198 protein-coding genes and 1 pseudogene (2 of these 199 only partly in view) are annotated in these 230,686 nt (G+C 59.9%); 106 read left to right on the forward strand and 93 right to left on the reverse strand.

Annotation, left to right across the window (positions count from 1 at the left end):
* From rutB to ACQY1L_RS22145, 5 genes are all read right to left on the reverse strand, one after another.
* Nucleotides 1–131, reverse strand: the beginning of a protein-coding gene (gene rutB / locus ACQY1L_RS22125; RefSeq protein WP_184655227.1) for a pyrimidine utilization protein B. Its footprint begins 604 nt before the window's first position; only the first 131 of its 735 coding nucleotides appear in the window; the start codon lies at nucleotides 129–131; its stop codon lies beyond the left edge, outside the window.
* Nucleotides 128–1,219, reverse strand: coding sequence for a pyrimidine utilization protein A (gene rutA / locus ACQY1L_RS22130; protein WP_062458952.1), 1,092 nt, complete (start codon nucleotides 1,217–1,219; stop codon nucleotides 128–130). Before rutA ends, rutB begins: the two co-directional genes overlap by 4 nt.
* 211 nt (nucleotides 1,220–1,430) lie before the next feature.
* Nucleotides 1,431–2,249, reverse strand: coding sequence for a bifunctional allantoicase/(S)-ureidoglycine aminohydrolase (locus tag ACQY1L_RS22135; RefSeq protein WP_430244548.1), 819 nt, complete (start codon nucleotides 2,247–2,249; stop codon nucleotides 1,431–1,433).
* Between the two features lie 76 nt (nucleotides 2,250–2,325).
* A complete protein-coding gene (locus ACQY1L_RS22140) occupies nucleotides 2,326–3,858 on the reverse strand; it encodes a UxaA family hydrolase (RefSeq protein WP_430244551.1) in 1,533 nt (510 codons plus the stop codon).
* A gap of 55 nt (nucleotides 3,859–3,913) precedes the next feature.
* On the reverse strand, nucleotides 3,914–4,600 hold the full coding sequence (locus ACQY1L_RS22145) for a FadR/GntR family transcriptional regulator (RefSeq protein WP_062458943.1): 687 nt from the start codon (nucleotides 4,598–4,600) through the stop codon (nucleotides 3,914–3,916).
* Nucleotides 4,601–4,820: 220 nt separating this feature from the next.
* Between ACQY1L_RS22145 and ACQY1L_RS22150 the strand changes: the two genes are divergently transcribed.
* From ACQY1L_RS22150 to ACQY1L_RS22200, 11 genes are all read left to right on the forward strand, one after another.
* Nucleotides 4,821–6,413 carry a sugar ABC transporter ATP-binding protein gene (locus ACQY1L_RS22150; protein WP_430244554.1) on the forward strand — a complete coding sequence of 531 codons (1,593 nt, stop codon included), beginning with the start codon at nucleotides 4,821–4,823 and terminating at the stop codon, nucleotides 6,411–6,413.
* Nucleotides 6,406–7,434, forward strand: coding sequence for an ABC transporter permease (locus ACQY1L_RS22155; protein WP_062458936.1), 1,029 nt, complete (start codon nucleotides 6,406–6,408; stop codon nucleotides 7,432–7,434). The genes ACQY1L_RS22150 and ACQY1L_RS22155 overlap by 8 nt, the downstream gene beginning before the upstream one ends.
* 86 nt (nucleotides 7,435–7,520) lie before the next feature.
* Nucleotides 7,521–8,462 carry an ABC transporter substrate-binding protein gene (locus tag ACQY1L_RS22160; RefSeq protein WP_113165111.1) on the forward strand — a complete coding sequence of 314 codons (942 nt, stop codon included), beginning with the start codon at nucleotides 7,521–7,523 and terminating at the stop codon, nucleotides 8,460–8,462.
* Between the two features lie 74 nt (nucleotides 8,463–8,536).
* Nucleotides 8,537–9,550: an aldo/keto reductase gene (locus ACQY1L_RS22165; protein WP_430244558.1), complete on the forward strand. Its 1,014-nt coding sequence runs from the start codon at nucleotides 8,537–8,539 to the stop codon at nucleotides 9,548–9,550.
* 3 nt (nucleotides 9,551–9,553) lie between these two features.
* Nucleotides 9,554–10,375, forward strand: coding sequence for an amidohydrolase family protein (locus ACQY1L_RS22170; protein WP_430244561.1), 822 nt, complete (start codon nucleotides 9,554–9,556; stop codon nucleotides 10,373–10,375).
* A 1-nt stretch (nucleotide 10,376) separates the two neighbouring features.
* Complete coding sequence (locus ACQY1L_RS22175) at nucleotides 10,377–11,387, forward strand: zinc-binding alcohol dehydrogenase family protein (RefSeq protein ID WP_430244564.1); 1,011 nt, start codon at nucleotides 10,377–10,379, stop codon at nucleotides 11,385–11,387.
* A gap of 11 nt (nucleotides 11,388–11,398) precedes the next feature.
* Nucleotides 11,399–11,728 carry an L-rhamnose mutarotase gene (locus tag ACQY1L_RS22180; protein ID WP_092664237.1) on the forward strand — a complete coding sequence of 110 codons (330 nt, stop codon included), beginning with the start codon at nucleotides 11,399–11,401 and terminating at the stop codon, nucleotides 11,726–11,728.
* 25 nt (nucleotides 11,729–11,753) lie between these two features.
* A complete protein-coding gene (locus ACQY1L_RS22185) occupies nucleotides 11,754–12,485 on the forward strand; it encodes an SDR family oxidoreductase (RefSeq protein ID WP_184655233.1) in 732 nt (243 codons plus the stop codon).
* Nucleotides 12,486–12,559: 74 nt separating this feature from the next.
* Nucleotides 12,560–13,837, forward strand: coding sequence for an L-fuconate dehydratase (locus ACQY1L_RS22190; protein WP_430244566.1), 1,278 nt, complete (start codon nucleotides 12,560–12,562; stop codon nucleotides 13,835–13,837).
* A 63-nt stretch (nucleotides 13,838–13,900) separates the two neighbouring features.
* Complete coding sequence (locus tag ACQY1L_RS22195; RefSeq protein ID WP_430244569.1) at nucleotides 13,901–15,016, forward strand: anhydro-N-acetylmuramic acid kinase; 1,116 nt, start codon at nucleotides 13,901–13,903, stop codon at nucleotides 15,014–15,016.
* Between the two features lie 50 nt (nucleotides 15,017–15,066).
* Nucleotides 15,067–16,578, forward strand: coding sequence for a S10 family peptidase (locus ACQY1L_RS22200; RefSeq protein WP_430244572.1), 1,512 nt, complete (start codon nucleotides 15,067–15,069; stop codon nucleotides 16,576–16,578).
* 80 nt (nucleotides 16,579–16,658) lie between these two features.
* Here the strand turns inward: ACQY1L_RS22200 and gnd are convergent, their stop codons facing one another.
* Nucleotides 16,659–17,645: a phosphogluconate dehydrogenase (NAD(+)-dependent, decarboxylating) gene (gene gnd / locus ACQY1L_RS22205; protein ID WP_174197496.1), complete on the reverse strand. Its 987-nt coding sequence runs from the start codon at nucleotides 17,643–17,645 to the stop codon at nucleotides 16,659–16,661.
* Nucleotides 17,646–17,848: 203 nt separating this feature from the next.
* Between gnd and ACQY1L_RS22210 the strand changes: the two genes are divergently transcribed.
* Nucleotides 17,849–18,022 carry a hypothetical protein gene (locus ACQY1L_RS22210; RefSeq protein ID WP_165699857.1) on the forward strand — a complete coding sequence of 58 codons (174 nt, stop codon included), beginning with the start codon at nucleotides 17,849–17,851 and terminating at the stop codon, nucleotides 18,020–18,022.
* Nucleotides 18,023–18,388: 366 nt separating this feature from the next.
* Nucleotides 18,389–18,778: a DoxX family protein gene (locus ACQY1L_RS22215; RefSeq protein WP_209898359.1), complete on the forward strand. Its 390-nt coding sequence runs from the start codon at nucleotides 18,389–18,391 to the stop codon at nucleotides 18,776–18,778.
* A 134-nt stretch (nucleotides 18,779–18,912) separates the two neighbouring features.
* Here the strand turns inward: ACQY1L_RS22215 and ACQY1L_RS22220 are convergent, their stop codons facing one another.
* The 8 genes from ACQY1L_RS22220 to ACQY1L_RS22255 all read right to left on the reverse strand — a co-directional run bounded on the left by ACQY1L_RS22220 (nucleotide 18,913) and on the right by ACQY1L_RS22255 (nucleotide 27,347).
* The gene (locus ACQY1L_RS22220; RefSeq protein ID WP_430244577.1) at nucleotides 18,913–20,643 is read right to left on the reverse strand and encodes an extracellular solute-binding protein; all 1,731 of its coding nucleotides are present in this window, start codon (nucleotides 20,641–20,643) and stop codon (nucleotides 18,913–18,915) included.
* Nucleotides 20,644–20,717: 74 nt separating this feature from the next.
* Nucleotides 20,718–20,999, reverse strand: a complete 282-nt coding sequence (locus ACQY1L_RS22225) for a DUF2160 domain-containing protein (RefSeq protein WP_062458904.1) — start codon at nucleotides 20,997–20,999, stop codon at nucleotides 20,718–20,720.
* 13 nt (nucleotides 21,000–21,012) lie between these two features.
* Complete coding sequence (locus ACQY1L_RS22230) at nucleotides 21,013–21,840, reverse strand: carbohydrate ABC transporter permease (protein ID WP_062576484.1); 828 nt, start codon at nucleotides 21,838–21,840, stop codon at nucleotides 21,013–21,015.
* A 14-nt stretch (nucleotides 21,841–21,854) separates the two neighbouring features.
* The gene (locus ACQY1L_RS22235; protein WP_062576486.1) at nucleotides 21,855–22,721 is read right to left on the reverse strand and encodes a carbohydrate ABC transporter permease; all 867 of its coding nucleotides are present in this window, start codon (nucleotides 22,719–22,721) and stop codon (nucleotides 21,855–21,857) included.
* Between the two features lie 5 nt (nucleotides 22,722–22,726).
* The gene (locus ACQY1L_RS22240; protein ID WP_092664253.1) at nucleotides 22,727–23,797 is read right to left on the reverse strand and encodes an ABC transporter ATP-binding protein; all 1,071 of its coding nucleotides are present in this window, start codon (nucleotides 23,795–23,797) and stop codon (nucleotides 22,727–22,729) included.
* An 11-nt stretch (nucleotides 23,798–23,808) separates the two neighbouring features.
* Nucleotides 23,809–24,882 carry an ABC transporter ATP-binding protein gene (locus tag ACQY1L_RS22245; protein ID WP_062458891.1) on the reverse strand — a complete coding sequence of 358 codons (1,074 nt, stop codon included), beginning with the start codon at nucleotides 24,880–24,882 and terminating at the stop codon, nucleotides 23,809–23,811.
* Nucleotides 24,883–24,922: 40 nt separating this feature from the next.
* Nucleotides 24,923–26,449, reverse strand: a complete 1,527-nt coding sequence (gene glpD / locus ACQY1L_RS22250; protein WP_062458888.1) for a glycerol-3-phosphate dehydrogenase — start codon at nucleotides 26,447–26,449, stop codon at nucleotides 24,923–24,925.
* Nucleotides 26,450–26,549: 100 nt separating this feature from the next.
* The gene (locus tag ACQY1L_RS22255; protein ID WP_062458885.1) at nucleotides 26,550–27,347 is read right to left on the reverse strand and encodes a DeoR/GlpR family DNA-binding transcription regulator; all 798 of its coding nucleotides are present in this window, start codon (nucleotides 27,345–27,347) and stop codon (nucleotides 26,550–26,552) included.
* 449 nt (nucleotides 27,348–27,796) lie between these two features.
* Here ACQY1L_RS22255 and ACQY1L_RS22260 point away from each other — a divergent pair, with 449 nt between their 5' ends.
* The 8 genes from ACQY1L_RS22260 (at nucleotide 27,797) to copD (ending at nucleotide 35,186) form a co-directional block, all read left to right on the forward strand.
* Nucleotides 27,797–28,339, forward strand: a complete 543-nt coding sequence (locus tag ACQY1L_RS22260; RefSeq protein ID WP_430244585.1) for a sigma-70 family RNA polymerase sigma factor — start codon at nucleotides 27,797–27,799, stop codon at nucleotides 28,337–28,339.
* Complete coding sequence (locus tag ACQY1L_RS22265) at nucleotides 28,332–29,102, forward strand: anti-sigma factor family protein (protein WP_430244588.1); 771 nt, start codon at nucleotides 28,332–28,334, stop codon at nucleotides 29,100–29,102. The genes ACQY1L_RS22260 and ACQY1L_RS22265 overlap by 8 nt, the downstream gene beginning before the upstream one ends.
* 17 nt (nucleotides 29,103–29,119) lie before the next feature.
* Nucleotides 29,120–29,836 (forward strand): Bax inhibitor-1/YccA family protein, encoded by a 717-nt coding sequence (locus ACQY1L_RS22270; RefSeq protein WP_062458877.1) that lies wholly within the window; start codon nucleotides 29,120–29,122, stop codon nucleotides 29,834–29,836.
* A 235-nt stretch (nucleotides 29,837–30,071) separates the two neighbouring features.
* The gene (locus ACQY1L_RS22275; protein WP_062458874.1) at nucleotides 30,072–31,973 is read left to right on the forward strand and encodes a potassium transporter Kup; all 1,902 of its coding nucleotides are present in this window, start codon (nucleotides 30,072–30,074) and stop codon (nucleotides 31,971–31,973) included.
* Between the two features lie 94 nt (nucleotides 31,974–32,067).
* On the forward strand, nucleotides 32,068–32,475 hold the full coding sequence (locus ACQY1L_RS22280) for a hypothetical protein (RefSeq protein ID WP_430244592.1): 408 nt from the start codon (nucleotides 32,068–32,070) through the stop codon (nucleotides 32,473–32,475).
* Between the two features lie 91 nt (nucleotides 32,476–32,566).
* The gene (locus ACQY1L_RS22285; protein WP_430244595.1) at nucleotides 32,567–33,931 is read left to right on the forward strand and encodes a PepSY-associated TM helix domain-containing protein; all 1,365 of its coding nucleotides are present in this window, start codon (nucleotides 32,567–32,569) and stop codon (nucleotides 33,929–33,931) included.
* Nucleotides 33,932–33,942: 11 nt separating this feature from the next.
* Complete coding sequence (copC, locus tag ACQY1L_RS22290) at nucleotides 33,943–34,305, forward strand: copper homeostasis periplasmic binding protein CopC (protein WP_430244598.1); 363 nt, start codon at nucleotides 33,943–33,945, stop codon at nucleotides 34,303–34,305.
* Nucleotides 34,302–35,186: a copper homeostasis membrane protein CopD gene (copD, locus tag ACQY1L_RS22295; RefSeq protein WP_430244601.1), complete on the forward strand. Its 885-nt coding sequence runs from the start codon at nucleotides 34,302–34,304 to the stop codon at nucleotides 35,184–35,186. Before copC ends, copD begins: the two co-directional genes overlap by 4 nt.
* Before the next feature lie 3 nt (nucleotides 35,187–35,189).
* Here copD and ACQY1L_RS22300 read toward each other — a convergent pair whose 3' ends face one another.
* Complete coding sequence (locus tag ACQY1L_RS22300) at nucleotides 35,190–36,263, reverse strand: lactonase family protein (protein ID WP_430244604.1); 1,074 nt, start codon at nucleotides 36,261–36,263, stop codon at nucleotides 35,190–35,192.
* A gap of 7 nt (nucleotides 36,264–36,270) precedes the next feature.
* Nucleotides 36,271–39,927, reverse strand: a complete 3,657-nt coding sequence (gene putA, locus ACQY1L_RS22305; protein ID WP_430244607.1) for a trifunctional transcriptional regulator/proline dehydrogenase/L-glutamate gamma-semialdehyde dehydrogenase — start codon at nucleotides 39,925–39,927, stop codon at nucleotides 36,271–36,273.
* Nucleotides 39,928–40,127: 200 nt separating this feature from the next.
* On the opposite strand from putA, the gene ACQY1L_RS22310 reads away from it, so the two are divergent.
* Complete coding sequence (locus tag ACQY1L_RS22310) at nucleotides 40,128–40,595, forward strand: Lrp/AsnC family transcriptional regulator (RefSeq protein WP_062458856.1); 468 nt, start codon at nucleotides 40,128–40,130, stop codon at nucleotides 40,593–40,595.
* Between the two features lie 15 nt (nucleotides 40,596–40,610).
* On the opposite strand, the gene ACQY1L_RS22315 is transcribed toward ACQY1L_RS22310, so the two are convergent.
* The 8 genes from ACQY1L_RS22315 to ACQY1L_RS22350 all read right to left on the reverse strand — a co-directional run bounded on the left by ACQY1L_RS22315 (nucleotide 40,611) and on the right by ACQY1L_RS22350 (nucleotide 53,650).
* Nucleotides 40,611–43,484, reverse strand: a complete 2,874-nt coding sequence (locus ACQY1L_RS22315; protein ID WP_430244610.1) for a hypothetical protein — start codon at nucleotides 43,482–43,484, stop codon at nucleotides 40,611–40,613.
* Nucleotides 43,484–45,316: a GMC family oxidoreductase gene (locus tag ACQY1L_RS22320; protein ID WP_430244613.1), complete on the reverse strand. Its 1,833-nt coding sequence runs from the start codon at nucleotides 45,314–45,316 to the stop codon at nucleotides 43,484–43,486. Before ACQY1L_RS22320 ends, ACQY1L_RS22315 begins: the two co-directional genes overlap by 1 nt.
* A gap of 1 nt (nucleotide 45,317) precedes the next feature.
* Nucleotides 45,318–48,125 (reverse strand): c-type cytochrome, encoded by a 2,808-nt coding sequence (locus tag ACQY1L_RS22325; protein WP_430244616.1) that lies wholly within the window; start codon nucleotides 48,123–48,125, stop codon nucleotides 45,318–45,320.
* An 18-nt stretch (nucleotides 48,126–48,143) separates the two neighbouring features.
* Nucleotides 48,144–49,625, reverse strand: coding sequence for a cytochrome c (locus tag ACQY1L_RS22330; RefSeq protein WP_430244618.1), 1,482 nt, complete (start codon nucleotides 49,623–49,625; stop codon nucleotides 48,144–48,146).
* Nucleotides 49,622–50,053 carry a hypothetical protein gene (locus tag ACQY1L_RS22335; protein WP_430244621.1) on the reverse strand — a complete coding sequence of 144 codons (432 nt, stop codon included), beginning with the start codon at nucleotides 50,051–50,053 and terminating at the stop codon, nucleotides 49,622–49,624. Before ACQY1L_RS22335 ends, ACQY1L_RS22330 begins: the two co-directional genes overlap by 4 nt.
* Nucleotides 50,050–51,573, reverse strand: a complete 1,524-nt coding sequence (locus ACQY1L_RS22340) for a cytochrome c (RefSeq protein WP_430244624.1) — start codon at nucleotides 51,571–51,573, stop codon at nucleotides 50,050–50,052. The genes ACQY1L_RS22335 and ACQY1L_RS22340 overlap by 4 nt, the downstream gene beginning before the upstream one ends.
* Nucleotides 51,570–53,009: an NADH:flavin oxidoreductase gene (locus tag ACQY1L_RS22345; RefSeq protein WP_430244626.1), complete on the reverse strand. Its 1,440-nt coding sequence runs from the start codon at nucleotides 53,007–53,009 to the stop codon at nucleotides 51,570–51,572. Before ACQY1L_RS22345 ends, ACQY1L_RS22340 begins: the two co-directional genes overlap by 4 nt.
* A 176-nt stretch (nucleotides 53,010–53,185) precedes the next feature.
* Nucleotides 53,186–53,650: an Lrp/AsnC family transcriptional regulator gene (locus ACQY1L_RS22350; RefSeq protein ID WP_430244629.1), complete on the reverse strand. Its 465-nt coding sequence runs from the start codon at nucleotides 53,648–53,650 to the stop codon at nucleotides 53,186–53,188.
* A 124-nt stretch (nucleotides 53,651–53,774) separates the two neighbouring features.
* On the opposite strand from ACQY1L_RS22350, the gene alr reads away from it, so the two are divergent.
* Together alr and ACQY1L_RS22360 are read left to right on the forward strand one after the other, a co-directional pair.
* The gene (gene alr, locus ACQY1L_RS22355) at nucleotides 53,775–54,929 is read left to right on the forward strand and encodes an alanine racemase (protein WP_430244632.1); all 1,155 of its coding nucleotides are present in this window, start codon (nucleotides 53,775–53,777) and stop codon (nucleotides 54,927–54,929) included.
* A 9-nt stretch (nucleotides 54,930–54,938) separates the two neighbouring features.
* Complete coding sequence (locus ACQY1L_RS22360) at nucleotides 54,939–56,195, forward strand: D-amino acid dehydrogenase (RefSeq protein ID WP_062458833.1); 1,257 nt, start codon at nucleotides 54,939–54,941, stop codon at nucleotides 56,193–56,195.
* A 36-nt stretch (nucleotides 56,196–56,231) separates the two neighbouring features.
* Here the strand turns inward: ACQY1L_RS22360 and ACQY1L_RS22365 are convergent, their stop codons facing one another.
* Nucleotides 56,232–57,599, reverse strand: coding sequence for a sigma-54-dependent transcriptional regulator (locus ACQY1L_RS22365; RefSeq protein WP_430244635.1), 1,368 nt, complete (start codon nucleotides 57,597–57,599; stop codon nucleotides 56,232–56,234).
* Nucleotides 57,586–59,475 carry a sensor histidine kinase gene (locus ACQY1L_RS22370; protein WP_430244639.1) on the reverse strand — a complete coding sequence of 630 codons (1,890 nt, stop codon included), beginning with the start codon at nucleotides 59,473–59,475 and terminating at the stop codon, nucleotides 57,586–57,588. Before ACQY1L_RS22370 ends, ACQY1L_RS22365 begins: the two co-directional genes overlap by 14 nt.
* 214 nt (nucleotides 59,476–59,689) lie before the next feature.
* On the opposite strand from ACQY1L_RS22370, the gene ACQY1L_RS22375 reads away from it, so the two are divergent.
* The gene (locus ACQY1L_RS22375; protein ID WP_062458822.1) at nucleotides 59,690–61,018 is read left to right on the forward strand and encodes a dicarboxylate/amino acid:cation symporter; all 1,329 of its coding nucleotides are present in this window, start codon (nucleotides 59,690–59,692) and stop codon (nucleotides 61,016–61,018) included.
* Between the two features lie 63 nt (nucleotides 61,019–61,081).
* Here ACQY1L_RS22375 and eutC read toward each other — a convergent pair whose 3' ends face one another.
* The 5 genes from eutC to ACQY1L_RS22400 all read right to left on the reverse strand — a co-directional run bounded on the left by eutC (nucleotide 61,082) and on the right by ACQY1L_RS22400 (nucleotide 66,771).
* A complete protein-coding gene (gene eutC, locus ACQY1L_RS22380) occupies nucleotides 61,082–61,861 on the reverse strand; it encodes an ethanolamine ammonia-lyase subunit EutC (RefSeq protein WP_430262051.1) in 780 nt (259 codons plus the stop codon).
* Nucleotides 61,858–63,255: an ethanolamine ammonia-lyase subunit EutB gene (locus ACQY1L_RS22385; protein WP_430244642.1), complete on the reverse strand. Its 1,398-nt coding sequence runs from the start codon at nucleotides 63,253–63,255 to the stop codon at nucleotides 61,858–61,860. The genes eutC and ACQY1L_RS22385 overlap by 4 nt, the downstream gene beginning before the upstream one ends.
* 74 nt (nucleotides 63,256–63,329) lie before the next feature.
* Nucleotides 63,330–63,551, reverse strand: a complete 222-nt coding sequence (locus ACQY1L_RS22390; protein ID WP_062460391.1) for a hypothetical protein — start codon at nucleotides 63,549–63,551, stop codon at nucleotides 63,330–63,332.
* 638 nt (nucleotides 63,552–64,189) lie between these two features.
* Nucleotides 64,190–64,480 carry a hypothetical protein gene (locus tag ACQY1L_RS22395; RefSeq protein ID WP_342344800.1) on the reverse strand — a complete coding sequence of 97 codons (291 nt, stop codon included), beginning with the start codon at nucleotides 64,478–64,480 and terminating at the stop codon, nucleotides 64,190–64,192.
* Nucleotides 64,477–66,771, reverse strand: a complete 2,295-nt coding sequence (locus ACQY1L_RS22400; protein ID WP_430244645.1) for an FdhF/YdeP family oxidoreductase — start codon at nucleotides 66,769–66,771, stop codon at nucleotides 64,477–64,479. Before ACQY1L_RS22400 ends, ACQY1L_RS22395 begins: the two co-directional genes overlap by 4 nt.
* Nucleotides 66,772–66,986: 215 nt before the next feature.
* Here ACQY1L_RS22400 and ACQY1L_RS22405 point away from each other — a divergent pair, with 215 nt between their 5' ends.
* From ACQY1L_RS22405 to ACQY1L_RS22415, 3 genes are all read left to right on the forward strand, one after another.
* Nucleotides 66,987–68,006 (forward strand): Ldh family oxidoreductase, encoded by a 1,020-nt coding sequence (locus ACQY1L_RS22405; RefSeq protein WP_430244648.1) that lies wholly within the window; start codon nucleotides 66,987–66,989, stop codon nucleotides 68,004–68,006.
* A gap of 232 nt (nucleotides 68,007–68,238) precedes the next feature.
* Nucleotides 68,239–69,543, forward strand: coding sequence for a UDP-glucose dehydrogenase family protein (locus ACQY1L_RS22410; RefSeq protein ID WP_062458806.1), 1,305 nt, complete (start codon nucleotides 68,239–68,241; stop codon nucleotides 69,541–69,543).
* Nucleotides 69,544–69,644: 101 nt separating this feature from the next.
* The gene (locus ACQY1L_RS22415; protein ID WP_062458804.1) at nucleotides 69,645–70,436 is read left to right on the forward strand and encodes a metallophosphoesterase family protein; all 792 of its coding nucleotides are present in this window, start codon (nucleotides 69,645–69,647) and stop codon (nucleotides 70,434–70,436) included.
* 144 nt (nucleotides 70,437–70,580) lie between these two features.
* On the opposite strand, the gene ACQY1L_RS22420 is transcribed toward ACQY1L_RS22415, so the two are convergent.
* Nucleotides 70,581–71,492, reverse strand: a complete 912-nt coding sequence (locus tag ACQY1L_RS22420) for a PhnA-like protein (protein ID WP_430244652.1) — start codon at nucleotides 71,490–71,492, stop codon at nucleotides 70,581–70,583.
* Nucleotides 71,493–71,708: 216 nt separating this feature from the next.
* On the opposite strand from ACQY1L_RS22420, the gene ACQY1L_RS22425 reads away from it, so the two are divergent.
* Entirely contained in the window at nucleotides 71,709–72,635 is a 927-nt protein-coding gene (locus ACQY1L_RS22425) for a manganese catalase family protein (RefSeq protein WP_113110092.1), read from the forward strand.
* 49 nt (nucleotides 72,636–72,684) lie between these two features.
* Here ACQY1L_RS22425 and ACQY1L_RS22430 read toward each other — a convergent pair whose 3' ends face one another.
* A complete protein-coding gene (locus tag ACQY1L_RS22430; protein ID WP_430244655.1) occupies nucleotides 72,685–73,731 on the reverse strand; it encodes a glycoside hydrolase family 130 protein in 1,047 nt (348 codons plus the stop codon).
* 39 nt (nucleotides 73,732–73,770) lie between these two features.
* On the opposite strand from ACQY1L_RS22430, the gene ACQY1L_RS22435 reads away from it, so the two are divergent.
* Complete coding sequence (locus ACQY1L_RS22435) at nucleotides 73,771–73,950, forward strand: hypothetical protein (protein ID WP_430244658.1); 180 nt, start codon at nucleotides 73,771–73,773, stop codon at nucleotides 73,948–73,950.
* Between the two features lie 72 nt (nucleotides 73,951–74,022).
* On the opposite strand, the gene ACQY1L_RS22440 is transcribed toward ACQY1L_RS22435, so the two are convergent.
* The 7 genes from ACQY1L_RS22440 to ACQY1L_RS22470 all read right to left on the reverse strand — a co-directional run bounded on the left by ACQY1L_RS22440 (nucleotide 74,023) and on the right by ACQY1L_RS22470 (nucleotide 83,071).
* Nucleotides 74,023–76,311: a glycosyltransferase family 4 protein gene (locus ACQY1L_RS22440; RefSeq protein WP_430244661.1), complete on the reverse strand. Its 2,289-nt coding sequence runs from the start codon at nucleotides 76,309–76,311 to the stop codon at nucleotides 74,023–74,025.
* Nucleotides 76,308–77,255: a class I mannose-6-phosphate isomerase gene (locus ACQY1L_RS22445; RefSeq protein ID WP_430244664.1), complete on the reverse strand. Its 948-nt coding sequence runs from the start codon at nucleotides 77,253–77,255 to the stop codon at nucleotides 76,308–76,310. Before ACQY1L_RS22445 ends, ACQY1L_RS22440 begins: the two co-directional genes overlap by 4 nt.
* Before the next feature lie 437 nt (nucleotides 77,256–77,692).
* Nucleotides 77,693–78,274: a recombination regulator RecX gene (gene recX / locus ACQY1L_RS22450; protein WP_430252903.1), complete on the reverse strand. Its 582-nt coding sequence runs from the start codon at nucleotides 78,272–78,274 to the stop codon at nucleotides 77,693–77,695.
* A 70-nt stretch (nucleotides 78,275–78,344) separates the two neighbouring features.
* Nucleotides 78,345–79,355 (reverse strand): HWE histidine kinase domain-containing protein, encoded by a 1,011-nt coding sequence (locus ACQY1L_RS22455; RefSeq protein WP_062460387.1) that lies wholly within the window; start codon nucleotides 79,353–79,355, stop codon nucleotides 78,345–78,347.
* Between the two features lie 240 nt (nucleotides 79,356–79,595).
* A complete protein-coding gene (locus tag ACQY1L_RS22460; protein ID WP_430244666.1) occupies nucleotides 79,596–80,510 on the reverse strand; it encodes a hypothetical protein in 915 nt (304 codons plus the stop codon).
* Between the two features lie 161 nt (nucleotides 80,511–80,671).
* Entirely contained in the window at nucleotides 80,672–82,495 is a 1,824-nt protein-coding gene (gene malQ / locus ACQY1L_RS22465; RefSeq protein WP_430244668.1) for a 4-alpha-glucanotransferase, read from the reverse strand.
* Nucleotides 82,496–82,669: 174 nt separating this feature from the next.
* Nucleotides 82,670–83,071: an NUDIX hydrolase gene (locus tag ACQY1L_RS22470; protein ID WP_062458772.1), complete on the reverse strand. Its 402-nt coding sequence runs from the start codon at nucleotides 83,069–83,071 to the stop codon at nucleotides 82,670–82,672.
* Nucleotides 83,072–83,170: 99 nt separating this feature from the next.
* Between ACQY1L_RS22470 and ACQY1L_RS22475 the strand changes: the two genes are divergently transcribed.
* Nucleotides 83,171–83,902, forward strand: coding sequence for an MOSC domain-containing protein (locus ACQY1L_RS22475; RefSeq protein WP_430244670.1), 732 nt, complete (start codon nucleotides 83,171–83,173; stop codon nucleotides 83,900–83,902).
* 4 nt (nucleotides 83,903–83,906) lie between these two features.
* Here the strand turns inward: ACQY1L_RS22475 and ACQY1L_RS22480 are convergent, their stop codons facing one another.
* Nucleotides 83,907–85,580: an FAD/NAD(P)-binding protein gene (locus ACQY1L_RS22480; protein WP_430244673.1), complete on the reverse strand. Its 1,674-nt coding sequence runs from the start codon at nucleotides 85,578–85,580 to the stop codon at nucleotides 83,907–83,909.
* A 216-nt stretch (nucleotides 85,581–85,796) separates the two neighbouring features.
* On the opposite strand from ACQY1L_RS22480, the gene ACQY1L_RS22485 reads away from it, so the two are divergent.
* The 4 genes and pseudogenes from ACQY1L_RS22485 (at nucleotide 85,797) to ACQY1L_RS22500 (ending at nucleotide 93,697) form a co-directional block, all read left to right on the forward strand.
* On the forward strand, nucleotides 85,797–86,939 hold the full coding sequence (locus tag ACQY1L_RS22485; RefSeq protein WP_430244675.1) for a glycosyltransferase: 1,143 nt from the start codon (nucleotides 85,797–85,799) through the stop codon (nucleotides 86,937–86,939).
* 71 nt (nucleotides 86,940–87,010) lie between these two features.
* Nucleotides 87,011–88,177: pseudogene (locus ACQY1L_RS22490) on the forward strand (glycosyltransferase family 1 protein); the annotation flags it as partial.
* A gap of 52 nt (nucleotides 88,178–88,229) precedes the next feature.
* The gene (locus ACQY1L_RS22495) at nucleotides 88,230–91,463 is read left to right on the forward strand and encodes a glycosyltransferase (RefSeq protein WP_430262053.1); all 3,234 of its coding nucleotides are present in this window, start codon (nucleotides 88,230–88,232) and stop codon (nucleotides 91,461–91,463) included.
* Complete coding sequence (locus tag ACQY1L_RS22500) at nucleotides 91,460–93,697, forward strand: glycosyltransferase (protein ID WP_430244679.1); 2,238 nt, start codon at nucleotides 91,460–91,462, stop codon at nucleotides 93,695–93,697. Before ACQY1L_RS22495 ends, ACQY1L_RS22500 begins: the two co-directional genes overlap by 4 nt.
* Nucleotides 93,698–93,782: 85 nt before the next feature.
* Here ACQY1L_RS22500 and ACQY1L_RS22505 read toward each other — a convergent pair whose 3' ends face one another.
* Nucleotides 93,783–94,463 (reverse strand): sugar transferase, encoded by a 681-nt coding sequence (locus ACQY1L_RS22505; protein WP_256413911.1) that lies wholly within the window; start codon nucleotides 94,461–94,463, stop codon nucleotides 93,783–93,785.
* Between the two features lie 1,095 nt (nucleotides 94,464–95,558).
* On the opposite strand from ACQY1L_RS22505, the gene ACQY1L_RS22510 reads away from it, so the two are divergent.
* Entirely contained in the window at nucleotides 95,559–95,699 is a 141-nt protein-coding gene (locus ACQY1L_RS22510) for a hypothetical protein (RefSeq protein ID WP_156461709.1), read from the forward strand.
* 14 nt (nucleotides 95,700–95,713) lie between these two features.
* Here ACQY1L_RS22510 and ACQY1L_RS22515 read toward each other — a convergent pair whose 3' ends face one another.
* Both ACQY1L_RS22515 and ACQY1L_RS22520 read right to left on the reverse strand, forming a co-directional pair.
* Entirely contained in the window at nucleotides 95,714–96,379 is a 666-nt protein-coding gene (locus tag ACQY1L_RS22515; RefSeq protein WP_430244682.1) for a DUF6030 family protein, read from the reverse strand.
* A 424-nt stretch (nucleotides 96,380–96,803) separates the two neighbouring features.
* Nucleotides 96,804–97,010 carry a hypothetical protein gene (locus ACQY1L_RS22520; RefSeq protein WP_430244685.1) on the reverse strand — a complete coding sequence of 69 codons (207 nt, stop codon included), beginning with the start codon at nucleotides 97,008–97,010 and terminating at the stop codon, nucleotides 96,804–96,806.
* Between the two features lie 272 nt (nucleotides 97,011–97,282).
* On the opposite strand from ACQY1L_RS22520, the gene ACQY1L_RS22525 reads away from it, so the two are divergent.
* The 6 genes from ACQY1L_RS22525 to ACQY1L_RS22550 all read left to right on the forward strand — a co-directional run bounded on the left by ACQY1L_RS22525 (nucleotide 97,283) and on the right by ACQY1L_RS22550 (nucleotide 101,912).
* The gene (locus ACQY1L_RS22525; RefSeq protein ID WP_062460378.1) at nucleotides 97,283–98,056 is read left to right on the forward strand and encodes an amino acid ABC transporter substrate-binding protein; all 774 of its coding nucleotides are present in this window, start codon (nucleotides 97,283–97,285) and stop codon (nucleotides 98,054–98,056) included.
* A 94-nt stretch (nucleotides 98,057–98,150) separates the two neighbouring features.
* On the forward strand, nucleotides 98,151–98,831 hold the full coding sequence (locus tag ACQY1L_RS22530; protein ID WP_209898465.1) for an amino acid ABC transporter permease: 681 nt from the start codon (nucleotides 98,151–98,153) through the stop codon (nucleotides 98,829–98,831).
* Nucleotides 98,828–99,589 carry an amino acid ABC transporter ATP-binding protein gene (locus ACQY1L_RS22535; protein ID WP_430244687.1) on the forward strand — a complete coding sequence of 254 codons (762 nt, stop codon included), beginning with the start codon at nucleotides 98,828–98,830 and terminating at the stop codon, nucleotides 99,587–99,589. Before ACQY1L_RS22530 ends, ACQY1L_RS22535 begins: the two co-directional genes overlap by 4 nt.
* Before the next feature lie 78 nt (nucleotides 99,590–99,667).
* Nucleotides 99,668–100,204: a hypothetical protein gene (locus ACQY1L_RS22540; protein WP_430244689.1), complete on the forward strand. Its 537-nt coding sequence runs from the start codon at nucleotides 99,668–99,670 to the stop codon at nucleotides 100,202–100,204.
* A 182-nt stretch (nucleotides 100,205–100,386) separates the two neighbouring features.
* Nucleotides 100,387–101,493, forward strand: coding sequence for a PAS domain-containing protein (locus tag ACQY1L_RS22545; protein ID WP_062458733.1), 1,107 nt, complete (start codon nucleotides 100,387–100,389; stop codon nucleotides 101,491–101,493).
* An 11-nt stretch (nucleotides 101,494–101,504) separates the two neighbouring features.
* On the forward strand, nucleotides 101,505–101,912 hold the full coding sequence (locus ACQY1L_RS22550; RefSeq protein WP_174197456.1) for a response regulator: 408 nt from the start codon (nucleotides 101,505–101,507) through the stop codon (nucleotides 101,910–101,912).
* Between the two features lie 134 nt (nucleotides 101,913–102,046).
* On the opposite strand, the gene ACQY1L_RS22555 is transcribed toward ACQY1L_RS22550, so the two are convergent.
* Both ACQY1L_RS22555 and ACQY1L_RS22560 read right to left on the reverse strand, forming a co-directional pair.
* The gene (locus ACQY1L_RS22555) at nucleotides 102,047–102,451 is read right to left on the reverse strand and encodes a host attachment family protein (RefSeq protein ID WP_430244692.1); all 405 of its coding nucleotides are present in this window, start codon (nucleotides 102,449–102,451) and stop codon (nucleotides 102,047–102,049) included.
* Nucleotides 102,452–102,650: 199 nt separating this feature from the next.
* Nucleotides 102,651–102,986, reverse strand: a complete 336-nt coding sequence (locus tag ACQY1L_RS22560; RefSeq protein ID WP_062458725.1) for a hypothetical protein — start codon at nucleotides 102,984–102,986, stop codon at nucleotides 102,651–102,653.
* A 276-nt stretch (nucleotides 102,987–103,262) separates the two neighbouring features.
* On the opposite strand from ACQY1L_RS22560, the gene ACQY1L_RS22565 reads away from it, so the two are divergent.
* From ACQY1L_RS22565 to ACQY1L_RS22575, 3 genes are all read left to right on the forward strand, one after another.
* Complete coding sequence (locus tag ACQY1L_RS22565) at nucleotides 103,263–103,463, forward strand: hypothetical protein (protein ID WP_062576573.1); 201 nt, start codon at nucleotides 103,263–103,265, stop codon at nucleotides 103,461–103,463.
* A 46-nt stretch (nucleotides 103,464–103,509) separates the two neighbouring features.
* The gene (locus tag ACQY1L_RS22570) at nucleotides 103,510–104,391 is read left to right on the forward strand and encodes an MBL fold metallo-hydrolase (protein WP_430244694.1); all 882 of its coding nucleotides are present in this window, start codon (nucleotides 103,510–103,512) and stop codon (nucleotides 104,389–104,391) included.
* A 145-nt stretch (nucleotides 104,392–104,536) separates the two neighbouring features.
* Nucleotides 104,537–104,746: a hypothetical protein gene (locus ACQY1L_RS22575; protein WP_430244696.1), complete on the forward strand. Its 210-nt coding sequence runs from the start codon at nucleotides 104,537–104,539 to the stop codon at nucleotides 104,744–104,746.
* A gap of 32 nt (nucleotides 104,747–104,778) precedes the next feature.
* On the opposite strand, the gene otnC is transcribed toward ACQY1L_RS22575, so the two are convergent.
* From otnC to ACQY1L_RS22590, 3 genes are read right to left on the reverse strand one after another with little or no spacing between them, the layout of a single operon-like run.
* On the reverse strand, nucleotides 104,779–105,426 hold the full coding sequence (gene otnC, locus ACQY1L_RS22580; RefSeq protein ID WP_062458713.1) for a 3-oxo-tetronate 4-phosphate decarboxylase: 648 nt from the start codon (nucleotides 105,424–105,426) through the stop codon (nucleotides 104,779–104,781).
* The gene (gene otnK, locus ACQY1L_RS22585) at nucleotides 105,423–106,685 is read right to left on the reverse strand and encodes a 3-oxo-tetronate kinase (protein WP_430244697.1); all 1,263 of its coding nucleotides are present in this window, start codon (nucleotides 106,683–106,685) and stop codon (nucleotides 105,423–105,425) included. Before otnK ends, otnC begins: the two co-directional genes overlap by 4 nt.
* 33 nt (nucleotides 106,686–106,718) lie before the next feature.
* Entirely contained in the window at nucleotides 106,719–107,762 is a 1,044-nt protein-coding gene (locus tag ACQY1L_RS22590) for a LacI family DNA-binding transcriptional regulator (RefSeq protein ID WP_430244699.1), read from the reverse strand.
* A 123-nt stretch (nucleotides 107,763–107,885) separates the two neighbouring features.
* Between ACQY1L_RS22590 and ltnD the strand changes: the two genes are divergently transcribed.
* Together ltnD and otnI are read left to right on the forward strand one after the other, a co-directional pair.
* A complete protein-coding gene (gene ltnD / locus ACQY1L_RS22595; protein WP_325264411.1) occupies nucleotides 107,886–108,800 on the forward strand; it encodes an L-threonate dehydrogenase in 915 nt (304 codons plus the stop codon).
* Between the two features lie 4 nt (nucleotides 108,801–108,804).
* Entirely contained in the window at nucleotides 108,805–109,572 is a 768-nt protein-coding gene (otnI, locus tag ACQY1L_RS22600) for a 2-oxo-tetronate isomerase (protein WP_062576584.1), read from the forward strand.
* Between the two features lie 41 nt (nucleotides 109,573–109,613).
* Here the strand turns inward: otnI and ACQY1L_RS22605 are convergent, their stop codons facing one another.
* Nucleotides 109,614–110,660 (reverse strand): LysR family transcriptional regulator, encoded by a 1,047-nt coding sequence (locus ACQY1L_RS22605; protein WP_062458703.1) that lies wholly within the window; start codon nucleotides 110,658–110,660, stop codon nucleotides 109,614–109,616.
* Between the two features lie 135 nt (nucleotides 110,661–110,795).
* On the opposite strand from ACQY1L_RS22605, the gene ACQY1L_RS22610 reads away from it, so the two are divergent.
* The 7 genes from ACQY1L_RS22610 to ACQY1L_RS22640 all read left to right on the forward strand — a co-directional run bounded on the left by ACQY1L_RS22610 (nucleotide 110,796) and on the right by ACQY1L_RS22640 (nucleotide 119,045).
* Nucleotides 110,796–112,115 carry an MFS transporter gene (locus ACQY1L_RS22610; protein ID WP_062458697.1) on the forward strand — a complete coding sequence of 440 codons (1,320 nt, stop codon included), beginning with the start codon at nucleotides 110,796–110,798 and terminating at the stop codon, nucleotides 112,113–112,115.
* Nucleotides 112,116–113,093 (forward strand): amidohydrolase family protein, encoded by a 978-nt coding sequence (locus ACQY1L_RS22615; RefSeq protein ID WP_113110112.1) that lies wholly within the window; start codon nucleotides 112,116–112,118, stop codon nucleotides 113,091–113,093. It abuts the gene before it with no gap.
* A 623-nt stretch (nucleotides 113,094–113,716) separates the two neighbouring features.
* Nucleotides 113,717–114,706 carry a Bug family tripartite tricarboxylate transporter substrate binding protein gene (locus ACQY1L_RS22620; protein ID WP_430244704.1) on the forward strand — a complete coding sequence of 330 codons (990 nt, stop codon included), beginning with the start codon at nucleotides 113,717–113,719 and terminating at the stop codon, nucleotides 114,704–114,706.
* A gap of 70 nt (nucleotides 114,707–114,776) precedes the next feature.
* Entirely contained in the window at nucleotides 114,777–115,271 is a 495-nt protein-coding gene (locus ACQY1L_RS22625; RefSeq protein ID WP_430244706.1) for a tripartite tricarboxylate transporter TctB family protein, read from the forward strand.
* Nucleotides 115,272–115,288: 17 nt separating this feature from the next.
* On the forward strand, nucleotides 115,289–116,803 hold the full coding sequence (locus tag ACQY1L_RS22630) for a tripartite tricarboxylate transporter permease (protein WP_062458682.1): 1,515 nt from the start codon (nucleotides 115,289–115,291) through the stop codon (nucleotides 116,801–116,803).
* A 44-nt stretch (nucleotides 116,804–116,847) separates the two neighbouring features.
* Nucleotides 116,848–118,230 carry an NAD(P)H-dependent oxidoreductase gene (locus tag ACQY1L_RS22635; RefSeq protein WP_430244708.1) on the forward strand — a complete coding sequence of 461 codons (1,383 nt, stop codon included), beginning with the start codon at nucleotides 116,848–116,850 and terminating at the stop codon, nucleotides 118,228–118,230.
* A gap of 86 nt (nucleotides 118,231–118,316) precedes the next feature.
* Nucleotides 118,317–119,045 (forward strand): sulfite exporter TauE/SafE family protein, encoded by a 729-nt coding sequence (locus ACQY1L_RS22640; RefSeq protein WP_430244710.1) that lies wholly within the window; start codon nucleotides 118,317–118,319, stop codon nucleotides 119,043–119,045.
* Between the two features lie 16 nt (nucleotides 119,046–119,061).
* On the opposite strand, the gene ACQY1L_RS22645 is transcribed toward ACQY1L_RS22640, so the two are convergent.
* The 3 genes from ACQY1L_RS22645 to ACQY1L_RS22655 all read right to left on the reverse strand — a co-directional run bounded on the left by ACQY1L_RS22645 (nucleotide 119,062) and on the right by ACQY1L_RS22655 (nucleotide 122,932).
* A complete protein-coding gene (locus tag ACQY1L_RS22645; RefSeq protein ID WP_430244712.1) occupies nucleotides 119,062–120,780 on the reverse strand; it encodes a dihydroxyacetone kinase family protein in 1,719 nt (572 codons plus the stop codon).
* A gap of 11 nt (nucleotides 120,781–120,791) precedes the next feature.
* Nucleotides 120,792–121,730, reverse strand: coding sequence for a sugar phosphate isomerase/epimerase family protein (locus tag ACQY1L_RS22650; protein WP_430244714.1), 939 nt, complete (start codon nucleotides 121,728–121,730; stop codon nucleotides 120,792–120,794).
* A gap of 164 nt (nucleotides 121,731–121,894) precedes the next feature.
* A complete protein-coding gene (locus ACQY1L_RS22655) occupies nucleotides 121,895–122,932 on the reverse strand; it encodes a 4-hydroxythreonine-4-phosphate dehydrogenase PdxA (RefSeq protein WP_430244716.1) in 1,038 nt (345 codons plus the stop codon).
* A 169-nt stretch (nucleotides 122,933–123,101) separates the two neighbouring features.
* Between ACQY1L_RS22655 and ACQY1L_RS22660 the strand changes: the two genes are divergently transcribed.
* From ACQY1L_RS22660 to ACQY1L_RS22700, 9 genes are all read left to right on the forward strand, one after another.
* Nucleotides 123,102–123,782 (forward strand): GntR family transcriptional regulator, encoded by a 681-nt coding sequence (locus ACQY1L_RS22660; protein WP_092664351.1) that lies wholly within the window; start codon nucleotides 123,102–123,104, stop codon nucleotides 123,780–123,782.
* A 110-nt stretch (nucleotides 123,783–123,892) separates the two neighbouring features.
* On the forward strand, nucleotides 123,893–124,672 hold the full coding sequence (locus ACQY1L_RS22665; RefSeq protein ID WP_430244718.1) for a DeoR/GlpR family DNA-binding transcription regulator: 780 nt from the start codon (nucleotides 123,893–123,895) through the stop codon (nucleotides 124,670–124,672).
* Nucleotides 124,669–125,439: a triose-phosphate isomerase gene (locus tag ACQY1L_RS22670; RefSeq protein WP_062458658.1), complete on the forward strand. Its 771-nt coding sequence runs from the start codon at nucleotides 124,669–124,671 to the stop codon at nucleotides 125,437–125,439. Before ACQY1L_RS22665 ends, ACQY1L_RS22670 begins: the two co-directional genes overlap by 4 nt.
* 12 nt (nucleotides 125,440–125,451) lie before the next feature.
* Complete coding sequence (locus ACQY1L_RS22675) at nucleotides 125,452–125,907, forward strand: RpiB/LacA/LacB family sugar-phosphate isomerase (RefSeq protein ID WP_062460374.1); 456 nt, start codon at nucleotides 125,452–125,454, stop codon at nucleotides 125,905–125,907.
* A gap of 224 nt (nucleotides 125,908–126,131) precedes the next feature.
* Nucleotides 126,132–126,260: a hypothetical protein gene (locus ACQY1L_RS22680; protein ID WP_430244720.1), complete on the forward strand. Its 129-nt coding sequence runs from the start codon at nucleotides 126,132–126,134 to the stop codon at nucleotides 126,258–126,260.
* Nucleotides 126,261–126,351: 91 nt separating this feature from the next.
* Nucleotides 126,352–128,223 carry an ABC transporter ATP-binding protein/permease gene (locus ACQY1L_RS22685; RefSeq protein WP_430262055.1) on the forward strand — a complete coding sequence of 624 codons (1,872 nt, stop codon included), beginning with the start codon at nucleotides 126,352–126,354 and terminating at the stop codon, nucleotides 128,221–128,223.
* A 121-nt stretch (nucleotides 128,224–128,344) separates the two neighbouring features.
* Nucleotides 128,345–128,707: a response regulator gene (locus tag ACQY1L_RS22690; protein WP_162237932.1), complete on the forward strand. Its 363-nt coding sequence runs from the start codon at nucleotides 128,345–128,347 to the stop codon at nucleotides 128,705–128,707.
* A 591-nt stretch (nucleotides 128,708–129,298) separates the two neighbouring features.
* Entirely contained in the window at nucleotides 129,299–131,734 is a 2,436-nt protein-coding gene (locus tag ACQY1L_RS22695) for a PAS domain-containing protein (RefSeq protein ID WP_192078674.1), read from the forward strand.
* 319 nt (nucleotides 131,735–132,053) lie between these two features.
* On the forward strand, nucleotides 132,054–133,601 hold the full coding sequence (locus tag ACQY1L_RS22700; RefSeq protein WP_430244723.1) for a cryptochrome/photolyase family protein: 1,548 nt from the start codon (nucleotides 132,054–132,056) through the stop codon (nucleotides 133,599–133,601).
* Between the two features lie 240 nt (nucleotides 133,602–133,841).
* Here ACQY1L_RS22700 and ACQY1L_RS22705 read toward each other — a convergent pair whose 3' ends face one another.
* The 5 genes from ACQY1L_RS22705 to ACQY1L_RS22725 form a co-directional block, all read right to left on the reverse strand.
* Nucleotides 133,842–134,351, reverse strand: coding sequence for a hypothetical protein (locus ACQY1L_RS22705; RefSeq protein WP_430244725.1), 510 nt, complete (start codon nucleotides 134,349–134,351; stop codon nucleotides 133,842–133,844).
* Nucleotides 134,352–134,539: 188 nt separating this feature from the next.
* The gene (locus ACQY1L_RS22710; protein ID WP_246454087.1) at nucleotides 134,540–136,798 is read right to left on the reverse strand and encodes a polysaccharide biosynthesis tyrosine autokinase; all 2,259 of its coding nucleotides are present in this window, start codon (nucleotides 136,796–136,798) and stop codon (nucleotides 134,540–134,542) included.
* 72 nt (nucleotides 136,799–136,870) lie between these two features.
* Nucleotides 136,871–137,422 (reverse strand): hypothetical protein, encoded by a 552-nt coding sequence (locus ACQY1L_RS22715; RefSeq protein WP_062458645.1) that lies wholly within the window; start codon nucleotides 137,420–137,422, stop codon nucleotides 136,871–136,873.
* 241 nt (nucleotides 137,423–137,663) lie between these two features.
* Entirely contained in the window at nucleotides 137,664–138,866 is a 1,203-nt protein-coding gene (locus tag ACQY1L_RS22720; protein ID WP_174197882.1) for a polysaccharide biosynthesis/export family protein, read from the reverse strand.
* 225 nt (nucleotides 138,867–139,091) lie between these two features.
* Nucleotides 139,092–140,630, reverse strand: coding sequence for an O-antigen ligase family protein (locus tag ACQY1L_RS22725; protein WP_430244727.1), 1,539 nt, complete (start codon nucleotides 140,628–140,630; stop codon nucleotides 139,092–139,094).
* Between the two features lie 244 nt (nucleotides 140,631–140,874).
* Here ACQY1L_RS22725 and ACQY1L_RS22730 point away from each other — a divergent pair, with 244 nt between their 5' ends.
* The 3 genes from ACQY1L_RS22730 (at nucleotide 140,875) to ACQY1L_RS22740 (ending at nucleotide 145,654) form a co-directional block, all read left to right on the forward strand.
* Nucleotides 140,875–142,299 carry a phosphomannomutase gene (locus ACQY1L_RS22730; protein ID WP_430244729.1) on the forward strand — a complete coding sequence of 475 codons (1,425 nt, stop codon included), beginning with the start codon at nucleotides 140,875–140,877 and terminating at the stop codon, nucleotides 142,297–142,299.
* A gap of 39 nt (nucleotides 142,300–142,338) precedes the next feature.
* The gene (locus ACQY1L_RS22735; protein ID WP_184655292.1) at nucleotides 142,339–143,766 is read left to right on the forward strand and encodes a mannose-1-phosphate guanylyltransferase/mannose-6-phosphate isomerase; all 1,428 of its coding nucleotides are present in this window, start codon (nucleotides 142,339–142,341) and stop codon (nucleotides 143,764–143,766) included.
* A gap of 178 nt (nucleotides 143,767–143,944) precedes the next feature.
* The gene (locus ACQY1L_RS22740; protein WP_430262057.1) at nucleotides 143,945–145,654 is read left to right on the forward strand and encodes an ABC transporter ATP-binding protein; all 1,710 of its coding nucleotides are present in this window, start codon (nucleotides 143,945–143,947) and stop codon (nucleotides 145,652–145,654) included.
* Between the two features lie 38 nt (nucleotides 145,655–145,692).
* Here ACQY1L_RS22740 and ACQY1L_RS22745 read toward each other — a convergent pair whose 3' ends face one another.
* The 5 genes from ACQY1L_RS22745 to ACQY1L_RS22765 form a co-directional block, all read right to left on the reverse strand.
* Entirely contained in the window at nucleotides 145,693–146,391 is a 699-nt protein-coding gene (locus tag ACQY1L_RS22745; RefSeq protein ID WP_430244733.1) for an ABC transporter ATP-binding protein, read from the reverse strand.
* 1 nt (nucleotide 146,392) lies between these two features.
* The gene (locus ACQY1L_RS22750) at nucleotides 146,393–147,127 is read right to left on the reverse strand and encodes an ABC transporter ATP-binding protein (protein WP_430244735.1); all 735 of its coding nucleotides are present in this window, start codon (nucleotides 147,125–147,127) and stop codon (nucleotides 146,393–146,395) included.
* A complete protein-coding gene (locus ACQY1L_RS22755) occupies nucleotides 147,115–148,077 on the reverse strand; it encodes a branched-chain amino acid ABC transporter permease (protein WP_430244737.1) in 963 nt (320 codons plus the stop codon). Before ACQY1L_RS22755 ends, ACQY1L_RS22750 begins: the two co-directional genes overlap by 13 nt.
* A complete protein-coding gene (locus ACQY1L_RS22760) occupies nucleotides 148,074–148,955 on the reverse strand; it encodes a branched-chain amino acid ABC transporter permease (RefSeq protein ID WP_192078684.1) in 882 nt (293 codons plus the stop codon). The genes ACQY1L_RS22755 and ACQY1L_RS22760 overlap by 4 nt, the downstream gene beginning before the upstream one ends.
* A 122-nt stretch (nucleotides 148,956–149,077) precedes the next feature.
* Nucleotides 149,078–150,385: an ABC transporter substrate-binding protein gene (locus tag ACQY1L_RS22765; RefSeq protein ID WP_430244739.1), complete on the reverse strand. Its 1,308-nt coding sequence runs from the start codon at nucleotides 150,383–150,385 to the stop codon at nucleotides 149,078–149,080.
* 314 nt (nucleotides 150,386–150,699) lie between these two features.
* Here ACQY1L_RS22765 and ACQY1L_RS22770 point away from each other — a divergent pair, with 314 nt between their 5' ends.
* Complete coding sequence (locus ACQY1L_RS22770; RefSeq protein WP_430244741.1) at nucleotides 150,700–152,085, forward strand: hypothetical protein; 1,386 nt, start codon at nucleotides 150,700–150,702, stop codon at nucleotides 152,083–152,085.
* 16 nt (nucleotides 152,086–152,101) lie between these two features.
* Here the strand turns inward: ACQY1L_RS22770 and ACQY1L_RS22775 are convergent, their stop codons facing one another.
* Genes ACQY1L_RS22775 through mdoH form a run of 5 tightly spaced genes read right to left on the reverse strand, consistent with a single transcriptional unit; the run spans nucleotide 152,102 to nucleotide 157,242 of the window.
* Nucleotides 152,102–152,887, reverse strand: coding sequence for a class I SAM-dependent methyltransferase (locus ACQY1L_RS22775; protein ID WP_325264358.1), 786 nt, complete (start codon nucleotides 152,885–152,887; stop codon nucleotides 152,102–152,104).
* Complete coding sequence (locus ACQY1L_RS22780) at nucleotides 152,884–153,948, reverse strand: glycosyltransferase family 4 protein (RefSeq protein WP_249407657.1); 1,065 nt, start codon at nucleotides 153,946–153,948, stop codon at nucleotides 152,884–152,886. Before ACQY1L_RS22780 ends, ACQY1L_RS22775 begins: the two co-directional genes overlap by 4 nt.
* Nucleotides 153,945–154,343, reverse strand: coding sequence for a 6-pyruvoyl trahydropterin synthase family protein (locus ACQY1L_RS22785; RefSeq protein ID WP_062458601.1), 399 nt, complete (start codon nucleotides 154,341–154,343; stop codon nucleotides 153,945–153,947). Before ACQY1L_RS22785 ends, ACQY1L_RS22780 begins: the two co-directional genes overlap by 4 nt.
* A gap of 20 nt (nucleotides 154,344–154,363) precedes the next feature.
* Nucleotides 154,364–155,341 (reverse strand): zinc-dependent alcohol dehydrogenase, encoded by a 978-nt coding sequence (locus ACQY1L_RS22790; RefSeq protein ID WP_113165040.1) that lies wholly within the window; start codon nucleotides 155,339–155,341, stop codon nucleotides 154,364–154,366.
* Nucleotides 155,338–157,242 carry a glucans biosynthesis glucosyltransferase MdoH gene (gene mdoH / locus ACQY1L_RS22795; RefSeq protein WP_430244745.1) on the reverse strand — a complete coding sequence of 635 codons (1,905 nt, stop codon included), beginning with the start codon at nucleotides 157,240–157,242 and terminating at the stop codon, nucleotides 155,338–155,340. Before mdoH ends, ACQY1L_RS22790 begins: the two co-directional genes overlap by 4 nt.
* Nucleotides 157,243–157,639: 397 nt before the next feature.
* On the opposite strand from mdoH, the gene ACQY1L_RS22800 reads away from it, so the two are divergent.
* Genes ACQY1L_RS22800 through ACQY1L_RS22815 form a run of 4 tightly spaced genes read left to right on the forward strand, consistent with a single transcriptional unit; the run spans nucleotide 157,640 to nucleotide 161,696 of the window.
* Entirely contained in the window at nucleotides 157,640–158,800 is a 1,161-nt protein-coding gene (locus ACQY1L_RS22800) for a fumarylacetoacetate hydrolase family protein (protein WP_062576644.1), read from the forward strand.
* Nucleotides 158,801–158,829: 29 nt separating this feature from the next.
* Nucleotides 158,830–159,363, forward strand: a complete 534-nt coding sequence (locus ACQY1L_RS22805) for a TRAP transporter small permease (RefSeq protein ID WP_062458592.1) — start codon at nucleotides 158,830–158,832, stop codon at nucleotides 159,361–159,363.
* Nucleotides 159,364–160,641: a TRAP transporter large permease subunit gene (locus tag ACQY1L_RS22810; RefSeq protein ID WP_062458589.1), complete on the forward strand. Its 1,278-nt coding sequence runs from the start codon at nucleotides 159,364–159,366 to the stop codon at nucleotides 160,639–160,641. It begins immediately after the preceding gene.
* A 50-nt stretch (nucleotides 160,642–160,691) separates the two neighbouring features.
* Entirely contained in the window at nucleotides 160,692–161,696 is a 1,005-nt protein-coding gene (locus ACQY1L_RS22815) for a TRAP transporter substrate-binding protein (protein ID WP_062458586.1), read from the forward strand.
* Nucleotides 161,697–161,752: 56 nt separating this feature from the next.
* Here ACQY1L_RS22815 and ACQY1L_RS22820 read toward each other — a convergent pair whose 3' ends face one another.
* From ACQY1L_RS22820 to ACQY1L_RS22830, 3 genes are all read right to left on the reverse strand, one after another.
* Nucleotides 161,753–162,667: a DMT family transporter gene (locus tag ACQY1L_RS22820; RefSeq protein WP_062576646.1), complete on the reverse strand. Its 915-nt coding sequence runs from the start codon at nucleotides 162,665–162,667 to the stop codon at nucleotides 161,753–161,755.
* A gap of 11 nt (nucleotides 162,668–162,678) precedes the next feature.
* The gene (locus ACQY1L_RS22825; protein WP_430262060.1) at nucleotides 162,679–163,881 is read right to left on the reverse strand and encodes a mandelate racemase/muconate lactonizing enzyme family protein; all 1,203 of its coding nucleotides are present in this window, start codon (nucleotides 163,879–163,881) and stop codon (nucleotides 162,679–162,681) included.
* A 127-nt stretch (nucleotides 163,882–164,008) separates the two neighbouring features.
* Complete coding sequence (locus ACQY1L_RS22830; RefSeq protein WP_430244749.1) at nucleotides 164,009–165,097, reverse strand: RHE_PE00001 family protein; 1,089 nt, start codon at nucleotides 165,095–165,097, stop codon at nucleotides 164,009–164,011.
* Between the two features lie 384 nt (nucleotides 165,098–165,481).
* On the opposite strand from ACQY1L_RS22830, the gene repA reads away from it, so the two are divergent.
* The 10 genes from repA to ACQY1L_RS22880 all read left to right on the forward strand — a co-directional run bounded on the left by repA (nucleotide 165,482) and on the right by ACQY1L_RS22880 (nucleotide 176,783).
* Nucleotides 165,482–166,678, forward strand: coding sequence for a plasmid partitioning protein RepA (repA, locus tag ACQY1L_RS22835; RefSeq protein WP_062458574.1), 1,197 nt, complete (start codon nucleotides 165,482–165,484; stop codon nucleotides 166,676–166,678).
* Between the two features lie 3 nt (nucleotides 166,679–166,681).
* Nucleotides 166,682–167,707 carry a plasmid partitioning protein RepB gene (repB, locus tag ACQY1L_RS22840; protein WP_430244751.1) on the forward strand — a complete coding sequence of 342 codons (1,026 nt, stop codon included), beginning with the start codon at nucleotides 166,682–166,684 and terminating at the stop codon, nucleotides 167,705–167,707.
* A gap of 157 nt (nucleotides 167,708–167,864) precedes the next feature.
* Entirely contained in the window at nucleotides 167,865–169,193 is a 1,329-nt protein-coding gene (gene repC, locus ACQY1L_RS22845) for a plasmid replication protein RepC (RefSeq protein WP_430244753.1), read from the forward strand.
* A 332-nt stretch (nucleotides 169,194–169,525) separates the two neighbouring features.
* Nucleotides 169,526–171,160: an ABC transporter substrate-binding protein gene (locus tag ACQY1L_RS22850; RefSeq protein ID WP_430244755.1), complete on the forward strand. Its 1,635-nt coding sequence runs from the start codon at nucleotides 169,526–169,528 to the stop codon at nucleotides 171,158–171,160.
* 72 nt (nucleotides 171,161–171,232) lie between these two features.
* A complete protein-coding gene (locus ACQY1L_RS22855) occupies nucleotides 171,233–172,246 on the forward strand; it encodes an ABC transporter ATP-binding protein (protein ID WP_430244757.1) in 1,014 nt (337 codons plus the stop codon).
* A complete protein-coding gene (locus tag ACQY1L_RS22860; protein ID WP_430244759.1) occupies nucleotides 172,243–173,241 on the forward strand; it encodes an ABC transporter ATP-binding protein in 999 nt (332 codons plus the stop codon). Before ACQY1L_RS22855 ends, ACQY1L_RS22860 begins: the two co-directional genes overlap by 4 nt.
* An 11-nt stretch (nucleotides 173,242–173,252) precedes the next feature.
* Nucleotides 173,253–174,179 carry an ABC transporter permease gene (locus tag ACQY1L_RS22865; RefSeq protein ID WP_062458560.1) on the forward strand — a complete coding sequence of 309 codons (927 nt, stop codon included), beginning with the start codon at nucleotides 173,253–173,255 and terminating at the stop codon, nucleotides 174,177–174,179.
* Between the two features lie 14 nt (nucleotides 174,180–174,193).
* The gene (locus ACQY1L_RS22870) at nucleotides 174,194–175,075 is read left to right on the forward strand and encodes an ABC transporter permease (protein ID WP_062458558.1); all 882 of its coding nucleotides are present in this window, start codon (nucleotides 174,194–174,196) and stop codon (nucleotides 175,073–175,075) included.
* A 20-nt stretch (nucleotides 175,076–175,095) separates the two neighbouring features.
* Nucleotides 175,096–175,854, forward strand: a complete 759-nt coding sequence (locus ACQY1L_RS22875) for a glycerophosphodiester phosphodiesterase family protein (protein WP_430244762.1) — start codon at nucleotides 175,096–175,098, stop codon at nucleotides 175,852–175,854.
* A gap of 14 nt (nucleotides 175,855–175,868) precedes the next feature.
* A complete protein-coding gene (locus tag ACQY1L_RS22880; RefSeq protein WP_430244764.1) occupies nucleotides 175,869–176,783 on the forward strand; it encodes a TIM barrel protein in 915 nt (304 codons plus the stop codon).
* Nucleotides 176,784–176,837: 54 nt separating this feature from the next.
* Here the strand turns inward: ACQY1L_RS22880 and ACQY1L_RS22885 are convergent, their stop codons facing one another.
* Together ACQY1L_RS22885 and ACQY1L_RS22890 are read right to left on the reverse strand one after the other, a co-directional pair.
* Nucleotides 176,838–177,557, reverse strand: a complete 720-nt coding sequence (locus tag ACQY1L_RS22885; RefSeq protein ID WP_430244766.1) for a FadR/GntR family transcriptional regulator — start codon at nucleotides 177,555–177,557, stop codon at nucleotides 176,838–176,840.
* A gap of 26 nt (nucleotides 177,558–177,583) precedes the next feature.
* Nucleotides 177,584–179,020, reverse strand: a complete 1,437-nt coding sequence (locus ACQY1L_RS22890) for an FAD-binding oxidoreductase (RefSeq protein ID WP_113110146.1) — start codon at nucleotides 179,018–179,020, stop codon at nucleotides 177,584–177,586.
* A 172-nt stretch (nucleotides 179,021–179,192) separates the two neighbouring features.
* Between ACQY1L_RS22890 and denD the strand changes: the two genes are divergently transcribed.
* The 4 genes from denD to mce all read left to right on the forward strand — a co-directional run bounded on the left by denD (nucleotide 179,193) and on the right by mce (nucleotide 183,692).
* Complete coding sequence (gene denD / locus ACQY1L_RS22895; protein WP_430262062.1) at nucleotides 179,193–180,176, forward strand: D-erythronate dehydrogenase; 984 nt, start codon at nucleotides 179,193–179,195, stop codon at nucleotides 180,174–180,176.
* The gene (locus tag ACQY1L_RS22900) at nucleotides 180,173–181,057 is read left to right on the forward strand and encodes an NAD(P)-dependent oxidoreductase (protein WP_430244768.1); all 885 of its coding nucleotides are present in this window, start codon (nucleotides 180,173–180,175) and stop codon (nucleotides 181,055–181,057) included. Before denD ends, ACQY1L_RS22900 begins: the two co-directional genes overlap by 4 nt.
* Nucleotides 181,058–181,139: 82 nt before the next feature.
* Complete coding sequence (scpA, locus tag ACQY1L_RS22905) at nucleotides 181,140–183,284, forward strand: methylmalonyl-CoA mutase (protein WP_430244770.1); 2,145 nt, start codon at nucleotides 181,140–181,142, stop codon at nucleotides 183,282–183,284.
* Between the two features lie 6 nt (nucleotides 183,285–183,290).
* Complete coding sequence (gene mce, locus ACQY1L_RS22910; RefSeq protein WP_325264313.1) at nucleotides 183,291–183,692, forward strand: methylmalonyl-CoA epimerase; 402 nt, start codon at nucleotides 183,291–183,293, stop codon at nucleotides 183,690–183,692.
* A gap of 80 nt (nucleotides 183,693–183,772) precedes the next feature.
* Here mce and leuD read toward each other — a convergent pair whose 3' ends face one another.
* Both leuD and leuC read right to left on the reverse strand, forming a co-directional pair.
* A complete protein-coding gene (gene leuD, locus ACQY1L_RS22915) occupies nucleotides 183,773–184,393 on the reverse strand; it encodes a 3-isopropylmalate dehydratase small subunit (protein ID WP_325264311.1) in 621 nt (206 codons plus the stop codon).
* A complete protein-coding gene (gene leuC, locus ACQY1L_RS22920) occupies nucleotides 184,390–185,808 on the reverse strand; it encodes a 3-isopropylmalate dehydratase large subunit (RefSeq protein WP_430244772.1) in 1,419 nt (472 codons plus the stop codon). The genes leuD and leuC overlap by 4 nt, the downstream gene beginning before the upstream one ends.
* A 125-nt stretch (nucleotides 185,809–185,933) precedes the next feature.
* Here leuC and ACQY1L_RS22925 point away from each other — a divergent pair, with 125 nt between their 5' ends.
* The gene (locus ACQY1L_RS22925) at nucleotides 185,934–186,680 is read left to right on the forward strand and encodes an SDR family NAD(P)-dependent oxidoreductase (protein WP_430244774.1); all 747 of its coding nucleotides are present in this window, start codon (nucleotides 185,934–185,936) and stop codon (nucleotides 186,678–186,680) included.
* A gap of 1 nt (nucleotide 186,681) precedes the next feature.
* Here the strand turns inward: ACQY1L_RS22925 and ACQY1L_RS22930 are convergent, their stop codons facing one another.
* Both ACQY1L_RS22930 and ACQY1L_RS22935 read right to left on the reverse strand, forming a co-directional pair.
* Nucleotides 186,682–187,653: an NAD-dependent epimerase/dehydratase family protein gene (locus tag ACQY1L_RS22930; protein ID WP_430244776.1), complete on the reverse strand. Its 972-nt coding sequence runs from the start codon at nucleotides 187,651–187,653 to the stop codon at nucleotides 186,682–186,684.
* Between the two features lie 22 nt (nucleotides 187,654–187,675).
* A complete protein-coding gene (locus ACQY1L_RS22935; RefSeq protein WP_430244778.1) occupies nucleotides 187,676–189,661 on the reverse strand; it encodes an FAD-dependent oxidoreductase in 1,986 nt (661 codons plus the stop codon).
* 150 nt (nucleotides 189,662–189,811) lie between these two features.
* Here ACQY1L_RS22935 and ACQY1L_RS22940 point away from each other — a divergent pair, with 150 nt between their 5' ends.
* The 13 genes from ACQY1L_RS22940 to ACQY1L_RS23000 all read left to right on the forward strand — a co-directional run bounded on the left by ACQY1L_RS22940 (nucleotide 189,812) and on the right by ACQY1L_RS23000 (nucleotide 205,688).
* Nucleotides 189,812–190,612, forward strand: a complete 801-nt coding sequence (locus ACQY1L_RS22940; protein ID WP_430244780.1) for a GntR family transcriptional regulator — start codon at nucleotides 189,812–189,814, stop codon at nucleotides 190,610–190,612.
* Nucleotides 190,609–191,835: an ABC transporter substrate-binding protein gene (locus tag ACQY1L_RS22945; RefSeq protein ID WP_430244782.1), complete on the forward strand. Its 1,227-nt coding sequence runs from the start codon at nucleotides 190,609–190,611 to the stop codon at nucleotides 191,833–191,835. The genes ACQY1L_RS22940 and ACQY1L_RS22945 overlap by 4 nt, the downstream gene beginning before the upstream one ends.
* Before the next feature lie 82 nt (nucleotides 191,836–191,917).
* Nucleotides 191,918–192,790, forward strand: coding sequence for a branched-chain amino acid ABC transporter permease (locus ACQY1L_RS22950; protein WP_113165016.1), 873 nt, complete (start codon nucleotides 191,918–191,920; stop codon nucleotides 192,788–192,790).
* Nucleotides 192,787–193,761, forward strand: coding sequence for a branched-chain amino acid ABC transporter permease (locus ACQY1L_RS22955; RefSeq protein WP_430244784.1), 975 nt, complete (start codon nucleotides 192,787–192,789; stop codon nucleotides 193,759–193,761). The genes ACQY1L_RS22950 and ACQY1L_RS22955 overlap by 4 nt, the downstream gene beginning before the upstream one ends.
* A gap of 11 nt (nucleotides 193,762–193,772) precedes the next feature.
* Complete coding sequence (locus ACQY1L_RS22960; RefSeq protein WP_113110290.1) at nucleotides 193,773–194,519, forward strand: ABC transporter ATP-binding protein; 747 nt, start codon at nucleotides 193,773–193,775, stop codon at nucleotides 194,517–194,519.
* Entirely contained in the window at nucleotides 194,512–195,213 is a 702-nt protein-coding gene (locus ACQY1L_RS22965) for an ABC transporter ATP-binding protein (protein ID WP_430244786.1), read from the forward strand. The genes ACQY1L_RS22960 and ACQY1L_RS22965 overlap by 8 nt, the downstream gene beginning before the upstream one ends.
* A 49-nt stretch (nucleotides 195,214–195,262) precedes the next feature.
* On the forward strand, nucleotides 195,263–196,156 hold the full coding sequence (locus tag ACQY1L_RS22970) for an isocitrate lyase/PEP mutase family protein (protein WP_430244788.1): 894 nt from the start codon (nucleotides 195,263–195,265) through the stop codon (nucleotides 196,154–196,156).
* Complete coding sequence (locus ACQY1L_RS22975) at nucleotides 196,153–197,919, forward strand: hydantoinase B/oxoprolinase family protein (RefSeq protein ID WP_430244790.1); 1,767 nt, start codon at nucleotides 196,153–196,155, stop codon at nucleotides 197,917–197,919. Before ACQY1L_RS22970 ends, ACQY1L_RS22975 begins: the two co-directional genes overlap by 4 nt.
* A gap of 5 nt (nucleotides 197,920–197,924) precedes the next feature.
* A complete protein-coding gene (locus ACQY1L_RS22980) occupies nucleotides 197,925–200,021 on the forward strand; it encodes a hydantoinase/oxoprolinase family protein (RefSeq protein ID WP_430246030.1) in 2,097 nt (698 codons plus the stop codon).
* Nucleotides 200,018–200,632 carry a cysteine hydrolase family protein gene (locus ACQY1L_RS22985; protein WP_062458496.1) on the forward strand — a complete coding sequence of 205 codons (615 nt, stop codon included), beginning with the start codon at nucleotides 200,018–200,020 and terminating at the stop codon, nucleotides 200,630–200,632. Before ACQY1L_RS22980 ends, ACQY1L_RS22985 begins: the two co-directional genes overlap by 4 nt.
* Complete coding sequence (locus ACQY1L_RS22990) at nucleotides 200,629–202,029, forward strand: FAD-dependent oxidoreductase (RefSeq protein WP_430244792.1); 1,401 nt, start codon at nucleotides 200,629–200,631, stop codon at nucleotides 202,027–202,029. The genes ACQY1L_RS22985 and ACQY1L_RS22990 overlap by 4 nt, the downstream gene beginning before the upstream one ends.
* A gap of 112 nt (nucleotides 202,030–202,141) precedes the next feature.
* Nucleotides 202,142–203,650 carry an ATPase domain-containing protein gene (locus ACQY1L_RS22995; protein WP_430244794.1) on the forward strand — a complete coding sequence of 503 codons (1,509 nt, stop codon included), beginning with the start codon at nucleotides 202,142–202,144 and terminating at the stop codon, nucleotides 203,648–203,650.
* Entirely contained in the window at nucleotides 203,592–205,688 is a 2,097-nt protein-coding gene (locus ACQY1L_RS23000) for a PAS domain-containing protein (protein ID WP_430244796.1), read from the forward strand. Before ACQY1L_RS22995 ends, ACQY1L_RS23000 begins: the two co-directional genes overlap by 59 nt.
* A 61-nt stretch (nucleotides 205,689–205,749) precedes the next feature.
* Here ACQY1L_RS23000 and ACQY1L_RS23005 read toward each other — a convergent pair whose 3' ends face one another.
* The 5 genes from ACQY1L_RS23005 to ACQY1L_RS23025 all read right to left on the reverse strand — a co-directional run bounded on the left by ACQY1L_RS23005 (nucleotide 205,750) and on the right by ACQY1L_RS23025 (nucleotide 210,370).
* Nucleotides 205,750–206,577: a transglutaminase-like domain-containing protein gene (locus tag ACQY1L_RS23005; protein WP_062458483.1), complete on the reverse strand. Its 828-nt coding sequence runs from the start codon at nucleotides 206,575–206,577 to the stop codon at nucleotides 205,750–205,752.
* A 74-nt stretch (nucleotides 206,578–206,651) separates the two neighbouring features.
* Nucleotides 206,652–207,548, reverse strand: a complete 897-nt coding sequence (locus ACQY1L_RS23010) for a transglutaminase family protein (protein WP_062458480.1) — start codon at nucleotides 207,546–207,548, stop codon at nucleotides 206,652–206,654.
* Between the two features lie 93 nt (nucleotides 207,549–207,641).
* Nucleotides 207,642–207,980, reverse strand: a complete 339-nt coding sequence (locus ACQY1L_RS23015) for a DUF1488 domain-containing protein (RefSeq protein ID WP_430259316.1) — start codon at nucleotides 207,978–207,980, stop codon at nucleotides 207,642–207,644.
* A 246-nt stretch (nucleotides 207,981–208,226) separates the two neighbouring features.
* Nucleotides 208,227–208,970, reverse strand: coding sequence for a histidine utilization repressor (gene hutC / locus ACQY1L_RS23020; protein ID WP_430244799.1), 744 nt, complete (start codon nucleotides 208,968–208,970; stop codon nucleotides 208,227–208,229).
* Between the two features lie 50 nt (nucleotides 208,971–209,020).
* Nucleotides 209,021–210,370, reverse strand: coding sequence for a formimidoylglutamate deiminase (locus ACQY1L_RS23025; protein ID WP_430244801.1), 1,350 nt, complete (start codon nucleotides 210,368–210,370; stop codon nucleotides 209,021–209,023).
* Between the two features lie 104 nt (nucleotides 210,371–210,474).
* Between ACQY1L_RS23025 and hutI the strand changes: the two genes are divergently transcribed.
* The 5 genes from hutI (at nucleotide 210,475) to ACQY1L_RS23050 (ending at nucleotide 216,307) form a co-directional block, all read left to right on the forward strand.
* Complete coding sequence (hutI, locus tag ACQY1L_RS23030; protein WP_430244803.1) at nucleotides 210,475–211,722, forward strand: imidazolonepropionase; 1,248 nt, start codon at nucleotides 210,475–210,477, stop codon at nucleotides 211,720–211,722.
* Nucleotides 211,719–213,254, forward strand: a complete 1,536-nt coding sequence (gene hutH / locus ACQY1L_RS23035; protein WP_430244805.1) for a histidine ammonia-lyase — start codon at nucleotides 211,719–211,721, stop codon at nucleotides 213,252–213,254. Before hutI ends, hutH begins: the two co-directional genes overlap by 4 nt.
* A 28-nt stretch (nucleotides 213,255–213,282) precedes the next feature.
* A complete protein-coding gene (hutU, locus tag ACQY1L_RS23040) occupies nucleotides 213,283–214,968 on the forward strand; it encodes a urocanate hydratase (protein WP_174197400.1) in 1,686 nt (561 codons plus the stop codon).
* A 5-nt stretch (nucleotides 214,969–214,973) separates the two neighbouring features.
* Nucleotides 214,974–215,567 (forward strand): HutD/Ves family protein, encoded by a 594-nt coding sequence (locus ACQY1L_RS23045; protein WP_430244807.1) that lies wholly within the window; start codon nucleotides 214,974–214,976, stop codon nucleotides 215,565–215,567.
* Between the two features lie 236 nt (nucleotides 215,568–215,803).
* The gene (locus tag ACQY1L_RS23050; protein WP_062576716.1) at nucleotides 215,804–216,307 is read left to right on the forward strand and encodes an invasion associated locus B family protein; all 504 of its coding nucleotides are present in this window, start codon (nucleotides 215,804–215,806) and stop codon (nucleotides 216,305–216,307) included.
* 79 nt (nucleotides 216,308–216,386) lie between these two features.
* On the opposite strand, the gene ACQY1L_RS23055 is transcribed toward ACQY1L_RS23050, so the two are convergent.
* The 8 genes from ACQY1L_RS23055 to ACQY1L_RS23090 all read right to left on the reverse strand — a co-directional run bounded on the left by ACQY1L_RS23055 (nucleotide 216,387) and on the right by ACQY1L_RS23090 (nucleotide 223,491).
* Complete coding sequence (locus tag ACQY1L_RS23055; RefSeq protein ID WP_430244809.1) at nucleotides 216,387–217,556, reverse strand: pyridoxal phosphate-dependent aminotransferase; 1,170 nt, start codon at nucleotides 217,554–217,556, stop codon at nucleotides 216,387–216,389.
* A 34-nt stretch (nucleotides 217,557–217,590) separates the two neighbouring features.
* Nucleotides 217,591–217,848 (reverse strand): hypothetical protein, encoded by a 258-nt coding sequence (locus ACQY1L_RS23060; RefSeq protein WP_092664455.1) that lies wholly within the window; start codon nucleotides 217,846–217,848, stop codon nucleotides 217,591–217,593.
* A gap of 80 nt (nucleotides 217,849–217,928) precedes the next feature.
* Nucleotides 217,929–218,549 carry a 2-dehydro-3-deoxy-6-phosphogalactonate aldolase gene (locus tag ACQY1L_RS23065; RefSeq protein ID WP_184655332.1) on the reverse strand — a complete coding sequence of 207 codons (621 nt, stop codon included), beginning with the start codon at nucleotides 218,547–218,549 and terminating at the stop codon, nucleotides 217,929–217,931.
* 4 nt (nucleotides 218,550–218,553) lie between these two features.
* Entirely contained in the window at nucleotides 218,554–219,495 is a 942-nt protein-coding gene (locus ACQY1L_RS23070) for a 2-dehydro-3-deoxygalactonokinase (protein ID WP_430244813.1), read from the reverse strand.
* 121 nt (nucleotides 219,496–219,616) lie between these two features.
* On the reverse strand, nucleotides 219,617–220,675 hold the full coding sequence (locus tag ACQY1L_RS23075) for an ABC transporter ATP-binding protein (protein WP_430262064.1): 1,059 nt from the start codon (nucleotides 220,673–220,675) through the stop codon (nucleotides 219,617–219,619).
* Between the two features lie 16 nt (nucleotides 220,676–220,691).
* A complete protein-coding gene (locus ACQY1L_RS23080; RefSeq protein ID WP_430244817.1) occupies nucleotides 220,692–221,480 on the reverse strand; it encodes an ABC transporter permease in 789 nt (262 codons plus the stop codon).
* A gap of 4 nt (nucleotides 221,481–221,484) precedes the next feature.
* Nucleotides 221,485–222,309: an ABC transporter permease gene (locus ACQY1L_RS23085; protein WP_092664465.1), complete on the reverse strand. Its 825-nt coding sequence runs from the start codon at nucleotides 222,307–222,309 to the stop codon at nucleotides 221,485–221,487.
* A gap of 141 nt (nucleotides 222,310–222,450) precedes the next feature.
* Nucleotides 222,451–223,491, reverse strand: a complete 1,041-nt coding sequence (locus tag ACQY1L_RS23090; RefSeq protein WP_092664467.1) for an ABC transporter substrate-binding protein — start codon at nucleotides 223,489–223,491, stop codon at nucleotides 222,451–222,453.
* Between the two features lie 243 nt (nucleotides 223,492–223,734).
* On the opposite strand from ACQY1L_RS23090, the gene ACQY1L_RS23095 reads away from it, so the two are divergent.
* Nucleotides 223,735–225,960: a heavy metal translocating P-type ATPase gene (locus ACQY1L_RS23095; protein WP_430244822.1), complete on the forward strand. Its 2,226-nt coding sequence runs from the start codon at nucleotides 223,735–223,737 to the stop codon at nucleotides 225,958–225,960.
* A 53-nt stretch (nucleotides 225,961–226,013) separates the two neighbouring features.
* Here the strand turns inward: ACQY1L_RS23095 and ACQY1L_RS23100 are convergent, their stop codons facing one another.
* Nucleotides 226,014–227,720 carry a glycoside hydrolase family 13 protein gene (locus tag ACQY1L_RS23100; RefSeq protein WP_430244823.1) on the reverse strand — a complete coding sequence of 569 codons (1,707 nt, stop codon included), beginning with the start codon at nucleotides 227,718–227,720 and terminating at the stop codon, nucleotides 226,014–226,016.
* Nucleotides 227,721–228,030: 310 nt separating this feature from the next.
* Between ACQY1L_RS23100 and ACQY1L_RS23105 the strand changes: the two genes are divergently transcribed.
* The gene (locus ACQY1L_RS23105) at nucleotides 228,031–229,113 is read left to right on the forward strand and encodes a glycoside hydrolase family 25 protein (RefSeq protein ID WP_062454464.1); all 1,083 of its coding nucleotides are present in this window, start codon (nucleotides 228,031–228,033) and stop codon (nucleotides 229,111–229,113) included.
* A gap of 109 nt (nucleotides 229,114–229,222) precedes the next feature.
* Here ACQY1L_RS23105 and ACQY1L_RS23110 read toward each other — a convergent pair whose 3' ends face one another.
* Nucleotides 229,223–230,293, reverse strand: coding sequence for an HlyD family secretion protein (locus tag ACQY1L_RS23110; protein ID WP_062576739.1), 1,071 nt, complete (start codon nucleotides 230,291–230,293; stop codon nucleotides 229,223–229,225).
* A gap of 37 nt (nucleotides 230,294–230,330) precedes the next feature.
* Nucleotides 230,331–230,686: the end of an MFS transporter gene (locus ACQY1L_RS23115; RefSeq protein ID WP_430244826.1), read on the reverse strand. The gene runs 1,357 nt beyond the window's last position; 356 of the gene's 1,713 nt are visible here — the last part of the coding sequence; its start codon lies off the right edge, out of view; its stop codon occupies nucleotides 230,331–230,333.

Consider the following 230,686-nt stretch of genomic DNA (forward strand, 5'->3'; position numbering starts at 1 on the left):
TAGGCGTTCTGCATGTCGACGACGACGACGGCGGTTTCCGATGGCTTCATCGAGATCGGTTCCGGTCGTGCGGGAAGCGTCACGCTTTCCAGACGGCTTGCTGGTGCCTGATATCCTGCGACACCGGTCATTCCGCAGCCTCCAGTTCCATCTTGATGTGCTGGCGGCTTTTCATCAGCGGCTGCACGAATTGTCCGAACTTTTCGATGCCTTCGAGAAAATCGTCGAAGGTCAGCATGACACCGCCGGTGCCCGGCACTTCGGCCATCTCGTCCAGCATCGCCGCAACCTCGGCATAGGAGCCAATGATCGTTCCCATGTTGATGTTGACCGCCGAAACCGGGTTTGCCATGTGGCGGACATTTGTGTCGGAGCCGGACTTGGTATCAACAGCGCTCTGAAGGCCGAGCCACTTGATCGCGTCCTGATCGGCACCGGCCTTGTAGTGCTCCCACTTGGCCCAGGCGTCTTCGGATTTCTCTTCGGCAAGAACCATGGTCAGCACGAACGAGCGCACGTCGCGGCCGGTCTTTTCGGTCGCTGCCAGCAGGCGTTCGTTGGTCGGCGCAAAGGCCTTCGGTGTGTTGACGCCGACGCCGAAGCAAAAGCTGTAATCGGCATATTCCGCCGAGAAGGCCATGCCGGCATTGGATGAGCCCGCGCAGATCACCTTCACATCCCCTTCCGGGATCGGCTTCATGCGGCAGTCGTCCATCTGGAAATACTTGCCCTTGAGATCCGACTGGCCGGTGGTCAGGAGTTCCTTCAGAACGGTCGTATATTCGCCGAGATAGGCATAGCGATCGGCGAAATAGTCGTCGCCGGGCCAGAGCCCCATCTGGCTGTATTCGGGGCGCTGCCAGCCGGTGATCAGATTGATGCCGAAGCGTCCGCCGGAAATGCTGTCGATCGTCGTTGCCATGCGCGCGACGATTGCTGGCGGCATGATCAATGTTGCGGCGGTGCCGAACAGCTTGATCTTGGAAGTGACGGCGGCAAGGCCTGCCATCAGCGTGAAGGATTCCAGATTGTAGTCCCAGAATTCCGTCTTGCCGCCGAATCCGCGCAGCTTGATCATCGACAGCGCGAAATCAAACCCGTATTTTTCGGCCTTGAGCGTGATTTCCTTGTTCAGCTCGAACGACGGCTTGTACTGCGGTGCGTTTTCCGAAAGCAGCCAACCGTTGTTGCCGATTGGGATGAAGACTCCGACTTCCATATTCCGATCCTTCCATGCTGGATTTCCAGGCAATGCGATAAACAGAACGGACGCAAGCTACGTGCCAGTTGTAGCCTCTCATAAGTTTCAATGACTTGCCAGACGGAGCCTCAAAGATATTTTATCGGCTGATAAATTTTTGACCATCTGATAAATTTTTTGGTGGGAGATCTGCCGAAGCCGTGTGCAGCAACGGCTTCGGCAGGTCCCGTTACAGTGCGGGATGCCGGTTGACGTCCTTGTAGAGCAGGTAGCGGAAGCGGCCTGGACCGCCAGCATAGCAGGCCTGCGGGCAGTAGGAGCGCAGCCACATATAGTCGCCGGCTTCCACCTCGACCCAATCCTGGTTCAGGCGGTAGACGGCCTTGCCTTCGAGAACATAGAGCCCGTGTTCCATGATGTGGGTTTCCATGAACGGGATCACCGCACCCGGCTCGAAGGTGACGATGTTGAGGTGCATGTCATAGCGGATGTCTGAGGGATCGATGAAGCGGGTCGTCGCCCATTTGCCGTCCGTATCGGGCATAGGGTCGAGCACGCAGTCGTCTTCATGGGTAAAGATCGCCGGCGGCATGTCCAGACCATCGACCACCTGGAACGCCTTGCGAACCCAGTGGAACCGCACCGGAGCGCCACTACGGTTCCAGATCTGCCATTTCGAGCCGGCCGGAAGATAGGCAAACGACCCGGTCCGCAATTGGTTTTGCTGGCCGTCCATCTCGATCGTCATCTCGCCATCCACGACGAAGATGGCGGCCGAGGCGCGAGGGTCCGGCTCGGGACGAGCGCTGCCGCCCTGCGGAGCAACTTCCATGATGTATTGCGCGAAGGTTTCGGCGAAACCGGAGAGCGGCCGGGAAATGATCCAGGCCCGCGCATTCTCCCAATGCGGCAGCATGCTGGTGACGATGTCGCTCATGACAGTACGCGGGATGACCGCATAGGCGGTGGTGAACACCGCCTTGCTGCTGAGAAGGTCCGTCTGGGGCGGCAGGCCACCCATATTCGAGTAGTAACGGCTGGTCGTCATGCGCTGCGATTCCCCATGCTTGGCTTATCCCTCAGGTGTAAGCACGGTTTTCAGCACGGGCAATATCCGTTTTCCGTCAGGTCACGGCTCCGACCTGCCATGGCACGAATTCGTTGTCGCCATAGTCGTAGATCTCGCTCACGGTCTTTTCGCCTGACGCGACGGCGATCACATGCTCGAAAATACGCTCGCCGGACTGCTCGATCGTCTCGTCGCCGGTGACGATCCCACCGCAGTTGATGTCCATGTCTTCCTTCATGTGCTCGTACATTTCGGAATTGGTGGCGATCTTGACGCAAGGGGCCGGCTTGAAGCCGGAAACCGAGCCGCGGCCGGTGGTGAAACAGATGACGTTGCAGCCGCCGGCGACCTGGCCGGTCACGGCGACCGGATCATAGCCGGGCGTGTCCATGAAGACGAAGCCCTGCTCTGTCACCGTCTCGGCAAACTCGTAGACCGCCTTCAGCGGCATGGAGCCACCCTTGGCGACAGCACCGAGTGACTTCTCGAGAATGGTCGTGAGACCGCCAAGCTTGTTGCCGTAGGAGGGATTGTTGTTCAGCTCGTCACCGTTGCGCGCCGTATAGTCGCGCCACCAATCGATGCGCGACAGAAGCTTCTGCGCGACCTCAGGTGTCGACGCGCGACGCGTCAGCAGATGTTCTGCACCGTAGATCTCAGGCGTTTCGGCAAGAACGGTCGTGCCGCCATTGCGGACGATCAAATCCGAAGCATGGCCGAGTGCCGGGTTTGCAGAGATACCCGAATAGCCATCCGAGCCGCCGCATTCGAGAGCAAGCTTCAGCTTCGACAAGGGCTGCTCGGTGCGCACGGCGGAATTCACCATGGGCAGCATTTCCTTGATGATGGCGATCGCGGCGTCGATCGTCTTCTTGGTCCCGCCATGCTGCTGAATCGTCATCGTCCGCAGCCGCTCGCCCTCCTCCATCCGGTAATGTTCAAGGATCGGTGCGATCTGGTTGGTTTCGCAGCCGAGGCCGATCATCAGAATGCCACCGAAATTGGGATGCCGGGCATAGCCCTGGATGGTGCGGATCAGCAGGCGGTAGCCTTCCGACTTGTTGTTGATCGCGCAGCCGCTGCTATGCGTCAGCGCCACGACGCCATCGATATTGCCGAACCCGTCCAGCCCACCCATGCGGTTGAAATAGTCCGCAATGTAACGGGAGACGGTGGCGGAACAGTTCACAGAGGAGATGATGCCGATGTAGTTGCGCGTGCCGGCGCCACCGAGGCCGCGATCGAAACCCATGAATGTCCGGCGCTGCTCGAGCGGCAAAAGGGCACGCTCGCCACCATCGACGCAAAACTGGTGCTCGTGCGTCGATGGAAGCATCGCCAGATTGTGCAGGTGCACGTGATTGCCGGGCGCGATGTCCTGCGTCGCAAGACCGATCACCTGACCGTATTTCTTGACTTCCTGGCCGGCCGCAATCGCCCTGAGCGCAACCTTGTGGCCACGGCCGATCAGATCGCGCGCCATTAAGGCCTCGATACCAACGGGCGAACCCTGCTGGATCGACCGGCGGGCAACGGCAACGTCATCGGCAGTATTGAGCACGATGACCGGGGATGTCATGTCATTCATAATGGACCTCCTCCCTGGAGGTATCAAAATCGGGGTTGGTTATGGTTTTCCGCTGCTAGTGGTCAAGCCAGCGGCGTTTCGATTCCTCCAGATGCATGCGCATCATTGCTTGGGCTAGCAGCCCGTCACGCGCTTCCAGCGCGGTCAGGATTTCCTCATGCTCCGCGAGGGCGCAACTCCATGTTTCCGGTGTTTCGAAATGCTCCCGAAGCTGGGCGGAAAGAGGGCTGTGCCGATCGTCAAACAGATCGCCGATGATGCGGCCAATGACACTGTTTCCCGACTGGGTGGCGATCGTCAGGTGGAACTGGCGATCCTGGTCGACCGGTTTGCGGCCTTCCTCTATCTCGATCGCCATCGCGTCGAGCGTTTGACGAAGCGTAGCAAGCGCCTCCGGCGTGATGCGCGCGCAGGCAAGAACGATGGCGGCACCCTCGATTGTCGCACGCGCCTGCATCAGCTCGGCCGGGCTCTCTCCCATGGACCCCGACCATGCAGCGCGCCGCTCGGCGGCCGGAACGACATAGACGCCAGACCCCATGCGGATCTCGACAGTGCCGTCCAGTTCAAGCGCGATCAACGCCTCGCGTAGCGACGGGCGCGACACACCAAGCTGCTGCGCAAGCTCGCGTTCCGCCGGCAGGCGCTGGCCGAAACGAAACTGCCCATTCTGCACCAAGCCGCGGATCTGGTCTGCGATCTGTTGATAAAGCCGGCGTTCCGGGATCCGAATTCCGTTCATAAGCGCTCCAAAACTGGCCTTACCATATTGCCTGACCGCTGAACTGGCAAGGCCAATGACAACAGCTATATGTCCCGTAACGCTGAGAAAACACAAATTTCGTCCTTCGCCACGAAACTGGCTTGACCATTTTGGTAAGGCCGCCTAGCAATATTGGCCAGACCGGATGGGTGGAGCTGACCGGCAGTCGCAAGCTTGCGACAAGAGGAGGATGTGGAGGATGCAGACCGATCATTCGGTACTCGAGGCGCGTTTGCGCCCGGCCGTTGGCGTGCCAGCAGCTGACGCACTTCTGCGGCTCGACAACATCTCAAAGGAATTTCCGGGCGTCAAAGCTCTAGCCGACGTCAGCTTCGACCTTCGTCGCGGCGAAGTGCATGCCGTGTGCGGCGAAAACGGCGCAGGCAAATCAACGCTGATGAAGATCATCAGCGGCGTTTATCAGCCCACATCCGGAACCATCACCTACAAGGGCGAAGAGCGGAATTTCTCGTCGACGCGGCAGTCCGAATCCGCTGGCATCGCCATCATCCACCAGGAACTCAATCTTGTTCCGCATCTGACCGTCGCCGAAAACATCTATCTCGCCCGCGAGCCTCGCCGCGGCTTTCTCGTCGACCGCAAGAAACTCCGGGCAGATGCCAAGCGCTGTCTCGACCGGCTGGGCGTCGATATCAGCCCTGATGTCTCCGTCCGTGGGCTTTCCGTGGCGCAGTGCCAGATGGTGGAGATCGCCAAGGCATTGTCGCTGGATGCCGAAGTCCTGATCATGGACGAGCCAACCTCGTCCTTGACCGAGCAGGAAACGCGGCTTCTGTTCAAAGTCATCCGTGATCTCAAGACATCAGGCGTCGGGGTCGTCTACATTTCTCACCGGCTCGACGAAATGGCTGAGATCGTTGATCGCGTCACGGTGCTGCGCGATGGTCGTTTTATCGCCACCGACGATTTTGCAGCGACAACCGTCGATGACATCGTCTCCAAGATGGTCGGCCGCTCGCTGGAAGAAAAGTTTCCAGAGAGAACCTCGACGCCGAGTGACGACGTCATTTTCAGTGTGGACGGTCTCAATCGCACCGGCGTCTTCAGAGACATCTCGTTTACGCTTCGTCGCGGCGAAATTCTGGGCTTTGCAGGCCTGATGGGTGCCGGGCGCACGGAAGTGGCCCGCGCAATCTTCGGCGCCGATGCGATCGATGCCGGGACGATCACCCTGCATGGGCAGACACTTTCGATTTCCTCTCCGCGGGACGCGATCGATGCGGGCATCGCCTACCTCTCGGAAGACCGCAAGGCGCAGGGACTGGCGATCAAGATGCCTGTCGATGCGAACATGACGCTTGCCAACATGGAAGCGCTGTCGGATCGCTTCGGACTGATCGATTTCAAGGCGCAAGACAAGGTCGCCAACGAGTATGTCGACCTCCTCAACATTCGCACGCCTTCTATCCGGCAGCAGGTGCGGCTTCTTTCGGGCGGCAACCAGCAGAAGATCATCATCGGCAAATGGCTTTTCCGCAAGTCGAAGGTCCTGTTCTTCGACGAGCCGACCCGCGGCATCGACGTGGGCGCAAAGCTCGCAATCTACAAGATCATGGACGAACTGGCCGCAAACGGCATCGGCGTGGTGCTGATCAGTTCGGAACTGCCCGAAATCATGGGCATGACGGACCGGGTTGCGGTCTTTCATCATGGCCGGATCACCGGCGTGCTGGAAACGGCAAAGACCAACCAGGAAGAGATAATGCGCTACGCCTCCGGCTACAGCCGGACATCAGGTGCGGACGCTGGCGCAAGGAGCAAGCATGGCTGATATTACTGAACCCTCGAAGTCGCGGAGCGTTTCGCTGAGCGACCGCCAAAAGGACATCATCCAGAAGTTTGCAGCACTCGGCAGCCTGTTTGTTCTTGTGCTGGTGTTTTCATTCAGCAGCAACGCCTTCTTCACCGTCAACAATGCGATGACAATCGCCTTGCAGGTCACCTCGATTGCCCTTCTCGGCATCGGTGCCACCTGCGTCATCATTACCGGCGGCATCGATTTGTCCGTCGGCTCTGTGCTGGCGCTGGCAGGCGTCGTCGCGGCTCTCTGCGTCAAGGAGCTCGGCCTGCCGGTTCCGCTCGGCATGTTCGTCGGCATTCTCGTCGGCAGCCTCTGCGGCCTGATCAACGGCATTCTGGTGACCCAGATGAAACTGCCGCCCTTTATTGCGACGCTCGGGATGATGCTGATCGCCCGCGGCGTGGCGCTTCAGATTACCGGTGCCCGCGCTGTTTCCGGCCTTGGCGAATCCTTCGGCGTGCTTGGCAACGGCTCGTTGTTTCGCGTCGTCACCATCGGCGACGACGGCTTCCCGACGGTGGTCTTCCCGGGCATCCCCTATCCGGTCATCCTGATGATCGTGATTGCGATTGCCGTGTCCTTCATGCTGAACCGGTCCGTGCTCGGCCGCCATATCTATGCGGTCGGTTCGAACGCGGACGCTGCAAGGCTTTCTGGCGTCAACGTCGCCCGCGTCACCAATTTCACCTACATCTTGTCAGGCACGCTCGCTGGCCTGACCGGTTGCGTGCTGATGTCCCGCCTCGTGACGGCGCAGCCGAACGAAGGCGTGATGTACGAACTCGATGCCATCGCCAGCGCCGTCATCGGCGGCACCTCGCTGATCGGCGGTGTCGGCACAATTTCCGGAACGGCGATCGGCGCCTTCGTCATCGGCATCCTGCGCAACGGGCTTAACATGAACGGCGTTTCCGCCTTCACACAACAGATCATCATCGGCCTCGTCATCCTGATCACCGTCTGGATCGATCAATTGCGCAACCGCCGGTGAAGAAGGGTGCGGACCCTTTTCCGCGACAATGGGGGTGGGAGTTCCCCGGGGCGGCGAAAACGCCGTCCGTTTGAGGAGGATTGAACATGAAGAAACTAGCAACCGCGTTGCTTGCCTCGGCGCTGATCTTGGGTGCGGCCTCTGCACAGGCAGCCGAGATCGCCGTCATCGTCAAGACCGTCAACTCGACCTTCTGGCAGAACGTCCAGAAGGGCGCTGATGCCGCCATGAAGGAAGTCGGCGCCGGCAATACGATGACCTTCCAGGGTCCGGCATCGGAATCCGCCATCGCTGACCAGGTCAACATGGTCGAAAATGCCGTTAACCGCGGCGTGGCCGGCATCGTGCTTGCGCCGTCCGATCCGGACGCGCTGATCCCGGCCGTGAAAAAGGCCTGGGAAGCCCGTATTCCGGTCGTGATCGTTGACTCGATGCTGAGCAAGGGCTCGGAACAGTATTACCAGTCGTTCCTCGCAACCGACAACAAGACGGCCGGCGAACTGGCTGCCAAGGCGTTGATTGGCAAGGTCGGCACCGAAGGCAAGATCGCCGTCATGTCCTATGTGGCAGGCGCCGGTTCCGAGATCGGCCGTGTTGGTGGCTTCACCGACTATATCAAGGCCAACTCGAAGCTCCAGATCGTCGGCCCGTTCTACTCGCAGTCGCAGATGGCGACGGCGCTGAACCAGACCACGGACGTTCTGGCCGCCAATTCCGACCTCAAGGCCATCTTCGGCGCCAATGAGCCGACGGCAATCGGCATGGGCCGCGCCATCAAGCAGTCCGGCAAATCGGGCAAGCTTGTCGCGATCGGTTTCGACGGTAACCAGGACCTGCAGGAATTCGTCAAGGACGGCACGCTTCAGGCGATCGCAGTCCAGGGCTCGTTCCAGATGGGCGATCTCGGCGTCAAGACGATCTCCAAGCTCCTGAAAAAGGAAAAGGTCGAGAAGTTTGTCGATACGGGTGTCGTCGTCGTCACCAAGGACAATATCGATAAGCCGGAAGCCAAGAACGTTCTCTATTAAGCCTCCCCGCCTCGATACGCGTCGCGAATGGCGCGTATCGTCTTTCTCTGCAGTGATAAAATGAAGGTTGCCCGATGGACGCCAGTGATACCCGCAAATTCCCGCGTGTCGATTTGGATGTGACGCTGATCGGCCTCGGCTGCGCCCAGATGGGCAACCTTTATCGCGTCACGCCCTATGCGGAATCCGCTGGCGCTTTTAAGTCCGCGTGGGATGCCGGTATCCGCTATTTCGACACCGCACCCTTCTACGGCTTTACCCGCTCCGAACGCCGCCTTGGAACGATGCTGACCGATCTTCCCCGCGAAGACTATGTTCTGAGCACCAAGGTCGGGCGCGTCATGACGCCGGATGAGACGGTTGGTCCGGAAGAGGACGGCTACGCCGAGCCCCTGCCCTTTCGTCCTGTCTACGACTACAGCTATGACGGCATTCTGCGGTCCTTTGACGCAAGCCAGCAGCGCCTTGGGATTCTGAAGCCGGACATCCTCTATATTCACGATATTGGTCGCATGACGCATGGCGACCGCCACGATCACTACTGGCAGCAACTGACCGATGGCGGCGGTTTCAAGGCGCTGGGCAAATTGCGGGATGAAGGGTCGACCAAGGCTGTCGGCCTCGGCGTCAACGAATGGGAAGTCGTCGCCGACGCGATGAAGGTTTTCGACATCGATTGCACGATGCTGGCCGGTCGCTACACGCTGCTCGAACAGGAAAGTCTTGCCTTCATGGATGAATGCGCGAAGCAAGGTGTGGCGATCGTTGCCGCGGGTCCGTTCAATTCCGGGCTTCTCGCCGGAAACAAGAAGTTCAACTATACCGAAGCGCCGGCTGAGATCCTCGCCCGTGTCGAGCAGTTGCGGGCGGTCTGCGAGGAAGAAGGCGTGACCCTTCAGGCTGCGGCACTCCAGTTTCCGCTGGCGCATCCGGCGGTCGCGACGATCGTGTCCGGCGCCCGCAATGCCGAACAGATCACCTCGAATGTCGACTGGTTTGCCGAGGAGATTCCCGCCTCATTCTGGTCGCGCCTGAGGGAAAGCGGGCTTCTGGCCGAAGGCACACCACTTCCCGGCATCGGAGCCTGATCGATGCGAATCGATGCCCACCAGCATTTCTGGCGGATCGCCGACCGGGCAGGCCAATGGCCGGGGTCGGAGCTCGCTGCCATTCACAGGGATTTCCTGCCGGACGACCTGCGGCCGTTGCTGGAAGAGGCCCGCGTCGATGGCACCGTGCTGGTGCAGACGATGGAGACGCAAGCCGATACGCAGTTCATGCTGGATCTGGCCGACAACCACCCTTTCATCCTGGGCGTGGTCGGCTGGACGGATTTGAAAGCATCGGATGTGCGAGAGAATATCGGACAGCTGGCAAGGCACAGTAAGCTGAAGGGTTTCCGCCCGATGCTGCAGGACTTGGCCGACGACCGGTGGATCGACGATCCCGCGCTGGACGCCGGTATCGCAACAATGATCGAACACGACCTCGTCTTCGATGCGCTTGTGCTTCCAAGGCATCTGGCACCGCTTTGCAACTTCGCCCGACGCCATCAGAAACTTCAGATCGTCATCGACCACGGCGCCAAGCCGCCGATCGCCGAGGGACGGTTTATCGACTGGTATGCCCGCATGAAAGCGCTGGCGGCTCAACCGAACGTCCATTGCAAGCTATCGGGCCTTCTGACCGAAGCGGGAGACCAGAAGCCGCAATCCGTGCGCCCCTATGCGGAAACGATCTTCGACCTGTTCGGACCGGATCGCGTCATCTGGGGCAGCGACTGGCCTGTCCTGAGACTTGCCGGGGAATATGGTGCGTGGCTCAAACAGTGCCTGGACATCGTCCCGGAAGAGCACCATCCGGCCGTCTTCGGCGGCAATGCCAAACGTTTCTATCGACTGAAAGAGATCTAGGATGCTGACTATCATATGCGATGAACCGGGCAAACTTTCGGCGATCGAGCGAGACAAGCCCGCACGTGGCGAAGGCGAGGTGCTTCTGAAGGTCCGCCGTATCGGCGTCTGTGGTACCGACCTGCATATCTTCACCGGCAAGCAGCCCTATCTTTCCTATCCGCGCGTCATGGGTCACGAACTCGCGGCAACCGTCGAGGAAGCGCCTGAGGGAAGCTCGCTTCAGGTCGGCGATATCGTCTCGATCATCCCCTACATTTCCTGTGGCCACTGCAATGCCTGCCTGAAGGGCAAGACCAACTGCTGCCGCAATATCGGCGTGCTCGGCGTCCATCGCGATGGCGGCATGACGGAATATCTGAGCATTCCCGAGCAGTTCGCGGTGAAGGCAGACGGACTGACGCTTGATCAGGCTGCCATGGTCGAGTTTCTGGCGATCGGCGCACATGCCGTCGCCCGCGCACGGGTCGAAAACGGTCAGAAGGTTCTCGTCGTCGGGGCCGGCCCGATCGGTCTGTCGGTCGCAATTTTTGCGCAGCTGGAAGGTGCCGAGGTTACTGTCATCGACGGTCGTGAAGACAGGCTGGAGTTCGCCAAGAGCCAGTTGGGCATTACGTCCACGGTCGCGCTTTCCGCTGATGACGCCGACCAGCTTTCCGCGATCACCAATGGCGATTTTTTCGACGCGGTGTTCGACGCGACCGGTAACCCGAAAGCGATGGAGCGCGGCTTCTCCTTTGTCGGGCATGGCGGCACCTATGTCCTGGTGTCGATCGTCTCCAGCACGATCGGCTTTTCGGATCCCGAGTTTCACAAACGCGAAACGACGCTTCTCGGCAGCCGCAACGCGACGATCACAGACTTCGAGCGGGTGATGGACGCGATGCGCGCTGGTGAGGTGCCGGACGCCTTGATTACGCACCGCATGCACCTCTCAGAGGTCCCGGACCGGTTTTCCAAGCTGACCGACCCCGCGCAGGCGGTGGTCAAGGCGCTCATCGAAGTCGCCTGAGGAGTAAAGTCATGCAACGCATGGGAATGATGATCGGCGTGCAGCCGGAGATGCTTGCCAAGTATCGGGAACTGCATGCGGCGGTATGGCCGGAAATCCTCGACTTGATTTCCCGCTGCAACATCAGGAACTATACGATCTTCCTGCGCGAACCGGAAAACCTCCTGTTCGGCACATGGGAATATCACGGCACCGATTTCGCAGCCGACATGGCGCGGATGGCGGCCAATGAGAAGAACCAGGAATGGTGGGCCTTTACCATTCCCTGCCAGAAGCCCCTGGAAACGCGGGCTGAAGGTGAATGGTGGGCGATGATGGAAGAAGTTTTCCATCATGACTGACATGCAGAGAGGAGAGTTGAAGTCGATGGCAAATCTGAATGGCAAGACAGTTCTGATCACCGCGGCGGGTCAGGGGATCGGCCGCGCCAGTGCGCTTGCCTTCATCGCGGCAGGCGCCAAGGTTCATGCCACCGATATCAACGAGACGGCTCTTTCCGAGTTGCCGAAGCTCGACAACTTGACAACGGCAAAGCTCGACGTGCTGAACGAGGACGCGGTCAAGGCCTGCGTCTCTGATATCGGTCAGGTCGACGTGCTCTTCAACTGCGCAGGCGTCGTGCACGCCGGTTCGGTGCTGGAGATGCCGGATAGCGATCTCGATTTTGCCTTCGATCTCAACGTGCGGGCCATGATCCGCACGATCCGTGCCGTGCTGCCGGGCATGCTGGAGCGCAGGGATGGCGCGATCATCAACATGGCCTCGGTGGCTTCCAGCGTGAAGGGCGTGCCGAACCGTTTCGCCTATGGTGTGACCAAGGCAGCTGTGATCGGACTGACCAAATCGGTCGCGGCCGATTACGTGACGCAAGGCATCCGCTGCAATGCGATCTGCCCGGGCACAGTGGAAAGCCCGTCGCTTCAGGACCGCATGCGCGCCCAGGGCGATTATGATGCCGCCCGCGCCGCCTTCATCGCCCGCCAGCCGATGGGTCGACTTGGTTCGCCGGAAGAGATCGCCGATCTCGCCGTCTACCTTGCAACGGCCACCTATACGAGCGGACAAGCCTTCGCCATCGATGGCGGCTGGACGATCTGAGCCTTATTCCTCTGCCGTCCTAGACGGCGCACAACCCGATCATCTTGAACCGCCGACCAGCGGAAGGACTAGCCATGGCCAAAATCATCGATATGCGGGTTGTCGACCTGCGCTTTCCGACCTCGCAGAGCCTCGACGGCTCCGATGCCATGAACCCGGATCCGGATTATTCGGCCGCCTATGTGATCCTCGAAACCGACGCTCCGGCGCTGAAGGGACACGGCCTCACCTTCACGATCGGCCGCGGCAACGACATCTGCTGCATGGCGATCGAGGCGATGCGCCACCTTGTCGTCGGTGCCGATACGGAGGTGATGAAGGCCAATCCGGGTAAATTCTGGCGGCACCTCACAGGCGACAGCCAGTTGCGGTGGATCGGCCCGGACAAGGGCGCCATGCATCTTGCGACCGGCGCCGTCGTCAACGCCTTCTGGGATCTGCTCGCCAAGGAAGAAGGCAAGCCGGTCTGGCGGCTGGTGGCAGACATGTCGCCGGAAGAGATCGCCGATATCATCGACTATCGCTATCTGACCGACGTCTTCACCCGCGACGAGGCTCTTGCCATTCTCAGAAAAGCCGAGGCCGGGAAGTCGGAACGGATCGCCATTCTGGAAAGCAGGGGTTATCCCTGCTACACGACCTCCGCCGGCTGGCTTGGCTATGACGACGAAAAGCTGCGCAGGCTTTGCCAGGAAGCGATCGATGCCGGTTTCGATCATATCAAGATGAAGGTCGGTCGCGATCTGGAGGACGACATTCGCCGTCTGACCATCGCGCGCGAGGTGATCGGCCCGGACCGTTACCTGATGATCGATGCCAACCAGGTCTGGGAGGTCGACCAGGCGATCGACTGGGTGAACAAGCTCGCGTTCTCCAAGCCCTTCTTCATCGAGGAGCCGACCAGCCCGGATGACATTGCCGGTCACCGAAAGATCCGCCAGGCGATCGGGTTGGTGAAGGTTGCCACTGGCGAGATGTGCCAGAACCGTATCATGTTCAAGCAGTTCATCGCCGAGGGTGCGATCGATATCGTGCAGATCGACAGCTGCCGCATGGGCGGGCTGAACGAGGTTCTCTCCGTCCTGCTGATTGCCGCCAAATATGGCCTCCCGGTCTGGCCGCATGCCGGCGGCGTCGGCCTTTGCGAATATGTCCAGCATCTCTCGATGATCGACTACGTTGCGGTGTGCGGCACGATGGAAGGCCGCGTCATCGAGTATGTCGATCACCTGCACGAGCATTTCCTCGAACCCTGCGTCATCGAGAACGCCGCCTATATGCCGCCGAAAATGCCCGGCTTCTCGATCGAGATGAAGGCAGAGACGCTTGAGGAATTCCGCTTCGGACGTTGAGGGCGATGGCGGTCTCTGTTACTCCCGGGTAGTTGCGTCGCTTGAACTCGAGGGGGATCTCCAATGGAGCCAATCTGGGCCGTCGGCCTGATGACCGGGACCGTCCTCGACGGCAATATCGACGTTGCGCTCTTGAAGACCGACGGCGAAACGGTGGAGACAGCAGGCGCCTATACGTTGGCGCCCTATCCGCCCGAGATCCGGTCTCTTCTCGAGGAAACGCTCGCCCAAGCGCGCGTCTGGGAATTCGAAGGACCGGAGCCCGCGATCTTCGCCGTGGCCGAGGAGGCATTGACGCGGGCGCAATCGCGCGCAGTGCAGGATCTTGTTGAAAGCGCCGGCATGACGATGGCCGATATCGACATTGTCGGCTTTCACGGCCAGACCGTTCTCCACCGTGCACCGACCCGGGAACGCCTCGGCGACACGCGGCAGCTCGGTGATGGCGAATTGATGGCGTCGATCCTGGGCTGCAAGGTCGCCTATGATTTCAGAACCGCGGACGTTCGCGCCGGTGGTCAGGGCGCACCGCTTGCCGCGGTCTATCACGCGGCGCTGCTGCGTGGCGTCGATCGATCGGGAGATAGCGCCGTTCTCAACCTCGGCGGTGTCGGCAATATCAGCTGGTGGGATGGCGAGGATCTGGTGATCGCCTTTGATACCGGCCCGGCCAACGCCCCGCTCAACGATTTCATCAAGTCGCTCGGTCTTGGCGAGATGGACCGGGACGGAGCGCTTGGTGCTTCGGGCAAGGTCGATGAGGAGCGCCTGGCCCGCCTGCTTCAGCATCCGTACATGACGGCGCCCTACCCGAAATCGCTCGACCGCTATTCGTTTACCGCGGCAATGGCCGACGGGCTTTCGCCCGAAGACGGCGCGGCTACACTTTCGGCCTTCACCGCATCGACGGTCGGCAAGGCGCTCGACCTTTTGCCGAGACGTCCGAAGCGACTGATCGTTGCCGGTGGCGGACGTCGCAACCCGACGATCATGGCGATGCTAAAACAGCGCGCCGGCGTCGAGGCCATGTCCGCGGACGAGTTCGGCTGGCGGGGCGATGCCGTCGAGGCGGAACTGTTCGCATTCCTCGCCGTACGCGTGCTACGCGGTCTGCCGATCAGCTTTCCGACGACGACAGGTGCGCCAAGGCCTCTGCAGGGCGGACGACTGGCGGGCTGACTTGAGCCTCAAGCGGAATTGAGTTTCCCGGATGGGTCTTGCCGCCCTACATGACTGACATAGCCGTCACGGAGGAAACAGCTTTGCGTCTTTACCGGATCCTTGCATCCATCCTGGTGCTTCTTGCGCTTTGCGCCCCAGCCGTGGCGCAACAGCCCCCCGGCATATTCGGGCTTATCCCCGATGACAGCACGACCGAGCACGTTCTCAAAACCGAGGGCAGCGCCGATCTGCCCTATACAGCGACCGCCGGGACGCTTGACCTGTTCGGCCAGGACGGCAATCGAACGGCCAAGATCTTCTACACGGCCTATATCGCCAAGGATCGCACGCCGGGTCGTCCGCTCACATTCGCCTTCAACGGCGGCCCGGGTGCCGCATCGGCCTATCTGCATCTCGGGCTGCTGGGCCCGCGGATCATCGAATTCGGCAAGAACGGCAACGACGGAACTACACCGCAGATCAGGGACAATCCGCAAAGCTGGCTGGCATTTACCGATCTTGTCATGATCGATCCGGTTGGCACCGGGTGGAGCCGCGCCGCCAGCGACGACATTGCCAAGAATTTCTACGGCGTAAGTCAGGATGCCGACAGCCTTGCCAAGGTGATCTCGCTCTACGTCCAGAAGAACGACCGGCTGAATGCACCAAAATATCTGGTCGGCGAAAGCTATGGCGGGTTCCGCGCGGCGAAAGTCGCGATCGCGATGAAGAATAGCCAGGGCATCATCCCCTCCGGCATCATCATGCTCTCGCCGTTTATCGAAGGCCGGTTCCTCGCAAATTCCGACGATCCGCTGAGCGCCGCACTGCAACTGCCCTCGCTTGCGGCAGCCGAGATGGAGCGTACCAAAAGCTTCACGCCTGAAAAGCTCGCCGAAGCCGAACGTTTCGCGTTGCGCGATTATCTTCCGACAGTGGCGGGTGCTGCTCCGACGGGCGAAGAAGCCGAGGCTTTCTATGGAAAGCTTGCTGGTCTCACGGGTATCCCGAAAGATGTTGTTTCCAGAACGCGAGGCCTCGTCGGCGATGTCTACGGGAAGCAGATGGGCGGACCGGGTCGGGTCGTCAGCCCCTATGATGCATCCTACGCCGTGCCGGACGCCTATCCCGAGGACGCGTATGGGCGCAATGACGATCCCATTCTGGAAGGCTACACCCGCGCCTACAGTGCAGCCTTTGCCTCCTATGCGAAAGGCGAGCTGAAGTTTTCGAGCGACATGACCTACTCGCTTTTGAACGAGGATGTGAACCGCCGGTGGGAATGGAATGGCAGCCGGGGCGGCGATGCTCGCGCGCTCGCCAGCGCGTCGACGGATATCCGCGACCTGCTGTCGGTCATCCCATCCTTCCGCCTGCTGGTCGCGCATGGTCACAGCGATGCGCTGACACCCTATGGTGTGAGCCGCTACGTGATTGATCATCTGCCGACACAGTTGGCAGCCGGCCGGGCAGAACTGAAGACCTATAGCGGCGGCCACATGTTCTATACCAACCCGTCGTCGAGGGCGGCATTCCTGAGCGATGCGAAAGCGTTCTACGAGACAAAGACGGTAGAATAGGAATAAGCCCGGTCTATCGAGCTTTTCAAAAGAGTCCGGCACCCCAGGGGTGCCGGATTTCGTATGGGATATGACCCAGCCTATTTCTTTTCGGAGTGGCCGCCGAAGGCTGCCCGAAGCGCCGACAGAACCTGGTTCGAATACTGCTCGTGACCCTGCGACGAAAAGCGCTGGAAGAGAGCGGACGACAGGACCGGAAGCGGCACGCCGGTATCGATACCGGCCTTCATCATCCACCGTCCCTCGCCGGAATCCGAAACTCGACCACTGAAGGCGTCAAGCGTCGGATCGTTGTGCAGAGAGCCGGCGAGAAGATCGAGCAGCCACGACGAAACGACGCTGCCGTGACGCCAGACTTCGGTGATTTCGGCCACGTCCAGATCGTAGTGATAGTAGTGCGGATTGGCGAGCGGGCTGGTTTCCGCATCGGCGCTACGTGCCACCTTGCCGATATTGGCAGACTTCATCAGGTTGAGGCCTTCGGCATAGGCCGCCATCATGCCGTATTCGATGCCGTTGTGGACCATCTTCACGAAGTGACCTGATCCTGCCGGGCCGCAATGGATATAGCCAAGTTCCGAGGTCCGCTGTGCTTCCTTGCCGGCTCCCGGGGAGAGCGAAAGGAAGATCGGATCGAGGCGCTTCACCGCTTCATCCGGTCCGCCGATCATCAGGCAATAGCCGCGTTCCAGACCCCAGACGCCACCGCTCGTGCCGACATCGATATAGTCGAGGCCGATGCCCGAAAGACGCCCTGCGCGATCGATATCGTCCTGGTAGTTGGAGTTTCCGCCGTCGATCAGCACGTCGCCCGCCGCCATGACACCCGAGAGCTTCTCGATCGTCTGGTCGGTGATCGCCGCCGGCAACATCAGCCAAACGGTGGCCGGTTTCGCGAGCTTTGCGACCATATCTTCCAGCGAGGTGGCGCCCACGGCCCCTTCCCGCTCCAGAGCCTCGACATTGGCCTGACTGACATCGAATACCACACACTCATGGCCATCACGCAGGAGCCGTCGCACCATATTGGCGCCCATACGGCCGAGGCCTATCATTCCGATCTGCATTCCGTTTCCCTTCCGAAAAACCATGTTGTGGGTCCGAACCATCAGGCCCGACTGAGATGAGGCATATCAGTTCGTTCAGAAATTGACACGTGCAGACATGCACAGCAGATGCGCCGAAACCGCCAGCCTAGGCACGGGAAGAAAAGACTGTTGACAACCTTCAGCGAAAATGAGAACAAAGGAAGAACATCGAGGAGAACGCCATGCAGAGAACTGAAGAGGTCGTCGCCCGTGCTCTTGCCCTCGTGGCTCAGTCGAAGGCGCTCAGGGAACGTCATGACAAGGAACGCAAGGAGATCTATGGACGGATCGAGATTGCCAATCTTCGCAAGCCGCATGTTCCCAAGGGGATTCAACTGCCTCTCAACCTGCAGTGAATTGACTTTATCGTTGGAGGACGTGGTCCGCGTATACGTCTGATTCAGTCTGTTGCAAGGCTGCACTCGACTCGCTTCTGAAGAGGTGGTTCATTCCCTTCAACGGCGTAGGGGTGCTTAATGCTTCACGAATACAACGAGATCTTTATGCAGCAGCGGTATTTCATAAAGATACTGATGGCCTGGATTGGGGCAATTGCCTTGGGCTGTGTCCCCGTTTTGATGATCGTCAACGCGGTCACCATTTGAGAAGACGCTTCGGCGCTCTAGAGGTCTCGCGCATTCCATAACTGTTTCACGAAGACGTGCAGTTGACCTTCGTTTGGTCGATGTCAGAAGAGCATCGACATTTAACGGAGCTTCCCAATGGTCAACAAAATCCAGGCTTACCAGCCTGTTCTTCTCAGCATCCTGCGTATTGCCGTCGGCCTTGTCATCTTCTCCTTCGGCATGGCAAAAATCTTTCATTTCCACGCCGGTACCTTCATGCCGCCCACGGGCTCGTTGCCCTGGATCGCGGGTCTCTTTGAGCTTGTCTGCGGCTTCCTCTTCCTGGTCGGTTTCCAGACACGGATAGCGGCATTCCTCCTGTCCGGACTAATGGCCGCGGCTTACTTCATCAGCCACTTTCCCAAAAGCATTTTCCCGCCCGAAAACGGCGGAATGGCTGCTGCCGTGCTCTGCTTCGTGTTCCTGTATTTCGTCACGTCCGGAGCCGGACCGCTCAGTGTCGATGCCAAGCTGAAAAAGGCATAGGACCGGATCAAGGCAGGTTGGGAGGCTCTGCCGTGTGTCCGCAACAGTGACGAACGCGAAACGACCGCGCCGATGATGTTCGGCGCGGTCGTCTCTTGCCGCCGCTTCCCCTTCGGGAGCCTTGATCGGTCAGATCACTTCTTTGCGTCAGCCCAGCTCTTCACCAGGTCGTCGTAGTTGACGGTGATCGGCTTTTCCTTTTCGTTCTCGATCTTCAGCTGCGGAGCCAGATTGCCCTTGGCCACCGCATCCTTGTTCCAGTAGGCCAGGTCATGCTCTTCTGCGAGCTTGGGACCCATGTCCTTCTGGACGCCAGCGCGTTCCAGACGCTGGAGCACCTTTTCCTGCTCGGCGCAAAGCGAGTCCATTGCCAACTGTGGCGTCTTGGCACCCGATGCAGCATCCCCGATCGCCTGCCACCAAAGCTGTGCGAGCTTCGGATAATCAGGAACGTTGGTGCCGGTCGGCGACCACTGAACACGCGCCGGCGAGCGGTAGAACTCGATCAGGCCGCCGAGTTTCGGTGCGCGATCGGTAAAGCTCTGATGGCGGATCGAGCTTTCGCGGATCAGCGTCAGGCCCACATGGCTCTTCTTCAGGTCGACGGTCTTGGACGTGACGAACTGGGCGTAGAGCCAGGCCGCCTTTGCGCGGTCATCGGGCGTGGACTTCATCAGCGTCCAGGAACCGACGTCCTGATAGCCAAGCTTCATGCCGTCTTTCCAGTAAACGCCGTGGGGGCTTGGCGCGAAACGCCATTTCGGCGTGCCGTCCTCGTTCATGACAGGCAGGCCTGGCTTCACCATATCGGCGGTGAAGGCCGTGTACATGAACATCTGCTGAGCGATTTCGCCGCCCGCGGGGACAGGACCGGATTCCGAGAAGTTCATGCCCTGGGCAGCTGGCGGTGCATAGGCCTTCATCCAGTCGAGATATTTCTGGATCGAATAGACGGAGGCAGGACCATTGGTGTCACCGCCGCGCGCGACGCAGGAGCCGACCGGCTGTGACTTTTCGTTGACCTTGATACCCCATTCATCGACCGGCAGACCGTTCGGAAGACCCTTGTCGCCGTTGCCAGCCATCGAAAGCCACGCATCGGTGAAGCGCCAGCCGAGCGACGGGTCCTTCTTGCCGTAGTCCATGTGGCCGAAGACCTTCTTTCCGCCGATATCACGGCCGGTGAAGAATTCCGCGATGTCTTCGTAAGCGGACCAGTTGACGGGAACACCGAGGTCGTAGCCGTATTTGGCCTTGAAATCAGCCTTGTTCTTGGCGTCGTTGAACCAATCGTACCTGAACCAGTAAAGGTTGGCGAACTGCTGGTCCGGAAGCTGGTAGAGCTTCTTGTCGGGCGCGGTGGTGAACTTCAGGCCGATGAAGTCGTCGAGATCGAGGCCGGGATTGGTAACGTCCTTACCTTCCTTCGCCATGAAGTCCGTCAGGGAACGGGCCTGCTGGTAACGCCAATGCGTGCCGATCAGGTCGCTATCGTTGACATAGGCGTCATAGATGTTCTCGCCCGACTGCATCTGTGTCTGCAGCTTTTCCACGACATCGCCTTCGCCGATCAGGTCGTGGGTGATCTTGATGCCGGTGATCGCCGTGAAGGCTGGCGCCAGCACCTTCGATTCGTATTCATGCGTGGTCAGCGTTTCCGAGACCACCTTGATGTCGAGGCCGGAGAAAGGCTTCGCCGCGTCGACGAACCATTGCAGCTCTTTTTCCTGCTCGGCACGCGAGAGGGAAGAGAGGTCCTTGATTTCCTTGTCAAGGAACTGCTTCGCCTCGTTCATGCCGGCGTGAGCCGTGCCTGCCAGTGCCAGCAATAGGCCTGCTGTTGTTGTCAAAAGATGCCGTCGCATAATGTCCTCCCAGAGTTGCGATTGCGATTTCGTTTCGGCGCCAGTCCTCCCGTGCGCCGATTTTAGACTTGCCCTCAGACGAAGCGGAATACGCCGACGGCGTAGACCACAGCGAGGGCAAGAGCCCACCACAGATTGGGGCCGATTAGCCCCAACCATGCGAGATTGATGAATGCTGCACCAAGCAGCGAAATGAAGAGCCGGTCCCCCCGCGTTGTCTCGAAGCGCAGGATCCCAACCCGTGGCGCTCCCCCCGGAGAAAAATACTCCCAGATGCCCATCGCTGCAATCAAGGCGAAGATGGTCACGAAGAAAAGCGTCGTCGGCAGCGTCCAGGCCATCCATGAGAAACTCATGTGCGTTCTCCCTCTAGACCCGACCCAGGGCAAAGCCCTTGGCGATGTAGTTGCGGACAAAGTAGATCACGAGCGCGCCCGGCACGATCGTCAGCACGCCGGCGGCTGCCAGAACGCCCCAGTCCATGCCGGACGCCGACACGGTGCGGGTCATGATGGCCGAAATCGGCTTGGCGGCAGTCGTCGTCAGCGTGCGGGCAAGCAGCAGTTCGACCCACGAGAACATGAAGCAGAAGAAGGCCGCGACGCCGATGCCGGACGCGATCAGCGGCATGAAGATCTTCACGAAAAAGCGCGGGAAGGAATAGCCGTCGATATAAGCTGTTTCGTCGATTTCCTTCGGCACGCCGGACATGAAGCCTTCAAGGATCCAGACGGCCAGCGGGACGTTGAACAGGCAGTGGGCGAGTGCCACGGCGATATGCGTGTCGATCAGTCCGAAGGCGGAATAGAGCTGGAAGAATGGCAGCGCAAAGACCGCCGGTGGCGCCATCCGGTTGGTCAGCAGCCAGAAGAACAGGTGCTTGTCGCCGAGAAACCGGTAGCGCGAGAAGGCGTAGGCCGCGGGAAGTGCCGCCGCCACCGAGATCAGCGTGTTCAGACCCACATAGATAATCGAGTTGATATAGCCGTTGTACCAGGACGGATCGGTGAAGATCACTGTGTAATTCCGCAGCGTCGGGTTATGCGGGAAGAGCGAGAAGGTGCCGGTGATCTCGGCATTCTCCTTGAAGCTCATATTGACCAGCCAGTAGATCGGCAGCAGCAGGAAGATGATGTAGATCGTCGAGACGAGCCAGGAGTAGCTGCGCGCCGGCTTGAATGTGTTGACTTGAGCCATTGTAACCGTCCTCCTCACGCGTCTTTGTCGCTGCTGGTCATGACCGTGTAGAAGATCCACGACATCAGCAGGATGATGAGGAAGTAGATGATCGACATCGCCGCAGCCGGCCCGAGGTCGAACTGCCCGACCGCCATCTTCACGAGATCGATCGACAGGAAGGTTGTCGAGTTGCCGGGCCCGCCGCCGGTGACGACGAAGGGTTCGGTATAAATCATGAAACTATCCATGAAGCGCAGAAGCACGGCGATCAGCAGCACCCGCTTCATCTTCGGAAGCTGGATAAATCGGAACACCGACCAGCGCGACGCGCCATCGATTTTCGCGGCCTGATAGTAGGCATCCGGGATCGACACGAGACCGGCATAGCAGAGGAGCACGACAAGGCTCGTCCAGTGCCAGACATCCATCACGATGACGGTGACCCAGGCATCGATCGGATCGCGGACATAGTTGTAGTCGATGCCGAGGATTGCCAGCGTCCGGCCGAGAAGGCCGATATCGACGCGACCAAACACCTGCCAGATGGTGCCGACCACGTTCCACGGGATCAGCAGCGGCAGCGCCATCAAAACGAGGCAGACCGGGACGCCTAGACCCTTTTTCGGCATGTTCAGCGCGATGAAGATGCCGAGCGGAATTTCCAGCGCAAGAATGATGACAGAGAACAGCAGGTTGCGCTGCAACGCCGCCCAGAACCGATCCGAATTCAGGATTTCGGTAAACCAGCCAGTGCCTGCCCAAAAGAATTCGTTGTTGCCGAAAGTGTCCTGCACCGAGTAGTTCACAACGGTCATCAACGGTATCGCCGCTGAAAACAGGACCAGCAGCAGCACCGGAAGAACGAAGAACCAGGCCTTGTTGTTATAGGTCTTTTCCATGCCGTTCACGCCTCCCCGCCGACGCGCCAGGAATTGGCGTAGATATTGATACCTGCAGGATCAAAGCTCACGCGGGCTTCCGCCGGAATTTCCGTATTCTCGTCGGCGACGATCGCAAGCGGCTTTCCCTCGAATTCGGCACGAACGATGCGGCGGCGGCCAATATCCTCGATCCGGCTGATCTTCACCGGCATGCCTTCTCGACCGAGATGGATGAACTCCGGACGGATGCCGAGTTCGATCCGGTCGCCCAGCTTCGTCTTCGGCGACACATTGAGGTCCATCCGCTGACTGCCGACCACGACAGACCGCTCATTCAGCTGCGCCGGCAGGACGTTCATGCCGGGCGAGCCGATGAAATAGCCGACGAATGTATGGCTGGGCTTCTCGAACAATTCCGCAGGGGTGCCGATCTGCACGATCTCGCCCTCGTACATCACGACGACCTTGTCTGCGAAGGTCAGGGCTTCGGTCTGGTCGTGGGTGACATAGACCATGGTAAAGCCAAACTGCTTGTGGATCCGCTTCAACTGCGAGCGCAGCACCCATTTCATATGGGGATCGATCACGGTCAGCGGTTCATCGAACAGGATGGCGTTGACGTCGTTGCGCACCAGGCCACGGCCAAGCGAGATCTTCTGCTTCTGGTCGGCGGTCAGGCCCCGCGCCTTGCGATCTGCCCAATCGGCAAGATCGATGATCCCCAGCATGTCGCGAACGCGCTTGTCGACCTCGGCCTCTGGTACTTTGCGGTTGCGCAGCGGGAAGGCCAGATTGTCGTAGACCGTCATCGTGTCGTAGATAACCGGGAACTGGAACACCTGCGCGATGTTGCGACCCTGTGTCGAGACTTCCGTCACGTCGTTTCCATCAAACAGGATGCGTCCGTGTGACGGCTGCAGCAGACCGGAGATGATGTTGAGCAACGTGGTCTTGCCGCAGCCGGAGGGGCCAAGCAGCGCGTAGGCGCCACCGTCGTTCCATTCGTGATGAACTTCGCGAAGCGCATAGTCGCTGTCGGCGACAGGGTTGGCGCCGTAGGCGTGGCGGATATGGTCGAGGGTGATGCGTGCCATGATATTTCCCCCTAAGCCGCAGCCGCAGCGATTGCCCGGCCATCGCTGCCGAACGCCATCAGATGTCGGGTATCGAGAAAGACCTCGATGCCGGTATCTGGATCAATGTTGTGAATGCCGGGCGCCAGCATCACCCATTTCACGCCGTCATATTCAAGATGCACGAAGCTTTCCGAACCGGTGATTTCCGAGATCTGCGTGCGGGCGGCAAGGCGGGCCGAATTCTCGGTCTGCTGCGTGAAGCCCAGATGATGTGGATGAAACGCAACCGTCAGGGGACCGTCCGGTATGGTTCCGAGATGCGCAGGCAAGGGAAGAACGTCGCCTTCGCGGTGGCGGAGCCCGCCACCCGACTTGACCACCTCGATGAAATTCAGCGGCGGATCGGCAAAGGTCTTCGCGGTCGTCAGATCCGCCGGCCTTCTATAAATGTCGATCGTCGGCCCGAACTGGGTGATGCGGCCCTCGGAAAGGGTTGCCGTATTGCCGCCCAGCATCAGCGCTTCCGAAGGTTCGGTCGTCGCATAGACAAAGATTGCGCCGGACTGGGCAAAGATCTTGGGAAGCTCTTCCCGCAGTTCTTCACGCAGCTTGTAATCGAGGTTGGCGAGTGGCTCGTCCATCAGCACGAGGCTCGCGTTCTTGACCAACGCGCGGGCAAGAGCGGTGCGCTGCTGCTGGCCGCCGGACAGATGCAGCGGCGTACGGTCGAGATAGGGCGTCAACCGCAAGAGTTCCGCAGCCTTGCGCACCTCGCGGTCGACGGTCGCCTTGTCCTTGCCGGAAATGCGCATCGGCGAGGCTATGTTTTCATAGACGGTCAGGAGCGGATAGTTGATGAACTGCTGGTACACCATCGCGATATTGCGCTTTTGCACCGGCATGCCGGTCACGTCTATCCCATCGAAATAGACAGCACCCTCCGTCGGCCGGTCCAATCCAGCCATCAGCCGCATCAGCGACGTCTTGCCCGAAAGCGTCGGACCGAGCAGCACATTCAGGCTGCCACGCTCGAGCGTAAGGTCGCTCGGGTGAATATGATATTCGCCCGCCACCATTTTCGCAGCTTTTCGCAATTCCAACATGCTTGTTCCCCTGCCTCCTCACAGCGGGAACACATGCCGCTTATCCGGCGATCCTTTCCGGTATTGCGGCCATGTACTCCTCCAAAACCCTCTTCTCGTCAGCGTCGAGCCGTAGCCCGTCCTTTGTTCTCCTCCAAAGGACGTCCTCGGCGCTTAACGCCCATTCCTGATCGGCAAGATAGCGAACCTCCACCTCATAGAGTTCGCCGCCGAAATTATGCCCAAGATCCTCTGCTCGAGCAGCGTTGCCGAGCAATGTGGCGGCCCTCGTACCGTAACGCCGGACCAGCCTACGCGCATGGCGATCGGTCAGGAAGGGATATCGTGCCTTCAGCCCAGCGACTTCGCTTTCGTAGCCGCGGGCAGGGAAATCGCCACCAGGAAGGTGGCTGTCAGCGGTCCAGGGCTTGCCTTTGACGCCGATGGCTTCGCCGATCTTTTCGACCGCATGTTCCGAAAGCCGACGATAGGTGGTGAGCTTGCCACCGAACACATTGAGAAGTGGCGCTCCGCCCTCCCCGAGGCCGACCGTATCCAGCTTCAGCACATAGTCGCGGGTCGCCTCCTGCGCTTTCGAGGCGCCGTCGTCGAACAGCGGTCGGACAGCCGAGTAGGTCCAGACTATATCTTCCTTGCGCACCGGCTCCTTGAAATACTCGCTCGCCGCCTTGCAGAGATAGTTGGTTTCCTCGTCGGAGATTCGAACGTCCTTCGGATCCTCCTTGAAGTCGCGATCGGTCGTGCCGATCAGCGTGAAATCCTCTTCGTAGGGGATAGCAAAAATGATCCGGTTATCCGGGTTCTGGAAGAAATAGGCGCGCGGGTCGTCGAACTTCTTCTTGACGACGATATGGCTGCCCTGAACCAGCCGGACATGGTGCGCTTCGTTTTCGCCGAAGGCGGAGCGGATCACCTGGTCCACCCACGGGCCGGCGGCATTGACCAGCATACGAGACTTGTGGGTCTGACTGGAGCCGGTGACCGTGCTTCGGGTAACAATCGTCCAAATGCCCTCTTCGCGCCGCGCCGAAACGACTTTCGTGCGCGGAAGGATCAGGGCGCCCTTGTCGGCAGCGTCACGGGCGTTCAGCACCACCATCCGCGCGTCGTCCACCCAGCCATCGGAGTATTCGAAGGCCTTCGTAAACAGCGATTTCAAAGGCTTGCCGGCCGGATCCTTGCGCATATCAAGCGTTGCCGTCGGCGGCAGGAGCTTGCGGCCACCCAGGTGATCGTAGAGAAACAACCCCAGCCGGATCAGCCAGGCGGGTCGAACGCCACCCTTGTGATAGGGGAGAACGAAGCGCATCGGCCAGATGATATGCGGTGCCATTGCCCAGAGCACTTCGCGCTCCATGAGAGACTCGCGCACCAGCCGAAATTCATAATGTTCGAGATAGCGCAGCCCGCCATGGATAAGCTTGGTGGCGCCTGACGACGTGCCTGAAGCAAAATCGTTCATTTCTGCCAAGGCGACCGAATAGCCGCGACCCACAGCATCGCGCGCGATACCGCAACCGTTGATCCCTCCACCGATCACAAAGACGTCGTGAATTGCCTGACTCATTATCCCCTCGCTAAGCCCTGTCCCCTCACAGAGCCCGGCTCGACATGCCGGCAGCGGCAAATCGAAAGCTAACCCCATTAGAGTGAAAATATCTCGAATGTCAAACGAAAGAAGACGCGTGCGTTGCAGCATCCGCGGTGGCTGTTTCGATCAGCGCAACATTCGTCTGATGGCAAAGATCACGGATCAGTTCGGACTGGCAGGCGTCGGTGATGAACGTATGAACCTGGGAGATCTGGGCGATACGAACCGGCGCCGTTCGTTCGAATTTTGTCGAGTCGGCCACGAGGATCACATGCCGGGCGTTGGCAATGATCGCCTGCGCCACTTTCACTTCGCGAAAATCGTAGTCGAGCAGAGCGCCGTCGTGGTCGATGGCCGACGCACCGATGACCGCATAGTCAACCTTGAACTGCCGGATAAAGTCGACGGCCGCCTCGCCGACGATGCCGCCATCAGACTGGCGAACGACACCCCCGGCAATGACGACCTCGATATCGTCGACTACTCTCAACCTGTTGGCAACGTTGATATTATTTGTAATGACCATAAGGTCCTTGTGGGCGGCCAGCGCTTCACCGACGGCCTCCGTCGTGGTCCCGATGTTGATGAACAGGGACGCTCCGTCCGGAATGAGGGCTGCCGCGGCCTCGCCGATCGCCTGCTTCTCGACGGCAGCGATCTGGCGGCGCGCTTCATAGCGCATGTTCTCGATGCTGCGCGGAAACGTGGCTCCACCATGGATGCGGTTGAGGACGTCCGCCTCACAGAGATCATTCAAGTCCTTGCGGATCGTCTGCGGCGTGACGGAGAACTGAGTGGCCAGATCCTCGACCAGGACCCGCCCGGTCATCCTCGCCACCTCGACGATCCTTGCCTGCCTGTCCGTCAGATGCATCTCGTCCCCGTGCTTTCGTTTTCTTTCACTTTGAGACAAAAGCCGCGCGCAGGCAACAGCCTTTACGAAGGAGGTCGCCTGAGGACGTTGCCATAGGGTGAAAACGAAAAGAGCCCGCCGCGGGAGGAGGTGCGGCAGGCTCTTCAAAAGACGAGAGCAACGGCTGGGAGGAGGAGTGCCGGTGCTCTGCTGCAGAAACCTCTGGGAGGAGGAGGGAGGGTTCTGCGTGTCTGACGATTTGGGAGGAGGTAAATCGTTTCGACAAGATGGAAGATACGCTAAACCCGCACATTTTCTAGGCAGAAATTGTCAGGGCAGCCATGTGTCAAACGCATACCTTGCTTCGCCGTCAAAACGAGGGTTCGCCCTACGTCTTTGAAGGGCAAAAAATCACGAAAACAATTTCTGACTAATGGAATAAAATCCGGCCGGCGTTCGTATAAGCAGGTATGGACCCGAACAAACGCTCATTCGACGTGATCGCACAGCTTGCCGCGTTGAGACGCTACGCACGCTCGCTTGCGCGCAACTCTGTCGACGCCGAAGACCTGGTGCATGACGCGCTGGTCAAAGCGTATGAGAAGCGTTCAACCTTCCACTCGGGTGGAAATTTGCGGAACTGGCTGCTCTCGATTGTCCACAACACGCATCTGGACGGTCGCCGCAGCGCCCTTGCCCGTCGTCGCCGCGACGACCTGTTTGCCGATGATGGCTCGACCGCAACCGAGCCGTCCTATCCGGCAGCGCAGGAACATTCGGTTCGCCTGCAGCAGGTTCGCGAGGCTTTCATGACCTTGCCGGAGGATCAGCGCGAAGCGCTGCACCTCGTTGCGGTGGAAGACCTGTCCTATCAGGAAGCCGCCGACACGTTGGGTATTCCAGTCGGCACGCTGATGTCGCGGATATCGAGGGCCCGTGCTCGGCTGCGCAGCATGGAAGATGACAAAGGGCGTAGCGGCCACCTGAAAATCGTAGGAGGCAAAGATGAATGAGACCGGAACGGTCGTCCTGAATGACCTCGACGCCTACGTGGACAACCAGCTCGACGCGGCGGGACGCCTGCGTGTCGAGAACTACCTGTCCAGCCACCCGGAAGACGCCGCACGCGTCATGGCAGATCTCGGAATGCGGACGACGCTGAAGCTCGCTCTCACCGATGACGCCGTGCATGGCAGGACGGAGACCCGCGAGGCGGCGAGACGACTTTCCGCGAGCCTTGAAAGCCGGCGTACTTTTACCGCTCTCAGACGCGTCGCGGCGATTGCCATGCTTGTTTCGGCAGGATGGTTTGCCAATTCCTCGATCGGTCCGTTTGGTCCAAGCGAAGTCAATGCTTCGGTCCAGCCGCCGGCACTGATCGAAAACGCGGTGCGGGCGCACGAGACGTCGCTCGTTCGCGAAAAAATGCCATCCCAGCCGGAAGCAAGGACCTACGACCAGGAGGACATCCGCGCCGCAACGGCAATCGTCATGCCAGAACTGCCCAAGGGCTGGCAGGTAACCGACGTGCAGATCTTCCCTTCGGACTACGGCCCAAGCGTCGAGGCAAGTATGCGCACGGCCGATGGCGTCAGAGTATCGCTCTATGCGGTGCGACCTGGCCATTTCGCGGTCGAGCCGATCAAGGACATGAATATGCCGAAGGCCGAAGCGGCCTGGTGGCAGATCGGCGACGTGGCTTACGCCGTGGTGTCGAGCACGACCGATATCGGCCTCGCAGACGAGGCCGAGCTTCTCAAGAATTCCCTTTACTGATCAACAGGAGATTCCGAATGTATGAAAACGACCGGCGCTGGGGCGCCACGACAGCACAATCCGGCGCAGTCTTCGATGAAGGCCTTCGCCAGCACATGCTGCGCATCTACAATTACATGGGGCTTGGCCTCGTCATCACCGGTATCGTCGCCTTCATCGTCGGCACCACGCCGGCGCTTTACGTGCCGATCTTCTCCAGCCCGCTGAAGTGGGTGGTGATGCTGGCGCCGCTCGCCTTCGTGTTCTTCTTCTCGTTCAAGATCCAGTCCATGTCGGCCGCCTCTGCGCAGATGACCTTCTGGGCGTTCTGCGCCGTCATGGGTCTGTCCCTTGCTTCGGTATTCCTTGTATTTACCGGCGCAAGCATCGCCCGCACCTTCTTTATCGCCGCCACCATGTTCGGCGCGACCAGCCTTTACGGCTACGTCACCAAGCGTGACCTCGCCAAGTTCGGCTCGTTCATGATCATGGGTCTGATCGGTGTGATGATCGCTTCGATCGTCAACATCTTCCTCGGCTCCAGCGCCCTGCAGTTTGCCGTGTCGGTGATCGGTATCGTCGTATTCGTCGGCCTGACCGCTTGGGATACCCAGAACATCAAGCAGCAGTATGCAGAAAACTACGATCAGGAAAGCCAGCAGAAAATGGCCGTGATGGGCGCGCTGTCACTCTACCTGAACTTCGTCAACATCTTCCAGCTGCTGCTCAATTTCACCGGCCAGCGCGAAGAATAGACGACAAGACCAACCGGTTCCGAGACACCTTTCGGACCTTGACCAGCAGGGCGGATCACTCCGCCCTGCTTTTCTGTGACCACGCGAATGACGGCCTGCTGAAGGATATCGACCTGCGACTTCAGATGAAATAGGAATGCGTGGATCGAATTCGTTAAACACGTGTTTACGCGTCTATTCCGGCAGTAAACCGTTCAAGCTCGTTCGGTTGGAAAACCCTCAGACTGGAGTCCGCATGACATCCTCGACCGCCGGTTCGGCCGACAAAGCCGCAGGCCACCGGAAATTTCTTGTCCTGCTCTTGGGCTCGATCGGCGTCGTCTACGGTGATATTGGCACCAGTCCGCTCTACGCGTTCCGGGAGGCTCTGCGACCATTTTCAGAGAATGGCGTCCAGCCCGAACATGTCATCGGACTGATCTCTCTGATGGTTTGGACACTGACGATCATCGTCACGTTCAAATACGTCCTGTTCCTGCTTCGCGCCGATAATGACGGCGAAGGCGGCACGCTGTCGCTTCTTGCCCTTTTGATGAAGAAAACAGGTGGCTACATGCCTGTCCTGTTCTTTGCAGGCCTGATCGGTTCGGCGTTGTTCATCGGCGATGCGATGATCACACCCGCACTGTCGGTCATGTCGGCGCTTGAAGGTATGAAGCTCGTGACGCCCGCCTTTTCCGACTATGTTTTGCCGCTCTCAGCCGCAATCATGGTCGGCCTGTTTGCAATCCAGTCCAAGGGGACGGAAGCAGTTGCCAAATTCTTCGGCCCGATCACGGTCGTCTGGTTTCTGGCCATGGCATGGGGTGGCATGATCCATATCGGCGACGATTGGACCATCCTCGAGGCCCTCAACCCCATCAATGCGCTCTGGTTTATCACCCACGCCGGCTGGGCGGGTCTCATCGTGCTCGGCGCGGTATTTCTGACCGTGACGGGCGCGGAAGCCCTTTACGCCGATCTCGGCCATTTCGGTCGCAAGCCAATCAGTGTCGCCTGGTTCATCCTCGTATTTCCCGCGCTGGCATTGAATTACCTTGGGCAGGGCGCGTTGGTCCTGAGCAACCCGGCCGCCATCGAGAACCCGTTCTATCTGCTCTATCCGGACTGGGCGTTGCTGCCGATGGTCATTCTGGCAACGATGGCAACCGTCATCGCCAGCCAGGCTGTCATTACGGGCGCGTTTTCGCTTGCCCGGCAGGCCGTGCATCTCGGCTTCCTGCCGCGGCTGATGATAAAGTTCACCTCGGAAACCAATACCGGGCAGATCTATGTTCCGGCCGTGAACATGATTCTGTTCATCGGCGTCCTGGTGCTGATCTTCTCATTCGGCGATTCAGAATCGCTGGCAACCGCCTACGGTATCTCGGTCACCGGCGCGATGGTCGTGACAACGCTGATGTCGTTCCAGTTCTTGCGGGCGGTGCGCGGATACTCGGCCCTTATCGCCGGCGCACTTCTGCTGCCGCTGCTCTTGATCGAAGCGGTGTTCCTTGCCGCAAACCTTCTCAAAATCCACGACGGCGGCTGGGTGCCCGTGGCGCTCGCCTTCTTCATCATGATCCTAATGTGGACGTGGACGAAGGGTTCGAAATACATCAAGGACAAGACCGCCAGGAACGACATCCCGCTGGAAGTCTTCATTCCGATGATCGAAAAGGAATCCGATCATTCGCCGGTCGTGGTTCCCGGCACTGCAATCTTCCTCACCAGCGTTCCCAACCGGACGCCGGCAGTCCTGCTGCACAACATCAAGCACAATCATGTCCTGCACGAGCAAAACGTCATCCTGACGATCTGGACGCAGGACAAACCCTACGTTCCCGATCGCGAACGGGTGGAAATGAAACGCATCTCCAAGCGTTTTATCCGCCTCGACATCACCTTCGGCTACATGGACGAGCCAAATGTCACCAGAGCACTGACGCTCTGTCGTAAGGCGGGCTTCAAGTTCGAGATCATGCAGACCTCGTTCTATCTGGGACGGCGCAACCTGGTCAGCACACCCAATACCGGGTTGCCGGCCTGGCAGGAGCAGATCTACATGGCACTGGCCGATTTCGCGATCGACCCATCCGCCTATTTCAAGCTACCACCCAACCGTGTCGTCGAGCTGGGAGAGCAGGTAGCGATCTGACCTGATCCCGTTCGTCATCACGCGTACAGTATGCCGCATTGTACTTGCGCCGGGGTGTGCTATCGAAAGATCGAACCCCGTGCACGAGGACGCGATGGGAAGGCTGGTCGGTAAATCGGAACAATGGGCGGTGCGCATTCTATGCGCCATCGCGCTTGTTGTTCTCGGCCTCTCGCATCAGCCGCATGCCCTTGCAGCCACCGGTTTCGATCCGGCTGACTATGCCGAGTATGTGCTGCCGGACGGCACGCTGCCGACGCTCTGCGTCACGTCAAACAGCGATCGGCCTGACCGCGACGGACAACACCACCATAGCCAAGGCGCCAAGACCGACTGCGAAGCCTGCCGCATCAGCGCCGCGGCCATGGTGCCACCCGCGCCGATCCACGCAGAACGGGTATTCCTCGCCCAAGAACTGGCCAGGTATCCGTTCCCGGTGGGCGAGATCACCCGCCAGTTATATCCGCCGAATACCGGTCCCCGAGCACCCCCCTTCGCCTGATGATCATTTGAGCCTCCGCTGCGGCTTTTGCCCGCGGCTTGTTCAATGTTGCAGATCGGCACAGCCCGGCCTGCCATCAGGATGATACCGAATGACCATCTTAACTTCCGCCTCACCCGCGGAAAGCGACGCCTCGAGCGTTTCGCTTTACCGCGCCCTATGGCGCTGGCATTTCTTTGCGGGTCTTCTCGCCATTCCCTTCATGCTCAACCTCGCCATCACTGGTGGGCTCTACCTGTTCAAGGACGAAATCAACGATACGTTTTTTGCATATCGCTACCAGGTGGAAGCCGCCGGTTCGCCGCTTTCGCCGGACCGGATCGTCGAAGTCGCCGCATCCGCCGTCCCGGGTTCGGTGGCGCGCTCTTACAAGGACCCTGCTTCGGCAACACGGAGCGCCATAGTCACCGTGTCGTCCAAAGCCGGCTCCACGCTCGTCTTCGTCAATCCCTACGATGGCGACGTGCTGGATACGGTCGCGTCCGCCGAAGAGTTCAATCAGGTGGTCAGAAGCATCCACAGCCTCGCCTATTTCGGTACATTTCCCAACATCCTGACAGAGATCGCCGGCGGCTTTGCCATGGTTCTGGTCGCGACCGGGATCTATCTCTGGTGGCCGCGGCGACAGACCGGCGGTGTGGTGACGGTGCGCGGAAATCCTTCGCGGCGGGTGTTCTGGCGCGACATGCACGCGGTCACCGGCGCTTTCGGAGGGTTGCTGATCTTCTTTCTCGCCGCCACAGGCATGTTCTGGTCGAACACTTGGGGCAGCAATGTCCAAGCCTGGCTTACCGACAAGGGCCTCGGCTATCCGGCAGAGCTTTGGGACAACGTGCCGGTGTCGAAGAAGGTGACGGGCGATGTCGCGCCCAATAGCGGCTGGAGCGTCGAAAAGGCGCCGGTGCCGATGTCGGGTACGCTGACCGGCGAACCGATAGGCCTCGGAAAGGCCGTCGCGATCGCGAAGGATCTGGGCATAGCCCCGGGTTTCGATACGGCGATCCCCCGCACGGAAACGGGCGTCTATACCGCCTCCATCTTTCCTGACGACCTTTCGAAGGAAAGGACGATCCATATTGATCAGTATTCCGGAACACCGCTGGTCGACATGGGTTATCCGCTCTATCCGGCGCCTGGAAAGGCTGTCGCGTGGGGTGTCAATGTTCATATGGGCCAGGAATGGGGTCGGTTTAACCAGATGCTGATGCTCGCCACCTGCCTTGCAATCGTCTTTACCTGCGTCACCGCTGTCGTCATGTGGTGGAAACGCCGTCCATCCGGCCGCCTTGGCGTCCCGCCGATGCCGCCGAGCCGTTCCGTCTATCTCGGTCTGTGGCTCATCACGCTGGTTTTCGCCATCGCGTTTCCGATGAGCGGGATTGCGATCGTCGTGATGATCGCCTTCGACCAGATCATCGTCCGCTTCGTTCCACCGCTCAAACGCGCCTTCGCTTAAAGGAGAAACATATGCGTTCCACGATAATCGCTTCGCTCGCGATCGCAGCCCTCATGGGAGCCGCCAGCCAGGCTGCCGCCCATGCCAGCGTCAAATCGACGACGCCGACCGACAAGGCCTCCGTCGCATCGCCGGAAGAACTGGACCTGTCGTTTTCCGAAGCCCTGAACCTGCCGTTCAGCAAGCTTCACCTTCTTGGTCCCGATGGCAAGGAGATCGAGATCGGCAAGGGCATCCTGAAAGACGCGGACAAGACGCTGACGGCGCCGGTCACCGGGCCGCTCAAGCCCGGCACCTACACGGTCAAATGGAATGTGCTTTCGGTCGATGGCCACAAGACCAACGGCACTTACACGTTCACCGTGAAGCCGTGACGACTGCCGAGACCCTCATTGTAGTCTGCCGTTTCGGCTTCTACGCAAGCGCCCTGTTTCTATGGGGCGCCGCAATCTACATCGCCGGGTGTGTGCCGCACGGCTTGCGGCAGACGGTGTGGGCGAAGCTCACACCGATCCGCGGCCTGTCGGTGCTCGTAATCTGCTTGGCGACGGCTGCATCTCTACCACTCAACGCCGCCCTTCTCGGCGATGGCTGGCAGGTTGTGGCGGATCTCGGTATGCTGTGGACGGTCATAACCCAGACCGGCATCGGCACCGTCTGGATTGTGCAGGCTGTTGCCGCGGGACTTTTGTTTGCAGCCTCCACATCCTCTTTACGCTCAAAAATTTTGCCGACAGCGATGGCGGCTTTGGTCGCTCTCGCCAGCCTTCCGATCTCCGGACATGCCGCCATCCACGATGGACCGTTGCGCCTGCTGCACCGGGCGAACGATCTGCTGCATCTTCTCTCGGCCGGATTCTGGTTCGGGGCATTGTTACCGGTCGCCTTGCTTCTCCCCGCTCTCAAGGAGCAGGCGACACGACACGATGCCACGACCGCGTTGATCGGCTTTTCCAGGGCAGGTCATGTTGCCGTGGCGCTTGTGATCGTGACAGGGCTGTTCAGCACCTGGCTCATCGTCGGCGGCCTGCCAGTCGACTGGTCATTGCCCTATCAGCTGCTGCTTTCGGCCAAGGTGGTGATCGTTGCAACCATGGTCGCGCTGGCAATCGTCAACCGTTACGTCTTCGTGCGGCTGCTCGACCGCAGCCCGCTGATGTATCGAAGCCTCGTCTGCGCGACGGTCATCGAAATTGGGCTTAGCCTCGGAGTGCTCGCCCTCGTCGCCTATTTCGGTCGTTTGCAGCCGGTCTAGACGTCAGGCGAACAGGACGCAGACGGGACTGCCGATCTCGAACGGCTCGCCGATGGTCGTCAGCGTCCCGTGTTCCCCATCGATCTCAAAGAAGACCAGCGAGTGGCTGTCCTGGTTGGCGACGATGAGATAGCGACCGGTGGGATCAATGGCGAAATCCCGTGGGGTTTTGCCCATGGTGGGATACAAGCCGAGGGTTCTCAACCCGCCATCGGCAAGTATTTCATACGCGACGATCGTGTCGTGGCCGCGGTTCGAGACATACAGAAACCTGCCGTTCGGATGAATTTTGATCGCCGCGCAGGACGACGTGCCGGTAAAATCCGCCGGCACTGTGCTGGTTTCGGCGAGGAGCGTGAAATTGTCTCCCTCGATGGCATAGGCACCGACGGTGCAGGCGGCCTCATGCGCGACATAGAGCTTGCGTCCATCCTGCGAGCAGACGATATGGCGCGGCAGTGAACCGCCGGGCACGTGCAGCACGACATCCGGCTCTGAGCCTATTCCCTGATCGCCGAATGCATATCTGGCGATCTCGTCAGTCCCGAGATCGCAAACGAGAACATGCCGATCGCCAGGCATGACCAAAACCTGGTGCACATGCGGGCCTTCCTGCCTGTCGGTGACGGGGCCGGATCCTGTCCGCTCGATGACCGTGACGTCGTCGTCATTAGGAAGACCCTGATGATCAAGGCCATAAGCGACCGCACTTCCGCTGCCGTAATTGGCAACGAACAGCCGTTTCCCTGACCTGTCGAGCGAGACATGACAGGGCGCAGAACCTCTCGCCGAGACGCGCTTCGCCAAGTTTAGACCGCCGTCCCCGTCGATCTGCAGGACAACCACGCCCGCCTGCGCCTCGTCGTCGAGTTCCTCGACGGCATAGAGAACGTGTCCATCCTGCCCGAGCGCCAGATAGGTGGGGTTGCGGATCGCTTCAAACGCCGCAACCTCTTCGAACCGCGCTGTTTTTAGATCAAGGGAAAGCAGGCTGACGCCTTTTCCCTTGCCCTCCACATGCGGCATCGATTCCGTGTAGCTGCCTATGATGACGCGCGCCGTCTGAAGATCGTCCATGCTGTCCTCACCCTATCGCCATCAGGCTCGCATTGCCGCCAGCGGCCGCCGTATTCACGGAGACCGACACTTCTTCAAGCAGCCAGTTCAGGCAATAGGGATCATCCATGCCGGCGACGTCAGCTGAGGAAGCCGCCTGCGTCAGCACCAGCGGGCCGGGAAGGCTGGCAACACGGCGCGAGACGGAGATCAGGCTATTGCCGTCGCCTTCCACCAACGCACCGGCATAGGGTCCATGGTTTGCCCAATCGGAAGACCAGATGATCCGGGCAGCGATTTCGGCCGGTAGATCGGAGAACTTGCCCTCCAGGCCGGAGTCCGTGTCGATGGTGACGCTGTTGCCTGTTGCGAGCGCGGCACCCAGCTGGGAAACGAGACCCGCCTCTGTCTGCGGCACGAGCAGGATGCGCCCGCGCGGATGCAGACTATAGGTGTTGCGCTCGCCGACGGGGCCGGGAAGTTCCTGCGACATGCCGAGAGCGGATTCGCCACCCAGTTCGCGGATCGCTTCGGCGTCCTCGGTTTTGCCCTTGGCGCGCAGCCATTCGGCCAGCAACGAGATCGCCGGATCGACATGAACCGAACTGTGGCGCGGCGGCACCGGCGGCTGCTGCAGCAGGCGGCCGAGATAGAGCGGACCGCCGGCCTTGGGCCCCGTGCCCGAGAGGCCGCGTCCGCCGAACGGCTGCACGCCGACGACAGCACCGATGACGTTGCGGTTGACGTAAATATTGCCGGCCCGGACACGGCTCGTCACATGCGCAATCGTTTCGTCGAGACGCGTGTGGAGGCCGAATGCCAGTCCGTAGCCGGTGGCGTTGATATCGTCGATCAGCCGGTCAAGATCCTCACGGCGATAGCGGATGACGTGGAGGACAGGTCCGAACACTTCCCTCTCGAGGTCGGAAAGGCTGTCCAGTTCGATGATCGTCGGCGCGACGAAGGTTCCGGCGGCCGTTGCAGCGGGGATAGCGACCTGCTCAATGCGCCGGCCCTTGGCGCGCATCGCATCGATGTGGCCGTCGATAACACCCTTCGCTTCGGCTGTGATGACCGGCCCGATATCGATCTTCAGCTGGTCGGTGCGCCCGACGGTCAGTTCGGCCAGGGCGCCGCGGAGCATGGTCATCACGCGGTCCGCTATGTCTTCCTGCAGGCACAGGACACGGAGGGCCGAGCAACGCTGACCGGCGCTGTCGAAGGCGGACGCGATGACATCGCCGACCACCTGTTCGGCCAGAGCCGAGGAATCGACGATCATTGCGTTCTGGCCGCCCGTTTCGGCAATCAGCGGGATCGGCTTTCCGGCGTTCGACAGCCGGCCGGCAAGCTCGGCCTGGATCAGGCGAGCGACGTCTGTTGAACCGGTAAACATCACTCCTTGTGTTTCGGGGGCGGCCACGAGTGCTGCGCCGATCTTTCCATCACCCGTCAAAAGCTGAAGCGCGCCGCGTGGTACGCCGGCCTGATAGAGAAGTTTCACACCTGCCGCTGCGATCAACGGCGTTTCTTCGGCAGGCTTTGCCAGCACGCTGTTGCCGGCGACGAGAGCGGCCGCGATCTGTCCGGTAAAGATTGCCAGCGGGAAGTTCCACGGGCTGATGCAGACCACCGGCCCGAGCGCCTTGTGCCCCGGCCCCAGCGTGCGCTTGGCCTGTTCCGCATAATAGCGCAGGAAATCGATCGCCTCGCGCACTTCGGCAATCGCGTTCGGCAGGGATTTCCCGGCCTCGCGCATGATCAGGCCGAGAAGGGACGGCATGCTTTCCTGCATGGCATCGGCAGCCCTTTCGAGGCAGGCAGCCCGTTCCTGCGGCGCAACGGACTGCCACTCGGCAAAGGCTTCCTGTGCGAGAGACGCTGCCTTTTGCGCATCCTCCACGCTTGCTTCGGTGACTGAGCCGACCACATCCGAATGGTCAGCCGGATTGAGCACCGGCCGCGTTTCACCTGATGAAGTTCCATCGCCAAGTTCTGGAGCGGCTGTGAAGGGAGCCCGGGCGCCTTCCTGAAACACGGACGCGAGGGAGGCAAGCGTCGTTTCGTTGGCGAGATCGAACCCCAGGGAGTTCTGTCGGTCCTTGCCGAACAGGTCGGCAGGCAGAGCGATCTGATCGTGTTTTCCGCCGGAAACGGACATGCCGCGAACGACGGCGGTCGGATCGGCAATCAGCTCGTCGACGGACACCTGGTCATCGCCGATCCGGTTCACGAAGGATGAATTGGCGCCGTTTTCCAGGAGACGGCGGACGAGATAGGCGAGAAGCGTTTCGTGCGTCCCGACCGGGGCATAGATGCGGGCTGGCCGGTCGAGCTTTGACTGACCGACGACCTCTTCATAGAGCGGCTCGCCCATGCCGTGCAGGCACTGGAACTCGTAATCGCCAACCTTGAATTCGGGTCCGGCCAGCTGATAGATCGTGGCAAGCGTCTGAGCGTTGTGCGAGGCAAATTGCGGAAAGACGGCGTCGCGCGCGTCGAGCAGTTTCCGGGCGCAGGCGATGTAGGAGACATCCGTGTGCACCTTGCGGGTAAAGACCGGGAAGTCTTCGAGGCCTTCGATCTGCGCCTTCTTGATTTCCGCATCCCAATAGGCGCCCTTGACCAGACGCAGCATGATGCGGCGGTTGGAACGGCGTGCGAGGTCGATGATGAAATCAAGCACGAACGGGCATCGCTTGCCATAGGCCTGCACCACGAAGCCGATGCCGTCCCAGCCGGAAAGAGCAGGGTCGAAGCAGAGGTCCTCCAGAAGATCGAGCGACAGTTCGAGGCGATCGGCCTCCTCCGCATCGATGTTCAGACCAATATTGTAGGACTTGGCAATGGCGGCCAGCGCCTTCACGCGCGGCAGAAGTTCTTCCATGACGCGGCCGGCCTGGGCGCGGGTATAGCGCGGATGAAGTGCCGAGAGCTTGATGGAAATGCCCGGGCCGTTGTAGATCCCGCGTCCGGCAGAGGCCTTGCCGATCGCATGGATCGCCTTCTCGTAGTCCTTGTAATAGCGCTCCGCGTCTTCCCCTGTCGTCGCTGCCTCGCCAAGCATGTCGTAGGAATAGCGAAAGCCCTTCTGCTCCATGGTCCGCGAGCGGCGCAGTGCTTCCTCGATCGTCTCACCGGTGACGAACTGCTCGCCCATCATCCTCATCGCCATATCGACGCCGCGGCGGATGACCGGTTCGCCACAGCGGGCGATCAGACGCGTCAAGGCCGCTGAAAGGCTGCGATCGCTGACGGTCGAGGTCAGTTTGCCGGTCACGACAAGTCCCCAGGTCGCCGCGTTGACGAAGAGCGAACGGCCCTCGCCCACATGCGACTTCCAATTTCCGCCGGAAATCTTGTCGCGGATCAGCGCATCACGCGTCGCCATATCCGGAATGCGCAGCAGCGCCTCAGCCAGGCACATCAGGGCAATGCCTTCCTGGCTGGAAAGCGAGTATTCCTGCACAAGCGCTTCGACGCCCGACCCCTTGGCCTTGCGGCGCAGCGCGACAATCAGATCGCGCGCTGTCGAACGGACTTTGTCAGCGAGGTCGGCGGGCAGTGTTGCCTGCTCGAGAAGCGGCAGCACACTGTCGATTTCAGGTCTGCGATAGGCGGCGGTGATGGCCTTGCGCAAATCCGACTGCGGCCGGATCGGCGGGGCGAAATCTTCAAAGGGCATGGTCTCCAAAGAGCCAGGCAAGAATGTGTTGTGTTCCATCGCAGATGCCATTGTTCCGCCTCCCGAATATCAAGCCAATCTAGCGGATCAGCGACGATCCCGCGATGCGAGAAAAATAATCGAATCTGCTCTATATAGCTTCTCTGAAAATGGGTAGAATTTGGAGAAATTCACCACGTTTCGGGAGGAGGACAGAGAAAATGGAGAGGAAGAGCGATACACCTGGGGATATCGACCACTTCGACCGGAAGATCATGGATGTCCTTGTCGGCGATGGCCGGGTCTCGGTGACGGATCTTGCCGACAAAGTCGGCTTGTCCAAGACTCCGGTGAATGCGCGCCTGAAAAGGCTGATGCAGGATGGCTTCATTCTCGGCTTCCGCGCCGTTCTCAACCCGAAGAAACTCGGCCTCGACCATGTGGCTTTCGCAGAGGTGAAACTGTCCGATACACGCGAAACGGCACTCAACGCGTTTAACGCAGCAGTATGGCGAATTCCCGAGGTCGAGGAGTGCCACATGATAGCCGGACGTTTCGATTACCTCCTGAAGATTCGCACACCCAACATCCGCCGCTATCGCGAAGTGCTTGGCGAAAAAATCTCCAGTCTGCCATTTGTGGCAAGCACCTCAACCTCGGTTGCCATGGAGGCGGTGAAGGAACGATAGGTCCAAGACCACTGGTCAGAGTTGAGGCGGCAGCTTTCCGTTCAACATGTCGAGCAGCCTGACCCAATTGGCACGATGCCGGTTACCGGGACCATCCTGCGCCCAACCCAAGACCCTCTTGACGCCCCCGTTGTCCTGATAGCTGAAGGCCCGGCTGCTGTGCAGAGACAACACGAGTTTTTCGACGTCCTCGGCATGGAGCGTAACCTGTTCGCCCGAATGGTTAGGATCGCGAAACGTCATCGAGCCCGGCAGCAGCCAGTGCGTTCCGATGCCTCCATTGCTCGAAAAAACCGGCGGTATCACGATGTCATGAAAGTAAATCTTGCTGCAGTGGGTCGTTTCGTAGAGCGTTTTGAGGTCGGCGCGCAGTTCCGCTTCCATGCCGAGCCCGAGCTGTCCACCGGCTCCAAGGACAGAGTCGAAACCGAAACTTTCGCTATAGGGCCCCGCGAGAGCGGAAACATCCGCGACGATGACGTGGAGCGGGGCGAACTTTGGCGAATTGCCGCACCCGCAAGATTTGGGTTCTCGTCTCGCCGCATCGCGCAAGGCACGATACATGGTCACTGTACCGCGATTCTCGACCGTCCCGCCGTCCGTCACCCAATAACGTTTGGCCGTGCCGCTGCTCGGCATGATATCCACGGCGGCATCCGGAAACACAGGGGGGAAATTGGCGCTCAATGCTGCGGCCCGTGACACGGAGACGTCAGGTTCGTCGATGGTGACGATTTCCATCCCGGGCGACGTATTTGCCTGCATCGTCTGGGTCGATCCGATGTTGGTCAGCACAAGCCGCCCGCCCGCGCCCGCGCCATCCAGCAACCCCTGGCACCGGCTGGCCTGTTCCGGCAGCGAATACCCGTCGCCTCGGCGGCACGGATTTCCAGGATCGGGATAGGATCCGACGATCGACGAATTCAGCATCAATCCAAACGAGACGTCGCCCATCTTTCCCGCCCCCATTCGGCAGGCGAAGGATTCCGCCAGGATATGGCCGAGTTTGGAGCGGGCTGGTGCAAGGCCGCTCACAGAACCATCCGGCACCGCCGGCTCGCCGCATGTAAAACGTCTCCAGTGAAAGCGACCGAATGTGATCCGCAGGTCGCTGGCGCGATTGATGACATCTTCAATATAAGGATGCGCCATTTCCCGCGAATAGCGCTCCCAAGCCATGAAGCCGACGCCACCGCGGGAGCGCAGTTCCGCCTCGTGCAAGCCAAAATACGCAAGCGCAGCGCTCCCGCCGGAAACGCCGCTCGCCATCACCACGTCGCAGACATGTCCCGCCTCCGCCAAGCCCCTCAGCAACGAGGCGGTATAGATCGCAGCGCGTGTACCGCCTCCGGAAGCCGCGATGGCGATGCGAGGCATGCCCGCTTTCAGAGGTGAGCAGTCGCCATTTTCATAATCCTGGTTCTTCATGAACGCGAGAGCATCGCGACCTCCCCCACCCTCGGCATGGACTGTGAGCTCCGGCGGTTGCACCGCGTAATAGAACGTCAGGACAATTGGCCCGACAATCAGGCCGAAGGCCAACGTTCCGACGATGACCGGATAGATCACCGCCGCCCGCTCGAAATTGCGCAGGCTCGCCAGCAGATCGTCTGCCTTTATCATGTCGCGGGAGCGAAGCTCGATCTGGCGCCGGAACTGACCGATCAGCTCCGCGGGCGTCATGAACTGGAGCGCCGTGCCGCCGCCGGCATACCCGTCTTCGTAGTGACCCCGCAGCTTCAAGCGGCCGGCGCCATGCAAACTGATCGTGCGACCTTCGCTTTCGACGCGGCTGAGTGTCGGATCACCGTGGTAGGGATAGGCGACCGATATGGCGGTGCGCCAGTCGGGCTTGAGTGTGAGCATGCGCATGAGCCTGCGGGCAACGAACTGGTCGGCCCAGAAACCGTAGTACCAGGCGCACGCATACGAAAGCAGGATGTAAAGCATCAGGACCGGGTTGCCATAACCGGTGCTGCCGCCATTAAAGAGGTACGTGATGAAATGAATTTCCGCGAGCCGTGCCCCGGCGACGGCAATGACGAGAATGGAAATCACGCGCTGCGGACCGATGAAAAACATCCGGCCCAGCGTCTTCATGATTTCCATCAGCCGCTCGAAGAGAATGCCGAGGAAAAGCAAGATCCACATGATCCCGCCGACGAAAAGGAAAATCAGGGCAAGAAGATGGTCGGGGACGAACAGGGTCAGCAGCGACCCGGGCAGAAGGAGTTCTACCGGATAACGAACCGGAGCGATTGCCAAGGCGGAAAAGAAGGCAGCTTTCGCCCCGCCCCCCACGAAACTGTAGCGATCCTTCGGAAGAAACAGCTCCACCTCTGGCAGGGCATCGGCCAATCCTCCATCGGCTGTCGACCTGAATAGCGCTGCGGCAAAACCGAATGCAGCAGCAAGCGCGACGGTCATCGCAAGAACGACGGCCACGCCCACGTGCAGTCGGGGTGCGGCGACCATCTCTCCGTAGACCTCGGGCAGAGAACTCCACAACAGCAATGCCAGCATCGCAACCAGACATGTCAGTTGCCCGGTCAGCAGATAATTGTTGGCGACTTGGCGACGCTCGGCAAGAGCGTTGAGACCCAGAAAAAGCACAAGTCCGATCACCAGCAGAATGAGGTTCGGCCAATCGGTTTCCATGGTGGGGCCAAGCGCCAGCATGACGGTCAGAACCAGAAACAGCGCCGGCGCGTACCAGGGATAACGATCCGGGGCGAGCAGTTTCCAGTAGGCGCGTCGCCTCAACGGAAGCGGCCGGTTGGCCCACGCATCCAGACGTCGCCAGCCGCGAACGAAATCCGCAACCCTGTCGTTCAGCCAAGGATAGGCTTGCCGAACGAGAGACCGGCCGCGTGGTTGAACCTGCGTCATCACGCCATCTCCCCCTGTGGTGGCGAAAGCAAAACGTCGGCCGCCTTCTCGGCGATCATGTAGACGGCGCAGGCGAGGAAATAGCCGGGAATGCGGGGAAAGACCGACGCATCCACGATCCGCAACCCATCGACGCCATGCACCTTGAACCGGCTGTCCGTCACGCCGCCGCTGTCACGCGGCCCGATGGCGCAGGTCCCGCAGGCGTGGTGACCCCATGCGTTTTCGGCCACGTAGTTGCGCAGTGCTTCGTCGCTGTCGCGCCAGCGGCCGGGCTCTTCCTCTTCGGCAACGAGGTCGTCCATCCCTTCGGCAACTTTGCGCACGAAACGGACGCCCTTTACCATCGCATCGAGATCGCGACGGTAATCACCGCTGCCTTCAGCAAACGAATGGAACTGGATGTCCGGGTCTGTCCGCCAGTCCGAAGATCGCAGCCTCACTGTACCGGCTCGGTTTTCCGTATAGGCCTTCAGCACGACCCAGCTCAGATAGTCTTTCTTTCTGATCCGCTGCGAATAGCCTTTGTAGTAGCCGCGGAAATCACCCAGCAGCGAAAAGCAGTGGAGATCAGGCTCGTTCAGGCTGTCACGCGATTTGAGCGCCATGGAAAACAACAGGCCGTTGCTTGTGTAGTTGCCAAGACGAAAGCGCCGCCACTTGCGGTATTCTGCGTCCCGGATCGAATAGGCTGCGTTTTTAAGCGTCGCCCAGGGCTTGTTCATGCGGCTGACGACGCCGATCTCATATCGGTCCTGCAGATTGCGGCCAACGCCCGGCAGATCTTCGACAACGGCGATCTCGTGTCGAGCGAGATGAGCGGCATCGCCAATTCCCGACAGCATCAGGATCTTCGGCGATGCGAAAGCGCCGGCTGCGAGGATGACCTCTCGCCGCGCCTCAACGAAGAGTTCGTTGCCGTTCGCATCGATCGCGTGGACGCCCACGGCGCGCCTATCCTCAATCGCAATACGCGCCACCGCTGTTCTCAGCCGGATATCGAGCCTGTCGGGATACCTCGCCTTGACGTCGAGCAACCGTTCGCGCGGCCCATGCCGCACATGCCTGCGGGTGGAAAGGGGCGCGATGCGGATGCCGCTTGCGAAGGGGTTCCAGACCCGGTGCGCATTCGGATCGGTTTCCGCCGTCTCCCATTGCGTCCCGGAATGACCGAAGGCATCAGCTGCCGCGCGCACACAGCGCAGAAGCGAGCTCAACAGCAGGCGGTCGCGGATTGGTCTCAGCGGAAAAACCAGTTCCGTTTGCATCCAGCCCCACCAGCCGTGTCCGGTCGGATTGAGACCAGTGAGGAAGGAAAGCCAGCGCCAGAAAAAGATGCGGTAGCGGCAGCGTTCGATCCGTTCGAAATAGGTCTGCATATGCGGAGCCCGCCAGCTCTCGTCGCCTGTGAGGTCGCGGATATGGTTCCAGTCGCAGGCATTCGGTTTGACGATGATCATCGCATGATGGGCACTGCAGCCACCCAGCCCCTGTGCACGGGGATAGAGAATTCCGCCCTTTTCATCGCAGTACCGCCAGTCGCGTTTCTGCACGGCCGTATCCTCATAATGCCTGACATAGTAATCACGCGCCAAACCCTCGTGTTCGGACGCGAAGGCATGGAACGCCGGCACTTTATAAGCATCGGCCAGAGGCATATCGGGGTCGTCATCTGCAACCGCATCGCTGTAAGGCCGTTCGGCGAGCGGATCACCACCAGCTTCGATCACCAGAACGGTGCACCCCGCCTCCACAAGCCGCGCAGCCACGACCGCCCCACCCGCACCGGCGCCAATCACGATGTAGTCGTGGGTCGCTTCGCTCCCTGCCATGTCAAAGCTGCTTCAGAAATGAAATCAATGCGTCCTTGTCCGCCTGCGACAGATCCGAGCCGAAGGCATGTCCCGCATTGACGACGTAATCGGGGCACTTGCTGAGGGTCACGAGCCGATCGATCAGGCCGGTCTCGCGCACGACCGTCTCGGAATGGCTCCGCACCGCCGGGTCGGCGAGTTCCTGCGCGGAGCATTGCCCGCCCAGCTCTGCGAAGGCCGAAACCAGGCCGGGACCATTGGTGATCAGCCGCTTGTAAACGGGCCAGGCATCTTCGTCATGATCCGGCAAAAGCTTGGTATTGACCAGCGCATTGACCGGAAATCCCGACGGGAAGGGCCCGAGTGCAATCGATCCGTCATCCTTGAACGCCCAGGGCGCAATGCGGCTGAGCAAGCCGCTAAAGGGGCGGATCTGATCCGGCACGAAGCCTTTTGGGATGATCAGGCAGGAAGGGGCGCTGGTACGATAGATATAGCCTGGCACGGCCTCTTCGGTCGCTTTGTCCATCCGCCGCGTTTCCGGTGAAAGCATCTGCCGGATCGACGTGTCGAAGGCCGAAAGCCGGTTTTCGATACAGGGCATGTAGGGGTCTTTGGGATCCGCAGCCGGGCAGGCGCTGGGAGATCGTGGGTAGTTTCCGTTGCCGGAGTTCGCCTGCGTACCGGACGTCCCAACCGGCCCGCTTTCCGTATCCTTCCCATAACGCGGGTAGGAATAGGGGATTTCGTGCCCGACGGAATTGTTGAGGAGATAGGGCGCCGTCGACCAGAGGCTGATCAGCGAAGGCGGTCGCAAATAGCCGCGTCCGTTACCCGGTGATTGCATCGGCGTTGCTGCACCCGAAACCGGATGATGCACCGTCACTTCCTTCGGTGCAGGCAGGGTTTTGTATGTCGACGAGGTGAAGTTATCCCAGATATCGCCGGCCAGGCCATTGGTGGCGATGGCACTGCACGCATTGGTGCGCACCAGATCGATCGGCACCCTTCGTTCATTTGACAGATAGTTGTCGACGAGAAAGTCCGGTTTCTCGGCATGCGCACGCATCAATTGTTTGAACTGCGCCGATTGTGCCCATGCCCAGTAGCGGTCCCAGCATTCACGGTACTGCGGCCCCGCGCCGCCGCCCTCGCAGATGCCCTCGCCAACGCCGAATTCGGCCGGAGCCTTTGGTTGTTTGCTCGAATGGCACGCCGCGCAGTTTTCAGCGAAGACATCACGACCACGGGCTACCTGCTGCTGATCCAGCGCGGCCAGCAGCTCCTTTCCGCCCGGCGCGTCCTTGAGGAGATCGGAGCGACCGGTGACGAGAAAAAAGATCGCCATGTCGGCCGTCATCGTCTCGGTCGCCTGCCAATAGACGGAGTTCTTCTGTGCATCCGGAACGCGGATTGGCGATATCTTCTGGCCACCCAGGAAGGGGCGGAAGTGCAGAAGCCACTCTTCGCTGAACAGCCCGATGTTCAAGTAAACACGGTTGAGCGCCCCAAGCGTGCCGACGGAGTCAGACCCATCCTTCAGCACCCGCATCGAGGCAGACTTGCCATCCCGCTTGTTGAAGAAGGCATGCAGTGCTGCCGTCTGCGAGTAATCCTGAAACTGCTTGTTCGCCAGCTCGTCGCCGGTCAAATTTTCCCAGCCCGTACCGGATGCAACTCCAAGGCGCGCTACTGTCTCATAGACCGCATTCATCGTGCGAGGGTTGTTGATGTAATCGCTCGAAACGAGCGAGGTATCCAGCGAGCCCGGCGGATTGGTGTGGAACAGCTGGAAAAGGAAATTGCCTTCGTTCGAGGTCGGCTTATCGTCCTCGCCGCGCGGTTGCGTGTTCCAGAAGAAGATCCGGTCCACCCAGAAGTACTGCGCTCCCGGGTTCGAGGTGATCTGCGAAAACTGCGGCCTTTCCACATCCGCCGGCGGCGTGATCGGGTTCGGTCCGACATGGCAGAACGCGCAGGACATTCCGACGCGGTACGGACGCACCAGATCCTTGTCGTTGTAGTAGGAAGGGTCGTTATAGTAGCGGTCGGGGTCCCACTTTTTCGAGGCCTTCAAGTCGAAATCCGGGTTGGGAAACAGGCGCAGCCCCATGACGCCGGTCGGTTCCCCGTAATAGGAGCCGACCGGCAGGGTCACCTCCCGGGCTTCAAACTCAACCGGTTTACCCCGCGCACCCACTTCCACGCCTGGGTATCGCCTGTCCGCGTCCGGATTGCCGCCGAACGGATCGGGAGGCGTGTCAGTCCGGCGCTGGTCGAGCCACAGTCCGAAGTGTTTCGGGTCCGGTCCCGTCGCCTCATCGAAGCCCGGCTCATTGACGAGCCCGAGATACCGAAAGCGATTATCGCGGCCATAGGCCTGGCTCGGATGCGAGGAAACCGTCTTCAGAAGATCAAATGCTCCGATCGTGTTGCGCGCGGCAAAATCCCAGAAGCGATCATTGCCGCCGGTCCAGACAATCCAGGCATTCTGACCGCGGATTGCCGCCTGTCGGATCGCCTCGGGGTCAAGCCCCGTCGCGCCTGCAATCTGGCGGATTTCCTGCGGGTACTCCCCTCCCTCAATCCCCTTGAGGAGACCCTTGTCCATCTCGGCGAAATAGGGCTCGGTTGCGGCTGGCAGACTGGAAACGTCGCGCCGCGCAAACTTGGCCTCGTCCTCGACCTTGCCGAACTGATCGGATGGCGGCTGGATGAGCGACCAGACGACGAAGCCGGCCACGAACAGAACGATCACCACCAAAGCGGCAGCGGTCGTGACCAGCCAGAAGAGGAAACGCTTCGCTTTCTTGGTCCAACCGTGCATGCGTCCCCCTCCCCGGTTTCAAAGTGTCTTCAGATAGGCGAGCAAATTGTCCTTTTCGGCCTGCGGCAGGTCCGTGCCCCAGAGATGGCCGCCATTGCCGTTGCCCGGCAGGCTCGTGTCATAGAGAAACCCGCCCGTTTCCGGTTGCTCGGCGCTGACGAAACCCCCGTTCACCGTGTCCACGAGATCGGAGCCGCGATAAAACTGCTTCGGCCTCTGTTCCGGAGATTTGAGGAGATCGGCAAGCGTCGGAACGCTGCCATTGTGGAGATATGGCCCGCGCAACCACAGGCCCGCCATATCGACGGCCACGTAGCCTTCCGCCTTCTGGAAATGCGTGAACCCCCACCGGTAGCCAGTCTCGTAATCGGCATATCGGGACTTCGCCGCGGGGCTCCACATGTCGATGCGATGCCGATCCGTTCCGAGTTCGACAATCGGGATCGGAGATCGGTAGCGCGCACCGTTCGTGTCATGGCAAACGGCACACTGCGCCTGGTAGATCCCCTGCCCCGCATCGACGGCGGAGGCGTCAACCCGAAGGGGATCGTCCGTCTCACGACTACTCTTGAACGGCGAAGGCGGCGGCCGCTGCACCGAGGTGAAGGCGATCATCCGGTCGAGGTTTTCCTGGGTCCGCAGAAAGGTTTTGGAACTCATGCCATCGCCGATGGCGCCCGATACCGCGGTTTCGCGCACATCCGTTTGCAACCCGTCCCAATGAAGCGAGAAGTTGCGAATGTTCGTCGGGGCAAGCTCGCTCATGTTCCACAGCGGCATCATGTCGGAATTGCCGATCGTGCCGTCGTCCGGGAGCTCGAGGTTCTGGAATTTGACGGGGTTGAAAGGATCGATGCGGCCCGGGCCCCAGTCGGGTCGAGTGTCCTGCCAAGCGAACCGCCGCGCCTGATCCTGAAATGCCTTGCGCGTTGCCGGGATCAGAACGAAACGGTAGAGCAACCTCTCATAAAGCGGCATGTCGTAGATCGTGGTGATTTCCCGCATCACCCGGTCCGCGGTGAAGCGGGCATCGGCACCGACCTTGATCAGGAAGCGGATATAGGCCTGCGGATCAACGCGCGTTCCGGCACCGGCCGAGACCAGCACGCGAGGCTCATCGGGTTTCAGCCGGTAGCTGCCCTGGTGGCAGAAGGCACAGTTGGGCGAGACGCGATCGATGACACCCAGTGCCGTCACCGAAAAGCCGATCGGTACCTTGTCTCCGGCACGCCAGTACATGCCGAAGGCACCGTAGCCATCCTTGCCGTTCGGCACATGCTCCGGAAAGATCTGCGGCAGCACGCGCCAGATCCAGTAGGGCAGGCCCTGAACCTCTTCATTGCCGATCGAGCCGTGATTGAAAAGCCGGGCGAGATCCTCCGTACGAGGGGCGGCAACCGGGCGGAAAAGAAGAAGATAAACGGAAAGCGCACCCGCCACGACGACGACCAGCAGCGCCAGAAGCCCTTTCCAGAACAGCCGGGTTTTGCGCACACTCATGAGCGGCCCCCGTCGGCGAGTTCCTGTTCAAGGCGACTGATGTTGAGGAGGCAGATCAGCGTCGGGATCGCCACCGAACCATCGAGAAGGACACCGGTGATATAGCCGATCGGCTGGTCGAACACCGTCACGGCAAGCAGGAAGAACACGACGCCGGCTGTGCGCGATGGAAGGACCTGCAGCCAGGCAAAGATACGGTAGCGGTCGATATCGATCGACGCGGGAATATAGAAAACGGAGAGAATACCTAGCAGGAGGCCCGCGAACTGCGCCCAGATCACCTGGTTGACGACGATGCCGAACAGGGAAAGCAGCCATTCCGGGCAGAAGATCAGCGGCAGCACGAAACACAGGTTCAGGATCACGCCGATCCATACGACGATGGCGTGACGGGCCTTCCAGGTGCTGAGCGAGCGGGTCCTGATCATAGCGTCTTCATGTATTCGACGAGGGCGTCCTTATCGGCTCCGGAAAGCTCCGTGCCGTAAGCTTTGCCCTCGTGTCCGCGGTTGGAATTGCCGGTTTTCGAGGTGTCATAGAGAAACAGCTGATCGCCCGGTGCCGCATCGTCGGATCGATATCCGACCCGTGCCAGGTCGAGCACCTCGCTGCCGCGATACCACCGGGCCGGCCGCTGCGACGAGGGTTCGAGCAGATCGCGCAGCGTCGGTACGGACCCATTGTGCAGATAGGGTGAGCGGGCCCAGATCCCGTCGAGGGGATGGTTCGCATAGCCGTTGGTCTTGTGGAACCGCTTGAAACGCCACGGATAGCCCGCATAGAGCTGGTTCTGTGCGGCCGCAAAATCCGGTGTGTAGGAGGCCCAGCGGCCGCGATCCGTCCCGATATCGGCCAGCGCGACCGTCCGTCCGAGCCGCTTGAAATGATCGGTATTGTAGGAATAGTTTCCGCCTGTCTTCATCCCATGGCAGCCGGCGCAGGTATCCGAGAACACCTCCCTGCCGCGCTCGGCAGCGTCGACATCAACCTTTGCCGGAAACTGTGGCGCGGGAAGATCCCACATCCATTGTTCGATGCGGCGGATCGACGATCGATCCACCGTTACCGGTGTCACACCTGCGCCGAGTGCTGCGCTCAGGTTGCGCTCGGCAACCGAATTGTTATTGCCGTCCCAGTGAAGGTTCATTCCCTCCCGCGGGCGTTGCTGCCAGATCGACGGATAATCGGAGCTTCCGTTCAGCGCTGCATCACTGATCGATGCAGCGTCCATCGGAAAGTTGAACTGCAGGCTTTTATAGGGGTTGAATGTATCCACCCGCCCGGGTCCCCATTTCTCCTGCCGCGCAACGAATGTCAGCCGTTTGCCGAGATCTGCGAATGCCGCCTGGAGGCGCGGAAAGATCACATAGCGATACACCACCTGCTCGAACGCATTGAGATGACCGCCGACTTCTGGACTGTTGATCGCGGCGATCAGCCGGTCGGCGGTAAACCCGGGATCCGACCCGAGGTCGATGAAGAAGAGAATGAATTCCTGAAGCCGCAAATTGTTTGAAGGTGCACCGTAGACCAGATGCCGCTCCGTCTGGTTCGGAAGCGTGTAGGTTCCGACATGACAAACCGAGCAGTTCAGCCAGACGCGATCGACTCCGGACACGATACGCCTGGAGACGCCGATCGGCAGGTCGTCGCCCGGCTCCTCGTAAAGCATGCCGAAATGACCCCATCCGGCCGGCCCAAGCTTGTCAGCATACATCACCGGCAGCGCCTTGAAGACCCAATAGGGTGGCCCGGTCGATGCCTCGCTGCCAATCGAGCCGTAGAGGAAATGATCTTCCTGGTTTCGGAACGCGACGACATACTGGTTGACGAAAACGAGCCAGTAGACGATCGCTGCGAGCACAAGCACTGCGATCACCACGACGATTTTCCGCTTGCGCCCGAGGACGATCTCGACCGGGGTCAGCGGATCGTTGAGATCACTCATGGCTCCGCCTCCACCGCCTGAGGTGGTGTCGCCACAACGCTTCCCGGAAAGGCCGGCGGCGTAAACACCGACATCACCTCGTCGATCATGTTCTGATGCCGGGCCTCAAACGTTGACCCGGGATACCGTTTTACCTCGTAGCAGCCGAGAGGGTTCTCCAGATCATTGAGAAGACACTTGTTGCAATAGGTGCACTCGCGGCCTTTGTCCGGGCCATTCTGGGTCTTGAGGATCTTCGGCAAATCATTGTTGGCAATCAACGGTCTTGCCATGCTGACGCCATCGCAGGCGCCGCTGCGGATCGCCTCGCCGATCACATCGGCATGCTGAAAACCGCCCGTACAGAGAACCTTGACGCTTTGATCGATGCCCCGGACCGCTTCCGTGACAGCGCGGGCATAATCGAGGTTGATGCCTTCGATGACTTTCCCCCGCCGGAAACGCCACCAGGCCACAAATGCAGGTCCCAGGACCGGATTCGAAAAGATCGAATAGTTGAAACGCGCCCTTGTGCCTTGCGAAAGCATGCCGTCATACCAGCGCCGCAGGTCGTTCAGGGGCAGATCACCCGGCGGGTTGCGGGGGTGCGGAAAGGTCGACCCGCTGGAAATATGGAAGGCATCGACACCCTTGCCGCCATCCAGCAGGAGGGTACAGATCTTGACCGTCTCGTCGAGCGTATTGCCCTTCCTGATCCAGGGATAGAGCCAGTCGTTGTGATCGACCCCGTTGATCTTCATCTGCAGGTGAAAGTCCTGACCGACCTCGCGGCGAATGGCGCGAACGATCTCCAGCACGAACCGCGCCCGCCCTTCCCAGTCGCCGCCATATTCGTCGATGCGGTCATTGATGCCGCTGCTGAGAAACTGCGTGATGAGATAGCCGTTGGCGCCATGCAGCTCGACACCGTCGAGACCGGCCTCTTTGGCCCGGCGCGCGCCCTGGGCAAACTGCTCGACGACAGTGCGAATATCCTCCCTGCTCATCGCTTCGGCGAGCAGGCCGTGAAAGTAATCGCTTTTGTTCGTTGAGCTCAGTCCCCTTTTGTAGAGGTTTTCAGCACCGCCCATGTCCTGCTGGCGGCCCGAATGACTGAGCTGCATCAAGAACCGACAGTCGTGGGCGTGAACCCGTTCGCCGACCGCCCTCCAGAACGGAATTTTGTCGTCATTGTCGATCATCGCGTAGCGCACGAGGATTCGCCCACGCACGGAAACCGGCGTGAAGGACGAGATGATACAGCCGACCCCGCCGCGGGCGAATTTCTCCTCCCAATTCAGACGCGCAGAGCCGCCGTGACCGTTGTAATCGTCGAACTGCCCCGAGACATTCGATCGGAAAAGACGGTTTTTCACCGTCAAAGAGCGGAATTTCAGCTCCTGGAAGATCTGTCTGGAATTGTCTTCGTGAGTGTACTGCTGATCGTCATGCATCATCGTTCGCCCGCTGAGTTAAGAGGACGCCAAATTCAAAGGTCAGAATTTTTGGATGCTATGCGTAAAATGCTTGTGACTGATGATCACGTTATTGCAATTTTATCGAGCTTGCAACGGGAATATGCAACCTCGAAACCGGCCTCAATTCGCGAAGGTGAACTGTCGGGAGCGATCTTCTAACGACGGTTTTTCGAACGTGAGGCAAGCACGTTTCGGATGGAAAAGCTGGAATGGATCCGCAAAACCCCGGGAAGTGCCGACAGGATTTCCTTGTGGATGCGCTCGAACGCGCCGGCGCTCGCAACTTCCACCCTCAAGATATAATCCGAGCCACCGGTCATCAGGAAGCATTCCCGAATTTCCGGATGTTTCCTCACAGCAGCTTCGAACCGGTTGAGGTAATCCTCGGTCTGCCGCTCCAGCGTGATGTTGATAATCACGGCGATGGCGCTCTCGATCTGGCCATTGTCGATCAGCGCCGTATACCCGCGGATGACGCCGGCTTCTTCCAGGAGCTTGACGCGCCTGAGACACGCGGAGGCAGACAACCCGACTTCCGCGGCCAGTGCCGCATTGCTGATCCGCCCGTTCAGACGAAGGAGCCGGAGAAGGTTACGGTCGATCGCATCTATCGCTTCCATGCATATTCTTTCAAAACACGACAGAATTCACCAGAATATCGATATTTGTCGCACATCCTGTCATCAAATAGCACCAAACTCACCGAATATTCAAATAATCTGCTCTCATAGGGAGGGCAGCATCATGGATATTTCGTCCTCGTTTGGTGACGCCGAAGTACAGTTCTTTGCCGAGGGTGCATCCGGATACCTGACAATCGATCTGGGTGCCCTCCGGCGCAATTTCGAAACGCTCGTCGACATGCTTCGACCGGCACGCTGCGCAGCGGTCGTGAAGGCTGATGCCTATGGACTTGGGGCAACGGTCGTATCAAGAACGCTCGGCGATGCCGGATGCCGGGACTTTTTCGTGGCCCAGTTCGTCGAGGCCATCAGGCTCAAGGATACTCTCCCTGCCGATGCACGTCTCTATGTCCTGAACGGACTGCAGCCCGGAAATGAAGAGCGCTGCGCTGCCGACGGCATCATCCCTGTCCTCAACTCCTTGCCTCAGTTGCGCCGCTGGTCTGAGCTCGCCCGTCAGGTTGGCCGATCGCTCCCCGCAGTTCTGCAGGTCGACAGCGGCATGTCCCGTCTCGGTTTGTCGCCGGAAGAATGCAGCATCCTGTCCCGGGAAATGAACGAGCATGCCGGCTTGGAATTCCAGTTCGTCATGAGCCATCTCGCATGCGCCGACGAAGGCGGACACCTTATGAACGGCGAGCAGCTGGCGGAATTTGAAAGACTTTCTGGTCTGTTTCCGGGAATTCGGATTTGCCTCGCCAATTCCGGTGGCATCTTTCTAGGAGGCGATTTCCACCACACGCTGGCGCGGCCCGGCATTGCGCTTTACGGCGGCAACCCGACCGTCGGAGCTCCAAACCCGATGGAGCCGGTCGTCAGACTCGATGTCGCCGTGGTCCAGACACGTACCGTGCCGACCGGAACCCGGATCGGCTATGGCGGATCGCATATTGCTGACCGAGAGATGCATCTGGCAACGATCGCAGCCGGTTATGCGGACGGCCTGCCCCGTGCCCTCAGCGGCACGGGTGCAGTGTATCACGCTGGCGTACGACTGCCGATCGTCGGGCGGGTTTCCATGGACAGCATCATCATCGATGTCAGCGCGCTGCCAAAGGATACTTTGACACTCGGCAGTCTCGTCGAGGTGGTCGGGGAACACCAGACGCTGGAAGCGATTGCCGAGGCCGCCGGAACGATATCCTATGAGATACTCACGGGCCTAGGACACCGTTACCAAAGACTATACCGCCAAGTTCAGCTGCAAGACGTCTAGGGGAATGCCATGAAAGTCATCGTACTCGGCGCCGGCGTCATCGGCACGACCACCGCCTATCAACTGGCCAAGGCCGGCCACGAGGTCGTCGTTGTTGATCGCCAGACAGGCCCTGCGCTCGAAACAAGTTTCGCCAATGCCGGCGAAGTCTCGTTCGGTTACTGCTCTCCATGGGCAGCGCCGGGCATACCCCGGAAGGCGCTCAAATGGATCTTCATGGAGCACGCGCCGCTGATCCTGCGCCCGAAGCTTGATCGCGCCATGCTGTCGTGGATGTTTAAGATGCTGTCGAACTGCACCTCGGAGCGCTACGCGATCAACAAAAGCCGGATGCTGCGACTTTCCGATTACAGCCGGATCTGCCTTGCAGATGTCCGGGATGAAACCGGGATCGATTACGACGCGCGCATGCAGGGAACGCTGCAGCTGTTTCGCACGCAGCAGCAGCTCGACGCCTCTGCAAAGGACGTCAAGGCGCTCGCGGCCGATGGCATTCCCTACGAAGTGCTCGATCCCGAAGGCTGTATCCGCGTAGAACCGGCGCTCGCCCATGTGCGCGAAAAGATCGTCGGCGGACTTCTGACACCCAAGGACGAGACCGGCGACTGCTTCAAGTTCACTAATCTTCTCGCCGCCAAGGCCGAAGCGCTCGGCGTCCGGTTTGCCTATGGTACGACCATCAAACGGCTCGATGTCGAAGGCGGCAAGGTGAGGGGTGTCGTGACGGACCGCGAAACGCTACGCAGTGATGCGGTGGTGGTTGCTCTCGGCAGCTACTCGCCACTGATCGTGAAAGAGCACGGCATCGATCTGCCGGTCTATCCGGTCAAGGGATATTCGCTGACCATCCCGATCAAGGATGCCAGCCGCGCGCCGGAATCAACGATCATGGATGAGACCTACAAGATCGCCATCACGCGGCTGGGCGACCGCATCCGGGTGGGCGGCATGGCCGAAATTTCCGGCTATACGAACGATCTCGGTGCGCCGCGCAGGCGCACGCTCGAACATTCCGTGACCGACCTTTTCCCCGGCGGAGATATCACCAAGGCGTCGTTCTGGTCGGGCCTTCGTCCGATGACACCCGATGGAACGCCGGTGATCGGAGCAACCAAGATCAGTGGTCTCTACCTCAATACCGGGCACGGAACGCTGGGCTGGACGATGAGCTGCGGCTCGGCGCGGGTGATCAGCGATCTCGTCAGCGGCAAAACGCCCGACATCGATGCAACCGACCTTGCCTATGCGCGATACGCGCGCCGCTGATCGGCGTCGCACGCAAACGCGGAGCCGCGAACAAGTTCAGGAAAGGCGCTTGTCCGCGAATTCGCTTCTGACGATGCCGTGGCGCTGCAGCTTGTCGTAGAAGGTCTTGCGGGGAATGCCGAGCGCTGCAATCGTCTGCTGCACATCGCCATCACACGCAGTCAGCGTTTCACGAATGATCTCGGCTTCGTATCGCTCCAGCCGCTGGGGCAGCGAACCCGTTTCCGGATCGGCTGATTGCCGAGCGGGAGAGCTTGTCGGATCGAGCCCCAGAACCACACGCTCGGCAAAATGCGACAACTCGCGGACGTTGCCGGGCCAGTGATGATCGCGCAGATACTGGCCGATCGCCGGCGTGATCGAGAGTGCTTCCCGGTCGAAACGGGTTGCGGCACGGTCCGCGAAATAGCTGAACAGGAGCGGAATATCGTCACGCCGCTCGCGCAGCGGCGGAATGGCGATCGTGACGACGTTGAGGCGGAAATACAGGTCTTCGCGAAACGTCTCGCGCTGGCTGGGATCCCCTAGGTCCACCTTGGACGCGGCAATGATCCTGAGGTCAACAGGCCGCACTTCATTCGTCCCGAGCGGCATCACCTCGCGCATCTCCAGCACGCGCAGCATCTGCACCTGCGCAGACATCGGCATGCTTTCGATCTCATCGAGAAAAAGCGTGCCGCCGCTCGAGTGCTCGATGCGACCGATGCGCTTTTTTTGCGCGCCGGTGAAGGCGCCCGGTTCGTGACCGAACAGCTCGCTTTCGATCACCTGCTGCGGCAAGGCGCCGCAATTGAGCGCCACGAAGTTCCCGGCAGCACGGCGGCTCCATCCATGCAGAAGACCGGCAACGATTTCCTTGCCGCTTCCGGTCTCGCCGGTGACGAGGACATCGATATCGGTATCGGCGATCTGGCGAAGCATGTTGCGTAGCCGCTGCATGACCGGTGTCTGGCCGATCAACGGGGATTCCTGGCTGGAACTTTGAGCTGCTGCGCGCAGCCGGCGGTTTTCCAGTGTCAGACGTCGCTTTTCAGCAGCGCGCCGGACGCATTGCACAAGCCTGTCCGTCGCAAACGGCTTGGCAAGGAAGTCGTAGACGCCACTTTGGATGGCCTTCACAGCCATTGGAATATCGCCGTGGCCGGTCATCAGAATGACCGGCAGCTCTTCGTCCAGACTGCGGAGCCGGTCGTAAAGTTCGAGACCATCGAGCCCCGGCATTCGAATGTCGGAGACGACGATGCCCGGGAAGTCTGCGGAAATTTTAGACAGGGCGTCCGTGGCCGAGGTGAACGCGATCGGCTCGAAACCGGCAAGCTCCAGCGTCTGGCCTGTGGCGCGCAGGAGATCGGCGTCGTCGTCTATCAGAATGACCGGCACCGCGCCCATGTCAGGCTCTGTCATGATCGTTTTCCTCATCAGCTCTCACGAGCGATATTGTAAAGCAGGTCCGTCCATCGCGGCTCTCGACCTCGATGCGCCCGCCGTAATCGGTGACGATGTCTTTGGAGATGACGAGGCCGAGCCCCAGCCCTTTTTCCTTCGACGAGTTGAAGGGCTCGAACAGGGCCTTGAGAATCTGCGGCGCGATGCCGGGACCGTTGTCGCAGACATGCACCAGCACCCGATCGGCAGACACATCCGTCGTCACCTGGATACGCGCATCCGGTCGGCCCTCAACAGCCTCCAGCGCATTCTGGAACAGATTGATAAACACCTGTTCCAGCCGCAACCGGCTCCCCATCACGACCAGCCCGCTTGGCGGCGGCATGATCTTCAGCGTATCCATTCGTCCGGTGAAACGGCTGCGAACCAGCATGGTCGCACCGTCGAAGACTTCCTGCAGCAGAACCGGTTCCGGAGCCGGTCTACCTTTGCGCGCAAGTGCCTTAAGATCATCCGTAATCGCACCGATCCGTTCCGTGAGATACGCGATGTGATCTAGATTTTCGACCGCAGTCTCGGCCCTGCCCCGTTCGAGCAGTACCTTGGAATTGTCCGCATAGGCGCGGATCGTCGCGACAGGCTGGTTGATCTCGTGGGCGACACCGGCTGCAACCTGGCCGAGGATGGCAAGCCTGTTGGCATGTACCAGATCCTGCTGGACGGACTGCAGCCGGCTTTCGGTCTGCTTGTGATCCATGATCTCCGCCTCCAGCCTGTCACGCGCCAGACTGAGGTCGATCGTGCGCGCCGCAACCCGATTTTCGAGATCTTCCCGCGCAAGCCTCTGCTGGGCAATCGCCATTTCGGTCACCTGCCGACGTCGCAGCAGGAACGCTGCCAGCGCCAATAGTGTCGTTACGACCAGGATCGCCATCAGCCGTGTTTCGCGAAGCGCATCCGACATCGCCTTGGAAATTGGCAGAAGATATTCGAAGCGCCAGGGGGTCGACGGGATCGGGGTCGTGATCTCCAGGAAGTCTTCTGCTCCCGCGCCTCCCGGAAGAATAGCCTGCAGCGTCCGCGCGTTGTCTCCGACCGGCTGCTGACGGATGAATGGCAGGGGAAGAAGCGGCGCATCGCCGAATTGCAGACTTTGGCGAATGGCGCCGAGATCGTCCGGATCCAGCGGCTGGGTCGTCATGAACCGCCAGGATGGGAGGCTGGTGATCAGTACGACGTTGCTGGAATCAACAACAAACGAAGGGCGCTGCGAGTTGCGCCAGTCCGCTTCCAGCTGATCGAACTCCATCTTTGCAACGACCACGCCGAGCGGCGCTTCGGCCGGACCGACGCGTTGCGAGATGTAGAGACCGGGCCGTTTGCTGACGCTGCCCAGTGCGAAATGTTCAGCCGCCCCCTCCTGCATCGCCCGCGTGAAATAGGCACGGAACGTATAGTCGTTGCCGACGAAGCTTGTTGGCTCCCGCCAATTGCTCGACGAGATCGCAATCCCGTCCGGGCCAACGACATAGATCACGCTGGCATTGGTCTTGACAACCAGGTCTTCGAGTTTGGCATCCAGTGCCTCTCTCTTCGCGATAGCCGCATCGGCGCTCAGGTCGACCAAAGCGTCGCGGACCTCGCGGTCACCGGCCAGAAGCAACGGTAGCGCCCGCGGTCGCTCGAGCACGGCCTGCAGAAGAGCAACCTTCAAGTCCGCATCCGTTCGAGCCTGCGCTTTAAGTCGCGTTAAAGCTGATGCGCGGCCGTAGCGCTCGACCGCAAACCCTGCGGCGACCACGATGCTGATCGCAGCGACGCCAAACACGATCCAGGCCAGCCGAAACTTCCGAACCAGGTGCTCAGCAGGCTGAGGATCGTTTGTGTAGGACATCGCCCCTATGAGCATAATTTCGCACAAACATCAAGGACGAGTGCGGTACTCCGCACAACTCGTTTTGCTTCACACCGGGTTAAGATAGCGCCGTCATGTTAATTCAATAACTTAGTCGATAGGTGCGGATCTGGCACGTCCCTTGCTCGCCTCAAGTTCGATTCTAAGAACATGCCCCGGGTGGGAACCTTGAGCGGGGCGACTGGAGGACTTTATGGATATCTCGACACCCGCAGCCGGCAAGCCGGCGGCACTGCCATTCTATCGCCACCTGTATTTCCAGGTTATCGTCGCGATCATCGCGGGCATGCTGATCGGCCACTTCTGGCCTGAATTCGGCGCCAGCCTAAAGCCGCTTGGCGACGCCTTCATCCGGCTGGTCAAGATGATCATCGCTCCCGTGATCTTCCTCACCGTGGCAACCGGCATCGCCGGAATGTCCGACCTGAAGAAGGTTGGCCGGGTCGCCGGCAAGGCGATGCTCTACTTCCTGACCTTCTCGACGCTCGCACTGATCGTCGGCCTGATTGTCGGCAACCTGCTGCATCCGGGTGCCGGAATGAACATCGATCCGTCCACGCTGGACGGCAAGGCTGTGGCGACCTACGCAACCAAGGCGCATGAGACGACGATCACCGGCTTCCTGATGAACATCATCCCGGAAACCATCGTTGGCGCGTTTGCCCAAGGTGACATTCTTCAGGTCCTGTTCTTCTCGGTCCTGTTCGGTATCTCGCTCGGCATGGTCGGCGAAAAGGGCAAGCCGGTCACCGACTTCCTGATCTCGCTCACCGCTCCGATCTTCCGTCTTGTTGCGATCCTGATGAAGGCCGCTCCGATCGGCGCCTTCGGCGCGATGGCATTTACCATCGGCAAATACGGCATCGGCTCGGTCGCCAACCTCGCCTACCTGATCCTGACATTCTACATCACCGCACTTCTGTTCGTGATCGTGGTGCTGGGCGCCGTGGCGAAGTATAACGGTTTCTCGATCTTCTCGCTGATCCGCTACATCAAAGAGGAACTGCTGCTCGTTCTCGGCACCTCGTCGTCGGAAGCAGCGCTTCCCGGCCTGATGCAGAAGATGGAACGTGCGGGCTGCAAGCGCTCGGTTGTCGGCCTGGTCATCCCGACCGGTTACTCGTTCAACCTCGACGGCACCAACATTTACATGACGCTGGCAGCACTCTTCATCGCCCAGGCGACGGGAATCGACCTGTCACTTGGTGATCAGATCCTGCTTCTGCTCGTTGCCATGCTGAGTTCCAAGGGTGCCGCCGGCATCACCGGTGCAGGCTTCATCACGCTGGCTGCAACGCTATCGGTTGTTCCCTCCGTCCCAGTCGCCGGCATGGCGCTCATCCTCGGCATCGACCGCTTCATGTCGGAGTGCCGCGCCCTGACCAACCTCGTCGGCAACGCGGTTGCGACCATTGTCGTCGCACGCTGGGAAAACGAGCTGGACAAGGACATGCTGGACAAGGCGATGGCCGGTGAGCTGACCGGCGATCCGGTAGCCCCTGTCCTGCAGCCGGCGGAATAAGATACGCTCCCAAGCGTCAAAAGGGCGGTACCTTTCTAAGGTGCCGCCCTTTTGATATGTGGCCTAACCCAGGAGCGCTGCTGCGTCGCGCAGGGCAACGCCGCTGATACCGGTCTGCATCATCGCCTTGACCAGAGCCGTGATCGCATCGGCCGCGCTGGCAATCGACATCCCGCCGTCGCGGATGTTCGATATGCAGTTGCGTCGGGAATCGGGCGTGCCTGACCTCGGTTCGTAGGTGACATAGGCGCCGAGACTGTCGGCTGCCGAAAGCCCCGGTCGCTCCCCGATCAGAATGATCGATAGCTTGGCGCCCAGTGCCTCGCCGACCGGGTCGGCCAGCGCAACCCGCGCATTTTCAGCCAGAACGATCGGCGCCAGGGAAAGATTCAATTCCTTCAAGCGTGTTTGAAGCGCCTCGATCAGCGGCGTTGCGTTGATTTCCACCGCATTGGACGACAATCCATCGGCGACAACGATGACCACATCGAAATTGTCGCCGCTTTCGGGTCTCACCGAACGAAGCAAATCGACAGACGGTCCGGAAAGTTGCCGGCCAAGATCCGGGCGACGGACGTATGTTCCGCGATCTTCCGCAAGGCTTGTGACCTCGATTGCGCCAAGGCCCATCGACTTCAGGCGCTGCGAAAGGCCATGGCGATCCATCCCGCTCCACACCGCCTCGCGAGCCCGTGCGTGATCCATCAGGAACGCGAGTTGCACCTTTGTCGGCTGACCGGCGCCGAAGCGTCCGAGCGATACCCGGGCCGCGGTCATCGACCTGAGATCGAGGCTGCGCTTTTCGGCGTCTTCCACCGGGACAGGCTGATCGCGATCCGTCATGCCGAGGCTCCAAGAAGAGCAAGCTCGGACAGGTGCCGGGTCAGCCGCACCGGATCGTCCTTCAGATAGCCTGCCGGATCGGTGAGCCCCATCTCGTTCAACCATGCTTCGAATTCCGGTGCAGGCGGGCGTTTTAGAGTCTCGCGGCAGTAAACGGCGTCGTGGTGCGACAGAGTCTGGTAATTGAGCATGATATCGTCAGCGCCTGGCACGGTGATGACGAAGTTCACATTGGCGGCACAGAGAAGCGTCAGGAGCGTATCCATGTCCTCCTGATCGGCATCCGCATGGTTTGTGTAGCAGACGTCGACCCCCATCGGCAGACCCATGAGCTTGCCGCAGAAGTGGTCCTCCAACCCGGCGCGGATGATCTGCTTGCCGTTGAAGAGATATTCGGGGCCGATAAAGCCGACGACCGTGTTGACCAGAAGCGGATCGAACGCCCGAGCAACCGCATAGGCGCGCACTTCCATCGTCTGCTGATCCACACCGAAATGCGCATCGGCGGAAAGCGCCGCACCCTGTCCGGTTTCGAAATACATCAGGTTCGCATCGACAGGGCCGCGTTTGAGAGCCCGCGCCGCGTCATGGGCTTCCTTTAGGATCGCCAGATTGACACCGAAACCTTCGTTTGCCTTTTGCGAGCCGGCGATCGACTGGAACACCAGATCGACAGGAGCCTGTTGCTCGATTGCCCGGATGGCCGTCGTGACATGGCCGAGGCAGCAGGTCTGGGTAGGGATCGACAGACGGGAGCGCAACTCATCGAGCAGGGAGACGATCCGGACGTAATCCTCAATGCTATCGGTTGCAGGATTGACGCCGATCACCGCATCGCCCGACCCCATCAGTAAACCGTCGACGGCGGACGCTGCGATGCCGCGCGAGTCATCCGTTGGATGATTGGGCTGGTTGCGGGTCGAAAGCCGGCCCGAAAGACCGATCGTCGAGCGGAAGCGTGTCACGACCTCGCGTTTGGCCGCAACCGAGATCAGATCCTGAACACGCATGATCTTGGAGACCGCTGCCACCATTTCAGGCGTCAGGCCGAACGTGATTGCCTCCAGCTGACGCTGCCCCGTCTCGGGCTTCAACAGCCATTCGCGGAACTCGCCGACCGTCAGCGACGAGATCGGTGCTAATGCCGAAAGGTCGTACTGGTCGGCAATCAGTTGCGAGACCTCGTCGGTCTCGGCCGCGATCAGCTCCTCGGCGAGGAATGCCTTAAGCGGCAGGTCTGCGAGTGTGATCTGCGCCGCAAGCCGCTCTACCGGACCCTCTGCCGCCACCCCCGCAAGCTGGTCACCAGACCGCTCGGGCGTCGCCTTGGCCAAGAGATCCTTCAGATCACGGAAACGAAAGACCGTCTGCTCGATCGTGGTCTGGTAGGGCATCAGGCGATTTACCGGCTCAGAGGAACATTACGTCCATCATCACGCCAGGCTCCGACCGATGCAAGCGGCAAGCGTCATGAAATGAGATCGGCGAGCGCTTTGTGGCCGGCAAGCGCTGTTTCCAGTTCCGGAATCGTGTGATTGCCTTCCCGGAACAGGTTGATCATGACCGCAGCCGCGATACTGACGTCCGGATCGCTCCTCTCGAGATGATACTTCGCTCGCCAATTCTCGAGTACGATATCGAGGACTTCAAGTTCCGTGGGGCCGAAGGTCTTTTCCATAAATGCGGGCATGACAAACTCAAACTTCTCAGTGACGGCCATCATTTGGTCGATGCGATGCAAGCTTCAAGAGGCGGGTCATCACTTTCTTACAAATGAGATAAGTTCCAGGTCCCTGCGGAAAAACCTCTGCAACCGCAAGAAGTTAGTTGCAACGCACAATCCTCGCGGTCACGAGCAACGCACCATCGACAGCGCCGACAGCCCTTTCACTCGTTGCTGCAATGCACAGATCTGACTGTCACGACTTTCAGGAACACAACCCCAGTCAAGATCGCAACTGAAACGAAGCAAGACGCAGAAAGTGCCACGGCGGCGACAACAATCGTCGCAAGGTCGAGACAACTAGTCAGCTAGCACAGCACTTAGGGAAAGCATCATCAACGAGGTTGGCGAACGTCGGCGGATACAAGACGAACGAACCCAGGCGCACGGCAGGGAATGTCCCGCCATTAAGCGATGCGAGAGATGGAGGCGACGGACTTTGCTGTATGGATACCAGTCACCGACGCACAGAAGCCCGGGCCGATCACCCGGACTTCGATTGCAGCACCTTATAGGCAATGGGACCATGGTGAGACATGACGTCCTCATGCCCGCACCGGAGGTCAGCGCGGGAAAGAGGTTGCAACCGCCTCCAACAAAGCTTTTTATTCGACGGGAACAGCCGCGCCGTCGTCAGGCCGGCGGTAAAATGTCCTGAGCGTGCGTTCATCCTTGCTGGTGACCTGAAGCCAGGCACCCGGAATCTCCGTCAGTTCACGCAGAACGATCGAATGCTCGATGCCGAACAGCCGCGAAAAGCTGCGGCTGTCCTTGGCAACATCGAGATCGAGGGCAATGATCATCCCCGCCTGAATGCCGCTGAGGCGGGGATCCTGCTGTTGCAGCCTGGCAGTGAGCGCCATAAACCGGTCTGGATCCGGCGGGTTGCCCGTCACGCCGCCTCGCGACGGCGAACGGAGACCATCACCGATTTGGATGTGGGCGTATCGCTCTCTTCGCCCGCGCTTCCGATCGGCACGAGAACATTCAGTTCGGGGTAATAGCCGGCGATGCTGCCCCGCGGAATGTCGTAGGGAACAAGGCGGAAATCAGATGCAACGCGGGCGATGCCGTCAGTGTACTCGCAGACGACGTCGACGCGTTCCCCAGCCTTTGCGGACAGCGCCTTCACGTCCTCGGGGTGCATGAAGATGACCTGTCTTTCGCCGTAAACGCCACGATAGCGATCGTCGAGACCGTAGACCGTCGTGTTGTACTGGTCATGTGAGCGGAACGTCTGCAGCGCAAAGTGATCGTGGCGCTTGAGGGCGGCCTGATTGACGGTCTCGGACGGCAGGGCGATGTCGGAGAAGGATGCCTTGCCCGTCGGCGTGACCCACTCACGATGGGCAGCCGTGTTGCGCAGGTGGAAGCCTCGCGGCTTGCGCAGACGCGCGTTGAAATCCTCAAAGCCCGGAATGGTCGCCTCGATATGCTTGCGGATCAGGTCGTAATCGTCGGCCAGAGCCGCCCAGTTGATCATGTCCGAGCCGACGGTGGACGCGGCCATGCCGGCAACGATCGCGACTTCTGAGAGAAGATGCGGCGAGGCAGGCCTGTTGATGCCGGCCGAGCCATGCACCATGCTCATCGAATCCTCGACGCTGACGAGCTGCGAATTGCCGGCAGAGTTAAGATCGATCTCGGTGCGGCCAAGGCAGGGCAGGATGAACGAGACATCGCCCGGCATCAGATGCGAATGGTTGGGCTTGGTTGCGACATGCACGGTGAGTTTGAGCTTGCGAAGCGCCTGCTCGACCAATGCGCTATCGGGCGTGGCGCGGGCAAAATTGCCGCCGAGCCCGATGAACGCCTGTGCGGAACCATCCAGCATCGCACCGATTGCAGCGATCACGTTATGACCGTTGGCGCGCGGCACCGCGAACCCGAATTCTTTCTCGAGCGCGTCGAGGAAGGCAGCCGGAGGCTTTTCGTTGATACCGACCGTCCGATCGCCCTGAACATTGGAATGACCGCGCACAGGGCACAGTCCGGCTCCCGGCTTGCCGACATTGCCGCGCAGGAACATGAAGTTCGAGATTTCGCGAATGGTCGCGACCGAGTGCAGATGCTGGGTGATACCCATGGCCCAGGTGCAGATGACGCGCTCTGCCTGCATGTAGACGTCTGCAGCGCGTTCGATCGCTTCGCGGGTCAGGCCAGACTGCGAGATGATCTCATCCCAGCTGGTTGCCTCGACCGCGGCCAGATAGGCGTCGAAGCCTTCGCAGTGTTCGGCGATAAACGCGTGATCGAGCACGGACGGACGGCCGGCTGCAACAGCTGCTGCTTCCGCCGCCAGAACCGCTTTCGACATCCCGCGCACGGCGGCCATGTCGCCGCCCAGTTGCGGCTGAAGATAGTCGCTGGCGATATCGGTCGCGCCGCCACGCAGCATCTGCAGCTTGTCCTGCGGATCCGAGAACCGCTCCAGACCGCGCTCCTTGACCGGGTTGAAGACGACGATCTGGGCACCGCGGACCGCGGCGCGCCGCAGGTCGCCCAGCATGCGCGGATGGTTGGTACCCGGGTTCTGGCCAATCACGAAGATCGCGTCGGCCTTCTCGAAATCCTCGAGCAGGACCGTTCCCTTGCCGACGCCGATCGACTGGCGAAGAGCCACGCCGCTCGCCTCATGGCACATGTTGGAACAGTCGGGGAAATTATTGGTGCCGTAGGCGCGCACGAACAGCTGGTAGAGGAATGCCGCTTCGTTGCTGGCGCGGCCGGACGTGTAGAATTCAGCGCGGTCTGGGTTGTCGAATCCCTTGAGAATGTCGCCGATCTCGGCGAACGCGTCCTGCCATGTGACCGGGAGATAGCGATCGCTTGCCGCGTCGTAACGCATCGGATGGGTGAGACGACCGTTGAGCTCAAGCTCATAGTCGGACTGACGGCGCAGCTCGGAAACGGTGTGTGCCGCGAAAAATGCCGGTGTGGCGCGCTTTTCGGTCGCCTCCCACGAGACGGCCTTCACGCCGTTCTCGCAAAATTCGAACGAGGAGCCATGCTCCGGATCGCCCCAGGCGCAGCCGGGACAGTCGAAACCGTCAGGCTGATTGGCCTTCAACATTGCCCTCGCACCGGACAGCGGAGAGCCGCTGTTCAGCAGCTGCTTGCCGCAGCTTTTCAATGCGCCCCAGCCGCCTGCGGCCGACGATTTTTTTCCGATAAATCCTGTATCCATGCTGCATCTATTTGTCGCGGGGACGATTTGATCAAGCGGCAGAACAGCATGGCTTGATAGGAAATATCTATCGTCCTTCTAAGGGGCTCCGATTTATGGTGGTCCGTCGCGGAACTTCTCATCACCGGGATTGAAAGCGCGGCGTCTGCGGCTATTCTCGCGCCGAACTGAAGCGACATCTAGATACCGAGCGGAACGGCTACGCAGGAGAGAACATGACAGAAAGTGCCGCCATCCATATCGGCTTTGACGATCTGGTCGCTTTGCTGAAGACGATTATCGTCCACAACGGCGTATCTGAGCCAAATGCCCAGATCCTTGCCGAAAACTGTGCCGGCTGTGAGCGCGATGGCTCTTTGAGCCACGGGATTTTCCGCATGCCGGGATATGTATCCTCTCTGAAGAGCGGCTGGGTCGATGGCAAAGCCGTGCCGGAGGTGGAGGACGTCGCCCCGGCCTTTCTCCGCGTCGATGCCAACGGCGGATTTACCCAGCCGGCGTTCTTCGCCGCGCGGTCCCACCTGATCGAAAAAGTCAAAGCCAACGGCGTTGCGGTCCTTGCTATCCGTCGCTCGCATCACTTCAGCGCGCTTTGGCCGGATGTCGAACCGTTTGCGGATGAGGGGCTTGTCGCCCTGAGCGTCGTCAACAGCATGGCGTGTGTGGTACCGCACGGTGGCCACAAGGCGGTGTTTGGCACCAACCCGATTGCCTTCGCCTCGCCGCGCGCGGGCTCTGCTCCATTCGTCTTCGATCAGGCATCTTCAGCGATCGCTCACGGCGACGTGCAGATCGCGGCACGCGCCGGGCATGACCTGAAGCCCGGCATGGGTGTCGACCGCAACGGAGAACCGACAACCGACCCGAAGGCAATTCTTGACGGCGGTGCGCTGCTGCCATTCGGCGGGCATAAAGGCAATTCGATCGCATTGATGATCGAAATCCTCAGTGCGGCCCTGACCGGCGGCTATTTTTCAGGTGAGTTCGACTGGAGTGGCCACAAGGGTGCGCAGACGCCATTCACGGGCCAGTTTTTTGTGGTTATCGATCCCGAGCGGGGCGGCAATCACGCCTTTGCCGACCGTGTTGCGCAGATCTGCGACCTTGTCCTCGATGCCGGTCAAGATCGTCTTCCTGGGGAGCGGAGACATGACACTCGAAAGGCTGCCCTCGCACATGGCATACCGCTCTCGCCCCAAAACCACGACATGCTGATGGCTCTCGCTACACCCTGATGTCTCGTATTTGCAGATGCAATTTCGCGAATATGAACTTCACCGCGCGGAAGAGAAAAAACTTGTCATCGGGGGTAACTATAACGCAGCAAACCCTTTGCCTTTTGCTTGCAAGAAAACATAAGGAGGCATGTAAGGAATGCTTGGAATCAATTTACATCGACAATCTCTAGCCTGACCTACTACATTTTAACTTGAGCAAATATAAGCGACCCAATTCTCAGGAGATTTCATGCGTATCGTAATGGTTGGATCGGGCTATGTCGGGCTTGTGTCCGGAGCGTGTTTTGCAGATTTCGGCCATGACGTGATCTGCGTCGACAAGGCCGCGGAAAAGATCGATGCCCTGAAGAATGGCGTCATCCCGATCTTCGAGCCCGGCCTTGATGCCTTGGTCGAAAGCAATGCCAGGTCCGGCCGTCTTTCCTTCACGACCGAGCTTGCGCCGGCCGTCAGCGAAGCCGATGTCATCTTCATCGCTGTTGGCACCCCCTCGCGTCGTGGCGATGGTCATGCCGACCTCGGTTACGTTTATGCAGCCGCAAAAGAGATCGCAGCTTCGATCAAGGGCTTTACCGTCGTCGTGACGAAGTCCACCGTGCCTGTCGGCACCGGCGACGAAGTCGAGCGGATCATCCGGGAAGCCAATCCGGATGCGGATGTCGCCGTTGTCTCCAACCCGGAATTCCTGCGCGAAGGGGCAGCGATCGATGACTTCAAACGTCCGGACCGCATCGTTGTCGGCCTGTCGGATGACCGTGCCAAGGCTGTGATGACCGAGGTCTACCGGCCGCTGTTCATAAACCAGTCGCCGCTGCTGTTTACATCACGCCGCACATCCGAACTGATCAAATATGCCGCCAATGGTTTTCTCGCCATGAAGATTACCTTCATCAACGAGATGGCGGACCTTTGCGAGAAGGTCGGAGCCGACGTTCAGGACGTCTCGCGCGGGATCGGCCTCGACGGTCGCATCGGATCGAAATTTCTGCACGCAGGTCCGGGCTATGGCGGATCCTGCTTTCCAAAGGACACGCTGGCGCTGGCAAAGACCGCGCAGGACTTTGATGCACCCGTGCGCCTGATCGAAACAACCATCGCCGTCAACGACAGCCGCAAGCGTGCCATGGGCCGCAAGGTGATCGCCGCTGCCGGTGGCGATGTGCGCGGCAAGAAGGTCGCTCTGTTCGGCCTTACCTTCAAACCGAATACCGACGACATGCGCGACAGCCCGGCAATCGCCGTCGTTCAGGCTTTGCAGGATGCCGGCGCGATCGTGTCCGGCTATGACCCCGAAGGCATGGCAAATGCCAAGCAGATGATGGACATCGAGTTCGCAGCGGGACCCTATGAAGCAGCAGAAGGTGCGGATGTCGCCGTGCTCGTGACCGAGTGGAATGCGTTCCGAGCCCTCGACCTCGACCGCCTGAAGTCCATCATGAAAACGCCGGTTCTCGTCGACTTGCGCAATGTCTATCGCGCTCAGGAAGTTGAAGCACACGGCTTTGCCTATACGGGTGTGGGCAAGAGCATCTGAACCCGGGATCCGGCACATGGCGGTGTTGCCTTGAGCGGGACAAGCAAGAACCTTCAAAGCGACCGTAATCCCTGGCGGATTTCGAACGGGGATTACGGCGCATGCGAAAGATGATCCGCTGGTTGACCTTGCGCGCCTCACCGCAACTTGGCGAGCAGCGCAGGCGAAGGCTCGACCTTGGAAGCGAACCGTTACCCTACCCGCTTTACGCGATCGGCGATGTTCACGGCTGTCTTGACCTGCTGAAAAGGGCTGAAGCCGTCATCGCGGATGACATGAGGCGATTGGGACGCCCCGGGCTCGTTGTTCTCCTCGGCGATTACGTCGATCGGGGACCCGCATCGGCGCAGGTGCTCGAACATCTCTCGAGCCCCAGCGCTCTCGGTTTGAAACGCGTGACGCTTTGCGGCAACCACGACGATCTGTTCCTGCGCTTTCTGGAGCGTCCCGAAGCGTATATGCACTGGCTGGAAATGGGCGGCGACAAGACGCTCGCATCCTACGGCGTGGATCTGCAGCATCTGAGCCTCCGCCGCAAAGGTAGCGGCGCGTCTCTCATGCACGTCTTGCAGGAGGCGGTACCTGAAACGCACCGATCATTTCTTATGGATCTGCCTGTCAGCCTCAAGGCCGGCCAAGTCCTGTTCGTTCATGCGGGCGTGGCACCGGCCATACCGATCGAAGAGCAGCGCGATGAGGATATGATGTGGATCCGCGGGGCGTTCCTCAAGCAAGGGCCTGAACTTCCACATCTCATCGTAATCCACGGGCATACGCCGCAGGAAGATCCTGATTATGGGATCGGTCGCATCGGGATCGATACCGGAGCAGTCTATTCCGGAAAACTGACAGTTCTGCGTATCGATGGTGAGGAGATCTCGATTCTGCAGTGAGGACCAAGCCTTCTGCACTCGTTACCATCAGATGCGCTGGCGAGGCCGATCTGCGCCACGACTTCAAGCAGACATTGTTCGCATGAAAAAACCCGCGCCATCGGCATCTACCGTTGGCGCGGGCTCGTTGTTTTGCTTGTCAGATCAGACCGTGCGGCGACCGACGGTCTCCGTTACGACCACGTTCTTCTTCGTCCCGAAGCTGCCACCGACCCAGCCGGCGATTGCACCGAGTGCCAGGGCGATGAAGCCAAGGATTGCACCAGCAGATACGGCAGTTGCCGTGGCTTCTGCGGCTTCAAGTGCCTGCTGCTTTGCAGCTTCGACGTTCTCGCGGTATGTTGCCTCATACTGCTGAACCTGCTGGCGAGCCTGTTCGACCGGGATGTTCTGCGAGCGAGCGATTGCTTCAGCGGCACGGTTGCGGGCATCTTCTGCCTTTGCCTGGTCGCCGGTTACGGCTGCCTGAACGGCTGCAACTGCAGCGTTCTGGAGAGCCTGCGGATCGTTACCGGTTGTGCTGCGGATCTGCTGCTCGATACCGGCCATCGGGTTGGCGGAATTGGCAATTGCAGGCGCTGCGGTCGACGCAGCCGTTGCTGCCGTCTGGCCAACGCCACCGATGACGCTCGTCAGGCCGCTGAATGCGCCGCCGACGAGTGCGCCGATCGAGGTTGTCAGCATGTAGAGGACCACGAGCGTTGTAACAGCCCAGGTCGTCAGACCATGGTAACCGCCCGTCGAGTTGCTCGGGCGGCCGGACAGGCGGCTCGAGACGTAGCCGCCGACGAAGGCCGCAATGATCCCGGCGATGACAAACCAGATGCCGCCGGCGATTGAGAAGGTGCTGGCAGTCGGGTTGTCGGAGGTGACCGGATCAAGCACCGCGGCACCAAGACCGACGCCGAGAAGATTGAGCAGGAACTGCACTGCAAGCGCGATGACGACGCCTGCAAAGATTGCTCCCCAGGATACTTTGTTCAGTGCCGACGTCGCATTGACTGAGACGCCATGAGTGGTTTCGTGCGGTAGATGGGTTGTGACTGGTGTTACCATGATGGTGATCCTTAAAGCGCCTCACAGACGCGTGAGTGCGCCGTTAACAGTTTCGCCTCATTCAAGTTCCGTCAAAATCGTCGGACAACACGAAATATTGGAACAAAAGCAACATAATCACCTTCGACGGTTAATTCTGAGCATGAGTAATATTTCCGGGGAACAAGCATCTTGCCCGGTGGTTGGGACGAGACCTACAACCAAAGGAATACCTCAATGTTCATGCGAGTTGATCAGCTGCAGGCAAACCTGCCGGCACCGAAACGTGCTGACCCCAATGCTGCCGCAGCACTCCAGGAATTGCTTGGCGGGAAATATGGAGAAATGTCGACGCTCGGAAACTACATGTTTCAGAGCTTCAACTTTCGGTCCAAGGAAAAACTGAAGCCGTTCTACAGCCTTGTTGCCAGTATCACTGCAGAAGAACTTGGCCATGTCGAGCTTGTCAGCAATGGCGTTGGAATGCTCAACAACGGCCCGGACATTCCAGGGGGCGACGAAGGCGACGGTGGCGATATTTCGGGCGCACCCTTCGAGGATATGAAGGATATGCGGTTGGCCGCGGCTTTTCTGTCCGGTGGCGGTGGAGCGGCTCCGATCAACAGCAACGGCGTATCGTGGAATAACGATTTCATCACCAGCACGGGCAATGTCGTCGTCGATCTCTTGCACAATTTCCATCTGGAATGCGGTGCCCGACTGCACAAGCTGCGCGTCTACGAAACGCTGACGGACCCGACGGGTCGCGAAGTTTGCGGCTATCTTCTCGTGCGCGGTTCGGTTCACGCCCATGCCTACGCGTTGGCGCTGAAGAAAATCACCGGCGTTGAAATCGAAAAGTTCCTGCCGACGCCGAACATTCCGCTTTCCAAGATCCCGGAATGCCAGAAATACCTGGATGAGGGTTCGCATCGCCGGCTCTACACGTTCAGCCCGAACGACTACAAGGAAATGGCGGGCATCTGGGGCAATGGCGAAGTCGCTCTTCCGAACGATCCTCCGGGCGAACTCGAAGTGATCGATGGCATGCCCGACGGTGGCAAGATCCACCAGTTGACCGGCGTTCCCTCGGCATTCACGCCGGATTACGCGCCGGAAGAAATGTTCGAGATCGCAGAAAAGCTTTACAAGAAGTCGCGTTAATTCAGTCGGCGGCGGGGACTTTGGTCCCCGCCGTTTTTCGTTGGACGTGTCACCCGTCCAGGGTCTGCAGCAGCTCCGAAATCCTGATCGTCGAGAAGTTGGAAACCGTATCGCAGACTGCGTATGGCAATATGATCAACTCGCCGTGCCGCATTCCACCGCACGTGTAGACGACGTTCGGGACGTACCCCTCACGTTCCGACTTTTCCGGACGAACGAGCGGATCGCGTGACCGGGCGAGAACCTTCGAGGGATCCTTCTTGTCGAGAAGTGCGGCCCCGATCGCATACCGACGGACCGGGCCCACACCGTGTGTGAGAAGCAACCATCCTTCGTCGAGCTCGATTGGGGATCCGCAATTTCCCATCTGTACGAACTCCCAGGGAAATTTCGGACGCAGGATCGCTTGGCCGCCGTTCCATTCGTGCAGGTCGTCGGAGTAGATCAGGTAGAGATTTTCATTGTCCTGCCGACCGATCATCGCGTAGCGACCATCAATCTTCCGCGGAAACAGCGCCATCCCTTTGTTCATCGCCGCGGTGCCGGTCAACGGCGTCATCTTGAACGAGATGAAGTCGCTGGTCTGGAGCAATTCCGACCGGATGGCCTTGCCGCTGTAAGCGGTATAGGTCGCATAGAACGTCTTTTCCTCATTCTCCTCCGTCTCGAATTCGACGAAGCGTGCATCTTCGATGCCGTTCGACTGAGCTGGTGTCACCGGAAAGATGACGCGTTCGCTGATATGCTGGTCGGCGCTGAAACTGAGTTCGACGCTCTCATCCGGTGAGCCTGACAGTGGCGTTTGGATCGTTGGGGTGGATGCAAGCCGTGCAGTCGGTTCTATCTCCACGCCGCCATCGGGCGCGATCAGTCCCGTGCGGAACGTCAACGAGGAGACATGCCCCTCGCCGACGGCTCGCAGGCTCAAGACAAACCGGCGGCTACCCTCCGGCACGCCCGATTGATCCGGATGAGCGACGATACTGGGGTTGAACAGTGCCGAGGCTTCAAACGAATATTCGTTGAGGAAGTAGGCCCCGATCAGCTGTCGCTGCGTCGGGCTGAAAACCGTGTGCGGCGCAAAGGCTTCTTCCATCTCCTTCGCGCGTGCTTCGAACGTCGCCAGGAGGTTACGGTGGCGGCCCTCAAAATTCTCGAGCACGTCCGCAAGAAGAAGATCGGCGGCCTGCGGTTCCAGCGCCAGCACCCGATCGACAATAAGGTTCGCCCGGGTTTTATCCGTCGGATTCAGATCCCGGGGTTCGGTAGCGGGCTTGAACGGACGCACGACCACGCGGGAGGAATCGGGTCGTAGGAAGAGCGATTGGCGGTTGACAACAACGGCTTTTGACAAAGCGATCTCATTTCATTTGAACGGAATTCGGGATCAGGCACTCAGGGCGTGCAATTGGGAGGAGGTTGCCGATTGACTGCCGCTTCGCACGATCCTGCGATATTCGACGAGGCCTAAGAGGTAAGCGAGCACGGACTCGGCCCCCCTGTTCTCGTTGGGGCGTGCGCGATGCAGCCCATCGCGACAACTTCCGGTGTCGATATCCACGAGCGGGACGGAAAGATCATTGGCACCCGTAAACCAGTCCAACGCCATCCGTGCATTGCTTTGCCATTCAGGGCGTTTCTCGGCATGCCAGGCCGTCAGGCAGGCAGAGATGGTTGCGGCCGCCTCGACCGGCTGCTGGTCGAAATGCTGTGGCGGCAAGTCGACATCACCAAAACCATCCGAACCGACCGGGCGGAAATGCCCTGTCCGTGCAGTCTGCATCGTCATCAGCCAGCGCAGGCTCTGCAGGCCAGCGGAGATATGGGTTGGCTTCTCAGCGGCCAGACCCGCAAGGATCAGAGCTTGCGGAAGACGGGCGTTGTCATAGGACAACCCCTCTTCAAACCACGGCCGATCCGGTGTGGCCACACGCGAGAAAAGCGCCATCAGCCGATCTGCAAGAGTGGACCGAACCCGTCGGGCATTGATGTCGTGTCGCCGGGCCGCGCAATATCCGTCCAATCCCAGCAACGTGAATGCCCAGGCGCGAGGTGAGGTGAAATCGACTGCTGTCGGAAGGGCTTCGGCAAACAGATCGGCAGCCCAGTTGCGTCTCGCCGAACTGGTGTCGTTGAGTGCGCATTGTCCAAGCGCCCACAGCGTGCGGCCATGGCTGTCTTCCGAGCCCTTGTCTTCCAGCCATCGCCGGTCAAAACCCATGAAATTGCGAAAGTGCTTTTGATCCGGGTTCCACGCATGCTGGACAAAGGACGCAAACCGCGTGGTCAGGATATCGGGCAACTGGGTTTCGCCGGAGGCCATGAGAGTGACTGAAAGCAGCAGCGCCCTGGCATTGTCGTCGACGCAGTAACCATGCGACCGGTCCGGGACAGAATGGACGGCATGCTGGAATAGTCCGGTGTCGTCACACATCGACAAGAGGTACGCGAACTGGAGCTCGGGCACACCGGGCGAGCCGAGGGCCGACGGCTTGCGGCCAACTGGCGGGACAGCACCGGGCCGGATTTTTGGCTGGATGACCGCCTCAAACAGCGAGAGGTATCGCTGGCCCGTGCGCTGCCAGGTCATAGACCGACTGGCGGCATAGGCGCGACGGCGTATCGCGTTGCGACTGTCATCGTCGGTCAGCAATGCTGCGATTTCCCGACCGATCGCCTCGGAATCGCCGAACGGTACGAGAACGCCGGAGCCATCCGCAAGGAGCTCGCTCGCGTGCCAGTACGGGGTCGATACAACGGCTTTGCCGAGCCCGAAACTGTAAGCAAGCGTGCCTGAGGTCATCTGGGCTTCGTTGAGATAAGGCGTCGCGTAGACGTCGCACATCGAAATGAAGTCGAGGAGGGTCGGCAGGTCGACGAAACGGTCGAGGAAGACCACATGGTCTTCGATGCCGAGATCCTTTGCACGCGCTACGAGCGACTGTCGATACGTCTCGCCCTCGGTCCGCACAAGATTCGGGTGGGTCGCGCCAAGCACGACGTAGACTGCGTCCGGCCTGCTCTGCAGGATCACCGGCATCGCGTCGATCATGACCTCGATGCCCTTGTTGGGTGACAACAGGCCGAACGTCAGGATAACGGATCGACCCTCAAAGCCGAGTTTGGTCTTCGCCTCGTCCGGCTCGCTGAAGGCGATTTCCGGGATTCCGTGCGGGACGAACTCGATTTTCTCCGCCGGCACATCATAGACTTCCTGCAGCAGCTCGCGCCCCCGCGCGGCCATCACCACCACCTTCGACGAGATATCGACGATATTGTTGAAGACCCGGCGCTGAGATGGTGTCGGTTCGGCAAGAACCGTATGCAACGTCGTTACGACAGGCATCGTCAGCCGTGACAGCAGCGCCAGGATATGACTTCCGTCATTGCCTCCGAAGATGCCGAACTCGTGCTGGAGGCAGACGATATCGAATTTCTCAGCGTTCAGGTATTTCGCGGCTGCGACATATTCCGCGAGGTCGTCGTCCGCGATCTGCAGATGGACGCTGTGCGGATAGTCATACACCTGGCCATGATCCGTCATGGCAACAATCGCCGTTTCGACGTTTGCCGAGGTTTTCGATACCGCTTGCTCAAGATCCGTCGTGAAGGTCGCGATGCCGCAGCGGCGCGGCAGTGAGTTGCCGACGAAAGCGATTTTCCTGGTCTGGGTCATGACAGCGTCTCCGTTGAAGGGAACGCTGGAACGTCCGCTAAGGGTTGAACAATGGTCGTCGTGTTGGGATCCGGCATGTCCCGGAGCGGACCGACCTCCCGCAGCAAGTTTTCCCGGGCGTCTTTGCCGGCAAAGGCGAGCAAAGCTGTGATCGGATCAGCACCGGCTCGTATCGATGCGTCTTCCGCTTCCAGGAAAACGGCATCACCAAGCTTCAGCGGCATTGATCCTATCGACGCTTCGCCCGCAAGGAGAAGGAGCCAGCATTCGCTTTCGGCCCTGAGTTGCCACAGCGTGTTTGCAGCAAGTGTCACCCGCTCAAGCACGAAGAAGTCGCAGGAGACGAGTAGCGTTCTCTCTTTCGTCAGATGACGCATCGGTTCCTGGCGCGGTGCCGGTCCCAGCTGCGCCACGGAAACTGCCTGTTCGATATGGAGTTCACGCGCGCTTCCATAGTCGAAAAGACGGTATGTCGTGTCACTCGCCTGCTGGATTTCGGCAATGACGAGCCCCGCACCGATCGCGTGGATGGTTCCGGCAGGGACGAAGAACGCATCGCCCGCATAGGCTTTTTGCCAGTTGAGCAGGCCACCGATCGAACCGTCGGATATGGCGTCACGCAACACCTCCGTGGACACGGGCGTTTTCAACCCGATCCCCACTTCGGCGCCGTCGTCAGCAGAAAGGACGTACCAGGCTTCCGTCTTGCCGTTCCTCATGCCGACTCCCTGCGCGGCCGCGTCATCCGGATGAACCTGGATCGACAGCGCCTGAGACGTGAACAGCAACTTGAGCAGCAGTGCAGAAGCGTCACGGTCTGGACCGTTGCGCGCGTAGCGCAGCTCGCCAATGACAGTCGTGCCGTCCGACTGGCTCCACGGCTTCAGTTCACGACGGCCCCACGGCTTTGCTGCGGGCTGCACGCCTAGATGTTCTACCGTCATGATACCTCGTGGGTATGCCGCTAAGATCAGTTCGATCTGAGGTCGGTAGCTGCGCCAGCAAATCAGGGTGGAACGGTCGCTATCGCAACGATGTCAGGTTTTGAAACGCGCCCTGGGATATCGGAACCCGCCGGGCAATTCGCGCCGGCGGCCTGTCAGGCTTTGCGCAGGCATACCTGATATAGGGTTATGTCCTGCGAATTTCAATTTTTAAATAAAATCAGCCACCAACCGCAACAAAATAAGATTCTTCACGCATCAGAACTTTTTAAATTATAAGTATATTGGTAATTTATTCAGCTGGTACTGATGAGATACGCTTTAAAAGCGCGAAAAATGCAAAAGTGTACTATCAACACGCATTTCCACGACTTAGGAATACGCTGCAACATCTAGCCAGCATCGCCCCAATGACCGGAGAGCTGTTCGGCGCTCCTTCACACCACGTCTTCGCTCAGGACTACCTCGGCATCGTCGCGATGCATCTCGAAAACCTGCCTCCCGATTTCCGAGCTGAAGCCTGCGCGTGCAAACGATGCGAGCTCCTTGGCCTTGCGTTTCTGATCGAGCTCCACTCTCCTGAACGGGCCAAATGCCCGCTTTCGCGCGAGCACGACCGCGGCACGCAGATCGTTCACGTCAGCGACTGCCTCGGAGGCGGTTTCCCGGTCTATTCCCTTGATCACGAGCCGCTGCGAAATCGCGCGTTTCGACCGGCCGCTTCGTTGCGCAGAACGGGTCGCGACTTCTGCGTAAGCCTGATCATCGAGAGCGCTGTTGTCATAGCCGAACTTCACGGCAAACGCCGCAAGCGCCTCGACTTGCCGATCGCCGATGTCTTCGAACTTTTCCCGCGCCTTGCGCGTGATCGCTTGCCGGAGCTGTTTTTCCGTGTGCATCCGTTTGGACAGACGATAGATAGCGGAGTTGCGCGCCCATGACAGCATACGCGTCGTCGGGATATCCGATACGGGTTTTTCAGCAAGCTCGTTGCTGCTATCGTCTGGTAAAGGCTCCAAAATCAAGTCCTTGTTCCAGTTGTATCACGCGATAACTGACAATCAGAGAACCTTGTTGTATCAACCGCGGTCAGGTTTTTTCGAACTGGATCCTGGACAAGGGCATCGCAGTTGTCACGACGACACCATCCGGCTCGTAATCGGTCGTGGCGGTTCCGTAAGAATTCAGACTGGACGCGATGAGCCGAGAGCCAAATCCCTTTCTGGTCGGGATAGCGACGGGTGGCCCGCCGACTTCCCGCCAAGACGAGATTAGAAAATCCTCTCCCTCCCGGGCTTCGATTCTCCATGCAATATCGATGTGACCATTGCTCTCGGAGAGTGCGCCGTATTTGGAGGCATTCGTGAAAAGCTCGTGCAGCACCAGCGAGAACGACAGGGCGGCCTGGGGATCAAGCTCGATCTCCGGTCCCTCGATCCGGACGCGGTCGGAGCCCTCAAGACCGATGTTGATCGTTGCGGCGTTCACGATCTGGCCAAGCGTCGCGCTCACCCAGTTCTTCTGGAGCAAAATATCGTGTGCCGAGGCATAGGCCGACATGCGCGACTGGAGCTTCTCGCCGGCATCTTCGAGCGAGGCCGCATTGCGGATCGACTGCGTTGCAATCGACTGCACCACCGAGATGGTGTTTTTCATCCGGTGACCGAGCTCGAGCATGAGCAGGCGTTGCTGGTCGGCCTGTTCTCTTTCCTGCGTTCTGTCGCGAAGGATTTTGATGAAGCCTATGACGGTATCGTCATCGGATCGCAACGCCATCATCTCGCCGGACGCCCAGAAGGTTGAACCGTCCTCGCGCAGATGCCATCGCTCGTCGCTACCACGCCCCTGGCTCAGGGCGGCAGTCATCTCCCGTTGCGGAATGCCCTGCTCGCGATCCTCGAGCGTGAAGAAAGCTGTGGCCGGCCTGCCCACCATCTCGTCTGCATCCCAGCCGAGAACACGCCGAGCACCCTCGTTCCAACTGGTCACGAGACCATCGAGATCCATCGAAATGATCGCGTAGTCGATCGCGCTCTGGACGATGGCTTCGAGATACCGCTCTCTTGAGGAAATCTTGTCTGTGGGTATCTCGATCTTCATCAACTGGTCTTTCGCCATATCGGTCCCAACGTGGTGGCACGAACCAGCTCAACTGGGGAATTTTAGCACTATCTGCAATCCCTATTCAAAGAGGATCGTGGAAATCGTGTGGCACAAGATCGGCCTCCCGTCGAGCCGCCATAGGCGACCCGATCTCGAAGCTGGCGGCGAGACGACAGTTCACATCGTCGGCGTCTCCCGCCCGAGCCATACAGCGGAGGAAAGCACCGACAGCCAGTCTTACAATTCGCCCTTATGAAGAAGGGTGCGAACATCGTCGGAGACCTGGTTGGCGGCTCCCAGCGTCTCGACCAGCTGCGCCTGTCGGCTTCCTCTCAATCCCGCGGTCGTCAGCTGCTTGTCGCGGACATAGGTATAGATGCCGCTTACTGCGAAGGCAGTCGCATGGCTGATCTGGGCTTTCTGGTCGGAGAGCGTGCTCTGGAACAGATCGCCGCCGTAGAACTGCCGACGAGCAAGCGGGCTGGCGAATGCGAGCTCCAACACCGCAATGTGCCGGCGCTCGTCTGGAACAGTATGATCGACGCCGGGAGCAGGCGGTGCGGGTTTTGCGTTGTCGTAGACATCGGGCAGGTGCAGACGCACTTTCATAGCGGCAGGGTCTGAGGAAATCTTCTCGGCAAGGTTCGTCATGAACGTTACAAAGGCGAACGCATCGCCTGTCCTGGAGCCGAGATGGACATGGATGCGATCAAGTCCGTCGTCTCCGTTGGGAACTGGCTCGGCGCTGCGATCGATGAGTGTGGTTGAGCCCTTGGGAAGGGCATAGGCAACGGTTGCTGCAAACATGTTCTGCTCGTCCGCAAACAGGATCGAGCAGGCGTCATTGAATTCCTCCTGGTCGGCCGCCGTCTCGAAGCCGATCTCGACGCCGCCATCCAGGACATAGTTTTCAAATGGCAAAACTCCTTCGATTTCAGGCCAGAGATGCGCGTCCTGTTCGCGGTTGAAGTGGTTTTGTACATACCATCCAAGCCCGGGGATTCGGGAACAGAGCGGTCCATGCACATCGCGCCAATAATTGGCGAACGTTTCGTGCGGCACTTTTGGACGACGAAGGACGGTCGTGTAGGTGTTGATCGCTATGGCGGCATCGCGCGCCGCAAAATTCGTGTCGTTCGATGAAATGGACAAATGAAACTCCGATTCGTTGCACGGGGAGAACATGCAGAGGTTTCGGTTGTTCCTTTTGCCCCAACATTAGAGCCGGCAGACGAGCGGACGCAGGATCATCGCATCGGAAGCGCGCCGTCACCGAGTGACGGCGCGCTTCTATTGCTCCCAAGACCTAGCTTTTATTTTCGCCGCGCGGCCGCAACCTCACCCAGGATGTCATGCAGTTCCGGGAGTGCGTCGAGCTCTTCCAGCATGACGGACAGTTTCGGTTTCCAATTCGGATAACTGTCGCTCGTGCCAGGGACGTTGGTGGGCTGCTTTTCGTCCGTGAGATCGGCGAGCCGTACAGCCATCAGGAGGGATGGCGTTCTGGCAACGAAGGCATGGGCAGTCGCCGCCAGATTTCTACGACTGGAGTGATCGACCGCTTCCGACCCCATAAGATCGGCCGCCCGAAATGCGGAAAGCACGTCGCGCCTTTCGCTCTTTCTCTCGCTCTTCTGCTGACGGGCAGCGTCTTCGGGCACGAGATCGTTCTTTTCCCGCATCATGACGTCAGCTGCACGCCACCAGCCGGAAAACGTCTGGTGGTCATGGGTTGATACACATGCCAAGGCCAGCGCCGGATACTGGTCGGGCGGATGGAAGCCCTGCTTTCCCTGCTCGTAGGAGAGAATTCTGTAGGAGAGAATGTTGGCAGCCTCCAATTCTCCCTGCAGCCCTTGCGGCAGATTGCCGAGATCTTCTCCGATGACGAGGCAGCCATATGTGTTGGAGAGGTCCGCAAGCGTGTTGATCAACGCTTGTTGGGGGTAGCCGACATAGGCACCCTCTTCGGGGCTTTCTCCCGATGGCACAAGGAAAAGGCGCCGCAGAGCTGCTGCATGATCGATGCGAACCGCGCCCGCGTAGCGCATGACACCTTCCATCGTGGTCTCAAATGGGGACTGATTTCCCGAAGCGATCGCCGAAGGGTGAAACGCTGCAAGGTGCCAGTCCTGACCATAAACCGCCATGGGATCTGGCGGACTGCCGATGCTGGCACCTTCGACATAGGCATGACGACTGCTCCAGGTGGCCGATCCGTCCAGTGCCTCGCCGACGGCGACGTCGAGATAGAGGCCGACGCGCATGCCTGCAGCTTTTGCACGAGCTGAAACCTCGGTGAGCTGCCCATGCGCCAGATACTGGAGCCACAGGTGGAAATCGACGCGATCGCCGTGCGTTTCCGCAAACAGCTTTACCGTCTCCGACTGCGGATCCTGATATTCTTGCGGCCACGCCTTCCAACCGACGCTGCCCCCAGATGCGACAAGGGTCTCCGAGATCGCCTCGAACAGGGCGTGCAACCTCAGTTCAGCGCCGCCTTCCCGGCAGAAATCCAGAAACGCGGGGTCCTCTCGGCGTTTTTCTGTTGTCCAGATCCTGTAGAGCACCTCGCGTTTGATCCGCGCGACATGCCCGTAGTCAACCAGTTCCGTTCGTTGCAACCGGGCAATATCTTCCTCCAGCTCAGGCGAGCTTGCGAAGCCGTCGATCCGATCGACAGCAATGTAGAGGGGATTGAGAAAACGCCGGTTGGAGGGTTCGTAAGGACTGCATCGTTCGGCAGCGGCCATGAACGGCGCGTGCAGCGGATTGAGACCGACGAAATCGGCACCCCAGCCTGCGGCGAGATCGATGAAAGTGGACAGGTCGTCAAAATCGCCGATCCCCCAGTTTCGGCGCGATCTCAGTTCGTAAAGCTGCAGCGCCACGCCCCAGACCCGCTCGCCCTGCAGATCAGGAAGAAAGCACTGGGGTTGACCGGAAGCTTCGACCGAGGCGGTCTGGTCCTGGTCGCTGTTTTGCGGGTACCGCTCCAGCGACGCGAGGATTTTCGCCCGGCCGGCTGTCGAAACGGGCACGTCATTGCCCTGGGGTGAGGGTCTTTTGTTTTCGATATCGTAGGCCTCGGAGCTCTGGCCCCGATCGAGCATGGCGTCGTCAATATTCTGCTTCATTAGCCCACCTCGTCAATATTATACGGTCGGCAGGCAAAGCATGCAGCTTTCCTCCAACGTCGATTTCTGAGCCCAAACCGTCTGCGGGTTGAGGAAGTTCCCCGGCGCAATGCCCGGACTAGGAAAGAGTTTCTGCTCTGCGAGGTACATCACGCTGCAGCGGACGAAATTGCGCTACGAGTCCTGCAGCATTTGCAGGATGACAGAGCGGTACTCCGGCATGGCCAGTTCCATTGCCTCGAGGTCTTCCCGGCCAAACCAGCCCAATTCGGAATGCTCGGTGCCGAGCAGGGAAGCCTGTCCACCTTTCCAGAGCGGTACCGCATAGGTGTGGAAGGGCGATTTCTGCTTTTCGTCACGGCTCTCGTACAATGTCGCGACCTTGTTGAAGGCAAGTGGCGTGAGCCCCACCTCTTCCTCGCATTCCCGCACCAGAGCCTCGTCCAGGCCCTCGCCTTTTTCGACATGACCGCCGACCAGATCCCACAAATTTGCCGACCACTTTCGGTGCGATGCGCGCCGGACAAGCAGGATCTTTCCATTTCCGACAAAACCTGCGCATACGATCTTCGCCATTGTTTCTCCTCTGTCCTGTCGAAGCGTTCGCAGGCATTGAGGGAACCACCTGTGGCAAATTCAGTTCCCTGCCCTTGAGACGCATTGACGAGGGTATGAATGGCACCGCCGCAATTTGGGACTATCGAAGAGATCTGGCGCTACCCGGTAAGCTCGCTTGGCGGCGAGCGTTTGACCTCCGTCGAGCTGGGAACGGACGGAATCGAGGGCGATCGTTCATGGTGCGTTGCTGATGCGCAGTCCGGCCATCCGGCGGCGCCCGAGAAAGAAGCTCGCTGGAAACCGGCACTTTTCCTCCACTCGAGATCAGGTCGAGACCGGCCTGAAATCGGACTTCCGGATGGGGAGTGGCTGCGTGTCGGAGAGAGAGATACCGATGCGAAGCTGACCCTTTATTTCGGCTTCGAGGTCGAAACGCGTCCCTATGTCGCGACCGGCGATGCACAGACGGCCGTCAACCGTTATGAAGTGAGCCCGGTCCATCTCGTGACGACCAACTCACTTCGACACTTGTCCACGATCGTCGGAACCGACGATATCGACAGCCGCCGGTTTCGCCCCAACGTCGTGCTGCGAACGCCTGCGGCCGAGGGCTTTGAGGAGAAGTCATGGCTTGGATGCAGGTTGCAGATGGGAGGAGCGACCATCCACATCTGCGAAGAAGCCAAGCGGTGCGGAATGACGCTGATCGCGCAACCCGGGCTTCCCGAAAACCCCGACGTGCTTCGCTCGCTTTTGCGACAAAACAGGCGAAACTTCGGCATTTACGGCGATGTCGAGATATCCGGGAAGCTGACATTGGGTGACCCGGTCGAGATCGTGACGGGCTGACGCCTTAAGCTTGCGCGATGATCAGAGGCGGCACGTTCGATTTCAGGATCGCTTTCGAAATCACCTCGCCGATATCGCGTGCGCTGGTGATTCCCTGCACGAACGGAAGCTTGTGCAGCAGAAAAGCGATCGAACCGCAGTAGAGGTTGTTCGAGAGATTGTCTTCGAACACCAGCCGGAAATCGTCGTCGAGATCGATCCCTCCTGTCCGGACGATCTCCTGCTCGGCGCCATCAAGAGAAAACGCAGCCTTTGTTGCCGCTTTTCGAACGACACCCTGGCCAACGAGCGTCGGGAACGGAATGTCGCGGGCCGACAGCTCGTGCTGTCCTGTGGCGTCGATGAAAGCCTCAAACCGAAGCTCCCGTCCTTCCGTGCGAACTACAGCGCCCCGCTCCACGCTCTTGTTGTCGATCTCGCTGTTATTTCCGAGTGCCACGATCTCAAGCTTGCCGGTGCGATGGAGAGCGAGCAATCGGCGGATCGATTCATGCGGAACCGTCGCGTAGTCATCGATGAAGACGGTCTTGAAGTGCTTGTGGAACCGCGTGAGGTCATCAGCGTCCAGATGCGGTATCGCCTTCGCAATCACCTCATGCATCCGCAGGATGGCATAGCGCCATTCCACCGTCTGCTTCAGCTTCTTGTTCAGATCCGCTTCGGCGAGGTTGCGAGCAGCCCAGGCAAACGGGTCGTTGGTTTCCCGAGCGCGGAAATAGGCAGGCGCGATCGTCTCAACGGTCAGAAGTGACAGGCCGATGCTTGCTGCATAATCCGGATCGCAGGCCACCAGCTCCTGCTTGAACAGGTCGAAGATCGCATCCAAAAGATCTAGCTTCCGCGTGGCGATCGCGTTTTCGATCGCCGGTTCGGTACAGAATGTCAGCGGGCGGTACGGGATCTCGCAGTAGAAGTCGGCTTCTGGCAGCACCCCTTTGCGCGACATCATCGTTGCGCGGAAGGCTTCGGTTCCCGGAAGGGGCTCGTATTGAAGATCACCCTGCCCATCGAGCATGAAGGCACCATGCGCAGTCGAGACGGTGATCAGCGCATCGATGCCGCTCAGCGACGTGCCCAGAATGCCGAGATTGCATGGAGGTATGGTTTTGAGAAGCGGTGCCGGCCAGGGCGAGATGAAGTATCCGGGCCGCACCTCGGTGGTCTCCGGCCAGTCGTGGCCCGTTGCCATCACCACGTGATCGAAACCGAATTCCGCCGGTTCGTCGTCCAAGGCTTTTACGCTCAACCGGATATCGTCTGCGCGCAGCTCGATATCGACGACACGATGCCGCGCCTTGAGGTGGATGGCGTGGCCGTTGGCGGTGGCGGCATTCAGAAGCTGCTGGAACTGCGCGTGCAGGAACTCTCCTAGAACCACGCGCGGATAAAACTCCCGCTCGCTGATGGCATCGCGTTCGACGCCGAGATGCTGCAACTCCATATCCGTCTGACGGCGAAGCCACTCGGTCAACGTTTCGGAGATTGGCGGCAGCTCGATGCTGGCAATGTTGGAGAGCATCGCCGCATCGTTGAGATCGGGGCGATAGGGGGTTCCCTTGCCGGGTTCCGCGTCGCTTTCGAAGATGGTGATCTCGAGCGGTTCAGACTTCCCGATGAGGCCCTTCAGCGTGTAGATGCCGGTCGGACCGGATCCGATGATTGCAACTCTCAATGCCATATGCCCGATCTATCCTTACAGGAACCAGAAAGTCTGGAGACTGCGCCAACAAGGCTGATGCCTCGAGGTTCCGTCACGACGCAACGATCGCCGCTCCACGTCAGGATTAAGGTCCGGCTGTATGTCTGCCTGACGGTGGAACCGTTCCCATTTCCGGAAGTTTGTGACGTCGAACATCGCCATCCCGTTCTTCAGTGTCAAAGATTAGAGACGTGCATGAGACCACGGCGTATTGTCGTCATCAGTGATTTTCAGGATGGAAGCTGGAGCGGCGAAGACCTCCCGTCTCCTCGAAGCTTTGAAACGCTATGGTCATCAGGTTCACGCGGATCTCCTCCCCTGTCCATTCCGGATACGAACGACGTGGTTGTCGACGGCGGCTATATCGAGCGGCTTCCACTCGCAGCCCTCAAGGACGGGCTGGTCGATTGCGCGGAAATCTGGACGCATTGGTGCGGCGGTGATCCTCCGCCAGAGTGGCGTTCCGGCAATCCGTCGCTGGTGCGCCGTTCATTCCGGATGAACGGTCCGGAGGCTCCCTTTGCCTCGAACGACATGCTCGGGCATATCGAGGCGTTCGGCGCTCCCGACATACTGTGTGTCTGGGGACTTGGGGTGAGCGAGGAGATCATGCTTGCCTGCCGCGACAGCTTTAAGATCTACAACTCCATCGACGCCCCGGCACTTCGCGTGCCGTTCGAGGTCAGCCGTCATTTCGATCTCGTGATCACGGGAGCGGAGTGGCAGTCGGAGGTTGTTCGCACCCGGCATCCTGACATGCGCACAGTCGTGATGCCGATCGGACCCGAATTCGCATCCGAGATGACATTCCGGCCGCTGAACCTTCCCAAGATCTATGACGTGATCTATGTGGCCGCCGCCCAGCCCTACAAGCGCCACGACATGCTCTTCGAAGCGCTGGGTAAGCTACCGCGGTCGCTCCGAACCCTTTGCGTCTTCGGTTACGGAGAACTCGTACCGGAGTTGAGGCGCCATGCGGACGCGCTGGGCATCAATGTCGATTTCATTGAGCCGCCGGGAATAGCCTTCGACGACGTCAACCGGTTGATGAACCAGTCACGGATCGGCGTCGTCTGCGGCGTCGACGACGGAGCACCTGCCATTCTCACCGAATATATGCTGGCCGGCATTCCCGTCCTCGCCAACAGCGCGCTTCGGTGCGGATTACAATACATTATGCCGGAGACGGGCCGAATGGCTTCGGAGCAGGACTTTCACGACGGTATCCGGGATCTGCTCGGGCTCGCCGACGGGATGAAACCACGCGAGACAGTGCTGGAAAACTGGACGTGGCAGCATAGCATCAGCCGCCTGCGAGATTTGATGAACGACAGGTAACAGAATTATGATGAGCGTCCGGAACTTTGCTGTCCAGGCTTTGTTTGGCGGCATCTGTTTCGAGGTGCTTGATGAACGTTCTGAATTCCTTCCCGCAAACGCCTGATGCCTCCCTGCCTATCGATACGCCGCTCATCTGCTTCTCGCATCTGCGCTGGGACTTTGTCCTGCAGCGGCCGCAGCACCTGATGCAGCGCTTCTCTCAGGATCGTCAGGTCTTCTTTTTCGAGGAATTTATTCCAACCGATCATCATCTTGCCTACCTGGAAATTCACCCATTCGCCGATACGTCCGTCAAGGCGATCCGGCCAAGAGTTCCGCATTGGTGGAGCGAAGCCGAGCGGGATCGGGCGCTTAGCCGCCTGCTCGACGATCTCATCCTGCTTCACGGTGGTCGGCGGCCGATACTCTGGTTCTACACGCCGATGATGTATTCTTTCGCGCAGCATGTGGACGCGGCGGCGGTTGTCTACGACTGCATGGACGAGCTGGCCAACTTCAAGTTTGCGCCGCCTCAGCTGAAGGATATGGAAAACGCGCTGATGGCGCGCGCGGACGCGGTCTTTACCGGCGGGGTGAGCCTCTACGAGGCAAAGCGCGATCTGCATGACAACATCCATGCCTTCCCATCCAGTGTCGATTCGCACCATTTCCGCGCAGCACGAAACTCGGTTGCCGATCCAAGCGATCAGGCAAAGATCTCTCACCCACGGTTAGGCTTCTACGGCGTCATCGACGAACGCCTCGATCTCGACCTGATCCGCGCAGCGGCTGCAGCGCGACCGGACTACTCCTTCGTTTTTCTCGGTCCGATCGCCAAGATATCGCCGTCCGATCTGCCTCGCGCGGCCAATATTCACTACCTCGGGCACAAGTCCTATGCCGACCTGCCGTCCTATCTGGCGGGTTGGGATGCGGCGCTCATGCCGTTTGCGCTCAACGAGGCAACCCGTTTCATCAGCCCCACCAAGACGCCTGAATATCTGGCGGCAGGGCGACCGGTCGTCAGCACAAAGATTGCAGACGTCGTTCGTACCTACGGTGATACACCGGGCGTGTTTTTTGCCGACGATGCCGACAGCTTTGTCAGCGGATGCGATGCCGCGCTTGCCATTGCCCTCGCCGATACGTCCTGGCTCGAAGCGGTTGACAGGATGCTCGCGCGCTCGTCCTGGGATGCCACGTTCAAGAGCATGGCGATGATCGTCGACCAGACGGCTGCAGATCCTCCATTGCCATCTGCGCTGCTCGGCAAAAACGACATTCTGGTGCATTCCGAGCGTGACTAGGATGCCGCGGATAGTCCTTGCGACGGATAGCCTGGACCCATCGGGCATGGGCGAGCATATGCTTGCCTTGGCGCGCGGGCTGTGCGGGCAGGCTGATGCGTTCATTGCGCTATTGTCGGAAGACCGGGCAGGATTGCTCCCGCGCGCTGCCCGTCTCGGCCTCGGCATCAAACTTGCGGATGACATCGATGACTTTGCTCAATGGCTGTCCAGCAGCAATGTCGACCTCCTGCATGTCCATGCGGGGATCGGATGGGAGGGGCACGCGCTGGTCGAGGCCACGAACCGAGCCGGTATCCCGGTCATTCGCACGGAGCATCTTCCTTATCTCCTCACCGACCGCGACCAGCAGGACGAGTATCAGCGACGCACGCGGGATGTCGCCCATCACGTCGTGGTTTCGGAAGCCTCCCGGGACAGTTTTCGCGGGCACATTGCGCCCGACCGACTGACGGTTATCCACAACGGTATCTTCGTGCCGCAGCAGACGGCAACAGGCGACGCACTTCGTCGGGACCTCGATGTGCGTGACGAGATCGTGCTCGTGACCATTGCCCGGTTGACCGCGCAGAAGGATCACAAGACCCTCCTCGAAGCGATGCCGCAGATTCTGGAGGCGCATCCCTCCTTGTGCCTTATTCTGGTCGGATCCGGGGAGGAACGCTTGAGGCTCGGGGCATTGGCGGATGAGCTCGGCATCTCCGACCGCATTCGATTTACCGGACATCGCCCGGATGTCGCCAACATCATCGCTCTTGGCGACCTCTTCGTTCTGCCATCGTTGTTCGAAGGCCTGCCGCTTGCGGTGCTCGAGGCGATGTCGCTCGGCTGCCCGGTCGTTGCCACCCGGATCGGCGGCACCGTCGAGGCGCTCGGGGAGGACCACCCACTTTTCTCCACACCCGGCAGTTCCGCTTCAATGGCCTCTGTCGTCATCGCGGCGCTTTCGGATCGGCAGAGACTTGCGCATGTCGCCGAGGCTGCGCGCGTCCGCTTCGACAATCACTTTTCCGCACATCGCATGGCGAGGGAAACGAGAGCGGTCTACGACCAGTTCATTTCCCAGCCTGCCAATCTCATGCAAAAGGACCTATCCATGCAGAAGACACGCCTCGCCTTTATCGGCGTTGGAGGTATCGCGCACCGCCATCTCGATGTCATCTCCGGCTTCGACGATGTGGAACTCGTCGGGTTCGCGGATCCGGAAATCGGCCGCGCCGATCAGGCCGCAGCGCGCTTCGGAGCGAAATCCTTCGCCCACCACCGCGACATGCTGGACGCCGTCCGCCCCGATGCCGTCTATGTCTGCGTGCCGCCGTTTGCGCACGGGGAACCGGAGCGAGACCTGATCGAGCGCGGCATTCCTTTCTTCGTCGAAAAGCCGGTTTCGCTCGACATCGAGACGGCCGAAGAGATCTCGGCTGCCGTGACGGCGAAGGGTCTCGTGACCGGCGTCGGCTACCACTGGCGCTACCTCGACATCGTCGATGAGGCCCGCAATCTCCTAAAGGACAATCCCGCCCAGCTTCTGTCCGGCTACTGGCTGGATAGCACGCCTCCGCCGCAGTGGTGGTGGAAGCAGGACAAGTCCGGCGGACAGATGGTGGAGCAGGCGACCCATCTTCTCGACCTTGCGCGCTTTCTTGTTGGTGAGGTGACCGAGGTTTACGGACGTGCCGGTCACACGGACAGGCCCGAATTTCCGGGCCTCGACGTGCCCACCGTGACGACGGCCGCTCTGACATTCGAAACCGGCGTCGTCGCAAACGTTGCCTCCACCTGCCTTCTCGGCTGGAGCCATCGCGTCGGGCTTCACATCTTCGCAGACCGTCTCGCAATCGAGCTTACCGACCGCGACATCATGGTGGATGTCGGCCGAGGCCGGCCGGTCCGCGGAGCTGATGGCGATCCGGTGTGGCGCGAAGATCGCGACTTCATCGATGCCGTTCGCGGCGGGGAAAACCGGATCCGCTGCCCCTATTCCGAAGCCCTTGCAACGCACCGGCTGGCGCTGGCTGTCGTTGCCTCCGTGCAGGAAGGCAAGCCGGTTTCGATCGCGCCGCCAGAGATGCGCCAGCCCGAGCCTTTGCCCCTGCAATTCCAGCCTCGGCCGGAAGCACCCGCGCCGGGCTTGGCACCTGGCCACCGGATCATCCGCTCACTCGGCGTCGATGCCCCAGGGCGGTCCTATTTCTTCGAATACGAGGAAGGCCCTCCCGGCGATGGCCAGGTTCGGCTCGACACGCTCTACACCGGTCTTTCCGCAGGGACGGAACTGACGTTCCTCAAAAACACCAATCCCTATTTCCGCTCACGCTTTGACGGCGAGCGCGGGGTGTTTATCGAGAACGAACCGGACCTGCACTATCCGGTCCCGTTCCTCGGCTACATGGAAGTCGCCAGGGTCTCAGAGTCGCGCACAGGCGGTTTCGCGCAAGGCGAGGTGGTCGCATCCGCCTACGGCCATAAATCGGGCCACACGGCCAACCCGTTCCACGATCTGCTGGTGCCGTTGCCGGCCGAAATAGATCCCGTGCTCGGCGTCCTCGTCGCTCAGATGGGGCCGATTGCCGCAAACGGCATTCTGCATGCCGATGCCGAAGCCTATGGGGCTCACGTGCCCTTCCTCGGTGCGGGCGTGAAGGATCGCCCGGTTATCGTGATCGGCGCCGGCACAGTGGGGCTGATGACTGCCCTGTTTGCGAAATCCCTGGGTGCATCCGAGGTTATCGTGACCGACCCATCGGAGTTCCGCCGTCAAAAAGCGGAAGCGATGGGCCTTCAGGCCATGACCGAGGAGCACGCGTGGCAGCATGCCAAGGCCCGCTGGCATGATGGCGCGATGGGACGCGGTGCAGATCTGGTGTTCCAGACACGTGCGTATTCAGGCAGCCTCAACACAGCGTTGAAAGCCCTGCGGCCTCAGGGCACGGTGATCGACCTTGCCTTCTACCAGGGCGGCGCTGATCAGTTGCGGTTGGGCGAAGAGTTCCACCACAACGGCCTCAACATCCGTTGCGCGCAGATCAACCGCGTTCCGCGTGGTCTTGGTGCGCTCTGGAACCGCGGCCGCCTTGCCCGCGCAACGGTCGATCTTCTCCGGACGCATGGCGACATCATCCGCGAGCAGATGATCACCCACGTCATTCCGATGGACGACGCGCCGGCCTTCCTGACGGACCTGATCGAAAACCGTCCGGAATTCCTGCAGGTTGTCTTCAAGGTGAGCGAATGACACCTGAACCTCAGCCTGTACGGATTCTGTTCGTCTTCGCGTGGTTGGTGGTCGGCGGCGAGGAGACCGAAGTGCGGCTCCTCGCGGCAAACCTCGATCCTGCCCTCTACCGGATCGACGTCGTTGCCTGCTTCCGCAAGCCCGGAATGCCGGAGCAGACCCACGAGCAACTGCGGGCGCTCGGGGTCGATGTCGATACGACGCCTTACGATCTGTCCTTCGAGGACACGGTTGGCTATCTGGCCGGCAAGGTTCCTGGATACGACATCGTCGTTTCCAGCCAGAACGTTGCCGACATCTATCCGGCACTCGAACGGCTCCACCTGCGTCCACCACTGATCGAGCATGGCGGCTTGGTGTCAGAAGCCGAGGCTGGCCCGAAGCACCTCACGAGCCGGTATGTCGGCGTCTGCCGCTCCATCCGCGACGCGGCTGCGTCAAGAATGCCCGGCCGCGAGCAGCACGCGCTCGAGATACCCTCGATGGTCGATCTCTCCGAGTTCAATTCGGCGAACCGCTCGGTCATGCGGTCAAAGCTTGGGTTGCGGGACGAGCAGGTTGTCATCGGCTGGGTCGGTCGGCTGGATCCGAAAAAGAATGTCGAAGACTTCATCCATGCCGCCGCACTGGTCGTCAGAGACAATGCGCATGCGCAGTTCGTCATTGTCGGCGGACCCGATGCTTTCATGCCGGACTATGCCGATCACTTGAAGGATCTCACCCGCCGGCTGGGCTTGGCAGACAGGGTCACGTTTTTAGGCGATCGCAAGGATGTGGCCGAGCTTCTGTCGGCGTTCGACATATTTGTCTGGCTGTCGCGCGGCGAAGGCATGCCGCATGTCATTGCCGAGGCAGGTGCCGCCGCCCTGCCCGTCATCGCAACACCTGACAACGGCGCCCAGCAGCAGATCGACGACCAGGTCTCCGGCCTCTTCGTGCCCTATAACGATCCGGCCGCCGTCGCTGACAAGATCCGCTTACTTGCGGGCGACGAAGGTTTCCGCCGTTCTCTCGGACAAGCGTTGCGGCGCAAGGTCGAGGCGAGCTACTCGATCGAGCCCGTGTTGCCGCAGTGGACACAGCTTTTCAGCGACGTCCTTGCGGAGAAATCGCCGCAGGGGCCGACCGGCATCTTCAAATCGTTTCTGATGGGCGGTTTCGAATGCTCGACGCATCGGCTACGTCCCGCTGACGGCGAAACAACCGGTCGACGCCTGGATATGATTGCGGCAATCGAGCACGATCGCTTTGCGGAGCAGGATTATCGTCAGCTTGCAGGACTTGGAATCCGTACGGTCCGCGATGGTTTTCGCTGGCATCTGATCGAAAAGTCCAGGACCTATGACTGGTCGAGCGTATTGCCGATGATCGAAGCCGCGCAGAAAACCGGCACGCAGGTCATCTGGGACCTCTTACACTACGGATGGCCTGACGATCTCGATATCTGGTCGCCGCAATTCGTCGATCGGTTTGCAGCCTTCGCCGGCGCCTGCGCACGGTTGGTTCGCGACAACACAAGCGAAGTGCCGTTCTACTGCCCCGTCAACGAAATCTCATTCTTCTCGTGGGGCGGCGGAGATGCCGCCTATCTCAACCCGTTCGCGCGTGGTCGAGGATTCGAGCTCAAGGTTCAGCTTGCCCGGGCCGCAATCGCTGCCATGGAGGAAATCCTGTTGGTCGACCCCCGCGCGCGCTTCGTTCACTGCGATCCGGTTATCAATGTCGTGGCGGACCAATCGAGACCTTTCGAGTCAGGCGTTGCTGAAGGTCACAGGCAGTCGCAGTTCCAGGGATGGGACCTCATCGCCGGCCGCATGTGGCCGCAGATCGGCGGTCAGGAGCGGTTTCTCGATATCATTGGCGTCAACTACTATTTCAACAACCAATGGATCCATGGCGGGCCGCCGATCGACATCGGTCATCCCAGCTACAAGCCGCTGAGCAGGATCCTTGCCGAAACCTACGCGCGTTATGGCAAGCCGATTTTGATTGCAGAAACTGGCATCGAGGACGAGCGGCGTGGGCCTTGGTACCGTTATGTCTCGGATCAGGCAAAACGTGCCATGCAGTCCGGTGTCCCGTTCGAGGGGATTTGCCTTTACCCGATCGCCAATCATCCGGGATGGGACGACGGACGGGCTTGTCAAAACGGATTGCTAGCAAGCGTTGTGTCTTCAGGGGGCCGAGCGGTTGACCCCGGGTTGTCGTCGGCGATCCAAGGCAGCGTTGATTGAGACCCAACCGCCGAAATATCAAACAAGCGACGGCGGCACGAGTGTGCCGCCGTTTGCTATTAGATCGGTTCGAAGAACGGTTGGCTTAGAAGCCCTTGCCATTCGTCAGTTCCATCCTGATGGTTTGGAGGATGATGTAGACGTCAAGCCAGATCGAGAAATTGGCAACATAATAGAGATCGCAGGCGATGCGAGCCCGGGCTTTCGAAGCACGATCCGTTGGCCCTCGCAGGCCGCGCATTTGCGCCAGCCCGGTAAGACCAGGCCGCATGCTGTGTCGCTGGTGATAATCCGGAACGAGTTCCTCATAGGTAACGCCGGCCGCAAGCATGCCGACGGCGTGGCATCTCGGACCGACAAGAGACATGTCCCCTTTGAGCACGTTGATGAGTTGCGGCAGTTCGTCGATATTGGATTTGCGAATGAATTGGCCGACCCGTGTAATCCGGGGATCGTTCCGAGTTGTCTGTGCGACGCCAGACACATCTCCCCGGTCGGTAAACATCGATCTGAACTTATAGATTTTAATCTTGCGACCGTCCTTACCCCATCGGATCTGGGAAAACAGCGGTGACCCTCTGCTCTCCGCACGGATGATCGCGCATATCAGGACGAACAGGGGAAGAAGCGTAACCAAGGCAATCAGGGATATCAGCATGTCGACTGCGCGCTTGGCCGCAAATTCCCAAGCCGCAGGCTGATCACTATATGTAAGCTTATAATTATCATTCGCCGAACTACCGGCGAGGTACTCACTAGCATCCAGTTGTACCACCAGGTCCACAGCACTCAAGGGAACCATCCAATATACGAGAGTTAATATATGATCGTCTTATCAATACTCCATATCTCGATTCTAAACACGAGTCAGCCCGGAACTTAATAAATGGTTAAATATAAAACAAGCAATATTGCTTTATTATTACATATGAAATTAGATTTGATACGTAGATTCGCAGCAACACGCGTCGAAACCCGCCGGTCCGTTCGAGTGAGCCGTGATATTTTGCGGCGACGACTTGAGAGATCGATCAAGTTATCCGCTGCACAGTTTTAGCTGTCATTGCCGCAATAATTTCGTCGCTTCCCGCACAGTATGCGCATACCGAGATGTGCGTTGCTTCCAAGCAAAAATCCCCGGGCGCATGAGCGAAGGTTCGGGGAACGCTGCAAAAAAAGTGAACGGGTATACTTACCAAACGGGTAAGACGATCGGGTACAAGATCGACAACGGCAAGATCTGCCTGCGATTTCCGAACGGACAGAAAGGTTGCGTAAGCGTCGAAACCGACGGCAAGCGCTCTGAAATGATCACCACAAAAGGTGATCGCTCCGACCTACAATCAGGCTCTTGCCGCAGCACTCCAGGACTACGGTCACATCACTCGCCAACAGCTACGATCCATTCGGCGTGATGTTATTTGCGTCTTGCGTTTTAATCTGAAAAATATACTAGATATAGACGCAAAGTACGGGTGATTGGAGAGGTTGAGATGGCCGCTTTACACGTAATCTCGAAGTTAACTATTGCGACATTACTCCTCGCAGCTTCGCTCGGGGCGTCGGCATACGCGGCGGATATCATTCAGCGGTCGAGGTATAACGAGACGCAACCGAATACACATCTTGTACGCTCGAGCTACGTCACAGAGGAATGCGAACTGCTTGAGATCACCTACCGAGAACCGCGCCAGATCGAAATCGTCAGGGTCTGTTACCCGCCGATTTTCTGAGCGCGAAGTTTCTCGGCGAGCGTTTTCATGGTCGATCGGCGGCGCTACAGTTCGCTTCAATTTGACCGATCACACTAACTGTATTCGAACTATTGTGCGGTACATATTCCTCATCTTGTGAGGGAAAAATGTCGCGTCGTTTCAGAAATCTGTCATTTGCGTTCGGTGTCTCCATTGCTCTCTGGGCTGTCATCATCCAGGGCATCAGCCAGATTGCCGAGCACATCGGCACGCCTCACGACACGACTGTCACGGCAAGTATCAAGTAGATCCGAAACGTAACTCAGTTTGTGACTTGCTGAGCAGCGGCTTTCGGAAGCGGATACGTTCCAACGAGATTGTATCGACTTTCATCCAGCATTTCCCGCTTATATGAAATGGTTGCCGCCGCAATCTCTCTGCGAAAATCCTGCCCGCGCGCCAAGGCGTCTCCGAGCGAAATGGACAGATACGCATCGAGATCGAGCAAGCGTGCAGCAATTGCGGACGCCTGATAGGCGAGCGCTTCCCGTTCGGACAAAGTTCCGAAGCTTATTTTCAGCCGGAATGTCGCGTTCCCTGCAGCCTCCCTACCCCGGATCTGGACGAATATCGATGACTGACGTCCCAAATCCGCTCCCGTCACGAGATAGCTGCATTCCCATTTGGCGCCACCGTCTTCGCGGGTAAACACAGGCTCCACCTCGGCAAGGGCTGCAAGAGTAGCGCACTGCTCGTCAGCACGTATCGGGGCGCGGCCCTTCAAGAGGCGGGCTTTCTTTGCAAAGACCACCGACACCCCCATGCTTGCCTGTGCGGCAGACTGTGCATTGACAAAGGGCACGCTCAGGTTCGCAACGCTGCTTTGCTGGAAACCCAGCCGCAGCAACAAAAGCTTGAGGCGGGTGTGATCATTGGACAGGAGAAGGCTTGCACCGATTGCGCTTGAGAAAGCGGCGAACAGGAGCATGAAGACGACGAGACCTCCCGGCCCCCGATGCCTTCCCCCTTCCGCAAACCGCCTATCGTTGTAATATCTGCTCAAGCCAAGAAAACCTCGTGAGCACTGCAAAAAACAGGAAAGGTACTTTAGGAAATAAAAACTGAGAACAATCTGGCATGCATTAGAAATGCGCGAACCCGAATCTTTATTTACAAAGATGACAATATCGACCGCTTTTATTATTCCAATATTACATTGGCACCGAACCCGAGCGCATGCGCTACCAGGCCGCATAGTATCTTGCTACCGCAGCGCACGCTAGAGGTGTTTTGTTATTCAGCTGCTACTAAACGAACGATGATTCGACCCTAGACGCGGGTCATCACAGCCTCCGGCCAAAATCGGTTGCGAGGGCGTTGGTACAGTTCGAAGGCTCCAGATGTTCAGACGCCTAATCCGCCTTATCGTCTGAACTCATCGGCTTGCTGGTTGGTGGCGAAACACCTCCGCCGTGATCGGCCGACCACGTCTGCGGCGAGCTGTTATGAGGCTTTGAATCGCCCGCGGTTTGCTCCCGCTCCTGGCTATGCTCACCCTGCGTGCTCCCTTCCGCCTGTGGCTCCTCATTGCCGGTTTCGTCGCGTTTTTCTTCGGTCATGATGTTGCTCCTGTTCGGCGAAACAACAGCTAGAGAACGCAAGGGTTCCGCCCGGGTCTTCCGGGACAACAGATTGCGGCACGATGGCGTCTTGCCGGAAATCCTGCGCAAAGGCTGTGTCGTGGTTGCGTCGGGTCATGCGCGAAGAAAAATGAGCAAAATAATCTCATTTGCCTGTTTTATTTGCTCGATCCTCTCCTCCAACAGCACAGGTTTTCCTAGATAACACCGCATCGAAAGGCCATCAGGCCTGATGCCCGAAAGGAATGACCATGAACTGGCTGAAATCCATCGCTGCTGCCGCCCTGCTGCAGGCCGTTGCCATCACTCCGTCTGTCGCTGGCGAAAACCTCGATCAGATCAAGGCCGCCGGCGTGATCAAGATCGGGACGGAAGGCACCTATGCGCCCTTCACTTTCCACGACAGCGCCAACAAGCTGACCGGCTTCGACGTCGAGATCGGCGAGGCTGTCGCCAACAAGCTTGGCGTGAAGGCAGAATTCATCGAAGGCAAGTGGGATGGCCTCATCGCTGGCATCGATGCCAAACGCTATGATGCCGTCATCAATCAAGTCGGCATCACCGAAGCCCGCAAGCAGAAATATGCCTTCTCCGACCCCTATATCGCGTCCAAGGCCGTGCTGATCGTTCGCAGCAATGACGAGGAGATCAAAGGGTTCGAAAGCCTAAAGGGCAAGAAGTCGGCACAGTCGCTGACCAGCAACTTCGGCAAGCTGGCCGAGGCGTCTGGAGCAGAGCTCGTCGGCACCGACGGCTTTGACCAGTCGATCCAGCTGGTTCTGACCCGCCGCGCCGATGCCACGATCAACGACAGCCTCTCCTTCCTCGATTTCAAGAAGAAGCAGCCTCAGGCTCCCGTTAAGATCGTTGCCGAAAAGGCGGATGCCGATTTCTCCGGCATCATCGTTCGCAAGGGCGACGACGAGCTGGTTTCAGCCATCAACAAGGCGCTCGCCGACATCAAGGCGGACGGAACCTACAAGACGATTTCTGACAAGTATTTCGGTCAGGACGTCTCGAAGTAAGAACGGACTGTTCCGTTCTTGAAACTGCGCCATATGTATCGAGATCAGAGCGCTCGGCGACCATCGCCGGGCGTCATATGTTTTGAGGTTCGCCGTGCCGCACTGGCTTCAATTGATGATCGATTCGTTGCCGACACTTCTGTGGGCCGGCGTGCAATTTACGATCCCGCTGACACTCCTTTCCTTTGTGCTGGGCCTATCGCTGGGGCTTGTCACCGCGGTCGCACGGTTGTTCGGGCCGTGGCCGGTTTCAGCAATCGCTCGCTTCTATGTATGGATCATTCGCGGTACGCCACTCCTTGTGCAGCTCTTCGTGATCTTCTACGGCCTGCCGAGTGTGGGAATTCTGCTTGATGCCTTTACGGCGGCCCTGATCGGCTTCACGCTCAATGTCGGTGCCTACACGTCGGAAATCATCCGTGCAGCCATCTCCTCCGTCCCCAAGGGTCAGTGGGAAGCCGCCTATTCCACCGGCATGAACTGGCGCCAGGCGATGCGGCGCACGATCCTGCCGCAGGCAAGCCGGGTATCCGTGCCGCCTCTGTCAAACACGTTCATATCGCTGGTCAAGGATACCTCGCTTGCCGCGGCAATCACCGTGCCCGAACTTTTCCAGTCCGCGCAGCGTATCGTTGCCACGACGTATGAGCCGCTCATCCTCTATATCGAGGCCGCCATCATCTATCTCGCTTTGAGCTCCATCCTGTCTCACCTGCAGTCCCGGCTCGAATTTCGCTTTGCCCGATACGGCGGCATGCTGGAGGCCAACCGATGATCGAACTGTCGCATATCGAAAAGCGTTTCGGCGACGCCGTAATTCTGAAGGATATCTCTCTCAGCTTTCCGGAGGGCAGCGTTTCGGCTCTGGTCGGACCGTCGGGCGGCGGCAAGAGTACCTTGCTCCGCTGTATCAACCTCCTGGAGCAACCGACCGCCGGAAGCGTCCGCATCGGCGCTGAGAGCGTCGACTTTGAACCCGGCCGCAAGGCGCCGTGGCAATCCATTCAGAAAGTGCGCAGCCAGACGGGAATGGTGTTTCAGAACTTCCAGCTTTTCCCACATCGCACGGCCATCGAAAACGTCATGGAAGGGCTGCTTGTCGTCCAGAAATGGTCCCGCGAAAAAGCCAGGGCGCGCGCCATGGAATTGCTGACGAAAGTCGGCATGGAACACAAGGCCGATGCCTGGCCCGCCAATCTCTCAGGCGGCCAGCAGCAGCGTGTGGCAATTGCACGGGCGCTCGCGCCCTTGCCGAAGGTTCTTTTGTGCGACGAACCGACTTCGGCGCTTGACCCGGAGCTTTCCGCCGAGGTCGTCGACGTGCTTGGCACCCTTGCCAAAGAGGGCACGACCATGGTGATGGCGACGCACGATCTCCGACTTGCCTCGCAGGTTGCCAATCTCGTTGTCTTTCTCGAGGCGGGGCAGGTCGTCGAGATCGGCAGCGCCGAACAGGTCTTTCGCAACCCTGTCCACGAACGCACACGTCAGTTCGTGTCGTCGATCAACGCCGCGCAGACCTTCTCGGCGTAGCCATTCCGGTGCTGCACGCCACTGCTGAAACCGCGTGCGGCCGTTGTTTGCATATTCAAAGACAGGGGTTGCCGAGCGATGACACAGACACGACCGCTACTCGATCCCCTCACCCAGGCGACGGTCACGATCGCCTGGGTGATCGTATTCAACAAGCCATTCTATCCCGTCTATGTCTGGTATCTCGTCGGCAATGGCGTGGCTGCGTCATGCGCTACCTTGCTTGCCGCCCCCCTGTTTCTCGCGATCCCTTTCATTGCTCGCCAATCACCCTTCATGGCGCGGTTGGCGTTGCCAATCGTCGGCACGCTCGACACGTTGTTCGAGACAAAACTGTTCGGGCATGGTTCGGGGACGGCGCTTTTTTTTGGTGCCTGCTTCATGCTTTCCGCACTGTCCTTTTTTGCCCAGGAGAAGTGGTGGCAGCGCAGCATGGCGGCCTTTGTCTTCGCTGTGTTTCTATTCTCGCAGTATCTTCTCGGTCCACCATTGCGGGTCTGGAGCGATCCTGACCTTGCCATCCTGCTCAGGCTCAACATGTTCTCGGTCGCATGCCTGATGGCCTTTATTGCCATACGTTATGCCGGTCTTGAGACCAGACGTGAGCGCCACTAACCATTTGTGATCCCGCGACTGCACAGTGCCTAATCTCCGCAACATCTGGAAACACGGAATTTTCAGGTTTTCCCTAAAGAATGGAGCGGATTGCTGACGACCGTCAATTTTAACAGGATGTCGGAACCTGTCCGCGGTTAAAGCATTATTTTTCGCAACGCTTATGAGGGGCGACGGACTTTATGGCTGTGGAAAAAGATGTTCGCGGCGCAAGAGACGCAGGCGACCGGCTAATCGCCGCCCACGCATCCGGAGATCCGTTCGCAGCAGCTTTCAAAGCAACACGCATGCCGATGATCATCACCGATCCACGCCAGGTCGATAACCCGATCATCTTTTCAAATCGAGCGTTCTCGAAGTTAACCGGGTACTCGGCGCAGGAACTTGTTGGGCGCAACTGCCGCCTCTTACAGGGTCCGCAAACTGACCCTGCGGCTGTTGCCAAAATTCGGGAAGCGGTGTCGCAAGAGCGGGATCTTGCGATCGACATTCTCAACTATCGGCGCGACGGCACGACCTTCTGGAATGCTCTGTTCGTCAGCCCGGTTCGAAACGAAGATGGGCAAGTCATCTACTTCTTCGCGTCTCAGTTGGACTTTACCAACATCAAGAGCAAAGAGGCAGAACTAGCGGCGGCTCGGCATATCGCGGAAGAGGAAGTCGCAAGGCGCACAGCGGACCTGACGGACGCGCTGACAACGAAGACCGCGCTCGTTCACGAAGTCGACCACCGCGTCAAAAACAATCTTCTGACCATCGCCTCGATCGTCAAGCTCCAGGCGCGGATGGCGGAGGACGAGGTAGCAAAGCGGACCCTGTTTTCCGTCCTCAGCCGCGTCGAAGCGCTGAGCACTGTTCACCGTAAGCTTCTGAATGACGATGATGTCGGCCATTTCGATGTTGCAGAGTTCGCAGGCGACCTCATCGTTGATGTGGTCGGCGCGCTTAGGCGATCTGACATTGTGATGACAACCGACCTGCACGAAGTCATCGTCCCGGCTGACAAGGCATCACCTCTCGCTCTTATCTTGAACGAGCTGATCGGTGATGTCGTTCGACGCGGCTTGAGCGATGGCGGCGGCGAAATTCACCTGGAAGTGAGACGCCTGAACGGACACTTCTTGGTAAGGGTCGTCGACACGGTCACCCCCGTTGTCTTTGACCAGCGCGAACACGACTTCGGCAGACTGATGCTGGAGACCTGTGCCAGGCAGCTGGGCGCTGAAATCGAACGGAAAACGGATGGCAAGCGCACAGAAGTGAGCGTTACCCTGATGGTCAATGAGTAAGGAACAGAATTTTGCGCGTGATGATCGTGGAAGACGAGGCGCTGCTTGCGCTCGAACTTGAAACTGAGGTCGAGGCTGCGGGTCACGATGTTGTCGGCCAAGCGGCTTCAAGCTCAACCGCATACGAACTTGCTGAAAAGTCTGCGCCTGACTTCGCTTTCGTCGACATCCAACTTCTTGATGGCCCGACAGGGATCGACGTCGGAAAATTCCTTGCTTCGAAAAACGTCCCTTACATATTTGTTTCAGGAAATTTGAAGCGGATCCCGGACGATTTTGCAGGCGCGCTCGGCGCAATCGAGAAGCCGTACACAATGAACGGACTGCAGAACGCGTTGGATTATCTAGCGCTACGGGTCGAAGGTGGGGAAGTACCGAGCCCCCCTCCTGGCCTAATCCTGGCCTCCGAGGTCGCCTGACTGTTTAGAAGCATGGGCGCCGCCCTGTCTAACCGTGTCCATCAATCCGCAGACATCGGATACTGATGGCCTTCACTTCTCGAAAGTAGGGCCCCGCTGCTGCAGGGCCTCCACTTCTGGTGCTGGTGTAGCGATCAGGCTGCAGCCAGCGCCTTTTCGATATCCTGGATCGAATGGCCCGTAAGGTCCTTGTCGAGTTCGCCAATCAGAACGTCAGACAGCGACTTGTGGTAGCTCTTGCGCATTTCGCCGAGCGTGCGGGGCGCCGCCACGACAACAAGATTTTTGATCTTTCCATCCAGCACATGTTTGTTCAGCATGTCGGCAATGCCGTTGCTGAAACCGTCTTCGTCCTGCTGGCTGTCATCCGGGTTTGCGGAACTGCTGGAATGGCGCGCACCGGAAGAGATTTTCGAGCTGTCGATGTCCGTGGCCGGCATCGCTCTCAGCTTGACGTTTACTGCGTCACCTTCATTCTTGAAAAGGCTGAGCTTTTCGCCATCGGCAACGGCAACGATCGTGTTCTGTGGTAGCTGCATAAGGGTCTCCATAGTCAGCACCGCCTGCTTCCTTCAGGGAACCAGACAGTGCATGTTTCGAGGCCTACAGTAATCCCGCAGCGGCGGATCGGTTCCGAGCAAATGACGTGGATAGCGCTGAGTTATCTGATCCTTGACACCCGCCGTACCTGACGGAACTGTCGCAAATCGGGCACCGGCTGCGACGCGGCTCCGTCGGCTACTGCGCGGTAAAAAACGTCAGAAGCACTTTTCCTTTTTCGCCCAGAAGGCAGACGAAACGATCAGGCTTACCGGTTTCGCCGCCGCGTGCGATATAGGCATCGCCCATGACGACGGTCTTCACCGCGACATTCTCGACCTTGGTATCGGCCGAGCTCACGGCCAGGGTTTCCATGTCGAGCACGAGATCGGTGATGGCGGACGATTTTTCCTGCAGCGCCAGCAAGCCGGTCGATTGGCATGCCTGGGCTGCCTCGTCGTTGTTCGTCTGGGCGTAGGTTGCTCCGGCGGTGAGGCAAAGAGCGGCAAAGGCGGTCACGGAAAGTCGTTTCATAAGGGCCCCCAAGAAAAGTCGGCATTGACTGCGACCTCGAATGCATTTGACCTCGATTTGTTCCCTTCCACCCTGAGGCTAAGCCGCGCCGATTGTGGCACAACAGGATACGCACGGCGTGGTGGCCTTATCGATTTCCTGCGCCGATCAAGCACTCGGCTGCCGCTCGGTCATGATTAGACGTTTGAGCGTGTACCTGTTAGACCTTTGCCAACGGATCGACCGTCATGACATCGCGCTGACCGTCGCGTCAGCTTTCAAGAAAGAGAGATCGATATGGGTTGGAAAACGCCAAAGGTCGAATACGTGAACGGTTACAAGATCGTCGAGGTCGATGGGCCATCCTTCAAGGTGTACGAAGGCGATCGCCAGCTGGGCGATGACTTCCCTTATTCCGGCGAGGCTGCGGCTCTCGCGAATTCTCTGCCAAAGCTGGATATGCCGAAACCTAGTCATGGGTTGCCCTCGTTCCGCTGACGGCGGGCCATCGCCTCTTCAAGTGATGCATCGCAAGGGATTGGCGATGGATATTTCGGTTCGGCTCACGACTCACCCTGGCCTCGATGATCGGATTGTCATCGTGAGGGCTGGCGACGAGGTCGATGCCGTCTTCGTGCGGACTGATCGGTTCAATGTCCTCGTCGATACGCTTGGCACCCCATCCCTGTGTCGGGAGGCGCTAGCACTGCTCGACGACCAGATGGGCGACCGGCCTCTGCTGGTCATCAACTCCCACATGGACTGGGACCACTTTTGGGGCAATTCCGGGCTTGGCGATCGCATACCGATCATCGCGCACGCCAAGGCGCTGGAGCGGCTAAACGATCCCGCTGCACGAGATAAGCTGGTCGAAAAACAGCGCGACGCACGATTTCGGGATGTCGAGATTGTTGCCCCCAATCTATGCTTCACTGGCGAGAGCATGATCCTGGATGGCGGCGATCTGGTCCTCGAATTGCTTCACACGCCCGGACATACGCCGGATCATGTCGCGGTCTGGATCCCTTCCATCCGAACCTGTCTTGCGGTCGATGCCGTCGAGTGGCCGATCCCCGAGGTCTGGAGCAAGGATCCTCACGATCTCAAGGCGCTTTGCTGCTCGTTGAAAACAATCCGTGATCTTGATGCCCGCCACGTCGTTCTAGCTCACGGCCAGACCTCCGCACCGTCGATCGTCGAAGCGAACCTTGCTTACTTCTCACGACTGCACGACCGCATCGCCGCTCTTGACGGCCCCGCGTTGGCCAATGCTGATCTCGACCAGAAAGACGGCTTGCGCCTGCGGGACTTCCTGAGCTTGCCAGAGGATATGCCGGGCGAAACGGCAGCATTTTATGAACGCTGCCATCGGTCCAACCTTTATGCGGCAGCGGAAGCCTGGAAGGCCGGTGTCGCTTATATCTGAACCGTCCATCCTCCGGCGCGCGTGTTTGCTCGAACCGGACGGAGCGAGAGCACAATCTTCGTTCCCCTTTTGCGAGTATCAGGCTGATCGTCACGGAACTCCTGCTCTTGCTACCTGTTGGATAGGACAGAAAAGGAGCACTGCAATGAGTAAACCGGAAGACGATGCAAAGGGTCAGTACGCCCCGTCCCAGGCCGATCGCAAGGCGACAGGGGTTCACAGCGCAAAGCCGACAGTCGTAACGGGCTCTGAAGACGCGACCGTTCACCGCGATGCGCCGGGAAAGAAATCCGAAAAGGATTTTGATCTCAACTATGATTCCAAGGACATGAACGAAGGCAGTTTCCGCGGCTGAAGCACAGCACGCGGTCACCTACCCCAGCAGGATCAGCCGTGGCGCTCCATAAGATCGTCACGCTGCTCCTGCGTCAGTGGCCTGATTTTCTCGCCACGCAGCATCAGGAACAGTTTCGCCGTTTCTTCGAGCTCCTCGGTCGCGTATTGCGCCTCGCGCAGCGATTTCCCGGCAACGACCGGCCCGTGATTGGCGAGCAGGACGGCGTGACTGTCGCGAGCACGCTCCCGCACCGCCTCCGCCAAAGCGGCATCGCCTGGCGGGAAATACGGAGCCATCGGCAGTTTTCCCACCCGCATGACGTAATAAGCCGTCAGTGGCGGAAGAAGATCCTCCGGGTTCAGTCCTTCGATGAGGCTGATCGCGACGGCATTCGTCGAGTGAAGGTGAACGACCGCTGAAGCCGTGCTGCGTTCGCAATACATGCACTGGTGCAGAAACGCTTCCTTGGTCGGTTTGTCGCCGGAGACATGCACGCCCTCAGCCGAGAATTTCGAAAGGCGCGCCGGATCGAGCGCGCCAAGCGATGCGTTTGTCGGCGTCATCAGCATATCGCCATTCGATAGCCGCGCACTGATGTTGCCGGTCGATCCGAACGTGAAGCACCGGTCGAAAAGCGACTTGCCAACCGTGACGATCTCGTCGCGAAGCTTTGTTTCCTCGGAAAGAACTGCCGTCATTTCAAAAGCTCCCACGCCTTGAGGAAGAAGTCGGCGGTGCCGAAATTGCCGGATTTGAGTGCAAGCGCCATAGGTTTTCCATCACCCATCGTCAGTGTCCAGGGCACACCCGGGTCGATCTCGCGGCCGATAAACAAGGCGGACGGCGCCAGTGCTCCAACGACGGCGCCTGACGTTTCTCCGCCGGCAACGATCAGCCTCCGGACCCCGTTTTCGCGCAGTCCGATGGCGGTTTTTGCGAGGAACTGCTCGACGATCTCGCCAGCCTTTTCCTGTCCAAGGCTGTCTTGGGCTGCCAGAACATCCTTGGGATCGGCGCTCGAGTAGATCAGTGGAACGCCTTCCTGCGCCAGAGCCCATCTGATCGCTTCGTCAACGTCCATACGCCCTTGTGCGATATCGACCGGATCGAGCTTGAGCGTTGACATGCCGGCCTCGATAGCGGCCTTGATCTGGCCCCGTGTCGCCTCTGAACAGGAACCGGCAAGAATGGCGGCCCTCCCGTCCGGCGCCTGAAACTGTCCTGCCGTGATGTCTCGTTGCAAAAGCTTCGCGCGCCGAAAGTTCTCGGGCAGACCGATTGCGATGCCGGAACCGCCGGTGATCAGCGGGAACTCTGCGACTGCCTCACCGATCACGCGCAGATCCTGGTCGGTAATCGCGTCGACGACCACGACGCCGTCACCACGCCGACGCGCCTCGTCGAATGCCGCCCGAACGCTCTCGGCACCCTTTGCGACGTTCTCGTGTGAGACAAGGCCGACCTGAAGTTTGGATTGTGCCGCCATCAGACGCACCAGCGACGAATCCGTCATCGGCGTCAGGGGGTGATGGCGCATGGGACTGTCCGAGAGCAGTTGATCCGCCACGAAGAGATGACCCTTGTAGATCGTCCGGCGGTTGGCAGGGAAAGCAGGGCAGACGATCGTCAGATCCGTCCCAAGCTCGCGTGCGAGCGCATCGGTAACCGGCCCGATATTGCCCTTCGGCGTCGAATCGAAGGTTGAGCAGTATTTGAAGATGATCTGGCGGGCACCGGCCGTCTTCAGCCAACGCAGTGCCTCGAGCGACATCGCGACCGCCACGTCAGCGGGATTGGTACGGGATTTCAGGGCGACGACGACCGCGTCGACATCGCTCAGATCGAAATCGGCGGGCGGAACGCCCACCGTCTGGATCGTGCGCATGCCCTCCCTCGACAGCATCAGGGCAAGGTCCGTTGCGCCGGTCAGATCATCGGCGATTGCGCCAAGCAGCATATCATTCTCCCGTCTTGAGGATGGGCTCCGCCTTCAGGCGGTTGCCCCCTCTATAATTGAAAAACCCGTGTCGATGATCCTTGCCTCCTGCGGACGCTGAGGCGTCTCCAGCAAGGCTTCGATTGCCGTCTTGCCGATGGCAAAGCGATTGGAAAGCACCGTCGTCAGCGGCTTTGGCAGAACCTGTCCGATCTCGAGCCCGTTGAAGCCCATCAGCGCGAGACCGTCCGGCACCGGCATTCCGGCCGCCATGCAGTGCATGAAACCGCCCACCGCCATGTCGTCGTTGGAAAACGCCGCCGCATCGATGGCGGCACCGTCGGCAAGAAGACTGGCCAGAGCTCGACGTCCTTCGAGCGTCGAACTTGGCGCCTCTGTCCGATACTCCGAGACCAGTGACAAGCCCGTCTCAGACAAACCTTCGCAAAGCCCCTCATACCTTAAACGCGCGCGCCGATCCGCAGTCCAGTCATGGCCCACATAGCCGATACTCGAATAGCCGCGCTGAACGAGATGGCGTGCCATCGCGCGGCCGGCGTCGCGATGCGACAGGCCGACCGCAAGGTCGATGGGCCGGTCATCGATATCCATCAGTTCGGCGATCCGCACCCGGCTGCCTTCAAGCATGCGTCTTGCGGCCGTGGTATGCTCGAAACCTGTGGTGATGATCGCCGCCGGATGCCAGGCCAGAAGCGACGAAATAATATCCTGCTCGGTCTCGAGACTGTAATCGGTCACACCGATCATCGGGCGATAGGACGTGCCGATCAGCCCGGCATTGATACCCCTGAGCACTTCGGGAAATACGATGTTCGACAACGACGGCAAGATGACGCCGATGATCGGCGAAGACGAGGACGCAAGCGAACCGGCAGCCCTGTTAGGGACATAGCCGAGTGCGTCGATTGCCGCATTGACGCGGAGCCTTGTCTCCGGTGCGATCGGTCCCTTGTTGCGGATCACGCGCGAGACGGTGTTCTCGCTGACTTTTGCCAGCCGAGCGACATGCGCAAGCGTCGGCGTCTCAGCGGCCGAGGGCACGCTATCGTCTGCAATGGACCTTCCCTCCCCGTCCAAGTCGTTCTCTCCTCCATTTATCTCAGCGCTAACATATGTCGCTTGAACAGGGCAAGAGGATGTGGTTGAAAACATGTTAGCGCTGAGATTCTGACTACACAGCGCTTCATGGAGGTGCCGCTCATGTCCAGCCCAACCACTATCGCCATCATCGGCCTCGGCTCAATGGGACTAGGCATGGCACGCTCTGTGCTGAGCGCCGGTCACAAGGTTCGCGGCTTCGACGTCAATCGGGACGCGCTCTCGACCCTCGAAAATGAGGGTGGCGTTGCTGCCTCCTCGCCGGGCGATGCTGTTGAAGGCGCTGACATCGCGGTCGTCGTGGTCGTCAATGCGGCACAGACGGAAACAGTCCTTTTCGGCAAGGCCGGGATCGTCAGCGCGATGCATTCCGGCGGCGTCATCGTCTGCTGCGCCACCGTCTCGCCCAGCGATGCGAAATCCTTCGCCGCACGGACCGAGGCAGCCGGGCTGCTTTATCTCGACGGCCCGATCAGCGGGGGCTCGAAAAAGGCGCATTCGGGAGAACTGACCTTCATGGCATCGGGCTCGCCTGAAGCATTCAAGGCGGCGCGGCCGGCGCTCGATGCGATGGCGGCCACCGTCTACGAGCTTGGCGACCAGCCGGGTGTCGGCTCCTCCTTCAAGATCGTCAATCAGTTGCTGGCAGGTGTCCATATAGCGGCCGCCTGCGAAGCGATCACATTCGCGAAAAGCCTCGATCTCGACATTGCCAGGGTCTTTGACGTCATCACCAAATCGGCTGGCAATAGCTGGATGTTCGAAAACCGCATACCGCATGTGCTCGATGGCGATTACAGCCCTCACAGTGCGGTCTCGATCTTCACCAAGGATCTCGGCATTGTCTCCGACATAGGCCGCCAGCAGAAGTTTCCGCTTCCGATCACCGCGGCCGCATTGCAACTCTTCATCATGACCGAGGCCGCCGGGATGGGTCGCGATGACGACAGTTCGGTTGCGCGGCTGCTCGCCCAGATCACCGGGCTTCACCTGCCCGGCATGCCAGAGAAAGAATAGGCCCATGCCGAAGTTTGCCGCAAACCTGTCGATGATGTTCAACGAGCGACCGTTCCTGGAGCGGTTCGCGGCTGCGGCCACGGCTGGCTTTAGCGCCGTCGAGTATCTCTTCCCTTACGACTATCCAGCCGAGGTCGTCGCCGAGAAGCTTCGTGATGCCGGGCTAAACCAGGCCCTGTTCAACATGCCACCCGGGAATTGGACAGGCGGCGATCGGGGTCTTGCGAGCCTTTCCGACCGGCGCGAGGAGTTCGAGTCGTCGCTGGTCAAGGCAATTGCCTATGGCAAGGCGCTCGGAACGCCGCTTCTTCACATGATGGCCGGGATCGCGCCAGCGGATGATCCCACCGCTGCATCCTGCTATGTGGACAATCTGAAAAAGGCGGCCGATGCAACGGCCGAAGCCGGTATCGGTCTCGTCATCGAGCCTATCAACAAACGCGATATGCCGGGATATTTTCTCAACGACTTCAATCGCGCATTCGATCTCGTCGCCGATCTCGATCGCCCCAATGTCAGTCTGCAGTTCGACATCTATCACCGCCAGATCATGCATGGAGATGTCATCACAGCCTTGAGGCAGATGGCGCCGCGCATCGGGCATATCCAGATTGCGGCGGTTCCTACCCGGCATGAACCCATGACAGGCGAACTCAACGACCGCATGATCTTCGAAGAGATCGACGCCCTCGGCTATCAGGGTTATGTCGGCTGCGAATACCGGCCTGCGGGAGTAACCGAGGACGGACTGGGCTGGATGAGTTCGATCTGAACCCGGCTCACCCCTTTACCGAAGTATGCATCCGGCTTGCATCATCCGTCGCTCGTCAGTTCCGCCCTGATCCGTCGCTGTTCTTGCAGCGCCGTCTGGAGTTGCGTCAAGAACGCCTCGACGCCGGGCGTCATCGGGCGATCTCGACGCGTGACGATCCCGTATGATCCCATCACCGCAGGCAGCGTGACCGGGATCTCGACCAGCAGGTTATGGCGGATGTAGAAGTCCGATACGTCGCCGGGCATCACGGCCAGCATGTCGCTCTCGTGCATCAGCGCCACCATCGTCATCATTGACGAAGTTTCGACGATGTTTTGGGGACCGGACAGTCGCATTTCGGCAAAGACGGGCGCCAGAACCTTTCGCATCGGGCTTCCGGCCGGCAGAAGCGTCCAGGGCCATTCGCCGAGCTCGCGCACCGTGACGGACGACCTGCTCGCGAGCGGATGGTCCCGCCGGCCGACGACTTTCAGCGGTTCGTCGATGAGATCGACGTAATCGAAGTCGTTGCGATCGCCGAGCACGATCGGTCGTGCCAGCAGCACATCGAGGTGACCGTTCAACAGGGAGCCAACGAGCGCATCGCTTGTCCCAGCATCGATCGAGACCTGCAGGCCGGGATGCTCGCGCTTGAGCGCAGCGACAGCCTTTGCCAGCAGAAACGGAACGGCGCTGATGACAGCCCCGATCCGCAACGTGCCGGATGCGCCCGACGACAGCGAATCGAGATCCTCCCTCGTCCGGACGATTTCCATCTGCATGAGCCGCGCATGTCTGATCATCACCTCGCCATAGGGCGTTGCGCGCATGCCCCTGGAACTGCGCTCGAACAGCGGATGGCCGACGGCCGCTTCCAGATCCTGAATCAGTTTCGTCGCCGTCGGCTGCGTCATGTTGAGAGCCGACGCGGCTTTTCGCAGGCTCGCGACCTTTCCAAGCTCGACGAGAAGCAGGAGTTGCGTGCTTTTCAGATGGCGCAGGAGCGACAGCCCGCGGTCGAAACGCTCTGATGTCATTGGCGCAATCCATTTCAGCCGGCGGATGCCGTGATCGGAAAAGCCGATCACATGATCTGTATATTTCATTATTTCGGCATAGCCAGTCAACTATATTCCCGGGATGCACGGTGGAGAGGAACGCCGATCAAGGAGGTCGGTGACAACCGGGTGGATGCAAGCCTGATGAGGCCTGCGCCGACAAGTCAGGGAGGATTTGTATCTATGTCCGAAATTGAACAGCAACCCGTTGCCGCTGGCCGCGTGGAGCTAAAGGGTAAAGCGGCAACGAATGTACGATGGTACATCTTCGTCGTCGTTTTCCTGCTCGTTGTCATCAACATGGTCGACCGTACGGCTCTGTCGATCGCCATGCCCAGCATTGCCGCCGAATTCTCGCTCGGCCCCGCCATGCAGGGTCTTATCCTGAGCTCCTTCTTCTGGAGCTATGCATTGATGCAGATCCCCGGAGGCATGCTGATCGACCGCTTTGGCGCACGCTCGGTCATCACGGTGTCCACACTCGGTTGGGGTATCTTCCAGACCATTGCGGGCTTCACGACCGGCGGCATCTCGCTTCTGTTGACGCGCATCGGTCTCGGCGCGGCGGAAGCGCCTCTCTTCCCGGCCGGAGCAAAACTCAATTCGATCTGGCTTTCGAAACGGGAACGGGCACGCGGTGCCGTTTTCATGGATAGCGGTGCCCCGCTCGGGGCTGCCATCGGCGGCGTCCTGATCAGCTGGCTCATCCTTACGCTCGGAAGCTGGCGGCTTGCCTTCATCGTCGCCGGGCTCGTGACCATTCTTTTGGGCTGGCTCGCATGGCGTTACCTCCGTGACAATCCGTCCACGCATCCGGGCATCAACGCTACGGAAATGGATATCATCAACGAAGTGGGGCAACCGAAGTCCGAGGCTACGGAAAGCGAACCGACCGAAATCCTTCGCCGGTCGATCGTCAGCCTCGTGGCAGGTCGCGCCGGATGGGCGATGATCAATTTCGGTCTGCTGACCTGGGGCCCGAGCTATCTTGCGCAGGCGCGCAACTTCAACCTGAAGGAAATGGGCGGAGCGACTTTCGTCATCTTCCTCGCCGGCATGCTGGGTTCGCTCGCGAGCGGCTTTGTCGCCGACAAGATGGTGGCCGCAGGGTTTAAACGATCCGTCGTCTACAAGCTTCTTCTGGGCATCACTGGCCTCGGCGTCGCCGCCACATTCATCGCTCTGCCGCATGTGAGCAGCCCGGTTGCCGCGGTCGCGCTTCTTTCCGCCACGCTTTTCCTGCTCTACTTCGGCAGCCTTTACTGGAGCCTTCCCTCCATCCTCGCGCCTAAGAGCCGGGTCGGCGTCATCGGCGGCACAATGAATTTTGCCGGCAGTGTCAGCGGCATCATCGTCCCGATCCTGACAGGCTTCATCCTTCAATGGACCGGTGGCTCCTATGGCACCGTGCTCGGCTTCTTTGCGGGCTGCGCCGTCGTCTATGTCATCGCCACTCTCACCATCGACTTCAACGAAGGTACTCGTGAACGGAAGGGCAGCTAATTGGACGACTTTCCTCTTTGGGACGGCCCTATCGTCGATGCGCATCAGCATTTCTGGGACCCCGTCGCCAACGACCATCCCTGGCTAAAGCCGGAGGCAAAAATCCCCTTTCGGTATGGCGACTACAGCTCGATCAAGCGGCGCTATCTTCCGCCCGACTACCTGAAGGACGCGGAAGGTCACAACGTCGTGCAGACGGTCTATGTCGAGACCGAGTGGGATCCGGCCGATCCCATTGGGGAAAGCCGATACGCAACCAAGGTCGCGGATGAATTCGGGCTTCCCAATGCCATCGTCGCCCAGGCATGGCTCGATAGGCCCGATGTGGCTGATGTCCTTGCCGATCAGGCAGCGTTCGAGCTGGTGCGCAGCGTGCGTCACAAGCCGGGCGGCGCCGAAAGCGCCGCTGTTGCTGCCGATCACCGAACTCTCATGACCGACGAGACCTGGCGCAAAGGCTACGCCCTTCTCGAGACGCATGGACTGAGCTTCGATCTCCAGACGAACTGGTGGCATCTCGACGAGGCCATGCTGCTGGCACGGGATTTTCCTTCCACGACCATCATCCTCAACCACACGGGTCTGCCATCGGATCGATCCAGCGAAGGGATGAAGGGATGGCACGCGGCGATGGGCAAGTTTGCGGATATGCCCAATGTCTGCGTCAAGATTTCTGGGATCGGCCAGAAAGGGCGGCCTTGGTCAATCGAGGACAACAGCGCCATCATTACCGAAACCATTGCTATGTTCTCAGCCGAGCGGACGATGTTTGCCAGCAATTTCCCGGTCGATAGTCTATGCGGTTCATTTGACACGATCTATTCGGGCTTCAAGGACGTGGCGGCACGCTATTCCCTGAGAGATCAGGCAAAACTCTTTGCGGGGACTGCGCGCAAATACTACCGGCTGCCGATGGCGAACGAAGCCGGCATGACCGGCACCGCGCCTGAGGTCGCCCGGACGGCTCTCTTTGGGTAGCACGCAGTCGAAGGCTGAATAGACCTGGCTGCGATCGCGAATCGCCGATCGGGACCTGACTCTAAGGTTGCTGCTGTGCTATCCGCATGACGGTTTCCGGTGCCGATCAGCCTAAGTTCTCTAAAAAAAATCTCGTGATCCGTTCAAACTCGTGTTCGCAAACGCGAGTGAGAACAGTCGAGCTATGGCCTAAATCAAGAGCAAATCGATTAGATCAAGCTGATTGCTCGTATCGCCGCGCGAACCCTCCTGTCCGCAAAATTTTGTATACAAAATTCTGAAGACTTGATGTGTGCTAATAGATGGCCTATGATTTTCCTCGGATGGAGGAGATTATGGCGTCAGGACGAAGCCCAAAATCAGTCGGACTTGCGCCCGCAAAGGCCGTCTCGGCGAGGCCCAGCCGCCACGATCAGAGTGGCTTCAGCACGCTCGCTTCTTTCTCATTCGAATTCAAAGAACTGCCCGACATCACGAGATCGCAGCCGGCGTCTGCCTGGCCGCTCATTGCCGGGTCGATCTCACGAGGTGCGCCGAGGACGCAGTTCGCTGCCGCTTCGTGAACACGAAGACCGATCGGCTGTAGGCAAACCTGCAGCCATTTCATCTAAAGGAGGAATAAGATGAAGAAGCTATCCGTAGGATTGACATTTGCGGCCGCGGTCGTGCTGGCGGGACAGGCGCTTGCCTTTGAACCGACACGCCCCGTCGAGTTCGTCGTCGCATCCGGCCCTGGCGGCGGCACCGACAACTTTGCCCGCACCATCCAGTCGATCATCGCCAAGCACAAGCTGATGGAAAAATCGATGGTGGTCCTCAACAAGGGCGGAGGCAGCGGTGCGGAAGCGTTCCTCTACGCTCGCAAGAATGAAGGCGATCCGAACAAGCTCTACTTCGGAACCAACAACGCCTATCTCCTGCCGCATGTCGCAAAGCTCGCCTATTCGATGGAGGACCTGCGTCCCGTCGCAGCGCTCGCATTCGACGAATTTCTGATCTGGGTGAAGGGCGATTCCGAATACGCGACGCCGACGGATCTCATCGAAGCCGCGAAAGCTGCGCCGAACAAGCTTTCCTTCGCCGGCAGCCAGTCGAAGGACACGGATGAAACCCTGGTCGCTCTGATCGAGCAGACGACGGGCACCAATTTCAAGTATCTGCCCTTTAATGGCGGTGGCGAAGTCGGCGTTCAGCTGGCCGGCGGCCATGTCGCTGCCAACGTCAACAATCCGAACGAGAATGTAGGCCAGTGGCAGGCGGGCGCGATCAAGCCGCTTTGCGTCTTCTCCGACAAGCCGATGGCCAAGAGCGATCCGGTCCATGACGGCAAGGGCTGGGGCGACATCCCGACCTGCGCCTCGAGCGGCGTCAACATTCCGTCCTACAAGATGCCCCGCACGGTCTGGACCGCTGCCGGAACGCCTGATGACGCGGTCGCCTACTACAGCGACGTTCTGAAGAAGGTCAGCGAGACTCCGGAATGGGCTGACTATCTCCGCAAGACCTCGCAGACCGGCGATTTCATGGCGGGTCAGAAGCTGCAGGACTTCATTGTGACCAGCGAGAAGAACGCCGTCGGTGTCTTCGAGGCCGAAGGTTGGCTGGTTAAGTAAAGTCCTGACGCCAATGCGATTTTAGGTCCGGCATGTTCGTGCCGGATCTTTCGATCGAGGGAAATCAATCATGCGCATCAAGCGACTCCATGTCGAGATCGTCACCGCCATCACTCTTGCCGCCGTCGGCGCGCTGGGTGCGACAGGTGCCCTGGAACTCGGCGTCAGCTGGAGTGAATCCGGCCCCATGCCGGGCTACTTTCCGTTTTATGTCGGCATCATCCTGATCGTTGCGGCTTTTGCCAGTGCGGCCCAGGCCATTTTCAGGTTGAAAATGGGCAGCGAGGAGATGCGCGAGACGTTCCTTGAACCGGAGCAGACGCGACGGGTTCTTTCCTTCCTTCTGCCGATGATCGTCTTCGTCATCGTGACGGTCTTTCTCGGCACCTATATCGGGACCGCGCTGTATCTCTTCTACGTCGCCTGGCGCAACGGCGGCTACAAGCCTTGGATCGCGATCCTGATCGGTATTGCCTTCTCCATCGCGCTTTATTTCGTCTTCGAAAAAGCGTTCCAGGTGCCGCTGCATAAGGGCCCGATCGAAGAAATGCTCGGCATTTACTAAGCACCCGGAGCTTGATCATGGAAAATTTTGAACTGCTTATGGGTGGCTTTGCGACGGCACTTACGCCGATGCACATCACCCTGATGATCGTCGGCGTCCTTCTCGGGCTGATCGTCGGCGTCCTCCCCGGCCTCGGGGCTCCGAACGGCGTATCGCTTCTCATTCCGCTGACCTTCACGATGGACCCCGTCTCGGCGATCATCCTGCTGGCGTCGATGTATTGGGGCGCGCTGTTCGGCGGCTCGACGACGTCGATCCTCTTCAACATTCCCGGCGAGCCGAGTTCGGTGGCGACCACATTCGATGGTTATCCGATGGCGCGATCCGGGCAGTCGACCCGCGCGCTCACGCTTGCCTTCATGTCGGCGGGCATCGGCGCCTTCGTCGGTATCGTCGTCATCACGCTTCTGTCCACCTGGGCGGCCCGCTTCGCGCTTCGCTTCGGCGCGGCTGAATATTTCGCCGTCTACTTCCTCGCATTCTGCGCTTTTGTCGGCATGGGCAGTGCCTCTCCGATCAAGACGGCCGTCTCGCTTAGCCTCGGCCTCCTTCTATCCACTGTCGGCATGGATACCGTTACCGGATCGCTTCGCCTGACATTCGGCATCGAAGCACTTTTGAGCGGCGTCAGCTTCCTGGTCGTCGTCATCGGTCTGTTCGGGATCGGCGAACTTCTGGCAACTGTTCAGGACGGGCTGAAATTCCGCGGCGTAGCTTCCCGTATCGATCCGCGCGACGTCTTCAAGACCATGCTGGAGCTGCCGAAATACTTCACCACGATCGTGCGCTCGTCTGCCGTCGGGATCTGGATGGGCATCACGCCCGGTGGCCCGACCGCAGCATCGTTCATGAGCTATGGTCTCGCACGCCAGTGGTCGAAGCCGGGCGAAAAGTTTGGTACCGGTCGTCCGGAAGGTATCGTTGCACCGGAAACCGCCGACCATTCGGCCGGCACCTGCGCCATGCTGCCGATGCTTGCCCTAGGCGTTCCAAGCTCTGCAACAGCCGCCGTAATGATGGGCGGCCTGATGATATGGGGCCTGACGCCCGGCCCGATGCTGTTCACCACACAGCCGGACTTCGTCTGGGGCCTGATCGCCAGCATGTATATCTCCAACTTCGTCGGTGTCATCCTGGTTCTGTTGACGGTACCGTTCTTCGCCGCCCTGCTTCGCATCCCGTTTTCGATCATCGGACCGATGATCGTGGCGATCTGCTTTGTTGGCGCCTATACGGTGGCGAACTCGACCTCCGACCTCTGGCTCGTGCTGATCTTCGGCGTCGTCGGTTTCGTCTTCAACAAGCTGGAATTTCCGCTGGCACCATTGGTTCTCGCCATGGTTCTCGGCAGCAAGGCGGAAAGCTCGTTCCACCAGTCGATGATCGCCTCCGACGGATCGCTCGGGATCTTCTTCTCGAACTATCTGGTCGGCTCGATCATGACAGTGGCACTCGCGCTTCTCATCATTCCGCAGAGCCTGAAGTTCATCAAGTACCTCAGAAGCCACAAGAACGTGGACGCGGCGGCATAAGCCGCGCCCACGCCTTTTTCGTTTCGGTTTAGGAGGGGAACACCATGAACTATCACACCTATTTCGGCAGAGAGTCCGCCCCGGTGGAATGCTGCATCGTCGGCACCGGCGGCTTCGGCCGCAGCTTCATCGCGCAGAGTTTGAAGACGCCACTGATCAGCACCCGCGTTGCGGTCGATCTGAAGGCGCAAACCGCGACAGACGTTCTGCGGGGCCTTGGGATCGATCCGTCCAGGATTGCCCAATGCGCAACCGCGAGCGAGGCGAAGACGGCCTGGGAGAACGGTCAGTATATCGCGGCGGGAGACCTTTCCGTCGTCCTCGACCTTCCGATCTCCGTGGTTGTCGAAGCCACCGGTCACCCTGAAGCGGGTGCCAAGCACTGCCGACTTGCGATCGATGCCGGCAAGCATGTCGCGCTCGTCTCCAAGGAAGTCGATAGCGTCGTCGGTCCCGGCCTTGCGCTTCGCGCCCGCAACAACAATGTCATCGTGACGCCGGTCGATGGCGATCAGCCGAGCCTGTTGATGGGTCTGGTCACCTGGGCCGAAGTGCTCGGCCTGGATATCATCGCCGCCGGCAAGGCCAGCGAATACGATTTCGTCTATGACCCAAAACAGAAGACATTGAGCTCGAACGGCAAGACCGCGTCTGCACCTGATTTCGGCGACTGGATCGAACCGGCTTCGCTTGACCTGGCGACCATCGCGGCAAGACGATCGGAAATCGCAGCGGAGTTTCCGCAGCGGGCAGTTCCGGACTTGTGTGAAATGACGCTGGTTGCCAATGCCACGGGCTTTCTGGTCGACCGGGCCGACCTGCATGTTCCGATCGCGCGGATCACCGAAGTTGCCGATTTCTTTTCCGAGCGTTCGAGCGGGGGATTGCTCGGCGCGCCAAAGGTGCTCGACGTCTTCCACTGCCTGCGGCTTCCCGGCGAATTGAGCTTTGCCGGCGGCGTCTTCGTGACGGTGCGTTGCGACGACGCGGAGACTTGGCAGATGCTGGCGGAAAAAGGCCATGTCGTGAGCCGCAAGGGCGATGTCGCCATGCTCTACATTCCACGCCATCTTCTGGGCGTCGAGGCTGCAACGAGCATTCTGGAAGTGGGACTGCGCGGCGTCTCCAGTGGTGCGGCCGAGCCGCGGCCGGTGATCGACCTCGTCGCGCATGCGGATGCAGATATCGAAGCCGGAACAGTTCTGACGGCAAGCGGCCACCATCACTCGATCGTCAACGTTTATGCGCGGATGATCCCGGCCGGCCCGCTCTCGGATGACAGGGCCGTTCCCTTCTACCTGGCAGCCAATCGCACCCTAAAGAGAGCGGTCAGGGCGGGCCAGCCGATCCTTTGCGGCGACGTCGAACTTGATGAGACCTCGGCATTGCTCGAACTGCGGCGCGAGCAGGACAAGGCATTCTTCTAAGCCTCCCAAGGCAATGCGCGGCCGGCGCGAACGCTGGCCGCGCGCTCTCAAAGGCCCTGTGGCCGAACTCGCGTCGAGGATAAGCCTTGCTCTCCTATATCCTCGTCTGCGCCATAGGCTTTGTCGCCGGTTGCCTGAGCGGGGTGATCGGCACCGGCGCCAGCCTCATTCTCCTGCCCGTCCTTGTTCCGATGTTTGACCCTGCTCGCGCCATTCCGGTCATGGCGATCGCCGGGCTGATGGCGAATGCCGCGCGTGTGATGGCTTGGCACAGGCATGTCAATTGGCGGGCCGTTCTCGCTTATGCGCTCCCCGGCATGCCGGCAGCGTCGCTGGGCGCTGTCAGCCTGGTCCATTTGCCGGCAGCCGTCAGCGGCACCCTGCTCGGCCTCTTCATCATGTTGCTTGTCCCGTTTCGGCGATACATTCGCCACCGCAACATGTCCATCGGTCTCGGTGGAATGGCGATCGCCGGTGCCGTCGTCGGGTTTCTGACCGGGATGTTTCTGTCCACCGGTCCACTCAGCATTCCAGCCTTCCTGGCCTTCGGGCTGACCAAGGGCGCCTTCCTGTCGACGGAAGCGGCGGCATCGATTTTCGTCCAGGCCGCAAAGGTTTTCACGTTCTATCAGGCAGGTGCGCTGACCCATGATCTCGCGATCAGCGGTCTCGTGATTGGTTCGTCACTGATGGCCGGAACGTTCTTTGCCAAACGGTATGTCCTCAGCATGTCCGAGCGCAAGTTTGGCCTCTTGATGGATGCCATTACCCTGGCATCCGGCCTGTGGCTCACATGTGTCGGTCTGTTCGGCTGAAACCGAACAGACCTTCTCAGGGCCAGCCGCGGCTGGCGATAAAGCCGGCAGCAAGCTGCGCCACCATGGACAGCGATACAGCGCCAGCATCCGGATGGCCGATGCTCTTTTCCGCAAGCGGACGAGCACGCCCGAGCCGCGGCGTCAGTGCAGCTGTTGCTTCGGCAGCCGCGCTCGAAGCGTCGGCTGCAGCCTTGAAGGCTTCCGGCAGGGACTTGCCGGCCGCGGTCTTCTCCGTCAGCGTCTCGACGAACGGAATAAGCGAATCCACGAGCGTCTTGTCGCCGATACGGGCGCGGCCGAGACTGGTGACGGCATCGAGCGCCCTGCGCGCGCCTTCGGCAATCGCCGCTTCATCAGGCACGTCGTTATCGCTCAGTGCGCTGCTCCACGACCGCAGCAACAATCCCCAGATCGCGCCTGATGTGCCGCCGGCACGGTCAGCCCAGGCATCGCCGCCCAGCGCAAGCGTCGTCTGCGCGCCGGCGCCAGCCGATACGGCAGCGGCCATCGCCTTAGCAGCGGCATCGGAACCACGCTGCATTCCCTGCCCATGGTCGCCGTCGCCGGCAATCGCATCGATGCGTCCAAGCTCGGATTCCTTGTCCGTGAGCATGGCGGCAATCCTGGCAAACAGATCCGAGATGCAGGCGGCCGACTTTCGCGACGCTTCGGATGCCGCCGGGATGACCGGAGCAGCTTCCTCATCGGTGATGACATCGGTGCGCAATTCAGCGACTTCAGGCCGTCCGCGACGAAATGCCGGCGCATCGCAGGGTGCCGCCCAATAGCGCTCAAGCTCTTCATCGAGCCAAGTCAGCGTCAGCGAGCAACCCTGCATGTCGAGGCTGGTGACGAATTCCCCGGCTTCCGGCAGGACGATCTGAAGGTCGGACCCGGTGAGTTTCTTCTGGACGGCGGTCCACAGCACGAAGAGTTCTTCGTATTTCGTCGAACCGAGACCGTTGAGAATGGCCGCGACGCGCGTGCAGCCCTGCGGCCTTTCGGCCAGCAGTTTGTCCGTGAGAACATCCGCGAGGTCCGTCGCGCTCGCGATATCCTGCTCGCTAATGCCAGGTTCGCCGTGAATGCCGAGGCCGAGAGCCATCCGGCCTTTCGGGACCGTGAACAACGGCTGCTTTGCACCTGGAAGGGTGCAGCCTGCAAAGGCGACGCCGAACGAAACCGTGCGTTCATTGGCATGCCGGGCGATACGCTCCACCTCGTCAAGCGAAAGCCCCGCTTCCGCCGCCGCTCCCGCTATCTTGAAGACCATGAGGTCGCCGGCGATGCCGCGGCGCTTGGCGTGTTCGTCAGCCGACGCACTCGCAACGTCATCGGTCACGGCAATGATGCGCACATCGATGCCTTCGGCACGAAGACGCTCTGCAGCGACCCCGAAATTCAGCACGTCGCCTGCATAATTGCCGAAGCCGAGAATGATGCCGCCGCCATTGTCGGCATGGCGGCAGACACGTGCAACCGCTGCCGTCGATGGAGACGCAAACACGTCACCTGCAACCGCTGCATCGGCCATACCCTGGCCGACATAGCCCGCGAAAGCCGGATAATGACCCGAGCCGCCGCCGACAACCACCGACACCTTGCCATCAGGCACTTTCGTGGCTCGCACGACACCGTTGGTGATGAGGCGTACGTGGTTGGGATAGATCTGACAAAAGCCGGCAAGCGCAGTCGAGGCGAATTCGTCTGGGGCATCAAAGATCGTCGTCATTTAAGCGGTCCTCAATTACGCGGCAGAATGCGCCGGAGATAGTCGCGGTTGGTCGCGCTGACGGAAAGGCCGTCGCCACCATAATGCTCGCACAGGAACGGGCTGTTGAAGCCGTGTTCCAGCGCAAGCTTGATTGCTGTGCGATAGTTGATCAAGCCGGATTCGAGCGGAACTGGGTGGCTGGCGATCAGGCCCGCATGCTCGTCCTCGATCCGCATGTAGTTCTTGACGTGCCAGTATTTGGCGAAAGGCGCGACTTTCGTCATCATCTGTAGCCAGTGCTCGACCGGCCGATGGAGACGGATGAGATTGCCGAGATCGGCGTTGATGCCGACATTGGCCAGATCGACTTCCTCGACGAAGCGGACAGAACTGTCCGCCGTTCCGAGATACGTGTCCTCGTACATTTCGAGGGAAACCTCGATCCCGACTTCTGCGGCGTGCCTGCCGAGTTCGGCAACGCGGGCCACCGCCTTGTTCCACGTCGCGGGATCATCGGGGTTTTTGGCACCCTGTTCGGTCCAGAACCACAACGTGCTTTTCTGCTTGTCCGTCAGCGGCTCGAAAAAGCCGAAGGAAACGCTCTGCGCGCCGATCTCGGCGGCAGTCTCGATGACGCGGTGGCTGTAGGCGAGGTAATCGTCGCCGTGTTTCTCGTCGATGACGCTGCGCCGCGATGTCGATATCGCCGGGATGGTCATGCCTGCATCTTTCACGACCTCGCAGAACGCACGACGGCGATCAGCCGAAAGATCGGCGACGCGGAGCCAGCTGTCCGTGGGATCGAGTTCGGTAAAGCCTGCATCTGCGACTTCGCCGACAGTCTTGGCCCATTCCTCGACGGTCTGATCCTGAACCGAACGACCGTCCGGCAACATATTGGGGTATTGAATCATTGCGGCCGCGATCGGCCAGGTCTCACGCGTCCACTTGGGAGCTGAACTTGTCATTGTCGTCCTCCAACCGCGACGCCACCGCGCTCTTGATGGCACAGGGAAGCCGCACACTCTGACATTTGGCAGCCGGCGTTCAAGCCGACCGACATGCGCCAAGCCCGCGTCCTCTCGGGCTGAGATGACCGGCCATTCACGGCCGGTCATTTATGATCAAGTGATCACGCGGCCTGTGCTGCCAGGCGCTGGCGCTTTGCCATACGAGTCGCAAGCATGATCGCTTCACGGGTCGCGCCGATATCGGCTATTCCCTTGCCTGCGATGTCATAGGCCGTGCCATGAGCCGGCGTGCAAAGCGGGAATGGCAGGCCACCCATCATCGTCACGCCCTTGTCGAAGCCAATCAGCTTCATGGCGATCTGACCTTGGTCATGATACATGGTGAGGACGGCGTGATAGCCTTCCTTCATGGCGCGAAGAAACACGGTATCGGCCGGGAACGGACCCTCGACGCCGTAACCGCGCGCCTTTGCTTCGGCAACGGCGGGTTCAATAATCTCGATTTCTTCCATTCCGAAGCTGCCGCCATCGCCCGCATGCGGGTTGAGACCGGCGACCGCGACGCGCGGCTCATCGATACCGGCGGCCCTCAGGCAAGAAACAGTCAGTTCGAGTTCCGACAGAAGCCGGTCCACGGACAGGTTGGCAGCCACTTCCTTGAGCGGGATGTGCGAGCTGACACGTGCGTTCCAGATCTTTTCGAGAACGTTGAACTCGCGGATCTTGCCGGTGAACGACAGAACGTCCGAGACGAAACGGATTTCGTCATCGTAGCCCGGATAGGCAAAGCGCATCGCCTTCTTGTTGAACGGCGTGAAGCAGACCGCATCGGCCTTTCCGGCATGGGCGAGCTCAAGGGCGGTGCGGAAGTTGCGCGTGGCGAACGTGCCGCCGGCCAGCGTCGCTTCGCCGCGCTCCACCTCTTCCGGAGCGAGATGGCCCAAATCGATAAATGCGTGCTTCGAGCGATCGAGACCCGAAAGATCATCGAGCGAAGCCGAGATCAGATCTGGCTGAACGCCTGCTTCCTGCGCGCCCTTATCGAGAATGCGCCGATCGCCGATCACAACGATATAGGCCTGCTCTCTGATGTCATCCAAAGCCAGAAGCTGTGCGGTCAGTTCGGGGCTGATACCGGCCGGGTCTCCCATCGCAAGCGCAATGGTTGGACGGCTATCGTGATGCTGGGTGATATCCATGGGTCAATTCTCCTACCTCGGTGAGGACGTTTCTAAGCCATCCGGAATCGCAGGACAAGTCTTTTGCATTTTGTATGCAGCATTTTTACGTTTGGTGCCGTTCGGGTTCTGGTATAATCCTGGCGAGACGCTTTGATCATCACGGCGGTCCAGAAATCGAGCTTTCAAAATGAGTGATACACTGCCCGAATCGCCTGTCTCGCCATCCGGCCCCATCCGGCGGACGGCCTTGCACGACACGCTCGTCACTCGGTTGCGCGACATGATCATCGAGGGAGAGCTTGCCCCCGGTTCGCGGATGCACGAAAGCCAGCTCGGCGAACAGCTGGGCGTTTCGCGCACGCCGCTGCGGGAAGCGATCAAGTACCTTGCCAGCGAAGGGCTCGTCGAACTCATTCCAAGCCGCGGCGCGATCGTCAAAAGGTTCAGCGGCAAGGATGTGCACGACATGCTCATCGTTCTGAAGAACCTGGAGGAGCTTGCCGGAAGCCTTGCCTGCGAGACCGCGACGGATGACGATATCGCCCGGGTCAGGCAACTGCATGACGAGATGCGGGCCTGCTACGACGTGAAGGATCGCCTGCGCTACTACAAGCTCAACCAGGCCATCCATACCGAAATCTGTCGGATCGCGGACAACCAAGCACTTAGCAGCGTTCAAGCGCAACTGCAGTCGCGCTTGAAGAGAATCCGGTTCATCGGCCACGAGGGTCCGGACAAGTGGTCGGCGGCCATGGCCGAGCATGAGGAGATGATCGTCGCGCTCGAAGCGCGGGACGGAGAAACCTTGTCCAAGGTATTGGGGCTTCATTTGCTCAATGCGTGGCAGCGCGTCAAAGACGCGATATAGCGCAAGTCGAAATCTCCAGAGCCAACATGGCTGCCACAAAATCACATCCATAATGTTGATTATAACAATATAGGTGTTATATCCGTTTCATCCCACGCGGACGGTCTCGGATGAAGCGCGAAGAACGACACCAACGGATCATAAATCTGCTGATCGAAAAGCGAACCGTCGATCTCGACGATCTGGCGGAGCTTTTTGCCATCTCCAAGATGACCGTTCACCGTGATCTGGACGAGCTTGAGCAGGCAGGGGTGCTTCGCAAAGTGCGCGGCGGCGCAACGATCGACGCAGGTACCCAGTTCGAGAGCGATTTTCGGATCCGCGAACGTCAGGATCATGCCGCCAAGCACGCCATCAGCAAGGCAGCTGTCGATCTGGTCGAACCCGGCATGACCGTCATGGTCAATGACGGATCGATGGCGGCCGTGCTCGGCGAGGCACTGGCCGACAAACGTCCGCTGACGGTTATCACCAACAACGCGGCCGTCATGGAGCGGCTGAAAACCGAGACCGGCATCACGCTGATCGCCCTCGGCGGCGTCTATTCGCCCAAGTTCAACGCATTCTTCGGCGTGGTCACGGAAGAGGCTTTATCGCGGCTGCGAGCTGACGTTGCGTTCATCTCAACCCCGGCCGTCGCATCGGGGCAGGCCTATCACATGGACGACGCCGTGATCCGGGTTAAACGGGCGACGATGGCATCGTCGGCGCGCGCTTACCTGCTCGTCAACCACGAGCGGATTGGCCAAACGGCGCTACATGTCCTCGCCGGTCTCGATCAATTCGACGCCGTCATCACCAACCATCAGCCTGAGGCCCAACTGCTTCGAGACATCGAAGACACGGGCGTCACACTGACCATCGCATCGTCGGGAGGATCACATCCATGACCACATCGCCAAGCTTCTGGATCGGCACCAGCTGGAAGATGAACAAGACGCTTGCCGAAGCTCTGGAATTCGCGGCTGCCGTGAAGGCAGCTGATGAAGACAGGGATTCGCGCATCCAGCGATTTGTCATTCCGCCATTTACCGCCACGCGCGAGGTCAAGGCTGCCCTTGCCGGAACCTCCGTCAAGGTCGGCGCGCAGAACATGCACTGGGCTGATCAGGGTGCCTGGACCGGCGAGATCTCGCCGCTGATGCTGAAGGACTGCAAGCTCGACATCGTCGAGCTCGGCCATTCCGAGCGGCGCGAGCATTTCGGCGAGACGAATGAAACCGTCGGGCTGAAAACCGAAGCAGCGGTTCGCCACGGGCTCATCCCGCTGATCTGCATCGGAGAGACGCTCGCCGATCGCGACAGCGGCAACGCACAGCAGGTCCTTGCGGATGAGGTTCGCGGTGCCCTTTCCAAACTGTCGGGCGACCAGAAGAATGCCGAGATCCTGCTCGCCTACGAACCGGTCTGGGCGATCGGCGAGAATGGCATACCCGCCACCGCAGATTACGCATCCGCCCGCCATGCCGAGATCATCGATGTGGCGCAGTCCATCCTTGGACGCCGCATCCCCTGCCTCTATGGCGGGTCGGTCAATCCCGGCAATTGCGAAGAACTGATTTCGAGCCCTCATATCGACGGGCTCTTCATTGGCCGTTCCGCCTGGAATGCCGAGGGCTATCTCGACATCCTGGCAAAATGTGCCGCCAAACTCTGAGGAGACATGACCATGAAGCTTGCAATTGCAGGAGACAGCGCCGGCGAAGGCCTTGCAAAGGTTCTCGCTGATCATCTGAAAGACCGTTTCGACGTGCATGAAGTATCGCGTACCGATGCCGGTCCCGATGCGTTCTACGCGACGCTTTCCGACCGTGTCGCCTCCGGTGTCATCGACGGCACCTATGACAAGGCCATCCTGGTTTGCGGAACCGGCATCGGTGTCTGCATCTCGGCCAACAAGGTCCCCGGCATCCGCGCCGCACTGACACACGATACCTATTCGGCTGAACGCGCCGCCCTCTCCAACAACGCCCAGATCATTACCATGGGTGCCCGCGTGATCGGCACCGAACTGGCCAAGGCGATTGCGGACGCCTTTCTGGCGCAGACTTTTGACGAGAACGGTCGCTCGGCCGGAAATGTCCAGGCGATCAACGAGGTAGACGGGAAGTACAACGCCCGCTGAACCTTTTCCTCCCCGACTGACAGATGTCGACACAAGATTCACGTGTCCTTTTCCGTGGCCATACCCCGTCGACGCTCTCTCAACGGGCAGGCCTACGGGCGACTGGAAACCTAGTCCCCACACCTCTCAAAAATCCTAGTGTCTATCGTCTTTCCGGCGGCAGGAACCTTAATGTTCCAAACTACGTTTCTGCGCCACCTGCGGGTATCAGGGGAGGAGAAACGATGATTGAACATAGCGTTTTCGTACAACGCCACTTTGGCACTCCAGCAAAGCAAATCATGTTTGAAACGAGAGCGATTGCCGCAGCGCAGCTTGTCGCTTTAGCAGCGCCATTCGATCCGCAGGCATAGGCCACACCTACCCCACCTGCTTTCCGTTTCCGTCAATCTTTCTACAGTTTCTAAGTGCGCTGCCCAGCGGACGATCTCGACCGGAGTGTCAATGTCAGAAACCACCTCGACCAAGCCAGGCGCAACAGCCGCCACCCTTACCCCGGAACAGGCAGAACAGGCACGGCGCGCCTATCTTCTCAAACGTTTCTGGGTCAGCGCTCGCGGCTACTGGGGTCGCGATGGCGACAAGATCGCCTGGGTATGCTCGATAACGCTTCTCGCGCTCATCGGTGTCAACGTCGCTTTCCAATATGGTATCAACGTCTGGAACCGCGGACTGTTCGATGCGATCGAGCAGCGGAATGCCGATCAGGTCTATTCGCTAGGCCTTCTGTTTCCGCCGCTCGTGCTTGGAAGCGTCGCGCTCGTCAGTTCGCAGGTCTATCTGCGCATGCTGATGCAGCGCCGCTGGCGCTCGTGGCTCACGAAATCATTGATCTCGCGGTGGCTTACGAATGGGCGCTACTACCAGCTGAACCTGATCGGCGGCGATCACCAGAACCCGGAAGCCCGCATTTCCGAGGATATGCGGATCGCGACGGAATCGCCCGTGGATTTCACGTCAGGGGTGATTTCGGCTTTCGTGTCGGCGTCAACCTTCATCGTCGTCCTGTGGACGATCGGTGGCGCGCTGACGATTCCGATCGCCGGAAATTACGTCACCATACCTGGCTTCCTCGTGATTGCGGCGGTCGTCTATGCCATCATCACATCGAGTTCGATCGCGGTCATCGGCCGGAACTTTGTGAAAGTGTCCGAGAATAAGAACCAGGTCGAAGCGGAGTTCCGCTACACGCTGACGCGCGTGCGCGAAAACGGCGAGAGCATTGCGCTGCTGGGCGGCGAAGAGGAAGAGCGCAACGATCTCGATCGGACCTTCGCAAATGTCCGTCAGCAGTGGCGGCTGCTTGCGTGGCAATATATGCGCACGTCCTTGGTCTCACACGGATCGATGCTCATTGCACCGGTCGTTCCGGTCTTGCTCTGTGCGCCAAAGTTCCTCGATGGCAGCATGTCACTGGGTCAGGTCATGCAGGCGGCGTCGGCATTCACAATCGTTCAAGGTGCGTTTGGATGGCTGGTCGACAACTATCCCCGTCTCGCCGACTGGAATGCGTGCGCCCGTCGCGTAGCCTCGCTGATGGTTTCGCTTGATGGTCTGGAACAGGCCGAAGAGAACGAAACTGTCGGACGGATCAAGCATGGCGAAACTGAGGGCGACACCATGCTCAGCCTGAACGAGGTCTCCGTCTCGCTTGGCGACGGCACTGCCGTTGTCAAGGAAACGCAGGTGGAGATCGGGCCTGGCGAACGCGTCCTCGTGGCGGGTGAATCCGGTTCGGGCAAGAGTACGCTGGTGCGAGCCATTGCGGGGCTGTGGCCATGGGGAGAAGGAAGTGTCAACTTCCGCAAGGGCCAGGAACTGTTCATGCTGCCCCAGAAACCATACATCCCCTCGGGCACACTACGTCGCGCCGTCGCCTACCCGAAACCAGCAGACACGTGGTCGGCAGAAGAAATTCATGTTGCCCTCGACAAAGTCGGGCTCGGGCACCTGCGCGACAGGATCGAGGACGAAGCGCCATGGGACCACACGCTGTCAGGAGGAGAGAAGCAGAGGTTGGCGTTTGCCCGGCTTCTCCTCAACGACCCTGACATCATTGTCCTTGATGAAGCCACCTCCGCTCTCGACGAAAAGACGCAGGACAAAATCATGGAGATGATGATCGACGAGCTGCCCAATGCCACAATCCTGAGCGTGGCACACCGCGTAGAGCTCGAACAGTTTCACAGCCGGAAGATCACGCTCGAGCGCCGGGAGGGCGGGGCAAGGCTGGTTAGCGACGTCGATCTCGCGCCTTACACACGCGGCCGAAACGTCTTGTCGCGACTTCTCGTTCGCCCGATCATCAAGCCGTAGAGGATGTGAATGAGAGTTCGGCTCAGATTCAGGCAACGCCTGTGTAAAAGTCGGAACTGATGCCTCGCCAAAATGTTCAATTGTACGGTAACGTACAGAGAATGTGATGCCGAGGTCCGAAATGAGCCAAGCCGGAGTTATTCTCGTCGTTGAAGATGAGCCCGTCCTCCGATTTATATTGGTGGAGGAGTTGCAGGATGCCGGGTACGAGGTGTTCGCCGCGGTCGATGCAGCCCAAGCCATAGACATCCTGGAGAGCAACTTCGATATCCAACTTCTCCTGACGGATATCGACCTGTTTGCCGAGGGTGAAGGCGTGGAACTCGCTCGGATGGTGCGCGATAGATGGCCCCCGATCCGGATCATCCTCACGTCGGGAAACTGGACGCTTCAACAATCCGAGCTTACGTTTGCAGAACGCTTTATCCCCAAACCCCATGGGCCGGGCGTCCTTCTCCAGACCATCAGAGAGTGTATGCTTTGACATGCTCTTATGGAACCATTTTGCGCAAACGACGTTTTGCGGAGCGACCAAGGGATGACTCCGCGTTTACCGTTACGACGCGAGGAATTGCTTGAGGCGACGAATTCGACTGAGACCTTTGCATAAATGACAATGACCGGGGCCCCGTCCGACGCACGGGATGGAGATACGAAACCCATGCACCGCAAATTGCTTGAATCGTTTTACGGCTACGGTGCCGCAACAACAGTCGTCGCTGTTGGTCTTTTGGCGGTGTGGTTAATTCGGTGACCTCTTGCTCCGTACCGAGGGCTCGCTGACTCATACCGGTCCGGCAGGACGCCGCCTTTGGTTTTTCCGGAGACAGCAGTTGCGCGAGAAGACCGGCTTCTCGGGAATATTCTGCGGAAACAACGCTTCGCCTTAGAGGTTGAACACAGACTGTGGCCACTATCCTCCACGCGTCAAACACCGTCTCCCCACCCCTCCCGTTTTCTGTTAGACCCGATCTCCAGACTGAAGCCATTAAACTGAAATGAGCGTAGCCTTCATGTGCCGAACAGCCAGTGAGCCTCTGACGTGATGCAGATCCTTTCAGAGATAGAAGGCGAAATGGCTTCGCGGATTCGCGCGGTCGATTGGAGCACAACCAGCTTAGGACCTATCGAGGACTGGCCGATAGAGCTGCAGACCACGCTGGCCTTGTGCCTCAATACCGACCTGCCAACTGCCATCTACTGGGGAGACGAAATGCGTCTCCTTTATAACGATGCGTGGTCGCCGATCGCTGGAGAGAAACACCCGTGGGCATTGGGTCGCCCCGCGTCGACCGTCTGGGCGGACATTTGGGATATCATAAAACCGCAACTCATGGCCGTCGTCGAGACGGGCAAGGGTTTTCGTGTGGCCGATCAAATGCTGCCGATGCTTCGCGGCGGACGCGTTCAGCATACGCATTGGGACTACAGCTTCGCACCGATCTTTTCGGCGGAAGGTCGTGTCGTCGGGGTTTTCAACCAAGGTACCGAGACGACCGCCCGCCTCTCTGCGCAACGGGCGTTGCGTGCGAGCGAAGAGCGACTGGAATACGCACTCGGCGCCTCAGAGACTGTCGGGACGTGGGACTGGGACATCCCGAACGACAGCGTGGTGGCCGACGCGCGATTTGCCAAGATCTACGGCGTTGAGCGGAGCGTTGCCGCCAGCGGCGCTCCGATCGGTGCTTTTTTCCGTCTGGTTCATCCCGATGATCTGCCGGCCCTTCAATCCGCGATCGACGAAGCGCTGAAGACGGGCACTATATTTTCGCAGGAATACCGGCTCGTCGACGCGGATGGTTCCGTCCGGTGGGTGACTGCCCAAGGCCGCGTCACGCTTGCGCCGGACGGTACACCACTGCGGTTTCCGGGTGTGTCATTTGACATCACCGATCGCCGCGTTGTCGAAATCGCGCTGCGGGAGAGCGAGGAACGCTTCCGTGCGATCACCAATTCGATCGACCAGATGATCTGGGCCACGCAACCCGACGGCCACCACGATTATTACAACCAGCGTTGGTACGACTTCACGGGCGTCCCGCAAGGCTCGACAGACGGCGAGGAATGGAACGGCGTTTTCCACCCTGACGATCAGGATCGCGCCTGGTCCACCTGGCGTCGCAGCCTCGTCACAGGAGAGCCCTACCACATCGAGTACCGCCTCCGACATCGTAGCGGTAACTATCGATGGGTTCTCGGCCGCGCGCAGCCTGTGCGGAAGGAGGATGGCGAAATCAGCCGCTGGTTCGGGACATGCACCGATATCCAGGACATCGTTGATGCACGCGATATTCTGTCGAAGTCCCGCGAGGAACTGGCGCGTGAAGTGGAAGAAAGAACCGCGAAGCTGGTCGACGCGCAGGACCAGTTGCGCCAGGCGCAGAAAATGGAAGCCGTTGGCCAGCTCACGGGCGGCATCGCGCATGACTTCAACAATATGCTTGCCGTCATACTGGGTTCGATCAGCCTGCTCGAAAAGCGGTTGGCGCGAGGTGAGGTCGATGTCGGCCGCTACATCGAGGCCGCAAAGGATGGCGCAACGAGAGCTGCGTCACTGACGCACCGCCTGCTCGCTTTCTCGCGACGGCAACCGCTTCAGCCGGAGGTGATCGACCCCAATCGCATGATTGCCGGAATGTCGGAATTGCTGACCCGCACGCTCGGGGAGCATGTTTCCGTGGAAACCGTCTTGGCGGCCGGACTGTGGAAAGTCTATGCCGACAGCAGTCAGCTGGAAAACGCCATTCTCAACCTCGCCGTGAATGGCCGCGATGCCATGCCCCGCGGCGGCAACCTGACGGTCGAAACCGCAAACTCGTATCTTTCCGACGAATACGCGCAGGACAATGCAGTGGCAGCCGGGCAATATGTCATGATTGCCGTATCGGATACCGGAACGGGGATGACGCCCGAGGTTATGGCGAAGGCTTTCGATCCGTTTTTCACCACCAAGGAGGTCGGCAAGGGATCGGGTCTGGGACTAAGCCAGATCTTCGGCTTCGTCAGGCAGTCGAGCGGGCACGTCAAAATTTATTCGGAAGAGGGCGTCGGGTCATCTATCAAGATCTACCTGCCGCGGCATCACGGTGAGGTTGAAGCCCCCGTAAACATCCAGGGCGTCGTCAAGCAGCCGGGCCGGGGCAGCGTTTCCGAGACGATCCTTGTCGTAGAGGACGACCAGCGCGTGCGCGTTTTCTCCACCGAGGCGCTTCGGGAACTGGGATATACCGTCGTCGAAGCCGCATCGGGCGAGCAGGCGCTCACCTTGATCAGGGCAGGTCTCAAGCCGACCTTGTTGTTTACAGATGTCGTGATGCCGGGGATGACAGGCCGAGAATTGGCCGACGCCGCCAAGGTTCTGATGCCGGAATTGAATATTCTCTATACGACTGGCTACACCCGCAACGCCGTTGTCCATAACGGCGTGCTGGAGGGGGGAACGCACCTCTTGCAAAAACCCTTCAGCCTCGATCAGCTTGCCGATAAAATACGGAAGGTGCTGGACCAGTAGCCTTCGCGAATAAAGCGGGGCGGCGTGAGGAGCGTTCGAACTCGGGGCTGGACCGACGGGCAAGCATGTCTGCGCACAGCTCGCGGTCCGATCAGAGAATGGACAATCGACGAGCGAAATGGGAGGCGGCGGCGCGTACACTCGCGCCGTCATCATTGGCCTGTGATTTTCGCGTATAGCAATGCAACGCTTCGACCCCGTCGGCATTCACCGGATAGACAAGATCGACATGCTCCCTCTTCGATCCCGACCTCTGCTCTTGCAGGGGTTTGGCGGAAAGGCACGGTATCCGTCACTATAGGAGAGGATCAAAGGAGCCGTGAATCCAACCCGCAACCTCATTTTCATTCTTGGCGATCAGCTATCCTTGTCGGTATCGAGCCTTGAGGGTGCCGATCCCACGCAGGATATGGTCCTGATGTGCGAGGTGGTGGAGGAGGCGACCTATGTCGAGCATCACAAACTGAAACTCGCCTTCATCTTTTCCGCAATGCGCCATTTTGCCGATGAGCTGCGTGCGAAAGGCTTCTGCGTCCGGTACGTGCGGCTTGATGACCGCGACAATTCAGGCTCCTTCACGACCGAGCTTTTGCGCGCGATTGCAGAGACGTCACCCCGATCGATCATCGTCACCCAAGCTGCCGAGTGGCGCGTTCTTTCGGCCATGGAAGACTGGCAAGGTCTGGTAAATCTGCCGGTAGAGGTGCGGCAGGACACGCGGTTTATCTGTTCGACGACGGAGTTCAAAGCCTGGGCCAAGGACCGCAAGGCTCTGACGATGGAGTATTTCTATCGGGACATGCGGCGCAAGACCGGCCTGTTGATGAACGGGGACCACCCCGAAGGTGGCCGGTGGAATTTCGACAGTGAAAATCGCAAACCTGCCAAACCCGACCTGTTTCGCCCGAAGCATCATGTCTTTCCGCCCGACGCAGCAACGCAGGAGGTTCTTGCGCTCGTCGAGCGCACGTTCCCGAACAATATGGGTTCGACGGAGAATTTCTCGTTTGCAGTGACCCGCACCGATGCGGAGAAGGCAGCCGATGGATTCATCCGCGATTTCCTACCGAATTTCGGCGAAACGCAGGACGCGATGCTGGCCGAAGAGCCGTTCCTGAACCACGCGCTTCTCTCCTTCTACATCAATGTTGGACTGCTCGATCCGCTCGCACTATGCCGGGCTGCGGAGCGCGCGTATTTCGAAGGACACGCGCCGCTGAATGCGGTCGAGGCTTTCATCCGCCAAATCATCGGCTGGCGCGAATATATCCGTGGCATCTATTGGCTGAAAATGCCGGGATACGAGACAAGCAATTTCTTCGCCGCATCCCGTCCCCTGCCGGACTTTTTCTGGAGCGGTGAAACGGACATGGCCTGCATGTCCACAGTGATCAAACACACGATTACCCATGCCTACGCGCATCATATCCAGCGTCTGATGGTGGTCGGAAATTTCTCGATGCTGGCAGGTCTTGATCCCTACGCGGTCCATCGCTGGTATCTGGAAGTCTATGCCGACGCCTACGAATGGGTTGAACTGCCCAATGTGATCGGAATGAGTCAGTTTGCCGACGGTGGGTTTATGGCCTCCAAGCCATACGCCGCAGGCGGCGCGTATATTTCTCGTATGTCCAATTACTGCGAAAGCTGCCGGTATGACGTGTCGCAGAAAACTGGCGAGAAAGCCTGTCCCTTCAATGCCTTGTACTGGGATTTCCTCGCCCGTAATGCCGAGTCACTGTCGGGCAACCACCGTTTGGCGCAGATGTATGCGTCATGGCGACGGATGTCGGCAGGAACGCAGCAGGCCTATCGCAACAGTGCTTCTGCATTTCTCGGGAAACTGGATGACGGAAGCCGTGTTTGACCGTGTGGAAATAGGCCGGCGACGGAGCATCTGAGGAGCGCCCCCCGCAGAATGAATGGATCCGATCGCTGACGGGTTCCGTGTCTCTACCCGCAAGAGTGAGCCGGGATCATGCGGAATGGTCCTCCGCTCTCGGAAGGAAAAACAGGGCGGAGGCGAACCGGGTTCACTTGTTCCTTCGAGAACTGGTCGCGACCGACCGTCCTCGAACGATCTGACGCCCGGTCCGGATGGACGAATCTATCTCCCCGTTTTGTCGCGCAACGATCGACCGAGATGACAATCTTGCGCGTAAGATAGGACCTCATGGGCAAGGACTGGGTTCGCCAAAGGCAAACGCCGCCGCAGGGCAGCGCCTTTCAAGGAGCATACCACCGCAAGATCCGCTTTCAGCGGTGCTGCCGCGAGGGTAAGGCTCGGCTGCGTTAGGCGATTGTACAAGCGGAACCGCGCCGCAATCGTGTTTTCTTCTGCGGGGGCGTAAAGCTGCGACAGCGTGACGAGCTTTGCGATTTCCTCTGGCTGTTCCCCGACCGCTTGCCTGACCATTGCATACCGGACCCAGAAGTTTCCATCACTCGGGAGGCAGTGAAGCGCAAAGCGCACCACGTTCTCTGCCTCCCCAAGCGCGCTCGACCAGTTGTCGTAATCGACATCCGGGCTTTGCGTATCCAGCCGGACGAGCGCAACCGTTACAGCTGCTTTGACGAACTCGCTTTGGCAAACATCGTCTCTGAGAAGCAGTCTCATCTGCGGTAGAGTTCCTTCGAGCAACTCCCGCGAGACCGGTCTGTCGCGTTCAATCTGGGCCGCGATGTGTCGCATGGTCCCGAACCGGGCGTAGCGTGAGATCTGTGTCACCGAGATCGCCAGGCTTCCCATGCAGAGCAGGACGACCGCTCCGATGAGAAGCGATCTGCGACCACGCCGCGTCATTCTCAGCCTTCCTGGTAGTACTGGGAGTATCGCGAGTAATAATATTCGCTGGAGCCATAGGCTCGGTAGAGCTTCATCCGTTCCTGGTCGACCTTGTTCAGCACAACACCAAGACACTTGTCGCGGACATAGGGATCGGAAGCGAGAACCTGACGAACGACCCGGCGTGCTGTCTTGCCCCATTCGGTGACGAAGATGAACCCGTCAATTCGGCCTGCAATGGCGCGGGCATCGACGACCGGGCCAAGAGGCGGCAGATCGATAATGATATAGTCTGCGGTATTGCTGATGTCTGCGAGCACCTGGCGCATGCGCGCGGACGATAGCAGTTCGGACGAATGCGGAATGCGGTGACGGACAACTGCAGGCAAGAACGCAAGTTTAGTCCGATCGTTTCGGAGGAAAAGCGACTGCGGATCCTTGTTGTCGATGAGCACTTCGAGAAGGCCGGATTCCGCATGTCTCCCGATCGCCCGCGTCGCGCCCGGGTTGCGCAAATCGCCGTCGATCAGGACGGTTCTGTTTCCTTGCCCCGCCAGCAACTCGGCAAAATTCACCGCAATCGTTGACTTGCCTTCTCCAGGCAATGACGAAACGACGCCGATGATCTTGCAACTCTTGCCGGTAAGCGCGAGGTCTGCAGCAATCTTGGCGCTTCGAAGCGTTTCCGCGAAGGCGGAGAGTGGGTGATCGATGACGTAATTCGAAACGGCATGGGTCTTTCGAACCTGGCCAAAGCCACGACCGTCAGAGCTATCCGGAGCATCGACGGCCTTTCCGGGAGCCACTATTGGCGCGATGCCCAGAAACTCCAGATTGAGAACGTCGCGAACCTGTTCGCCGGTTCTGAAGAAACGGTCCCGGAACTCGCGAAACGCGCCAAGGCCACTCCCGACCGCGGCACCGATGATCACGAACAGCGCCAGTACCAATGGCTTGCGGGGATGGCTCGGACTGTCGGGTGCAGCCGCTCGCGTGATGATACGTGCTTCGGTGACCGGGAAGGACTGTTGCTGTATGGCTTCCTGATACCGCTGCAGGAAGGTCTGGTACATGTTCTTGTAGGTGTCAGCTTCCCGCTCGAGTTCTCTCAGCTGTACCTGGGTCTCGCTCGCGGTGGCGCTGATGCCTGTGGCCTGCGCGACCGAATCCGTCAGGCTCTTTTCCCGGGCCTTGGCAACGTTGAGATCGCTCTTGTAGCTTTCGGCAATACGATTGACCTCTTCGAACATCAGACGGTTGTATTCCGTCATTTCGCTGCGCAGCCTGATCGCTTGAATATGATTGACTCCGAGACGATCGGAGATCTGCGCTTCCCGCTTGGAGGCATCGAGATATTTCTGGCGCAGTTCGTTGGAAATCGAACTGTCGAGAACATCCGTAACGATCGCGTCTCCTTGGCCCGAAGCGATGATCTGCGCGATCCGCTGCAGGCGCGCCTCAGCTTTTGCGGTATCGGACTGCGCGACGATCAATGCGCTGTTGAGTTCGGACAACTGCTGGTCAGCAACCAGAACCGAGCCGGCAGCAACGAGGCCGTTGGAACTGCGGAACTTCTGGACGGCAAGATCCGAGTCCAAAGCCTTCTGGCGCAGTTCGGCTATGCGATCCTGCAGCCAGCCGCTTGCGCGCCTGGTTGCCTCATATTTCGAATTGAGCTTGTCAACCAGATAGGCCTCTCCGATCGCGTTGGCGATCTTCGCAGAGAGAGAAGACGATGGAGAGGTGTAGCTGATGCTCAAAACATAAGTGCGACCAACGCGGCTGATCTCCATGTTCCAAAGGAGCGTGTTCGCAGCGGCGCGGCGTTTCGCCTCCACCTGATCGCTGGTTTCGGGTTCAACAACGAACCACGAAGAGACATTTGCCAGCGACCGGAGCGTTCCGGCCATTGTTCCAATGACAGACCCTCCGGCACTCGCAAACGCCGCATCATTCGTAAGGTCGAGCTTATCCACGACGGACAAGGCAATCGTGTCCGATTTCAGGAGTTCAACTTGACTGAGAACGGAACCCTCGTCGTCGACCACGCCACCAATTGTCGAAAGCTGCTGAACGACTTCTCTATTGCCTTGGTCGATCAAGACGCTGACGTTGGACGTATAAAGAGGAACTGCCGTGAATATATACGCCAATCCTAGGACAATAGCGGCCGCCACTGCGGCCGCTACGATCATCCATTGTCGTCTGGCGATCGCTAAAACAGCGTCGAAATCAATTCCTTGAACGGAGCGCTCTAGATCGACATCGTCGCCTTGCAGGCCACCAGAGAAACTCTTGTTATGAATCTGCAAGAAAAACCTCGCTCAATGAAATGCCAGACAGTAGCCGCCTCAGAACGACGCCGTGGTCGAACTGCCTTCGACGATCGTCGTCGAGCCGCCGTCTTCGCTCGCGTAATATCCGCTACCGCCGCCGGAAGAGAAGCTGGACGAGCCCGAGCCGGTCGACGCAGTCGTTCCAGCGCCACCATTGCTGCCGCCACCTGGCGTGCCGCCGCCGCCAATCGCGCCAGCGCCACCGGTTGCCGAGCCGCCACCGCTGAGGCCGCCGCCAAGAGACGCAGTCTGCGTTTCGCTGTTGGCCGCGAGAAACGCTGTCTCGAGGGCGCGATTGCCGCTGTCCGCGATAGCGTCCTGGATACGGGAGGCATATTCGGGATTGACGGTAGCGCAGGCCCTTGCGGCACGAGCAAGCCCCGCGCCGATCGCGGCAGCCTGACCGGCATTAGCCTTTGCAGCGATGGCAATCAGCGGGGACAGTGCGTCGGCGCTGGATCCGGCGAGCGAACGAGCCTGATTGGACAGTGGAAGTCCGCCAGACGAGAACTGCGACAACAGACTTTCTGGAGCTGCGAGAAACGCGCTGATCTCGGCATCAGACATCCGGGCCGGCGCGACGAAGCATCCCGCCGTTGGCAAAGCCGACTGTGCATGAGCCGAAGAAAGGTCAGCAATACCTGAAACTAGAGCAGTGACAAGCGCGATACCTGCAATATTACTTATAAAAACCTTATGCATGACTGTCTCCCGAAGATTACTAAACTAATCAATCCATCGCACAGAAGTAAAAAATCATCAATAGAGAGATTAAATTACTGTTAACTTGTGAATTTGAGGCCAAAACTCACGGGGCGAGTTCTCGAACAGCATCGCGGGTGGCGATGGCATCCGACGGAACACCAGCGACAGTCGACGTCACAGAATTCAGGATGTTGAGGAACTTCAGCGTTTCGACGGAGTCGGAGTTGGACACATAGATCGTGTCCTTATCCTGCATCGGGAACTTCTGGACAGCGAAGAGAGCCGAAGGATCTCTCATATTGGCTCTGAAGATGACGGGAACCATTTCGCCGCTGAACCGACTGGTATCTACGCCCAGCTTAGCCAGGAAGTCTTTCTTGACTGTGCGGTAGAGCATGACCTGCGCCGGATTTGCACGCGAGTCCAGCAATCCGCCCGCCTTCCCCAGTGCTTCACCAAGGGTCAGCTTCGATTCCTCGAAGTCAAACCTGCCATTGAGACCCGAGGCGCCAAATGCAAGGTAGGTTCGACGTTCACGATCGACCAGAATGGTGTCGCCAGGTGCGACATAGATGTTTTCAGACGGCGTGGCGACCAGATAATCGTAAAGGACAGTCGCCGATTTTCCGCGTCTTTGCAGCGTAATGTAGGTTTCGATGCCGGGCGAGCTCAGGCCGCCGGCTTCGGAAACGACGTCAAGCACGCGCTCACCAGCTTCCGTCAACTCTATCTTCGCAGGCGAGCGTACGTCGCCCAGAACCGCGACCTGAGCAGATCGGCTGCTGACCTTCGTGATCAACACCTGCGGCTCAATCGCGCGATTGGCGAGTGCATCCTCAACTTGTCGCTGGACGTCCTCCACCGGACGCCCGGCGGCCGGGATACGACCGGCGTAAGGGACGCTGATCGTACCCTCCCGATCGATTGTCTGGTTCGGTAGCGACACATAGTTACCAGGACGACTCCCGGCGTCGTTGGGAATAAACAGGCCGCCGGACTGGGATTCAAAGACGGAGACCTGAACGACGTCACCAACGCCGAGCGGCAAGCTCGGGGCTCCGCCACGACCGCCGCCGAACCCCCCTTTGAGGGAGGTCGCCTTTGTATCCTCTACATAAGCAAGCACAGATTTACTAATGTCGACGAGAGCATAGTCGATCCCGACGGCCTGTGCCTTTTTGGCTGATGTAACCTTTGCAGTTGCCTGCGCCTCCACCTGCCGAGAATCTGGTCCAGAGTTTGGCAGCGCCGTGCATCCCGACAGGAATGACGTCGCCACAAGAACAAAAGTCGATGCGGTTTTGATTTTCACGTGTGTCCCCTTAGAAGCCCCAAGCGAAAATTGCACACGAGATTATTTATTTCTAGTTTAGATTAGAACGTAACAAATAAATCTGGAACGAAACGAAGATTTGTTGCTGATAAATCACAGATTTAACTAATAATTATATATATTATTTGTGACTAAGCTATAAAATAGTACAATAGAATTTATCTTACTAATGTAGATGCTTTGGATAAGCTGCATATCTCAAGCAGCAGGCAACTGTTTATCTCGCAGGCTGGCCGCCGACGGCAATTGCCCCGCCACACTTGTTTGGATCGTTCGATTTCGCCTGTTTTTCGACCCGACTTTTAGATCGGCAACGCAGACAACGACGATCGGCGCCAAGGTCGCAGCCACGAAAATGGCGAGGCCGGAGATCTGGATTGAGAAGTCGAAGGCGGAGTGAACGAGAAGCAGCAACACCACCGCGAAGCCGGATTCCGGGACATAACGAAGGCGACGCCTCGCTGCCATTCCTCTGACGAGGCACGATAAGATAAAGGCCAGTCCAAACGCGATAATGAATATGCCGGCGACGCCCAACGCGAAGACCGCTTCGAGATAGACATCGTGGGCACGATTCCAAACCGTATAGACGCCGCAGTCCGGATCGCGATACGCTGTAAAAGCGGTTTCGAAACTTGCCAGTCCGGTCCCGAACGGAAAATGATCGGATACCCCCGAGCCCAATCCCGGCATGATGCAAAAGCGGCCGTCGCTTGCGCCCTGCACTTCTGCTCGGAGCAAAGCTCTCCCAGAAAACGACAGGAAGCCTGCTGCGAATAGGCCGGTTAAAGCAATCGCTATCAGAAATGCGCCAACGCGAATGGATCTAAGGCCGGTACTCCGAAGCGCAGGGACAGGATGCTTGTTCTGCGAAGATCTGAACACGAACAACAGGGTCATCAACAGAAGCGCGGCAAAACTTGCCGCAACCCCGGCCCGGGACTTCGTCAGCACAAGAGCCGTGACCGATACCATAAACAGTATCGCAAAGCTTAGTGCTCCTCGAACTGCCTTTCGTTGATCGAATGGAAGACCCCTGCCTTGATCCAGCGACGTGAGAATTCGCCGGACCCCAACACACCGCAGGTGAGACGAAAGGATTCCATAGTTCAGGATGGCGACAATCCCGAAATAGGTTGCGGCGGTGTTCCGATTGACAAAGAAGCCGGTTAGGCTGTCGAGGTAAGCCGTCTTTGCGATGAAGAGGAGTGTATTGGGCGCGATCAGGAATTGGGCGATGGAGAGAAGAGCGACAACGGCTCCTGCTATCGCCAGGCCTTTGAGGGTGGCGATAGCTCGTTCGTCGCTGTCGCACAAAATAATCCCGAGCAGAAAGACCTCAACCGGCACGAGGAAACGAAGCAAAGATGCCCAGTCATCCGCAGGCGTCAAGGATATCACCGGGGAAGCATCGAGCTGAAACTTGGCCAGGTCTCTCCACGACGGTTGACTAAAGATTGCTTCAGGCAGCGGAGTAGTCTGGAACATTACCCATGCGAAGGCGACCAGAGCCAATACGATAGCCGCTTTCACTGCCGGCTCCCCTGCCTTGGGGATCCCTCGGACGAAGACGGCGATACAAAGCAGGAGAGCACTTGCTAATCCGTAGATCGCGAGAGTGGAAATTTGCACGGCGCCAAAATTCAAAAGCACCAACGCGAATGCTGACCAGTGCAAAACTAGAATGGATCGACAGCTTAAATCTTTTTGGAGCAAATTTTCTTGACGATCTTGCACGATCTCTCCTAATCCTAGATTTTCGATATTGGTTAGCGCTCGAAAACATACGGCACACGAGATAGACTATACTTTAGAAATCGATCAGTATTGAATGAACCACGGGATTTCGCACTCCATCAGCGTTAACTATATTTAATTATATACTCTCGCTTTTAACAAGCGGGCATCTATAGCTACCTCCCATATTTTTATGGTATTGGGTCCCGCAACCATTGATCCATCCAATCGAAACAGACGCATCATGAAATTTGGAACAAGCGGCCTTCGCGGTCTTGTCGTTGACCTCGAGGGGAGAGCCTCGGCGCTCTATGCGACGGCGTTTGCGCGCCATCTTCTTGAGGCCGGGCTTGCGAAACCGGGTGATCCGGTCTTGGTTGGTCGTGACTTTCGCGCTTCGAGCCCCGGTATATCGGCAACATGTATCGGCGCCCTGCAGCGAGCAGGACTCTGCGCGATCGACTGCGGTGCCGTTCCCACACCCGCGCTTGCACTATACGGTATGAAGCTCTCGGCTGCCTGCCTGATGATCACAGGATCGCATATCCCGGATGATCGCAACGGCATCAAATTCTACCGTGCCGATGGTGAGATCGACAAACAGGACGAGATCCGGATCACGGCGATCGCCGGCGCCATGGCAGATGAAGAGATCGACGCCACTCCGGGCGAAGCTTCGGATCAGCACGTGGAGGCCGAAGCACTTTTCGTCGAACGGAACGTCATGCTGCTTGCTCCGGATGCATTGGCCGGATTGCGTGTCGGCGTCTATCAGCATTCCACAGTCGCGCGCGATCTCTTCGTTCAGGTTCTTGAAAAGCTGGGGGCGCAGGTCGTGCCGCTCGGACGCTCTGAGCGTTTCATTCCCGTCGATACGGAAGCCGTCTCTGCCGAGACGATTGCGCTGCTGCAGGGTTGGGCCCCACAATATCATCTCGACGCGATCGTGTCCGCGGATGGTGACGGCGACCGCCCGCTCGTCGCAGACGAAAAGGGGCAGCCGCTCAGAGGCGATCTGCTGGGCCTCATCACGGCAAACTTCCTTCATGCCAAGGTGGTCGCCACGCCGGTCACGTCCAATTCACGGATAGAATCTGCCGGCGATTACAGGGTTGTCAGGACGAAGGTCGGCTCTCCCTTCGTGATTGCGGCCATGCAATCCGCTGCCGACGCCGGTGAAACGGCGATCGTTGGCTTTGAGGCAAATGGCGGCACGTTGACCGGCTCCGATTTCACAGTAGCCGGAGGCACATTGAAGGCGCTGCCGACTCGCGACAGTTTCCTTCCCGCGCTCGCGACGCTTTCGCTTGTGGCGAAAGCCAAGCAGCCGCTGTCGCGTGTTGTTGCCGATCATCCGCTTGCTTTTGCAGCGGCGGACCGGTTGGAAAACTTCCCCGTTGAAACGAGTGCGGCACTGATGGCGCATCTGCGCGCAGCCGACGACAACCTTGCTGCTTTCCTCGCACCGATCGGCTCGGTCGCTGTGAAAAGCGACATCGACGGGCTTCGCGCGACACTCGAAGACGGGCGGATCATTCATCTTCGTCCTTCTGGCAATGCTCCGGAAATGCGCTGCTACGTCGAAGCGCCGGATGAACGGGCCGCCTTGGAATTGTTGGCTCAAGGGCTTGATCTCATTCGGCGTTGGGCGGCAGAACGTAACCGATGACAAATCTCAAAAGCAAAAGCGTCAGTGGAGACTGAGACTATGGTTGGCAAGATCATTCCCGTAATCATGGCAGGCGGCAAGGGCACGCGGCTGTGGCCGTTGTCACGGTCTTCTGCACCAAAGCAGTTTATACAGTTCGTCGGCGACCAGACGCTGTTCCAGTCCACGCTTGCGCGTGTTGCCGACGAGACGCTCTATGAGCCTGCAATCGTCATCACCAACGAAGATTTCCGCTTCCTTGCCGCCGAACAGGCACGCGAGCTTGGCCTGCCACTCACGGCGATCATGCTGGAGCCGTCCGCGCGCAACACGGCACCGGCCGTTGCCGCAGCCGCTGCCTTCGTCGCCGAGAAGTTCGGCGACGACGCGATCTTGCAGGTGCTGGCCTCCGACCACGAAATCGAAGCGGGCAAGGCCTATTTCGATGCCATTCAGACCGCACGCAAGACGGCAGCAAGCGGCAAGCTCGTCACCTTCGGCATTACACCGACCGAGCCTTCGACCGGCTATGGCTATATCGAGATCGGTGACCAGCTCTCAAGCGGTGCGAACACAGTAAAGCGCTTCGTCGAAAAGCCTGCCCTGCCGGACGCTGAAAAGATGCTGGCGAGCGGTGGTTTTGTCTGGAACTCCGGCATCTTCATGTTCCAGGCCGGCGTGGTTCTCAGCGAGTTCGCCCGCTTTGCGCCCGCTGTTGCTGAAGCTGCAAGCGCTGCCGTTGCAAAGGCATCCGGTGACCTCGATTTCTTGCGCCTCGACGAGGCATCGTTTTCGGCCAGCCCGAACATCTCGGTCGACTATGCGATCATGGAAAAGACAGCAAACGCTGCTGTCGTGCCGGCGTCCTTCACTTGGTCAGACATGGGCAGCTGGGATGCGGTCTGGAAGCTGGGCGAGCAGGATGCCGATGGCAATGTCGCGCTCGGCAACGCGACGCTGATCAACACGAAGAACTCGCTCGTCCTGTCGCGCCACGGTCATATGGCCGTGCAGGGTGTGGATGGAATTGCCGTCATCGCCAGCGAGGACGCTGTCTATGTCGGCCGCCTCGACGACAGTCAGAACGTCGGCAACATCGTCAAGCAACTCGCCGCCGCCAAGGCGACTTCGGCTCTCACCGAAACACATCCAACCTCCTACCGCCCCTGGGGTGGCTATACCTCGATCCTCAACGGCGATCGGTTCCAGGTGAAACGGCTGTTTGTGACGCCAGGCAAGAAGCTCTCTCTCCAAAAGCATCACCACCGCTCGGAGCACTGGATCTGCGTCAAGGGCACGGCCGAGGTGACGATCGGTGACACCGTGCAGACGGTCCGCGAAAACGAGAGCGTGTACATTCCACAGGGTGAAGTCCATCGCCTGGCCAACCCCGGCAAGATCATGCTTGAAATGATCGAGGTCCAGACCGGTTCCTATCTTGGGGAAGACGACATTATCCGCATCGTCGACGAGTTCGGACGGGGCTGATCAAGACCCCGCAGACGGCGACGTGCTGCTTGCAGACCGCCTGAACGAAGTGAATGGCGTGCCGTGGCATAACGGCACTATCCTTTCCGGCGGCTTTTCGAATATGAGAAGGCTACTCATGTTCTCACATCTGGCCTGCATCGCTGCAGGCCGGATGTGACATCGTCTGCAGGTCAGCATGCTTCGCCGCTTCTTCTCCTATTACCAGCCTTACAAGGGCCTATTCCTCCTCGACTTCGGCTGCGCCATCGTGTCCGGCCTCCTCGAGCTTGGATTTCCCATGGCGGTGAAGCTGTTTGTGGACAGGCTTCTGCTGAGCCAGGAATGGCTGCTGATCATCCTCGCGTCCGCTGGCCTTCTCGTCATCTATGTCCTCAACACAGGGTTGATGGCCGTGGTCACTTATTGGGGCCATATGCTCGGCATCAATATCGAGACAGACATGCGGCGGGCGGCGTTCAACCACCTGCAGAAGCTGTCGTTCGGCTATTTTGACAATCAAAAAACTGGTCATATCGTCGGGCGCCTGACCAAGGACCTGGAGGAAATCGGCGAAGTCGCGCATCACGGGCCTGAAGACCTGTTCATTGCGCTGATGACCTTTGTCGGCGCTCTGCTGCTGATGTTTTCAGTCAATTGGCAGATGGCGGTCATCACTGCGACCATCGTTCCTGTGACCGCCTGGGCAACAAGCCATTTTGGCGGCCGCATGACTGAAAATTTCCATCGGCTTTTCAGCCGGATCGGCGAGTTCAACGCACGCATTGAGGAAAACGTCGGTGGTATGCGTGTCGTGCAGGCTTTCGCCAACGAGGGTCACGAGCGCGCGCTGTTCGAAAAGGACAACCAAAGCTATCGCCGCGTGAAGCTGGAAGCCTACAAGCTAATGGCCGCCACCAGCTCCATGAGTTACCTCAGCATGCGGCTGACCCAGATGGTGGTGATGGTGACCGGCGCCTATTTCGTGCTCGCCGGCGAGCTGACGGCGGGCGGCTTCATCGGTTTTCTGCTTCTCGTCGGCATCTTCTTTCGTCCGGTGGAAAAGATCAATTCGGTGATCGAGACCTATCCGAAGGGGATCGCCAGCTTCAGACGGTTTACCGAACTGATCGATACGGAGCCAGATATTGCCGATGCACCGGATGCGGTCGCCGTTGATCACCTGAAAGGCGAGATCGCGTACCGGTCCGTGACGTTCGGTTACACCGCGACGAAGACTGTCTTCGAAGAGATCAACCTCGATATCCTCGCTGGCGAGACGATCGCGTTCGTGGGGCCCTCGGGCGCCGGCAAGACAACCATATGCTCGCTTCTTCCGCGGTTCTACGAAGTCGTGTCGGGGAGCATCACGATCGACGGGATCGACATCCGCAAGATGACGAAGGAATCCCTTCGCCAGCAGATCGGCATCGTGCAGCAGGATGTCTTCCTGTTCGGTGGTACGCTGCGGGAAAATATCGCCTATGGAAGACTGGGCGCTTCCGAGGCTGATATTGTCGAAGCCGCGCACCGCGCACGTCTTGAGGACATGCTGGCAAACCTGCCGGAGGGTCTCGATACGGTCATCGGTGAGCGCGGTGTGAAATTGTCCGGCGGCCAGAAGCAGCGGGTGGCGATTGCCCGCATGTTCCTCAAAAATCCTCCTATCCTGATCCTCGATGAAGCGACTTCGGCGCTCGACACTGAAACCGAGCGCGCGATCCAGCGATCGCTTGCCGAACTGTCGCAGGGGCGGACGACGCTGATCATCGCCCATCGCCTCGCCACGATCCAGGGCGCCGATCGAATCGTCGTCATTGATGATTCTGGAATTGCCGAACAGGGCACCCATCAGGACCTCATCGAACGTCGGGGCGCTTATAACCGGCTGCATTCCGGCCAGGTCTGATCGGCGATCACGATCGAGCCGCTCACGATCGCCCGACCTTAGCCGACACCGACGTAGCGGGATAAAAGAGAAGGATCGGCTCTCAGCGCCTCAACCGGCATAACCGCCTGCGCCTTGCCGTTCTCGACGAAACAGACGCGGTCGGCGATCGACAACACAGCTTCGACCCGCTGCTCGACCAGCAGGATTGCTTTCCCCTGGTTGCGCAGCGTCACCACGACATCACGGATCGTGGCGATCATCGAGGGCATCAGCCCTTCGGTCGGTTCGTCCAGCAGGATGACCTTGGGATCGATACACAAGGCGCGCGCGGTCGCCAGCATCTGCTGCTCGCCGCCGGACAGTGTTCCGGACACCTGGCCGAGCCGCTCCTGCAGCCGGGGAAACAGCGAAAGCGTTTCGTCGAGCACGCGCTGCGGACTGCGCCGCGTCATCATGCCGATTTCGAGGTTCTCGCGCACGGTCAGCTCTGAGAACAACCGGCGGCCTTGAGGCACGTAGCCGATGCCGAGGCGTGGCCGTTCGTGCGCCGGCAGCGCCGAAATTTCGGTGCCATCGAGCCGGATACTTCCGGCACCGGCCGTTGCGAGACCCATGATCGCACGCAGGGTCGTCGTCTTGCCCGCACCATTGCGGCCGAGCAGGCAGAGAACCTCACCCTTTTGCAGCGTCAGTGACATACCCTGCAGCGTCTTGCTGCTGTCGTGGTAGACATCGAGATTGGAGACTTCGAGCATATCAACCGGTTCCCAGATAGGCTGCCTGCACGGCTGCGTTGGCACGGATGTCACTGGGCGGCCCCTCGGCGAGGATTTGACCGTGGTTGAGCACCGTGATCGTGTCGGCGAGCTGCATGACGACGGGCATGTTGTGCTCGATCAGCAGCACCGTTGCAGACCTAGCGATTTCCTTCACCAGCCGGCAGAAACTTTCAATCTCACTATCCGACAAGCCTTGCGTCGGCTCATCGAGGATCAGGAGTTTCGGCTCCAACGCCAGTCCCATTGCGACCTCAAGAAGCCGCTGGTGGCCATAGGCCATGGTCCCGGCCTTTTCTCCCATTCGATCGGCAAGTCCGACGCGGTCCAGGGCTTCACTTGCCTTCTCGGCAATGTCAGACTGTTTCGAGCCGGGGTGACGCCTCAGCGCGCTTTGTGCAGACAGCGCCACGTTGTCGAACACGGTCAGCGTCGGATAGATGCTGGTGATCTGGAATGTATAGGCAATGCCGTCGCGCACGCGCTTATGCGCCGGTCGGTCGGTGATGTCCTTGCCCAGGAACTCGATCGACCCGACGCTCGGCGCGATACGGCCGGCGAGCAGCGAGACGAACGTCGTCTTTCCGGCACCGTTCGGTCCGATCAGCGCGCGGATCTCGCCTTCTATGATGGTAAAGTCGACATTGTCGACGGCTTTCAGCCCTCCAAAATGGCGGCTGAGTGCTTTTGTCGAAAGCAGGCTCACGGAAGCCATGGCAGCCACCTTTCGCGGATCGTCCCCAGAATGCCTTTCGGAAAGAAGAGGACCAGAACAACCAGGGCCACGCCGGTCACGAGCAGATAGGCCTGCGTGTATTCGCTGGTGATGTCGATCATGTAGAACATCAGGATCGAGCCGAGCAGCGGCCCGAGGACGGTTCCGGCACCGCCGAGCAATGTGAAGAGCAGCGCCTCGATCGAATACTGGATGGTGGCAAAGGTAGCGCCGACATAGGCGAACATTAGCCCGTAGGCGGCACCGGCCATCGCAGAGATCGTGCCAGAAAGGACGAGCGCACCGAGTTTCATCCTGAATGTGTCGAAGCCCAGCATCAGCGTGCGCGTCTCGTTTTCGCGGATCGCGATCAGCACCCTGCCGATTGGTCCCCGCACGACGACGAAGATGACGAGCAGTGTCAAAGCCAGAAGGCCGAGCGCCAGATTGTAGCGCTGGACGGCATTCGTCAGGTCGACGTGGAGACCGAGGAGATCGAAACTGCGCGCAGAGGTCGGCATCGTCAGGCCTTCTTCGCCGCGGGTATAGTCGGTGAAGTAGGTGATCGTGAGATAGGCAACCTGGCCGAACATCATGGTGACAATCATGAAGGCCACGCCTGTCGTGCGCAGCGCGATCACGCCGATGACGAGCGACAGGGCTGCACCCCAGCAAATTCCGATGAGAAACGCGAGCGGCACGCCGAGATCGGTGTAATAGGCCGTCATGCCGGCGCCGTAGAGACCGGCGGCAAAGAACATCGCATGTCCGAGGCTCAGCAGGCCCGTATAGCCGAACAGCATGTTGTAGCCCATGGCATAGATCGCCAACAGCATGACGCGGGTCAGGGCGAGGTGGTGATAATCGGGCAGCACGAACTGGACAAGAAAGAGAGCTGCCAGCACGCCCACGTGAAGCGCGATGACGCGGATGGTGTTTTCGCTTCTCATCGCGCCTTTGCCCCAAACAGACCTTCCGGCTTGAACACCAGCACAAGGGCGACAAGCAGGGTCGAGATGATCTTTGCAAGCGTTGGTGAGAAGAACATCGAAATGATGCCGTCGCTCAGTCCGATCAGGAGGGCTGCGATGACGGTGCCGCGCAGACTGCCAAGGCCGCCAAGGATGACGACGATGAAGGAGAGAAGCAACGGATCGAGCCCCATCAGATAATGGGCTTGACGGATCGGCACGATCAGCACCGCAGCGACCGCCGCCAGCATGGCGCCGGCGGCAAAGACGAAGGCATAGACGCGTTCGATCGGTATGCCGAAAGCCTGCGCCATTTCGCGATCGAACTGCGTTGCGCGCATGATGAGGCCGAGCCGGGTGCGGCTCAGCACGAACCAGACCGCCAGCAGCAAGACGATCGCCGCTGCAATGACGAACAGGTTGTAACCGGAATAGCCGAACCACGGCAGCTGGATGCGGTAATAGAATGGAGCCGACACCGGACGCGCATCCGGACCATAGGTCAAAAGGACCGTCTGCTGGATGATATAGAGCATGCCGATCGTGGCGACGATGGTCGATTCCGGATCGTAGTTCAGGCGCTTCAGGATCAGCCGCTCGCTGGCGAACGCGATCGCGCCGACGATCAGCGGGCTGATGACGAGCGCTGCGAAGAAACCGACTGCCGGATGCAGCGAGAACATCGACGCCACCCACCAGGCAACGACCGCGCCGAGCATATAGAATTCGCCATGGGCGACATTGACGACGCGCATGACGCCGAACACCAGAGACAGGCCGAGTGCGGTCAATGTGAGGACCGCGGCCTGCAGCAGTCCTTCCAATGTCGCCAGCAGCAGAAACGGACCGAACGCCAAACCCTAGCTCCTATGCACGGACACGACTGTCCCCTTGCCTGATTTGCTGCGGTTAGACAGGAAAAACGACGCGGGGTGAAGAGCGAAGGGACCGGTCAACCGATCCCTTCCGAAAGCAGGGGTCAGAGGGACATCTTCGTGTAGTCCGCCGTCACCTCGTACATGCCGTCTTCGATCGAGGTCCGGTGCACGACATCCATCCGGCCGCCTTCGACCTTCGAGATGTTCTGATGGCCGTAAACCTGATGGTTCTTGCCGTTGAAAATCTTGTTGCCCTGCGGATGGTCGCGGCCTTCCTGGAATGTCTCGATCGCTTCCAGGGCTTCGATGAATTTGGCCTTGTCCTGCGGGCCGCTATATCCGGATGCCTGCATCGCCTGCTTGATGGTGAACAGCGTTTCCCAGACCCCGTACATATGGGCGTAGGTGGCGATGTCCTTCGGATCGGCGATGCTTGCACCATTCTCGTTGACGCCGACTGCCGTGCGATAGAACTTGTCCCATTCGCTCTGGTCCTTCTGGGCGTAGCGGGGCATGCCCTCCCAGAAATAGGTCCCATCGAGGAAGCTCAGTTGCGGCGTCGAAAGATCGACGGCCTCGACGCTATCGATGAAGCCGAAGATCTGGGGTCGCTGCGAGCCGTAGAACTGACCGAGCTCGGTGACGAAGGTGAGAACCGCCGGACCGACCATGATGTGGTAGAGCACGTCGGTGTCTGCGGGAATTCGCGGCAGGTAGCGCGTAAACGATGTTTCCGTCGGTGGCACCGCAATCATCTCGACGACCTCACCACCCTGCGCCTTGATTGCGGGCGGAAGATTATCGCGGTGGTCATAGCCGAAGGCGTAGTCCGGGAAGATCATCGTGACTTTCTTGCCGAGGTTTTGCGTGATCCAAGGTGCCACTGACGTGACCTGGCTGCGAACGTCGGTGATGCCGGGCTGGAAGCAGTAGCGGTTGAGGCTGCCCGAAGACACGTGGGTGCCTTCCGACACCACGAGATAGGGCATCTTCAATTCGCCCGCCCGCGGCGCGGCGGCGACGACGACGTGTGAAAACAGCGTTCCGAACACAGCATCGACCTTATGCTGGGTCGCGAATTTCTCGACGACTTCGGCGCCTCGTTTCGGATCCGTGCCATCGTCTTCAACGATCAGTTCCACGGGACGACCGTTGATGCCGCCCTCCTCGTTGATGATTTTGACGGCAGCCCGTGCGACACGCTCGTACCAGCGACCATAGGATGCGCCGATACCGGTGCGGTGGCATTCAAAGCCGAGCTTGATCGGGGCGGAGGTCTGGGCGTGCGAGTATCGGACGAAGCCCGGTGAGACGGAAGACAGAATGCCCGCACCCGTTGCCGCGCCCATTCCAAGAAGGGTCGTCCGGCGGGTCACCGACGCTTTCGGTGCTGAAGTCTTGTCGGTCATTCGAAATTTTCCTCTCAACCGTACTGACGCCCATCATGCTGATGCGATAGTCGATGGTCTACCAGGTGCCACCGACAATAAGAGCCCTACCATGTCCTATAGCAAAGAATTCCGCTGATCAGGAGACCTGACAGGAGCGGCACGAGGCCCAGTCTGAGCGAAGATGTCGTGGTATGGAATACGCTTCTCCATCCCGGCATGATGTTTCAGCCGATCACGCCACCAGACGCAGGATGAACCCGTTGCCGTCATTTCCCCGAAAACACCGGTTGCCGGCCTGTCCATCGGCGACGGCAGCTCTCTTGTGGACGCTCATGCCCTGCACGGCCAGCGCGCACGGGACGGAACGCGGGCTGGTGATGCTGCTGCCGACCGAATATTACCTGACAGGCGGCGCGATCGTCGTCGCAGTTACCTTCGTCGCATTGCTGCTGGTTCCGTCGCGCTGGTTCACACATGCTGGCAGTGCCTCCATCACGCTCGATCGCCGGCCGGTGCCGCCGATCGTGATGGTCAGCACTCTGAGCTTCGTGCTTCTGCTGGTACTGATCGCCGCCGGCCGCTATTCGACAGGCGATCCGCTCGAAAATCCGCTGCCGCTTGTCGTCTGGACGCTGTTCTGGGTCGGCCTGACCTTGGTGCAGGCCTTGGTTGGAAACCTGTGGCCATGGCTCAATCCCTGGACGGGTCCTCTTCGCCTCCTGCGGCGAGCGACGGGCGGCAGGCTTGGCGAAGCTCCCCTGTTGAAGCTGCCGGAGGCCGTCGGTTACATCCCCGCGATCCTCCTGTTTCTGATGTTTACCTGGTACGAGCTGGTTTCGCTCGCCCCGGAGGACCCTCCCCGTCTCGCCATCGCCGTCTCGGTCTACTGGATTCTCAATTTCATCGCCATGCTGGTTTTCGGAGAGCGAGATTGGACAGAGCGGGGCGAACCCTTCTCGGTGTATTTCCGCATGATCGGCATGATCGCGCCCTTTGAAATCACGCCGCCGAAATCCGGAATATGGGCGAGTGTCCGGTTCCGCTGGCCGGGACAAGACTGCGTCGCGGCGGAGCCGCCGCCGATCAGCGCCGCCCTGTTTCTGCTGCTGACGCTCGGAACGGCGTCCTTCGATGGCTTTGCAGAGACCTTCACCTGGCTCTCGATGATCGGGGTGAACCCGCTGGAATTTCCCGGCCGCAGCGCTGTGACCCTGCCGAATACGCTCGGCTTGATCGCCGCTCCGGCGGTGCTCGCAGTGATCTATTTCGCGGCTGCCATATCAGGAGCCCGGCTTGCCGGAGAGGCACGATTAGTCGCTGATCGAGGGGTGATCACGCATCTGGTCTATTCGATCATTCCGATAGCGGTTGCCTTCCATGCAGCCCACTATCTCAGCCTGCTTCTGATCAACGGGCAATATCTCTACTCTGCGATCTCGGATCCCTTTGCGCTTGGCTGGGATCTGTTCGGAACCGCCGATCGGCACGTCACGGCATCGATGCTGATCGACATCAGCAGTGTCGAAAAGCTCTGGATCGCACAGACCGCGATCATCGTGGCCGGGCACTGCATCGGCATTCTGATCGCCCACATGATTGCGCTCAAGCACTTCGTGAAACCGGCAAGCGCCACCATCAGTCAGGCTTTTCTGGCCCTTGCGATGATAGGCTATACCGTCTTCGGCCTCTGGCTTCTTTCCACCCCGACAGCGGGATGATCGGGGTGGCAACCAATCAGCGGAGGAGAAGCATATCCCAGTGCCCGACTTCGCAGGCCGAACGCGATGCCATCTCGAGACGCATCCGTCGCCAGTCGTCCAGAACGCTTTCGTCAAGCCGGTCTGTTTCAGACGCAGCGTTTGCCATGCCGGCAATGAAATGCCGCTGCAATTCCGCTTGATCTCCGCCGAGGCGCCAAGGGCTCTGACCGGTGAGAACCTTGAAGCCCGCCTGCTCCGCCAACCGGGACAAGACCGGTTCCGCCGTTGGACCAAGCGCCGGTCCAAAGCCCTTGTCGCGGCGTTGGTGGGCGTTGAACGCTTCGACAACCAAGGCATCCGCTTCGTGCGCGATTTCCCAGCTGCAGACGCCATCGTAGTTGAGCGCCGTATACAGGCCGATGTCACGCTTCGCGAGGAGATGCAGAAGACGCTCCAGAAATTCGGCGGAGACCAGGTCGAAAAGCGCCGACGCTGTCACCAGCCTCGCATCCGTGAAGAGCTCAGGCGCCAACTGGCTAAGGTCGGCCTGCAGGCATTTCACCTGGTCGGGCATGTCGAGCCTGTTTGCGGCTTCTTCGAGCAGTTGCAGATCGTTGTCGACAAGCCGCCAGTGCCAGGACAAACTCTGGGGCGCAAGTGCGCGGACAGTGGAGCCGGTTCCGCAGCCGAGATCGACGACCGTCGCGCCGTTCCCGTCTGCGGTCACACTTTCGATGGCAGACCGCCGGAGCTCGGGTTCACGCGCAGCATTGTCCGCGGGCTCGCGCAGATCGAGCCAGACTGTGTCGAAGCCACTCATCGCATTTCCTCCAGGAAGTCGGAAAGCACCTTTGCCGTTGCGGGCCAATCGGGCAGCTGCTGGCCCACGGCAAGTGCGCCCGCAGAATAAGCTTGTCGCGTTTCCGGCTGGTCGATCAGCAGCGCCAGAGCTTCGGCGAGCCCGGCAATGTCGCCCGGTTCCACGAGGATCCCGGCATCGTCAGTCACCAGATCCGGTATCGCCCCGCCGCGACAGCCAACGATCGGCAGGCCGCGCACCATGGCTTCCGCAAAGGCCATGCCGTAGCCTTCATATTGGCTGGCGAGTGCAAAAATATCCGCTTGGGCATATTCGACCGCCACATCATCAAGCGCGCCCGTCAAAGTCACCCGGTCGGAGAGCCCGCACGCCTCGATCTGTCGTCGCAGATCGGCAGCGCATTGACGATCCATGTCATCGCTGCCTGCTATCCGGCACTGCCATGGGCGATCGGAGATGCGCTCGAGCGCTGAAATCAACGCCGCATGATCCTTGCGCTGCGTCAGCGATCCGACCGACAGGATTATCACCCCGTCCCCGGCCGTGCTGCCCGATGCAGGCTTTGCCTGCTCCGTTCCAGGCACGGCGACACGCACGAGATCCGGCGCCACGCGGAATTGCGATACCAGAGTTCGCGCCGTGCTGGGGCTTGTGACGACGACACCTTTGGCTGCACCTAGCGCTGTCATCTCGCTTTTTCGCAACCGCTCGGCAACGCCGGCCGGAATGCCGCTTTCGAGTGCCAACGGATGATGGACGAGCGCAATCATGCGGAGGCGGGTCGCCTCCTGCATGGCAATTGCCGGCATTGCCCCAAACGCAAGGCCATCGATCAGAACGAGACTATCGTCGGCGAGGGCTGCGAGTTTTTCGGCTGTTTCGGCAAGCTCGCTTTCGCTCGGTTCCGGAAAGCCGCCGGGAAGCTGCAGGTGCTCGACTGTCCAGCCGATTGCCCTAAGCTCCTCGATCATCCGCCGGTCATAGCCATACCCGCCGCTGCGGGTGTCGATATCGCCGGGGATGGCGAATACCAGCCGTCGCTCCCTTGATGCGGCGTTCAAATCGCAGCCTCATACCAGGCTCGGGCCACATGGCTTTCATGCAGGGTTACCTTGAGGCGGCGGATGCGCACGCCACCCGGACCAAGATCGCCGGCAGCGATACCGGCTTTCAGCTGATCGAAGACGTGCTTGGCGAGCACCTCCGTCGTGGTGACCTTGCCGCGAAAGATTTCGAGTTCGTCGAGGTTCTGGTAGTTGAGCGGCGCAACGATTGCTTTCAGCACCGTCGTTGCAAGGCCGATATCGACGCCGAGCCCGTTTTCGTCGAGATCTTCGGTCATGAAGGCGGCATCGACGATAAAGGTCGCGCCATGCATCGCCTGGGCCGGGCCGAATACCTCCCGTGGCAAGCTATGGGCAATCATCATGTGGTCGCGAACTTCAACTGCAAACATGCGGGGAATGTCCTTTCAGACTAACGGTATCGGATACGGTGGCAAAGGGTGCCGGGATCGGCGAGAATTTGGCAATAGTCTTGCGCAAGGTCGGGAAAGTCCGTCTCGCCGGAGAAGAGTTTGTCGAGGCGGTCATCCGCAAGCAATGCAAGTGCCGCGGCCAGACGTCGCGAAAACGGCCACCTTGCGCGCCTTTGAACCGGTACGTTGCCGACCTGCGAAGCGACGATCGACAGGCGTTGACTGTGGAAACGACCGCCCAGCGGAATCTTCACGCTGCCTTCGCCATACCACGACATCTCGACGATCCGCGCCTCGAAGCCGGCGAGCGCAATGGATGTGGCAAGACCTGCGGCCGTGGCCGACGTGTGGATCACCACATCGCATCCGCCGTCACCGTCGTTCGCCTGTTCGGGTGATGCAAACCGGCATCCGAAATCTTCGGCAAGACCACGGCGATCGCCATTGACGTCCACGACGGTGACTTCGGTGCCCGGGATCCTTGCGGCGAGATAGGCAATCAGAAGCCCGACGAGCCCTGCACCGACGACCGCGACCTTGTCTCCAGGAAGAATGCCGGCATCCCAAACGCCGTTGAGGGCCGTCTCCATATTGGCTGCAAGGACGGCGCGCGAGGCGGGCACGCCTGCTGGAACCGGCACGACCATCTCAGCGGGGGCGTGGAAGGCATCCTGATGCGGATAGAGGCAGAATACTGTCCGGCCGACAAGCGCTTCCGGGCCGTCCTTTGCGGTTCCGACCACCGCGTAGCCGTACTTGATCGGAAACGGGAATTCTCCATCCTGCAACGGCGCGCGCATGCTGTCGTATTCGCTTTCGGGGACCGAGCCGGCTGCCACCAGCGATTCGGTACCGCGGCTGATGGCGCCGAACAGGCTTTCCACCAGGACATCGCCGTGCCCGAGCGGACCAAGCGGCGTCTCCCGCAATTCAGGCTGGTTTTCTCGCACCAGCCACAAGGCTTGCGCTATCGTCATGCCTGGCCATCGCGTGCCGGCTTGGGAAACTTGCCTTCGACTCTGACGGACGGACGACGCCAGAGACGGGCTTCATGCGGAACGAGGCGGGTGAGGACCCGCGGAAGACAGCCTTCCTCGGGAATTGCGAACAGTCCGAGACGGGTCGTCCAGTAACCGAACCGCTGCGAGGCCGTGAAGACCGTGAACGGGATCGCCAGACAGAGACCGGCGACCACAGGCAGAGCCCAGAAGATCGCGTACCCACCGATCAGGCCAGTGATGATCGTAGCGAGGACAACGCCGATCAATGTCTGGAGGCCCATCGCCTTGACGGCGGTGCCGAGCGTAACGCCGAGCCGGTCGCGGTTCTGACCGCTCCAGGTGACCGAACGTCCGAACAGAAGACCGATCAGGAACACCGAGACATAGACGGCAACGATGGGCGCCATGATCATCGAGGCCAGGAGTTCGATCACCGCCGACAGACCGAAGCGCAATGGTCCGCCATAGGAGCGGATCGCGCCGGGGGTAAGCAGCACATCGACGACGCCGGCGATCTTGGGGGTGACCGACAGAAGAAAGATGGTGATGAACGACCAGAAGCCGAGTTCGATATAGGTCGCATCAAAGCCGCCGGTCACACCCTTCCATGCGGCGGCAAACGTCGCGACGATCCAGGCCGGCGGTGCCACATACATCAGGACGGCCTGAAAAAGCTGAAACCTGCTGAGCAGCTTGAGGCCCGGCTCAAAAAGGAAACGCCAATACTGCATGTTGCCTTGGCACCATCGCAGATCTCGCTTGGCAAACTCCAGCAATGTCGGTGGGTTGGCTTCGAAGCTCTGTGTCTCGATCGGCAGCACACGAACTTCGTAGCCGCCCCGACGCATATAGGTCGCTTCCAGCTGGTCGTGGCTCAGCACATGGCCGCCCAATGGCGGCGATCCCGGGAGAACGGGCAGATTGCAGTGGGCCTCAAATGCCGCGGCGCGGATCAGTGCGTTGTGCCCCCAGTAAGGCCCGCAATCAGCGCTCCACCATGCGGAGCCGAGCGTGAAAGACCGCATTCCGTGACGCATACCGAACTGGAACATCCGGGCAAAGCCGCTTTCGGCGGGCACTCCGACGACCAGGGTCTGCAGAATCCCGAGCTCAGGTCGTGCCTCCATGGCAGCCACCAGCCGTATCATCACGTCGCCGGACATGACGCTGTCGGAATCCAGCGGCAGGAAAAAGTCGTAGCGGCTTCCGTGTTCCTTCAGGAAGTCCTGAATATTGCCCGCCTTGTAACCGGCATTGTCAGCACGACGACGATAGACCGGCCGGTTACCGCCATCCGCCACGACATGAGCGGCAACGAGATCGAAGCCCGCTTCTTCCAACTGGATGATGTCTGGCTCGGACGTGTCGCTGAGGACGAAGAACCGAAAGTGGCGTTGAAGGCCGGTCGCCTGAAGGCTCTTCTGCATCGCCTCTATCCGGGCAAAGACGGGCCGCGGATCTTCGTTGCGCAGGAATATCGTCAGCGCTGTCCGCGACGACAAAGCGATCGGCTGGCTTCCCTGACCCTGCGGATAGAAGGGGTAGATGCTTTTGGAGGGAGCGCCGGGGCCATGCTGGAGGACCATCCCGATCACGGCGTTCCAGAACCCAAGCACCGTCCACGGCGTTGCCAGCATGAACCCGATCAGCATGACGGCTTCCGCACCATCAATGCCATCTGGGGAAAGAAGTCGGTAGACGACATACCCAAGCCCCGCGATCGTTGCGAGGTTGAGCGCCAGAACAATACGACGGCGCCACCGGACTGGAAGTCCGGAATATTGGAAGTCGGGACTTCGTTCGGGATCCGACTGCCAGCCCGTTGCACTTTGGTCGGCAGCCATCGCGTTGAGAACGCCTTCTTTTAAATTGCCCATGCGCAACACTTAGGCTGAACCTCCGTCCTAGCAAGCGCCGAGCGATTTCAAATGAAGTTTACCGGCGCCGTTGCCCCGCTCCAGATCCGCGCCAGTGCGCAAACAGCCGCAGGTTTTACTGGGATCCTTTTGGATCGTCCGTCACCGCTCGACGTAGGATGATCCTTCATCCGTCGCCTGGTCAGCTTGCATCGACTTCATTGGGGCGCACCGGAACGACACCGTGCGTCGGCGTTCTTTGCCCGCGTATATTGTATAGATGATCCCCAGAATTGACAGGGTTGCAGTACTGGACACAAAGAAAAACACTCAGTAGAAAGCTCAAGCGACGTTGTCAGACATCGGACAACAGATTGACGGGTGGAGGCCTGATCGATCGGCCGCTTGGAGGATCATAATGACTATACATGGCGGGCTGACGCCCGAACTGATTTTGCCGCAGGATTCCGAGACCGCCACTCTGGTTGGTCGTGTCTGGTCGAAGGCTGCGGACGGCCCCTGCCCTGTCCTTTACCGGAATGGCAGGCTTCTGGATCTTTCGTCGCTCGCTGCGACGCTGTCAGCACTGCTTGAGATCGACGGCCTGGTGGAGCGCCTGACGGCCGCTACCGATTGGACGGATCTCGGCTCTCTCAATGACTTCCTAGACGGCACTGCCGGAACGCTGCTGGCGCCTGTTGACCTGCAGGCGATCAAAGCCGCAGGCGTAACTTTCGCAGACAGCATGCTGGAACGGGTCATCGAGGAACAGGCCAAGGGCGATCCGCTTCGGGCCCAGGAGATCCGTGGTCGCTTGGCGCCGGTACTGGGCGACAGCCTCAAGGGGCTTGTGGCCGGCTCGGAAAAGGCAGCAAGCGTGAAGGCGCTGTTGCAGGATATGGGGCTCTGGTCGCAGTATCTCGAAGTCGGGATCGGTCCGGATGCGGAAATCTTCACTAAGGCTCAACCCATGTCGGCCGTCGGCTGCGGGTCGCTGGTCGGCATTCACCCGAAGTCGGATTGGAACAATCCCGAACCGGAAGTGGTGCTTGCTGTCACATCCACGGGTGCGATTGTCGGCGCGACGCTTGGCAATGACGTCAATCTTCGCGATTTCGAAGGACGGTCCGCCCTCCTTCTCAGCAAGGCAAAAGACAACAACGCATCCTGTTCTCTCGGTCCCTTCATCCGACTGTTCGACGGCGAATTTTCGCTCGAAGACGTCAAGAAATCGGAGATCTCGCTTGTGGTCGAGGGCCCTGAAGGTTTCGAGATGACGGGCGTTAGCCCGATGCAGGCCATCAGCCGTACGCCGGAAGATCTCGTGTCGCAGCTTCTCAACCGCAACCATCAATACCCTGATGGCGCCGTATTGTTTCTCGGCACCATGTTTGCGCCGGTCAAGGATCGGCGCGGCAAGGGTCTGGGCTTTACGCACGAGATCGGCGACCGCGTCGAGATTTCGTCGCCAAGGCTTGGGCGACTGGTGAATTGGGTGGAAAACAGTGAAGCCTGCCCGCCCTGGGACTTCGGGCTGACGGCTTTGATGAAGAACCTCGCGAAGCGCAAGCTCTTGTAGCCGCCGCGGTTGATGGGAGGAGGAACCCGATGCAACGAATCAACGATCTCTTTTACCGCTTCCTGGAACTGCTGCTGATCCTGCTTTTGGCAGGCATGGCAATCATGGTGTTCCTCAACGTGGTGCTGCGCTACGGTTTCAACTCCGGCCTCAACATATCGGAAGAGCTGTCGCGCTACTTCTTCGTCTGGCTGACCTTCATCGGTGCTGTCGTTGCGTTTCGCGAACATTCCCACCTTGGTGTGGAGTCGCTGGTCGCCATGCTCGGTCGCTCGGGCCGTATCGCCTGCATGATCATTTCGAACCTGCTGATCATCCTGTGTTCGGCAATTTTCTTCTGGGGAACATGGGTCCAGTTGCCGATCAACGCCAGCATGGTCGCGCCTGTGACCGGGCTTTCCATGGCATGGGTCTACGGCATCGGCTTCTTCACCGGTGGAGGATGTGTGCTGATCGCGCTTGAACGGCTGTTCCGCCTGATCACCGGTCGCGTCACCGACGCGGAAATCGCAGCCTTCACGGGTGAAAACATGACGATCGAACAACTGGCGGAGCGGACCTAAATGACTCTTTTCGTCTTTGTTGGATCGCTGCTTGGGGCGATGGCCGTTGGCGTCCCCGTCGCGTTCTCGCTGATTTTCTGCGGCGTCGTGCTCATGTGGTACATGGACATGTTCAACAGCCAGATCATCGCGCAGAACATGATTGCCGGCGCAGATACATTTACCCTGCTCGCCATCCCCTTCTTCATTCTCGCCGGCGAATTGATGAATTCCGGCGGTTTGTCGAAGCGTATCATCGATTTCGCGATCGCCTGCGTCGGTCACATCAGAGGTGGTCTCGGGATCGTTGCGATTTTTGCAGCGCTCATCATGGCCAGCATTTCGGGTTCGGCCGCTGCCGATACGGCCGCCCTTGCCGCCATCCTCATCCCGATGATGGCCAAGGCAGGCTATAATATTCCCCGCTCTGGCGGTCTGATCGCTGCCGGCGGCATCATCGCCCCGGTCATTCCGCCGTCGATGGCGTTTATCGTGTTCGGCGTTGCCGCGAACGTGTCGATCACCCAGCTCTTCATGGCGGGCATCTTCCCCGGCATCCTGATGGCCGTCTCACTGATCATCACCTGGCTGATCGTGGTGCGCAAGGATAACGTCCAGGCGCTTCCAAAAACCACCTACAAGGAACGCCTGCACGCAACCGGACGCGCTGCCTGGGCGCTCGGCATGCCTGTGATTATCCTCGGCGGCATCAAGATCGGCATCGTGACGCCGACCGAAGCTGCCGTCGTTGCCGCCGTCTATGCGATGTTCGTCGGCATGGTAATCTACAAGGAACTGAAGCCGAGAGACCTTCCGCACGTCATTCTGCAAGCCGCCAAGACGACTTCGGTCATCATGTTCCTCGTCTGCGCGGCACTCGTATCGGCATGGCTCATCACGGCTGCGAATATTCCGGCAGAAATCGCCGGCTATATCGAACCGTTGATCGATCGCCCGACGCTGTTGATGTTCGTCATCATGATCCTGGTTCTGGTTGTCGGTACGGCACTCGATCTGACGCCGACCATCCTGATCCTGACGCCGGTTCTCATGCCGATCATCAAGCAGGCGGGGATCGATCCGGTCTATTTCGGCGTGCTCTTTATCATCAACAACTCGATCGGCCTCATCACGCCGCCGGTCGGTGTTGTGCTCAACGTCGTCAGCGGTGTCGGGAGAATACCGCTTGGCAAGGTGACGGCCGGCGTGTGGCCGTTCCTTCTTGCGCAGTCGCTCGTGCTTTTCCTGCTCGTGCTGTTTCCCGATCTTGTGATCGTGCCCGCACGTTGGTTGCATTGACGGCCTGCCATTCAACCTGTTCACATCAACGTCCAACTGGGAGGACTACTATGAAGAGACTGCTTCTTGCCACTACAGCGATCGCGCTTGCCTGCTCCACAGCGGCACCGGCCTTCGCCGAATTCAAGAGCCGCAACATTCGCGTTTCTAACGGCATCAATGCCGACCATCCGGTCGGTAACGGAATCAAGGCCATGCAGGAATGCCTGGACCAGAAGTCCGGCGGCAAGCTGAAGCTGACCGCTTTCTGGGGCGGCGCTCTTGGCGGCGACCTTCAGGCAACCCAGGCGCTGCGCTCGGGCGTTCAGGAAGCCGTCGTCACATCCTCGTCTCCGCTCGTCGGCATCATTCCGGCACTCGGCGTCTTCGACCTGCCGTTCCTGTTCCGCGATGCCCCTGAGGCCTACAAGGTGCTCGACGGCAAATTTGGCGACGAGATGAACAAGAAGCTCGACGGCGCCGGTCTGGTCAATCTTGCCTATTGGGAAAACGGCTTCCGCAACCTGTCGAATTCCAAGCGCGCCGTCACCAAGTGGGAAGATTTCTCGGGGATGAAGGTTCGCGTCATGCAGAACAACATCTTCCTCGACACCTTCCAGAACCTTGGTGCAAACGCGACCCCGATGGCCTTCGGCGAAGTCTATTCGGCGCTCGAGACCAACGCGATCGACGCGCAGGAAAACCCCTATGTGACGATCGACACCTCGAAGTTCTTCGAAGTGCAGAAATACGTCACCGAGACCAACCACGCATATACGCCTTTCCTCTTCCTCTTCTCCAAGGCGATCTTCAACACCTATTCACCGGAAGAACAGACTGCACTGCGTGAATGCGCAGTGGTCGGTCGCGATGTGGAGCGCCAGGTGATCGGCGATCTCAACAAGAAGTCTCTGGAAAAGATCAAGGCCGCCGGCCTGGAAGTGAACACGCTGTCGCCTGAGGAGCAGGCTCGCATCCGTGAAAAGTCGCTTGCTGTCTATGAAAAGCACAAGGACCAGATTGGTGCCGATGTGGTTGATGGCATCCTGGCGGAACTTAAGGAAGTCCGTAAGTAAGCATCAGGCTTAGGCAGACGAGCCCGCGACGTTACCGTCGCGGGCTTTTTTCATGGCTATTCGAGCGCGATCGGCTGCACCCTTTGGCGCTTCTTCAGCGTCTGCTCGCGCAGGAAGATGAAGACGCCGGAACCGACGATCAGTGCTGCACCGATCAGCATTCCGAATCTCGGCATATCGCCAAAGAACAGCCAGCCGAACAGAACCGCCCAGAGCAAAAGCGTGTACTGTAAGGGAGCGACCGTTGCCGCATCCGAGATCTTCAATGCTCTGTTAACGAGAACATGAGCGGTCATCGCCACTATACCGAGCAATGCAAGCAGGCCAAAATCGCGGGTAGAAGCGATCGGCGACCAGTCGAAAGGCGCGAAAGCAAGGCCTGCAAGTGCCGCACCGACGATCTGGAAAAAGACAAGCGTCCGGTCTGGGGTGGCCCTCAGGAAACGACCTGAAATCATCATGAACGCGAAGGCGGCACTGCCGAAGATGGATACGATCGCTGGCGGACTGATCATCGCGCTCGACGGTTCGAGCGTGATGACGACACCGATAAAGCCGATGCCGATTGCAGTCCACCGACGCCAGCCGACTTTTTCACCCAGTAGCAGTGGCGAGGCCGCGGCGACATAGATCGGTGCTGCGAGCCAGTAGGTCATGACGTCTGCGAGCGGAAGATACATCACGGCATAGTAGAAGCAGAAAACCTCGGCGGTGGAGCAGAACACCCGAAGGGCCTGCATGCCGGGTCGTTCGACCTTCAGCAGCGAGCCGAATCCCTGAAAGAACAGGAAAGGCAGCAAGATGACAAGTGCGGCGAGGCTGCGCAGAAGCACGACCTGTCCAAGGCCGTAGCTCGAAACGAGCCACTTCCCCATGGCGTCGTTAAGCGCAAACATGACCATGCCGAGCAGCATGATGAGGGGCCCGGCCATGCGCGCCGAGACGATTTGCTTGGAGATGGATGCGATCATGCCGCGATGCCCTACATGTCTGCGAGGTTTGAGAAACGCCGTGTTACGGTGAAGACCTTGTCCAGGTCTGGATTGAGGTCCATTCCGAGGCCAGGACCAGGCGGAACCGTGATCATGCCGTTCTTCACTTCAGGCAGTGCGGTGACGAGATCGCGGTACCACGTCTTGTAGAACGCGCGCACACTTTCCTGCACCAGCGCATTGGGTGCGTTAAGCGACAGGTGCGTCGATGCGCCGAGGACAACCGGTCCGGTGCAATCGTGCGGAGCGATCGGCAAATGCCAAGCCTCCGCCATCGAGGCGATCTTGCGCGCTTCAGAAAGTCCGCCGCACCAGGAAATATCAAGCATGACGATGCCAGCGACGCCGGTTTCGAGATAATCCCGAAATCCCCAGCGCGTTGCCAAGGTTTCGGACGCGGAGATCGGCGCCGGCGATACCTCGGCATAACGCCTCAGGCTCGACAGGCTATCCATCTTGATCGGGTCTTCATGCCAGAACGTCCCATAGGGCGTCAGCGCCTTGGCGATCTGCATCGCAGGGAGAAGCTGCCACATGGAGTGAAACTCGACCATGATGTCGATCTTGTCGCCGACGGCGTTGCGGATCTTTTCGAAAGGCTGAAGCGCTGCGTTGAGATCGAAAGGGGAAATATATTGCCCCCTGGTCTTCTCCGCGGCGGCATCAAACGGCCAGATTTTCATCGCCGTGATCCCCTCCTCCAGCAGCGAATGCGCCAGTTCGTCCGCACGGTTGAGAAATCCGTTGAGATCGTCGTAGTCCGAGCCGGTCGACAGGCCATAGTTGCCCGTGGTCTGGCCAGTGGATTTCTTGATATACTCGGTGCCGGCGCAGGTATTGTAGGTGCGGATTTCCTTGCGGCTGAAGCCGCCCAACAACTGCGCGATCGGCTGGCCCGTGACCTTGCCGAACAGATCCCACAACGCGATGTCGAAAGCCGAGTTGCCACGCACCTCGGCACCCGAGGATCGGAACCCGACATAGCCCACGAGGTCCTGTGCGAGAAGATCGATGGCAAGCGGATCGCGGCCGAGCACCCGCGGTGCAATATATTCGTGAATGTAGCTTTCGACCGTCTCTGCCCCGAAGAACGTCTCGCCGAGACCGGTCAGACCTTCATCCGTATGAACCAGAACCCAGATCAGGTTTGCGCGCTCTGCAACTCGCACGGTTTCGAGTTTCGTGATCTTCATTGATACCTCCCTTAATGTCCTCCACGACATACCCTCATCATTAGGGGATCGTTTGGACGATAGAAAGGCCGGGAACACTAGTTTCAGTTCGCTTTTGTCTTTATTTGCAACGCGTTAACCCGTCAGATCAAAGTATTCCCCAGGCGCGAAAGCGCCCTCGCCCGGTAAATTCACGAAGATTGAGTTCGGCAGCAATCTTCAGCGCGCCCTGCGGGGTTATCTCCAGTGCGTCGGCAATCATCCCGCTCGAAACAAGCGGGCGCGACAAGACAAGTTCGATTAGCTGGGGAAGCCGCGACGACTGTCGCCGACCCACCAGACGGCGCTCGAGCTGCTGCTTGGCGAGCAACAACCGCTGGTGCTCTTTCATGCCATGCTCGGACGCGAGCGCAATTGCTTCCGTGAACGCGAGAAGCCTCACCATGCGGTTCCTGCTCATTCTGCGCTCCCGCGACACCTGCCGGAGACCGAAGTTGGCCGCGGACAACTGCGTTTCGGTTAACCCGGCTTCGCGCAACACCGCGCTCGCCAGCAAACGTCCAAGCCATGGCGCATGCTTCGACACCTGCAGGTGAAACCAAGCGTCCCACGCAACGGCGGCCTTGAGGAGGGGCGGCATGGACTGCGTTTCGTCCAGCACCACGCGCCATTCCGACAGACGAGCGTCCTCGTCCCAGTCCTCGTCATAGATGAGAGCGTCCCGGCCTGGTATCTTCATCGCACGAACGCTTACGGCGTCCGCAAGCAACGCCTGGCTTCGCGCGAGAACAGCATCGATAGCTGCCAAGGGATCCTCGAAATCATCGTCACGCGAGATCGTTGCGAGCCCTCTCGGTGCCGCTTTGATCTCAATGTCTTGAGCCTCGTCATGACGACCGGACCGCAGCGCGGCAAGACCAGCAGCGCTCAATGCCCATTCCGGTTCGCTCGCCGCAATTCGCCGGCGCGTTCGCAGTACGTCATGGGCAACTGTCAATTCGTGAGTGGAGGCTCGAACTGCCATCCCTGCGTCATGGAGAACAAGGTCTTCGATATGGACAAGTTCCCCATCGATCCAAAGGGACGAGCAGGCGTCCGAGAAATGGGCGCGATCGATCCAGCCTTGCCGTACGGGGGAACTAGCGATCCGCTCATCGAGTCGTACAGCGCCGGCTGTCGCTGCCGAGATCGGTCCGAACAACTCACCAGAGTCTATTTTTGAGAGATCGTAACGCATTGCAAGCGTTATAGTTCAATGCCGTTGTGAAAGCTAGCGTCACGTTCGGTTTCGCTACCGGACACAAGGTGGATGCGTCCGTTTGATTGAACCGTTTAGCTTCTGGCGTGATGGATCAAGCTAGCATCTGTATGGTGATAAGCAAGCACCATAAACACTTATAGACAGGTTAAAGATGGCAAAGGTTTAGCGATCCACTCAGCAGAATCTGATACCTTACCCTGCCCCACTTCTCGTTGTCCGCGGACAACGAGCGCGACTTTTGCTCTCCACAGGCGCAAAATTCATTTGCATTGAATCATTTGTACAACTCGTGCGAATCGGGTCATATTCAACTGCGCAGTTTTCCGAAGAACTTCGCCAATTGCGCAGTTGGAGAGAAAGATGCCGCAGCCAAGCTTGAAAGTCGACGAACCTCAGGAGCACTTGCCAACGACTCTGGCAACAGATGCCCAGGAGCTTGCGCATCAACTTCAGATGCATCAAGCGAAAATCTTCGCACCGACATCTCAAAAGACAATCCGGCCCTTCCAGCCAGCCGAAGCCGCGAGCTTCATCGGCATCGGAGAAGGCTATCTCCGTCAGGTTGCCGCAGAAGGATACGGACCCGAGCCGCTGGCGAACGGTCGGCGTGTTTATCTTCCGACCGACATGGATCGTATTCGTCAGGTTCTCGACGAAAAGAACGGCGTGGCGAAATACGTACCGGCCCGCCGTCCTGGCGAAAAGCTGCAAGTCATTTCCGTCATGAACTTCAAGGGCGGAAGCGGCAAGACGACGACGTCCGCGCATCTGTCTCAATATCTTGCCCTTCGTGGTTACAAGACGCTCGCGATCGATCTCGATCCGCAGGCGTCTCTGTCGGCGTTGTTCGGGCATCAACCCGAGCTCGATGTGGGCGAAGGCGAGACGCTCTATGGTGCGATCCGCTATGAGGATCCGCGCCCTATTTCGGAAATTGTCCGCTCCACCTACACACCGAACCTGCATATCCTGCCGGGCAACCTCGAACTGATGGAGTTCGAGCACGAAACGCCCAAGGCCATGGCGTCGGGACAGGTTGCGACGATGTTCTTTGCCCGCATCGGCGAAGTTCTTGCCGATATCGAAGACCTTTACGATGTCGTCGTCATCGATTGCCCGCCGCAGCTCGGCTTCCTGACCATGTCGGCGCTTTGCGCCTCGACATCGACCTTGATTACCGTTCACCCGCAGATGCTCGACGTCATGTCGATGTCGCAGTTTCTCTCGATGACCAGCGAACTGATGTCGGTTGTCGAGCGGGCAGGGGGGCGGACAAGCTATGACTGGATGCGATATCTTGTGACGCGGTTTGAACCCAATGACGGCCCACAGAGCCAGATGACGGGCTTTATGCGCGCCATCTTCGGCAATCGTATGCTTCACAACGCCATGTTGAAGTCGACAGCGATCTCCGATGCCGGCGTCACGAAACAGACACTGTATGAGGTCGAGCGCAATCAGTTCACCCGCGGCACCTATGACCGGGCGATGGACTCGCTCAATGCCGTGAACCTCGAGATTGAAGAATTGATCCGGTCCGTGTGGGGAAGGCGCTAAGAGATGGCACGTAAAAACCTGATCGGCATCTTCGAACCTTCGGCGCCGGACAACAGTTCAGCACCAGCGCCGACACCGGCCGCACCCCCGGCTGCTCAATCGTCACGCCCTTTGGCCGGGATGGCACCGGCCGTCCGCAGCGGTGTCCCCGTTGGTGGCATCACGAGAACGCTTGGCAGCATCACGCAGAAGATGGAACGGGCGCAGGATCTCGAGCGGCAGCTTTCGGAAGGGCTTTCCGTCGTCGAACTGGATCCATCGCTGATCGACAGTTCCTTTGTTTCCGACCGTATGCTGATCGATGGCGAAGCGCTGTCCCAGCTGGTCGAGCAGGTTCGCGAGCATGGACAGCAGGTGCCGATCCTCGTGCGGCCTCATCCCGACCAGTCGGGCCGGTTCCAGGTCGCCTACGGTCACCGCCGACTTGCAGCCGTCAGACAGCTGGGCCTCAAGGTCAAGGCGGTTGTCCGCGTTCTGACCGATGACCAGCTGGTCGTCAGCCAGGGCCAGGAAAACAACGCCCGCACGAACCTCTCGCATATCGAACGCGCCTTGTTCGCCACCCGTCTCGAGGATCGTTCGTTCACGCGCGATATCATCATGGCAGCGCTTGGCGTCGACAAGGCAGCCTTGTCAAAAATGATCAGCCTGGTCCGGGCGATTCCGATGGAAATCATCGATGCGGTCGGTCCGGCACCTGAGGTTGGCCGCAGGCGGTGGACGGAGCTGTCGGAAAAGCTCAATGCCGGAAACATTCCAAGGCTGCTCTCGTCGCTTCAGAAGGGCAGGGCAGAGGGTAAGACAAGCGACGAGCGTTTCCAGCTCGCCTTTACACAGTTGTCCGCGAAACCTGAGGATAGTGGCAAGCCGGCTCAAGCACAGCTGAGCGGTCTGCCGGTTGTCATGCGCAAATCGGGAAACCGGTCGACATTCGTGTTCGATGCGAAAAGCGCGCCGGGTTTTGACGACTTCGTCAGCGAACGGCTCACAGAGCTTTTCGCAGAATTTAAACGCAACAAGGGAGTTTGATCAGCAAAAGAAAAAGGCCCCCGAACGACCAAGGTCGTGGAAGCCTCTCTCCGATTTCTAGCAAGATCGAGAATCGCACTTCCATGAATCACAGTCAAGAGTCTTTGGCACCGTTTCGGTGAGCGGCTTTCTTTTGCCTGAAAAAAGGTGAGAGAAAATGGAGAGTGGAACTGTAACGACGCCCTTTGGGCGGCGGGCGATGTCGTATGGGCTGTTGGCAAACCATCAAAAAGCCAGCGAAATTGCATCCGGAATCAAGAGATCGAAGTGGAAACTGTTTCGATCGATCTGCGAATCACGGTCATCCCTCGGGATCAGTGACCGGGCACTGACTGTGCTCGACGCACTTTTGACCTTCTATCCGGGCGATGAACTTTGCGAGGATGGCAATCTCATCGTTTTCCCGTCCAATGCACAGTTGTCGCTTAGAGCGCGTGGAATGGCACCGGCAACACTTCGCCGCCATCTCTCGGTGCTGGTGGAAACCGGACTGATCCTGCGCAAGGACAGCCCGAACGGCAAACGCTATGCGCGCCGCAGTTCAGGTGGCAAACTCGATGATGCTTTCGGCTTCAGTCTCGCACCACTTCTGGCACGCGCACGAGAGATCGAAACGATGGCAGCGGAGATCGCTCTTAGCCGTGAACAACTCAAGGCTGCAAAAGAGAGAATTACTCTTTGCCGAAGAGATCTCGCAAAGCTGATTACTTTTGCCGTGGATGAAAAGATTTCCGGTGACTGGGAGCAGGCACAGACAAATCTGCAATGCGTCCTACAGGCAATTCCGCGCGTCCTCACTCTCGATATCGCAGAGCCGCTCCTCACAAAACTCTCGGTACTTCGTGAAGAAGTCGTCAACCAATTGAAATTAAATATGAAATCACCAGAGATGAGCGCCAATGAATCTCAAAGTGAGCGCCACATACAGGATTCAAAAACAAATATCATTTCTGAATCTGAACCGGTGTCGAAAGGGCTTTCAACCGAACAAGCACCGGAACACACTTTGGCGAACGGCACAGCAATCGAAGAGATTGACGATCAACGCGATACTCGACAAAAGCGCCCTCGTTTGAGCTCGATCACCACACACAAAGCTCTACCACTCCCATTCATCCTGCAAGCCTGCACCCAGATCAACGATTATGGGCCAAGAGGTGGGATCGCGTCCTGGAGGGATCTGATTACGGCAGCCTATGTTGTTCGTTCCACTCTCGACATCACGCCAGCTGTCTATGAACGCGCAGCAATCGTGATGGGGCCTGAGAACGCCGCAACAGTGCTTGCCTGCATGCTCGAACGCGCTGAGCATATCACGTCTGCTGGAGGCTATCTGAGAGACCTGACCCGCCGGGCAGAGAAGGGTGGATTCGCGACCGCGCCGATGCTGATGGCTCTGATGAGAGGCAGTCGATCGAAGCCTGAAACATACCCAAGCACGACCTCACCCCGACAAGGCCCGACCAAAACCGCTTGGGTTTGCTGATGATGACATCGGGGAATTTTCGGTCGATCCCCGTCGACAAAGAGGTCCGCGGAACCATCGTTCGGAGTTTGTTAAACAAAGAGAAACCTCTCCTTCCTGACGGCCAGCGCGTCTGGAGATCGCGTCAACGAGTGGAAATCGAACACACAGACAAACGTCACATCCGCGTAACATTGGTCCCCTAGAGCTACGCCAAGTCAGCGGCGCGGTTGAGGTCCTCCCGAAACACGCGGCCAGCCGGCTCAAATTTGTTTGTCGATTTCGAGTGGCATCTGACGCGGAAACCATTGTGTTTTCCGTGAACGCATTCACTCGCCCACAGGAGAGATCCAATGCTTTCTATCAACCGTCGCCACGCTTTGGGGCTGATGTCAGCTGCAGCAGGCACCATTGTCCTTCCACGCATGTCCTTTAGCCAGTCGACACGCCCATCGGTGACGATTGCCGTTCAGAAGATCACCAACAACAACACGTTGGACGTCTGGAACGAACAGTCGAACGTTGGCGAACGCGTGTTCTTCCCCAACCTCTGGGAAGGCCTGATCGGCCGCGACTGGATGGGCAATCAGGGGCCTGTTGCTAGCCTCGCGACCGAATGGAAGCGCATCGACGACAAGACGCTCGAACTGAAGCTGCGTCAGGGCGTGAAATTCCACAACGGCGACGAACTGACCGCTGAAGATGTTGCATTCTCCTTCTCCAAGGAACGCCTGTTTGGAAATACCGAACCGAAGGGCGGCAAGACCGTCTTTGAAGCCGACAACAAGCCAACGACGGTCAAGGAACTGCCGGCGATCGTTCCCGGTGTCGCTCGTCGTCTCTGGCCGGCGCTTGCCGGTGTCGAAGTTGTCGACAATCACACCGTGCGTTTCCACAATGCTACACCTGACATTACGCTGGAAGGCCGCCTATATTCCTTCGGCAGCCAGATCACCAACCGCCGCGCCTGGGACGAAGCCAAGAGCTATACGGATTGGGCCCGCAAGCCGGTCACGACCGGTCCTTACATGGTGTCCGAATTCAAGCCTGACGTGTCGCTGACGCTCGTCGCTTTCGATGAATACTGGGGTGGCCGTCCGCCGCTGCAGCAGATCCGCTTTGTCGAGGTTCCGGAAGTCGCTTCCCGCGTCAACGGCCTGCTCTCAGGTGAATACGACTTTGCCTGCGACCTGCCGCCAGACCAGATCTCGGCGATCAAAGCCGCTCCTGGCCTCGAAGTGCAGAGCTCGACCATCTGGAACCACCGCATCTCCACATTCAACACGCAGAACCCGGTTCTCGCTAACCCGCTCGTCCGTCGCGCTATGACGCACTCGATCGACCGTCAGGGGATCGTGGAAGCGCTGTGGGCAGGCCAGACTGTTGTTCCAGCAGGCCTTCAGTTCGACTCCTTCAAGACATCCAACATGTATGTCGAAGGCTGGGCTGCTCCGGAATTCAACCCAGATCTCGCTAAGAAGCTTCTTAAGGAAGCCAACTACAAGGGCGACGCCATCCCGTATCGCCTTCTCAACAACTACTACACCAACCAGACTGCGAACGCGCAGATCATGGTCGAGATGTGGAAGCAGGTTGGCCTCAACGTCGAGATCCAGATGAAGGAAAACTGGGCGCAGATCCACGATCCTGCAGGCGTCAAGGGTGTGCGCGACTGGTCGGCTTCCAACTCGATCAACGATCCGATCACGCCACTCGTCGTCCAGTTCGGACCAAACGGCGAAGCGCAGCAGAAGAAGGACTGGACGAACGAGGAGGTCAACAAGCTTTCCGTCATCATGGAAACCTCGACCGACCGCGCCCAGCGCCACAAGGCTTTTGCCCGTATGCTGGAAATCTGCGAGCGCGAAGACCCGGCCTATCAGGTCCTGCACCAGAACGCCGTCTTTACCGGCATGAAGAAGTCTCTGAAGTGGAAGGCAGCACCTGCCTTCGCGATGGACTTCCGCACAGCCAACTGGAACGCCTGATCGTTCTTAATTCTCACGCCGGCCGCGAAAATCGCGGCCGGCGCATCTGCTTATAAAATGGAGGTGCGTTCCATGGTGAAAAACCTTGTGGAACTGCGCGGCCTGAAGGTCGCTTTCGATGGCGTTCAGGTACTGCATGGTATCGATCTCGATATCGCCCGCGGCGAGGCGATCGGCCTTGTCGGTGAATCCGGTTGCGGCAAGTCCGTCACCTGGCTCGCGGCACTCGGGCTTCTGCCCGGAAAAGCGACGGTCAGCGGTTCGGTGCGCGTCGACGGACAGGAAATCCTCGGCCAGCCACGCAACGTTCTCGAAGGCGTGCGCGGCAAGCGGATCGCAATGATCTTTCAGGATCCGTCCAGCTCGCTCAATCCGGTTCTGCGCGTCGGTCGCCAGATCACCGAGGCGTTGGCGATCCATCGCGGCCTTCACGGGGAGGCTGCAAAGGCGGAAGCGCTGCGGCTGCTCGATATGGTCGGCATTCCGGATGCACGCCGGCGCATCGATCTCTTTCCCCACGAATTCTCTGGCGGCCAGTGTCAGCGCGTGATGATCGCCATGGCGCTTGCCGGCGAGCCGGATCTGCTCGTTGCCGACGAGCCGACAACGGCTCTCGACGCGACGATTCAGGCTCAGATCCTTGATCTTCTCATCGCATTGCGCGCCGAAACCGGCATGGCGACCATCTTTATCAGCCATGATCTGGGCGCTGTCTCGCAGGTCTGCGAGCGCGCCTGCGTCATGTATGCCGGCCGTATCGTGGAGCAGGGGACAATCCAGGCCCTGTTCGACAACCCGCGCCATCCTTACACGCGCGGTCTCTTCGATGCCATTCCGCGTCTGGATGGCCCGCGCGAACGATTGATCCCCATTCCGGGGACCGTTCCCAATCCACGCGACCTCCCGGAAGGCTGCGCCTTCTCGCCACGCTGTTCGCATGCCGCAATCGACTGTCGCACCCGCATGCCGGTTCTTTCGGCAACGGACGACGGGCGGCTTTTGTCCTGTCACCATCCCGTCGGTTCCCATCCTCCGATCGGCGTCACGCATCCGGTTGGGGCTCGCGTTCTGGAGGCGCTGTCATGAGCGAGCACTTCAAAACGCCGCTCATCGAAGCGAAAGGTCTCGTCAGAACCTACGAGGTTCGCCAGGGCATGTTCGGACGGGCGACACCGGTCCGCGCCGTCGATGGGATCGATCTCAGGGTCATGCCCGGAGAGACGCTCGGCATCGTCGGCGAGTCCGGTTCCGGCAAGTCCACGCTCGGCCGCATGCTGCTGGGTATCGATCCGCCGCAGGAAGGGCAGGCTCTCTTCGAAGGCAAGCCGATGCCGAAGCTTGCAACGCCAGAATGGCGTGCATTGCGGGCAAAAATGCAGTTCGTCTATCAGGATCCGCTGGCAGCGCTCGACCGCCGTCTGACGATTGCCGAGCAGATCGGCGAGCCGCTCGCCATCCACAACCTCGTGCCGAAGCCCCATCGGGAAACGCGCGTCGCCGAGCTGATGTCGGCTGTGGGACTGAGACCGGATCAGGCCGGGCGCTATCCGCACGAGCTTTCGGGCGGTCAGCGTCAGCGCGCCGTCATTGCGAGGGCACTTGCGTCGCGGCCGAAGCTTCTGGTTTGCGACGAACCAGTTTCGGCGCTCGACGTGTCGATCCAGGCGCAAGTGGTCAACATGCTGCGCGACCTGCAGGAGAAAAACCACATCGCCATGGTGTTTATCAGCCATGATCTGAAAGTGGTCCGCAATATCGCTGATCGCGTCGCCGTCATGTATCTCGGTCGCATCGTTGAAGAGGCGTCCTCGGACGTCATCTTCAAGACGCCGCTCCATCCCTATACCAAGGCGCTGGTGTCCAGTGTGCCGGTGCCGGGCAAGTTGCTTCAGGGCCGCGTCATCCTGCAGGGGGAGCCGCCGAACCCTGCCAACCGCCCATCCGGCTGTGCCTTCCATCCCCGCTGCCCGATGGCCGCCGATATCTGCCGTACCAGCGTGCCGCAGCTTCTGTCGGTTGCCGACGGTCGAACCGCGGCCTGTCACATGGTGACCCGCGCCGAGGCGTCGGTCGCGGCCTAAAGGAATTCCCGATGTTTCGTTTCGCTTCCATTCGCCTTCTTCGCGCGCTCATCACCATCCTTGCCGTCATCACCTTTGCCTTCGTCGTGTTGCGGCTGTCTGGTGATCCGGCCCAGGTCATGCTTGGTCCCGATGTTCCGCAAGAATCCGTTGATGCCTTCCGCAAGGCCTGGGGCCTCGATCAGCCGCTGTGGATCCAGTACCTGTCCTACATCCGGGCGATTTTCACGGGCGATTTCGGCGTTTCCATGCGTGACAAGGCCTCCGCCATGCAGCTGGTGATCGAGCGCATTCCGGCGACCCTGCAGCTGACGATCCCGGCGCTGTTCCTGAAGGTCGTGATCGGCATCCCGGCCGGCGTCTATGCGGCCCTGCATCGCCAGAGCGCGATCGATCGCGGCGTTATTCTGGCTGCCATTTTCGGCTTCACCATTCCGTCCTTCGTCATGGGCCTGCTTCTGGTGCTGATCTTTTCGATCACGCTCGGGCTGCTTCCATCCGGTGGGCAGGACACGTGGCAGCACGGCATCCTGCCGACGCTGACGATGAGCATCGGCGGTATCGGCATTCTCGCGCGCTTTTCGAGAAGTGCGATGATCGAGGTGATGGGCCAGCCCTATATCCGCACGGCTTCTGCCAAGGGGATGAAGTGGCAGGATGTCGTCTGGAAGCATGCGCTGCCGAATGCCGCTGTTCCGATCGTCACCATCGTCGGTTTCATGGTCGGCACGTTGATCGCCGGCGCGGTCGTGGTGGAATCGATCTTCTCCTGGCCCGGCATCGGTCGCCTGCTCGTCGTCTCGGTCAGCAACCGGGATCTCGCTGTGGTCCAGTGCATCCTGCTCCTAGTCGCCGCAACCATGGTCGTGTCGAACCTTATCGTCGACCTGCTGTACGGCTTTCTCGATCCACGGCTTCGCGCCCAGAGCGCTCACTAGAGAGGAGGCCGGTCATGACTGTTACTGATATCGCCCGCCCACAATCGCCCAACCTGTCTCTCTTCACCCGCTTCATCAAGCAGGTCCGCAAGGTCCCGTTCTCCGTTACCTTCGGCATCGTCTGGCTGGTCGGGATGGTGGTGGTTGCCGTGTTTGCAGACGTCATCCGCCCCTATGGCATTACCGCCATGGATCTGCGCGCCCGTCTGTCGCTGCCGGGCAATCCCGCGCATCTGCTGGGTACGGATGAGCTGGGGCGCGATGTCCTGTCGCGCCTGCTTCAGTCGATCCGTGTGTCGCTGGCGATCGCCTTTGGTGCAACGATCATCTCCGCCGTGTTCGGTACCGTGCTCGGCTTTGCCGCGGCAAAGTTTCGGGGCGCGGTCGAGCATCTTGTCCTCGTTCTCGCCGATTTCCAGGCGGCCCTTCCGTTCCTGATCATGTCGCTCGCCGTGCTTGCCTTCTTCGGTTCGTCGATGCCGCTTTTGATTGGTTTGATGGGTTTTTATGGCTGGGAACGCTATGCCCGCATCGCCCGAGGTCTCGCGATTTCGGCCAGCGCGCAAGGCTATGCGTCTGCCGTTGTGCAGCTCGGTGCTACGCCTGGACGCGTCTATCTTCACCACATCCTGCCGAACGTGGCCTCGACGCTGATCGTCTCGATGACGCTGACCTTTCCGGAAATCATCCTGATGGAGAGCGGGCTCTCGTTTTTGGGGCTCGGTGTGCAGCCGCCGGAAACCAGCCTCGGCAACATGGTCGGCTTCGGCCGCGAATACCTGACGCGGGCGCCGTGGATCATGCTGGCGCCGGCCTTCGTCATCATGGTGACGACGCTTTCCATCTCGCTCGTCGGCGACTGGCTGCGCGACAAGCTCGATCCGACACTTCGCTGATCACACTTCAGGAGACCACAATGACGAAGATCACCGGCCACCGGGGAGCCCGCAATCTCTGGCCTGAAAACTCCATGACCGGCTTTCGCAACGTGCTGGATCTGGGTGTGGATGCGATCGAATTCGACGTGCACCTGACCGATACCGGCGAACTGGTCGTCATCCACGACGCGACGCTCGATCGCACGACGGACAAGACCGGCCCGGTCCGCTCGCTGACGCCGGACATGCGCGGCGAAACGCATCTCGACGGTTCTGATGACACGGTGCCGACGCTGGCCGACGTCCTCGCCGTCCTGGCGACATCCGAGGGCAAGCAACTGCATGTCGAAATCAAGTCCGACGAAGCAAAGCAACCCTATCCTGGCATTGCGGAAAAAGTCGTCGCGGAAATCGAGCGGTTCGGTCTGGCCGAGCGCTGCCATCTGACCTCCTTCGACCTCTCCGTTCTCGAGGAATGCCAGCGCATTGCTCCGCATATTGCGCGCCTCGTGTCTGTCAATGCGGAATGGGCCGACAAACAAGGCGGCCTCGAACGCTTTCTCGAGAAGGTCGTCGATCTTGGCGATATCATCGCTGTCCATCACGAGCTGATGGATGCCGAATGGGCGCTCATCACCGGCAGGCTTCCGCTCGAGCGCCTTTGCGTCTGGACCCTGAACGACGAGGCGCTGATCCGGCGCTGGCTCGAACGGGGCATCGGTCACCTGACCTCCGACAGCCCGGACCTCGCACTCAAGCTGAGACGCGAAACCCAGTTCCAATCCGAACCTGCCTGAAAAGGAATACGACAATGAGCAACATCATCGGCACAGGCTTCAATGCCGGCTCCACCAATGGAGAGTTTGAAAGCCTAGAAAAGGAACTTCGCATCCTGAGCGAGATCGGCGTCGATACCGTCGAACTCGGCCTGACCAGCCTCGATCTCATCGCTGGCGGACGCATCATCGAAGAGCGCGCCGATCGGCTTGTAGCGCTGACAAAGCAGTTCGACTTCCGCTACACGGTTCATGGCCTCGTCTCCTCGAACTTCATGGAGCCGGAAACCTGCCGCTACCAGCTCGACGCCGCCAAGGCGCTTGCGCAGATCTGCGACCGCATCGGTGCCGGCATCCTGGTCCAGCACGGCGGTAACCTGCGCGCCGAACAGATCATGGAGCGCGCCGAAGCCGACGCCCGAGAACGCGAAGCGCTGTTCGAACTCGCCGAATTCTGCAAGCCTTACGGTGTTCGGGTCGCGTTTGAAAACATCTTCACCACGGAGCCCGGCCAGTATCGCCAGACACCGACACAGATCGCCGAAACGGTCAAGACGATCGGGCATCCGAACCTCGTGGCACTGATCGACTTCAGCCACGCCTATATCGAGTCGACCTATCGCGGCCTGAACTTCCGTGAGGAGCTGCGTGCCATGGCGTCTGTTGCCGGCCATCTGCATGTCCATGACAGCTTCGGCCGTCCACAGGCTTTCTACAAGGGTTACCACGTGCAGGAAAATACCGCGCTCGGCATTGGCGATCTGCACATGCCGCTCGGCTGGGGTGACATCGACTGGGAAGATATCTTCTCCGAACTGACCTTCCTGCCCGGCACCGTGCTGATGATGGAAATCGGACGGCGCTACCATGCCGAACAGCCTGCAAGTCTGGAACGGGCAAAGGGCCTCATGGCCTTGAACGGACGCAGCGCAGCTATCGCGGCAGAATAACGTCGGCAGGGCGGGGAGGGATACTTCCCCGCTCTTTAGTCGTGAGGTCTGGCCTCAGGGAACGGTGAGTTCCAGATTGAGACGGCCGGACGCGCCATCGAGATGATCGCGCATGGCGCTTCGTGCCCGGGATGCGTCGCGGGCCGCAATCGCGTCGCGGATTGCCACATGTTCGGCGATCGTCACCTCCACGATCTCCTCCAGCACCGCCTTCGCCCTCGCGGCGTTGATGGTGAGCTGGATACGCTCGGCGATAAAGCCGATGAACTGGATGAAATAATCGTTGCGGGTTGCAGCAGCGACAGCGCGGTGGAAGGCGAGATCAGCAACGATGCCTTCCTCGGTCCATTTGGCGGCACCGGTCATCTGCGCCAGAACCTCGTCGAGGCGCTTCAGATCATCAGGCGTATGGCTGACGGCCGCAAGCGCTGCCGCTTCGACTTCAAGCGCCAGACGCAGCTGAAACAGGTCTCGGAAATTTTCCGGATCAGAGAGGTCGGCGGGCTCGACGCGGATCATCTGGCGACGTTCCTTTTCCGTTGCAAATGCACCGACGCCCTGGCGTGTCTCCACCAGTCCTTCGTTGCGCAACTGTGCGATGGCTTCGCGAACGACCGACCGGCTGACGCCGAATGTCTGGGCAAGCAGATGTTCGGTCGGCAGCTTTTCTCCGGACGCGATCCGTCCCTCGACGATCTCGCGTCCGATTTCCGCGGCGATCCGGGCCGGTAGATGCGCGTTGCGCCTGATCTGGTTGAAGTCCGTCAAAGCCAAGGCCGCCTTCTTGTTCCGGATGGTTTCTACGACTCTGCCGATAAATTCAACTGGCATCCCGGGTTCATCACGAGGTCGGGATCGATCGCCCGCTTGATCGCAGTCAGCAACCTGCGTTTTACCTCGGGCAGTCTGGTATCGAAATCCATCTGCTTCAGGCGGCCGATGCCGTGTTCGGCGCTGATGCTGCCGGCATATTGGTCCACCACCTCATTGAGCACGGTCTTTGACCGATAGATCCGTTCAGCTTTGTCCGCTGCCGAAAGATCCGAAGGCGGCAAACAGTTGAGATGAACATTGCCATCGCCGACATGTCCGTAGGACACGCAGATGCAATCGGGCAGGGCGGCATGGATCGCATCTTCCGCATCACGGACGAAGGCCGGCAGTTGCGACAGTGGCACGGAGACATCGCTTCGCATATGTGCGCCCCGCTTTGCCTGTCCCTCGTTCATGCCCTCGCGGATCAGCCAGAGGTTTTTTGCCTGCGCCTGAGAGGATGCGAGTGTCCCGTCGAGGACGAGACCGTCCTCCATCACGCCTTCCAGAAAGCGCTCCATCAGGTCCTGGATGTCGACAAGGCCGCATCCGGATATCTCCATCAGGACATAGGCCGGATAATCGCCCGACATCGGCAACGGCAGGTCGGGGATCGCTTCTCTCGCGAGCGTCAAGGCGAGAGGCGGCATGAATTCGAAGGCCGACATCAGGTCGCAGCAATCCCGGCGGGCGCGACGGTAAAGCGTAATGACGTCCTCGAGTGAGGCAAGGCCGAGCAGCGCAGTCGCAACCTGATCGGGGTAGGGGGTAAGCTTTACCGAGACGGCGGTGATGATCCCGAGCGTGCCCTCGGCGCCGATGAACAGTTGCTTGAGGTCAATGCCGCGGTTGTCCTTGCGCAGGGTCGAGAGCCCGTTGAGGATCGAGCCGTCGGGCAGCACCACCTCAAGCCCGAGCACAAGCTCGCGGGTCATGCCGTAGCGCAGCACGTTGATGCCGCCGGCATTGGTGGAGACGTTGCCGCCAATCCGGCAGCTGCCCTGCGCGCCAAGCGCAAGCGGAAAGAACATCGCCTTGTCGGCGATCGCGTCCTTGAGTTCGGAGAGGATGCACCCGGCCTCGACGACGGCGGAAAAATCGTCCGCGTCGATATTGCGGATCGCGTTCATCCGCTCGAGACTGATGACGACCTGGCGTACCGGATCGTCCGGTATGCCGCCGAGCACGAGCCCGGTATTGCCGCCCTGCGGAACGATCGCCAAGTTCAACGCGTGACAGGCCTTCACACAGGCGGCGACGTCCTGCGTCGAGCGCGGCCGGAGAACTGCAACGGCGCTGCTGGAAACGTCGCCGTGCCAGTCGCGGCAGTAGCGCGCAATTTCGGTCTCGTCGCGGATCACGATGTCGCTGCCCAACGAGGCGGTCAGCGACATGGCCGGGCTATCCTCAAGATCCAATGCCATGGTGTCTCTCCCTTGGGCTCATCCGTCCGCTCTTTGGAAAGGCGCGGCTTCTTGATAACCTCTTTTTCACCCGGTAAGGCTGGACAAACCATATAAGGTTATCAGACAACCGTACAAGAAAAATCATGCCGGGTTCGCAACGCTCTGCGAACTCTCGGAAAAGGGAGGTTCCATGCATATCTTGATTATCGGCGCGGCCGGAATGGTCGGGCGCAAACTGACGACGCGGCTGCTTCGGGAGGGAGCGGTCGGTGGCGCCGCGATCGAAAAATTGACGCTGGTCGACGTGGTCACTCCGGAAAAACCCGAAACCACCGTGGCGATCGACAGTTTCGCGGTGGATCTGTCGACGCCGGGCGTCGCCGAAACCCTGGTCGAAGGTCGTCCGGATCTGATCTATCATCTCGCAGCCATCGTCTCGGCCGAAGCCGAACTCGATTTCGACAAAGGTTACCGGATCAATCTCGACGGCACGCGCTATCTGTTCGATGCGATCCGCCTGGCCCACCAGGCTGACGGCTACAAGCCGCGTGTGGTCTTCACCTCGTCGATCGCCGTGGTCGGCGCGCCCTTGCCGCCGTCGATCCCGGATGATTTCCACCTGACGCCGCTCACCAGCTACGGCACCCAGAAGGCGATATCCGAACTGTTGTTGGCAGACTATTCGCGTCGCGGCTTTTTCGATGGCATCGGCATCCGCCTGCCCACCGTCTGCATCAGACCGGGCAAGCCGAACAAGGCCGCATCCGGCTTCTTTTCCAATATCCTGCGCGAACCGCTGATCGGCGAGGAGGCCATTCTGCCGGTGCCGGAAAGCACCCGTCACTGGCACACGTCGCCGCGCTCGGCGGTGGGGTATCTTGTTCACGCAGCGGATCTCGATCTGGCGCAGCTTGGATCGCAGAGGAGCCTTTCGATGCCAGGCGTCAGCGCCACGGTCGGCGATCAGATCGAAGCACTGCGGCGGATCGCGGGCGACAAGGCGGTCAGCCTCATCCGGCGCGAGCCGAACGAGATGATCATGAAGATGGTCGCAGGCTGGGCACCGGGTTTCGAGGCAAAACGCGCGATCGAACTGGGGTTTACGGCCGAGAAGAACTTCGACGAGATCATCCAGGTTCATATCGAGGATGAACTTGGGGGGAAGCTGCCATGACTGTCGCAAACCCCTCGAAAAAGATCGCCTTCCTCGGAACAGGTCTGATGGGTGCGCCGATGGCGCGCCGGCTGCTTCACGCGGGATGTTCTCTCACCGTCTGGAACCGTAATACGGATAAGGCCAAGGCGCTCGAGAGCGATGGGGCTACCGTCGCGGCATCACCGGTAGAGGCCGTCGATGGCGCCGATATCGTCATCACCATGCTGACGGATGGCAAGGCCGTTGGCGACGTCCTGTTCGAAAGCGGTTGTGCCGATCGTCTGGCCAAGGGCGCCAAGGTGATCGACATGAGTTCGATTGCGCCTGCCATCGCCAAGGAGCATTCAGCAAAGCTTGGAGAATTGGGCATCGCCCATGTGGACGCGCCGGTGTCCGGCGGTGTGGTCGGAGCGGAGGCTGGCACGCTTGCGATCATGGCGGGCGGCGATGCGGATGTGGTCGCGAGCCTCCACGACGTGTTTTCGGCAATGGGTCGGGTAACGCATGTGGGCCCGAGCGGCGCGGGACAGATCTGCAAGCTCGCCAACCAGCAGATCGTTGCAGTCACGATCGGCGCCGTGGCCGAGGCCATGATCCTTGTCGAGGCCGGTGGCGCTTCCCGCGAAGCCTTCCGCAACGCGATCCGCGGCGGTTTCGCCGACAGTCGCATCCTCGAAATTCATGGTCGCCGCATGGTCGAGCGGACGTTCGAGCCGGGTGGCACGGCAAAGAACCAGTTGAAGGATCTCAACGCCGTCATGGACGTTGCCGACGCCCTCTCCCTCACGCTGCCGCTGACAAGTGGGGTGAGGGCGGAGTTCACCGATTTCGTCGAGGGCGGCGGTGGGCCGCTCGATCACAGCGGATTGCTCCTTCATCTCGAAAAGCTGAACCCGTAGTTCTTTGGAAAGGCTTGACCCGGCTGGCTGAGGCGATACCTGATAGGCTGTCGATTGAAACGAAGCGCTGAGGGGGATGCTTTTGTCAAAAGATAACGGGGAAAAGACCCAGGCCTGGAAAGCTCTTGCCGAGCGGGAGCTGAAGGCTTCGCCTGACACGCTGGTCTGGCACACGGCTGAAGGGATCGACATCAAGCCGCTTTATACGGCTGATGATCTCGAGGGTATTTCGCATCTCGATACGATGCCGGGGATCAAGCCTTTCGTGCGGGGTCCGCGGGCGACGATGTATGCCGGTCGCCCTTGGACGATCCGTCAATATGCCGGTTTTTCGACGGCGCAGGCTTCGAACGCCTTTTACCGGCGCAACCTTGCCGCGGGCCAGAAGGGCCTGTCCGTCGCCTTCGACCTTGCCACCCACCGCGGCTATGACAGCGACCACCCGCGCGTCGAGGGCGATGTCGGCAAGGCGGGCGTGGCGATCGACTCGGTCGAGGACATGAAGATCCTGTTCGACGGCATTCCGCTGAAAGACATGTCCGTGTCGATGACCATGAACGGTGCGGTGATCCCTATCCTTGCCTCTTTCATCGTCGCCGGCGAGGAACAGGGTTGCGAGCGCTCGCAGCTTTCGGGCACGATCCAGAACGACATCCTTAAGGAGTTCATGGTCCGCAACACCTATATCTATCCGCCCGAACCCTCGATGCGGATCGTTGCCGACATCATCGAATACACCGCAAGAGAAATGCCGCGCTTCAACTCGATCTCGATCTCCGGCTATCACATGCAGGAGGCGGGTGCGACGCTGGTGCAGGAACTGGCCTTCACGCTGGCGGACGGCCGCGAATATGTGCGTGCCGCGATCGCCAAGGGCCTCGATGTCGACGAGTTCGCCGGACGTCTTTCCTTCTTCTTCGCCATCGGCATGAACTTCTTCATGGAGGCGGCGAAGCTGCGCGCCGCCCGCCTTCTGTGGTCGAGGATCATGGAGGAGTTCGCGCCGAAGAAGCCGGGCTCGCTGATGCTGCGCACCCATTGCCAGACCTCCGGTGTGTCTCTGGCCGAGCAGGATCCCTACAACAACGTCATCCGCACGGCATACGAGGCAATGTCGGCCGTGCTCGGCGGCACCCAGTCGCTACACACCAACGCGCTCGACGAGGCGATGGCACTGCCGACCGAATTCTCCGCCCGCATCGCGCGCAATACCCAGCTGATCCTCGCCCACGAGACAGGCGTCACCAAGGTCGTCGATCCGCTGGCCGGCTCCTATTATGTCGAAAGCCTGACCAGCGAGTTGGGCGAAAAGGCCTGGGCGCTGATCGAGGAGATCGAGGCGCTCGGCGGCATGACCAAGGCTGTCGCCGACGGCCTGCCGAAACGGCTGATCGAGGAAGCGGCGACGCTGCGCCAGGTCAAGGTCGACCGCGGCGAGGAGATCATTGTCGGCGTCAACAAGTACCGGCTAGAGACGGAGGACGACATCGACATCCTTGCCATCGACAATACGGCCGTGCGCAACGGCCAGATCGAGCGGCTGGAAGAGGTGCGCCGCAAGCGCGATCCGCAAAAGGTGGAAACGACGCTGGCAGCCCTCGGCGACGTCGCGACATCCGGGCGCGGCAATCTTCTGGCGGCGGCCGTCGAGGCGGCGCGCGCGCGTGCCACGGTCGGCGAGATGTCGGACGCGATGCGCAAGGCATTCGGCGACCATGCGGCCATGCCGGATGTGGTCAGCGATATCTATGGCCCCGCCTATGAGGGCGACCCGGAATACGAGACGCTGACCAGGCGCCTTGCCGAATACACGTCGACCAAGGCCAAGCCGAAGATCATGGTCGCAAAGCTCGGCCAGGACGGCCACGATCGTGGCGCCAAGGTCATCGCCTCGGCATTCGGCGATATCGGCTTCGAGGTTCTGGCCGGCCCGCTGTTCCAGACGCCGGATGAGGCCGCCAATCTGGCAATCCAGCAGAAGGTTCAGGTGGTCGGCATGTCGTCGCTGGCAGCCGGTCACAGGACGCTTGCCCCGCAACTGGTCGATGCGCTCAGGCGCAAGGGCGCAAACGACATCATCGTCGTGGTCGGCGGCGTCATTCCGCGTCAGGACTACGACTACCTCCTCGAAAACGGCGTCGCTGCCGTATTCGGGCCCGGCACAAACGTCCTCGATGCCGCCAACGCCGTGATCGATCTCCTCGAAGGAAAACGCCGGAATGTGTGAGGCACAATGATCGGGAAGCTCAATCACGTCGCGATCGCGGTGCCGGATCTGGCGGCGGCATCCGATCAGTATCGCGGCCTCGGTGCTTCGGTCTCCGCGCCACAGGATTTGGCCGAGCACGGCGTGACCGTTGTCTTCGTCGAACTGCCCAACACCAAGATCGAGCTTCTCCACCCCTTCGGAGAGACGTCACCGATCACGAGCTTTCTGGACAAGAACCCGTCCGGCGGCATCCACCACCTGTGCTTCGAGGTCGACGACATCAAAGCCGCCTCCGCAAGGATCGTCGAGACGGGCGCACGCATTCTGGGCGACGGCCAGCCGAAGATCGGCGCCCACGGAAAACCGGTGATCTTCGTTCACCCCAAGGATTTTCAAGGCACGCTGATTGAGTTCGAGCAGGCCTGACGGGTAACTGTTGGCTGCCTGCGAGCGCCACCCAATGCAACGAACCAATCCAGATCATGTGCCGAAGTTGAGGCAGTCGCTCATACCGAAGCCGGGATCTCCTGGAGCCACGGGTGGAGTTCTCTGTCCGAGACCACGTAGCGGGCTATGTCATCGGCATAGCTTGCCGTCAGGTCGAGATCATCCCAGCCGTTGAGGAGCTTGGTGCGCCAGACGGGCTCTATCTCGAAGCGGAAGACATGGTTGGCGAGCCGGATCTCGCAGGTTTCGAGATCGACAAAGGCACGGTTCTGGCCATTTTCGAGCAGGGAAAGAATGGTCTCCGCATCCTCTTCGGTCACCCGCGCCGGCAAGAGGCCGTTGTTGACCGAGTTCGATGCGAAGATGTCGCCGAAGCTCGGTGCGATGACACAGCGGAAACCGTAGTCGACAAGCGCGTAAACGGCCGCCTCTCGCGAGGAACCTGCGCCAAAATTCCGCCGTCCAACAAGGATTTCGGCGCCTGCGCGGGCAGGGTTGTTCAACGGGAAATCCTGGATCGGATTTCCTTCTCCGTCGAAGCGCATGTCGTAGAGAAGATACTGGCCGTATCCCTCCGATCGCGAGCGCTTCATGAAGCGTGCCGGGATCAGCTGATCGGTATCGACGCTTGCAAAAGGCAGTGGCGCTGCTTTTGCGTCGAGGGTCTTGAACGGTCTCAACTGCGGCCTCCCATCAGATCTCGAACATCGGTCAGGCGCCCGGTCACAGCTGCCGCAGCGACCATGGCCGGCGACATCAGGTGCGTGCGCGACTTCGGGCCCTGGCGGCCTTTGAAATTCCGGTTGGTGGTGGAGGCGCAGCGTTCGCCGGGCGGAACGAGATCACCATTCATGCCGACACACATCGAACAGCCGGAATCGACCCATTCCAATCCGGCGTCCACGAAAATCCGGTCGAGGCCCTCTTGCTCGGCCTGGTGTTTCACAAGCGACGATCCTGGTGATACCAGGCCTGGAACGGCAGATTTGCGGCCGGAAAGCACGGCTGCGGCTGCTCTGAGGTCTTCGATGCGGCTGTTGGTGCAAGAGCCGATAAAGACGCGGTCAACCGGAATATCCGTCAACGGCATGCCGGGCTTCAGTCCCATATAGTCGATCGCTTCGCGCGTATGGGCCGCGCGTGACTCGTCGGTCATCGCGTCCGGCATGGGTACCGCGGATGTGATCGGCAGCGCGTCCTCGGGGCTGATCCCCCAGGTGACGACAGGTGCAATCTCGCTGCCGTCAATCACCAGCTCGCGCTCGAAGGAGGCGTCGCCGTCGCCGCGCAGGGAAAGCCAGGCTTCCGCTGCTCGCTCGAAGAGATCGCCCTTCGGTGCGAGCGGCCGGTGGCGCAGGAAGTTCACGGTCGTCATGTCGGGGGCGATAAGGCCGCAGCGCGCGCCGCTCTCGATCGAAAGGTTGCAGAGTGTCAGGCGACCTTCCATCGACAACCCCTCGACCGCCGAGCCGGTATATTCGATCGCATGGCCCTGGGCGCCATCGGCACCGATCGCGGCGATCATCGCCAGAGCCATGTCCTTGGCGGTGATACCGGGCCCGAGCTTGCCATCGAAGCGGACCCGCATCGATTTCGGTTTTTTCTGCCACAGGGTCTGGGTCATCAAGACATGCGCCACTTCCGATGCGCCGATGCCGAACGCGATTGCGCCGAAAGCGCCATGGGTCGAGGTGTGGCTGTCGCCGCACACGATGGTGGCGCCGGGCAGCGTGATTGCCTGTTCCGGGCCGACCACATGGACAATGCCCTGGCGCGGGTCGTTCAGCCCGAAGATGCGCACATCATTGGCAAGACAGTTCTCCTCCAGCTGGGTGATCATCCCCGCAATGTCGGCATCGATCCGGGTAATGTCGCGTATCCGCGTCGGCGCATAATGGTCGACGATACCGAAGGTGAGGTCCGGCCGGGAGACCCGCGCATTCTTGTCCTTGAGCTTGTTGAAACCGTGGAACGACCCTTCGTGAACCAGGTGCCGATCAATGAACAGCAACTGCTGACCATCCGTCTGCGATGCGATCACGTGGTTCTGCCAGATCCTGTCGAACAGTGTCTGTGGACGGTGTTCCCTCGGCATTATCAACTCCTCAAGGCCGGCTAAGGCCCTCAAAATCTGTATTGAGATTAAGACAGATTCAATTTGCAAATCAAGCGATGATGACAGACGATCCGAAGTGTTCGATTTCTCCTGAAGGGTGATGCATGTTCTCTCCTCAATGCCTTGAAGGCCGCGTCGCCATCATCACCGGAGCAGGCGGCGATATCGGGCGGGCGATCGCGGAAAAATTCACCTGGGCGGGTGCGCGCGTCGCGATGCTCGATCTCGACGCTGTTCCAACCGATGGCTTTGACCCGGATCGCTGCCTTACCATGCCATGCGATGTTGCCGATCCGGCTTCGGTCGAGGCCTGCATCGACGCGGTCGCGAGCCGCTTCGGCCGTATCGATATCCTCGTCAACAACGCCGCAACCGAGACGCCGCTTGGCACCGTCTGCGACATCCCGTTCGAAAGCTGGCGCAAGACATTGGATGTCAATCTCACGGGCGCCTTCCTGATCTGCAAATACGGCGTGCCGCATCTCGCTAAACAGGGCGGCGTCATCCTCAATATCGCGTCCCAGCTCGGCCATGTGACGACGCCCGGGCGTGCCGCCTATTCGGCCAGCAAGGCCGGGCTGCTTTCGCTCACCCGCAGTCTCGCGCTCGATCACGCCGACCAGGGCATTCGTGCCGTCAGTCTGTCGCCGGGTGCGGTGCTGACGAGCCGCGTCACCCGTCAGGCCGGCAGCGAGGCGGCGGTCATCGAGATGCTCGCTCCGCTTCATCCGATCGGCCGGATCGGCACACCGCAGGAAATTGCTGCGACGGCGCTTTTTCTCGCCTCGGACGACGCAAGCTTTATCACTGGCACCGACGTGCTGGCCGACGGCGGCTATACGGCGCGGTAGGTCACGCGCCATGGGTCTGATCGGCAAGCCAGCCGACATAGTCTGCGCAGGCCTCGTCCGGCGCCATGAAGCGGAAGCCGAAATCCGTTTCGAATTTTTCGGCCGAAACCGCATGGCGACGTCGGGAGAGGTCGTCGTTGAAGGCGATCGCGCTGTCGCTGCCATCGGCCTTTCCATCAGCAAAGCGCCAGCCGGGATAGGCTTTCGCCAGATGCGCACTGAGGCGGCTTACATGCCAGGTTTCGCCAACACTGAGATTGTAGAGATCGGACGGCAAGCTTTCCCGCATTGCAAGCAGCGCAAGCGCTTTCGCGATGTCTCGGCTGCTCGTCCAGTCGCGGGCGCCTCCTGCAGGCAAGAGAACATCCTCACCCGCCACGGCCTTGGCGGCGATCTGGAATGGCGGGCTCATCGTTTCGCGCACGCCGGTTTCATGCTCGTGCGGCCCGAACACCGCGGTGATGCGCGCCCGCACAGTGGATATGCCAAAACTTTTCCCCGCTTCGACAACCAGTCTTTCGCTGGCAAGCTTGGTAAAGCCGTAAAGCGTCGTGGGCATCGGGTTCGTCTCTTCGGTCACGGCTGCGCCATCGAAGGGCGCCGCGCCGTAGACGGCGGAGGAGCTCGGGTAGACGAAGCGGCGGATGCCGGCTTTCCGACCCTCCTCAAGCAGGATCGCGACCGAGACCGTATTGACGTCGAAGGCGTCGCTTGCCGATGCGATGGCACTCTTTGGCCCAAGTGTAATCGCAGCCGCATGGATGATGCAGGTAATGTCGTGGCGCGAAAGAATATCGGCGATCGCCACGCGATCCCGCACGTCCGCCAATTCGACCGTGACACCCGGCTTTGCGGCAAAAGCTGCCGGCAGAGGGCGATCGTTGAGGGCAACGACTGGTTGGCTCTGGGCATTCATGACCTCGATCAGGTTAAGCCCGAGGAAGCCGCCTGCACCCGTTATCAGAATGCTCATCAAGTTTTACTCCTTCCAGATCTCATAGGTCTCGAGCGGCAAGATGGCCGTGATAGACCGCTTCAAGGGCCGTGCGGGGCGCAAGGTTGTCGCCGATCTGTCGGACGGGCACGGCGAGATGACGGAGCTGCTGGAACAGGGAATGGTCCGCGAAATTGTGTTCGGCGGCGACGACACCGGTGAACCCCATATGCAACTCACTCTCGCCGGTCGAAAGATCCTCAACCGTCAGGGTCTCGCCGTCGAAGGCTGTAACCTTCCGGAGCGTGGCGAGCCTCACCTTTTTCTCGCGCAGCCGTTTCAGGTTTGCGAGTGTCGAGTAGATGGTCGTGCGCCAGGCGATGCCGCCAGCCGGCGAAAAGAACGTCACCTTTTTGCCAAGGTCGGCGAGATGTTCCGCAAGCGTCAGTGCGGCCCACTCGCCGGTGCGGTCGAACAGGGCCACGTCGGTGCCGAGCACTGCCGGGTCGTCAAGTGCCTCGACGATCGTGAAGGCCTTTCCGCCACCGGCAAATTCTGCGCGAACGGGCATCGAACCTGTCGCCAGAAACACTGCATCGGCCGCAAAATCGGCAATCGATGCGGCATCGGCATGCTTGCCTGTTACCACCGTCACACCGAACCGACCGAGATCGGCAATCTGCTCTTCCATCAGGGTTCGGAATTCGGCGCGCTTCGGCATCTTCACCGCGTCGCGAAACTGACCGCCGAGATCGTCCTGCTTTTCCCACAGCGTCACGATATGGCCGCGCTCCGCTGCCGTACGCGCCGCCTCCAACCCGGCCGGCCCGCCGCCGACCACAAGCAAGCGTTTGGGTTGTTGCGTGCCGGTCTTGGCAAGCTCCGCCCATTCGCCTTCCAGCCCGGCACGCGGATTGACCAGACAGCGGATCGGCAGGTTCTTTTCCAGCATCCCGGCGCAACCCTGATTGCAGGCAATGCAGGTGCGGATTTCGTTCATGCGGCCTTCGACCGTCTTGTTGACGATGGCCGGCTCGGCAAGATGAGCACGCGCCATACCAACCGCATCCGCGCCACCGGCCGCAATGATCGCGTCGGCCTCCGCCAGCGTGTTGAACCGACAGACGGCGAAGACGGGAATGTCGTGGCCCTCACTGCGCAAAGCGATGCGGATCCGCGCCGGCAACGACCGGAATGGTTCCGGATCGATTGCCATGTCGGCCATTTGCGAAGCGAGCGAATAGGAGGCGTGATAGGCGGAATGCGAGACATTGAAGAAGTCGATCTTTTCGGCCGCCGCAAGTGACACCGCGGTCCTCTCGGCCTGATCGATGGTGATCCCGCCCTCGACATACTCATCGCCGCTGAGGCGAATGCCCAGACAGAAATCGCGACCCACTTCCGCTCGGACAGCCTGAAGGACCTCCAGCGGAAAGCGCATCCGGTTTTCCGCCGAGCCGCCGTACGCGTCGTCGCGTGTGTTGGAAAGCGGTGACAGGAACTGCTGCAGAAGATGGCCATGCGCCATCTGCAGCTCTATCCCCTCAAAGCCCGCCGCCACGAGATGGCGGGCGGTCAGCACATGCCCTTCGATGACCGCATCCATGTCGGCGCGATCCATCGGGCGCGGCGGCAGGGCAGACGTCGCCCACGGAATCGGCGACGGTCCAAAGGAGACGGTCCGCTCGAAATCGCCCTCAACCTGCCGGCCGAGATGGATGATCTGGCCAAGGATCCGCGCGCCTTCCGCTTTGACAGCGTCGGTGATCCTGCGGAACGGTTCGATACTGGCAGGGTCGAAGCCACAGACGGCCTGCGGCCGGCCAAGCGAGTTCGCGTGAACGCGGATGGATTCAAAGATGAGCGCACCGACACCGCCCCTCGCACGTTCGCGATGGTAGGCAAGGTGGCGCTCGCTCGGCAGGTGGTTTTCGCCGAAATTAGTCGTATGCGCCGGAACGAGAATGCGGTTTCGAAACGTGAGATTGCCGACGGCAAGCGGCACCATCGCATGTGAAAACTCGGTTTCCGCAAATCTCTCTTGCATCGCACAATCTCGCATGTTGCACTGCATATAGGCAAATACGTCTGCTGAGTGTTATATGGGCATTGACGAGATCTGTCAGCCGTTTTATACAAAACCTGTATTAAAAATAAGATAGATTGGGAGCTCACGTTGAGGCCGGCGACCGAACCCTTGAAGACTCAGAAGGTCTATCTTCTGCTGCGGGACAAGATCGTTTCGGGCGAGCTGAAGGCCGGCATGCGCCTGCCGAGCGAGCTTGCGTTGGCTGAACAATACGGGGTTTCGCGGGTCACGGTCCGGCTCGCGCTCGATCTACTTTCCGCCGAAGACCTGGTCGACAAGCGGGTCGGATCCGGCACCTATGTGCGGGGCTCCAACTTTGCCCAGATGGCCACGGCCGACCTCTCGAATGCCTTTGCTCACCTCATTGAAATGGGGCGGACAACGGCCGTCAAGCTGATCTCGTTCGACTATATCGAGGCACCCGAGAAGGTTGCCGAGGCCTTGCATCTCGAAGACGACGAGCGGGTTCAGAAGTCGGTGCGCGTACGCTCCTTCGACGACCTTCCGTTCTCCTATCTGACGGCCTACGTGCCCGAACGCGTCGGTCGCGAATATTCACGTGACGACCTGGCTCATATGGCTCTGCTCGAACTGATGGAGAGAGCCGGTCTGCGTGCTGAAACGGCATGGCAGGAAGTGGGTGCGGTTCTTGCCAATCCGGAAGTGGCCGAGGCCCTTGGTATCGGTGTGGGTTCGCCCCTCATCGCGCTGACCCGTGTCGTCTACGGCAAGGGAGGGCGCGGCATGGAGTATCTCCAAGCGCTCTACCGTCCCGATAGATACAGCCTGCAAATGAACCTCGTACGCAAGGGCACTGAAGGGAGCCGGCACTGGAGCCCTACGTCCGAGGTCTACCGTAACGAGCGGGCATCCGGCCCCCGCAATCCTAAGAGGGTGGTGAAGGAATGAAGAAGCTCACGAACTCGGTCTCCCGGCGCACGGTGCTGAAAGTTGGCGGTGTCTCGGCGATGGTCCTTGCGGCACCCGGTCTCAGCCGGGCACAGGCACCGACGGTCAAGATCGCTCTGCTGCAGCCGATGACCGGTGGCTTTGCCGGAGACGGCGATCTGGCACGGATCGGCGCGGAATATGCGATCAAGGAAATCAACGATGCCGGCGGCATCAAGTCGCTCGGCGGCGCCAAGCTCGAACTTCTGATCGGCGACAGCCGTTCGAATGCCGAAGCCGGCGCCCAGGCGACCGAACAGCTGAAGGCGGATGGCGCTGCGATCGTCGTCGGTGGTTTTGCCAGCGGCATTTCCATGACCGCGACCCAGGCCGCGGCCCGCTACGAGCTTCCCTTCATCATCGACTGCGCCGTCTCCGACGCGCTGATGACCCGCAACCTCAAAAACGTCTTCCGTTTCAACCCGAGCTTCTCGATGGCGGCCGACGTCGCGCTGAAGAACCTCGTAACTATCAACGACGCTTCCGGCAAGGCCGCAAAGACTGTGGCGATCGTCCATGAAGACGGTCTTCTCGGCTCGGGTCTCGCCAAGCTGATGCAGGCTCGCCTGCCTGCCCTCGGCTTCGAAGTGGTCGAGGCGATTTCGCACCCGACACCGGCACGCGACATGTCGAATGTGGTGCTCCGCCTGCGTTCGCTGCAGCCCGACCTCATCATTCCCTCGCATTACTTCAACGAATTCGTGCTGTTCGCCCGGACCCTGCAACAGCAGCGGGTCAAGCCGAAGGGCGGTATCTATGCTCTCTTCGGCGGTGCGGCTTCCAGCTACCGGTTCGTCAAGGAATTCCCGGAAGCGGCAGAAGGCGTGATGGACGTCAACCACTGGGGCGATCCCAAGAACCCGACCAACGACAAGCTGATGCAGGCCGTTCAGGCCGCCGGCAAGTTCTACGCCTACAACGCGCCGATCAATTACTCGGTCGTCAAGGTCGCAGCGCAGGCGCTGGAATTTGCGAAGAGTGCCGAAAGCGGCGCGATCATCGAAGCCTTGCAGAAGAACGAGTTCGACAGCGGCGTGATGCCCTACGGCAAGTCGAAGTTCGATGCGACAGGCCAGAACGTCAACGCGCTTCCGCTCAATACCCAGGTTCAGGGTGGCCAGATCAAGGTCATCTATCCGGACCAGTTCGCCCAGGCCAAGCCCAAGTTCCCGGCCAACGGCTAATCCATACCCAGCGAGTGCGGCAGGCCCGGGGCGGCGTTTTTGTCCCGGGCCATTCCGGCAAGCCCTTCTTCGAAGGAACATCATGTATTCGCCGACAATCATTTTCGAAGCGTTGATGAACGGCCTGATGCTCGGTGCCGTCTACGCGCTGATCGCTCTCGGGCTCACCCTCATCTACGGCGTGCTGCACATCGTCAACTTCGCCCACGGCGCCTTGCTGACGGTCGCGATGTATCTCGTCTGGCTGGCCTCAGACAGGTTCGGCCTTGATCCCTACGTCGCCATCCTCGTCGTCACGCCTATGATGTTCGCGATCGGCTATTGTCTGCAGCGCTTTATCATCGGTCCGGCCAGTCGCGGCTCGGACAACGGTATTTTGCTCGCCACCCTTGGTCTGTCGATCGTCATCCAGAACCTGCTTCTCGCCGGGTTCAATTCCGACACCCGCACCATTGCGACAGATTACGCGTTCGAGATCGTGCCGCTCGGTCCGCTCCTTCTCTCGCTGCCGAGGGTGATCGGGCTCGTAGTCTCGGTCGTGACCGCCGTCCTTCTGTGGGCGATCCTCAACCGAACCGATATCGGCAAGGCGATCCGCGCCGTTGCCAAGGAAAAACTCGGCGCCAGCCTTGTCGGGATCAATGTCGCGCATGTCTATGCCATGACGTTTGCGATCGGTACCGCCTGTCTGGCGATTGCCGGCGGCCTGCTGATGCCCTCGTTCTATGTCAGCCCCACCACAGGGGCGGCCTTTGTTCTCGTCGCTTTCACCATTGTCGTTCTCGGCGGCATGGGATCGATCCCCGGCGCCCTGATCGGCGGCCTGCTGATCGGCGTCGTCGAAGCCATTTCCAGCCTCTTCCTCGGCGATAGCCTCGGCCAGATCGGCATCTTCCTCATTTTCATTCTCGTGCTTCTGGTGAAGCCCACCGGCCTGTTTGGAGCACGCGCATGAAGAAGAATTTTGAATTCATCGCGGCCCTTGCCTTTCTCGGCGTGGTCGGCATCGCAGCCGTTGCCGGGCTGCCCGGCAACATTCTCAATCTCCTGATCTTCATGATGATCATCGCGCTCACGGCGCAGGGCTGGAATGTTCTCGGCGGCTATGGCGGGCTCTCCTCCTTCGGACACGCGGCCTTTTTCGGTACCGGCGCCTATACGACGACGATCCTGCAGACGAGCTTCGGCATCAATGCCTGGGTCGGCCTTGTCTGCGGCGTCATTCTCGGTGCGGCCGTCGGCGCCATGATCGGCTTTCTGAGCTTCCGGGCAGGCCTGAAAGGATCCTATTTCGCGCTGATCACGCTGGCATTTGCGGAAGTGCTGCGCATCCTCGCCAACAGCTGGGATTTCACCGGTGGCGCTGCCGGCATGCTGGTCTCGATCAACAACGGCTTTGCCTATCTGCAATTTTCCGACCGCCGCTGGTTCCTGCTGATCCTCATCGGCTTCGTGGCAGGCGGCCTGCTTCTGACCCGCTGGCTGGAACGATCCGCTTTTGGCGCCTATCTCATTGCGCTTCGTGAAAACGATCAGGCAGCCCAGGCGCTCGGTGTCGATATCTTCAAGATCAAGATGCAGGCAATCACGCTGTCAGCCGCGATCACCGCGCTTGCCGGCTGCCTCTACGTGCAGAACTTCCTCTTCATCGATGCCAATGTCGCCTACGGCTCGTGGATCTCGATCGAGGCGCTGTTTGCGGCAATCGTCGGTGGCGCAGGCACGATGCTCGGTCCGCTGATCGGCTCGGTCCTGCTTTTGGGTCTCGGCGAAATCACCAAGTCGTTTTCGGGCGGCATCGCCGGCGTCGATCTCGTCGTCTTCGGCATCATTCTCATTCTCTGCGTCGCTTTCGCACCGAACGGGATCCGAGGTTTCGTGGCGGATCTCTGGTATCGGCGCAAAAGCCGCGGCAAGGCGATGTGAGGGGCATGACCATGTTGAAAGCGCACAATCTCACCAAGCGATTTTCCGGGCTTCTCGCCGTCGACGATGCAACGATCGATGTGGCGGAGGGTTCGATCACCGGGCTGATCGGTCCCAATGGGGCCGGCAAGACGACGCTGTTTGCAATGATCGCCGGCTTCCTCAACCCCAATGCGGGAACCGTCACGTTTCAGAATGAGGACATTACCAGCGAAAAGCCGCATTTGAGGGCACGCCGAGGACTGGCGCGCACGTTCCAGATTGTCCAGCCCTTTGCGGGTCTCGACGTTCGCGACAACATCGCCGTCGGTGCCTTCCTGCACACCAAGGATCCGGCTGAGGCGAGGCGTCTTGCGACCCTGACGGCCGAAAAAGTCGGTCTTGGCCACGAACTCGACAAACTTGCCTCGGGCCTCACGATTGCCGGCCGCAAGCGGCTCGAACTGGCAAGGGCACTCGCGACGCAGCCGAAGCTGTTGCTACTCGATGAGGTGCTGGCGGGGCTCAACCCATCCGAAATCCGTGACGTTTTGCCGATCATCCGGCAGATCCGCGAAGAGGGTGTCACGATCCTGATGATCGAACACATCATGCAGGCGGTGATGAACCTCTGCGACACCGTCTACGTGCTCTCGCAGGGCAAGATGATTGCAAGCGGCGAGCCGCGTTTGGTGTGTACCGATACGGCTGTCATCGAGGCCTATCTCGGCCACGGCGCTGCAGCGCGCATCAAGGCGGAAGGGGCAGCCCATGCTTGAGATCGCAGACCTGCGCGCCGGCTATGGCGGAACCGAAGTCCTTCGCGGCCTCAGCCTTTCCGTCGGCAAGGGCGAGGTGGTCGCCGTGCTCGGATCGAACGGCGTCGGCAAGACCACGCTCAACAAGGTACTGTCAGGGGTGCAGCCCGCCCGCAGCGGCTCGGTTCGTTTCGACGGCCGTGAGATACTGGGCGCCACTGCCCGCGAAATCGTCGCATCCGGCCTCATCCACGTGCCGGAAGGTCGCAAGATCTTTCCCAACCTGACCATTCTGGAAAATCTCGAACTCGGTGGCTATTGCCGGCCGAAGCGGGTCCGGGCCGGCAATATCGAAAAGGTGTTCGCAATCTTTCCGCGGCTGAAGGAACGGACCCGGCAGTTCGCCGGCACGCTGTCGGGCGGCGAGCAGCAGATGTTGGCGATCGGCCGCGGCCTGATGAGCGAACCCAAGCTTCTGATCCTCGACGAGCCTTCGCTCGGCCTGTCGCCGCTTCTGGTCGAGGAGATGTTCTCGCTCATCCGCCGCCTGAGCGACGATGGCCTGCCGATCATGCTGGTGGAGCAGAACGTCATGCAGTCGCTGGACCTCGCGAGCCGGGCCTACATCCTGGAGAACGGTTCGGTCGCACTATCAGGCGATGCCGCCGAACTTCGCGACAATCCTGAATTGAAACGGGCTTATCTCGGCCTTTGAGCGACAAGAACACGGCCCAGAGAGGCCGGGAAGAACAAGGAAACATACCATGAGTCTCAGCCAGGATTTGAAGAGCGGCATTCCGATTGTCGCGCCTGGAGTGTTTGACGCCCTCACGGCGTCGATCGCAGCGGGCGCCGGCTTTCGCGCAGTGTATTTGAGCGGCGCGGCCATCGCCTACACCCATCTTGGGCGACCCGATATCGGCCTCGTGTCGATGGCGGAAGTGGCCGACCGGATCGCGATGATCTGCGACCGGATGACCGTGCCCGTTATCGTCGATGCCGACACGGGCTACGGCAATGCGCTCAACGTCCAGCGCACGGTGCGGCTGTTTGAAAAGATGGGCGCCCAGGGCATCCAGCTTGAAGACCAGACCACGCCGAAGCGCTGCGGGCACCTGAACGACAAGTCGGTCGTCTCCACCGGAGAGATGGTCGGAAAGATCAAGGCGGCGGTCGACGCAAGGGCAAGCGAGCAGACGCTGATCATCGCGCGCACCGATGCGCTGCAGATGGAAGGGATCGATCGGGCGCTGGAACGCGCGCATCTTTACGCGCAAGCCGGTGCCGACATTCTGTTCGTCGAGGCGCCGAAGAGTGGCGAGCAGCTGGGCGATATCGCAGGCGCGCTGAAGGGCGTCAGGCCACTGGTTGCCAACATGGTCGAGGGCGGCACGACGCCAATCCACAACGCAGCTGAATTGTCCGACCTTGGCTTCCAGATCGTCATCTTTCCGGGCGGAATCGTCCGGGCAATGGCGAAGACGGCGGTCGATTATTACGCCTCTCTGGCCGCTGCCGGATCCAACGCGCCGTTCGCGGACCGGATGTTCGATTTCAACGGGCTCAATGCGCTGATCGGCACGCCCGACATGCTCGCGCTCGGCAAAAGCTATGAAGATGCCGATCGCCAGGACACACGAGAAGAGGACGCGAGATGAGTTCGCAAGCTACCGTCACACGTGATTCAGTGACGCTTGATCCCGTGACATTGGCGGTTCTGAAGGGCCGGCTGGAGCAGATTGCAGACGAGATGGATGCGACGCTCTATCGCTCGGCTTTCAACCCGACAATCGCCGAAGCCAAGGATGCCTGCCACGGCATCTATCACGCCACGACCGGCGACACGCTGGTGCAGGGCACGTCCGGCCTGCCGATTTTCGTCGGGGCCATGGCGTTTGCCGTGCGCGCCGTCATCGCCAAGGTCGAGCGGGAAGGGGGCTTGCAAGAGAACGATACGTTCATCTTCAACGACCCTTACGAGGGCGGGACACATCTCAACGACTTCCGTCTGGTGCGGCCGATCTTTCGGGATGGAAAGCTGTTTTGCTGGATGGCCTCGGTCGGTCACTGGCTCGACATCGGCGGCAATGTCGCCGGCAGCTACAATCCGAAGGCGGTCGAAAGCTTCCAGGAAGGTGTGCGGATCCCGGTCGTCAAGCTGATCTCCGCAGGCACGATGAACAACGACATCATCGAAATCCTGTCCGCCAATTCCCGCGTTCCGATGTCGAACTGGGGCGATCTCAACGGTCAGCTCAATGCGCTCGATCTCGGCGAGAAACGGCTTGGCGCTCTTCTCGGCGAATATGGTCCAGCGACAGTCGATGCGGCGTTCGAGGCTTTCTCAAACCGCGCCGAAGCGCTGATGCGCTCAGCGATCGCTTCAATCCCCAATGGTACCTATTCGTTCGAAGACGTGCTCGACAATGACGGCATCACCGACGAGATGCTGACGGTAGCGCTCGACCTGACGATTTCCGGCGACACGATGGCGCTTGATTTCTCGCGCTCCACCCAGTCGGCCCAGGGTCCGATCAATATCTCGCGCTCGACGACGATTGCCGCCTGCTACGTGGCGCTGAAGCACATCTTTACCGAAGTGCCGGCGAATGCGGGTTGCCTTCGCCCGATCTCGTTCACCATCGTCGATAATTCCCTGCTCGGCGCAAATGCTCCAAAGCCGGTTGCCGGCTATACGGAAACCATCCTGCGCCTGATCGGCGTCGTTCTCGGCGCCATTGCCCAGGCTGATCCGGCGCGTGCAACTGCTGCCCCGTTCGGCACGATCAACGCATTGTCGCTCGCCGGCTACAGGGCAGACCACAAGCGATGGGTGATGTTCTCGTTCTTCGGTGGCGGTCTCGGCGGCAATCCGATGTCCGACGGCTTGAACCATGCCAACAACCCGATTTCGACGGCGACCATTCCACCGGTCGAGATCCTCGAAGCCGCCTATCCCGTCATGTTCACGCAATGGGCGCTGCGGCCGGATTCGGCCGGTGCCGGCACCCATCGCGGCGGCGTTGGCTCAGTCTATGAACTGGAGCTGCTCACCGGCGGCGACGTGGCGCTGCTCGGCGAACGCGGCAGACGCGCGCCGTTCGGCGTCGTCGGCGGAGAGTCAGCGGCATTGAACAGGTTCTCGTGGCAAACGGAAGATGGCGGCGAAGCCGTTCCGCCGATGGCGTCGAAGATTACCGATCTGAGGCTGAAGCCCGGCAAGCGGATCCGCTTGGAGACACCTGGCGGCGGCGGCTGGGGCGATCCCCACAGGCGCGATCCGGACAAGGTTCTGCATGACGTGCGCCTCGGCTTCGTCAGCACCAGTCAGGCCGAAGCCCTCTACGGCGTGGTGATCGGCGCAGATGGCGAGATCGACCACGAAGCAACCGACAAGCTGCGCAAGGGAGTGGCCGCGTGAGCGATCTGGGAACAACAAAACAACAAAATGAAAAACTGGGCCAGTCGGGATTGGGCAGGATCGTCGGCGTCGATGTCGGCGGCACCTTTACTGATCTCTTCTATTTCGATGAAGCGTCTGCGAAATTCCGCACCAACAAGGTCCCCTCCAACCGCGGTGATGAAGCTGTTGGCTTCCTCGATGGTCTGAAGGGTTTCGGCGCCATCGCTGACCTGTCTTCGATCGTGCACGGCACCACCGTCGGCACCAACGCGCTGCTGGAGCGCAAGGGCGCCAGGGTTGGTCTGATCACTACCGAAGGCTTTCGTGACGTACTGGAAATGCGACGCCGGGACCGGCCGAATACCTGGGGCCTATGGGGCGATTTCATACCCGTCGTCGAACGTGACATGCGTCTGGAAGTGGCGGAACGCACGCTCGCCGACGGTACGATCCGTCTTGGCGTCGATGTCAATGCCGTCCGCGTCGCTGCCGAAAAGCTGAAGGCGATGGGTGCGGAGGCGCTCGCGATCGTCTTCGTCAACGCCTATGCCAATCCAGAAAACGAGGAGCGTGCGGTGGAAGCCGCCCGTGCGGTCTGGGACAACGAGAACCTCGCCTGCTCGACGCAGATCCTGCCCGAAATCCGTGAATTCGAGCGCACGTCGACGACCGTCCTCAATGCCTATCTGCAGCCGGTGGTCGGCTCCTATCTCGGCAAGCTGGAAACGGCACTGGCAAGCGAAGACTTCGCCGGCCGCTTCCATATCGTCCAGTCGAACGGCGGCGTCATGTCGACGGAGACGGCGCGCAGGCTTCCGGCCCGCACAGCGCTGTCCGGTCCGGCGGCAGGCGTCATTGCCGCAGCCGCGATCGCAAAAGCGGCAGGCTTTCCAAACGTCATCACCGGCGATCTCGGCGGCACGTCCTTCGATGTCTCGCTGATTGCCGACGGCAAGGCAGCGCTCGCGGCCCAGACGACGATCGATTTCGGCCTCGTTATCCGAACACCGATGATCGAGATCACCACGATCGGTGCCGGCGGCGGTTCGATTGCGCATGTGGATGCCGGCGGCCTGCTGCAGGTCGGCCCCGAAAGTGCCGGTTCACGGCCCGGCCCGGTCTGCTACGGTCAGGGCAATACCCGGCCAACGCTGACGGATGCCAACGTCGTGCTCGGCCGTATAAACGCGGACCGGCCGATCGGCGGCAAGCTTGCCCGTCTCGACGTGGAGGCCGCCAAGGCCGCGATCGACCAGCATGTCGCAAAGCCGCTCGGCCTCGGTGTGATGGAAGCGGCCGAAGCGATCGTGAAGATTGCCGACAGCCGCATGGCCGGCGCGATCCGGCTGATGTCGATCGAGCGCGGTCACGATCCGCAGAAGTTCGCGGCCGTTCCCTTCGGTGGCGGCGGGGCATTGCATGTCTCGGCGCTGATTCGCGAAGTCGGGCTGAAGGCGGCGCTTGTGCCGCGTTATCCGGGTGTGACATCTGCGCTGGGTTGCGTCATCGCCGACATCCGCCACGACCAGGTCCAGACCTTGAACCTCTCGCTCGAGGGCATCGACGTTGCGGCGATCGACGCCCGCATGGTCGAGGAGGCGGGCAAGGCGCGCGCCGTCGTCGAGGATGCGCATCTGACGGTCGAGCGGATCGATACGCTGTTCGAGCTCGACATGCACTATGTCGGTCAGACCCATACGGTTCGGGTCACACTGCCGGCAACGATCAGCGGGAGCCAAACCGATGTCAGCGAGGCGATGATCCAGCAGGCTTTCGAGGATGCCTATCAGGCAAGTTTCAGCCGGCTTCTGCCGGGTGTTCCGATGCGGATCGTCAACCTTCGCACCAGCGCGATCGGCATTCGTCCGAGCTTCGATCTGAAGGCGCTGGCCGCACCTGTCGATACGACGGTTGCCTCCGCAACGACGGGCTCGCGACAGGTCTGGTTCGACGGCGCCTGGCATGAAACGACGATCTACGATCGCCTGCAACTGCCGGAGAGTTCCGAAATCCAGGGCCCGGCGATCCTCGAACAGCCGGATGCAACGACAGTCGTCTCGCCGGAATTCAAGGCACGCGTCGATCTCTACGGAAATATCATCGTGGAGCGGAAATCATGAGCGGACATTCGATCCCCATAGAAAAGACCGGCCTGATCATCGTCGATCTGACCAATGATTTTCTGGCCCCCGACGGCGCCTATGGCCGTGCCGGTCAAGGCGCGCCTGAGATCGCGGCATTGCAGGAACGCATCAAGCCACTTGTGGACGTAATGCGCGCAAAAGGCGGCTACATCATCTCGGCCCAGTTCACGCTGGTGCCGGGCAAGGGTGGCGAGCCGATCATCTCACCGCATCTGAAGGAACTCCGGCCCTTTCTCGGCAAGGGCGATTTTGCGCCAGGCACCTGGGGCAACAGCCTGATCGATGATCTGGCGCCGGCCGATCTCATTGTCGAGAAAGTCGCCTATTCGGCGTTCTACATGACCCGGCTCGAATGGGTCCTGCGCAAATGCGGCATCGAGAAGCTGGTGGTCGGCGGCATCGTCACCAATGGCGGTGTCGCCTCCACCGTTCGTGACGCCCATGTCCGCGATTTCGAAACGATCACCCTGTCGGATGGTTCGGCCGCCTTCTCGCAGGAAACGCACGAGACCGCGATCGCAGCATTGAAACCTGTCAGCCGGATCGCGACAATCGAAGACATGATCGCCGAGTTCGACGCCCAATGAGAAAGGTCGAAGTCTCGGACCGGGAATTCGAGGTGATGGTGCCGCTTGTCGTGATCGGCGCCGGTGCCGCCGGTATGGTTGCAGCACTTTCCGCCAATGCGGGAGGCGTCGAGGTGATTGTGCTGGAGCGCGATCCGCTGCCGCGCGGCTCGACGGCGCTGTCGGCCGGCCTCATTCCGGCAGCAGGCACGCGCTGGCAGCGCGCGATCGGTGTCGAGGACACGCCGGAAGCCTTCGGGGCGGATATCCTGCACAAGGCGGATGGCGAGCCGGATGTGGATCTCGTTCGGCTGGTCACCGAAACAGTCGGACCAACGCTGGAATGGCTGGCGGAGGACCACGGCCTGGCGTTTTCGCTGGTCGACAATTTTCGCTATCCCGGCCACTCGCACCTTCGAATGCATGGTCTTCCCTCCCGGTCCGGCGAGGAGTTGATCGATCGTCTGCGCGACGCCGCGGAAGAAGCCGGCATCGATATCCTGACCGAAGCCCATGTGGACACACTCGTCGTAGGCTCCGACGGCAAGCCGCGCGGCATGACCCTGTCGCGACCGGATGGGTCCCGCGAAGACATCGGCTGCGAGGCCGTGATCCTTGCCTGCAATGGCTATGGCGGCAATCCGGCGCTGGTTGCCGACCACATTCCGGACATGCGGGATGCACTCTATTTCGGCCACCCGGGCAACCAGGGCGATGCGATCGTCTGGGGTGAGGCGCTGGGTGCTGCGACGCGGCATCTGAGTGGTCATCAGGGCCATGGATCGGTCGCCCATCCTGCCGGGATCCTGATCACTTGGGCGACCGTGATGGAAGGCGGCTTCCAGGTGAATGTCGCAGGCGAACGCTTTTCCAACGAGGCGAAGGGGTATTCCGAGCAGGCGTCCAACGTGCTTGCCCAGCCGGAAGGGATCGCATGGACCGTGTTCGACACGCGGATCGCCGAGATCGCCGGCCAGTTCGAGGATTTCAGAAGCGCCGAGCGTATGCAGGCGATCATCGAGGCCGATACGATCGAGGCGCTTGCGGAGCGGATGCAGGTCTCGCCGGAGAAACTGACGGCAAGCTTCCGTGCTTTCGAGAATTGCAAAGCCGAGGGTGGGGCGGACCCGTTCGGCCGTTCTCTGGCAGACGTGCCGCCACTTCGAGCGCCCTTCAAAGCGGTAAGGGTCACCGGCGCACTCTTCCACACCCAGGGCGGGCTTGTTGTTGACGGCGAGGCGCGTGTGGTTCGACGCGACGGTTCGACCATCGCAAACCTTTTTGCCGCCGGAGGCGCCGCCTGTGGCGTATCGGGCAGCAAAGCGAGCGGCTACCTGTCCGGGAACGGTCTCCTGACTGCAGTGGCGCTCGGACGCATTTCGGGTCTTCGCGCCGCCGCTTACCTGCGCAACTGCTAGAATCGAAGGACAGCCGGAAACATCTCGTTCGTCACAGTTACCGTACCCAACCCGTCCATCTCTTGTTTCCACGCCAGTTTGCGCTAAGTCAAAAGTCGCAAAAGGAAAAAACATGATCGACGGCTTGAGTACAAAGGCGAGGACAGGCGTTCTGGGACTGGACGATGTATTATCGGGCGGTTTGACTCGCCGCCATGTTTTCCTGCTCGAAGGGACGCCGGGCACGGGCAAAACTACGATCGCCCTGCAATTTCTTTTGGAAGGCGCGACACTCAAGGAGCGCTGTCTTTATATCAGCCTGTCGGAGAGCGAAGAAGAACTGCGGGAAAGCGCGCTTTCGCACGGTATCGAATTCGGAAATTCGATCGAAATCTTCGAGCTCGTCCCCCCGGAAAGCCTGCTTGACGCAGACCAGCAGCAAAGCCTGCTTTACTCCTCAGATCTGGAGCTCGGCGAGACGACCAAGCTGATCTTCGAGGCCTTCGAGCGTCTGAAACCGCAGCGTGTGGTGATCGACAGCCTGTCGGAAATCCGTCTGTTGGCACAGAGTTCTCTCCGCTACCGCCGCCAGATCCTGGCCATGAAGCATTTCTTTTCTCGATCCGACGCCACAGTCCTTTTGCTCGACGACATGACGTCAGACAATCTCGACAAAACCGTCCACAGCGTCGTTCACGGCGTTCTTCATCTCGAGCAGCTGGCTCCCGACTATGGTTCGGAACGCCGCCGCCTGCGGGTGATCAAATATCGCGGCCAGGCGTTCCGCGGCGGCTATCATGATTTCGTCATCAAGACCGGAGGCGTCTCGGTCTTTCCGCGGCTGCGTGCGATCGAGCACAAGACGGCATTCGACCGAGCTATTTTAAAAAGCGGCATTGCCGAATTCGACGATCTACTTGGCGGTGGTATAGAACGCGGGTCGAGCACGCTGCTCATCGGACCTGCCGGTACCGGCAAAAGCCTGTTCGCGCTCCAGTTTGTAGCAGCTGCCGTGAAGCGCGGTGAGAAAGCAGCCGTCTTCATATTCGACGAAGAGCTCGGCCTGTTGTTCTCGCGTACGAAAGCAATGGGGATCGACCTTGAGAAGATGCGCGACGATGGCGCTATTCACATCGAGCAGCTGGATGCGGCCGAGCTTTCGCCGGGGGAATTCTCGCAACGCGTGCGGGATCGCGTGGCGACCTTCAAGGCCGGGACAGTCGTGATCGATAGCGTGAACGGCTACCAGGCGTCGATGCCCGAGGAAAACGCGCTGATCCTGCACGTGCATGAACTGCTGCAATACCTCAATCGGCAAGGCGCCAATACGTTTCTGACAGTTGCCCAGCACGGGCTCGTCGGAGACATGAAATCCCCGGTCGATGTCACCTACCTCGCCGATACAGTTATCCTGCTGCGCTATTTCGAGGCACTGGGCAGGGTTCGGCGTGCAGTCTCGGTCATCAAGAAGCGAACCGGTCGGCACGAAGAAACCATCCGCGAGTTTCGCATCACCGATGCGGGGCTGACACTGGGCGATCCGCTTTCCGGTTTCCAGGGCGTGTTGCGCGGCGTACCGACGCTTGTCGGCGAAAAGCAGCAACTGCTGGAGCTTTCAAACGAGGACGAAAGCCATTCCTAACAGAGATGCCGTCGGCCTCATTCATGCCCCACACGGTCGCGATGCGCAGATTGCGGCATCCCTCCTGAAGGAAGCCGGTATCGCTTCGAAGGCGGCCCCGGACCTGTCCGGTTTCGTCGACAGCCTTGACGACAACATCGCGCTCGCTGTCATCACCGAGGAAGCTCTGCGCTCCGCCGACCTGCGCGCCATCTCCCAGTGGATCGAGAACCAGCCGAGCTGGTCGGATCTACCTTTCGTCATTCTGACAAACCGCGGCGGTGGTCCGGAGCGTAATCCCGCAGCTGCGCGGCTGTCGGAGGTCCTTGGCAATGTCAGCTTCATCGAGCGCCCTTTCCACGCAACGACATTCATCAGCGTTGCCCGTTCTGCCGCACGCGGGCGTCGGCGCCAATATGATGCACGTCTGCGGATGGAAGCTCTCGACGAAGGAGAGCGGCGTTTGCAGACAGCACTCGAGGCCGGTCGCCTCGGCGCTTGGGAACTGGATCTTGCAACCGATGTCCTGAGCACGTCTGCGACCTGCAAGAGCATTTTCGGACGCGGTCCGGAAGAGGCGTTCACCTATCAGGACCTTTTTGCCAGCATCCATCCCGATGACCGGCAACGCGTACAGGATGCTCATACCGCAACAGCCGAGAGCGGTGAGGATTATTCTGTCGAATACCGCACCGTCTGGCGCGACGGCACCGTGCGCTGGGCAGAGGTGCGGGCACAGCTCTACCGCGACCACTCGGGCAAGGCGGTCAAGCTGGTCGGCGTATCCGCCGACATTACCGACCGGGTCATCAACGAGAAGCAGCAGCGGCAGATCAACGAACTGCTTGAAGAGCGTGTCGCCGAGCGGACGCGTGAACTTGAACAGGCCCATTCGGTCGTGATGGACGAGGTGTCGCAGCGTGAGCGGGCGGAAGATCAACTGCGCCAGGCGCAGAAGATGGAGGCGATCGGCCAACTGACCGGCGGCGTCGCCCACGATTTCAACAACCTGTTGATGGCAGTGCTCGGCAATCTCGAATTGCTCCGCAAGCTCGTTGCGGGCGATCCGAAAGCGGAACGGCTGATCGATGGCGCCCTCCAGGGCGCAAGACGCGGGGCGTCGTTGACCCAGCGGCTGCTCGCCTTTGCCCGCCGCCAGGATCTGCAGATCGGTCCCGTTGACCTTGGCGCCCTGATCGGTGGCATGCGCGACCTTCTCGAACGCTCGGTCGGGTCGACCATCCTCGTCGAAACCGCGATACCGGATCATCTGCCGAAGGTTTCGGCAGATGCCAACCAGATCGAGCTGGCGCTTCTCAACCTTGCCGTCAACTCGCGTGACGCCATGCCCGACGGCGGCACGCTGCGGATCAGCCTCAGCCAGGAAGAGCAGAGGTTCTCAAACGATACGCTTGCAGCCGGACGATACGTCGTGCTCTCGGTCAAGGACGAAGGCCAAGGCATGGACGAGGCGACGCTGCAGAAAGCCATCGAACCGTTTTTCTCAACGAAGGAACTGGGCAAGGGAACGGGCCTCGGATTGTCGATGATCCACGGCCTGGCGTCCCAGTTAAAGGGAAAGTTGAAGTTGTCGAGCAGGATCGGTTCCGGCACTACCGCCGAATTGTGGATTCCGGTCTCTTCCGCTGCCGAGCAGCCGAGGCAGGCCGAGGCACCATCGCCTCCGGCAGAATATCAGGGTGGTCCCAAGCGTATCCTGCTTGTTGACGACGACGTCCTCATCGCCATGAGTTCCGCCGACATGCTGCTGGATCTCGGACACGACGTGGTCGAAGCCCATTCCGGCAAGGAGGCGCTGGAGCATCTGGGTAAGGGACCAAAGTTCGATCTGATGATCACCGACTACTCCATGCCTGGCATGACCGGGGGCGAACTCTCGAAGGCTGCACGAGCCTTGCTGCCCGAATTGCCAATCCTGATCGCCTCCGGCTACGCGGATCTTCCGCCTGGCGTTGATCTTGAGGTTGCGCGGCTCGGAAAGCCGTATACGCAGGCACAGCTGGCGGAACAGATCGGCAAGCTTACGTCGCCGCGCTAGGTGCTCTCGCAACCGGGCTCGACGTCATAAAGCTCAAAGGGTCAGAAACTCGGCACGGCTATTACGCCTGCCCGTCTCCGCCCATCGGCAGTTCGTCCGTGATCACTTCGAACCTTGCCAGGATCGCCGGGCCGAAGGCCGTCGACAACGCGACATCGGTCGCATCGCGACCGGTCGCCATCAGGATCCGGCCGATACGAGGTTTGTTGTGACGGGCATCGACAGTGTGCCAGCGTCCGCCGAGATAGACTTCGAACCATGCACTGAAGTCCATCGGATTGTGATCCTTGGGAACACCGATGTCGCCGAGATAACCCGTGCAGTAGCGTGCGGGAATGTTCATGCACCGGCAAAGGGTGATCGCCAGATGCGCGTAGTCCCGGCACACGCCCGTCTGGTCGTTGAAGCCGCCGAACGCGGTCCGCAGCGAATCGGCGTTCTGATAGTTGAACGCAATGCGGTTGTGCGCGAAATCAAGAATGGCTTTGACGCGCGGCCAACCCAGATCAGTTGAGGAAAACGTGTTCCAGGCGAAGTCTGACAGACGGTCCGTGTCGCAATAACGGCTGCCCAGCAGGAACACCAGAACGTCGTCGGGTAGATCCTGGATGAGGTGCTGCTGCGCATCTTCCGGGATCGGGTCCGGAAGCCCGGTGTCATAGATCTCGAACTCGGTCGAGATCGTCGTCAGGCCGGGCGGTGCAACGATGCGGCTGCAGGCGTTCCCGAAGACATCCTGATAACCCCAGGCCTCGATCGGTCTGTCGAAGGTCAGCACCTGTTCGGTCAATAGATCTACGCGACGGGAGGGGTGGATATTCAACGCCAGAAGCATGGCAGTCGGCTGTTGGCATTCATAGCCCAGATGAAAACCGGCGCGTATCCTCATGAAGCGATGTCTCCTAAATACCGTTGACGAGATGGCAGCAATGCGGCAATGCCCGGGCGTTGATACGGTTCCGTTTAGCCATGAAGTTTGGCCTGGAACTCGTCGGTCGTGACGTTGACCTGCACTGACATGCTTTTGAAATCTTCCGCCTCACCGTCATAGCTGCCACGAAGCGGGATAGCCTGTTTCGGGTCGCGGGCGACGCCGACGCGAATGAGGTCGCGGTTACCGACAATGCCGTTGGTCGGATCAAATTCCACCCATCCGGCTCCCGGCAGGTAGACCTGGCACCAGGCGTGGGTAGACCCGCCTCCAAGCGTCGTCGATCCGTCGCGATCGGGAACGTAGATATAGCCGGTGACGAAACGGGCAGCGAGGCCGAGGGCCCGTGCGGCTTCCATCATCAAAAGCGCAAAGTCGCGGCAGGTCCCGCGACGCAGCTGCAGCGTCTCGAGCGGAGCCTGGGTGCCGTGTTCGTGGCGACGGGCATAGACGAAGCTTTCACGGATCGCGTAGCAGAGCGTCATCAGCAATCGGCCGGTCTCGGTCGGCTGGCCGGGTTTGACGAACTGCCGCGCCCATTTGCCAACCTCGTCGTTGGCATCCGGGTAATGGCGACGGATGGTGCATTCCAGATCGAACGCTTCCACCGGGTCATAGGTGAAGGGATAGGTGAGGGCTTCCTCGTCGATCTGAAAATCCATCGCGAGCTGCGGCGTATGATCGAGCCTGATGGTCGTTTCGAACTGGAGCTTCTGAGACGCACCCTCAAAACCGACCAGCGCCACGCAGTTCCCAAACACGTCATGGATCCAGCGGACATAGGCAGGCTTTGGAAAGACCTCGAGGCGCGACACGAGCAGCGTCTGGTCGAAACTGTCCCTTGGTCGGAACAGCAGCCTGTGTTCGCCGAACTCGACCGGCTTATGATACTGGTAGGACGTAAGGTGACGAACCGAAAAGATCGTCATGCGATCACCGAGCCGAGTTCGACTGACATTGGGTCAGATCGGAAAAATACATCATGTCGGGACGATGAGCGATGGCGCTCAGCAGAAGTCTGTTCATTTGAAGTTCTCGAGATCTAGCATGATGGATTGTGCGTTTTTAGCCTTGTAGGCAGCCTGGGCCGCCTTCAGGATCTTCGGTCGTAGCGCATCGAAAGAGGCAAGATAATCATCGCTGACGGCAGTTCTTTCAACAAGGTTGCTGCTGAGAACTTCAGCAGCGACGAAGAACCGAACCTCGAACATGCCGTCATGACCCAGAAAGCGGACGCGTCTTTTCGATTCATCGTAACTGCGCGCGGGATTTGGGAAAGAAAGTGTCATGGCAGCCTCTGTCGTCAGCGTGGCTCCGAATGTCGGACTACCACGTTTGCATGTCGGGTATCTTGCTGCCATCCGCTTAGTCGATGATAACAAGCCCAGTGACGTTTCGCAGGTAACCGGCTTTTTGGTCCCGCAGTCCGTATTGAGGCAGCGCCGCCAATTTTCCAAACGCCGGATCGATGGCATTCTATGCCGACGAACCATATGACTAGGTCACGTTGAGCCCCCGAAGTCCAACGCGAAATGGCGAGCCTGCTGCGACAGACCGCATTTTAAGCCTGAATGGGCGGGGGGAGGCTTGGGGTGGGCAAGCCGGTCTCAGCTCGAGGCCGGAGCAAAGCGTGCAGTGATCGCATGGCTGTCGGAAGGGTAGCTGAACCGCACCGACGTCACGGGGCCGGAAACGTCCCAGGTCTTGCGTTCTACCACGAGGCAGGCAGACTGCGGCGGGATTTCCAGCCGCCTTGCCAGCTGTTCGTCCGCAAGCAGGGCCGAGATCCGATGTTCCGCAGCGGTCCATGGTATCTGCGCGATCAGCCACTTGCCCGGTGAAACCGTCGAGAAATCCATGTCCTTTGCCTGCGGCACGGTCTTCAGATTGATCAGTCGTTCCTCGAGACAGAACGGCTTCCCGTCGGCGAAATGCAGGCAGACGACGTAGATGGATTTTTCCTTGCCGGAGACGCTCAGGCGCAGCCGGTCCGTTGCCACAGTCTTCCGCTCCCGGCATTCCTCCATCCGGAAATGGTAGTCCTTGTTCAGGGCGCGGACTTCATCTTCGATGTCGTAGATCTCAAGAATGGCAGCCTGGTTGCGCGGCTGGGCAACAAAGGAGCCCGATTTCTTGCGCCGCTCGATCAGCCCGGCATTGGCAAGCTGGGTCAGAACCTTGTTCGCGGTCATCCGCGAGACATTGTAGTGCTTGGCGAGCTCGACCTCAAAAGGGATCCTGTATCCCGGGGGCCATTCGCCGCTGACGATATTGTTCTCGATGTCGCCCAGGATCTTCTGGTGCAGTGTGCCCACCGCACGCGTCGCCTTGATCTCTTTTTCTCCGGTCAAGGCGAAGTCCTTCGGCTCTCTGCGTCAAAAGGGTTCTCCACCATATCCGGTTAGCCGGCGTCAAGCAGAGCGGCCATCACTGCCTGGAACCTCGGCAGGATCGTCTCTCGGCTCACATGCCGACCGCCCGTCACCAGCTTCTTGCCCGCCGCCCAGACGCAATCCACCTTGATCGTATCAGCGAAGATCCACTGGTCGAGAACCTGATCTGCCGAAAGGTAGGGGGCGGCCTCAAGGTCGAGCGAAACGAAATCCGCCGATGCACCTGATACGATGTCGTCCTGCGACTGCAATGCGCGGGCGCCACCTTTCAGCGCTTCCTGGAACAGGCGCGCACCCGTCGATTGCTGCGGTAGTGCCACGACGTTTCGCGAGCGAAGTCCGAGACGCTGCGAATATTCGAGCTGCCGAAGTTCATGCGCGACGGAAATCGAGATGTTCGAGTCCGAGCCGACGCCGAAATGGCCGCCTTCCTCGAGGAATGCCGGCGCCGGAAATATGCCGTCGCCGAGGTTGGCTTCCGTGATGGGGCAGAGACCGGCAATGGCCCCTCGGCGTGCCATGTCGCGCGTTTCCGCCTCGGTCATATGGGTAGCGTGGATCAGGCACCAGCGCTCATCGACCGGCATGTTGGCGAGCAGCCATTCGAGGGGACGTGCGCCCGACCACGCGATACAGTCCTCGACCTCTTTCGTTTGCTCGGCGATATGGATGTGGATCGGGCCTCCACCTGCCATCGGCAGAACGTCCCGCAGTTCTTCCGGCTTCGCGGCCCGCAGACTGTGCGGCGCGATGCCGAGTTGGCCGCCGGGAAGCGCAGACGTGATCTTCCGGCATTCCTCCATCAGCGTGGAAAAGCTTTCGACCGAGTTGATGAAGCGTCGCTGGCCCTCCGTCGGTGCCATTCCCCCGAAACCGGAGCGGGCGTAGAAGACTGGCAGCAGGGTGAGGCCGATCCCGGTCGCAGCACTTGCCGCACCAATCCGCGCCGCGTGCTCGGCGATATTGGCGTAGTGGCGCCCATCGCGGTCGTGGTGAAGGTAATGAAACTCGCCGACGCGGGTAAAGCCCGCCTCCAGCATTTCCATATAGAGCTGCGCTGCGACCGCCTCGATATCGTCAGGTGTCATGGACAGGGCGAATTTGTACATCAGCGTGCGCCAGCTCCAGAAGCTGTCGCTTGTCGATCCGCGAACCTCCGTCAGTCCCGCCATGGCGCGCTGGAAAGCATGGCTGTGGAGATTGGCCATGCCGGGCACGATCAGCCGGTGCCGCTCGTCGTTGCGGGCAGGGATCGCGTCGCGCTCGATCGACTGCACGGTGCCATGCTCTATCGTCAGGCGAGTGCTGCTCGCCCATTCCCCGCCGATCAGTGCGCTTTCTGCAAAAATGGTGTTCACTGCCAACTCCACTCGTCGGTCCCGTCTGCGTCAGCAGGCGCCTGAAAATTCTTCTTGCCTTGGTTTTTTATGTATATACATTAAAACAAAAAGAGGAAGGCTTCGTGGTCGAGAATAGCGACAATTCACCGGTGGTGCCAACCAGAACGCTATGGCGCAACGCTCGGCTGCTCACGCTTGCCGACGAGGCACAAGGTCTTGCTCTCATTGAGGACGGAGCGCTCGCAGTGGAGGGTGACAGGATCATCTTCGCCGGTCCCCAGTCCGCTCTAGCGTCAACCTTTCTGGAAGCCGATGAGATCATCGACGTGGAGGGCAGGGTAATCACGCCCGGCCTGATCGACTGCCATACGCATCTGATCTTCGGCGGCGATCGCGCGATGGAATTCGAAATGCGGCTCGAAGGGGCCACCTATGAAGAGGTCGCGCGCGCAGGCGGCGGCATCGTCTCCTCCGTCAAGGCGACCAACGCTCTTTCCGTCGACGGGCTTGTGAAGGCGGCCCTGCCAAGGGTCGATGCGCTTCTCGCGGAAGGTGTTTCGACGCTCGAGATCAAATCCGGTTACGGCCTGTCGATCGAGGGCGAACTGAACATGCTGCGCGCCGCCCGGGCGCTCGAAAAAATCCGCCCGGTGCGGGTCGTCACCTCCTTCCTCGGCGCCCACGCAACGCCCGTCGAGTACCGCGGACGCAACGGCGACTACATTACCGACGTGGTGCTGCCCGCTATGGACCTTGCCCATGCGGAAGGCCTGGTGGATGCAGTCGACGGGTTCTGCGAAGGTATCGCGTTTTCGGTTGCGGAGATGCGCCGCGTCTTCGATCACGCGACGTCGCTCGGCCTGCCCGTGAAGCTGCACGCCGAACAGCTTTCCAATCTCGGCGGTGCCGCCATGGCGGCATCCTACGGTGCCTTGTCCGCCGATCATCTCGAATATCTCGATACCGAAGGTGCTGCCGCGATGGCTGCGTCCGGCACGGTTGCGGTTCTTCTGCCGGGCGCCTTTTATGCGATCAACGAAACGCAGAAGCCGCCGGTCCAGCTGCTGCGCGATGCCGGCGTCCGGATCGCGATTGCGACCGATTGCAATCCCGGCACGTCGCCGCTCACCTCGCTGCTGCTGACGATGAACATGTCGGCGACACTCTTCCGGCTGACCGTCGAAGAATGCATCGCAGGCGCGACGCGCGAGGCGGCGAGGGCGCTCGGTCTTCTCTCCGAAACCGGCACGCTGGAGGCCGGAAAATCGGCGGACTTCGCCATCTGGAACATCCAGCGACCCGCCGAGCTGGTTTACCGCATCGGCTTCAACCCGCTCCATTCGAACGTCTTCAGAGGTCAACAGCTATGACGATCACGCTTCACCCCGGCAGCGTTACTCTGGCCGAGCTTTCCGATCTCTACTGGAACAATGGTTCGGCGGTTCTCGATCGCTCCTTCGATGCAGGCATCGAAAAGGCAGCGAGACGCATTGCGGAGATCGCCGCCGGAAATGCACCGGTCTACGGCATCAACACCGGCTTCGGTAAGCTTGCCTCGATCAAGATCGACAGTGCCGATCTCGCCACCCTGCAGCGCAACCTCATCCTGTCGCATTGCTGTGGCATCGGCCAGCCGCTGCCGGAAAATGTCGTGCGGCTGATCATGGCGTTGAAACTCATCTCGCTCGGCCGTGGCGCTTCCGGTGTCCGGATCGAGTTGATCCGCCTGATCGAGGGCATGCTGGAAAAGGGCGTCATCCCGGTCATTCCGGAAAAAGGCTCGGTCGGCGCATCCGGCGATCTGGCACCGCTTGCCCATATGGCCGCCACCATGATGGGCGAAGGCGAGGCCTTCCTGCAGGGAGAACGACTGGCGTCTGCCGATGCGCTCGCCAAGGTGGGTCTGACACCAGTCGTGCTCGCTGCCAAGGAAGGGCTGGCGCTGATCAACGGTACCCAGACCTCCACCGCACTGGCGCTTGCGGGCCTGTTTCGCACGCATCGCGCCGCCCAGACGGCACTTGTTACAGGCGCCCTGTCGACCGACGCGGCTATGGGCTCTTCCGCGCCGTTTCATCCCGACATCCACACCCTGCGCGGCCACAAGGGACAGATCGATGCCGGTGCCGCACTTCGCAACCTATTGGAAGGCTCCGAAATCCGTGCGAGCCACATCGAAGGCGACGAGCGGGTTCAGGATCCCTATTGTATCCGTTGCCAGCCACAGGTCGACGGCGCCTGCCTCGATCTGTTGCGGTCCGTGGCAAGGACGCTGGAAATCGAGGCGAATGCCGTCACCGACAATCCGCTGGTTCTGTCTGACAATTCCGTCGTCTCCGGCGGCAACTTTCATGCCGAGCCGGTCGCCTTTGCCGCGGATCAGACCGCGCTCGCGATCTGCGAGATCGGTGCGATCGCCCAGCGTCGCATCGCGCTTCTGGTCGATCCAGCTCTGTCCTATGGACTGCCGGCATTTCTCTCGAAGAAGCCCGGTCTTAACTCGGGGCTGATGATCGCCGAAGTCACGTCGGCGGCGTTGATGAGCGAGAACAAGCAGATGTCGCATCCCGCCTCGGTCGATTCGACGCCGACCTCCGCCAATCAGGAGGACCATGTGTCGATGGCCTGCCACGGCGCCCGCCGCCTGCTCGGCATGACCGAAAACCTGTTCGGCATTCTCGGGATCGAAGCGCTGACGGCCGTCCAGGGCGTGGAACTGCGCGGGCCGCTCAAGACCAGTCCCGAGCTCGAAAAAGCCGTTGCCGTGCTGCGGGCTTCCGTCCCTGCGCTCCACGATGACCGTTACCTAGCGCCGGATCTCAAGGCCGCAAGCGAACTGGTCGCGTCCGGTGCCTTCGCCCACGCCATCTCGCCGGGCATCCTGCCGGTCCTTGAAGTTTGATCATCAGAAGAAATTGGGGAGCCACGACATGACCAATCCACGCCACAACATTCGCGATGTCCGCTCGCCCAAGGGCACCGAGCTCAATGCCAAGAGCTGGATGACCGAAGCACCGCTTCGGATGCTGATGAACAACCTCGATCCGGATGTTGCGGAAAACCCGCATGAACTCGTCGTCTATGGCGGCATCGGCCGGGCCGCCCGCACTTGGGACGATTTCGACAAGATCGTCGCGACGTTGAAGACGCTAACGGAGGAGGAGACGCTGCTCGTCCAGTCCGGCAAGCCGGTCGGCGTGTTTCGCACCCACAAGGATGCACCGCGCGTGCTGATCGCCAACTCCAACCTCGTGCCGCATTGGGCAACCTGGGACCATTTCAACGAATTGGATAGGAAGGGCCTGGCCATGTACGGCCAGATGACCGCCGGATCGTGGATCTATATCGGCACACAGGGCATCGTTCAGGGTACCTACGAGACCTTCGTGGAAGCTGGCCGCCAGCATTATGGCGGCAGCCTCAAGGGCAAGTGGATCCTGACCGGCGGCCTCGGCGGCATGGGCGGCGCACAGCCGCTCGCAGCCGTCATGGCAGGCGCCTGCTGCCTCGCGGTTGAATGCGACGAGACCCGCATCGATTTTCGTCTGCGCACCCGTTATGTCGATGCCAAGGCGAAGACGCTGGACGAAGCACTGGCGCTGATCGACCAATGGACCAAGGCGGGCGAAGCGAAATCGGTCGGTCTGCTCGGCAACGCTGCCGAAATCTTCCCCGAACTGGTCGCCCGCATGAAGGCCGGAGGCGCTCGCCCGGATATCGTCACCGATCAGACATCCGCCCATGACCCGCGCAACGGCTACCTGCCGGTCGGCTGGACCGTCGAGGAAGCCAAAGCCAAGCGCGAAAGCGATCCGAAATCGGTGGAGGTCGCGGCCCGCGCATCTATGAGGGCGCATGTGGAAGCGATGGTCGCGTTCTGGGATGCCGGCGTGCCGACGCTCGACTACGGCAATAACATCCGCCAGGTCGCCAAGGACGAAGGCCTGGAAAATGCCTTTGCCTTTCCGGGCTTCGTCCCGGCCTATATCCGTCCGCTGTTTTGCCGCGGCATCGGCCCGTTCCGCTGGGCGGCGCTGTCGGGCGATCCTGAGGACATCTACAAGACCGATGCGAAGGTGAAGGAGCTGCTGCCTGACAACACTCACCTGCACAACTGGCTGGACATGGCGCGTGAGCGCATCGCCTTCCAGGGACTTCCGGCGCGGATCTGCTGGGTGGGTCTCGGTGATCGCCACAAGCTCGGCCTCGCCTTCAACGAGATGGTGAGGAGCGGTGAGTTGTCCGCGCCTGTTGTCATCGGCCGCGACCATCTCGATTCCGGTTCCGTCGCCTCGCCGAACCGCGAGACGGAAGCGATGAAGGATGGCTCGGACGCCGTGTCCGACTGGCCGCTCCTCAACGCGCTGCTCAACACCGCATCGGGCGCCACCTGGGTATCGCTGCACCATGGCGGCGGCGTCGGCATGGGATATTCGCAGCATTCCGGCATGGTCATCTGCGCTGACGGAACGGACGATGCAGCCCGCCGGATCGAACGCGTCCTGTGGAACGACCCGGCAACCGGCGTCATGCGTCACGCCGATGCGGGATACGAGATCGCAATCGATTGCGCCGAAGACAAGGGCCTTCGCCTGCCTGGCATCCTCGGGAACTGACGCGCATGCGCATCCTGCGTGCATCGGACTATAGGCGGATGCCCTGGAAGAACGGCAAGGGCGAGACGGTGGAGATCGCCGTCTTTCCCGAGACCGCCACGGTCGATGATTTCGACTGGCGTATCAGCATGGCGACGGTGGCCGAGGACGGCCCGTTCTCAGTGTTTCCCGACATCGACCGGACCCTCAGCGTTTTGACGGGCGACGGGATCGAGCTTTCGGTCGCGGGCCAACCAGATCATGTCCTGCGCCCCCAGACCGCGCCTCATGCTTTCCCTGCCGATGCCGTCACCAGCGCAAAGCTTCTTTCGGGCCCGATCACCGATCTCAACGTCATGACCCGGCGTGGAAGGTTCACCCACAGCGTGACGCTGCTGCCCACCGGCCGGAGCGCCGTTAGATCCGACAGTTCGGCTCTAACGCTGGTTCTGGTGACGTCGGATGTGCTGCTGAAAGATGGCACATTGCTTGCCGCCTATGATGCGATCCTGCTGCATCCGGGCGATTCGGATGTCGAATTTCATCTGACTGTAACGGCCACGACTTTTCTTGTCCGCATCGCCTCACGGCAAAAAGCCTCGGTTTCGTTACAGGTTTGACGCATTTGTGAAGATGCCGTGAGGCTGGCCGCAGCGATCGCGCTAAAGAACCGGAAACGCGATATTTCGTCTCTTTCCGGTGATCACATCTGCCCGGTTCCAGACCGGGTTTGGCGGAGGCGACGGCGCAGAAGGTGAAAGTTTTAACTTTCCGGTAACCGCCTCCTCCCCCTATGGGATCACATACGGATGCATTCGTACCCGTATTTCCCTTGCCATTCCCAACAGGAGACGAGATGTCCTTCAAACCTTTCGCCCTTGCGCCTCTCTTTGCAGCCGTGATTGCCCTGCCGGCATTTGCCCAGCCGAGCCCGACGATGCTGAGGCAGTTCGGCGACTGGAACGTCTATTCCTATCAGGCGGGAGCTTCGAAAAGCTGCTACGTCCTGACCATTCCGAAACAGGCGACGCCCGCAAGCGTCAACCACGGCGATAACTTCTTCCTCGTGGCGCCCAAGCCTTCGGGCAGCGGATATTATCCGCAGGCCATCATGGGATATGATCTTCAAAACAGCTCACAGATAACGGTCACGATCGATGGCAAATCTTTTGCCATGACGCCGCGGGGCAACTCCGGCTGGACGCAGCAGGAAAGCAATGATTCCGCGATGATCGACGCCATGCGTACGGGAAGCAATATGACGCTTCAGGCGGTCTCGGGGAGAGGCACCCGCACATCCTACACGTTCTCGCTCAGCGGCGTGACCGCAGCCCTCAACCAGGCCGGTCAGTGCAACTGACGTCGATCTCTTAAGATCTCTGATGGGTGGAGGGCGAAACCGGCATTCGCCCATCGCCGATCTTGACGAGCTCGTCCGGTCAACGTCGGCGGATATAGGCGAATAGCCGCTCGGCCGCGTCTTCGATCTGCTTCGGGTCGCGCAGAAAACATGCTCTCATGAAGGGGGCGCCGCCGGGGCCGAATGCGGTGCCCGGCGCCATGCCGACGCCGGTTTCGTCGACAATCCTGAAGGCTTCGGCGCGGCTGTCGGTCACGCCGTCGATCTTCAGGAACGCGTAGAGCGCGCCGTCGGGCTTTCGCGTTTCGACACGGTTGGTGGCGACCAGCGCGTCACACAGAATGTCGCGCGAGGTTCGGGCACGCTCGACATTGGAGCGAATGAACTCGTCGCCAAGGTCGAGTGCCGCAATCGCGCCCTTCTGCATGAACTGCGCAACGCCTGAAGTGGAATACTGTATGAGATTGGTGAGCGTCTGGCCGATCTCCGCCGGCGCCACTACCCAGCCGATACGCCAGCCGGTCATGCACCAGTTCTTCGAGAACGAGTTGGCAAAGATGATGCGGTCTTCCCCGTCCATGACATCCATGAACGACGGCGCCCGCGTGCCTTCGAAATAGTAGAGCCCGTAGATCTCGTCGGCGATGATCCAGAGACCATGGCGGCGCGCAAGGCGGAGAATCGCCTCGAGATCATCCTTCGTTGCCGTCCAGCCCGTCGGGTTGGATGGCGTGTTGATGAACAGCGCCCGGGTTTTCGGCGTGATCGCAGCTTCGAGACGGCCCGCATCGAGCACCCACCGGCCATCGATGAAATCGAGGACGACAGGCACGGCCTTTGCCTCGGAAACACTTGCGGCATGGGCAGCGTTCGGCCAAGCCGGTGACAAATAGATCACCTCGTCGCCGGCCGATGCGACCGTCTGGATCGCCAGCACGATCGACTGCATGCCCGATCCGGTGACATAGATGTTGTCGACCGAGAGATCGGCCGTGTAGTGGCGCTGGTAGTAGCGCAGGATTGCCTGGCGAAGCTCCGGGATTCCTTGCGTCCAGGTATAGAATGTCTCGCCTGCGAGAAGCGCGTCGCTGGCCGCGCGGGTGATGAACTCGGGCGTCGCAAGGTCGCCTTCGCCGATCCACAGCGGCATGAGGTTGTCACGACCGCGTGCATAGGTGACGATTTCGCCAATACCGCTACGCGGAGCGGCCGCAGCGCGGGCGCTGATGTCGGGTCGGATGGTCGTCATGCGAATCTCGGCTGAGTATGGCGGGGAACTATGCCTAGGCCAAGTTCCGACGTACGGTCAACCGGTTGCAGGCCGCATCGGACACGGAACCTTCGGTCCGAAAGCGTTGATTTGGCGTTGGTTTCGACGGCTCTTCGGGCGTGCCCGGTTTCGCCACCGGGGCGAAGGTCAGCGCCTCGATCAGGAAATACGCAGATTGGACAAGTTCGTCTTCGCCCATGTCATCCTCGAACTGCGGTTCGTCTTCGGAAAACTGCTCTTCAGGAAGGATTTTCATAAGGATGCGGTGCATTGCTGATTCAAGAACCGCTGCTTTACGCCGATTGGTCGAAAAAGGCCATGCGCGGATTGGCGCATGGCGTTGATTCGTTATCAGATGCGGCGCATCGCCTCGATAAATAGCTTGGCCTTCGCCGCCACCGACGCAACATCGTCACCCGGCTTGTAAAGCGATCCGCCGATGCCGAAGCCGTTCGTGCCGGCGTCGATAAAGGATTTCATGTTGTCAGGCGTAATCCCGCCAACGGCCAGAACCGGCATATCCTTCGGCAGAACCGCCCGCCAGGCCTTGATGACCATGGGCGGGATCGCTTCCGCCGGAAAGGCCTTGATGCCGGTCGCACCGGCGCCGATTGCCGCAAAGGCTTCCGACGGCGTCGCGACGCCCGGCAGGCTGATCATGCCGCGCGAGACGCTCGCTTCGATGACCGAGAGGTTCGCGTTCGGCGAGATGATGACGGTTGCGCCCGTCGAGGCGACGTCCGCGACCTGAGCGGTCGTCAGCACCGTTCCCGCACCAATCAGCGCCCGGTCACCGAACCGCTTCTGCAGTTTTTCGATGCTCTTCAGCGGGTCCGGCGAATTGAGCGGAACTTCGATGATGCGCCAGCCGGCTTCGATCAGCGCCTCGCCGATCGGCTCGGCCTCGTCAGGCGTGATGCCGCGCAGGATGGCAACCAGATTGCAGGCTTGCAGCGCGTCTTGGAACGTCATCGAACTATCCTTCGTTCGTCAGTTGCAATTGTCCGGCGATCAACTGGACGCCGCGCTTGGCGGCATCGGTTGGGCCCGGCTCTATATCGAGATCAAACAGCGGAGCGACGCGGCTGTAGCGGCTGTTGAGTACGTTGTTGCCGACAATGCCGATGGCTTCACCTGGCTTCAGCCAGCCCGCGGCACGGGCCTGCCGGAACTCCGAACCGATGACGAGACCGGAAACGTAGTCGCCGATATCGTCAGGCGCGAGAACGCCGGCGAGCACGCCGGTGCGGGCGCTGAAGACCGCAGACAGGAATGCGTCGGCAGAACGCGCGTCGCTTGCGGCAAACCCAGCACCCCGGTCGAATGCCTCCCAGCGCGGCTCGGCGCCCAGTGCAGGCTCCGATGCCTTGGCGATAAAGGAATGCTTGGTCAGCAGTGCGAAGATTTCACCGGTCGTATAGGTCTGGAAACCGGCGATCCGGCCACTCTCGACCCGTGCCCACTTGCTGTGGGTTCCAGGCAGAACCAGGGTGCGGTTCTTCTCCAGCCCGAAGCCGACGATCTGCGTTTCCTCGCCGCGCATCACATCCGGAAACGGTTTTGCCGCGGGATCGCGCATGCCGGGCAGGAAGGTGACGACCGCGCCGTTGCCAAGCGTGGTCTGCCGCATGCCGGCTGCCAGTTCGGCAAGACCCGCGGGCGCATCGACGTAAGGCACCTCAATCCAGCCATTGCGGCTGGTGATCATGCCGCTCGCGAGGACTGGGATTGCGCCGTGCGCGTCGAACCATGCCCCGACCGTTTCCATCAGGGCGGCCTCGAAGGCCCCATCCTTAACGAACTGGATGCCGCCGCTTGTCGTATCCCGGGTATCGAGCGTTTCGCCCGTTTCAGATACGAGCGCGGCACGGAGCGAACTCGTGCCCCAATCTAGGATGATCGACTTAGGCTCTGGCATCTCTCGGTTTCCTCCCCGAACATTTTGGCCTTCGATAGCGCGGGCAGGCCCGCCTTGTCGAGAGCAAGTGCTGCGAAAAGTCATACTTTTGAGGAGGGGCTTGAGGTTTGTAAATCGAGGCTCAGGCTTCGGGATCGAGAATGCAGCACTGTTCCGGTACAGGCACCAGAACAGCGCTCGTGCCAGGGTCGTATGGTTCGGATAGTGCTCCATTCGCCGTGATCTCGCCGGCGACGGTCACACACTTGTATTGGTAGGCGCGGCCGAGATAGGTGCGGGTGCCAAGGGTCGCGGGAATGCCTTCGCCGGACTGGCGGGCGACAAGGCCGTCGGCGCGGGTGGCCAGAACGAAATCGTCCTTGATCGCACCGAAGACATCCTGCGAGAACGACAATCGCGCACCGCCGGCAGCCTCGGCTGTGACGGTTGCGCCGTCGCGGGAGACCACCTTCATCGGAATGAGGTTCTCGAAGCCCACAAAACTGGCGACGAAGGCGTTGGCCGGTTTGCGGTAGAGGACTTCGGGCGTGTCGAGCTGCATGATGCGGCCTGCATTCATGATCGCCACGCGGTCGGAGATCGAGAAGGCTTCTTCCTGATCGTGGGTGACATAAAGCGATGTCGTACCGTTCGCCTTCTGCAACTGGCGGATTTCGACGCGCATGTCCACGCGCAACTTGGCATCGAGGTTCGAAAGCGGCTCATCGAACATCAGGAGCGGTGGTTCGATGACGAGCGCACGGGCCAGTGCCACGCGTTGCTTCTGGCCGCCTGATAGTGCCGACGGAAGGCGGTCGGCCAGGTGCGAAAGGCCGACGCGGTCCAGCATGCTTCCCGCGCGCTTGGCCCGATCGGGTTTGGCAATGCCGCGCTGTTTCAGACCGAAGGCGACGTTCTCCATCACGGTCAGGTGGGGGAAGAGCGCGTAGTTCTGGAACACAAGCCCGATATCGCGGGCATGCGCCGGAAGGGTGGTGAGGTCGCGATCCCCAAGCCGCACGCGGCCGCTGGTCGGCTCCAGGAAGCCTGCGACGATCCGCAGCGTCGTCGTCTTGCCGCAGCCGGACGAGCCAAGCAGCGACACGAGTTCACCGGCCGCGACCGAGATCGACAGATCCTTGAGGACCGGTGTCGATCCGTAATGGGCCGAGAGGTTTTCGATGGTGAGCGATACGGTCAAGAGGGTTCTACTCGTCTTACTTGGTCAGGAAGGTGAGGCCGAGCGTGGCTTCGACGATGGCCATCACGCCAACCGTCACCAGCATCAAAAGCACGGAGACGGAGGCGATGGTGGGGTCGAAAAACTGTTCCATATGGGCCAGAAGCTGGATCGGCAGCGTGGAAATGCCGGGACCGGTCAGAAACACCGAGATGGACACGTCGTTGATCGAGGTGATGAAGGCAAGGATGAAGGCGGCGATGACGCCGGCGCGAATGTTCGGCAGCACCACCGTCAGGAAGGTCTTGAGCGGCGGGCAACCAAGGCTGATTGCCGCTTCCTCCACGGAGAAGTCAAAGGCGGCAAGGCTCGCACCGACGACGCGAACGGAATAGGGCAGAACCAGAAGTGCGTGACCGAGGATTAGGCTCGGATAGACCGGCAGGCCGAAGCCGATGGTAATCGACTTCAGAAGCGAGAAGCCGAACACGATTTCCGGGACCAGGATCGGCAGGACGAACAGCGTGGAAAGCCATTTCGGTAGTTCGACGCGGTATCGGTTCAGCGCATAGGCGGCGGGAATGCCCATCAGCAGCGACAGCGCCGTTCCGAGGATCGCCACCTGGAAGCTGGTGATCGCGGTGTTCCGGAAGGCGGAGATCTCGAAAATATTGGCAAACCACCGCAGTGTCAGGCCCTGCGGCGGAAACGTCAGGTAGGATGTGTCGGAAAGCGACGCACCGACGATGATGACGAGCGGCGCGAGCAGGAAAAGAAAGACGAGGGCGGCGAAGGCGCCGAGAACGGGATGGATGCGTGTGGTCATCTTTTCATACCGCCATCGGGTTGAGGCGCCGCGCCATGCGGCTCATGATCGTCACTACGGCAATGGTGATGACCACCATGATCGCTGCGATGGTGGAGGCGCCCACCCAGTCGAAGGTGACCATGGCGCGCTGATAGAGCAGCGTTCCCATCATCATCATCTGCTCGCCGCCAAGCAGCTGCGGCGTCGCGTAGGAGGTGAAGCTGCCGGTAAAGACGAGGACCGCGCCGACGATGAGGCCCGGCACGGCAAGCGGCAGGATGACCTGGAAGAATGTGGCGATCGGCGTGGCACCCAGAGAGGTTGAGGCTTCGACGACTTCGCGCGGAATGCCCTCGAGCACCCCGGTCAGGGTGAGGATCATCAGCGGCACGAACAGATAGACCATCGCAACGATTACCGATCCCTCGGTATAGAGCATGGACAGCGGCTCAGAGATGATGCCGAGCGACATGAGCGTGTCGTTGACGATGCCGTTCTTGCCGAGGATGATCAGCCAGGCAAATGAGCGAACCACGACGCCGGTCAGAAGCGGGAAAACCGCAGCGATGATGGCGACAGACTTCAGCCGCCCCGGCATGCGGGCGATCACGTAAGCCGTCAGAAAGCCGATGACCAGCGAGATCGCGGTGGTGATGAGGGCGATACGCAGCGTGCGGTAAAGGATATTGGTCCGAAAGCCGCTGTTGAAGAAGGCGGTGTAGGTCGAAAAGGCGCCTTTCGGCTCACCGAACGTGGTGGCGATGGTCAAGAGAACCGGAATAACGAGAGCGACGACGACAGCAATCGTCGCCGGCATCGTCAGCCCCCATTTGGCAAAACGCTTCATGTCTGTTCTTTCAAATTCCGGGCTGCCCTGCGACTTTCCGGCACCGGCGTTTCGGCAGCGGATGTGCTCCGCAATCCCTGCCCGGATCAGGAAAAGTCCTCTCCTTGGATCGAGGAGAGGACTCGTCGTCTGTGACTGGGATTACTGGCCGAAAACCTCGTTCCACTGGTCGATCCAGTCGGTCTTGGCGTCGTTCAGCTTGGCGTAATCGATGCGGCCGAGCTTCGAGACCTGGTCTGCGCCATAGGTCCACATCTTTGCCTGTTCCGGCGAAAGCTCGACCTTGCTGTTGATCGGCGCATCGACGCCCTGTTCGGCTTCCTTCTGCTGAACTTCCTTCGACAGAACGAAGTTGATGAACTGGTGCGCCAGCTCGACATTTTCGGAGCCCTTGGGAATATTGACCATGTTGAGGGTGGCGATATCGCCTTCCTTCAGTGTCGCCCAGGTCATCGTCTTGACGGCTGCCTGCATCGAAGCAAGCGTGAAATCCTGCGCCAGGGCAACGCGCACCTCGCCGGTCGAGATCAGGTTCACCAGTTCGGAGCCGGTATTGTAGTTCTTGACCACATTCGGCTTCAGCGCGGTGATGGCCTCGAAGGCTTTTTCGGAATCCTCGTAGGCATCGACGCCCGCATGCTTGCCGGCCTGCAACACGACCATCGGGCCGGCCGTTGTAGTGATGCCCGGCAGCGAGACCGAGCTCTTCATGTCGGCGCGCCACAGATCGGCCCAGGATGTAATCGCCGGATCCACCTTGGCGCTGTCATAGACGAGACCGACGCGGCCGATCGTGTAGGCCGGACCATACTTGCCCTGCGGGTTGCGGCCGAGTTCGTAGATTTCCGAAAGGTTCGGGATCTTGGATGCGTCGACTTCCTGAAACAGGCCCTGTGCGACGCCGAGCTGGGAGAAGCTATCCGAGAGGTAGATCACGTCCACGCCCTTGCCGTCGCGCAGCTTCAGCTTGTTCAAGCGGTCGGCATTGTTGCCGGTTTCAAACACAATGTCGCAGCCGCAGATCTTCTTGAACGGCTCGATGATGTTGGCTTTCATCTTGTCGCCGTTATAGCCCCACCAGGAAATGGTGAAGGTCTTCGTCTGGGCACTGGCCGAGGCGACGCCGGAAAACGTGGCAAGAATTGCAAGCGCTGCAAACTTGGTGAGGCGATGAGCCTTCATGAGGTGATCCTTTGTCGAACAATCGGTGTTGAATTGGCTGCTCGGACAGCGCCGAGCGTAGAACGACAGTATTTTTTCATCGCTTTCCCCGCAAGCTCAATAATTGTGCACGCGCAATATCCATGTGGATATGCACTGCTGCAATAGGAACGCACGTGTGGGCGTTTTCCCTCTTGCAGCTCTAGTGGCTAGAGGTTGTAGACACGAGAGGTGATCTGAGACGAACGGCAGGGAACCAGCACGATGACGGCAGTAAATCAGGCGCGATACAAGGTCGGCGGCATGGACTGCGCCAGCTGCGCCACCAAGATCGACACGGCTGTCCGCCGCATGCCCGGCGTCGAGGATGTTTCGGTATCGGTTGCCGCGGGCACGATGACGGTCAGCCACAATGACAGCGTCGATCTTAGCGCCGTCGAAAAGCGTGTTTCCGGTCTCGGTTATCCGCTGAGACAGCTTTCGCAGCGGAATCGTTCGGCTGAGCCGGTCATTCCCGTTGCGGATCACGCCGACCATCATGATCACGATCATGGAAGCAGTCATGACCATTCCCATCATGAGCGCGACACAGCCGCCACTGAAGGCCTGCATGGGCATGACCACGGCCCGATGGAGGGCCCATGGTGGAAATCCGCCAAGGGCCGACTGACCATTATAGCCGGCCTGGCATTTGCAGTTGCCTATGGGCTCGGCCACCTGTTTCCCGCTTACGAGACCTATATTTTCACAGCCGCGATGCTGATCGGTCTCGTGCCGATCGCGCGGCGCGCGATCATGGCAGCGCTCGCCGGCACGCCGTTCTCGATCGAAATGCTGATGACGATCGCAGCTTTCGGCGCCGTTGTGATCGATGCATCGGAGGAAGCAGCGGCGGTCGTCTTCCTGTTTCTCGTCGGTGAATTGCTGGAAGGCGTTGCGGCCGGAAAGGCACGCGACAGCATCAGAAGCCTCTCCGCTCTGGTCCCGAAGGAAGCGCTCCTGGAGGAGGGCGGCCAGACGCGAACCGTGCCGGCCGAAAGCCTTGCGATCGGTTCGATCATCCTGGTCAGGCCCGGCGACCGGATATCCGCCGATGGCGTCATCATGTCGGGCCAGAGCGCGGTCGATCAGGCGCCCGTGACGGGCGAAAGCACGCCGGTTGCCAAGGGCGTCGACGATGTCGTGTTTGCCGGCACCATCAACACCGATGGCGCGCTTCGGGTGCGTGTCGCCGCTGCTGCCGAAGACAACACCATCGCCCGCGTCGTTCGCCTTGTCGAGGAAGCGCAGGAAAAGAAGGCGCCGACCGAACGCTTCATCGACCGCTTCTCGCGCTATTATACGCCCGGCGTCGTTGCCGTTGCCGCTCTGGTCGCCATCCTGCCGCCGCTCATTGCCGGTGGTGATTGGAACGAATGGATCTACAAGGGGCTTGCCATCCTGCTGATCGGTTGCCCCTGCGCACTTGTCATCTCGACGCCTGCGGCCATTGCTGCGTCGCTTTCATCCGGTGCCCGCCGTGGCCTGCTGATCAAGGGCGGTGCCGTGCTGGAGACACTCGGAAAGCTCACCGCCGTCGCCCTCGACAAGACCGGCACGCTGACCGAGGGACGGCCACAGGTCACCGATGTCATTGCGTTCGGCCACAGTGCCGATGAGGTGCTGCGGATTGCGGCCGCGCTGGAAATCGGCTCCAGCCATCCACTTGCAAAGGCCATCCTCGCGAAAGCTGAAGAAGACGAAGTGGTCATTCCGCAGTCTAGCGACGGCAAGGCGCTCGGCGGAAAAGGTTTGACAGCAGAGGTCGAGGGACAGGACGTCTTCTTCGGCTCTCCCAAGGCTGCCGCCGAGCGGGTGCCGATGTCGATGGCGCATAGCCGCCGGATCGCAGCGCTCAATGACGAGGGCAAAACGGTTTCCGTGCTGATCGTCGGCAGTGTGCTCGCCGGTGCGATCGCCATGCGCGACGAGCCGCGCGCCGATGCCAAGGCTGGGCTTCTGGCTCTGACCGAAGCGGGCGTGAAAACGGTGATGCTGACCGGCGACAATGCGCGCACGGCAAGTGCAATCGGACAGGAGCTCGGCATCGAGGTCCGCGCCGACCTTCTTCCTGAAGACAAGAGCCGGATCGTCGGTGAACTGAAGCGTGACGGTTTCGTCGTCGGTAAGGTCGGGGACGGCATCAACGACGCGCCGGCGCTGGCTGCGGCGGATGTCGGCATCGCCATGGGCGGCGGCACGGATGTTGCGCTCGAAACCGCCGATGCCGCTGTGCTGCATGGCCGGGTGGCAGATATCGCAGCAATGATTGCCCTGTCGAAGAAGACGATGCGCAACATCCACCAGAACATCACCATCGCGCTCGGGCTGAAGGCCGTCTTTCTGGTCACGACGGTGATCGGCGTGACCGGGCTCTGGCCGGCAATCCTGGCCGACACCGGCGCAACGGTTCTGGTGACGATCAATGCGCTCAGGTTGTTGCGGAAATAGGTGTGTGGCCTGCGCTTACGGGCGCAGGGCTCTCTAAAACTGAAGACTTTTCGTCATGGCATCCGGTGCAGGATGGCGAAGGCCTCATACGGCTTCAGAACCACCGTCTCACCCAGCGCTTCTATCGGCTGGTAGTTGGAGATGAGGCAATTGCCGGATATCTTCAGTTCTTTCGGCAGGTCCAGACTGACCTCATGCGCTGAAAAACTGCCGATGACGACCAGTAGGTCCCTGTCCAGTTTGCGGGTGTAAACAAAGACGTCGGGATTGTCGTCGAGCCACGACTGGTATTTGCCGTAGACGATGACCGGATGGGATTTCCGCAAGGCAATCAGCTGGCGATAATGGTTCCAGACCGAACGCTCGTCGCTCATCGCCACGTCCGCATTGATCGACGCATAGTTCGGATTGACGCCGATCCAGGGCTCCACGGTGGAAAAACCGCCATAAGCTGCGCTGTTCCACTGCATCGGCGTGCGGGCGTTGTCGCGGCCGTTCGCGTTGGCGCCCATGATGAAATCCTCAGGCGAACGGCCGGCATCCACATGCAGCTGATACATGTTGAGCGTCTCGATATCACGGTACTGCTCGATCGCGCTAAACGGCATGTTGGTCATGCCGATTTCCTCGCCTTGATAGATGAACGGCGTGCCTTTCAGCAGATGCAGGACCGTCGCCAGCATCTTGGCGGATTCGACGGGATAGCCTGTAGCGTCACCATATTTCGAAACGGCACGCGGCAGGTCATGATTGCCCCAGAACAGGGAATTCCAGCCATCGTCGGCCAGCGCGTTCTGCCATTTGCTCAGCACCGACTTCAGTTCGATGAGGTCGAAGGTTTTCGGCTGCCATTTGCCGTAGGTTTCATCCCATTGGCGGGTCACGTGTTCGAACTGGAACACCATCGAGAGTTCCTGCCGCTCGCGACCGGAATAGAGAAGTGCCGATGCAGGTGTGGCACTCCACGCCTCGCCGACGGTCAGGACGTTGCGGCCACCGAAGGTCTCGCGGTTCATCGCCTGTAGATATTCGTGCAGGTGCGCACCGTCGGTCACCACGCCCTGGTCCACCTGTTTGCCGATATAATCGATGACATCCATCCGGAAACCGGAAATGCCGCGTTCCAGCCACCAGTTCATCATGTCATGAACTTCGGCACGGACCTTTGGGTTTTCCCAGTTCAGATCGGGCTGGCGGCGCGAGAAGAGATGCAGGTAGTATTCGCCGGTCGTCTCGTCGAGCGTCCAGGCGGGGCCGCCGAATGTCGACTGGAGATCGTTGGGCGGTCCGCCGTCAGGACCCGGCTTGCGCCAGACGTAGAAGTCACGAAACGGATTGTCGAGAGAGGCTCGTGAGTTCTGATACCACGGGTGTTCGTCGGACGTGTGATTGACAACCAGATCGAGCAGGATGCCGATGCCCCGGCGTCGAGCCTCGGCAACCAGCAGATCGAAATCGGCAAGCGTTCCAAATTCGGGCGCGATATCGCGATAGTCCGAGATGTCGTAACCGTTGTCATCCATCGGCGATTTGAAGATCGGGGAGAGCCATATGACGTCGATGCCGAGAGACGCGATATAATCCAGTTTCGAGATAATGCCCGGAATATCGCCGATGCCGTCACCGTTCAGATCGCAGAAGCTGCGCGGATAGATCTGGTAGACGGTCGAGCTATGCCACCACTGCCGTTCGAGGGGTGGCGCCGCTTCCTGGACAAGTGCTGCCAGCTGATCCTCGAGCTGATCCCGTAACTGGTCCATCCATGTCTCCTTGAGATATATTCGACAACCGAACGCCAACGCCGCATGGAGAGTTCCAAACGAGCGTCTTCCGGATCAAATCAAGACTGCCTGGCCGATCGCGTGGCGCCCCTCGCGGGCTCATTGCGCTCACCTGACGCCCTCGTGACTGAAGTGTTATCGATTTCGCCTCTCTAGACGTCATCCTGCAGGGCTTGGAGCACCTCCGTAAAGATTGCATTCAGTATTTCCCGGTAAGGTCCCGTTAGTAAACGTGCGGCGCTGATCGTCTGCTGCACGGATTCCGTTTTGTATCGAGTACGGGTTCCTTATGCGTCTTACGGCTGTATCACTGCTCGTTCTGGCCCTCGCTGCGACTGGATGTACCTCCAGCAGCGATCTGGAATCCGCTGTGCCCGCTTCATCCGGGTCTGCAAAGACGTCGCGTCTGGCTGCAAGAACGGCTCCGCTGGTTCCCGCTGTCGACGTCGGGACGACGGCCGGCATTCCGTCACCACCGCAGAAGCCATTGGCCTGGGGCGGGCCTGTGCCGCAGTCGCCGGCGTTCCGCAACATCGCGCCGGGTCCTTCGGTCGAAGCGCCAGGCAATCCGATGATCACGACCGTCGGCATGCCGATGCCGGCTCAGCGGCCCGTATCGGCGCTCACTCCGGTTTCCCTGCCCGACATGAGGCCAGGCCTCGGGGTTTCGCCGGGTGGCCGCTCGCGGATCTACAGCCACAGCTTCCGCGATGCCAAACCGATCAATTTCGGCAAGGTCTCGCCACGAAAGATGTCCGTTCACGGCGTCGACGTTTCTCGCTGGCAGGGCGATATCGATTGGGCAAAGCTGCGGACGCAGGGCGCCAACTTTGCCTATATCAAGGCGACCGACGGCGGCGATCATCTGGATCCGATGTTCAAGACCAACTGGCGCAAGGCCAAGGAGGCCGGCGTCAAGCGCGGTGCCTACCACTTCTTCTACTGGTGCCGCGTTGCGAGCGACCAGGCCGAATGGTTCATCCGCAATGTTCCGAAAGATCCCGACGCGCTGCCGCCTGTGATCGACGTCGAATATAACGGCGAGTCGAGCTGCAAAATGCGTCTGTCGCGCGCCAAGGTGCTCGAAAAGATGCAGGTCTTCATGGACATGCTGGAGCGTCATTACGGCAAGCGGCCGGTGATCTACACGGCGCCGGATTTCTACAAGGACAACCTGCGCGGCGAATTCCTCAACTACCCATTCTGGTTGCGCGCGGTCGCTCAGCATCCGTCGGTGGTCTATCCCGATCGCAGATGGGTGTTCTGGCAGTATTCCGGATCCGGCCTCTCGCAGGGCGTCGAGGGTAAGATCGATCTCAACGTCTTCCGCGGCGGCGAGGGTGATTGGCATGACTGGGTCGCCCGCAACTGATGGGATCGACTTCAGACGATAATCGGCGAGCGCCCCGCGTCAGCGTCTGATGCGGGGCGTTTTGCTATCCGGGATATGCAGGTTCCGCTGACGCCATCGCCACTTCGGCTTAGCGCGTCTCTACCTCCGCAGCTGCTGCACTCTCCTGAGCGATATCGATCTTGGCCACGACGGACATGCCGGGCACAAGACGGTCCGTCAGGGCCTGTTCGGTATCGATGGCAATGCGCACCGGAATACGCTGAGCGACCTTGGTGAAGTTGCCGGTCGCGTTGTCGGATTTGATCACGGAGAATTCCGAGCCTGTCGCCGGGGCGAAACGCTCGATCGTTCCCGTGAACGCCTGATGACCCAGAGCATCGACCGTGAATGTCACGCGCTGGCCGACGGTCATGTTCTCCAGCTGGGTTTCCTTGAAGTTTGCGACCACCCAGACGTGATTGGGCACGAGCGAAGCGACCTGTGTGCCAACGGAAACATATTGACCGATGCGGCCGGTCACCTCTCCAAGGGTTCCGTCCTGCGGTGCGATGATCCTGGTGTTTTGCAGGTCGATCCGCGTTAGTTCGACCGCGGCCTTGGCGCTTCCGACGCTCGCTTCCAGCGAACGACGACTGACGACGATCGTGTTGAGGTCCTGTTCGGCCACCAGTTCGGTCGCCTGTGCCTGGTGGAGGCTCGCCTGCGCCTGGTCATAGGCGGCGCGGTTCTTCTCCGACTCGCTTTGGGTGGTGACGTTGTTTTTGAGCAAAGTCTCGGTGCGCTCATAGGTCAGCTTGGCCGCGTTCAGTGCTGCCTGCGCACTTTCGATGCCGGCCTTTGCCGAGACGATATTGGCCTCCGCCGATTTGCGGCTTTGCTCGGAATTGTCGAGCGAAGCTTCAGCGGTGGCGAGTTGCGCCTCTGCCTGTTCGAGCTTCTGGGCATAGATGCGGTCATCGATCTTGACGATCAGATCGCCCTTCTTGACCTTCTGGTAGTCCTGCACCGGCACGTCGACGATGACTCCCGCCAGTTGCGGACTGAGCAACGTCACCTGTCCGCGGACATAGGCATCGTTCGTGGTCTCGACCGTGCCGTGGAAGGGGGGCAGGTTCCAGGCGTAAAGCACGATAAACACGCCGACAATCCCGACGATCAGCGCGACGTATGTGGAAATGGATCTGAAGGCAGCGTTCATAGCTCTGTTCTTTTTCTAAAGTGTATCGAATTGACGGTCAGGCCTGCGTGGAGGCAGACGCATGCGGTATGAGCCGATCGCGGTGGGTCCACGCGAGATGGCATACAAGCATCACGATCGCGCCGATTGCGATCAGGAAAGTCACGTAGAAGGCGTCGTTATAGGCGAGCACATAGGCTTGTTGCTGAACGGCCTTGGCGAAGGTCGTGGTGCCCTGGATCGTGCGCTGGGTCAGATCGGATGTCGACCGCGCGTAGGCGCCGACATACTGCTGGATTCTCGCCGTCACCATCGGATCGGTGGGCAGAAGTCGGGATGTCAGGATCGACGAGTGATATTGCTCGCGCCAGGTGACAAAGGTGCCGAACAAGCCGCTGCCGAGGAACGCGCCGA

Source organism: Neorhizobium sp. DAR64862/K0K3, from assembly GCF_050500185.1.
GTDB lineage: Bacteria > Pseudomonadota > Alphaproteobacteria > Rhizobiales > Rhizobiaceae > Neorhizobium > Neorhizobium soli.

Coding starts and splice junctions, on each gene's coding strand:
- rutA (WP_062458952.1), bottom strand. CDS start 1,219: ATGGAAGTCGGAGTCTTCATCCCAATCGGCAACAACGGTTGGCTGCTT.
- ACQY1L_RS22135 (WP_430244548.1), bottom strand. CDS start 2,249: ATGACGACCAGCCGTTACTACTCGAATATGGGTGGCCTGCCGCCCCAG.
- ACQY1L_RS22140 (WP_430244551.1), bottom strand. CDS start 3,858: ATGAATGACATGACATCCCCGGTCATCGTGCTCAATACTGCCGATGAC.
- ACQY1L_RS22145 (WP_062458943.1), bottom strand. CDS start 4,600: ATGAACGGAATTCGGATCCCGGAACGCCGGCTTTATCAACAGATCGCA.
- ACQY1L_RS22150 (WP_430244554.1), top strand. CDS start 4,821: ATGCAGACCGATCATTCGGTACTCGAGGCGCGTTTGCGCCCGGCCGTT.
- ACQY1L_RS22155 (WP_062458936.1), top strand. CDS start 6,406: ATGGCTGATATTACTGAACCCTCGAAGTCGCGGAGCGTTTCGCTGAGC.
- ACQY1L_RS22160 (WP_113165111.1), top strand. CDS start 7,521: ATGAAGAAACTAGCAACCGCGTTGCTTGCCTCGGCGCTGATCTTGGGT.
- ACQY1L_RS22165 (WP_430244558.1), top strand. CDS start 8,537: ATGGACGCCAGTGATACCCGCAAATTCCCGCGTGTCGATTTGGATGTG.
- ACQY1L_RS22170 (WP_430244561.1), top strand. CDS start 9,554: ATGCGAATCGATGCCCACCAGCATTTCTGGCGGATCGCCGACCGGGCA.
- ACQY1L_RS22175 (WP_430244564.1), top strand. CDS start 10,377: ATGCTGACTATCATATGCGATGAACCGGGCAAACTTTCGGCGATCGAG.
- ACQY1L_RS22180 (WP_092664237.1), top strand. CDS start 11,399: ATGCAACGCATGGGAATGATGATCGGCGTGCAGCCGGAGATGCTTGCC.
- ACQY1L_RS22185 (WP_184655233.1), top strand. CDS start 11,754: ATGGCAAATCTGAATGGCAAGACAGTTCTGATCACCGCGGCGGGTCAG.
- ACQY1L_RS22190 (WP_430244566.1), top strand. CDS start 12,560: ATGGCCAAAATCATCGATATGCGGGTTGTCGACCTGCGCTTTCCGACC.
- ACQY1L_RS22195 (WP_430244569.1), top strand. CDS start 13,901: ATGGAGCCAATCTGGGCCGTCGGCCTGATGACCGGGACCGTCCTCGAC.
- ACQY1L_RS22200 (WP_430244572.1), top strand. CDS start 15,067: ATGACTGACATAGCCGTCACGGAGGAAACAGCTTTGCGTCTTTACCGG.
- gnd (WP_174197496.1), bottom strand. CDS start 17,645: ATGCAGATCGGAATGATAGGCCTCGGCCGTATGGGCGCCAATATGGTG.
- ACQY1L_RS22210 (WP_165699857.1), top strand. CDS start 17,849: ATGCAGAGAACTGAAGAGGTCGTCGCCCGTGCTCTTGCCCTCGTGGCT.
- ACQY1L_RS22215 (WP_209898359.1), top strand. CDS start 18,389: ATGGTCAACAAAATCCAGGCTTACCAGCCTGTTCTTCTCAGCATCCTG.
- ACQY1L_RS22220 (WP_430244577.1), bottom strand. CDS start 20,643: ATGCGACGGCATCTTTTGACAACAACAGCAGGCCTATTGCTGGCACTG.
- ACQY1L_RS22225 (WP_062458904.1), bottom strand. CDS start 20,999: ATGAGTTTCTCATGGATGGCCTGGACGCTGCCGACGACGCTTTTCTTC.
- ACQY1L_RS22230 (WP_062576484.1), bottom strand. CDS start 21,840: ATGGCTCAAGTCAACACATTCAAGCCGGCGCGCAGCTACTCCTGGCTC.
- ACQY1L_RS22235 (WP_062576486.1), bottom strand. CDS start 22,721: ATGGAAAAGACCTATAACAACAAGGCCTGGTTCTTCGTTCTTCCGGTG.
- ACQY1L_RS22240 (WP_092664253.1), bottom strand. CDS start 23,797: ATGGCACGCATCACCCTCGACCATATCCGCCACGCCTACGGCGCCAAC.
- ACQY1L_RS22245 (WP_062458891.1), bottom strand. CDS start 24,882: ATGTTGGAATTGCGAAAAGCTGCGAAAATGGTGGCGGGCGAATATCAT.
- glpD (WP_062458888.1), bottom strand. CDS start 26,449: ATGAGTCAGGCAATTCACGACGTCTTTGTGATCGGTGGAGGGATCAAC.
- ACQY1L_RS22255 (WP_062458885.1), bottom strand. CDS start 27,347: ATGCATCTGACGGACAGGCAGGCAAGGATCGTCGAGGTGGCGAGGATG.
- ACQY1L_RS22260 (WP_430244585.1), top strand. CDS start 27,797: ATGGACCCGAACAAACGCTCATTCGACGTGATCGCACAGCTTGCCGCG.
- ACQY1L_RS22265 (WP_430244588.1), top strand. CDS start 28,332: ATGAATGAGACCGGAACGGTCGTCCTGAATGACCTCGACGCCTACGTG.
- ACQY1L_RS22270 (WP_062458877.1), top strand. CDS start 29,120: ATGTATGAAAACGACCGGCGCTGGGGCGCCACGACAGCACAATCCGGC.
- ACQY1L_RS22275 (WP_062458874.1), top strand. CDS start 30,072: ATGACATCCTCGACCGCCGGTTCGGCCGACAAAGCCGCAGGCCACCGG.
- ACQY1L_RS22280 (WP_430244592.1), top strand. CDS start 32,068: ATGGGAAGGCTGGTCGGTAAATCGGAACAATGGGCGGTGCGCATTCTA.
- ACQY1L_RS22285 (WP_430244595.1), top strand. CDS start 32,567: ATGACCATCTTAACTTCCGCCTCACCCGCGGAAAGCGACGCCTCGAGC.
- copC (WP_430244598.1), top strand. CDS start 33,943: ATGCGTTCCACGATAATCGCTTCGCTCGCGATCGCAGCCCTCATGGGA.
- ACQY1L_RS22300 (WP_430244604.1), bottom strand. CDS start 36,263: ATGGACGATCTTCAGACGGCGCGCGTCATCATAGGCAGCTACACGGAA.
- putA (WP_430244607.1), bottom strand. CDS start 39,927: ATGCCCTTTGAAGATTTCGCCCCGCCGATCCGGCCGCAGTCGGATTTG.
- ACQY1L_RS22310 (WP_062458856.1), top strand. CDS start 40,128: ATGGAGAGGAAGAGCGATACACCTGGGGATATCGACCACTTCGACCGG.
- ACQY1L_RS22315 (WP_430244610.1), bottom strand. CDS start 43,484: ATGACGCAGGTTCAACCACGCGGCCGGTCTCTCGTTCGGCAAGCCTAT.
- ACQY1L_RS22320 (WP_430244613.1), bottom strand. CDS start 45,316: ATGGCAGGGAGCGAAGCGACCCACGACTACATCGTGATTGGCGCCGGT.
- ACQY1L_RS22325 (WP_430244616.1), bottom strand. CDS start 48,125: ATGCACGGTTGGACCAAGAAAGCGAAGCGTTTCCTCTTCTGGCTGGTC.
- ACQY1L_RS22330 (WP_430244618.1), bottom strand. CDS start 49,625: ATGAGTGTGCGCAAAACCCGGCTGTTCTGGAAAGGGCTTCTGGCGCTG.
- ACQY1L_RS22335 (WP_430244621.1), bottom strand. CDS start 50,053: ATGATCAGGACCCGCTCGCTCAGCACCTGGAAGGCCCGTCACGCCATC.
- ACQY1L_RS22340 (WP_430244624.1), bottom strand. CDS start 51,573: ATGAGTGATCTCAACGATCCGCTGACCCCGGTCGAGATCGTCCTCGGG.
- ACQY1L_RS22345 (WP_430244626.1), bottom strand. CDS start 53,009: ATGATGCATGACGATCAGCAGTACACTCACGAAGACAATTCCAGACAG.
- ACQY1L_RS22350 (WP_430244629.1), bottom strand. CDS start 53,650: ATGGAAGCGATAGATGCGATCGACCGTAACCTTCTCCGGCTCCTTCGT.
- alr (WP_430244632.1), top strand. CDS start 53,775: ATGGATATTTCGTCCTCGTTTGGTGACGCCGAAGTACAGTTCTTTGCC.
- ACQY1L_RS22360 (WP_062458833.1), top strand. CDS start 54,939: ATGAAAGTCATCGTACTCGGCGCCGGCGTCATCGGCACGACCACCGCC.
- ACQY1L_RS22365 (WP_430244635.1), bottom strand. CDS start 57,599: ATGACAGAGCCTGACATGGGCGCGGTGCCGGTCATTCTGATAGACGAC.
- ACQY1L_RS22370 (WP_430244639.1), bottom strand. CDS start 59,475: ATGTCCTACACAAACGATCCTCAGCCTGCTGAGCACCTGGTTCGGAAG.
- ACQY1L_RS22375 (WP_062458822.1), top strand. CDS start 59,690: ATGGATATCTCGACACCCGCAGCCGGCAAGCCGGCGGCACTGCCATTC.
- eutC (WP_430262051.1), bottom strand. CDS start 61,861: ATGACGGATCGCGATCAGCCTGTCCCGGTGGAAGACGCCGAAAAGCGC.
- ACQY1L_RS22385 (WP_430244642.1), bottom strand. CDS start 63,255: ATGCCCTACCAGACCACGATCGAGCAGACGGTCTTTCGTTTCCGTGAT.
- ACQY1L_RS22390 (WP_062460391.1), bottom strand. CDS start 63,551: ATGCCCGCATTTATGGAAAAGACCTTCGGCCCCACGGAACTTGAAGTC.
- ACQY1L_RS22400 (WP_430244645.1), bottom strand. CDS start 66,771: ATGGATACAGGATTTATCGGAAAAAAATCGTCGGCCGCAGGCGGCTGG.
- ACQY1L_RS22405 (WP_430244648.1), top strand. CDS start 66,987: ATGACAGAAAGTGCCGCCATCCATATCGGCTTTGACGATCTGGTCGCT.
- ACQY1L_RS22410 (WP_062458806.1), top strand. CDS start 68,239: ATGCGTATCGTAATGGTTGGATCGGGCTATGTCGGGCTTGTGTCCGGA.
- ACQY1L_RS22415 (WP_062458804.1), top strand. CDS start 69,645: ATGCGAAAGATGATCCGCTGGTTGACCTTGCGCGCCTCACCGCAACTT.
- ACQY1L_RS22420 (WP_430244652.1), bottom strand. CDS start 71,492: ATGGTAACACCAGTCACAACCCATCTACCGCACGAAACCACTCATGGC.
- ACQY1L_RS22425 (WP_113110092.1), top strand. CDS start 71,709: ATGTTCATGCGAGTTGATCAGCTGCAGGCAAACCTGCCGGCACCGAAA.
- ACQY1L_RS22430 (WP_430244655.1), bottom strand. CDS start 73,731: ATGGAAGAAGCCTTTGCGCCGCACACGGTTTTCAGCCCGACGCAGCGA.
- ACQY1L_RS22440 (WP_430244661.1), bottom strand. CDS start 76,311: ATGACCCAGACCAGGAAAATCGCTTTCGTCGGCAACTCACTGCCGCGC.
- ACQY1L_RS22445 (WP_430244664.1), bottom strand. CDS start 77,255: ATGACGGTAGAACATCTAGGCGTGCAGCCCGCAGCAAAGCCGTGGGGC.
- ACQY1L_RS22455 (WP_062460387.1), bottom strand. CDS start 79,355: ATGAAGATCGAGATACCCACAGACAAGATTTCCTCAAGAGAGCGGTAT.
- malQ (WP_430244668.1), bottom strand. CDS start 82,495: ATGAAGCAGAATATTGACGACGCCATGCTCGATCGGGGCCAGAGCTCC.
- ACQY1L_RS22470 (WP_062458772.1), bottom strand. CDS start 83,071: ATGGCGAAGATCGTATGCGCAGGTTTTGTCGGAAATGGAAAGATCCTG.
- ACQY1L_RS22475 (WP_430244670.1), top strand. CDS start 83,171: ATGGCACCGCCGCAATTTGGGACTATCGAAGAGATCTGGCGCTACCCG.
- ACQY1L_RS22480 (WP_430244673.1), bottom strand. CDS start 85,580: ATGGCATTGAGAGTTGCAATCATCGGATCCGGTCCGACCGGCATCTAC.
- ACQY1L_RS22485 (WP_430244675.1), top strand. CDS start 85,797: ATGAGACCACGGCGTATTGTCGTCATCAGTGATTTTCAGGATGGAAGC.
- ACQY1L_RS22495 (WP_430262053.1), top strand. CDS start 88,230: ATGCCGCGGATAGTCCTTGCGACGGATAGCCTGGACCCATCGGGCATG.
- ACQY1L_RS22500 (WP_430244679.1), top strand. CDS start 91,460: ATGACACCTGAACCTCAGCCTGTACGGATTCTGTTCGTCTTCGCGTGG.
- ACQY1L_RS22510 (WP_156461709.1), top strand. CDS start 95,559: ATGTCGCGTCGTTTCAGAAATCTGTCATTTGCGTTCGGTGTCTCCATT.
- ACQY1L_RS22515 (WP_430244682.1), bottom strand. CDS start 96,379: ATGCTCCTGTTCGCCGCTTTCTCAAGCGCAATCGGTGCAAGCCTTCTC.
- ACQY1L_RS22520 (WP_430244685.1), bottom strand. CDS start 97,010: ATGACCGAAGAAAAACGCGACGAAACCGGCAATGAGGAGCCACAGGCG.
- ACQY1L_RS22525 (WP_062460378.1), top strand. CDS start 97,283: ATGAACTGGCTGAAATCCATCGCTGCTGCCGCCCTGCTGCAGGCCGTT.
- ACQY1L_RS22535 (WP_430244687.1), top strand. CDS start 98,828: ATGATCGAACTGTCGCATATCGAAAAGCGTTTCGGCGACGCCGTAATT.
- ACQY1L_RS22540 (WP_430244689.1), top strand. CDS start 99,668: ATGACACAGACACGACCGCTACTCGATCCCCTCACCCAGGCGACGGTC.
- ACQY1L_RS22545 (WP_062458733.1), top strand. CDS start 100,387: ATGGCTGTGGAAAAAGATGTTCGCGGCGCAAGAGACGCAGGCGACCGG.
- ACQY1L_RS22555 (WP_430244692.1), bottom strand. CDS start 102,451: ATGCAGCTACCACAGAACACGATCGTTGCCGTTGCCGATGGCGAAAAG.
- ACQY1L_RS22560 (WP_062458725.1), bottom strand. CDS start 102,986: ATGAAACGACTTTCCGTGACCGCCTTTGCCGCTCTTTGCCTCACCGCC.
- ACQY1L_RS22565 (WP_062576573.1), top strand. CDS start 103,263: ATGGGTTGGAAAACGCCAAAGGTCGAATACGTGAACGGTTACAAGATC.
- ACQY1L_RS22570 (WP_430244694.1), top strand. CDS start 103,510: ATGGATATTTCGGTTCGGCTCACGACTCACCCTGGCCTCGATGATCGG.
- ACQY1L_RS22575 (WP_430244696.1), top strand. CDS start 104,537: ATGAGTAAACCGGAAGACGATGCAAAGGGTCAGTACGCCCCGTCCCAG.
- otnC (WP_062458713.1), bottom strand. CDS start 105,426: ATGACGGCAGTTCTTTCCGAGGAAACAAAGCTTCGCGACGAGATCGTC.
- otnK (WP_430244697.1), bottom strand. CDS start 106,685: ATGCTGCTTGGCGCAATCGCCGATGATCTGACCGGCGCAACGGACCTT.
- ltnD (WP_325264411.1), top strand. CDS start 107,886: ATGTCCAGCCCAACCACTATCGCCATCATCGGCCTCGGCTCAATGGGA.
- otnI (WP_062576584.1), top strand. CDS start 108,805: ATGCCGAAGTTTGCCGCAAACCTGTCGATGATGTTCAACGAGCGACCG.
- ACQY1L_RS22605 (WP_062458703.1), bottom strand. CDS start 110,660: ATGAAATATACAGATCATGTGATCGGCTTTTCCGATCACGGCATCCGC.
- ACQY1L_RS22610 (WP_062458697.1), top strand. CDS start 110,796: ATGTCCGAAATTGAACAGCAACCCGTTGCCGCTGGCCGCGTGGAGCTA.
- ACQY1L_RS22620 (WP_430244704.1), top strand. CDS start 113,717: ATGAAGAAGCTATCCGTAGGATTGACATTTGCGGCCGCGGTCGTGCTG.
- ACQY1L_RS22625 (WP_430244706.1), top strand. CDS start 114,777: ATGCGCATCAAGCGACTCCATGTCGAGATCGTCACCGCCATCACTCTT.
- ACQY1L_RS22630 (WP_062458682.1), top strand. CDS start 115,289: ATGGAAAATTTTGAACTGCTTATGGGTGGCTTTGCGACGGCACTTACG.
- ACQY1L_RS22635 (WP_430244708.1), top strand. CDS start 116,848: ATGAACTATCACACCTATTTCGGCAGAGAGTCCGCCCCGGTGGAATGC.
- ACQY1L_RS22645 (WP_430244712.1), bottom strand. CDS start 120,780: ATGACGACGATCTTTGATGCCCCAGACGAATTCGCCTCGACTGCGCTT.
- ACQY1L_RS22650 (WP_430244714.1), bottom strand. CDS start 121,730: ATGACAAGTTCAGCTCCCAAGTGGACGCGTGAGACCTGGCCGATCGCG.
- ACQY1L_RS22655 (WP_430244716.1), bottom strand. CDS start 122,932: ATGGATATCACCCAGCATCACGATAGCCGTCCAACCATTGCGCTTGCG.
- ACQY1L_RS22660 (WP_092664351.1), top strand. CDS start 123,102: ATGAGTGATACACTGCCCGAATCGCCTGTCTCGCCATCCGGCCCCATC.
- ACQY1L_RS22665 (WP_430244718.1), top strand. CDS start 123,893: ATGAAGCGCGAAGAACGACACCAACGGATCATAAATCTGCTGATCGAA.
- ACQY1L_RS22670 (WP_062458658.1), top strand. CDS start 124,669: ATGACCACATCGCCAAGCTTCTGGATCGGCACCAGCTGGAAGATGAAC.
- ACQY1L_RS22675 (WP_062460374.1), top strand. CDS start 125,452: ATGAAGCTTGCAATTGCAGGAGACAGCGCCGGCGAAGGCCTTGCAAAG.
- ACQY1L_RS22680 (WP_430244720.1), top strand. CDS start 126,132: ATGATTGAACATAGCGTTTTCGTACAACGCCACTTTGGCACTCCAGCA.
- ACQY1L_RS22685 (WP_430262055.1), top strand. CDS start 126,352: ATGTCAGAAACCACCTCGACCAAGCCAGGCGCAACAGCCGCCACCCTT.
- ACQY1L_RS22690 (WP_162237932.1), top strand. CDS start 128,345: ATGAGCCAAGCCGGAGTTATTCTCGTCGTTGAAGATGAGCCCGTCCTC.
- ACQY1L_RS22695 (WP_192078674.1), top strand. CDS start 129,299: ATGGCTTCGCGGATTCGCGCGGTCGATTGGAGCACAACCAGCTTAGGA.
- ACQY1L_RS22705 (WP_430244725.1), bottom strand. CDS start 134,351: ATGAGACTGCTTCTCAGAGACGATGTTTGCCAAAGCGAGTTCGTCAAA.
- ACQY1L_RS22715 (WP_062458645.1), bottom strand. CDS start 137,422: ATGTCTGATGCCGAGATCAGCGCGTTTCTCGCAGCTCCAGAAAGTCTG.
- ACQY1L_RS22730 (WP_430244729.1), top strand. CDS start 140,875: ATGAAATTTGGAACAAGCGGCCTTCGCGGTCTTGTCGTTGACCTCGAG.
- ACQY1L_RS22735 (WP_184655292.1), top strand. CDS start 142,339: ATGGTTGGCAAGATCATTCCCGTAATCATGGCAGGCGGCAAGGGCACG.
- ACQY1L_RS22740 (WP_430262057.1), top strand. CDS start 143,945: ATGCTTCGCCGCTTCTTCTCCTATTACCAGCCTTACAAGGGCCTATTC.
- ACQY1L_RS22745 (WP_430244733.1), bottom strand. CDS start 146,391: ATGCTCGAAGTCTCCAATCTCGATGTCTACCACGACAGCAGCAAGACG.
- ACQY1L_RS22750 (WP_430244735.1), bottom strand. CDS start 147,127: ATGGCTTCCGTGAGCCTGCTTTCGACAAAAGCACTCAGCCGCCATTTT.
- ACQY1L_RS22755 (WP_430244737.1), bottom strand. CDS start 148,077: ATGAGAAGCGAAAACACCATCCGCGTCATCGCGCTTCACGTGGGCGTG.
- ACQY1L_RS22765 (WP_430244739.1), bottom strand. CDS start 150,385: ATGACCGACAAGACTTCAGCACCGAAAGCGTCGGTGACCCGCCGGACG.
- ACQY1L_RS22770 (WP_430244741.1), top strand. CDS start 150,700: ATGCCCTGCACGGCCAGCGCGCACGGGACGGAACGCGGGCTGGTGATG.
- ACQY1L_RS22775 (WP_325264358.1), bottom strand. CDS start 152,887: ATGAGTGGCTTCGACACAGTCTGGCTCGATCTGCGCGAGCCCGCGGAC.
- ACQY1L_RS22785 (WP_062458601.1), bottom strand. CDS start 154,343: ATGTTTGCAGTTGAAGTTCGCGACCACATGATGATTGCCCATAGCTTG.
- ACQY1L_RS22790 (WP_113165040.1), bottom strand. CDS start 155,341: ATGACGATAGCGCAAGCCTTGTGGCTGGTGCGAGAAAACCAGCCTGAA.
- mdoH (WP_430244745.1), bottom strand. CDS start 157,242: ATGGGCAATTTAAAAGAAGGCGTTCTCAACGCGATGGCTGCCGACCAA.
- ACQY1L_RS22800 (WP_062576644.1), top strand. CDS start 157,640: ATGACTATACATGGCGGGCTGACGCCCGAACTGATTTTGCCGCAGGAT.
- ACQY1L_RS22805 (WP_062458592.1), top strand. CDS start 158,830: ATGCAACGAATCAACGATCTCTTTTACCGCTTCCTGGAACTGCTGCTG.
- ACQY1L_RS22810 (WP_062458589.1), top strand. CDS start 159,364: ATGACTCTTTTCGTCTTTGTTGGATCGCTGCTTGGGGCGATGGCCGTT.
- ACQY1L_RS22815 (WP_062458586.1), top strand. CDS start 160,692: ATGAAGAGACTGCTTCTTGCCACTACAGCGATCGCGCTTGCCTGCTCC.
- ACQY1L_RS22820 (WP_062576646.1), bottom strand. CDS start 162,667: ATGATCGCATCCATCTCCAAGCAAATCGTCTCGGCGCGCATGGCCGGG.
- ACQY1L_RS22825 (WP_430262060.1), bottom strand. CDS start 163,881: ATGAAGATCACGAAACTCGAAACCGTGCGAGTTGCAGAGCGCGCAAAC.
- ACQY1L_RS22830 (WP_430244749.1), bottom strand. CDS start 165,097: ATGCGTTACGATCTCTCAAAAATAGACTCTGGTGAGTTGTTCGGACCG.
- repA (WP_062458574.1), top strand. CDS start 165,482: ATGCCGCAGCCAAGCTTGAAAGTCGACGAACCTCAGGAGCACTTGCCA.
- repB (WP_430244751.1), top strand. CDS start 166,682: ATGGCACGTAAAAACCTGATCGGCATCTTCGAACCTTCGGCGCCGGAC.
- repC (WP_430244753.1), top strand. CDS start 167,865: ATGGAGAGTGGAACTGTAACGACGCCCTTTGGGCGGCGGGCGATGTCG.
- ACQY1L_RS22850 (WP_430244755.1), top strand. CDS start 169,526: ATGCTTTCTATCAACCGTCGCCACGCTTTGGGGCTGATGTCAGCTGCA.
- ACQY1L_RS22855 (WP_430244757.1), top strand. CDS start 171,233: ATGGTGAAAAACCTTGTGGAACTGCGCGGCCTGAAGGTCGCTTTCGAT.
- ACQY1L_RS22860 (WP_430244759.1), top strand. CDS start 172,243: ATGAGCGAGCACTTCAAAACGCCGCTCATCGAAGCGAAAGGTCTCGTC.
- ACQY1L_RS22865 (WP_062458560.1), top strand. CDS start 173,253: ATGTTTCGTTTCGCTTCCATTCGCCTTCTTCGCGCGCTCATCACCATC.
- ACQY1L_RS22870 (WP_062458558.1), top strand. CDS start 174,194: ATGACTGTTACTGATATCGCCCGCCCACAATCGCCCAACCTGTCTCTC.
- ACQY1L_RS22875 (WP_430244762.1), top strand. CDS start 175,096: ATGACGAAGATCACCGGCCACCGGGGAGCCCGCAATCTCTGGCCTGAA.
- ACQY1L_RS22880 (WP_430244764.1), top strand. CDS start 175,869: ATGAGCAACATCATCGGCACAGGCTTCAATGCCGGCTCCACCAATGGA.
- ACQY1L_RS22890 (WP_113110146.1), bottom strand. CDS start 179,020: ATGGCATTGGATCTTGAGGATAGCCCGGCCATGTCGCTGACCGCCTCG.
- denD (WP_430262062.1), top strand. CDS start 179,193: ATGCATATCTTGATTATCGGCGCGGCCGGAATGGTCGGGCGCAAACTG.
- ACQY1L_RS22900 (WP_430244768.1), top strand. CDS start 180,173: ATGACTGTCGCAAACCCCTCGAAAAAGATCGCCTTCCTCGGAACAGGT.
- mce (WP_325264313.1), top strand. CDS start 183,291: ATGATCGGGAAGCTCAATCACGTCGCGATCGCGGTGCCGGATCTGGCG.
- leuC (WP_430244772.1), bottom strand. CDS start 185,808: ATGCCGAGGGAACACCGTCCACAGACACTGTTCGACAGGATCTGGCAG.
- ACQY1L_RS22925 (WP_430244774.1), top strand. CDS start 185,934: ATGTTCTCTCCTCAATGCCTTGAAGGCCGCGTCGCCATCATCACCGGA.
- ACQY1L_RS22930 (WP_430244776.1), bottom strand. CDS start 187,653: ATGAGCATTCTGATAACGGGTGCAGGCGGCTTCCTCGGGCTTAACCTG.
- ACQY1L_RS22935 (WP_430244778.1), bottom strand. CDS start 189,661: ATGCAAGAGAGATTTGCGGAAACCGAGTTTTCACATGCGATGGTGCCG.
- ACQY1L_RS22945 (WP_430244782.1), top strand. CDS start 190,609: ATGAAGAAGCTCACGAACTCGGTCTCCCGGCGCACGGTGCTGAAAGTT.
- ACQY1L_RS22950 (WP_113165016.1), top strand. CDS start 191,918: ATGTATTCGCCGACAATCATTTTCGAAGCGTTGATGAACGGCCTGATG.
- ACQY1L_RS22955 (WP_430244784.1), top strand. CDS start 192,787: ATGAAGAAGAATTTTGAATTCATCGCGGCCCTTGCCTTTCTCGGCGTG.
- ACQY1L_RS22960 (WP_113110290.1), top strand. CDS start 193,773: ATGTTGAAAGCGCACAATCTCACCAAGCGATTTTCCGGGCTTCTCGCC.
- ACQY1L_RS22965 (WP_430244786.1), top strand. CDS start 194,512: ATGCTTGAGATCGCAGACCTGCGCGCCGGCTATGGCGGAACCGAAGTC.
- ACQY1L_RS22970 (WP_430244788.1), top strand. CDS start 195,263: ATGAGTCTCAGCCAGGATTTGAAGAGCGGCATTCCGATTGTCGCGCCT.
- ACQY1L_RS22975 (WP_430244790.1), top strand. CDS start 196,153: ATGAGTTCGCAAGCTACCGTCACACGTGATTCAGTGACGCTTGATCCC.
- ACQY1L_RS22985 (WP_062458496.1), top strand. CDS start 200,018: ATGAGCGGACATTCGATCCCCATAGAAAAGACCGGCCTGATCATCGTC.
- ACQY1L_RS22990 (WP_430244792.1), top strand. CDS start 200,629: ATGAGAAAGGTCGAAGTCTCGGACCGGGAATTCGAGGTGATGGTGCCG.
- ACQY1L_RS22995 (WP_430244794.1), top strand. CDS start 202,142: ATGATCGACGGCTTGAGTACAAAGGCGAGGACAGGCGTTCTGGGACTG.
- ACQY1L_RS23005 (WP_062458483.1), bottom strand. CDS start 206,577: ATGAGGATACGCGCCGGTTTTCATCTGGGCTATGAATGCCAACAGCCG.
- ACQY1L_RS23010 (WP_062458480.1), bottom strand. CDS start 207,548: ATGACGATCTTTTCGGTTCGTCACCTTACGTCCTACCAGTATCATAAG.
- ACQY1L_RS23015 (WP_430259316.1), bottom strand. CDS start 207,980: ATGGCAGCAAGATACCCGACATGCAAACGTGGTAGTCCGACATTCGGA.
- hutH (WP_430244805.1), top strand. CDS start 211,719: ATGACGATCACGCTTCACCCCGGCAGCGTTACTCTGGCCGAGCTTTCC.
- hutU (WP_174197400.1), top strand. CDS start 213,283: ATGACCAATCCACGCCACAACATTCGCGATGTCCGCTCGCCCAAGGGC.
- ACQY1L_RS23045 (WP_430244807.1), top strand. CDS start 214,974: ATGCGCATCCTGCGTGCATCGGACTATAGGCGGATGCCCTGGAAGAAC.
- ACQY1L_RS23050 (WP_062576716.1), top strand. CDS start 215,804: ATGTCCTTCAAACCTTTCGCCCTTGCGCCTCTCTTTGCAGCCGTGATT.
- ACQY1L_RS23055 (WP_430244809.1), bottom strand. CDS start 217,556: ATGACGACCATCCGACCCGACATCAGCGCCCGCGCTGCGGCCGCTCCG.
- ACQY1L_RS23060 (WP_092664455.1), bottom strand. CDS start 217,848: ATGCACCGCATCCTTATGAAAATCCTTCCTGAAGAGCAGTTTTCCGAA.
- ACQY1L_RS23065 (WP_184655332.1), bottom strand. CDS start 218,549: ATGACGTTCCAAGACGCGCTGCAAGCCTGCAATCTGGTTGCCATCCTG.
- ACQY1L_RS23070 (WP_430244813.1), bottom strand. CDS start 219,495: ATGCCAGAGCCTAAGTCGATCATCCTAGATTGGGGCACGAGTTCGCTC.
- ACQY1L_RS23080 (WP_430244817.1), bottom strand. CDS start 221,480: ATGACCACACGCATCCATCCCGTTCTCGGCGCCTTCGCCGCCCTCGTC.
- ACQY1L_RS23085 (WP_092664465.1), bottom strand. CDS start 222,309: ATGAAGCGTTTTGCCAAATGGGGGCTGACGATGCCGGCGACGATTGCT.
- ACQY1L_RS23090 (WP_092664467.1), bottom strand. CDS start 223,491: ATGAAGGCTCATCGCCTCACCAAGTTTGCAGCGCTTGCAATTCTTGCC.
- ACQY1L_RS23095 (WP_430244822.1), top strand. CDS start 223,735: ATGACGGCAGTAAATCAGGCGCGATACAAGGTCGGCGGCATGGACTGC.
- ACQY1L_RS23100 (WP_430244823.1), bottom strand. CDS start 227,720: ATGGACCAGTTACGGGATCAGCTCGAGGATCAGCTGGCAGCACTTGTC.
- ACQY1L_RS23105 (WP_062454464.1), top strand. CDS start 228,031: ATGCGTCTTACGGCTGTATCACTGCTCGTTCTGGCCCTCGCTGCGACT.
- ACQY1L_RS23110 (WP_062576739.1), bottom strand. CDS start 230,293: ATGAACGCTGCCTTCAGATCCATTTCCACATACGTCGCGCTGATCGTC.